General features: G+C 24.4%; 213 protein-coding genes, 18 tRNA genes, 2 other RNA genes, 6 pseudogenes, 4 riboswitches and 1 other annotated feature (1 of these 244 cut by a window edge). Of the genes and pseudogenes, 229 read left to right on the forward strand and 10 right to left on the reverse strand.

The genetic code is table 4. The features are described 5' to 3' along the window. The 64 genes and pseudogenes from dnaA to STAIW_RS00290 all read left to right on the forward strand — a co-directional run bounded on the left by dnaA (window position 1) and on the right by STAIW_RS00290 (window position 58,989). On the forward strand, window positions 1-1,332 hold the full coding sequence (gene dnaA, locus STAIW_RS00005; RefSeq protein ID WP_020833837.1) for a chromosomal replication initiator protein DnaA: 1,332 nt from the start codon (window positions 1-3) through the stop codon (window positions 1,330-1,332). A 118-nt stretch (window positions 1,333-1,450) separates the two neighbouring features. Beyond that, complete coding sequence (gene dnaN, locus STAIW_RS00010) at window positions 1,451-2,575, forward strand: DNA polymerase III subunit beta (RefSeq protein ID WP_020833838.1); 1,125 nt, start codon at window positions 1,451-1,453, stop codon at window positions 2,573-2,575. A gap of 63 nt (window positions 2,576-2,638) precedes the next feature. Continuing rightward, the gene (gene gyrB / locus STAIW_RS00015; RefSeq protein WP_020833839.1) at window positions 2,639-4,546 is read left to right on the forward strand and encodes a DNA topoisomerase (ATP-hydrolyzing) subunit B; all 1,908 of its coding nucleotides are present in this window, start codon (window positions 2,639-2,641) and stop codon (window positions 4,544-4,546) included. A gap of 24 nt (window positions 4,547-4,570) precedes the next feature. Further along, the gene (gene gyrA / locus STAIW_RS00020) at window positions 4,571-7,006 is read left to right on the forward strand and encodes a DNA gyrase subunit A (protein WP_020833840.1); all 2,436 of its coding nucleotides are present in this window, start codon (window positions 4,571-4,573) and stop codon (window positions 7,004-7,006) included. Between the two features lies 1 nt (window position 7,007). After that, on the forward strand, window positions 7,008-8,267 hold the full coding sequence (gene serS, locus STAIW_RS00025) for a serine--tRNA ligase (RefSeq protein WP_020833841.1): 1,260 nt from the start codon (window positions 7,008-7,010) through the stop codon (window positions 8,265-8,267). A 62-nt stretch (window positions 8,268-8,329) separates the two neighbouring features. Then, an RNA gene (gene ffs, locus STAIW_RS05740) (signal recognition particle sRNA small type) lies at window positions 8,330-8,425 on the forward strand. Window positions 8,426-8,434: 9 nt separating this feature from the next. After that, window positions 8,435-8,860, forward strand: coding sequence for a nucleoside deaminase (locus STAIW_RS00030; RefSeq protein WP_169522253.1), 426 nt, complete (start codon window positions 8,435-8,437; stop codon window positions 8,858-8,860). A gap of 33 nt (window positions 8,861-8,893) precedes the next feature. Then, a complete protein-coding gene (dnaX, locus tag STAIW_RS00035) occupies window positions 8,894-10,705 on the forward strand; it encodes a DNA polymerase III subunit gamma/tau (protein ID WP_020833843.1) in 1,812 nt (603 codons plus the stop codon). 2 nt (window positions 10,706-10,707) lie between these two features. Next, entirely contained in the window at window positions 10,708-11,274 is a 567-nt protein-coding gene (locus STAIW_RS00040) for a toprim domain-containing protein (RefSeq protein ID WP_020833844.1), read from the forward strand. 11 nt (window positions 11,275-11,285) lie between these two features. Next, window positions 11,286-11,915 carry a dTMP kinase gene (gene tmk, locus STAIW_RS00045; protein ID WP_020833845.1) on the forward strand — a complete coding sequence of 210 codons (630 nt, stop codon included), beginning with the start codon at window positions 11,286-11,288 and terminating at the stop codon, window positions 11,913-11,915. Beyond that, window positions 11,916-12,662, forward strand: a complete 747-nt coding sequence (locus STAIW_RS00050) for a hypothetical protein (RefSeq protein WP_020833846.1) — start codon at window positions 11,916-11,918, stop codon at window positions 12,660-12,662. Further along, a complete protein-coding gene (locus tag STAIW_RS00055) occupies window positions 12,662-13,390 on the forward strand; it encodes a tRNA1(Val) (adenine(37)-N6)-methyltransferase (protein WP_020833847.1) in 729 nt (242 codons plus the stop codon). Before STAIW_RS00050 ends, STAIW_RS00055 begins: the two co-directional genes overlap by 1 nt. After that, complete coding sequence (gene tilS / locus STAIW_RS00060) at window positions 13,391-14,521, forward strand: tRNA lysidine(34) synthetase TilS (protein ID WP_020833848.1); 1,131 nt, start codon at window positions 13,391-13,393, stop codon at window positions 14,519-14,521. A 41-nt stretch (window positions 14,522-14,562) separates the two neighbouring features. Beyond that, the gene (gene ftsH, locus STAIW_RS00065) at window positions 14,563-16,464 is read left to right on the forward strand and encodes an ATP-dependent zinc metalloprotease FtsH (RefSeq protein ID WP_020833849.1); all 1,902 of its coding nucleotides are present in this window, start codon (window positions 14,563-14,565) and stop codon (window positions 16,462-16,464) included. 86 nt (window positions 16,465-16,550) lie between these two features. Then, the gene (locus STAIW_RS00070) at window positions 16,551-17,420 is read left to right on the forward strand and encodes an Hsp33 family molecular chaperone HslO (RefSeq protein ID WP_020833850.1); all 870 of its coding nucleotides are present in this window, start codon (window positions 16,551-16,553) and stop codon (window positions 17,418-17,420) included. A 40-nt stretch (window positions 17,421-17,460) separates the two neighbouring features. After that, the gene (locus STAIW_RS00075; protein WP_020833851.1) at window positions 17,461-18,417 is read left to right on the forward strand and encodes an ABC transporter ATP-binding protein; all 957 of its coding nucleotides are present in this window, start codon (window positions 17,461-17,463) and stop codon (window positions 18,415-18,417) included. An 89-nt stretch (window positions 18,418-18,506) separates the two neighbouring features. Then, on the forward strand, window positions 18,507-18,611 hold the full coding sequence (locus STAIW_RS06035; RefSeq protein WP_020833852.1) for a DUF1904 family protein: 105 nt from the start codon (window positions 18,507-18,509) through the stop codon (window positions 18,609-18,611). Window positions 18,612-18,808: 197 nt separating this feature from the next. Next, the gene (gene dusB / locus STAIW_RS00080; protein WP_020833853.1) at window positions 18,809-19,780 is read left to right on the forward strand and encodes a tRNA dihydrouridine synthase DusB; all 972 of its coding nucleotides are present in this window, start codon (window positions 18,809-18,811) and stop codon (window positions 19,778-19,780) included. 11 nt (window positions 19,781-19,791) lie between these two features. After that, complete coding sequence (lysS, locus tag STAIW_RS00085) at window positions 19,792-21,303, forward strand: lysine--tRNA ligase (RefSeq protein WP_020833854.1); 1,512 nt, start codon at window positions 19,792-19,794, stop codon at window positions 21,301-21,303. Next, entirely contained in the window at window positions 21,303-22,307 is a 1,005-nt protein-coding gene (locus STAIW_RS00090) for a class-II aminoacyl-tRNA synthetase family protein (RefSeq protein WP_020833855.1), read from the forward strand. The genes lysS and STAIW_RS00090 overlap by 1 nt, the downstream gene beginning before the upstream one ends. Window positions 22,308-22,330: 23 nt before the next feature. After that, window positions 22,331-22,960, forward strand: a complete 630-nt coding sequence (locus tag STAIW_RS00095) for an IspD/TarI family cytidylyltransferase (protein WP_020833856.1) — start codon at window positions 22,331-22,333, stop codon at window positions 22,958-22,960. Window positions 22,961-23,064: 104 nt separating this feature from the next. After that, window positions 23,065-23,553, forward strand: a complete 489-nt coding sequence (gene rpsF, locus STAIW_RS00100; RefSeq protein ID WP_236608523.1) for a 30S ribosomal protein S6 — start codon at window positions 23,065-23,067, stop codon at window positions 23,551-23,553. 16 nt (window positions 23,554-23,569) lie between these two features. Continuing rightward, complete coding sequence (locus STAIW_RS00105) at window positions 23,570-24,022, forward strand: single-stranded DNA-binding protein (protein ID WP_020833858.1); 453 nt, start codon at window positions 23,570-23,572, stop codon at window positions 24,020-24,022. Window positions 24,023-24,036: 14 nt separating this feature from the next. After that, entirely contained in the window at window positions 24,037-24,258 is a 222-nt protein-coding gene (rpsR, locus tag STAIW_RS00110; protein WP_020833859.1) for a 30S ribosomal protein S18, read from the forward strand. A gap of 60 nt (window positions 24,259-24,318) precedes the next feature. After that, a complete protein-coding gene (rplI, locus tag STAIW_RS00115; protein WP_020833860.1) occupies window positions 24,319-24,765 on the forward strand; it encodes a 50S ribosomal protein L9 in 447 nt (148 codons plus the stop codon). Between the two features lie 29 nt (window positions 24,766-24,794). Beyond that, window positions 24,795-26,123, forward strand: a complete 1,329-nt coding sequence (gene dnaB, locus STAIW_RS00120; protein ID WP_041618910.1) for a replicative DNA helicase — start codon at window positions 24,795-24,797, stop codon at window positions 26,121-26,123. Between the two features lie 49 nt (window positions 26,124-26,172). Beyond that, on the forward strand, window positions 26,173-27,531 hold the full coding sequence (locus STAIW_RS00125) for a hypothetical protein (RefSeq protein WP_020833862.1): 1,359 nt from the start codon (window positions 26,173-26,175) through the stop codon (window positions 27,529-27,531). A 70-nt stretch (window positions 27,532-27,601) separates the two neighbouring features. Beyond that, on the forward strand, window positions 27,602-29,059 hold the full coding sequence (locus STAIW_RS00130; RefSeq protein WP_020833863.1) for a hypothetical protein: 1,458 nt from the start codon (window positions 27,602-27,604) through the stop codon (window positions 29,057-29,059). Further along, the gene (locus tag STAIW_RS00135; RefSeq protein WP_020833864.1) at window positions 29,040-29,735 is read left to right on the forward strand and encodes a uracil-DNA glycosylase; all 696 of its coding nucleotides are present in this window, start codon (window positions 29,040-29,042) and stop codon (window positions 29,733-29,735) included. The genes STAIW_RS00130 and STAIW_RS00135 overlap by 20 nt, the downstream gene beginning before the upstream one ends. A 12-nt stretch (window positions 29,736-29,747) precedes the next feature. Next, window positions 29,748-30,644 carry an ECF transporter S component gene (locus tag STAIW_RS00140; protein WP_020833865.1) on the forward strand — a complete coding sequence of 299 codons (897 nt, stop codon included), beginning with the start codon at window positions 29,748-29,750 and terminating at the stop codon, window positions 30,642-30,644. A 25-nt stretch (window positions 30,645-30,669) separates the two neighbouring features. Continuing rightward, window positions 30,670-32,001 carry a cysteine--tRNA ligase gene (gene cysS / locus STAIW_RS00145; protein WP_020833866.1) on the forward strand — a complete coding sequence of 444 codons (1,332 nt, stop codon included), beginning with the start codon at window positions 30,670-30,672 and terminating at the stop codon, window positions 31,999-32,001. After that, a complete protein-coding gene (gene rlmB / locus STAIW_RS00150; RefSeq protein ID WP_020833867.1) occupies window positions 32,002-32,721 on the forward strand; it encodes a 23S rRNA (guanosine(2251)-2'-O)-methyltransferase RlmB in 720 nt (239 codons plus the stop codon). A gap of 19 nt (window positions 32,722-32,740) precedes the next feature. Next, on the forward strand, window positions 32,741-32,959 hold the full coding sequence (locus tag STAIW_RS00155; RefSeq protein ID WP_020833868.1) for a hypothetical protein: 219 nt from the start codon (window positions 32,741-32,743) through the stop codon (window positions 32,957-32,959). 438 nt (window positions 32,960-33,397) lie between these two features. Further along, window positions 33,398-33,556 carry a 50S ribosomal protein L33 gene (gene rpmG, locus STAIW_RS05855; protein ID WP_084676551.1) on the forward strand — a complete coding sequence of 53 codons (159 nt, stop codon included), beginning with the start codon at window positions 33,398-33,400 and terminating at the stop codon, window positions 33,554-33,556. A 2-nt stretch (window positions 33,557-33,558) separates the two neighbouring features. Then, window positions 33,559-34,008, forward strand: a complete 450-nt coding sequence (gene secE / locus STAIW_RS05515; RefSeq protein WP_020833869.1) for a preprotein translocase subunit SecE — start codon at window positions 33,559-33,561, stop codon at window positions 34,006-34,008. Between the two features lie 12 nt (window positions 34,009-34,020). After that, window positions 34,021-34,644, forward strand: a complete 624-nt coding sequence (nusG, locus tag STAIW_RS00165) for a transcription termination/antitermination protein NusG (RefSeq protein ID WP_020833870.1) — start codon at window positions 34,021-34,023, stop codon at window positions 34,642-34,644. Window positions 34,645-34,697: 53 nt separating this feature from the next. Further along, the gene (locus STAIW_RS00170; protein WP_020833871.1) at window positions 34,698-35,210 is read left to right on the forward strand and encodes a peptidylprolyl isomerase; all 513 of its coding nucleotides are present in this window, start codon (window positions 34,698-34,700) and stop codon (window positions 35,208-35,210) included. Between the two features lie 100 nt (window positions 35,211-35,310). Then, window positions 35,311-35,745: a 50S ribosomal protein L11 gene (rplK, locus tag STAIW_RS00175; RefSeq protein ID WP_020833872.1), complete on the forward strand. Its 435-nt coding sequence runs from the start codon at window positions 35,311-35,313 to the stop codon at window positions 35,743-35,745. Between the two features lie 2 nt (window positions 35,746-35,747). Then, window positions 35,748-36,434 carry a 50S ribosomal protein L1 gene (rplA, locus tag STAIW_RS00180; protein WP_020833873.1) on the forward strand — a complete coding sequence of 229 codons (687 nt, stop codon included), beginning with the start codon at window positions 35,748-35,750 and terminating at the stop codon, window positions 36,432-36,434. Window positions 36,435-36,515: 81 nt separating this feature from the next. Continuing rightward, window positions 36,516-36,677: a hypothetical protein gene (locus STAIW_RS06105; protein WP_020833874.1), complete on the forward strand. Its 162-nt coding sequence runs from the start codon at window positions 36,516-36,518 to the stop codon at window positions 36,675-36,677. A 12-nt stretch (window positions 36,678-36,689) separates the two neighbouring features. Beyond that, window positions 36,690-37,541 (forward strand): zinc-binding dehydrogenase, encoded by an 852-nt coding sequence (locus STAIW_RS00185; RefSeq protein ID WP_020833875.1) that lies wholly within the window; start codon window positions 36,690-36,692, stop codon window positions 37,539-37,541. A 41-nt stretch (window positions 37,542-37,582) separates the two neighbouring features. Then, window positions 37,583-38,083, forward strand: a complete 501-nt coding sequence (locus tag STAIW_RS00190; RefSeq protein ID WP_020833876.1) for a MerR family transcriptional regulator — start codon at window positions 37,583-37,585, stop codon at window positions 38,081-38,083. Next, window positions 38,008-38,802, forward strand: coding sequence for a Cof-type HAD-IIB family hydrolase (locus STAIW_RS00195; protein ID WP_041618745.1), 795 nt, complete (start codon window positions 38,008-38,010; stop codon window positions 38,800-38,802). The genes STAIW_RS00190 and STAIW_RS00195 overlap by 76 nt, the downstream gene beginning before the upstream one ends. 97 nt (window positions 38,803-38,899) lie before the next feature. Then, window positions 38,900-39,079, forward strand: a complete 180-nt coding sequence (locus tag STAIW_RS06780) for an HAD family hydrolase (RefSeq protein ID WP_408640665.1) — start codon at window positions 38,900-38,902, stop codon at window positions 39,077-39,079. After that, window positions 39,070-39,420 (forward strand): hypothetical protein, encoded by a 351-nt coding sequence (locus STAIW_RS00200; protein WP_020833878.1) that lies wholly within the window; start codon window positions 39,070-39,072, stop codon window positions 39,418-39,420. The genes STAIW_RS06780 and STAIW_RS00200 overlap by 10 nt, the downstream gene beginning before the upstream one ends. Window positions 39,421-39,461: 41 nt before the next feature. Then, window positions 39,462-39,590, forward strand: a complete 129-nt coding sequence (locus STAIW_RS06405) for an HAD hydrolase family protein (RefSeq protein ID WP_236608527.1) — start codon at window positions 39,462-39,464, stop codon at window positions 39,588-39,590. Window positions 39,591-39,691: 101 nt separating this feature from the next. Further along, window positions 39,692-40,616: pseudogene (locus STAIW_RS06770) on the forward strand (aldo/keto reductase). Window positions 40,617-40,805: 189 nt separating this feature from the next. After that, window positions 40,806-40,961, forward strand: a sequence feature (ribosomal protein L10 leader region). Between the two features lie 29 nt (window positions 40,962-40,990). Further along, window positions 40,991-41,491, forward strand: a complete 501-nt coding sequence (rplJ, locus tag STAIW_RS00210; protein ID WP_020833879.1) for a 50S ribosomal protein L10 — start codon at window positions 40,991-40,993, stop codon at window positions 41,489-41,491. Between the two features lie 59 nt (window positions 41,492-41,550). Next, on the forward strand, window positions 41,551-41,919 hold the full coding sequence (gene rplL / locus STAIW_RS00215) for a 50S ribosomal protein L7/L12 (protein WP_020833880.1): 369 nt from the start codon (window positions 41,551-41,553) through the stop codon (window positions 41,917-41,919). Between the two features lie 53 nt (window positions 41,920-41,972). Continuing rightward, window positions 41,973-42,564, forward strand: a pseudogene (locus STAIW_RS00220) (CatB-related O-acetyltransferase). 60 nt (window positions 42,565-42,624) lie between these two features. Next, window positions 42,625-43,233, forward strand: a complete 609-nt coding sequence (locus STAIW_RS00225) for a LemA family protein (protein ID WP_020833882.1) — start codon at window positions 42,625-42,627, stop codon at window positions 43,231-43,233. A gap of 139 nt (window positions 43,234-43,372) precedes the next feature. Then, on the forward strand, window positions 43,373-47,194 hold the full coding sequence (gene rpoB / locus STAIW_RS00230) for a DNA-directed RNA polymerase subunit beta (protein WP_020833883.1): 3,822 nt from the start codon (window positions 43,373-43,375) through the stop codon (window positions 47,192-47,194). Between the two features lie 16 nt (window positions 47,195-47,210). Further along, the gene (gene rpoC / locus STAIW_RS00235; protein WP_020833884.1) at window positions 47,211-50,975 is read left to right on the forward strand and encodes a DNA-directed RNA polymerase subunit beta'; all 3,765 of its coding nucleotides are present in this window, start codon (window positions 47,211-47,213) and stop codon (window positions 50,973-50,975) included. 66 nt (window positions 50,976-51,041) lie between these two features. Further along, entirely contained in the window at window positions 51,042-51,467 is a 426-nt protein-coding gene (gene rpiB, locus STAIW_RS00240; RefSeq protein ID WP_020833885.1) for a ribose 5-phosphate isomerase B, read from the forward strand. A 15-nt stretch (window positions 51,468-51,482) separates the two neighbouring features. Then, the gene (upp, locus tag STAIW_RS00245; RefSeq protein WP_020833886.1) at window positions 51,483-52,106 is read left to right on the forward strand and encodes a uracil phosphoribosyltransferase; all 624 of its coding nucleotides are present in this window, start codon (window positions 51,483-51,485) and stop codon (window positions 52,104-52,106) included. Window positions 52,107-52,218: 112 nt separating this feature from the next. Then, window positions 52,219-52,569, forward strand: coding sequence for an MG406 family protein (locus STAIW_RS06785; RefSeq protein ID WP_041618747.1), 351 nt, complete (start codon window positions 52,219-52,221; stop codon window positions 52,567-52,569). A 40-nt stretch (window positions 52,570-52,609) separates the two neighbouring features. Further along, window positions 52,610-53,413 carry a F0F1 ATP synthase subunit A gene (locus STAIW_RS00255; RefSeq protein WP_020833887.1) on the forward strand — a complete coding sequence of 268 codons (804 nt, stop codon included), beginning with the start codon at window positions 52,610-52,612 and terminating at the stop codon, window positions 53,411-53,413. Window positions 53,414-53,428: 15 nt separating this feature from the next. Continuing rightward, the gene (locus STAIW_RS00260; RefSeq protein ID WP_020833888.1) at window positions 53,429-53,761 is read left to right on the forward strand and encodes an ATP synthase subunit c family protein; all 333 of its coding nucleotides are present in this window, start codon (window positions 53,429-53,431) and stop codon (window positions 53,759-53,761) included. A gap of 10 nt (window positions 53,762-53,771) precedes the next feature. Continuing rightward, complete coding sequence (atpF, locus tag STAIW_RS00265; RefSeq protein WP_020833889.1) at window positions 53,772-54,305, forward strand: F0F1 ATP synthase subunit B; 534 nt, start codon at window positions 53,772-53,774, stop codon at window positions 54,303-54,305. 3 nt (window positions 54,306-54,308) lie between these two features. After that, on the forward strand, window positions 54,309-54,854 hold the full coding sequence (locus STAIW_RS00270; RefSeq protein ID WP_020833890.1) for a F0F1 ATP synthase subunit delta: 546 nt from the start codon (window positions 54,309-54,311) through the stop codon (window positions 54,852-54,854). A 10-nt stretch (window positions 54,855-54,864) separates the two neighbouring features. After that, complete coding sequence (gene atpA / locus STAIW_RS00275) at window positions 54,865-56,436, forward strand: F0F1 ATP synthase subunit alpha (protein ID WP_020833891.1); 1,572 nt, start codon at window positions 54,865-54,867, stop codon at window positions 56,434-56,436. A 1-nt stretch (window position 56,437) separates the two neighbouring features. After that, window positions 56,438-57,289 carry an ATP synthase F1 subunit gamma gene (gene atpG, locus STAIW_RS00280; RefSeq protein ID WP_020833892.1) on the forward strand — a complete coding sequence of 284 codons (852 nt, stop codon included), beginning with the start codon at window positions 56,438-56,440 and terminating at the stop codon, window positions 57,287-57,289. Window positions 57,290-57,304: 15 nt separating this feature from the next. Further along, a complete protein-coding gene (atpD, locus tag STAIW_RS00285) occupies window positions 57,305-58,705 on the forward strand; it encodes a F0F1 ATP synthase subunit beta (protein WP_020833893.1) in 1,401 nt (466 codons plus the stop codon). Further along, complete coding sequence (locus tag STAIW_RS00290) at window positions 58,705-58,989, forward strand: F0F1 ATP synthase subunit epsilon (RefSeq protein WP_020833894.1); 285 nt, start codon at window positions 58,705-58,707, stop codon at window positions 58,987-58,989. The genes atpD and STAIW_RS00290 overlap by 1 nt, the downstream gene beginning before the upstream one ends. A 10-nt stretch (window positions 58,990-58,999) precedes the next feature. Here the strand turns inward: STAIW_RS00290 and STAIW_RS00295 are convergent, their stop codons facing one another. Both STAIW_RS00295 and STAIW_RS00300 read right to left on the reverse strand, forming a co-directional pair. After that, the gene (locus STAIW_RS00295) at window positions 59,000-59,923 is read right to left on the reverse strand and encodes a 5'-3' exonuclease (protein WP_020833895.1); all 924 of its coding nucleotides are present in this window, start codon (window positions 59,921-59,923) and stop codon (window positions 59,000-59,002) included. Window positions 59,924-59,939: 16 nt separating this feature from the next. After that, entirely contained in the window at window positions 59,940-60,539 is a 600-nt protein-coding gene (locus STAIW_RS00300) for an IMPACT family protein (RefSeq protein WP_020833896.1), read from the reverse strand. Between the two features lie 140 nt (window positions 60,540-60,679). On the opposite strand from STAIW_RS00300, the gene secA reads away from it, so the two are divergent. From secA to STAIW_RS00380, 16 genes and pseudogenes are all read left to right on the forward strand, one after another. Continuing rightward, the gene (gene secA / locus STAIW_RS00305) at window positions 60,680-63,580 is read left to right on the forward strand and encodes a preprotein translocase subunit SecA (RefSeq protein ID WP_020833897.1); all 2,901 of its coding nucleotides are present in this window, start codon (window positions 60,680-60,682) and stop codon (window positions 63,578-63,580) included. A gap of 133 nt (window positions 63,581-63,713) precedes the next feature. After that, window positions 63,714-65,699 carry an excinuclease ABC subunit UvrB gene (gene uvrB / locus STAIW_RS00310; protein ID WP_020833898.1) on the forward strand — a complete coding sequence of 662 codons (1,986 nt, stop codon included), beginning with the start codon at window positions 63,714-63,716 and terminating at the stop codon, window positions 65,697-65,699. 9 nt (window positions 65,700-65,708) lie between these two features. Continuing rightward, a complete protein-coding gene (gene uvrA, locus STAIW_RS00315; RefSeq protein WP_020833899.1) occupies window positions 65,709-68,549 on the forward strand; it encodes an excinuclease ABC subunit UvrA in 2,841 nt (946 codons plus the stop codon). After that, entirely contained in the window at window positions 68,542-69,642 is a 1,101-nt protein-coding gene (locus STAIW_RS00320) for a bifunctional folylpolyglutamate synthase/dihydrofolate synthase (protein WP_020833900.1), read from the forward strand. The genes uvrA and STAIW_RS00320 overlap by 8 nt, the downstream gene beginning before the upstream one ends. Further along, a complete protein-coding gene (locus STAIW_RS00325) occupies window positions 69,643-70,305 on the forward strand; it encodes a folate family ECF transporter S component (protein ID WP_020833901.1) in 663 nt (220 codons plus the stop codon). Between the two features lie 62 nt (window positions 70,306-70,367). After that, the gene (locus STAIW_RS00330) at window positions 70,368-70,784 is read left to right on the forward strand and encodes a MurR/RpiR family transcriptional regulator (protein WP_020833902.1); all 417 of its coding nucleotides are present in this window, start codon (window positions 70,368-70,370) and stop codon (window positions 70,782-70,784) included. A gap of 490 nt (window positions 70,785-71,274) precedes the next feature. After that, window positions 71,275-71,400, forward strand: a complete 126-nt coding sequence (locus STAIW_RS05870) for a PTS transporter subunit EIIB (protein WP_084676555.1) — start codon at window positions 71,275-71,277, stop codon at window positions 71,398-71,400. A 161-nt stretch (window positions 71,401-71,561) separates the two neighbouring features. After that, window positions 71,562-71,900 (forward strand): hypothetical protein, encoded by a 339-nt coding sequence (locus STAIW_RS00340; RefSeq protein WP_020833903.1) that lies wholly within the window; start codon window positions 71,562-71,564, stop codon window positions 71,898-71,900. Beyond that, entirely contained in the window at window positions 71,858-73,090 is a 1,233-nt protein-coding gene (locus STAIW_RS00345; protein WP_020833904.1) for a beta-glucoside PTS system IIABC component, read from the forward strand. The genes STAIW_RS00340 and STAIW_RS00345 overlap by 43 nt, the downstream gene beginning before the upstream one ends. After that, a pseudogene (locus STAIW_RS06790) lies at window positions 73,062-74,492 on the forward strand (glycoside hydrolase family 1 protein). Before STAIW_RS00345 ends, STAIW_RS06790 begins: the two are co-directional and overlap by 29 nt. Before the next feature lie 165 nt (window positions 74,493-74,657). Beyond that, window positions 74,658-75,587, forward strand: coding sequence for an HPr(Ser) kinase/phosphatase (hprK, locus tag STAIW_RS00355; protein ID WP_020833905.1), 930 nt, complete (start codon window positions 74,658-74,660; stop codon window positions 75,585-75,587). Continuing rightward, window positions 75,580-77,001 carry a prolipoprotein diacylglyceryl transferase family protein gene (locus STAIW_RS00360; RefSeq protein ID WP_020833906.1) on the forward strand — a complete coding sequence of 474 codons (1,422 nt, stop codon included), beginning with the start codon at window positions 75,580-75,582 and terminating at the stop codon, window positions 76,999-77,001. Before hprK ends, STAIW_RS00360 begins: the two co-directional genes overlap by 8 nt. Continuing rightward, entirely contained in the window at window positions 76,985-77,920 is a 936-nt protein-coding gene (gene trxB / locus STAIW_RS00365) for a thioredoxin-disulfide reductase (RefSeq protein ID WP_020833907.1), read from the forward strand. The genes STAIW_RS00360 and trxB overlap by 17 nt, the downstream gene beginning before the upstream one ends. Window positions 77,921-77,980: 60 nt before the next feature. Beyond that, window positions 77,981-79,291, forward strand: a complete 1,311-nt coding sequence (locus STAIW_RS00370; protein WP_020833908.1) for a prolipoprotein diacylglyceryl transferase family protein — start codon at window positions 77,981-77,983, stop codon at window positions 79,289-79,291. A 9-nt stretch (window positions 79,292-79,300) separates the two neighbouring features. Continuing rightward, entirely contained in the window at window positions 79,301-80,248 is a 948-nt protein-coding gene (gene whiA, locus STAIW_RS00375) for a DNA-binding protein WhiA (protein WP_020833909.1), read from the forward strand. A gap of 4 nt (window positions 80,249-80,252) precedes the next feature. Then, entirely contained in the window at window positions 80,253-80,477 is a 225-nt protein-coding gene (locus STAIW_RS00380) for a helix-turn-helix domain-containing protein (protein ID WP_020833910.1), read from the forward strand. 28 nt (window positions 80,478-80,505) lie between these two features. Here STAIW_RS00380 and STAIW_RS00385 read toward each other — a convergent pair whose 3' ends face one another. Then, window positions 80,506-80,901, reverse strand: a complete 396-nt coding sequence (locus STAIW_RS00385; protein ID WP_063623140.1) for a rhodanese-like domain-containing protein — start codon at window positions 80,899-80,901, stop codon at window positions 80,506-80,508. A 123-nt stretch (window positions 80,902-81,024) separates the two neighbouring features. Here STAIW_RS00385 and secG point away from each other — a divergent pair, with 123 nt between their 5' ends. The 7 genes from secG (at window position 81,025) to trmB (ending at window position 88,677) form a co-directional block, all read left to right on the forward strand. Further along, window positions 81,025-81,315: a preprotein translocase subunit SecG gene (secG, locus tag STAIW_RS00390; RefSeq protein ID WP_020833912.1), complete on the forward strand. Its 291-nt coding sequence runs from the start codon at window positions 81,025-81,027 to the stop codon at window positions 81,313-81,315. A 31-nt stretch (window positions 81,316-81,346) separates the two neighbouring features. Further along, the gene (gene rnr, locus STAIW_RS00395; protein ID WP_020833913.1) at window positions 81,347-83,443 is read left to right on the forward strand and encodes a ribonuclease R; all 2,097 of its coding nucleotides are present in this window, start codon (window positions 81,347-81,349) and stop codon (window positions 83,441-83,443) included. Window positions 83,444-83,457: 14 nt separating this feature from the next. Beyond that, window positions 83,458-83,901, forward strand: a complete 444-nt coding sequence (gene smpB / locus STAIW_RS00400; RefSeq protein WP_020833914.1) for an SsrA-binding protein SmpB — start codon at window positions 83,458-83,460, stop codon at window positions 83,899-83,901. Window positions 83,902-84,153: 252 nt separating this feature from the next. Beyond that, window positions 84,154-84,565, forward strand: a transfer-messenger RNA (tmRNA) gene (gene ssrA, locus STAIW_RS05745). Between the two features lie 43 nt (window positions 84,566-84,608). After that, window positions 84,609-86,555, forward strand: a complete 1,947-nt coding sequence (locus STAIW_RS00405) for an EAL domain-containing protein (protein ID WP_020833915.1) — start codon at window positions 84,609-84,611, stop codon at window positions 86,553-86,555. 15 nt (window positions 86,556-86,570) lie between these two features. Continuing rightward, on the forward strand, window positions 86,571-88,010 hold the full coding sequence (mgtE, locus tag STAIW_RS00410) for a magnesium transporter (RefSeq protein WP_020833916.1): 1,440 nt from the start codon (window positions 86,571-86,573) through the stop codon (window positions 88,008-88,010). 16 nt (window positions 88,011-88,026) lie between these two features. Then, the gene (gene trmB, locus STAIW_RS00415) at window positions 88,027-88,677 is read left to right on the forward strand and encodes a tRNA (guanosine(46)-N7)-methyltransferase TrmB (RefSeq protein ID WP_020833917.1); all 651 of its coding nucleotides are present in this window, start codon (window positions 88,027-88,029) and stop codon (window positions 88,675-88,677) included. Here the strand turns inward: trmB and STAIW_RS00420 are convergent. Then, window positions 88,674-89,222: a hypothetical protein gene (locus STAIW_RS00420; protein ID WP_020833918.1), complete on the reverse strand. Its 549-nt coding sequence runs from the start codon at window positions 89,220-89,222 to the stop codon at window positions 88,674-88,676. The two genes, trmB and STAIW_RS00420, sit on opposite strands and share 4 nt — an antisense overlap. Window positions 89,223-89,358: 136 nt before the next feature. Then, window positions 89,359-89,454: riboswitch (purine riboswitch) on the forward strand. Window positions 89,455-89,592: 138 nt separating this feature from the next. On the opposite strand from STAIW_RS00420, the gene STAIW_RS00425 reads away from it, so the two are divergent. The 61 genes and pseudogenes from STAIW_RS00425 (at window position 89,593) to gatB (ending at window position 150,335) form a co-directional block, all read left to right on the forward strand. Further along, window positions 89,593-90,918: a BMP family ABC transporter substrate-binding protein gene (locus tag STAIW_RS00425; RefSeq protein WP_020833919.1), complete on the forward strand. Its 1,326-nt coding sequence runs from the start codon at window positions 89,593-89,595 to the stop codon at window positions 90,916-90,918. 101 nt (window positions 90,919-91,019) lie between these two features. Further along, window positions 91,020-92,549, forward strand: a complete 1,530-nt coding sequence (locus STAIW_RS00430; protein ID WP_020833920.1) for an ABC transporter ATP-binding protein — start codon at window positions 91,020-91,022, stop codon at window positions 92,547-92,549. Then, complete coding sequence (locus STAIW_RS00435) at window positions 92,549-94,381, forward strand: ABC transporter permease (protein WP_020833921.1); 1,833 nt, start codon at window positions 92,549-92,551, stop codon at window positions 94,379-94,381. The genes STAIW_RS00430 and STAIW_RS00435 overlap by 1 nt, the downstream gene beginning before the upstream one ends. Then, the gene (locus tag STAIW_RS00440) at window positions 94,368-95,291 is read left to right on the forward strand and encodes an ABC transporter permease (protein ID WP_020833922.1); all 924 of its coding nucleotides are present in this window, start codon (window positions 94,368-94,370) and stop codon (window positions 95,289-95,291) included. The genes STAIW_RS00435 and STAIW_RS00440 overlap by 14 nt, the downstream gene beginning before the upstream one ends. A gap of 1,001 nt (window positions 95,292-96,292) precedes the next feature. Next, window positions 96,293-97,102 carry a purine-nucleoside phosphorylase gene (locus STAIW_RS00445; protein ID WP_020833923.1) on the forward strand — a complete coding sequence of 270 codons (810 nt, stop codon included), beginning with the start codon at window positions 96,293-96,295 and terminating at the stop codon, window positions 97,100-97,102. 38 nt (window positions 97,103-97,140) lie between these two features. Continuing rightward, the gene (gene deoD, locus STAIW_RS00450; protein ID WP_020833924.1) at window positions 97,141-97,845 is read left to right on the forward strand and encodes a purine-nucleoside phosphorylase; all 705 of its coding nucleotides are present in this window, start codon (window positions 97,141-97,143) and stop codon (window positions 97,843-97,845) included. Window positions 97,846-97,983: 138 nt separating this feature from the next. Further along, window positions 97,984-98,946 carry a tRNA (adenosine(37)-N6)-threonylcarbamoyltransferase complex transferase subunit TsaD gene (tsaD, locus tag STAIW_RS00455; protein ID WP_020833925.1) on the forward strand — a complete coding sequence of 321 codons (963 nt, stop codon included), beginning with the start codon at window positions 97,984-97,986 and terminating at the stop codon, window positions 98,944-98,946. Between the two features lie 17 nt (window positions 98,947-98,963). Next, window positions 98,964-99,743, forward strand: a complete 780-nt coding sequence (locus STAIW_RS00460) for a MurR/RpiR family transcriptional regulator (RefSeq protein WP_020833926.1) — start codon at window positions 98,964-98,966, stop codon at window positions 99,741-99,743. 3 nt (window positions 99,744-99,746) lie between these two features. Further along, entirely contained in the window at window positions 99,747-100,688 is a 942-nt protein-coding gene (locus STAIW_RS00465) for a type I phosphomannose isomerase catalytic subunit (RefSeq protein ID WP_020833927.1), read from the forward strand. After that, window positions 100,672-101,769 carry an alpha/beta hydrolase gene (locus tag STAIW_RS00470; RefSeq protein WP_020833928.1) on the forward strand — a complete coding sequence of 366 codons (1,098 nt, stop codon included), beginning with the start codon at window positions 100,672-100,674 and terminating at the stop codon, window positions 101,767-101,769. Before STAIW_RS00465 ends, STAIW_RS00470 begins: the two co-directional genes overlap by 17 nt. Before the next feature lie 247 nt (window positions 101,770-102,016). Further along, window positions 102,017-103,324: a fructose PTS transporter subunit IIB gene (locus STAIW_RS06325; protein ID WP_236608528.1), complete on the forward strand. Its 1,308-nt coding sequence runs from the start codon at window positions 102,017-102,019 to the stop codon at window positions 103,322-103,324. Between the two features lie 378 nt (window positions 103,325-103,702). Further along, window positions 103,703-104,356, forward strand: coding sequence for a hypothetical protein (locus tag STAIW_RS06330; protein ID WP_201764815.1), 654 nt, complete (start codon window positions 103,703-103,705; stop codon window positions 104,354-104,356). A 77-nt stretch (window positions 104,357-104,433) separates the two neighbouring features. Continuing rightward, window positions 104,434-105,801: an asparagine--tRNA ligase gene (gene asnS / locus STAIW_RS00480; RefSeq protein WP_020833929.1), complete on the forward strand. Its 1,368-nt coding sequence runs from the start codon at window positions 104,434-104,436 to the stop codon at window positions 105,799-105,801. Between the two features lie 125 nt (window positions 105,802-105,926). Next, complete coding sequence (locus STAIW_RS00485) at window positions 105,927-106,892, forward strand: glycosyltransferase family 2 protein (protein ID WP_020833930.1); 966 nt, start codon at window positions 105,927-105,929, stop codon at window positions 106,890-106,892. Window positions 106,893-106,907: 15 nt separating this feature from the next. Continuing rightward, window positions 106,908-107,618 (forward strand): RDD family protein, encoded by a 711-nt coding sequence (locus STAIW_RS00490; RefSeq protein ID WP_020833931.1) that lies wholly within the window; start codon window positions 106,908-106,910, stop codon window positions 107,616-107,618. Beyond that, window positions 107,611-108,786, forward strand: coding sequence for a serine hydrolase domain-containing protein (locus tag STAIW_RS00495; RefSeq protein WP_020833932.1), 1,176 nt, complete (start codon window positions 107,611-107,613; stop codon window positions 108,784-108,786). Before STAIW_RS00490 ends, STAIW_RS00495 begins: the two co-directional genes overlap by 8 nt. A 36-nt stretch (window positions 108,787-108,822) precedes the next feature. After that, window positions 108,823-110,991 carry an ATP-dependent helicase gene (locus STAIW_RS00500; RefSeq protein WP_020833933.1) on the forward strand — a complete coding sequence of 723 codons (2,169 nt, stop codon included), beginning with the start codon at window positions 108,823-108,825 and terminating at the stop codon, window positions 110,989-110,991. A 92-nt stretch (window positions 110,992-111,083) separates the two neighbouring features. Next, window positions 111,084-111,347 carry an HPr family phosphocarrier protein gene (locus STAIW_RS00505; RefSeq protein WP_020833934.1) on the forward strand — a complete coding sequence of 88 codons (264 nt, stop codon included), beginning with the start codon at window positions 111,084-111,086 and terminating at the stop codon, window positions 111,345-111,347. Window positions 111,348-111,477: 130 nt separating this feature from the next. Continuing rightward, window positions 111,478-113,964 (forward strand): annotated as a pseudogene (locus STAIW_RS06795) (vitamin B12-dependent ribonucleotide reductase). A 93-nt stretch (window positions 113,965-114,057) separates the two neighbouring features. Continuing rightward, window positions 114,058-114,179: riboswitch (cobalamin riboswitch) on the forward strand. Between the two features lie 342 nt (window positions 114,180-114,521). After that, window positions 114,522-115,076, forward strand: coding sequence for a hypothetical protein (locus STAIW_RS00515; protein ID WP_020833935.1), 555 nt, complete (start codon window positions 114,522-114,524; stop codon window positions 115,074-115,076). Next, complete coding sequence (locus STAIW_RS00520) at window positions 115,061-115,333, forward strand: hypothetical protein (RefSeq protein WP_020833936.1); 273 nt, start codon at window positions 115,061-115,063, stop codon at window positions 115,331-115,333. The genes STAIW_RS00515 and STAIW_RS00520 overlap by 16 nt, the downstream gene beginning before the upstream one ends. Window positions 115,334-115,345: 12 nt before the next feature. Beyond that, window positions 115,346-115,771 (forward strand): hypothetical protein, encoded by a 426-nt coding sequence (locus STAIW_RS00525; protein WP_020833937.1) that lies wholly within the window; start codon window positions 115,346-115,348, stop codon window positions 115,769-115,771. Continuing rightward, complete coding sequence (locus STAIW_RS00530) at window positions 115,746-115,958, forward strand: hypothetical protein (RefSeq protein ID WP_148285959.1); 213 nt, start codon at window positions 115,746-115,748, stop codon at window positions 115,956-115,958. Before STAIW_RS00525 ends, STAIW_RS00530 begins: the two co-directional genes overlap by 26 nt. A 310-nt stretch (window positions 115,959-116,268) precedes the next feature. After that, the gene (locus STAIW_RS00535) at window positions 116,269-116,604 is read left to right on the forward strand and encodes an ATP-binding cassette domain-containing protein (RefSeq protein ID WP_020833939.1); all 336 of its coding nucleotides are present in this window, start codon (window positions 116,269-116,271) and stop codon (window positions 116,602-116,604) included. After that, on the forward strand, window positions 116,586-116,801 hold the full coding sequence (locus STAIW_RS00540) for a hypothetical protein (RefSeq protein ID WP_020833940.1): 216 nt from the start codon (window positions 116,586-116,588) through the stop codon (window positions 116,799-116,801). The genes STAIW_RS00535 and STAIW_RS00540 overlap by 19 nt, the downstream gene beginning before the upstream one ends. Before the next feature lie 238 nt (window positions 116,802-117,039). Beyond that, the gene (locus STAIW_RS00545; RefSeq protein WP_020833941.1) at window positions 117,040-117,615 is read left to right on the forward strand and encodes a hypothetical protein; all 576 of its coding nucleotides are present in this window, start codon (window positions 117,040-117,042) and stop codon (window positions 117,613-117,615) included. 144 nt (window positions 117,616-117,759) lie between these two features. Beyond that, window positions 117,760-118,407, forward strand: coding sequence for a hypothetical protein (locus STAIW_RS00550; RefSeq protein WP_020833942.1), 648 nt, complete (start codon window positions 117,760-117,762; stop codon window positions 118,405-118,407). Window positions 118,408-118,466: 59 nt separating this feature from the next. Next, the gene (locus tag STAIW_RS06800) at window positions 118,467-118,763 is read left to right on the forward strand and encodes a cob(I)yrinic acid a,c-diamide adenosyltransferase (protein ID WP_020833943.1); all 297 of its coding nucleotides are present in this window, start codon (window positions 118,467-118,469) and stop codon (window positions 118,761-118,763) included. Beyond that, window positions 118,696-118,986 carry a cob(I)yrinic acid a,c-diamide adenosyltransferase gene (locus STAIW_RS06635; protein ID WP_053228486.1) on the forward strand — a complete coding sequence of 97 codons (291 nt, stop codon included), beginning with the start codon at window positions 118,696-118,698 and terminating at the stop codon, window positions 118,984-118,986. Before STAIW_RS06800 ends, STAIW_RS06635 begins: the two co-directional genes overlap by 68 nt. A gap of 146 nt (window positions 118,987-119,132) precedes the next feature. Then, window positions 119,133-119,254: riboswitch (cobalamin riboswitch) on the forward strand. A 231-nt stretch (window positions 119,255-119,485) separates the two neighbouring features. After that, complete coding sequence (gene nrdF, locus STAIW_RS00560; protein WP_020833944.1) at window positions 119,486-120,511, forward strand: class 1b ribonucleoside-diphosphate reductase subunit beta; 1,026 nt, start codon at window positions 119,486-119,488, stop codon at window positions 120,509-120,511. Between the two features lie 2 nt (window positions 120,512-120,513). Next, window positions 120,514-120,978: a class Ib ribonucleoside-diphosphate reductase assembly flavoprotein NrdI gene (nrdI, locus tag STAIW_RS00565; protein ID WP_020833945.1), complete on the forward strand. Its 465-nt coding sequence runs from the start codon at window positions 120,514-120,516 to the stop codon at window positions 120,976-120,978. 1 nt (window position 120,979) lies between these two features. Continuing rightward, window positions 120,980-123,139, forward strand: coding sequence for a class 1b ribonucleoside-diphosphate reductase subunit alpha (nrdE, locus tag STAIW_RS00570; protein ID WP_020833946.1), 2,160 nt, complete (start codon window positions 120,980-120,982; stop codon window positions 123,137-123,139). Window positions 123,140-123,247: 108 nt separating this feature from the next. Further along, a complete protein-coding gene (locus STAIW_RS00575) occupies window positions 123,248-123,994 on the forward strand; it encodes an ABC transporter ATP-binding protein (protein WP_020833947.1) in 747 nt (248 codons plus the stop codon). After that, on the forward strand, window positions 123,994-126,042 hold the full coding sequence (locus STAIW_RS00580; RefSeq protein WP_020833948.1) for an ABC transporter permease: 2,049 nt from the start codon (window positions 123,994-123,996) through the stop codon (window positions 126,040-126,042). The genes STAIW_RS00575 and STAIW_RS00580 overlap by 1 nt, the downstream gene beginning before the upstream one ends. Window positions 126,043-126,054: 12 nt before the next feature. Further along, window positions 126,055-126,810 carry an ABC transporter ATP-binding protein gene (locus tag STAIW_RS00585; protein WP_020833949.1) on the forward strand — a complete coding sequence of 252 codons (756 nt, stop codon included), beginning with the start codon at window positions 126,055-126,057 and terminating at the stop codon, window positions 126,808-126,810. Between the two features lie 4 nt (window positions 126,811-126,814). Beyond that, window positions 126,815-128,761, forward strand: coding sequence for an ABC transporter permease (locus STAIW_RS00590; protein WP_020833950.1), 1,947 nt, complete (start codon window positions 126,815-126,817; stop codon window positions 128,759-128,761). Window positions 128,762-128,904: 143 nt separating this feature from the next. Continuing rightward, entirely contained in the window at window positions 128,905-130,620 is a 1,716-nt protein-coding gene (gene ptsP, locus STAIW_RS00595; RefSeq protein WP_020833951.1) for a phosphoenolpyruvate--protein phosphotransferase, read from the forward strand. An 82-nt stretch (window positions 130,621-130,702) separates the two neighbouring features. Then, the gene (locus tag STAIW_RS00600; protein ID WP_020833952.1) at window positions 130,703-131,179 is read left to right on the forward strand and encodes a PTS sugar transporter subunit IIA; all 477 of its coding nucleotides are present in this window, start codon (window positions 130,703-130,705) and stop codon (window positions 131,177-131,179) included. A 162-nt stretch (window positions 131,180-131,341) separates the two neighbouring features. Next, window positions 131,342-132,319, forward strand: a complete 978-nt coding sequence (locus STAIW_RS05550; protein ID WP_020833953.1) for a CPBP family intramembrane glutamic endopeptidase — start codon at window positions 131,342-131,344, stop codon at window positions 132,317-132,319. Further along, complete coding sequence (locus STAIW_RS00610; protein WP_020833954.1) at window positions 132,319-133,212, forward strand: pseudouridine synthase; 894 nt, start codon at window positions 132,319-132,321, stop codon at window positions 133,210-133,212. Before STAIW_RS05550 ends, STAIW_RS00610 begins: the two co-directional genes overlap by 1 nt. A gap of 33 nt (window positions 133,213-133,245) precedes the next feature. Next, window positions 133,246-135,162: a hypothetical protein gene (locus tag STAIW_RS00615; protein WP_020833955.1), complete on the forward strand. Its 1,917-nt coding sequence runs from the start codon at window positions 133,246-133,248 to the stop codon at window positions 135,160-135,162. Between the two features lie 834 nt (window positions 135,163-135,996). Next, window positions 135,997-136,392, forward strand: a complete 396-nt coding sequence (locus STAIW_RS00630) for a hypothetical protein (protein WP_020833958.1) — start codon at window positions 135,997-135,999, stop codon at window positions 136,390-136,392. 337 nt (window positions 136,393-136,729) lie between these two features. Continuing rightward, window positions 136,730-136,900 (forward strand): hypothetical protein, encoded by a 171-nt coding sequence (locus tag STAIW_RS06110; RefSeq protein ID WP_020833959.1) that lies wholly within the window; start codon window positions 136,730-136,732, stop codon window positions 136,898-136,900. A gap of 12 nt (window positions 136,901-136,912) precedes the next feature. Continuing rightward, window positions 136,913-137,563 (forward strand): annotated as a pseudogene (locus tag STAIW_RS06740) (AAA domain-containing protein); the annotation flags it as partial. Then, complete coding sequence (locus STAIW_RS00645) at window positions 137,563-137,952, forward strand: hypothetical protein (protein ID WP_020833961.1); 390 nt, start codon at window positions 137,563-137,565, stop codon at window positions 137,950-137,952. The pseudogene STAIW_RS06740 and the gene STAIW_RS00645, both read left to right, overlap by 1 nt. A 143-nt stretch (window positions 137,953-138,095) precedes the next feature. Next, a complete protein-coding gene (locus tag STAIW_RS00650) occupies window positions 138,096-138,683 on the forward strand; it encodes an AAA domain-containing protein (protein ID WP_334198885.1) in 588 nt (195 codons plus the stop codon). Then, on the forward strand, window positions 138,680-138,889 hold the full coding sequence (locus STAIW_RS06805; protein ID WP_408640666.1) for an AAA domain-containing protein: 210 nt from the start codon (window positions 138,680-138,682) through the stop codon (window positions 138,887-138,889). The genes STAIW_RS00650 and STAIW_RS06805 overlap by 4 nt, the downstream gene beginning before the upstream one ends. After that, on the forward strand, window positions 138,877-139,167 hold the full coding sequence (locus STAIW_RS00655) for a hypothetical protein (RefSeq protein WP_020833963.1): 291 nt from the start codon (window positions 138,877-138,879) through the stop codon (window positions 139,165-139,167). The genes STAIW_RS06805 and STAIW_RS00655 overlap by 13 nt, the downstream gene beginning before the upstream one ends. Window positions 139,168-139,235: 68 nt before the next feature. Continuing rightward, entirely contained in the window at window positions 139,236-139,583 is a 348-nt protein-coding gene (locus STAIW_RS00660) for a hypothetical protein (protein ID WP_020833964.1), read from the forward strand. Next, window positions 139,564-140,241, forward strand: a complete 678-nt coding sequence (locus tag STAIW_RS00665) for a hypothetical protein (protein ID WP_020833965.1) — start codon at window positions 139,564-139,566, stop codon at window positions 140,239-140,241. Before STAIW_RS00660 ends, STAIW_RS00665 begins: the two co-directional genes overlap by 20 nt. A 38-nt stretch (window positions 140,242-140,279) precedes the next feature. Further along, entirely contained in the window at window positions 140,280-140,648 is a 369-nt protein-coding gene (locus STAIW_RS00670) for a hypothetical protein (RefSeq protein WP_020833966.1), read from the forward strand. Between the two features lie 11 nt (window positions 140,649-140,659). Further along, window positions 140,660-140,821, forward strand: coding sequence for a hypothetical protein (locus STAIW_RS06115; protein WP_020833967.1), 162 nt, complete (start codon window positions 140,660-140,662; stop codon window positions 140,819-140,821). 280 nt (window positions 140,822-141,101) lie between these two features. Then, complete coding sequence (locus tag STAIW_RS00675; RefSeq protein ID WP_020833969.1) at window positions 141,102-141,419, forward strand: hypothetical protein; 318 nt, start codon at window positions 141,102-141,104, stop codon at window positions 141,417-141,419. A gap of 26 nt (window positions 141,420-141,445) precedes the next feature. Continuing rightward, window positions 141,446-141,655, forward strand: a complete 210-nt coding sequence (locus tag STAIW_RS00680; protein WP_020833970.1) for a hypothetical protein — start codon at window positions 141,446-141,448, stop codon at window positions 141,653-141,655. Then, window positions 141,655-143,007 (forward strand): AAA family ATPase, encoded by a 1,353-nt coding sequence (locus STAIW_RS06640; protein WP_148285960.1) that lies wholly within the window; start codon window positions 141,655-141,657, stop codon window positions 143,005-143,007. Before STAIW_RS00680 ends, STAIW_RS06640 begins: the two co-directional genes overlap by 1 nt. Further along, window positions 142,937-143,293, forward strand: coding sequence for an AAA family ATPase (locus STAIW_RS06645; protein ID WP_269077210.1), 357 nt, complete (start codon window positions 142,937-142,939; stop codon window positions 143,291-143,293). Before STAIW_RS06640 ends, STAIW_RS06645 begins: the two co-directional genes overlap by 71 nt. Window positions 143,294-143,525: 232 nt before the next feature. Beyond that, the gene (locus STAIW_RS00690; protein ID WP_020833971.1) at window positions 143,526-145,145 is read left to right on the forward strand and encodes a hypothetical protein; all 1,620 of its coding nucleotides are present in this window, start codon (window positions 143,526-143,528) and stop codon (window positions 145,143-145,145) included. A gap of 9 nt (window positions 145,146-145,154) precedes the next feature. Next, entirely contained in the window at window positions 145,155-147,149 is a 1,995-nt protein-coding gene (gene ligA / locus STAIW_RS00695) for an NAD-dependent DNA ligase LigA (protein WP_020833972.1), read from the forward strand. A gap of 1 nt (window position 147,150) precedes the next feature. Next, window positions 147,151-147,441: an Asp-tRNA(Asn)/Glu-tRNA(Gln) amidotransferase subunit GatC gene (gene gatC / locus STAIW_RS00700; RefSeq protein ID WP_020833973.1), complete on the forward strand. Its 291-nt coding sequence runs from the start codon at window positions 147,151-147,153 to the stop codon at window positions 147,439-147,441. A 1-nt stretch (window position 147,442) separates the two neighbouring features. Next, the gene (locus STAIW_RS00705; RefSeq protein ID WP_020833974.1) at window positions 147,443-148,906 is read left to right on the forward strand and encodes an amidase family protein; all 1,464 of its coding nucleotides are present in this window, start codon (window positions 147,443-147,445) and stop codon (window positions 148,904-148,906) included. Continuing rightward, complete coding sequence (gene gatB / locus STAIW_RS00710) at window positions 148,899-150,335, forward strand: Asp-tRNA(Asn)/Glu-tRNA(Gln) amidotransferase subunit GatB (RefSeq protein ID WP_020833975.1); 1,437 nt, start codon at window positions 148,899-148,901, stop codon at window positions 150,333-150,335. The genes STAIW_RS00705 and gatB overlap by 8 nt, the downstream gene beginning before the upstream one ends. A 13-nt stretch (window positions 150,336-150,348) precedes the next feature. On the opposite strand, the gene STAIW_RS00715 is transcribed toward gatB, so the two are convergent. Beyond that, window positions 150,349-151,044 (reverse strand): potassium channel family protein, encoded by a 696-nt coding sequence (locus tag STAIW_RS00715; protein WP_020833976.1) that lies wholly within the window; start codon window positions 151,042-151,044, stop codon window positions 150,349-150,351. Window positions 151,045-151,137: 93 nt separating this feature from the next. On the opposite strand from STAIW_RS00715, the gene STAIW_RS00720 reads away from it, so the two are divergent. From STAIW_RS00720 to STAIW_RS00870, 35 genes and pseudogenes are all read left to right on the forward strand, one after another. Beyond that, window positions 151,138-152,802: a TrkH family potassium uptake protein gene (locus STAIW_RS00720; RefSeq protein WP_020833977.1), complete on the forward strand. Its 1,665-nt coding sequence runs from the start codon at window positions 151,138-151,140 to the stop codon at window positions 152,800-152,802. Between the two features lie 153 nt (window positions 152,803-152,955). Beyond that, the gene (locus STAIW_RS06120; protein WP_053228488.1) at window positions 152,956-153,183 is read left to right on the forward strand and encodes a hypothetical protein; all 228 of its coding nucleotides are present in this window, start codon (window positions 152,956-152,958) and stop codon (window positions 153,181-153,183) included. Between the two features lie 17 nt (window positions 153,184-153,200). Further along, window positions 153,201-154,376 (forward strand): HAD-IC family P-type ATPase, encoded by a 1,176-nt coding sequence (locus tag STAIW_RS05560; RefSeq protein ID WP_053228489.1) that lies wholly within the window; start codon window positions 153,201-153,203, stop codon window positions 154,374-154,376. Beyond that, a pseudogene (locus STAIW_RS06440) lies at window positions 154,307-155,212 on the forward strand (HAD-IC family P-type ATPase). Before STAIW_RS05560 ends, STAIW_RS06440 begins: the two are co-directional and overlap by 70 nt. Next, on the forward strand, window positions 155,212-155,697 hold the full coding sequence (locus STAIW_RS00730) for a hypothetical protein (protein WP_041618766.1): 486 nt from the start codon (window positions 155,212-155,214) through the stop codon (window positions 155,695-155,697). Before STAIW_RS06440 ends, STAIW_RS00730 begins: the two are co-directional and overlap by 1 nt. A 159-nt stretch (window positions 155,698-155,856) precedes the next feature. Further along, window positions 155,857-157,692, forward strand: a complete 1,836-nt coding sequence (locus tag STAIW_RS00735; RefSeq protein ID WP_020833978.1) for an ABC transporter ATP-binding protein — start codon at window positions 155,857-155,859, stop codon at window positions 157,690-157,692. 176 nt (window positions 157,693-157,868) lie between these two features. Further along, window positions 157,869-157,944, forward strand: a tRNA-Asn gene (locus tag STAIW_RS00740). A gap of 7 nt (window positions 157,945-157,951) precedes the next feature. After that, a tRNA-Glu gene (locus tag STAIW_RS00745) sits at window positions 157,952-158,027 on the forward strand. Window positions 158,028-158,044: 17 nt separating this feature from the next. Next, window positions 158,045-158,120: transfer RNA gene (locus tag STAIW_RS00750), tRNA-Val, on the forward strand. Window positions 158,121-158,128: 8 nt separating this feature from the next. Further along, window positions 158,129-158,204, forward strand: a tRNA-Thr gene (locus STAIW_RS00755). A gap of 69 nt (window positions 158,205-158,273) precedes the next feature. Next, entirely contained in the window at window positions 158,274-158,654 is a 381-nt protein-coding gene (locus STAIW_RS00760; RefSeq protein WP_020833979.1) for a hypothetical protein, read from the forward strand. Between the two features lie 52 nt (window positions 158,655-158,706). Then, window positions 158,707-158,782: transfer RNA gene (locus STAIW_RS00765), tRNA-Lys, on the forward strand. A gap of 4 nt (window positions 158,783-158,786) precedes the next feature. Continuing rightward, window positions 158,787-158,871 (forward strand) — tRNA-Leu (locus STAIW_RS00770). A 250-nt stretch (window positions 158,872-159,121) separates the two neighbouring features. After that, window positions 159,122-160,516, forward strand: a complete 1,395-nt coding sequence (locus tag STAIW_RS00775) for a uracil-xanthine permease family protein (RefSeq protein WP_020833980.1) — start codon at window positions 159,122-159,124, stop codon at window positions 160,514-160,516. Between the two features lie 14 nt (window positions 160,517-160,530). After that, window positions 160,531-160,625, forward strand: a riboswitch (purine riboswitch). A 91-nt stretch (window positions 160,626-160,716) separates the two neighbouring features. Beyond that, window positions 160,717-161,679, forward strand: coding sequence for an NCS2 family permease (locus STAIW_RS05895; RefSeq protein ID WP_053228492.1), 963 nt, complete (start codon window positions 160,717-160,719; stop codon window positions 161,677-161,679). After that, window positions 161,639-162,175: a solute carrier family 23 protein gene (locus tag STAIW_RS05900; protein WP_053228493.1), complete on the forward strand. Its 537-nt coding sequence runs from the start codon at window positions 161,639-161,641 to the stop codon at window positions 162,173-162,175. Before STAIW_RS05895 ends, STAIW_RS05900 begins: the two co-directional genes overlap by 41 nt. 105 nt (window positions 162,176-162,280) lie before the next feature. Next, window positions 162,281-163,129, forward strand: coding sequence for a Cof-type HAD-IIB family hydrolase (locus STAIW_RS00785; RefSeq protein ID WP_020833981.1), 849 nt, complete (start codon window positions 162,281-162,283; stop codon window positions 163,127-163,129). Then, on the forward strand, window positions 163,129-163,434 hold the full coding sequence (gene trxA / locus STAIW_RS00790; protein WP_020833982.1) for a thioredoxin: 306 nt from the start codon (window positions 163,129-163,131) through the stop codon (window positions 163,432-163,434). Before STAIW_RS00785 ends, trxA begins: the two co-directional genes overlap by 1 nt. Window position 163,435: 1 nt before the next feature. Beyond that, on the forward strand, window positions 163,436-164,263 hold the full coding sequence (locus STAIW_RS00795; RefSeq protein WP_020833983.1) for a Cof-type HAD-IIB family hydrolase: 828 nt from the start codon (window positions 163,436-163,438) through the stop codon (window positions 164,261-164,263). 288 nt (window positions 164,264-164,551) lie between these two features. Next, window positions 164,552-164,797, forward strand: coding sequence for a hypothetical protein (locus STAIW_RS06810; RefSeq protein WP_169522276.1), 246 nt, complete (start codon window positions 164,552-164,554; stop codon window positions 164,795-164,797). A 276-nt stretch (window positions 164,798-165,073) separates the two neighbouring features. Next, the gene (gene potA, locus STAIW_RS00800; protein WP_020833985.1) at window positions 165,074-166,132 is read left to right on the forward strand and encodes a spermidine/putrescine ABC transporter ATP-binding protein; all 1,059 of its coding nucleotides are present in this window, start codon (window positions 165,074-165,076) and stop codon (window positions 166,130-166,132) included. Next, window positions 166,125-167,132, forward strand: a complete 1,008-nt coding sequence (potB, locus tag STAIW_RS00805; RefSeq protein WP_020833986.1) for a spermidine/putrescine ABC transporter permease — start codon at window positions 166,125-166,127, stop codon at window positions 167,130-167,132. The genes potA and potB overlap by 8 nt, the downstream gene beginning before the upstream one ends. Further along, complete coding sequence (gene potCD, locus STAIW_RS05580) at window positions 167,099-170,224, forward strand: spermidine/putrescine ABC transporter permease/substrate-binding protein (RefSeq protein ID WP_020833987.1); 3,126 nt, start codon at window positions 167,099-167,101, stop codon at window positions 170,222-170,224. The genes potB and potCD overlap by 34 nt, the downstream gene beginning before the upstream one ends. Window positions 170,225-170,300: 76 nt before the next feature. Next, window positions 170,301-170,375: transfer RNA gene (locus tag STAIW_RS00815), tRNA-Cys, on the forward strand. A gap of 182 nt (window positions 170,376-170,557) precedes the next feature. Then, a tRNA-Arg gene (locus STAIW_RS00820) sits at window positions 170,558-170,634 on the forward strand. Window positions 170,635-170,686: 52 nt separating this feature from the next. Next, a tRNA-Pro gene (locus tag STAIW_RS00825) sits at window positions 170,687-170,763 on the forward strand. A gap of 22 nt (window positions 170,764-170,785) precedes the next feature. After that, window positions 170,786-170,861, forward strand: a tRNA-Ala gene (locus tag STAIW_RS00830). 5 nt (window positions 170,862-170,866) lie between these two features. Then, a tRNA-Met gene (locus STAIW_RS00835) sits at window positions 170,867-170,943 on the forward strand. An 18-nt stretch (window positions 170,944-170,961) separates the two neighbouring features. Further along, window positions 170,962-171,038 (forward strand) — tRNA-Ile (locus STAIW_RS00840). 47 nt (window positions 171,039-171,085) lie between these two features. Next, window positions 171,086-171,178: transfer RNA gene (locus STAIW_RS00845), tRNA-Ser, on the forward strand. Between the two features lie 9 nt (window positions 171,179-171,187). Continuing rightward, window positions 171,188-171,263: transfer RNA gene (locus tag STAIW_RS00850), tRNA-Met, on the forward strand. Window positions 171,264-171,267: 4 nt separating this feature from the next. Beyond that, window positions 171,268-171,344, forward strand: a tRNA-Asp gene (locus tag STAIW_RS00855). Window positions 171,345-171,351: 7 nt separating this feature from the next. After that, window positions 171,352-171,427 (forward strand) — tRNA-Phe (locus STAIW_RS00860). A 149-nt stretch (window positions 171,428-171,576) separates the two neighbouring features. Beyond that, a tRNA-Ile gene (locus STAIW_RS00865) sits at window positions 171,577-171,653 on the forward strand. 65 nt (window positions 171,654-171,718) lie between these two features. Continuing rightward, window positions 171,719-173,476: an MATE family efflux transporter gene (locus STAIW_RS00870; protein WP_020833988.1), complete on the forward strand. Its 1,758-nt coding sequence runs from the start codon at window positions 171,719-171,721 to the stop codon at window positions 173,474-173,476. A gap of 14 nt (window positions 173,477-173,490) precedes the next feature. Here the strand turns inward: STAIW_RS00870 and STAIW_RS00875 are convergent, their stop codons facing one another. Then, the gene (locus STAIW_RS00875; RefSeq protein WP_020833989.1) at window positions 173,491-174,732 is read right to left on the reverse strand and encodes a serine hydroxymethyltransferase; all 1,242 of its coding nucleotides are present in this window, start codon (window positions 174,730-174,732) and stop codon (window positions 173,491-173,493) included. A 207-nt stretch (window positions 174,733-174,939) separates the two neighbouring features. Here STAIW_RS00875 and mgtA point away from each other — a divergent pair, with 207 nt between their 5' ends. From mgtA to STAIW_RS00930, 11 genes are all read left to right on the forward strand, one after another. Next, window positions 174,940-177,630 (forward strand): magnesium-translocating P-type ATPase, encoded by a 2,691-nt coding sequence (mgtA, locus tag STAIW_RS00880; protein WP_020833990.1) that lies wholly within the window; start codon window positions 174,940-174,942, stop codon window positions 177,628-177,630. Between the two features lie 115 nt (window positions 177,631-177,745). Then, the gene (gene leuS, locus STAIW_RS00885) at window positions 177,746-180,163 is read left to right on the forward strand and encodes a leucine--tRNA ligase (protein WP_020833991.1); all 2,418 of its coding nucleotides are present in this window, start codon (window positions 177,746-177,748) and stop codon (window positions 180,161-180,163) included. A 125-nt stretch (window positions 180,164-180,288) separates the two neighbouring features. Continuing rightward, entirely contained in the window at window positions 180,289-184,131 is a 3,843-nt protein-coding gene (locus tag STAIW_RS00890) for a DEAD/DEAH box helicase (RefSeq protein WP_020833992.1), read from the forward strand. Window positions 184,132-184,141: 10 nt separating this feature from the next. Next, the gene (locus STAIW_RS00895; RefSeq protein ID WP_020833993.1) at window positions 184,142-186,415 is read left to right on the forward strand and encodes a transcriptional regulator; all 2,274 of its coding nucleotides are present in this window, start codon (window positions 184,142-184,144) and stop codon (window positions 186,413-186,415) included. Window position 186,416: 1 nt separating this feature from the next. Beyond that, window positions 186,417-187,505: a transcriptional regulator gene (locus STAIW_RS00900; protein ID WP_020833994.1), complete on the forward strand. Its 1,089-nt coding sequence runs from the start codon at window positions 186,417-186,419 to the stop codon at window positions 187,503-187,505. 8 nt (window positions 187,506-187,513) lie between these two features. After that, on the forward strand, window positions 187,514-189,316 hold the full coding sequence (locus tag STAIW_RS00905; RefSeq protein WP_020833995.1) for an AAA family ATPase: 1,803 nt from the start codon (window positions 187,514-187,516) through the stop codon (window positions 189,314-189,316). 7 nt (window positions 189,317-189,323) lie between these two features. Further along, the gene (locus tag STAIW_RS00910; protein ID WP_236608525.1) at window positions 189,324-189,905 is read left to right on the forward strand and encodes a 4Fe-4S single cluster domain-containing protein; all 582 of its coding nucleotides are present in this window, start codon (window positions 189,324-189,326) and stop codon (window positions 189,903-189,905) included. Between the two features lie 204 nt (window positions 189,906-190,109). Next, window positions 190,110-190,757, forward strand: a complete 648-nt coding sequence (locus STAIW_RS00915) for a nitroreductase family protein (protein WP_020833997.1) — start codon at window positions 190,110-190,112, stop codon at window positions 190,755-190,757. Window positions 190,758-190,911: 154 nt separating this feature from the next. Next, window positions 190,912-192,018 (forward strand): hypothetical protein, encoded by a 1,107-nt coding sequence (locus tag STAIW_RS00920; protein WP_020833998.1) that lies wholly within the window; start codon window positions 190,912-190,914, stop codon window positions 192,016-192,018. A 32-nt stretch (window positions 192,019-192,050) separates the two neighbouring features. After that, a complete protein-coding gene (locus STAIW_RS00925; protein WP_020833999.1) occupies window positions 192,051-192,398 on the forward strand; it encodes a hypothetical protein in 348 nt (115 codons plus the stop codon). A gap of 402 nt (window positions 192,399-192,800) precedes the next feature. Further along, window positions 192,801-193,439: an SUMF1/EgtB/PvdO family nonheme iron enzyme gene (locus STAIW_RS00930; RefSeq protein ID WP_020834000.1), complete on the forward strand. Its 639-nt coding sequence runs from the start codon at window positions 192,801-192,803 to the stop codon at window positions 193,437-193,439. Window positions 193,440-193,692: 253 nt separating this feature from the next. Here the strand turns inward: STAIW_RS00930 and STAIW_RS00935 are convergent, their stop codons facing one another. Continuing rightward, window positions 193,693-194,544 carry a bifunctional 5,10-methylenetetrahydrofolate dehydrogenase/5,10-methenyltetrahydrofolate cyclohydrolase gene (locus tag STAIW_RS00935; RefSeq protein ID WP_020834001.1) on the reverse strand — a complete coding sequence of 284 codons (852 nt, stop codon included), beginning with the start codon at window positions 194,542-194,544 and terminating at the stop codon, window positions 193,693-193,695. Between the two features lie 40 nt (window positions 194,545-194,584). Here STAIW_RS00935 and STAIW_RS00940 point away from each other — a divergent pair, with 40 nt between their 5' ends. After that, window positions 194,585-196,150: a formate--tetrahydrofolate ligase gene (locus STAIW_RS00940; protein ID WP_020834002.1), complete on the forward strand. Its 1,566-nt coding sequence runs from the start codon at window positions 194,585-194,587 to the stop codon at window positions 196,148-196,150. A gap of 29 nt (window positions 196,151-196,179) precedes the next feature. Here STAIW_RS00940 and STAIW_RS00945 read toward each other — a convergent pair whose 3' ends face one another. Further along, the gene (locus tag STAIW_RS00945; RefSeq protein WP_020834003.1) at window positions 196,180-197,538 is read right to left on the reverse strand and encodes an FAD-dependent oxidoreductase; all 1,359 of its coding nucleotides are present in this window, start codon (window positions 197,536-197,538) and stop codon (window positions 196,180-196,182) included. A gap of 124 nt (window positions 197,539-197,662) precedes the next feature. Here STAIW_RS00945 and STAIW_RS05585 point away from each other — a divergent pair, with 124 nt between their 5' ends. Genes STAIW_RS05585 through gpmI form a run of 5 tightly spaced genes read left to right on the forward strand, consistent with a single transcriptional unit; the run spans window position 197,663 to window position 202,405 of the window. After that, the gene (locus STAIW_RS05585; RefSeq protein WP_020834004.1) at window positions 197,663-198,388 is read left to right on the forward strand and encodes a hypothetical protein; all 726 of its coding nucleotides are present in this window, start codon (window positions 197,663-197,665) and stop codon (window positions 198,386-198,388) included. 24 nt (window positions 198,389-198,412) lie between these two features. After that, window positions 198,413-199,177: a glucosamine-6-phosphate deaminase gene (gene nagB, locus STAIW_RS00955; protein WP_020834005.1), complete on the forward strand. Its 765-nt coding sequence runs from the start codon at window positions 198,413-198,415 to the stop codon at window positions 199,175-199,177. A 51-nt stretch (window positions 199,178-199,228) separates the two neighbouring features. Further along, a complete protein-coding gene (gene tpiA, locus STAIW_RS00960; RefSeq protein ID WP_020834006.1) occupies window positions 199,229-199,972 on the forward strand; it encodes a triose-phosphate isomerase in 744 nt (247 codons plus the stop codon). A gap of 14 nt (window positions 199,973-199,986) precedes the next feature. Then, entirely contained in the window at window positions 199,987-200,817 is an 831-nt protein-coding gene (locus STAIW_RS00965; RefSeq protein WP_020834007.1) for a Cof-type HAD-IIB family hydrolase, read from the forward strand. A 1-nt stretch (window position 200,818) separates the two neighbouring features. Next, on the forward strand, window positions 200,819-202,405 hold the full coding sequence (gene gpmI / locus STAIW_RS00970; RefSeq protein ID WP_020834008.1) for a 2,3-bisphosphoglycerate-independent phosphoglycerate mutase: 1,587 nt from the start codon (window positions 200,819-200,821) through the stop codon (window positions 202,403-202,405). Between the two features lie 14 nt (window positions 202,406-202,419). Here the strand turns inward: gpmI and STAIW_RS00975 are convergent, their stop codons facing one another. Together STAIW_RS00975 and STAIW_RS00980 are read right to left on the reverse strand one after the other, a co-directional pair. Next, a complete protein-coding gene (locus STAIW_RS00975) occupies window positions 202,420-203,046 on the reverse strand; it encodes a hypothetical protein (RefSeq protein WP_020834009.1) in 627 nt (208 codons plus the stop codon). A 561-nt stretch (window positions 203,047-203,607) separates the two neighbouring features. After that, window positions 203,608-204,585, reverse strand: a complete 978-nt coding sequence (locus STAIW_RS00980) for an NAD(P)/FAD-dependent oxidoreductase (protein ID WP_020834010.1) — start codon at window positions 204,583-204,585, stop codon at window positions 203,608-203,610. Between the two features lie 42 nt (window positions 204,586-204,627). Here STAIW_RS00980 and tsaE point away from each other — a divergent pair, with 42 nt between their 5' ends. From tsaE to thrS, 29 genes are all read left to right on the forward strand, one after another. Then, window positions 204,628-205,068: a tRNA (adenosine(37)-N6)-threonylcarbamoyltransferase complex ATPase subunit type 1 TsaE gene (tsaE, locus tag STAIW_RS00985; RefSeq protein ID WP_020834011.1), complete on the forward strand. Its 441-nt coding sequence runs from the start codon at window positions 204,628-204,630 to the stop codon at window positions 205,066-205,068. Then, window positions 205,068-205,634 carry a tRNA (adenosine(37)-N6)-threonylcarbamoyltransferase complex dimerization subunit type 1 TsaB gene (tsaB, locus tag STAIW_RS00990; RefSeq protein ID WP_020834012.1) on the forward strand — a complete coding sequence of 189 codons (567 nt, stop codon included), beginning with the start codon at window positions 205,068-205,070 and terminating at the stop codon, window positions 205,632-205,634. Before tsaE ends, tsaB begins: the two co-directional genes overlap by 1 nt. Window positions 205,635-205,674: 40 nt before the next feature. Further along, window positions 205,675-205,765 (forward strand) — tRNA-Ser (locus STAIW_RS00995). A gap of 96 nt (window positions 205,766-205,861) precedes the next feature. Beyond that, complete coding sequence (locus tag STAIW_RS01000) at window positions 205,862-206,449, forward strand: hypothetical protein (RefSeq protein WP_020834013.1); 588 nt, start codon at window positions 205,862-205,864, stop codon at window positions 206,447-206,449. A gap of 1 nt (window position 206,450) precedes the next feature. Then, window positions 206,451-207,875 (forward strand): proline--tRNA ligase, encoded by a 1,425-nt coding sequence (gene proS / locus STAIW_RS01005; RefSeq protein ID WP_020834014.1) that lies wholly within the window; start codon window positions 206,451-206,453, stop codon window positions 207,873-207,875. A 110-nt stretch (window positions 207,876-207,985) separates the two neighbouring features. Further along, window positions 207,986-208,909 carry an alpha/beta fold hydrolase gene (locus tag STAIW_RS01010; RefSeq protein ID WP_020834015.1) on the forward strand — a complete coding sequence of 308 codons (924 nt, stop codon included), beginning with the start codon at window positions 207,986-207,988 and terminating at the stop codon, window positions 208,907-208,909. A 127-nt stretch (window positions 208,910-209,036) separates the two neighbouring features. Then, complete coding sequence (locus tag STAIW_RS01015) at window positions 209,037-209,564, forward strand: DUF402 domain-containing protein (protein ID WP_020834016.1); 528 nt, start codon at window positions 209,037-209,039, stop codon at window positions 209,562-209,564. A 79-nt stretch (window positions 209,565-209,643) separates the two neighbouring features. Next, on the forward strand, window positions 209,644-211,446 hold the full coding sequence (gene lepA, locus STAIW_RS01020) for a translation elongation factor 4 (RefSeq protein ID WP_020834017.1): 1,803 nt from the start codon (window positions 209,644-209,646) through the stop codon (window positions 211,444-211,446). 32 nt (window positions 211,447-211,478) lie between these two features. Next, window positions 211,479-211,883 (forward strand): GNAT family N-acetyltransferase, encoded by a 405-nt coding sequence (locus STAIW_RS01025; RefSeq protein WP_020834018.1) that lies wholly within the window; start codon window positions 211,479-211,481, stop codon window positions 211,881-211,883. 180 nt (window positions 211,884-212,063) lie between these two features. After that, window positions 212,064-212,921: a hypothetical protein gene (locus STAIW_RS01030; protein WP_041618770.1), complete on the forward strand. Its 858-nt coding sequence runs from the start codon at window positions 212,064-212,066 to the stop codon at window positions 212,919-212,921. A gap of 79 nt (window positions 212,922-213,000) precedes the next feature. After that, window positions 213,001-213,873, forward strand: a complete 873-nt coding sequence (locus tag STAIW_RS01035) for a hypothetical protein (RefSeq protein ID WP_020834020.1) — start codon at window positions 213,001-213,003, stop codon at window positions 213,871-213,873. Continuing rightward, window positions 213,833-214,513, forward strand: a complete 681-nt coding sequence (locus tag STAIW_RS01040) for a M48 family metallopeptidase (RefSeq protein ID WP_020834021.1) — start codon at window positions 213,833-213,835, stop codon at window positions 214,511-214,513. Before STAIW_RS01035 ends, STAIW_RS01040 begins: the two co-directional genes overlap by 41 nt. A gap of 30 nt (window positions 214,514-214,543) precedes the next feature. Further along, complete coding sequence (locus STAIW_RS01045; protein ID WP_020834022.1) at window positions 214,544-215,509, forward strand: DnaJ domain-containing protein; 966 nt, start codon at window positions 214,544-214,546, stop codon at window positions 215,507-215,509. A 16-nt stretch (window positions 215,510-215,525) separates the two neighbouring features. Next, window positions 215,526-215,819, forward strand: coding sequence for a hypothetical protein (locus tag STAIW_RS01050; RefSeq protein WP_020834023.1), 294 nt, complete (start codon window positions 215,526-215,528; stop codon window positions 215,817-215,819). Window positions 215,820-215,893: 74 nt separating this feature from the next. Then, complete coding sequence (locus STAIW_RS01055) at window positions 215,894-216,217, forward strand: hypothetical protein (RefSeq protein WP_020834024.1); 324 nt, start codon at window positions 215,894-215,896, stop codon at window positions 216,215-216,217. 4 nt (window positions 216,218-216,221) lie between these two features. Beyond that, window positions 216,222-217,034 carry a hypothetical protein gene (locus STAIW_RS01060; protein ID WP_020834025.1) on the forward strand — a complete coding sequence of 271 codons (813 nt, stop codon included), beginning with the start codon at window positions 216,222-216,224 and terminating at the stop codon, window positions 217,032-217,034. Between the two features lie 186 nt (window positions 217,035-217,220). Further along, a complete protein-coding gene (gene typA, locus STAIW_RS01065; RefSeq protein WP_020834026.1) occupies window positions 217,221-219,044 on the forward strand; it encodes a translational GTPase TypA in 1,824 nt (607 codons plus the stop codon). A 94-nt stretch (window positions 219,045-219,138) separates the two neighbouring features. Next, on the forward strand, window positions 219,139-220,491 hold the full coding sequence (gene eno, locus STAIW_RS01070) for a phosphopyruvate hydratase (protein ID WP_020834027.1): 1,353 nt from the start codon (window positions 219,139-219,141) through the stop codon (window positions 220,489-220,491). 57 nt (window positions 220,492-220,548) lie between these two features. Then, window positions 220,549-221,469, forward strand: coding sequence for a phosphatase PAP2 family protein (locus STAIW_RS01075; RefSeq protein ID WP_020834028.1), 921 nt, complete (start codon window positions 220,549-220,551; stop codon window positions 221,467-221,469). Further along, window positions 221,462-221,884 carry a Holliday junction resolvase RuvX gene (gene ruvX / locus STAIW_RS01080; protein ID WP_020834029.1) on the forward strand — a complete coding sequence of 141 codons (423 nt, stop codon included), beginning with the start codon at window positions 221,462-221,464 and terminating at the stop codon, window positions 221,882-221,884. The genes STAIW_RS01075 and ruvX overlap by 8 nt, the downstream gene beginning before the upstream one ends. A gap of 34 nt (window positions 221,885-221,918) precedes the next feature. Continuing rightward, window positions 221,919-222,485, forward strand: a complete 567-nt coding sequence (gene hpt / locus STAIW_RS01085) for a hypoxanthine phosphoribosyltransferase (protein WP_020834030.1) — start codon at window positions 221,919-221,921, stop codon at window positions 222,483-222,485. A gap of 114 nt (window positions 222,486-222,599) precedes the next feature. After that, entirely contained in the window at window positions 222,600-223,361 is a 762-nt protein-coding gene (locus STAIW_RS06130) for a hypothetical protein (protein WP_041618774.1), read from the forward strand. Further along, complete coding sequence (locus STAIW_RS06135) at window positions 223,286-224,128, forward strand: hypothetical protein (protein ID WP_169522255.1); 843 nt, start codon at window positions 223,286-223,288, stop codon at window positions 224,126-224,128. The genes STAIW_RS06130 and STAIW_RS06135 overlap by 76 nt, the downstream gene beginning before the upstream one ends. Before the next feature lie 37 nt (window positions 224,129-224,165). Next, entirely contained in the window at window positions 224,166-224,846 is a 681-nt protein-coding gene (locus STAIW_RS06140; RefSeq protein ID WP_041618778.1) for a glycoside hydrolase family protein, read from the forward strand. Continuing rightward, window positions 224,825-225,604 carry a GH32 C-terminal domain-containing protein gene (locus STAIW_RS06650; protein ID WP_041618780.1) on the forward strand — a complete coding sequence of 260 codons (780 nt, stop codon included), beginning with the start codon at window positions 224,825-224,827 and terminating at the stop codon, window positions 225,602-225,604. The genes STAIW_RS06140 and STAIW_RS06650 overlap by 22 nt, the downstream gene beginning before the upstream one ends. Window positions 225,605-225,738: 134 nt before the next feature. Next, on the forward strand, window positions 225,739-226,710 hold the full coding sequence (gene pfkA, locus STAIW_RS01110; RefSeq protein ID WP_020834031.1) for a 6-phosphofructokinase: 972 nt from the start codon (window positions 225,739-225,741) through the stop codon (window positions 226,708-226,710). A gap of 16 nt (window positions 226,711-226,726) precedes the next feature. Continuing rightward, on the forward strand, window positions 226,727-228,184 hold the full coding sequence (gene pyk / locus STAIW_RS01115; RefSeq protein ID WP_020834032.1) for a pyruvate kinase: 1,458 nt from the start codon (window positions 226,727-226,729) through the stop codon (window positions 228,182-228,184). Between the two features lie 87 nt (window positions 228,185-228,271). Further along, on the forward strand, window positions 228,272-229,708 hold the full coding sequence (gene pyk / locus STAIW_RS01120) for a pyruvate kinase (RefSeq protein ID WP_020834033.1): 1,437 nt from the start codon (window positions 228,272-228,274) through the stop codon (window positions 229,706-229,708). Window positions 229,709-229,937: 229 nt separating this feature from the next. Continuing rightward, window positions 229,938-230,686 carry the 5' end (the start) of a threonine--tRNA ligase gene (gene thrS, locus STAIW_RS01125; protein WP_020834034.1) on the forward strand. The gene runs 1,201 nt beyond the window's last position, so the window shows 749 of its 1,950 coding nt (coding positions 1-749); it begins with the start codon at window positions 229,938-229,940; its stop codon lies beyond the right edge, outside the window.

The raw sequence follows: 230,686 nt of genomic DNA on the forward strand, positions 1-230,686 counted from the left end.
ATGACAAATACAATACTTTGAAAAAAAATAAAGGAATGACTAATATCATCTGATTTAATTGAACCAAATGTTTATGAAGAATACATTAAAAATGCATTTCTTGAGGATTTATCAAATAATCAAAAAGCAATAATTGTAAATACTGAATTATCAAAATGATATCTTGAAAGTATTCACTCAGATATTAAAGAAAAAATGAGTAATTTTGTAGAGAAGGACATAGATATTTTATTTTTAACTTCTGATGAATTTAAAAAAGAAAAAAAAATAAAAGATATTATTACTAAAAAAAATAAAACTAATATTTCCCAAGATTATTTATTTGATAATTTTATTTCTGGGTCAAGTAATATTAATGCTCTTAATGCTTCAATTGGAATTGCAGAAAATTTAGGTACAAAATGAAATCCATTATTTATTTATGGTGATTCTGGTCTCGGAAAAACTCATCTTTTAAAAGCAATTTCAAATAAAGTGAACAACTCTAATTTGGCATTAAATGTTAAATATTATACTTCCTTAGATTTTAGAAAAGAAATTTTAGAATCATTAATGGATGGTTTTAAAGAAATAGAATCAACAAAAGAAAAAATGAATTCAATTGATGTTTTATTAATTGATGACATACAGTTTCTTGCAAATAGTGGAAAAACTAATGAAATATTTTTTAACTTATTTAATTCATTTATTGAAAATAATAAACAAATAGTACTTACTTCAGACAAATTCCCAGAACATTTAAATGGTTTTGATAAAAGACTAATTTCTCGTTTTTCACAAGGATTAAGCGTAAAAATTGAAAGTCCAGATCTTCAAACAGCAATAAATATAATTGAATACAAAATTAAAATTGCAAATATTTTTTTATCCCCTGAGTCAATTAAATATATCGCTTCATATTTTGGAACAGATGTAAGAAAATTAGAAGGAATAATTAATAAAATTGAATTTTATATTATTCAAGATAAACAAGAATCTACAAATAGAATTGAATTAGATAAAATTTTGAAAATTTTAGAAGATTATTCTTTTGCTCCAAGCGGAGAAGTTACAATTCAAAAAATTAAAAGTGTTGTTGCTTTAAATTATGGAATAAATATTAAAGCAATCGATAGCAATTTAAGACTTCAAAATGTTGTTAAAGCTCGACATGTTGCTATGTATTTAACAGGAGAAATACTAAAGAAAAATTATTCTGAAATTGGTATTGCTTTTGGAGGAAAAGATCATACAACTGTTATAAATGCCTATAATAAAATAAATAAGTTTTTAAAAGAAGATAAATTATTTAAAAATACTCTTAAAAAAATAAAAAAAGAAATTATTTCTTAATTTAGTTTGTTTATACTAATTTTATGAAAATATTTATAAATATACATATTTAATTGTTTTCCACATTTTAAGAGCATAATAATAATATAAATAAATATAAATAAATAGAGGTGAATTAATGATTTTTAGTATAAATAGAAATATTTTTTTAGAAGAAATTAATAAATGTAATAGAATTATAGATTATAAATCTCTTACTCCTAGTATTACAGGAATTTTATTAGAAATAGAAGTTGATAAAATTTCATTAATTTCAACAAATAGTTCAATTTCAATAAAAAGTACAATTTTTTCTGGAACTAATGATTTAATTATTAAAGAAACTGGTTCAATTTTAATAAAAGGAAAATATTTTTTAGAAATTTTAAGAAGAATGGAAGATGAAATAATTAATATTTCTTCTGTTGAAAATAATATTGTTTCTTTATCCGGAGAAAAATCGGAATTTTCTTTAAACACCCTTGATTTTAATGATTTTCCTTTAATTGGTTTTAGAGAAAAAGGAACCGTTATTAAAATAAATAATATTGAATTAAAGAAAAGTTTAAATCAAACTATTATTGCTGTAAATGAATGAAATCAAAAAATTGTATTAGCTGGATTAAATTTTGCAATAAATAATGGCATGTTTTATATAACAGGAACTGATGGTTTTAGAGTTTCTAGAAAAAGAATTTTAATTGAAGAACAAATACCAGAAAAATTTGAAACAAATATTCCTTATAAAAGTATTTTAGAAATAATTAAACTATTGCCTGAAAAAGGAGAATGTAAGATAGTTATTATTGACAGTTTTGCTACTTTTATAATTAATGATACTTTATTTCAAACAACAATTTTGGAAGGACAATTTCCAAATGTAAATGCAGTATTTCCAACAGATTTTAATACAACAATATATGTTAATAATAAAAAGTTTTTTAAATTAATTTCAAGAGCGGATATTAGAAGTGAAGATAATTCTTCTACAGTTGTTAATTTTATTTTAGATAATGATAGAATATTTATAAAATCTAATATTAATCAAATTGGAAGTTTTGAAGAAGAATTTAGAGAATTTGAATTAAAAGGAATTGATGAACAAAATATTTGTTTTAATTCTAAATATTTAATTGATTCTTTAAAAACTTTTGAAACTAAAAATATTGAATTAAATTTTATTGATTCTAAAAAACCAATTGTTATTTCTTCGGATGAAGATTTAAATTTAAATCAAATAATTTTGCCAATGTTTTCAAATTAGCTTCTAAAAAAAGAACTTTAAAAAATGGTATAATTATCTTTGATAAGAAAAAGGTATTTTACTATGGAAAATAATAATAAATATGGAGCAGATCAAATTCAAGTTTTAGAAGGACTTGAAGCAGTAAGAAAAAGACCAGGTATGTATATTGGAAATACAAATAAAACTGGTTTACATCATTTAATATGAGAAATTTTGGATAATTCTGTTGATGAATCATTGGCAGGTTTTTGTAATGAAATAACAATTATTATTACTGAAAAAAAAGAAATAATAGTAAAAGATAATGGTAGAGGAATACCAATTGATATACATCCAAAAACAAATAAGAGTACTTTAGAAACTATTTTTACTGTTTTACACGCTGGTGGAAAATTTGACGAATCAGCATATAAAGTTTCAGGTGGTTTGCATGGAGTTGGTGCTTCTGTTGTTAATGCCCTTTCTTTATATGTAAAAACAATTGTAATGAGAAATAATAAAATATATGAACAAATTTTTTCAAAAGGAGGAACAGAAGCTTCAAAATTAAGTGAAATTGGAGTTTCAGATATAAATGGAACAATAGTTAAATTTAAACCAGATCCTGAAATTTTTAAAGAAACAATAGATTTTGATTTTAAAATAATTCAAAATAAAATTAAACAATTAGCTTTTTTAAATAAGGGGCTTAAATTAAATTTGTATGATGAAATTAAAGATAAAACACTAAGTTATTGTTTTGAGGATGGTATTAAAGATTACATAAAAGAAATAAATAGTGGAAAAGAAAAAATAAATGAGGAAATTTTTTATATTTCAAATAATTTAAATGAAATTGATGTAGAAATTTCAATTCAATATAATGAATCTTATGATGAAAATGTTTTTTCCTTTTGTAATAATATTTTTACTTCTGAAGGTGGAACACATGAAGAAGGTTTTAAAAATGCATTAATAAAATCTATTAATTCATATGCAAATGAATTAAAAAACTTTAAGGGTAATAAATTTTCATGGGATGATATTAAAGAGGGAATTGTTTCTGTAATTTCAATTAAACATAGAGATCCAATTTATGAAGGGCAAACAAAATCAAAATTATCAAATATTGATGCAAAAGAAGTTGTAACTAATATATTGAATGATGCATTTAAGGAGTTTTTATTAAAAAATCCAACGGACGCAAAAAAAATCATTGAAAAAATTTTAGTTTCACAAAAGGCAAGAAAAGCTGCTCAAAGAGCAAGAGAAGATACAAGAAGAAAATCAGCAATTGATAATTTTTCTTTGCCTGGAAAATTAGCAGATTGTGAATCAAAAAATATTGATGAATGTGAATTATATTTAGTCGAAGGAGATTCAGCTGGGGGTAGTGCTAAAACTGGAAGAAATCGTAAGTTTCAAGCTATTCTTTCTTTACGAGGTAAAGTTTTAAATGTTGAAAAAGTTAAACAATCAAAAGCTTTTGAAAATACAGAAATTCAATCAATAATAGCAGCAATTGGAGCAGGTGTAAAAAAGGATTTGAATTTAAAAAAAATAAGATATGGCAAAATTATTATTATGACTGATGCTGATGTCGATGGAGCACATATAAGAGTTTTACTTTTAACTTTTTTTTATAGATATATGAAAGATTTAATTATAAATGGTAATGTATATATTGCTCAACCACCTTTATATAAAATTGAAGCAGGAAAAAATAATATTGACTATGCATATACTGATAATGAATTGGAAAAATTAAAAATTGAAAAATATTCAAATCTTAAATATATTATTCAAAGATATAAAGGTTTAGGAGAAATGGACCCAATTCAACTTTGAGAAACTACAATGGATCCTCAAAGAAGGACAATGATTCAAATTAAAGTTGAAGATGTTTTTTTAGCAAATGAAGTCTTTTCAAGTTTAATGGGTGAAAATGTTGAATTAAGAAAAAGATTTATTGTTGATAATGCACAATTTGTAGAAAATATAGATATTTAAAATTAATATTTGGAGGTGCTCAAAATGAGTGAAGTTTTTAACAAAGGAAGAATTCTTGAAATCGATATTAAAAATGAAGTTGAAAAAGATTTTTTAGAATATTCAATGAGTGTAATTGTAAGTCGTGCACTTCCAGATTTAAGAGATGGTTTAAAACCTGTACATAGAAGAATAATTTATGCAATGAATGATCTTAAAATAACAGCAGATACACCACATAAAAAATCTGCAAGAATTGTTGGTGAAGTAATTGGTAAATATCACCCACATGGAGATAGTTCTGTTTATGAAGCAATGGTAAGAATGTCACAAGATTTTTCATACAGATATCCATTAGTTGAAGGGCATGGAAATTTTGGCTCAATTGATGGCGATGGAGCAGCAGCAATGCGTTATACAGAAGCAAGACTTTCTAAAATTTCGTCTATGTTATTAAAAGATATTGATATGAACACTGTTCCTTATATTGATAATTATGATGCATCAGAACAAGAACCAAAATATTTAACAGGTTATTTTCCAAATCTTTTAGTAAATGGTGCTACAGGAATTGCTGTTGGTATGGCAACAAGCATTCCCCCTCACAATTTAATAGAAGTAATAAATGCAACTATTGAATATATTAAAAATAATAATATTACAATTGAGGAAATTTTAAAATTTATAAAAGGTCCAGATTTTCCTACAGGGGCATTAATGACTAATGGAAAAAATATGATTGAAGGTTATAAAACAGGAAAAGGCAATTTAACAATTAGAGCAAAAATTGATATTGAAGAAACAAATAAAAATCAAAAAATAATAATAAGTGAAATTCCATATCAAACTAATAAATTAAAAATTGTTGAAAAAATTGCAGAATTATACAAAAATAAAATAATTACAGGAATTTCAGATATTAGAGATGAATCAAATTATGAGGGAATAAGAATTGTTTTGGAATTCTCTAAAAATTCAAATCCACAATTAATTATTAAAAGATTATATAAATTCACAAATTTACAGTCAAACTTTACCATTAATATGCTATCTTTACATAATGGTATTCCGGTTGTTTTAAATATTAAAGAAATTATAAAGTTTTATGTAAAATTTCAAATAGAAATTATCTTAAAAAGAAGTATTTTTGAGAAGGAAAAACTTGAAGCAAAATTACATATTTTAAATGCAATTAGAACAGCAGTAGACCATATTGATGAAATAATTAAAATTATAAAAAATTCTAATACAACAGAAATTGCTTATAAAAAATTGTTTGATAATTTTAATTTTGATGAAAAACAATCAAAAGCTATTTTAGATATGAGATTGCAAAGACTTGTTGGTTTGGAAAGAGAAAAAATAGAAAACGATATTAATAATATTGAATTAAGAATTAAAGAATTAATAAAAATTTTAGAATCAAAAGAAGAACAAAATATTTTATTAATAGATCAACTTGAATATATTAAAAATAAATTTGGGGATGAGAGAAGAACAAAAATAATTGAAGAAGATGATATTCAAATTGATGATGAAGAGTTAATTCAAGATACTCAAATGATTTTAACTTTATCAGAAGAAGGTTATATTAGAAGATTACAACCAGAAGAGTTTAAAACACAAAAACGTGGTGGTAAAGGAATAATAATCAATTCTAATTTAGATGACAATATTTTAATTGCAAAAATGGGTAAAACAAAAGATGATGTTTTATTTTTTTCAAATGAAGGAAAAGTATATAAACTAAAAGGTTATAATATAACTCAATTTTTAAGAACTTCAAGAGGTGTTCCAATTATAAATTTTATCGGAATAAATTTTTCTGAAAAAGTTTCTTCAGTTTTAACTTTTAGAAATAAAAAAAATAATTATAAATACTTGGTTTTTGTAACAAAAAAAGGAATTGTTAAAAAAGTTAATTTAGAAGAATTTAATAAAATAAATAATTTTGGAAAAATAGCTATTCATTTAGACAAAGAAGATAGTTTAATTTCAGTAATTCCAACATCCGGTTTGGATAAAATATTAATTGCTACAAAAAATGGAAAGGTTTCAAAAATAAATGAATCAGATTTTAGACCAATGTCTAGATCCTCAAGGGGAGTTAAGGGAATAACTTTAGATAAAACAGATGAAGTAATTTCTTCATGTACAGATTTTAAAAATGATTGTGTAGTTACAATATCAGAAAAAGGAATTATTAAAAAAACACTTATAAGTGAGTATAATAATTTTAATAGAGGAGCTAAGGGAGTAGTTGGAATGAAATTAAATGATAAAACAGGAAAATTAAAATCAGTACTAGCAATTAGAGAAACAGATGAAGTTTTAATGATTTCTTCAAAAGGAAAAATAATAAAAATTCATTCACAAGAAATAAAAATGCAATCTAGAAATACATCAGGAGTTATTGGTTTTAACTTAGAAGATGATGAGAAAATTACAGCAGTTACATTAGAATGAAATAAAGGAGATTAAAATGTTAGATATCAGTAAAATTGAAACCAATTTTGAAGAAATTTGTTTAAGACTAAAAACTCGCCAAAAGGATTATACAAAGGAACTTCAAAATATTGTTAATTTAAATTTTGAGAGAAAAAATATAATTTCAAAAGTGGAAAATTTAAAATCTCAAAAAAATATAATTTCAAAGGAAGTTGGCTTATTAACTAGAGAAAATAATAATAGTGAAAAATTGAAAAAAGAAGTTTTAAAAATAAACAAGGAAGTTGAAATTTTAGATGAGAATTTAAAAAAAATTATAGAGCAACTTAATTTAAAATTAAGTTTTATTCCAAATATTCCAAATAAAGAAATGCCAATTGGTGTAAATGAAAATGATAATTTGGAAATAAAAAAATGAAATTCAGATAAATTAAAAAAAGATAGTGAAGCTCATTGAGATATTGCAATCAAATTAAAACTTGTAGATTTTGAATTGGGTGCAAAATTATCAGGTTCGAGATATGTTGTTTATACTGGATTGGGTGCAAAATTAATTAGATCTATTACAGATATATTATTATCTAGGCATATAAAAAAAGGTTACAAAGAAATGTGACTACCATTAATTGTAAATAAAGAAAATATGTATGGTTCTGGACAATTGCCAAAATTTGAAGAGGATGCATATAAAATAGATAACCAATATTTAATTCCAACTTCAGAAGTTTCATTAGTAAACACAGTTAGAGATAAAATTTATGAAAGCAATAATTTACCTATATATTTAACAGCATTTTCACAATGTTTTAGAAAAGAAGCAGGAAGCGCGGGAAGAGATACAAAGGGTTTAATTAGATTACATCAATTTAATAAAGTGGAATTAGTAAAAATTACAGATAAAAATTCTTCTTATGATGAACTTGAAAAAATGTTGGAAGATGCTGAACAATGTTTACAAATTTTTAATCTTCCATATAGAGTTGTTGAATTATGTACAGGAGATGTAGGTTTTTCATCAGAAAAAACTTATGATCTTGAGGTTTGATTTCCAAATCAAAATAAATACCGTGAAATTTCTTCTTGTTCAAATTGTGGTGATTTTCAAGCAAGAAGAATTAAAACAAGATATAAAAATGAGAATGGAAAATTAGAATTTGTTCATACTTTAAATGGATCAGGTTTAGCAATCGACAGACTATTTGCAGCTATTTTGGAAAATTATTATGATGGTGAGAAATTGATTTTACCAGAAGTATTAAAAGAATATTTTGAAAATAAAGAATATATAAGATAATGTTTCACGTGAAACATTAATAAAAATAAAATCAATAGTTTTTTATTAAAATTGTGTTAGTATATAATTGTCATTGTAAGGGTGACGTTCGAATTTGGTCAGGACCGGAAGGTAGCAGCCATAAGAATCTAGTGCCTTGTACAATGACTTTTTATTTGGGTGAGTATATGAATATTTTTTTTAAACAAATTATAAAAGAACTTGAAAAATGTAAAAAAAGTCAAGATGTTCCAGTTTCTGCAGTAATAGTAGATAAAAATAATATTTTAGTTTCAAAGGGTTATAATACAAGGCAAAAAAAATATAATTTTTGTAATCATGCTGAAATAAATGCAATAAATAGTTTATTTAAAAAAAATAAGAATAAAAATTTAAGTGACTATAAACTTATTGTCACGTTAAAACCATGCTTGATGTGCATAACAGTTATTGAGCAAGCAAATATAAAGAAAGTTTACTATTATTTAGAGAATATTAAATGTGATTATAGTAAATATATAACAAGTATTATTTTTTTAAAAATTAATGATGAAGAACAAAAAAAAATAATTGAAAAAAAACTTAAATCTTTTTTTCTTAATTTAAGAAAATAAAATTTATTTTGTAAAAAAAGGAGGAAATAAAAAATGAAAAATAAAAAATCTCTTTATAGGGAATATAGACCAAAAAATTTTGATCAAGTTGCTGGTCATGAAGGGATTAAGGAAATTCTAATTTCTCAAATAGAAAGTGGTAACTTTCCACATGCATTATTATTTTCAGGTCAAAGAGGTACAGGAAAAACATCCATTGCAAAAATATTATCAAAAATTATGAATTGTGAGAATCTTAAAAAATATAATCCTTGTGAAAATTGTATTAGTTGTAAGGAATTTAATAACAATTCACATGCGGATATTTTTGAAATTGATGCAGCATCAAATAATGGTATTGAAGAAATAAGAAATATAAAAGCAAACATATCTATGTTGCCTACATTTGCAAAATACAAAGTTTTTATAATTGATGAAATACACATGTTATCAAATTCAGCTTTTAACGCACTATTAAAAACGTTAGAAGAACCTCCAAAATATGTTATTTTTATTTTAGCTACAACTGAATTTTCAAAAATTCCAGAGACTATTATTTCAAGATGCCAATTATTTAATTTTAAAAAAATATCTCAAAAATCATTAGAAGAAAAAATAAATGAAATTTCAAATAAAGAAGGAAAAGAAATTACCGAAGATGCATTAAATGAAATTTATTATATGTCTGATGGATCATTAAGAGATGCGTTAAATTTTTTAGAACAGTCTTTAATTGTTTCAAATGAAAAAGTTACTGTAGATGATTTAAAAAAAATTTTTTATATATCGACTAAAAATGAAAAACTTTCAATTATCAAAAATGTATTAGATGGTAATTCAGAAGAAATAATTAATTATTTTGAAAAATCAAATGAACAGGGAATCGATTTTCAAATGATGTCTTTAAGCTTACTAGATATTTTAAAAGAAATAATAGAAGTTAAATTAACATCAAATCAAAAATTTTTAAATAATTTAAATATGGAAGAATTTAATAAATTTAAAAAATATGATGTAAGTATTTTTTTTGATTTATCAGATAATATTGCTGAATCATATACAAAGTCAAAAAACTCAAATATAAGTTTTCAATACATTTTGATAAATATATTGAAAACTTTAAATAATAAAACACTTATAAGTTTACAAGAAAATAAAAAAATTAACTTTTCAAATAGCGATAATTTTTTAATTAAAGAACATAAAAATGAGGAAAAAATAGATCAAAATAAAATTTTAGAAGTATTAGAAAATAATTTAATTAAAGATTCATTAAGTTTAAGTAATAAAAATGAGGAAAATAGTTTTTTAAAAATTCAAATTAAGTTACTTCTTGAAGAAACTAAGGGTAATAACTGAAATATTGATTTTTCAAATGAACAAATAATAAATATTTTAGCAAATGCAAATAAAGAAATTAGAACAAAGTTAGAAAATACAATTACTAATTTATTTTTAAATGAAGATATTCTAATGAATAAAGATAAGTGTAAAGCACTAATTATGTTTTATAATTCAAAAATTACAGCAGCTAGTGAAAATGGAATTATTTTTGTTTGTGAAGAAAGAACAATATCAAATTGAATAAATATTCGTTTACAAAATAAAATAATTAGAGAAGAAATTTGAAATTTTTTAGGGAGTAAATTTGCTATTATTTCAATAACAAAGAAAAGATGACAAGAAATCAAATTTGAATTTTTAAATAGAAAAAATAACAACCAACTTAATAAAGAAAAAATAGTTGATATTGAAAGTTTTTATGACTCATTTTTTATAAATAAAGAACAAAATGATGAGGATAATGATTATTTAAAAAGAGCAATGGAAATTTTTGGAATTAATAATATTAAGGTTGTGAATTAAACATGGAGAAATTAATTGAATATTTAAAAAATATTAATGGTATATCTTCAAAATCAGCAGAAAAAATAATTTTTGACTTAATAATAAATAAAAATAAATTATTAAATTTAGAGGAATTTTTAAAGAAAATAAAATTAGATTATGATGAATGTGGGGAATGTTTTTTTTATAGAGAAAATAGAACTTGCCTTTTTTGTGATAATGATCAAAGAGATAAAAAAATTATTTGTGTCGTTTCAACAAAAATAGATGCGAAAAAAATTTTGAATAGTAACTATAAAGGTATTATTCATGTTTTAAATGGAGAAATTAATTTAAACAAAAATATAGATCCAGAAAAATTAACATTAAATAAATTATTTGCTAGAATTAATATGGATACAGAATTGTTATTAGCATTAAATTTAACTTTTGAAGGTGAAGTAACAGCTAATTTTATTTATAATAAAGTAAAAAGTAATTGTTCAAAAATTTCAAGAATAGCGAGAGGTATACCTCTTGGAGGTGTACTTGATTATATTGATCAAGAAACTTTAAATGATGCAATTTTAAATAGAAAGAAATTTTAAGAGGAAAAAAAATGATTTTTATTTCATTAGAAGGAATTGATGGTTCTGGAAAAACAACCATCTCAAAAATGATAAAGAATAATTTAATCCAAAAAGGTCATAAAGTTTTATTAACAAGAGAACCTGGTGGGGAACCATTAGCAGAAGAACTAAGAAGAATTGTTTTGGATAAAAATACAAGTATAACTCCCTGAGCAGAAACATTATTATATGTGGCTGCAAGAAAACAACATTTAGAATCAATAATAATTCCTGCTTTAAAAGAAGGAACAATTGTTATTTGTGACAGATTCATGGATTCAACGTCAGCATATCAGGGATATGGAAGAAATATTGGAATGGCTGATGTTACAGAACTTCAAAATATTGTTTTAGGTGCAACTAAACCAGATTTAACTATTTTTTTTGATATTACACCTAAAGAAGCCCAAATTAGACTGTTAAATAGGAAAAGAAATATTGATAGATTAGAACAAGAAGATCAAAAATTTCATGAAGCAGTTTATGAAGGATATCAAATGTTAATATCAGAAAATTCAGATAGAATAAAAGTTGTTGATTCTAGAAAACCAATTAACGAAGTTTTACAACAAGTAGATTTTTTAATAGATAATGTTTTAAGCGAAAGAATGAAAAAATAAATGGAAAAAGAAAAACTATTTGAATTACTAAATAATTTAATTTCTGCAAATAAAATGTATCATTCAATAATAGTTGTAAATACTAATCAAAATTTATTAGAGGAGATTTCAATTGAAATATCAAGACAAATATTTTGTGAAAATAAAGCATTATCAAATGATAATTGTAAATGATGCATTAAAAGTTATAATAAAAATAATTTAAACATTTTTTTTATTGGGGATGGAACTAATCAAATTTCAAAAGTAGAAATTAAAGATTTAATAATTAAATTTTCTTCTTCAGCATTAGAAAATAATATTAATAAAATTTATATAATAAAAAATGCGGAACAACTAAATGAATTTGCAGCAAATTCACTTTTAAAATTTTTGGAGGAACCACCTAAAAACACTTATGCTATTTTATTGAGCAATGATAAAAATCAAATTTTATCTACTATAAAATCCCGTTGTAAAATATTTAGTATTTTTTCTCAAAAAAATAATCTTGATCAGTTAAATGATTTTTTTGACTTATTTTTGGAAAAAAATAAAGAAAATCTTTTGCTTTATTTAATAGAATTAAAACAAAAAGAAAAATTTGAAATAGTTCAAATACTTGAAAATACTTTTAATAAAAGTATAAATTTGTTAAATTCAAATATTCATGAAATTTTATTAGACGCTTTAACTGAAATAAAAACTTCAAACCATATAAATCTAATTTTGGAGAATCTATTTATTAAGATTCATGAGGTAATATAATGAAAATTATTAATAACATTTTAAATTTTAAAGAATTAAAAATAATACAAGATACTGAAATGTTTAATTATTGCATTGATTCAATTTTATTAACTAAATTTTGAAAACCATCAAAAAAATATAAAAACATTTTAGATTTTGGAACAAATAATGCTATTATTCCATTAATTTTATCAAGATACACAAATGCTAAAATATCAGGTGTTGAAATACAAAGGCAAGCTTATGAAATTGCAAAGGAAAATATTAAAATAAATAATTTAAGTGACAAAATTTTTATATATTGTAATGATATAAAAAAATTTATTTTAAATAAAAATAATGAATATGACTTAATTTTCTGTAATCCACCATTTTTTAAAATTAATTTAAATTCTTCAAATAATTTAAATACAAGAAGTAAATTTTTAATTAGTGCAAGACATGAAAAAGATATTACATTAAGTGAAATAATTGAATCTGCAAAAATAGCTTTAAAAAACGGCGGTAAGTTTTTGTTAATTCACTTAAGCGAAAGAGTTGAAGAAATTATAATTCTATTAAATAAAAATAATTTTGCAATAAAAAAAATAAGATTTATTTATTCAAAAAAAGGACAAGCTGCAAAAAAGGTATTAATTGAGTCAATAAATGATGGAAATAAGGGAACAAAAATTTTAGATCCACTTTATGTACATAATGAAGATGGAACTTATACTGAAGAAGTATTAAAAATGTTTGGTGATTAAATGAAATTAGAAAAAAAAGAAAAATATATTGTAGCGTTATCTGGTGGACCTGATAGTATTTTTTTATTAAATTATTTATTACAAAAAAAAATAACTAATTTAATAGCATGTCATGTTAATTATAATTTTCGAAAAGATTCACTTAATGACCAAATTATTTGTGAAAACATTTGTAAATTAAATAATATCAAATTAGAAACTCTTAATATAATTAGCAATTATAAAAATTTAACTTTTAATTTTGAATCTTGGGCTAGAGAAAAACGATATAATTTTTTTCAGGAAATATCATATAAGTATAATATTAATAAAGTATTGGTAGCACATAATTTAAATGATCATGTAGAAACATTTTTAATGCAAAAGCAAAAAAAAAGCTTAGTAAATTATTATGGAATAGAAGAAAAAATTTTTTTTGATAATTTATTAATTATTAGACCAATTCTAAAAATAAAGAAAAAGAGTATTTTGAAATACCTTAGTGATAAAAAAATTAAGTATGCTATTGACAGTACAAATACAGATTTAAATTTTTTAAGAAATAAAATTAGATCAAATTTAAAAAATAATCAATTAAAAAAATTTATTTTAATAATAAAGAAAGAAAATAAAAAACTTAAAAAAATAAAAAAAAGTATTCAAAAAAAAATAAATAAAGGTTTTCTGCAATTAAATGATTTTGTTGAAAATGAAGAATATAATTTAAGATTACTATTTAATTTTTTTGAATTTAAAAAAGTAGGCTCTTTTTTTTATAAAACAAAAAAAGCTATTATTAAAGAAATTTTAAAACAAATAATGTCTAAAAAAAGTTTTATAAAAATACAATTAGATTTTTTTGTAATAATTAAAGATTATAATTTTATTTACATTTTTGAAAAAAATAAATTAAATATTTTTGAGAAAACATTAGTTAGTACAGAAAAAAAAATGAAATTTAATATAAATTTAAATAGAAATTTTGATATTATTATTACTAATGATTGAGAAAAATGACAATCAAAAGTTTTTTATGGTTCAAAAAAATTATCAGACTATTATAAAAAAAATAAAATTAGTTATATTCAAAGATATAAAAATATTTTAATTTTTAGTAAAACTAACAAAATAGTTTTAAATAAACTAAATTAATAATGATAAAATCATAGGGAATATTAGAAAACGGTGGTAAAATGAAAAATAAAAAATCTATATGATTATGGGTTTTATTTATTATTATGTTGATAATAATAGGAATTGTTGTATGACAGTTTTTAACTGGTACATCAGATAAATTAACTTATGAACAATTTGAGGCCTTAATAAATAATGGTTCAATAGATAAAACTCAAACAAAGGAACAAATTTATAATGGTGTTCATGTTATTTCTGGAACATATCAAAAGGATGGTTCAGTGCATAAATTTGTTCTTTCATTAACAAATGAAGTATATTCAATGCACTTAAGTAATAATGTATGATTTGCTGATTTTGTTAGTGGAATACTTACTGAATATGAAACAACATCTCCACTTTTATCATTAGCACTTAATTTTTTACCAATGATTGTATTAATTGGTTTTTATATTTGAATATTTAGTTCAATGTCAAAAGGTGGCATGGGTGGTGGAATGTTCGGTGGAAAATCAACAAGACCACGTGAAATTAAATCGGATGTTAAATTTTCTGATGTTGCTGGTATTGACGAAGAAAAAACAGAACTAGTAGAATTGGTTGACTATTTAAAAAACCCAAATAAGTATGGAATGATGGGAGCTAGAGTTCCAAAAGGAGTACTAATGGAGGGACCACCAGGTACAGGGAAAACTTTACTTGCAAAAGCAGTAGCAGGAGAAGCGGGCGTTGCATTTTTTACTATGGCAGGTTCTGAATTTGAAGAAATGTTTGTAGGATTAGGAGCAAGTAGGGTTAGAGATCTTTTTAGTGATGCAAAGAAATCAGCTCCATGTATAATTTTTATTGATGAAATTGATGCAGTCGGAAGAAAAAGAAATAATTCTATGGGGTCCTCTACTAATGAGCAAACTTTAAATCAATTATTAGTTGAAATGGATGGTTTTGGTTCAAATTCAGGTGTAATAGTTATGGCCGCTACAAATAGAGTAGATGTTTTGGATCCAGCACTTTTAAGACCAGGTCGTTTTGATAGAACAATTCAAATTTCATTACCGGATATTAGAGAAAGAGAAGCAATATTAAAATTACATTCAAGAAATAAAGCTATTTCTCCAGAAATTGATTGGAAACGTATTGCTGAAAGAACGCCTGGGTTTTCAGGGGCACAACTGGAAAATGTTTTAAATGAAGCTGCAATACTTGTTGTAAGAAATAAAAGAAAAATGATTACTATAAATGATATTGATGAAGCTATTGATAGAGTTGTAGGGGGACCTGCAAAAAAATCAAGAGCTATGACGGTTCAAGATAAACAAGTTGTTTCTTATCATGAGGCTGGTCATGCTTTGATTGGTTTAAAATTAGATTCAGCATCAAAAGTTCAGAAAGTTACAATTATTCCTAGAGGAAATGCTGGTGGTTATACTATTATGACTCCAAAAGATGAATCAAATTTTTCTTCAAAAGAAGATTTATATGCATCAATAGCGGGTTACCTTGGTGGAAGAGCAGCAGAAGAAATTATTTTTGGAAAAAATAAAATAACTACTGGGGCACATGATGATTTAGATAAAGCAACAAATATTGCAAGAAGAATGGTAACTCAATTTGGTATGTCTACTTTAGGATTAACAAAATTTTTAACTATGCAAGAAGAATCTTATGGGCAAACAAAAGGTGTTTATTCAGATGAAATTGCATTCAAAATTGATATGGAAATTCATAAAATTTTAGATGATTGCTATAAAATTTCAATTGAAACTATTTCAAAGAATAGAGAATTACTTGAATTAATTGCTGAATCATTAAGAATTTTAGAAACAATAACAGCTGAACAAATTGATTACATAAATAAAAATAATAAACTTCCAGATGAAGTAATAAAAGAAAAAAATAGAAAACAAGAAGAAGAAAAGAAAAAAGAAGCAGGGGAAATTTTAGAATTTGAACCAGACTAATTAATATAATATGAAAAACACAATAAAAAGTGTTTTTTTCTTTTATATTAGTTAGTATAATTAAATCATTTATTAGGAGTAAAAAAATGGACATGGAAATAAGAGCAACTAGCAATAAAAATAATGTTAAAATTTCAATTGTTGATATCACAGAAGAATTAGATAAAATAGTAAAACTTCAAAAAACTAATCCTTTAGCTTCTTTTGCTTTAGGAAGAACCATTATAAATACTGCATTAATAAGCTTATCAGTTAAAGATGGAAGCAAAGTTACAACAAATATTAATGGAATGGGTTTAGGTGGTTCAATAATTGCTGAATTTCAAAATAATTCAATAAAAGGTTATATTGAAAAACCAAATTTCGAAATAAATAAAATACTTAATGATAAGGAAAGTGAAAGCGCATTATCGCAAGTTGTAGGAACTCAAGGCTTTTTACAAATTTCAAGAGATAATGGTAAAAAACAACCCTATACTTCAAGAGTAGAATTAATTTCAGGAGAAATTAATTTAGATTTTATGTACTATTTACAACAAAGCGATCAAATAAATTCATTAATTTCATCAAATATTGATTTTGAAGAAGATGGTTCGATAAAAAAGGCATGTGGGGTTATTATTCAGTTATTACCAGGATTTACAGAAGAAAATATAGATTTTATTGAAGAAAAAATAGGGTCTGTTGAACATTTAATTAAAACACTTATGGAATCAACAAATTATGAGGCATTAATTAAAGAGATTTGTGAAGATGCTCAAGTTGTTGGCATAAATCAATTATTTTTTAAATGTACTTGTAGTGAGGAAAAAGTTTTGAATACTTTAAAACTTTTAGAAAAAGAGGAAATAAATAAGGCAATAAATGATGGTGAAGAAATAGAAGTAGTTTGTGATTTTTGTAAAAACATTTTTATTATTATCCCTGAACAACTAAAAAAATTGATAATATGTTAAAATAGTCTTGGTGTATAAAGTTCTATATTAAGGAGAAAATATGGAAATAAATAATTCTGGTTTTGAAAATGAAAAGAATATGAAAATAAAAAAAATAAATAAAGAGGAAATTAAAAATTCTGAAAGAGTTTTTGAAGAAGTTGATATAACTGAAATTGTAGAAGAAGGCGTTAAGGGTTTAAAACAAAAAATTCGTTTGCAAAAACAATTAACCTCAAAATATTCGAAAAAAATATTAGAAGGAACAATTGTTTCAACTACAAAAAATAAACCTAATATTGAAAAAAATGTCATTGAATTATATAATGTCAAAAAATGATATATAACAGGTGATATGTTAACTCCGGTTTTAAGAGGGGTTGATTTAAAGCTTGAAAAAGGTAAATTTATTGTTATTTTAGGGCCATCTGGTTCTGGAAAAACGACTTTGCTAAATACAATTTCAGGTTTAGATAAAACATCTGAAGGAGATGTCTTTGTATTAGGAAATAATTTGTCCTTATTAAAGGATTCACATTTAACTAAATTTCGTAGAGAAAATGTAGGTTTTATTTTTCAACAGTACAATCTTTTATCAAATTTGACTGCAAAAGAAAATGCAGAAGTTGGTGAAAACTTAAGTAGGTCAAAGGAAAATAAAATGTCAATTGACGAAATTTTTAAAACTATTGGAATGGAAGAACAAATGAATAAATACCCCCATCAGATGTCTGGTGGTCAACAACAAAGGGTTTCTATTGCTAGAGCATTAGCAAAAAATCCTGAAATTCTTTTTGGTGATGAACCAACAGGAGCATTGGATGAAGAAATGGGTAGAAAAGTTTTGGAAATACTTGTGGATGTTAAAAATAAATATAATACAACTATAATAATAGTTACTCATAACCCAAATATTAGTGAAATTGGGGATACTGTAATTCATGTAAGAAATGGATTAATTGATGAAATTAAACAAAACTTAAATCCAAAAAGACCATCAGATATTGATTGGTCATAATTTAAACTGCATCTATTTATTTAGATGTAGTTTTTTTATATTTTAAGAAAAAAGTATATAATTATTAGTGTTAAAGGTAGGTAAAAATTATGCCAATATTTATATTTAGAGGTGTAGAGAAATCAAAAGTAGAGGAATATTTTTCAAAAATAGAAGAACTTTCTGAAATTATTGATGTTGATATAAAAAAATAGTTTTTTGAAATGATCAATCAATATTAATAGGAAATGGTTTTGAAAAGAATGCTATTTTTATTAATATTGACTGAATTGCGATACCATCAAAACAAGAAGAAGTTGTAAAACATATACAAAACTTTTTTAGTGCTTATTCAAAGGAAATTTACAGAAATAAATAATATTCTTTATTTAAATGGAAAGAGTGTAGGATAATGAAAATTAAAGATATAAAAATAAAGGGAAAAGTTTTTTTAGGTCCAATGGCAGGAACTACAAATGCAGCATTTAGAATAATTTGTAAAGAAAAAGGTGCATCTTTAGTTTATGCTGAAATGGTTAGTACAGAAGGATTAGTTCATAATAATAAAAAGACTAAAACTATGATTGAAGTTTCTAATTTAGAACATCCAATAAGTTTACAAATTTTTGGTTTTGATACAAATTCTTTTGTTGAAGGTGCAAAAATTGTAGAAGAGTTTTCGAAATGTGACATAATTGATATAAATATGGGTTGCCCTGCTCCAAAGGTGGCTCTTAGAAGTCAAGCTGGAGCAAACTTATTAAAATTTCCTGAAAGAGTTGGTGAAGTAATAAGAGCCGTTGTTGATAATACATCTAAACCGGTTACAGTTAAAATGAGAATTGGTTGGGATGATGAAAATAGAAATGTTGTAGAGCTAGCAAAAATTGCAGAAAAAAATGGAGCAAGTGCAATTGCAGTACATGGAAGAACAAGAAATCAATTTTATACAGGTAAGGCAGATTGAACTTGAATTAAAAAAGTTAAAGAAGCAGTTAATATTCCAGTTATTGGAAATGGAGATGTTTTTGATGGTCCTACAGCAAAAAAAATGTTAGAAGAAACAGGTTGTGATGGAATTATGATAGCAAGGGCAGCACAAGGAAATCCATGAATTTTTAGAGAAATTCAATACTTTTTGGAGACTGGAAAAAATTTAGAAAAACCGTCTTTTAATGAATGAAAAGAAACAGTTTTAAGACATGCGAATTTATTAATTGAAATGCGTGGAGAAGAATTTGCAATAAAGGAAATGAGAAAACAACTTCTTTGATATATTGCAAATTTAGGAAATAATCAAAATACTAAAGATATGAAACAAAAAGCAGTTCAAATAAATTCTTTAAAAAATATTGAGGAAATATTTGAATTATATGAAAACTAGTGGAGGTTAAGATGAAAGATATTTTTGAAAGAAATTTCTCAGAGCAGGAATTAGTCAGAAGAAAAAAATTAGAAAAATTAATTGAAAAAAATAGAAACCCATTTATTGAAAATAGTTTTGAAAAAAATTATACAATTTCTGAACTTTTTGAAAAATTTAATAATTTTTCAAAAGAAGAATTAAATTTAAAAGATAATGAAAATATTTTAATAGCAGGAAGAATTAGATTATTTAGAGAAGCTGGAAAAAAAGCTATTTTTGCAAATATTCAAGATCAAAATTCAATAATTCAAATTTATATTAGACAAGATGAAATTGGAGAAGAAGAATTTGAATACTTTAGAGATTTAGATTTAGGAGATATAATAGGAATTACAGGAACTATGATGAAAACAGATCATGGCGAATTAACAGTAAGAATAAAAAAATATATTTTATTAACAAAAGCATTAAAACCACTTCCAGATAAACACGCAGGAATTGTAGATGTAGAAGAAAAATATAGAAGAAGATATGTAGATCTTATTATGAATCCAGAGACAAAAAAAATTTTTATAGGAAGAAATAAAATTATAAGAACAATTCAAACATATTTGGATAACAAAGGTTATATGGAAGTTGAGACTCCTATATTACAATCTCTTAGAGGAGGAGCAGCAGCAAAACCATTTATAACACATTATAATGCTCTAGATAATGATTTTTATTTAAGAATTGCAACAGAATTACATCTAAAAAGATGTATTGTTGGTGGTTTTGAAGGAGTATATGAAATTGGAAGACTTTTTAGAAATGAAGGAATAAGTACTAGACATAATCCAGAATTTACTTCAATTGAAATTTATGTTGCCTATAAAAATATGATTTTCTTAATGGATTTATGTGAAGAACTATTTAGGAAATGTTCTTTGGAAGTTAGAAATACAACAAAAATTAATTATGGTGGTTTTGAATTAGATTTATCAAAACCTTTTAAAAGATGACACATGGTGGATGCAATAAAAGAAGTTTGTAATGTTGATTTTTGAAAAAAAATGACATATCAAGAAGCTTTAAAAATTGCAAAGAAACATAACATAAACGTTGAAAAACATCATTTCTCTGTAGGCCATATAATAAATTTATTTTTTGAAGAATTTGTAGAACAAAAAATTATTGAACCAACTTTTATTTGAGGACATCCAAGAGAAATTTCTCCTCTTTCAAAATTAAATTCAGAGGATTCAAGATTCACTGATAGATTTGAATTGTTTATAATTAAACGTGAATATGCGAATGCTTTTGCTGAATTAAATAACCCTATAGAACAATTTGATAGATTTGTAGATCAAATTAAAGAAGCAGAAGCTGGTAATGATGAAGCTACAGATATGGATATTGATTTTATTGAAGCATTAGAATACGGAATGCCTCCAACTGGAGGAATAGGAATAGGAATAGATAGATTAGTTATGTTACTAACTAATTCAGAATCAATTAAAGATGTTTTGCTGTTTCCACAAATGAAACCAAGAGGCAAATAATGAAATTTGGAATTACTTTAGGATATGTTTCAAAATTGAATATTGGAGAAACTATTGAAGGAATTGAGATTATAAATGAATTGCTTAATTCTAACTTAAAAAAACAATTTAGCTTAATTTCTGTAAAAAGTGGATTAGTTACAAATAAACAAACTTGATTAAATGATGATTTTCAACAAACAAAAAGACCAATAGACTTTGATATTATAAGTCAAAGTGCTTATGGAGAAATAATTCAAGCAAATAATAAATGAAGAAGGTATTTTTTGATGTTATTGGAAAATATTAATCCTAAAAAAGGTATAATAACAAATTTTACAACTGTTAATAGAGATGTAAAGGTTGATAATGTAAATTCAATAGTTTTTGAAGAAGTTGGTTTAGAAATACTTGCTAATGATATTAATATTGAAATCTTAAATGATTATTTAATTAGTATATATAAACTTTTTTGTAAAATTGATAATCATATTTCAAGTAAATTTTCTTCGTTAAGTAACTTTCATTTCTCTAAAAAATTAACTTTTATTACATATAAAAAATTAAAAGAATTATATCCTTTACTAACTTTTAATGAAAGATTAAATAAATTTGCAAAAGATAATGGAAGTTTTGTAATACAGGATTATGCAGAAAAGGTTTTAGGTCAAAAAAATATGACTCAGTTTTCGGAGGATGTTTTTAATTTAAAAACTTATTCAAAATTATATATTTATAATGGTGAATGTGAAAAAGCAATATCATTAGTTTATGCAGGCTATCAAGTGGACAGAAAAATTTTAAAAGAACAAAATAAAATTTTAAAAGAAAATTCAAAAAATATGAATGAGTATAATCATTTAATTAAATCAAATGAATTGCCATTAACTTTATCAATAGGAATTTTAACAAATAGGTTTATAATGACTTTATTAGAAAAACAACATATAGGAGAAGTTCACTCATCAATATGAAGCAATGATTTTATTTCTTATTGTAGAGTAAATGGAATTAAAATTTTCTAATATGGATTATAAAGGAAAATAAAATGATTAGTTTAATTATAGTTGCAAATGGATCAAGTGTAAGATTTGGAGAAAATAAGATGCTTGTTAAATTAAAAGACGAGTTTTTAATTTTAAAAACAATAAAAAACTTTTTAGATTTTAATGAGATAGATCAAATTATTTTAGTTTCAAATGATCAAATATTTAATGTTGTAAATTTAAAAGAAGTGGAAAAGGTTTATGGTGGTTTAACAAGATCTGAATCAGTTCAAAAAGGATTAGAAAAAGTAAGAAATGATTTTGTAATAATTCATGATGGAGCTAGACCATTTACTTCAAAAAAGTTAATAAAAAAACTAATTCAAAATTTAAAACCAAATATTGCTGTAATTCCCATTTTAAAGATTACAAATTGTTTAAAAAAAATTTCAAATAATAAAATAAAAACAGTTGATAGAGAACAATATTTTATTTCACAAACACCACAAGGTTTTTATACAAAACTTATAATTGATTGTTACAAAAATTTTAATAGAGATTGATTTGATGATAGTCAAGCAATTGAAGAAAATAATGGAAAATTAATTTTAATTGAAGGTGATAAAAAGAACATTAAAATAACTTTTAAAGAAGATATAGAAACTAATTTATTTTTTGCAAAAAAGATGTAGAATTAGTTTTTTTATTTTTATGTTTTGCTATATAATTAATAGGTGAGTTAATTTTTTATTAACTCCTTGCCTTTTTTAGGCCAATAGACCATAAGGAGAATTAAATGATGATAAGAAAATACGAAGTAATGTATATTATTGATAAAGATGCAACTGATTTAAAAGGAGTTCAAAAAAAATTAAACGATATACTTACTGCTAATAATGGAAAAATTTTGGAATCTGAAGAGTGAGGATTAAAGGAATTTGCATACGAAATTAAAAAAAAGAAAAGTGGATATTATTTTGTATTGATAGTTGAAACAGATTCAGCGAATATTAATGAGTTTGAACGTGTTTCAAGAATTGATAAAAATATTGTTAGAAATTTGGTTATTAATACAGAAAATGAAAAAAAATACATTCAATCAACAAAATTATCTAAAACAGATATGTCTAAATTTAAAGAAGAAAAAAGACCATCAAGAGGATTTGAAAAAAGAATGTCACCTAAAAGAGAAAATAATACAGGTGATAGTGAAACTAAAACACCAGCAACAAATTCAGAAGAAAAAAGTTTAAAAAAAATTACTACTTCAAAAGTAGAAGAGTAATTTTAAGGAGGCCACTATGAATTCAGTTATTTTAATTGGAAGGATTACACAAGATCCTGAGTTAAGAAATTCTTCAAATGGAAAATCATTTGTAGCATTTACATTGGCTGTGAATGAATTTTCAGAAGGTAATCAATTTACTCAATTTATACCTTGCTTTGCATGAGAAAAAACTGCTGAAAATTTAGCAAAATTTGTTAAAAAGGGTGCTCAAATTTCAGTAGAGGGTTCAATTAACGTAAGAAGAGAAAATAATAATGGACAATTTACTCAAATTATTACAGTTAGAGCAAATAGAATTCAATTTTTAGGAAGTTCAAGTTCATCAGGAGTACCAAAATCGGATAACTTTAGCGGTCAAAACACAACTTCATTAAACCAACAACCTACAAATAATTTTGATTTTGACTTAATGGATGAACCAAAGTCAATTGTTGGAGATGATGATTCAATACTATGAGAAGATTAAAATAGGAGAAGAAAATGAAAAAATTTGTTAGAAGAAAAAAAGTTAATTTTTTTGCAAAAAATAATATTGATTATATTGATTATAAAGATGTCGAATTATTGAAGAAATTTATTTCTTCAAATGGACAAATTTTACCAAAAAGAATTACTGGTACATCACCAAAACATCAAAGAATGTTGGCGATTGCTATTAAAAGATCAAGAAGTATGGGATTGCTTCCTTTTGTAGTACAATAATTTTTAAACACCAAAGAGGTGTTTTTTTATTTGTTTGTTATAATTAATAAGGTGATTAGTATGAAAGTAATATTATTAAATGACGTAAAAAATTATGGAAAAAAAGATGAAATTGTTGATGTTGCAGATGGGTATGCACAAAACTATTTAATTCCAAAAAAATTAGCTATTATTGCAACAAAAGACGATTTAAGCCATTTAAATGTTAGAAAAAATAAGGAAGAAGAAGAAAAAAGAAAACAATTTGAAGAAGTAAAAAAAGTTAAAGAAAAAATTGATTTAATTCAATTAAATTTTAAGATTAAAGTAAAAGATAATAAAACTTTTGGTTCCATTTCTTTAATTCAAATTGAAGATAGACTAAAAAAAGAATTTGATTTAGATATTGATAAAAGAAAGTTTGAGAAACATGAAGCATTAAATAAAATAGGTTTATTTTATTTAAAAATAAAGTTAAATTTTAATTTAATTGCAATACTGAAAGTTTTAATAGAAGGAATTGAGTAAAAATGGTGAGTAATATAGAATTCAATAATATGGAAAGTGTTTTAATTGATTCTGAAAAAGCTGTTTTAGCAATAGCGATGCATTCGCCAAAAGCAAGTTTTGATATATTAACTCAATTGAATGCTGAGGATTTTTGTTTAGAAAAACATGCATTACTATTTGAAGCAATTAATGCAGTTTCTCAAAATAGCCAAAGCATTTCTATTACAAAAATAGCTGACTATTTAGAAGAAAAAAAAATACTAGAAAAGATTGGAGGCATAGCATATTTATCCGATATTTCTGGTTATTTTTATACTGATGAAGGATTTGAAGATTATGTTCAAATTGTCTTTAAAAATTCCATTGGTAGACAATTGGATAGAGCAATAATTCATATAAAACAATTGAGAGAAAGTCATTCACCAATTGATGAGGTTTTTTTAGTAGCTCAACAAAAAATATTGAATATAAAAACGGATATTAAAAAAGATGATGCAACTGAAATTAAACAAACTGTCATAGAAGTTATTAAAAAAATTCAATTTTTGGAAAAAAATGGTGGTTTAATAAATGGTATTCCTTCTGGGATTTCTGATTTAGATCAAATTACAAATGGATGACAAAAAGGAGATTTTATAATACTTGCTGCCCGACCTTCAATGGGTAAAACAGCATTTGCTCTAAATTTAGCAGTAAATGCGGCTGAAAGACAAAAAGGCGTTGCGTTTTTTTCATTAGAAATGCCAAGAGAACAACTAGTTCAACGTATTTTGAGTTCAATTTCAGGAATTGATTCATCTTCATTAAGAAATGCACAAGGACTTACTCAAGAAAAATGATCAAGAATAACTGCTGGGGGAGAACAAATTAAAAATATGAACATAATTATAGATGATTCACCTGGTATTAATGTTTTGCAATTGCAATCAAAATTAAGAAAAATGAAAAGAGATTTTAATGTAGAAATTTGTTTTATTGATTATTTACAATTAATTTCTTCAATATCAAATAAATTAGATAGTAGACAAAATGAAGTGGCAGCAATTTCTAGACAATTAAAAAAAATTGCACGTGAATTAAATATGCCAATAATTTGTTTATCACAGCTTTCACGTAGTGTTGAAAAAAGAGAAGAAAAAACGCCTTTAATGTCGGATTTAAGAGACAGTGGAGCTATTGAACAAGATGCTGATATAATTATGTTTTTATATAGAGATGCTTATTATAAATCAAAAGAATATAATATGGAATCAGATAATCCTACTGATGAAACAGATATAATAATATCAAAACATAGAAATGGTGCAACAGGAGTAGTAAAAGTTAACTTTTTGAGAAGTTATGGTAAATTTATTGAGCAATCAAAAAACTCTTAATAAGTTTGTAAAATAATGTAGAATTATAATTAGAATTTGAGGTCTTAAAATGAAGAAATTATTATCTATTTTTGCAATTTCAACAATTATTAGTCCAGGAATTGTTGCTGTTGCTTCATGTAGCGTTCCAACTTCAAGTGTTTCTACCTTAGTTGATGGAAAAGAAAAATTTAAAATAAAAAGTGGAGATGATATTAAGGAAATTAGTTCAATTGATTTATTTTCAAATGAAAAAAGTAAAATGCTTTCTATTTTTACTATGCAAATTTTAGAAGCCTTGACATTTAGTGAAACAAAATATCAAAGTTCAGAAAAATTAAATGCTAAAAAAAAATCATTAGGAATTAATGGCTTGAACTTATCTCTTGAAAAATTAATTAATGAATCTTTTACCGAAGAAAATAATCTTCCAAAATTTACTGATAATACAAATGGTTCTTTTAAAGAAGCATATTTTTCAACAAATGATACAAAATTTTTATCTGTAAATTATAATATGAATATTAATTTAAGCGAAGATGCTTTGGATGAAAATGGAAAATGAGAATCAGAATTAGCAAGTACATATACGGGTGATTATTCAAAAGTAATGAAAGCAGATGCAAATTTTAATTCAGATGGAAAATTAGAAAATATAGAAAAATCAGATAAAGATGAAAATAAAAGATTAGATTATTTTTTAAACTTAACTTGATCCCAAGCTTATGAAGATTTATTTAAAAGTTCAAATTTGGAAAGTTTTAAAGATAAAGGTGTTTATACATTAGAAGAATCTCAAGCAAATGAACTATATGAAGTATTAAAAAATTTAACTGATCCAGTTGCTCAAGAATTGATTTCTATTGATAAGGATGTTTTTAAAACTATTCATTCTCAATTGAGAACTGTTAAGACAAAATTAAAAAATGGAATTCTAATGTTATCAAAATTTGATGAATCATTAGTTAATAATGATAAAGAAACTAAAATAATTCCATATGAAAAAGATAGTGAGGGTAATCAAACTAATAAAACTGAGTTTTTTAATTTACAAGAAGGTTGAGAATTTTTTGAAAATAGTTCAAAAAATTTACAAAGCAATGAAACTCTTATTTATGCAAAAGCGGATGTAGAAAATATACCAGAAATTAATTTTGAATTTGACTCTCAAAATTCAAAAGGTGATAAATTTAATATTAAAATTTCGGGATTAAATAATTTAATAGTTGGTTTTTCATTAATGGGAGCAAAAATTGGACAAACAACAAATGAAGACAAATCAAAAAAAGATGAAATGATTTATTGATATGAACCTGTAGTTTATCAATTTAATAAGACAACTATGTTTAAAGCAGGAATTGAAAATATGTTTGAAACATTAGATACAAAAAAAGTAAATATAATAGTAGAAAAAAATAATTTAACTTAGTGTCAATTAGGTATTTTAGAATTGGCAAAAATATGAGATAATATATAACAAGTTGAGGGAGAGTATTTCTATGAATTATTACATTAAGCTTGAAAATAATTACTATGAAATTGTAGATGGTAATACAAATAAAATAATTGCATCTTTTGTTGCTGAAGTTGATGCTCATAATTTTATTCAATCTCTTTTCAGTACTTTAAATAATCCACTTCAAAGACAACAACAATTTATTAATCCATATTTTCAATTTCCTATGGTGGCGCCTTTTGCGCCAGGACAAACATTACAACATAATAAACATTTTCCATTTATGGATAGAAATTTAGAAAATGGAGGGTTTATTGATTCAAATATACGAAATTGAAATGACAATTTAAATCAAAACTTAAAATATAAAAATCAAGAAGTTTTAAATAGTAATCAAAAATTTAGGAATGATGAAAACTATAATCATACTCAAAGATATTATGAAAGTAATCCACACTATAATGATTCAATTTTAAATAGGAATTATGAAAATTTAAACAATAAAGAGAATAATTTTAAGCATGATACTTATAATTCAAAAAATATAGATATAGCAACTGAAAATAGGAGAAAATTACAAAATCAATCCGAATATAATGTATCAGATGATATAAACAAAACAATTGAAGAAAAAAATGAAAACCAAAAAATAGATAAATATCAACAAGCAATTAACCCAAATTTAGAAAAAACCGCTTCAAATAATATAAAAAAAATAATTAACAATAAAATGGAAGAGCCAATAAATATTAATAGTAATTTTGAAGATAACTTAAAAGATATAAAAAATGATTTTTTAGAAAACAATTCTAATTTTGCTAAGGAAAAAAATTTTAAAAGTAAAAATAAGAAAAATGAAATATTTAATTTTTATAATAATAAAATTGAAGAAGAAAAGGATTCAATTGGTTTTTGAGATGGTGAAACAGACATCAACGAAAGCAAAAAATCTAAACTTCTTTTTGATGATGAATCTTTGGCAATTGATACAACTTTATTTGGTGATGATAAAATCGGGGCAATAATTCAACAGTCTAAAATTATTGTTAATAATACTGATGATGATAGTTTAGGTGAAACATCAGCTTATAATAAAATTAAAAATAAGAAATTGGATTTCAAAAATAAAAAAGATTTTTCACTTGATCTAAATAATATTACTTTACCAGAAGAAAATTTTATTTTTAATAGTGATGATATTCCTTTTACTACAGAAACTAAAATAACATCAAATGTGGGTAGTGGTATTAGAGAAGATTTTTCAGAAATACAAAGTTCAAATACATTAAAAAAAGAAGTTTTTAAAATTAAAAAAAATTCTGATTTAATTGATTTAGGACCAGTTGAAGAAGAAGATGAATTATATTCAACACCTAGAAAAGATGCTGAAAAAGATGATTTTGAGAATTTTAGTCTATCAAAAAAAGAAAAAAAGGAATTGAAAAAAATAAAGAAAAAAGAAGAAATATCTAAAAAAAGATATGAAAAGTTATTGAAATAAAACTGAAATATTTGAAAAAATTGATATTGAATGGATTCAAATATTTAAAAAAAATGGTATAAAAAATGATATTTTTTCAATTTTTTCTAAAATTAAAAATATTAATAATATTTTTCCTGAACCTCAGGAAATTTTTAGTGTTTTTAAACTAATAAAACCATCAGAGATTAAAGTTATTATATTAGGTCAAGATCCATATCATGGAGAAAATCAAGCAAATGGAATAGCATTTAGTGTTTCAAATAGAGTAAAAACTCCACCAAGCTTAAGAAATATTTTTAAAGAGTTAAAAAATGATTTAGGTATAAGCCATTTCGAAAATAATGATTTATCTATGTGAGTAAAGCAGGGAGTTTTTTTATTAAATACCTCATTAACTGTTGAAAAAGGATTGCCAAATTCACATAAGAATTTAGGTTGAAATAACGTTATCATTAAAATTCTTAAAGCTGTAAATGAATTTAATAATAATATTATTTATTGTTTATGGGGGAATTATGCAAAAAACCTATATAATAATCTTATAAATGGTGATAATAAGATTGAAAATTGCATATTTTCTTCTCATCCTTCACCATTTAGTTATAAAAATGGATTTGAAAATAGCAAACCATTTTCAAAAATTAATGACTTGCTAGTTAAGAAAAATCAAAAAGCAATTAATTGACAATTATAAGGAGTAAAAACTATGGAAAAAATAAGCAAATGGCTATTAGAAGGTAATAATTTAGCTTATGCCATGTCAGCTTTTATAGCGTTTTTTATATTTTTATATTTTATTTATAACGCTGGTTCATATTTAATTTTAAAAGAGAGATATCATGGAATTAGATTTACAACTAAAAATATAGCTTATATTACTATGTTTACTGCTATTAATGTTAGTGTTACTGTTGTTATTTCTCTTACTATTCCGATTACTGTTTTTCCTCCAATACGAATAGCATTTGAGGGTGTTATGGTAAAAATTACAGGATTTATTTTTGGTCCAATTATTGGTGTGCTTGTTGCTTTAATAACAGAAGTACTTGTAATGATTTTTGTACCATCTTTTATTCACCCAGCATTTATAATTGTAATTATTTGTTATGGTTTTATTGCAGGAATTGGTTCTAGTTTTTTAAGATTAGGAAAAGGATACAATTGAGTAACAATGAGTTTAATCAATGTATTTTTAATAATTTTTGCAGTATTTATGACATTTATTATTGATTCATACCAGGATTCTGTAAATATTATTGGTGATTGAAAAATATCAAGTGAAGCATATAAATGATTTTTCTTAGGCTCAATATTAATTTGTATTTTTGCTATTTGATTTTTTTATTTAGTTTTACTACTAAAGGGGCATCGTAAAACCTTACATGTATTATTGCCAATAATTTTATTTGCAACTGCTGCAGAATATTTAGTAACAGCATCTATTTCAGCATGAGGAGACGCGGGTTTTTTAGGAATTGAAGGAGGTTATGTAGCTATGTTTATTGGTAGACTAGCACAAGCACCTTTTAAAATTATCTATAACTCTGCTGTTTTATATTTTACTTATAGAGTTGTAGCACCTTTAATTAAAAGAGATAGATAAATTTTTATAACGGGGAGGAAATTCAATGAAATTATATGATTCATTGACAACAGAACTTAAAATGATAGATGTACCTAAGGTTTGCATTTACACTTGTGGACCGACTGTCTATGACTATATTCATATTGGTAATGCAAGACCATTAATTTTGACAGATTTAATTATCAAATACTTAGAACATAGAGAAATTAAATATAAATATCTGTTAAATATTACAGATATTGATGACAAAATTATAAAAAAGTCAATGGAAATGAATATTTCAGAAGAAAATCTTTCTCAAAAATATACAAAAGCTTTTTTAGAAGATTTAGAAGCTTTAAATATAACAAAACCAACGGATATTATCCCAATTTCTTCAAAAATAAATGAAATTTTAAAATTTATTAATGAGTTGATTGAAAAAGATTACGCATATGAAATAAAAGGGAATGTTTATTTTAATATTGCACGTTGGGAAAAAAAATATGGAAATCTTTCTAAACAGAATATCAATCAATTAGAGATTGGGAATAGAGTAGAAGAGGACTTAAATAAAAAAAACCCACAAGATTTTGTTTTATGAAAGAAAACATCAGAAGGGAAAAAGTGACTTTCAAAATGAAGCCTGGGTAGACCAGGATGACATACTGAATGTGCACTTTTAATTGATAACTACTTTAAAGCCCCTATAGATATTCATGTAGGAGGAATTGACTTAAAATTTCCACATCATGAAAATGAACGAATTCAATATTTAGCAAAAAATTTGAGAGAATTAAGCACAGTTTGATTACATAATGGGCATGTTTCTCTGGAAAATACGAAAATGTCAAAATCACTTAATAATACAATCTTAGTCAGAGATTTTATCAATGATTATGGAATTAATGTTTTGAGATATATATTTTTAAATTCAAATTATAAACAGCCATTAAATATAACTAAAGAATTAATTTTACAATCATCTGAATGAGTTGAAAAAGTTGATAATTTATTAAGAACAATTAATTGATTAACAAAAATCGGAGAAGTTATATTAACTAATAAAACTCCAATTGATGATAATTTTAATTCGCATAAATATATTACTCGTTTTAGAGCTTTTATTAAAGATGATTTAAATACACCTTTAATAATATCCTTAATAAACGAAATGACTAAAAACATAAATAAACAGTTAAAAAATAAAATGGTGGATTTGACTTATATAAAATTATTGACACTTTTAAAAATTTTAGGTTTTTCTTTTGAAATACCTAATTTATCAAAAAATGATGTAGAAATGATAAGAAAATGAAATGAATTAAAATTGGCAAAGAATTTTACTAAAGCTGATAAAATAAGAGAAATATTAAAAAAAGGAAAAATCATATAGATGAGAAATTATATTTATGGTAAAAAAATAGTTGAAAATGTTATAAAAAATTTTAGCAATCAAATTGTTAAAATTTATATTTTAAAAGGACATTCTTTTGAACAAGAAATATATTCAATTATTAAAAAAAATAATATAAAGTGATCTTCTGTTGAAAAAGGAAATTTTTTGAAAATAATAAAGGAAAAAATTAAACATCAAGGATATATTGCAGAGGTTAAAGAGTACCAGTATTGCGAACTTTCAAATATATACAATAATTCAAAGGAAAGACAAGTTATTTTAATTATAGATCAATTACAAGATCCACAAAATTTTGGGGCTATAATTAGAACTGCAAGTCTTTTTAATGTTGATGGTATTATTATTCAAGAAAATAATCAAGTAAAAGTAACACCAGCAGTAGTAAAGGCGTCTGTGGGAACAATTTACAACATACCAATTGTTAAAGTATCAAATTTAAAAGATGCTATAAATTCACTAAAAAATCAAGGATTTTGAATTTATAGTTCTTTTTTGGGGAAAGATAGCAAATCAATCAATGAAATAAATTTTGATAAAAAAACTGCTATCGTTATTGGAAATGAAGCAACAGGAATTTCAAAAAAAATTCTCAGTGTTTCAGATTTTAATTTTAAAATTGAAACAAGCAATGTTATAGATTCATTAAATGTATCTGTAGCAACAGGAATAATACTTTTTAAAATATCTGCTATCTAATTATTATAGAGAAAAAAGTATGAACTTTTCAGTTGAAAATATCATTTATGTAATATCAAAAAAATTATTTAAAGAGCAAGCAGAAAAAGTAGAAATTCAAATGCTTTCAAGAATAATCGTAAGTATAATTAATAAAGAATTTGTAAAAATGGACTTTTTAAGGATTGATAAAGAGGATTTAATAACAAATGTTTATTTAGCTTTATGTGAAGTAAAAAAAGATTTAATCCACAATTAAAAGTGCCATTAATTGCATATTCTTGTTTTATAGTTAAGCATAGAATATTAGATTATGTAAGGTATCTAAAACGTAAGAAAAATTAATTACATTACAACTTGTAAATAGTTACAGGGGAAATCTAATAAATCAACAAAGAACAGCTTTAGAAAGAGATAGTGACGAATATTCAATTGAGTTATATAATGATAACTTAGAATATAATAATTCACTTAAAATTATTGAATTATTTTTTGAAACTAAACCTACTAAGAGGGAAAAATCCATTATAAAATTATTAACACAAAACCTTAATAAAATTCAAATAATGAAATTATTAAATATTTCAAGATATGAAATAACAAAATGTCAAAAAAAATTAAAAAACTATTTTAATAGTTTATTATAGTGATTATCTAATATATAATAATTTGTAGGCTAATAGAAGAGAGTGTTCCTATGTCACAAATTAAAAAAAAAATAATCTTGGTTTGCACGGAATGCCTTTCAAGGAATTATTCAATTCAGAAAAGTAAAATTTCGCAACGAGAAAGATTAGAAATTAAAAAATATTGTAAAACATGTAATGAACATGTGTTACACAAGGAGACGAGATAATTATGAAAAGCAATGATAAAAATGAAATCTTAAAAGATGATAGCTTAAACAATCTTTCTGACAAGGATAAAAGAGCAAAACAAAGAAAATTAAAATTGGAAACTAAAATAGAAAAAAAGGCTTCCAAAGTGGCTATTAAACTTGAGAGAAAAAAAGAAATTAAAGAACTTTTCAATAAATTTGAAGGTCATGATGGAACACAAGAAGGAAAAGTAAAAGCAGCTAAAGATAAAAAAATAAAGAAACATAAAAATAAAGTTGACTATAAACTAACTTTTAAAGAAGCACCAGTTAAGTTTTTAAAAGAGATAAATAAAATTAAATGGTCTTCAAGGCAGAATTTAGGTACAAAATTTTTATGAGTTATTATATTTATTTTTATATTTGGAGCTTTCTTTTTCTTAGTTGATTGAGGATTACAAAGTTTATTTGTAGTAATTAAGATTATTTAGTAAGGAGTTTTTATGGAACAAGAATTTATTTTAGAAGAAGAACTAGCCTCTTATAGGGGACAATGATTTGTTTTAAATTGTAATAGTGGTCATGAAGATAGAGTAAGAGCAGATTTATTGCAAAAAATTGAAACATCAGGGTTGGAAGATAGAATATTTGATATTAGAATTTCAAAGGGGCCTATAGTTGGAAGTAATAATAAAGTCACTGAAAAAAATAAGTTTCCTGGTTATCTTTTTATAAATATGAATATGACAGATGAAACTTGATTTATTATTCGTAATACACCAGGTGTAACTGGTTTTATCGGGTCTTCTGGTAAAGGTGCAAAACCTTTGCCTTTAACAAGTGAAGAAGTTTCAAGAATGCTAGAACAAAATAATCAATCTTCAAAAAACAAGAAAAATTCAAAAGGAAATGCTAATCAACCAAAAAAAGAAAAAATTTTGTATGAAGCAAATTTTAATTCCAAAGATGTTGTTCTTGTTAAAGAGGGGCCGTTTGTCGGTACTGAAGGACAAGTTATAGAAATGGACTTGGAAAAAGGAATTGCGATTGTAAATATTGAATTATTTGGAAGGATTACACCAACAGAATTTGAATTTTCAAATTTAGAAATTGCATATAAAGGATAATAAAAGACTTTGATTAAAAGTCTTTTATTTTTAAGTTTTAGGAGAAAAATAATATGAAAAAAATAAAAGTAAAGATAGTATTAGAAGGTAATAGAGAAATAAATGTAGATTTATTTCCACAGCTTGCTCCGATTTCGGTTGAAAATTTTGTCAATTTAATAAAAATAAATTTTTTTGATGGCCTAATTTTTCATAGAGTAATTAAAAATTTTATGATTCAAGGAGGCGGAATGGATTTAAATTTAGTGGAAAAAGGAAATCTATCCCCAATCAAAGGAGAATTTTTAATAAATGGATGAAATAAAAATACTTCAAAGTTAAGTCATGAACCAGGTGTTTTATCTATGGCAAGAACAAATATATTTGATAGTGCTACTAGTCAATTTTTTATAGTTACAGGAGATGCAAAATTTTTGGACGGTCAATATGCAGCTTTTGGAAAAGTTAATGACCAAGAAAGTATGAAAGTAATTTTGGAAATTGAAAATGTTGAAACAGAAACAAAAAATTTTTTTGATGATGTTCCAAAGAAACCAATAATAATTAAAACTATTAATTTAATTTAGTTTATGTTATTATTATTAATGGCAGATTTTAATTGTGGAAGTATATCATACAAATGTATGTATTACGTTAGGACCACAGCGAAAACAGGAGGTGTTGTTCGTGGCAAAAAGAATCACACGTATAGCAAAATTAGAATTTATGGCAATGCAAGCTAAACCAGGAGCTGAATTAGCTTCACTTGGAATTAATATGCCTCAATTCACACAACAATTTAATGAAGCCACAAAAGAAAGAGCTGGTGAAATTGTTCCAGTAGTTATTACAGCATATGATGATAAATCATTTGATTTTGTTTTGAAAACTACTCCAGCAGCTTTTATGTTGAAAAAAGCAGTAGGTATTCAAAAAGGATCATCAAAATCAGGTTCTGAGGTTATTGCAACAATTACAGCAGATGAAATTAAGAAAATTGCAGAATATAAAATGGAAGACTTAAACGCAAATACAATAGATGCAGCAATGAGAATTATTGAAGGTTCAGCAAGAAACATGGGTATTAAAGTTACTGGTATGCCAGAAAAAGAAGGTAAATAATTATGGCAAAATTAAGTAAAAAAACAAAAGAAGTAAATAAAAAAGTTGATAAAGCAAAATTATACCCAGTTACTGAAGCTATTAAATTAGCAAAAGAAACTTCAATAACAAAATTTGATGCAACTGTGGAAATTGCATTTAACTTAAATGTTGATCCAAGACATGCAGATCAACAAATTAGGGGTGCTTTGGTAATGCCTGGTGGTACAGGAAAAACTCAAAGAGTTTTAGTTTTAACAAAAACAAAAATTAAAGAGGCCCAAGAAGCAGGAGCAGATTTTGTTGGTGCAGAAGATTTAATTCAAAAAATTGCAAAAGAAAATTGATTTGAATATGATGTAATTGTAGCAACTCCAGAAATGATGGCAGAATTGGGGAAAATTGGTAAGGTATTAGGACCAAAAGGGTTAATGCCAAATCCAAAAACAGGTACAGTTACAGTTGATGTAACCAAAGCATTAGATGAAATTAAAAAAGGTAAAGTTGAATATAGAACTGATAAAGAAGGTAATATTCATTCAATTTTAGGTAAAGTTTCTTTTAAAGAAGAAAATTTAATGAAAAATTTTTCTGCAATTCTTGATGTTATTAAAAAAGCTAAACCAGCTGCAGTTAAAGGAACATATATTAAAAACATTTCAGTTTCTACTACTATGGGACCTGGAATTAAAGTATTAATTGAAAATTAATCTCTATTAGGAGATTTTTTTTTCAAAAAACACTTGCATTAACCTAAGGTTAATCTTTTAAAATAATTTTGGAGGTAAAAAATGAGAGCAATAATAGTAAGTAAAAATAAAGAAAAAATTGTTGAACTAATTGAAAAAGAAAATATAACTAAAATAAATAATGATGAAGTTATTGTTAAAACATTGTATTGTAGTTTATGTCATAGTGATTTAACAACTGCTTCTGGAATCTTAGGAGATTAAACAGGAAAAACTGTGGGGCATGAATCAGTGGGAGAAATTATTAAGTTAGGGAATGAGGTAACAAATTTAAAAATTGGTGATATTGTGGCATTTCCTGCTGGACTACATAATGCATGTGGAAAATGTTATTTTTGTATAAATGAAGAGGAAGTATTTTGTGAAAATGCCACTTTTACAAGTTCAAGAGGTTATGGAACTATGCAAGATGAATGTATTGAGAAAGCCAGTTTTTGTGTAAAGGTTCCAGATGGAGTTAATTTAGCTCAGGCTTGCGTTATAACATGTGCAGGCTTAACAGTATATAAGGGTTTGAAAATAGCACAACCGAAACAAGGAGATTTTGTAGCAATTTATTGTATTGGTGGTTTGGGAAATATTGCAATTGAGTATGCAAAAAATATTTTTAAGACAAAAGTAATTGCAATAGGAAGCAATAAAAAAAGTTTAGAAATTGCCAAAGAAAAAGGAGCTGATTATATAATAAATTGGAAAGAAGAAAATGTTGATTATGCAATAAAAAAAATAACAAATAATGGAGTAGCGGTTGCTTTGGTAACAAGTTCAACAAGTGATCAATTTGAAATGGCTTATAGAAATTTAAAATCTGTTGGAAAATTAATTGCAATTGGATTACCAAAGGCTAAACTTGAAATTGATATAATTGATTTAGTTTTAACAGCAAAACAAATTATTGGAACCTTAGTTGGTACAAGAAAAGATCTTGAAGAATCACTAGATTATTTTTCAAAAGGATTAATTAATCCTGATTTAGTTGTTGAACCTTTAATTAAAGCACCTGAATACTTTAAATTGATGGAAGAAAATAAACTACATACAAGAATAGTTTTTGATTTTAATAAATAATTTATATTAAAATTAAATTAAGAATAAATGGAGTGAATTTTATGAGAAAAATTTATTTAAATGAAATTGCAAAGCATTTCAATATTCCAGAACATGTAATAAGGTTTTATCATAAAAAAGGATTAATTCCATATATGAAAATGGATCTAAATAATTATAGATATATTTTAGAAAAAGATATTGATTGATTTAATACAATTAGATGTTTAAAAAATACGGGAATGTCATTGAAAGAAATTGAAAAATATATTAAACTGGCAGAAATTGGTGATACAACTGTTTTAGAACGTCAAAATATGATAATTGTACAAAAAGAAATTGTTAATCAAAAAATAAAAGAATTAGAAAAACAAAAAAATTGATTGGATTATAAAATTGATTTCTATAATAAAAAAAATAATTTCCTAGAATACTTTATTAAAAATAAGTTGTTTATAATTAAGAAATATAGATGGAGAAAAGAAAAATGAAATGATGATTTTCAGATTATGACGGAACAATCAATTTGCAACATAATGATTATATTGATCCAAGGGATTTAAATTTCATAAATGAATGAATTAAAGAAGGTAATTATTTTGCAATTGCAACAGGAAGAATGGAAAATGAAATAGCACCTGTTTTAGAACGTCAAAATATAAAATGAAATTATATGGTTTGTAATAACGGAGCAGTTGTATATGAAAAAGGGGTAGGAGCAATTTTAAATGCATCAATCCCCATGAACTTAAGAACCGAAATTATAGAATTGTTTGAAGCAATTAGAAACAAATATATTTTAGGATATTGTATAAAAGATCAAAGAAGAGATTATTCAAAAGTAAGTACAAAAGAAATAGATAACAATGAATTTTTATCAAAATATGCACCAAAAGAAAATAATTTTGAAATTGGTAAAAACGAAATTTTGAACTCACCTGATTTAAATTTATTATATTTTTATATTAATGAAGATCAGGTAGAAGAAGTCAAAGAATTATTGAAAAATAAATTAATTGGTTGCAAAGCTGTAAGAACACATAAAAATGTAATCGAAATTATGAAAGAAGAAGTTTCAAAGGCACAAGCCATTAGAGAAATTCAAAAATTAAAAAATTTTTCATTAAATGATCTTTTAACTAGTGGAGATGGAGAAAATGATATTGAAATGTTAAGCATGACAAAAAATTCTTTTGCAATGAATGGTCATCAACCAGGAGTAGAAAAACATGCTACATTTTTAATTAATAATGTCTTTGAAATTAAAAATAAGATAAATTAGTATTGGAGACAAAAAAATAAAATGATGATTTTCAGATTATGACGGAACAATAAGTGTTCATTAAAATGAATTTTTAGAATCAAAAGATTTAGAATTTATTCATGATTGAAAAAAGGAGAATAAATTTATTATAGCAACAGGAAGATCAAAAAAAGAAGCTATAGAAATATTAAAAAGAAATAATTTAGATTTTGATTATTTAATTACAAATAATGGAGCTATTTTATATGATAAAAACCAAAATATATTAATTGAAAAACAATTAATATGGAAGTAAGAAAAATTTTGCTTGAAAAAATTGATTTATTAGAAGGAATTTGTGGAATAAAAATTGCAACAGCAAATGATAGATTAACATTATCAGGTATTGAAGAAAAACATAAAATTGAAAATTCCTTTATGTTTGATTTTTGGTATGATGTTAAGAATCAGTATAAAGAACTTAGAAATCTTATAGTAGAAGAAAAAACATTAAATAATATAGCATTTTATTCTTATGAAGAAAATATGGAATATATTAGAAGTTTATTCCAAAATATACCGGGAATAAAAATATTAAGAACAGCACATATAGTTTTAAAAATAATGAATGAAGAAGTTTCAAAAAAATTGGTGTAGATTATATTCAAAAAGAAAATTTAATAAGAAATGAAGATATTTTAACTAGTGGAGATGGAGAAAATGATGTTGAAATGCTAAAAGCATATAAAAATTCATTTGCAATGAAAAGTGAAAAGAAACTTGCAAAAAATCAGCAAAATATCTTATTGACAGAGTTAGAGATATAAAAAAATATTTATAATAATTTAATTAAATAGGAGGTTTAATAATTAATGAAAAAAGAATATTAGGAAAAGATTTGGAAGTTTCAGAAATTGGTTTAGGGTGTATGGGTTTATCTCAATCATTTCCAACAGAAGAAGAAGCAATTAATTTTTTACAAGAAGCATATAAAAGAGGAGTAACATTTTTCGATACTGCAGAAATTTATGGTCCTTTTGATAATGAAGAAATAGTTGGAAAAGCATTAAAACCATTTAGGGATAAAGTTATAATTGCCACAAAATTTGGTTTTGAATATGATGAAGTTTCTAAAAAAAGTATTGGTATTTGTAGTGATCCAAAATATATTAAAGAAAGAATAGAGGGGTCTCTAAAAAGATTACAAACTGATTATATCAATTTGTATTATCAGCATAGAGTTGATTCACAAACTCCAATTGAAGATGTTGCTAATTTAATGAAAGAATTGATTAAAAGCGGAAAAATTAGATATTGAGGTTTAAGTGAAGCTTCACCTGCAACAATTAGAAAAGCTCATAGTATTTGTCCAGTAACTGCACTTCAAAGTGAATATTCAATGTTTTTAGAGAAGTTGAAAAAGAAATATTACCACTTTTAGAAGAATTAAATATAGGTTTTGTTCCTTTTAGTCCATTGGGAAGAGGATTATTAACAGGCTCAATTAGTTTAAATCAAGAATTTGCTCCAGATGATTTTAGAAGTACAATTTCAAGATTTCAAAATAAGGATTATCTTGCAGCAAATTTAAAATTAGCCGATTATGTTATTGAGCTTGCAAAGAAAAAAACTCTACTCCTGCTGTCATTGCATTAGCATGATTATTGGCCCCAAAGAAATTTATTGTGCCAATTCCAGGAACAAAGAAAATTTCTAGATTGGAAGAAAATTTATCAGCAGGTGAAATTATTTTTTCACAAGAAGAATTAAATGAAATTAAAAAAGAATTAGAGAAAATTGAACTATTGGGAGAAAGATATAATGAAACTACAATGAAGTGAATTGATAAATAATATTTAGAATATAAAATCTATTATAAAAAATCATTAAAAAGTTATTGATAGATCATTTGAAATTATGAGTTATTGAATTTGATATAAAAATAATTAAGCTTATTTATTTCATATCTTATTTAAAATAATTTAATTGAATCAGAAAACGAATTGTTAAATAATATTTTTATATAACAATAATATGTTATTATATATATGCTATTCGTACCGAAGAAAGTAACTGGGAGTGCTCCCTTAATTTGTTACCGAGGAATGAAATTACATATATAAATTACAATTACCAGTTGTAATGTTTATTGTATTTTAATTGACCTCGGATTAAATCTGAGGTTTTATTTTGATAAAAAAAATAGTAAAAAAGGAGGTCGTATATAGTGACAAACGCAAGACCCGCTCATGCTAAAAAAAGTGAAATAGTTAAGGAAATATCTGAAAAAATCAAAAACTCTAAGGGTATGGTAATTGCAGAATATAAAAAATTAACTGTTGCACAAATGACAAGTTTAAGAAACAAAGCTCGTGAACAAGGTATTTTTATTAAAATTTATAAAGATTCGTTAGTTAGAAGAGCAGTTGAGGAATTAAAAATTCAAGGATTAGATGCTTTTTTAATTCAACAAAATATTTATATATTTTCAGAAGAAGAAGCATTATTACCTGCAAAATTAGTTGCAGACTTTGCTAAAAAAAATCCAGACTTAAAATTAAAAGCTGGTATTTATGAAGGAAATGTTATGGATACAGCAGCAATTACAGAAATTGCTCTACTTCCATCAAAAGAGGATTTATACTCAATGTTTGCTTCATCACTTATATATCCTTTACGTCAATTTATGTTGACTGTAAAAGAAATAGCAAAAACAAGATCAGAATAAAAAACAATTAAGTGTACAAATAGCAAATAATTCTTAAAAGAAAAAAAGGAGAAAAAATCATGGCAATAACAAAAGATGATATTATTAAAGCTTTAGAAGAAATGAAATTAACTGAATTAAATGATTTAGTTAAATCAATTGAAGAATATTTTGGAGTTGTAGCAGCAGCAGCAGTTGCAGCACCTGCTGATGGAGGAGGAGCTTCAGCAGCTCCAACAGAAGTGAGTGTTATGTTAACTAATCCTGGAGGAAATAAAGTTTCAGTAATTAAATTAGTTAAAGAAATGACAGGTTTAGGATTAATGGATGCTAAAAAATTAGTTGATGGTACTTTACCAGTTGCTATTAAAGAAAATGTAAAAGTTGAAGAAGCAGAAGAAATGAAAAAACAATTAGTGGAAGCAGGAGCTTCAGTAGATTTGAAATAAATAAAAATTATAAATGACCTTATTGGTCATTTTTTTTTGAAAGGAGTAATTAAATTCCAAAATTAAATAAGGTAAAATTTTTAAAGAATTATATTACAAATAAAAATATTGAAATTGGAATATACATATTTTTATTCTTTTAAAAATGAACAAGGAATAATTAAATTTCAAAATAAAAATGGTTTATATCATTTTCCTCAAATTAATAATGATAAATTAATAATAGGTAAGTTTTGTGCAATTGCAGATGAAGTAAAATTTATTATGAATGGTGCTAATCATAGAATTAATAGTTTTTCTACTTATTCTTTTGAAATATTCAATAAATTTTCTATAAATGAAAAAATATTAACACAGTCTGTTTCCAAAGGTGACACAATTATTGGAAACGACGTTTGATTTGGTTACGGTTCAACTATAATGCCAGGAGTTAAGATAGGTAATGGTGCTATTATTGCAACCAAAAGTGTAGTTGTTAATGATGTTGAACCTTATACAATAGTTGGGGGTAATTCAACAAAATTAATAAGAAAAAGATTTGATCAAGAAACAATTAATAAATTAGAAAAATTAAAATGGTGAGATAAAGAAATTGGTGAAATAAATTCATTAGTAAACGATTTAGTAAACAATTTAATAAAATAATGTTTGATACTTTTATTTAAAAAAAATGATAAATTTATAATAGAGAGAAATTAAAGTAATATGATAGCACCTAACAAAAAAAATAATATAAATGATAATGCAGACACAAGAGTAAAAGTAAATTTTTTTAGTAAACTTATTTGGTATTTATTTTTTATCCTTATTATTCCAATTATAATACATATTGTTAATCTTAACTCTATTAAAAGAATTGAAGTAAAAGTTAACGAAGCAGAATCAGGTATTGATGTTCAATTGAAAAGAAGAAGGGATACTCTTTTAAAATTAATGGAATCTGTAGAAGGAATTATTAATTTTGAAAAAGAAACATTAACTCAAATAACAAATATGAGAATGGGTGGTGGAGTTCCAGAAATGATTAAAAATAACAAAATAATGGATAAAGCGTCTAGAGATTTTATGATACAAGTTGAAAACTATCCAAATCTTAAATCTTCAGAAGTTATTCAAACAATGATGGATTCAATTAATGATATTGAAGAAAATATTGCAGCTTCAAGAAGAATTTATAATTCAAATGTAAGTATTTTTAATCAGAAAATTGTAGCTTGACCAGCAAATGTAGCAGCTTCTTTAATGAAGGCAAAAATTAAATACTTTTTTGAAATAACTGAGGAAGACAGGCAAGATGTTGAAATTAAATTTTAAATAAAAAAGTAAATTTATTTAGTGAATTTACTTTTTTATTTAAAAAATAATATTATATTTTTTAATTTTTCTATTGATTTAACTACTAAAATAATATAAAATTTGTTTGCATATCTTTTATTTGAACGGGGGAAGCTAAATGAGTTACAAAATAAAAAAAATCAATGCATTAGTTGAAAGACGTGATTATGCTAAAGTTTCGGGTGATTTAGAATTACCAAATTTAATTGAATTACAAACAGATACTTTTAAATGATTTAAAGAAAAAGGAATTAATGAGGTATTTGATGAAGTATTTCCGGTTGCGTCAACTGATGGAGATATAATGCTTACTTTAAGCGATTGAGAATTTAGAGAACCTAGATTATCAATAGTTAAGGCAAAAGAAGAGTCAAAAATATATGAAGCTCCAATTTATGCTAATTTGTCATTAACAATACATATGGAAGATGTAGAAATATTTAAGGAAGAAATTTCAGGTTCTATGGAAACTTTCTTAAAAGGTTGACTTCAAGAGAAGGTTGAATCTACTGCTGTTGAATTTAAAAATGGTAAAGATCAACTTTATTTTTTTGAGTTTAAAAGTAAAACAGGTGAAAAAGATTCAATTCAAATTGAAATTAAAGATGAAAAAGAAGAACTATATTTAGCAAATATAGATATTTATAAAACAGGGGAGGTATTCTTTGGTGAATTCCCATTAATGACTGATAGAGGAACATTTATCATAAATGGTAGTGAAAAAGTTGTTGTTTCACAGCTTGTTCGTTCTCCAGGTAGTTATTTTAAAGAAGAAATGAATCGTAAAAATGGAGAAATGATATACTTTGCAGATATTATCCCTTCAAGAGGAACATGATTAGAATTTGAATTAGATTCAAAAAAAAGTCTTGATAACAAAATTTCTAATGTATTCTATGTAAAAATTGATAAATCAAGAAAAACAACAGCAACAAGTCTTTTAACTGCGTTTAAAATGCAAAAAGATGAAATTTTAGATTTATTTGATAATAATGAAGTATTAACTTCAAGTTATGAAATTGATACTTTAAGTGGAGATTTAGATATTGATTTTGAAAATCAAGTTCAAGAAATTTATAAAAAAATTCGTCAAGGTGAAACAGCAACACCAGATGGTGCAAGTAAATATTTGTACGGACTTTTATTTGATAAAAGAAAGTATGATTTAACAAAAGCTGGAAGATTTAAATTGCAACAAAAATTATCAGTTAAAAATAGATTAATTGGAAGAGTTTTAGCAGAAGACATAGTTGATGTAAACGGCAAAATAGCTTTTGAAAAAGGAACAGAGATTACAAAAGATATTCACGAAGAAGTTGAAAGAGTCCTTGATAATGGAGCAATGATTAAAAAAATTAATTTTAATGATGTAATTGTTTCAGGAAAAGAATTACAAGTAGTAAAAGTTTATAAGGATAATGATCTAAGAGATGAAACAGCAACAATAATAGGAATTACAAAAAATTCAAAAGATGAATTTATTAATATTCCAGATATTATTGCTTCAATTTCTTATGCAATTAATTTAATGGATGGAATTGGTGAAATTGATGATATTGATCATTTAGGAAATAGACGTGTCAGAACTGTTGGTGAATTATTACAAAATCAATTTAGAATTGGTATGATGCGTATTGAAAAAAATGTTAGAGAGAAACTAGCAACATCAAATCCATTTAAAATGAAACCGTCAAGTATTATTAATAACAAACCATTAACTGCAATTATTGGAGAGTTTTTTAATTTGTCACAATTGTCACAATTTATGGACCAAACAAATCCACTTGCAGAACTAACAAATAAACGTAGATTAACAGCTCTTGGACCTGGTGGTTTAAGTAGAGATAGAGCAGCACTTGAAGTTCGTGACGTTCACCCTTCTCATTATGGTAGAATTTGCCCAATTGAAACTCCTGAGGGCCCAAATATAGGATTAATAAATAACTTATCAACATATGCAAAAATTAATGAATACGGTTTTATTGAAACTCCATATAGAAAAGTTAGAAATAAACAAGTTATTTTGGGAAAATATGAATATTTAACTGCTGATAAAGAAAAAGAATATGTAGTTGCAGAAGCAAATATTAAAATGTCAGAGGATGGGACAATTTTAGATGATCAAGTTATTGCGCGTTATAGAGGTGATGATATAATGGTAAATCCTGCAGATGTTGACTATGTTGACGTTTCTCCAAAACAAATTGTTTCAATTGCTACATCATGTATTCCCTTTTTGGAAAATGATGATGCTAACCGTGCCTTGATGGGTGCTAATATGCAACGTCAAGCTGTACCGTTAATTAATCCAGAATCTCCAATTGTTGGAACAGGTGTTGAATTTGAAGCTGCACGTGATTCAGGAGATGCTGTTGTTGCAACACAAGATGGTATTGTTAAATATGTTGATTCAAAGAAAATAACAATTGAACAAAAAGATGGAATAAAAATTTATGACTTAAATGATTTTAGCCGTTCAAATAATGGAACTGCAATTACTCATTTACCAATTGTTAAAATTGGAGATAAAGTAAAAGCAAGAGATATTTTAGCTGATGGTCCATCAATGGAAAATGGGGAATTAGCATTAGGGCAAAATGTAGTTGTTGCTTTTACAACTTGAAATGGTTATAACTATGAGGATGCTGTTATAGTTTCTGAACGTATTGTAATTGATGATAGATTTACCTCAATTCATATTGATGAATATACTATTGAAAGAAGACAAACAAAACAAGGTCCTGAAGAAGTTACAAGAGATATTCCAAATATTTCAGAAGCAAGTAAAAAGCATTTAGATGAAGACGGAATCGTTGCGATCGGTGCTGAAGTTAAAGTTGGAGATATTTTAGTAGGAAAAGTTACTCCTAAATCTCAAACACAATTATCACCAGAAGATAAATTATTACACGCAATTTTTGGTGAAAAATCAAGAAATGTAAAAGACAATTCATTAAGAGTACCAAATGGTGGTGAAGGAATTATCAAATCAATTAAACGTTTTAGTAGAGCTGATGGGCATGATTTGCCAGCAGATATTTTAGAAATAATTAAAGTATATGTTGTCCAAAAACGTAAAATTCAAGAGGGAGATAAAATGGCAGGAAGACACGGTAATAAAGGTGTTATTTCCAAAATTTTACCAATTGAAGATATGCCACACATGGAAGATGGAACACCTGTAGATATTATGTTGAATCCACAGGGTGTGCCTTCACGTATGAATATTGGACAAGTTTTGGAAATTCACTTAGGAATGGCTGCAAAAAAACTTGGATTAAAAATTAATACTCCTGTTTTTGAAGGAGTTAAGGAAAAAGAACTTTTGGAAATTATGGAAGAAGCTGGTATGGATAATTATGGAAAAGTAATTTTAATTGACGGAAAAACTGGTGAACCTTTTGATAAGCCAATTTCTGTTGGTGTAATGTATATGCTAAAACTTTCACACATGGTTGATGATAAATTACATACAAGAAATATTGGGCCCTATTCATTAATTACTCAGCAACCACTTGGAGGTAAAGCACAAAATGGTGGTCAAAGATTTGGTGAAATGGAAGTTTGGGCACTTGAAGCATATGGTGCTGCCTATACATTAAGAGAAATTTTAACAATTAAATCTGATGACATTAAAGGCCGTATTAAAACTTATGAATCAATTGTTAGGTCAAAACCAATTCCTAAACCAGGAATTCCTGAGTCATTTAATGTTCTTACAAAAGAAATTATGGGGTTAGGATTTGATATGCATATGATTGATGAAGAAGGAAATAAAGTTCAAATAAATGCTTATGATGATAATGATATTGATGTAGATATAGAAAATTCATTAGATGATACTGCCATTTCTTTTAATGTTTCTGATCTAGAAGACTTTTCTGAAACTGGTGAAGATGATGAAATAATATTTGATGATGAAATAGAAGAAATGGAATAAGGAGAGAAATTTTAAAATGAGAAATCAAAATAAAAGAATGATTAAAATTGAATTAGCTTCTCCTGATGTGATTAGAAGTTGATCTCGTGGTGAGGTAACAAAACCAGAAACAATAAACTATAAAACTTTGAAAACAGAAAAAGAAGGTTTATTTGATGAAAGAATTTTTGGACCAACAAGAAATTATGAGTGTAGTTGTGGTAAATACAAAAAAGTAAAAAATAAGGGAAAAATATGTGAACGTTGTGGTGTTGAAATAACAGAATCTATTGTTAGACGTGAGCGTATGGGTCATATTGAACTTGAAGAACCAGTAACACATATATGAATGTTAAAAGTGGCACCTTCAAGAATTGCTTCAATTTTAGATTTGAAAACAAAAGAAGTTGAAGAAGTGGTTTATTTTGTAAGTTACATTGTATTAGATCCAGGTAATTCAAAATACTTAAAAAAAGGACAAGTTTTGGATTTGGGTAATGCAAAAGCAACTATTAAAACTAGAGAAAGACTGACAAAAACTTTAGAAGATATTAAAAATAATTTAGATGCAGATACTTTTGCTTGAAAAAGAGTAGATAATTTATTAAATCAACTTAAATCAACTCAAATTCCTTTTTCAATGGATGAGGCTGCAACATTTATTTCAAGGCATATTAATGCAAAATTTGGAATTGGTGCAAGTGCTATTGAAGAATTATTAAAGGGAATTGATCTTGATAAGGAAATTGGAAAAATAAAAGAAGATTTAAAAGAGAAAAAAGGTTCAACTGAACAAAATAAAATGATGAAAAGACTAGAAGTACTTGATTCATTAAAAAAATCAAATTCAAGACCTGAATGAATGGTATTACATGTAATACCAGTAATTCCACCAGATATTAGACCAATTATTCAATTGGATGGTGGACGTTTTACAACTTCAGAAATTAATGATTTATATAGAAGAATTATAATAAGAAATGAACGTTTAAAAAAAGTTAAATTGATGGGTGCTCCAAGTATTATCGTTAATAATGAAAAACGTATGTTACAAGAAGCTGTTGATGCTTTACTAGATAATGAACGTAAACCAAGACCAGTAACTGGTAAGGATAAACGTGCTTTAAAATCTTTAACTTCAATTTTAAAAGGAAAACAAGGAAGGTTCCGTCAAAACCTTTTAGGAAAACGTGTTGATTATTCAGGACGTTCTGTTATTGCAATTGGTCCAGATTTAAAAATGTATCAAGCAGGTATTCCAAGAGATATGGCAATAACTTTATTCAAACCATTTGTAATAAGGAGACTTCAAGAAAAAAATTTAGCAGAAAATGTTAAAGTTGCTGAGAAAATGATATTGACAAATGATTCAAAAGTTTGAGATGTATTAGAAGAGGTCATAAAAGATAGACCAGTTTTATTAAACCGTGCTCCTACTTTACACCGTTTAGGTATTCAAGCTTTTGAACCTAAATTAGTTAAGGGTAAAGCTATAAGACTTCATCCCTTAGTAACTACTGCATTTAATGCCGATTTTGATGGAGATCAAATGGCTATACATTTACCAATAAGCGATGAAGCAGTTGCAGAAGCAAGAGCATTAATGCTTGGTTCAAAAGCAATTTTAGGTCCTAAAGATGGTAAACCTATTGTTACTCCAACTCAGGATATGATTTTAGGAAATTATTATATTACAACTGAGGAAAAATCTTCATCAAGTAATGTAATCAATGGGCAGGCTACTATATTTTCAAGTACAGAGGAAGTAAAAATTGCTTATGAAACTGATTCAGTTTCACTAAATGCAATTGTTGCAATACCTGTTTGCGAATTAAAAAATAAAATGTTTGAAAAGGCAGATGAGGATAAATTTTTAATTACAACAGTTGGTAAAATTTTATTTAATCAAATGTTTGTTGAAGAATTCCCCTGAATTATTAATTCAAATATTAATAATGCAGAAAAAGAAGTAAAGAATTTTTTAGTAGATGCAAATACTGATATTAGAAAATATATTGAGGAAGAATATAAAATTCAACAACCAATTAAGAAAAAGGAATTATCTTTAATTATTGAAAGATACTTTAAAATATTCGGAGCTCAAAAAACTGCCCAAATGCTTGATAATATGAAAGATTTAGGATTTAAATTTTCTTCAAAATCAGGAACAACAATAAGCGCAGCTGATGTTGTTGCCTATACTGAGAAATTTGAAGAATTTAAAGTTGCAGATGAAAGAGTTGCAAAAATTACAGAATTCTACAATATGGGAATGTTAACAAAAACAGAAAAAAAACGTAGAGTAATTAATGTATGATCATCTGTAAAAGATAAAATTCAAGGTAGACTTGAAGAAGTTTTAAGAAAAGATTTAAAAAATCCAGTTTTTGTTATGGCAGATAGTGGTGCTCGTGGTAATGTTTCTAACTTTACTCAACTTGTTGGTATGAGGGGTCTTATGAATGACCCTAAAGGGGATATTAAAGAAATTCCAATTAAATCATCATTCCGTGAAGGTTTAACAGTTTCTGAATATTTCATTTCTACTCATGGTGCAAGAAAAGGTATGGCTGACGTTGCTTTAAAAACAGCTGACTCAGGTTATCTTACAAGAAGACTTGTTGATATTTCTCAAGAAATTATAGTAACTGAAGATGATTGTAAAGCTACAAAAGGTTTTGAAGTGCACTCAATTATCGAAACAAAACATGATAATATAATTGTTCCATTGAAAGATAGATTAGTTGGACGTTTTACTTTTGAAGATGTACTTGATAAATCAAATAATTTAATTGTAGAAGCAAATACATTAATTTCTTCAAAAATTGCAGATCAAATTATTACTGCTCATATTGATGAAATTACAATTAGAACAGTTTTAACTTGCGATACAAATAGAGGAGTTTGTAGAAAATGTTATGGTGTTAACTTAGCAACAGGTCAGGTTGTAACATTAGGTGAACCAGTTGGAGTTATTGCAGCTCAATCAATTGGTGAACCAGGAACACAACTTACAATGCGTACTTTCCATACAGGAGGAGTTGCTGGTGGGGCTGATATAACTCAAGGACTTCCACGTATTAAGGAACTTCTGGACGTTACAACACCAAAAGGGTCAATTGCTATAATTTCCCAAATTGATGGTGTTGTAAAAGAAACAAAAGAAGAAGAAGGAATTATTACAATTTTAGTAGTTTCTGATCAAGATGAAAGAAGATATAAATCACAATATGGAGCTATATTACGTGTACATGAAGGTGAACATGTAACTAGAGGTCAAAAATTAACTGAAGGTGCTATAAATATTAAAGAACTATTGGAAGTTGCAAGACTTGAAGATGTTCAAAATTATATTTTAAAGGAAGTACAAAAAGTTTATCGTTTACAAGGAATTGAAATATCAGATAAATATATTGAAATAATTGTTAAACAAATGTTAAATAAAGTAAAAATAATTGATTCAGGAGAAACTGACTTATTACCAGGTGAAATTATTTCTTCAAGAACATTTAGAGCTGAGGTTAAAAAAGCAATTTTAGCTGGAAAAAAACCTCCACTTGCAAAACATGTTATCTTTGGTATTAAAAAAGCTCCTCTGGAATCTGATTCATGATTATCAAGTGCTTCTTTCCAAGATACTGCAAGAGTTCTTGTAAAAGCAGTTATTAAAGGAAAAGTAGATAAGCTAGAAGGTTTAAAAGAAAACATTATGCTTGGAAACTTAATTCCCGCAGGAACAGGATTGACTGGAAGTGCTGAAATAATTAAATTAGGTAAAGAAACTTACGATTCAGAATATTAAAAAAAATCAGAGCAATCTGATTTTTTATTTTTAAATTAGTGTATAGTTTTATTTAAGGGGGTTTATATGAAAATTGTTATTGGAAATGATCATACAGCTATTGAAATGAAAGAAAAAATAGTTGAGCATTTAAAACTAAAAGGTTTTGAAATTATTAATGTGGGGACTAATAATTTTGCTTCAGTAGATTACCCTGATTTTGGGAAAGAAGTTGCTAAAAAAGTTACTAAATTAAATTGTTTTGGAATAGTAATTTGTGGAAGTGGTATTGGAATATCAATTGCAGCAAATAAAGTTAAAGGTGCTAGAGCAGCTTTATGTTATGAAGATCAAACAACACAATTGGCAAGACAACATAATAATGCAAATATTCTGGCTCTTGGTGCAAGAATAATTGCTATTGAAAAAGCAATTCACTTAGTAGATATTTTTTTAGAAACTGAATTTGAAGGTGGAAGACATTCAAATAGAGTACAAAAATTAAATTTTTAATAGGGAGATATATTTATGTCATTTACGGTTATAAAACATCCATTAATTTTAGATAAATTAACAAGAATGAGAAAAATAGAAACAGCATCGAAGGATTTTAGGGAAAACTTAAATGAAATTAGTCAATTAATGGTATATGAAATTTTTAGAGATGTACCATTACAAGAAATCGATATTAAAACTCCAGTTATTGAAGCAAAAGGTTATACAATTGATATGCCTGTTGTTTTGATTCCCATAATTAGAGCTGGATTAGGAATGACTGAGGGAATACAAAGGTTAGTTCCAACATCAAGAATTGCGCATGTTGGTCTTTATAGAAATGAAGAAACATTAGAGCCAGTGCAGTATTTTGCAAAAAAAACTAGTGATATTGAAAAAAGTTACGTTATTGTTGTTGATCCAATGTTGGCAACAGGTGGTAGTGCTTCAAAAGCAATTTCAATTGCAAAAAATTGAGGAGCCAAACAAATAAAATTTGTTTGTTTAGTTGCTGTACAAAAAGGAGTGGACAAAATATTGAATGACCATCCTGATGTTGAAATTTATTCAGCTAGTCTAGATCCAATTTTAAATGAACAAGGTTATATAGTTCCTGGCTTAGGTGATGCTGGTGACAGAATATTTGGTACCAAATAGTAAGCATTTTGTTTACTATTTTTATTTTAATAACTACAAAAAAAGTTATAGATTTTATTAGCCAATGGTAGTATTATTAATTTGATGGAACTTATATTGAGGACAATAAATTTTGTTAGTTTTTAAAAATAAAAATTATTATATTTATTTATTATTATTTTTGTTAGTTTTATTAATATTGTCAGTTTTAAATAGCTTAAAGTATATAAATTTCTCTTGAACTTTAGGATATTTATTAGGATTTTTTTTTACAACTCTTAGCATTTTTTGTATAAGTTTTGCTTCTAAAGAATTAACTAGAAATCAAAATCCTTTTAACTATTTGTTTTTTTCAATTTTAAGACTTGGCATATATTTTGTTCCATTCCTTATAAGTTTTTATTTACCTAATTTCTTTTCAATTTTCGGAATTTTGATAGGATTTTTGAATTTATTTTTTTTACCATTTTTAGTTAAAAAGTAATGTAAATAATTTTTTATATGGTTTAAAAAGGAGGGGCTTTATGAATCTGCTAGCTGATAGTGGACAAACTGGAATGTTTGATAGTCTATATTCTGTCACCCCCCAGTTATTGTCAATTTTAGTTACATTTATAATTATTTGTACATTTTGTATAGTTTACAATGTAAAAATAAGAAATTTTAAAGAAGATAAACAACTAACAGGTTTTTTGGTTTTAACAGAAATTTTTATTTCAAAAGTTGAAAATATGGTAATTACAATAATGGGTAAGAAACACAGAAAGTTAACTCCCTATGTAATGTATTTATTTATGTATATTGCAATTTCATCAATTATTTCACTTTTGGGAATTGAATCCTTAAGTACGTCATATACTGTAACTTTTTCAATGGGATTTGTTACATTTTTAGGGGTTTATTATTATGGATTGAGATATCAAAAGCTTGCCTTTTTTAGAAGATATCTAAATCCAATAGAATTAATAGCACAATTTGTGCCATTAATTTCAATTTCATTTAGGCTATTTGGAAATATTCTTGGTGGAAGTATTATTTTAGGATTATTATATGCAGCCTTAATTAATTTTCAAGGAAATATTTTTGATGGAAATAGAACGACTACTGCATGAGAAGATCAATACCATTACTGGTGAGCTGGACTAAATATTTTTACAGTTATTTCTATGCCTGTATTACATTTATATTTTGATTTATTTGATGGAACTATACAATCCATTGTGTTCTCAATGTTGACATTATCATATTGATCTGGTGCAAAAAATGGTGAATCAGAAGATGGTGAAGAAAAACAACAAAGATGAACAAAAAAAGATAAAAAAAGTTAAAAAGGAGAAAAAAATATGTTTACTGAAATGCTAACAAATGCTTATTTAACTATAGGAGGAAATTTTATATCATTACTTCCATTCTATAGTATAATTTCACAATTACTTGTAGATGAAGATTTAAAAAAAGGTCTTGGATTTTTAGGTGCAGGTTTAACAGGAGTAGGTATGATTGGGGCTAGTGTGGGCCAAGGATTAGTTGGTTATGGTGCGTGTATTGCAATAGGAAGAAATCCTGAAACTGCACCTAAAATTACTTCTACTTTAATTATTACTGCAGGATTTTGTGAATCTGGTGCTATTTACGCACTAGTTATTGCTATTTTATTAATATTTGTAGCTTCATAGTTTTATACAAATGTTATTATTTTTAGCCGAAGGAACTGCAGGAATTCCAAACGTTGTAGAAAATTTATTCCCGAATTTACCAAATTTTATAGCACATATTTTATCAACAGTAGTAATAATTTTATTATTATCAAAATTAGTGTATAAACCTTTTAGAGAAACAATAAAGGAAAGACGTAGAAAAATTAATGAATTGCTTGATGAAGCTTCTTCAAAACAAGCAATTGCAAATAAAAATAATAAAGAGGCAGTTACATTTTTAGATTCTGCAAAAGAAGAATCAAAAGAAATAATTAGTGTTGCAAAAATAGAGGCAGATAAATTAAAAATCGGAATTATTGATGATGCAAGAAAAGAAGCAACAAATATCCAATTGCATGCTAAGCAAACAATTGAATTTGAAAGAAAGCAGGCTCAAGATGAAATAAGGAAAGAAGTAATTGATTTAGCTTTTTCTGCTGCAGAAAAATTAATTGAAACAAATATTTCAAAAGATAAAAATCAAAAAATGATTGAAGATTTTTTGAATAGTTTGGATAAATAATAAATGATTAAACAAAGTTTGATTATCAATTGAGCTGAAGCTATTTTTGAAATTGCAAAAGAAAAAAATAAAGTTAAAGAATATTGTGAAATACTTTCTGAATTACTAGAAATATTTAAAGAAAATGCTGAAGCAATAGAATTTATTGCTAACAGAAATATTCTTCTTGAAACAAGATTGAAATTTATTGATTTAATTTTTGCAAATAAAATTGAAGCAGAATTATTAAATACATTAAAATTATTAGTTGAAAGAAATTATTTTGGATCAATAATATATATTTTGAGTGAAGCAATTAAAAAAATATACGAACAGTTAGAAATTCAAAATGGCGTAATTTATTCAACTCAAAAATTAGATGATAAATTGATTAAAAAAATAGAAAAAAAAATTGAATTAAAAATTAATCAAAAAATAAAATTAGAAAATAAAATTGACAATAATTTATTGGCAGGAATTAGAATTGAAGTTTTGAATAAAAAATATGATTTTTCTTTAAAAGGAAAAATAGAAGATATGAAATCTATAATTCTTACAAATAGAAATTAGGGGTGATAGTGTGCCACTTAAAATAAATGAAATATCTGAAGTAATAAAAAAACAAATAAAACAATATGGTAAAGATGTTATTGAATCTGAAGAGGGAACAGTTGCAAGTATTGGGGATGGAGTAACTTTATTATTTGGTTTAGATAAAGTTATGATGGGTGAATTATTAGTTTTTCCAAATAATATTTTTGGAATGGCTTTAAATTTAGAAGACGGTGCTGTTGGTGCTGTTATTATTGGAGATGATTCACAAATTGTTCAAGGTGATAAAGTTATGAGAACAGGAAAGGTAGTTGAAACACCAGTAGGTGATGAACTATTAGGAAGAGTTTTAAATGGTATAGGAAATCCAATTGATGGGAATGGCCCATTAAACAATAAGAAATTTACTGCTGTTGAGAAAATTGCTTCAGGAGTTATGTCAAGAAAATCAGTTAACCAGCCTTTAGAAACAGGAATTTTATCAATTGATTCAATTATACCAATCGGAAAAGGTCAAAGAGAATTAATCATAGGAGATAGACAAACAGGTAAAACTGCAATTGCAATTGATGCAATAATTAATCAAATTGGCAAAAATGTTAAATGTATTTATGTTGCTATTGGACAAAAAGAATCAACAGTTGCCCAGGTTGTAGAAAAATTAAAACAAGCGGGTTCAATGGAATATACAACTGTAATTTCTGCTTCTGCTTCTGAGTCAGCACCAATGCAATATATTGCACCATATACAGGTGTATCAATTGCAGAAGAATGAATGATAAAGGGAGATGATGTCTTAATTATTTATGATGATCTTTCAAAACATGCTATCGCTTATAGAACACTGGCTCTTTTATTAAGAAGACCACCAGGGCGTGAAGCATATCCAGGGGATGTTTTTTATTTACATTCAAGATTACTTGAAAGAGCAGCAAGGGTAAATGAAAAATTTGGGGGAGGAAGTATTACTGCTCTTCCAATTATTGAAACCCAAGCAGGAGATATATCAGCATATATTCCCACAAATGTTATTTCAATTACAGATGGACAAATTTTTTTATCTGAACAGTTATTTAATTCAGGAATAAGACCTGCAGTTGATACTGGACTTTCAGTTTCAAGAGTTGGTTCATCTGCACAGATTAAGGCAGTTAAACAAATGGGTGGGACTTTAAAATTAGAATTAGCTCAATATTATGAACTGCAATCATTTGCAAAATTTGGGAGTGATTTAGATGAAACAACTAAAGCGACTTTAGATCATGGTTCAAAAATTGTTGAATTACTAAAACAAAGACAGTATAAACCAATTTCTCAAATTGATCAAGCTATTATATTACTTGCAATTAAAGATAGACTTATTAAATGATTACCATTAGATGAAATGATTTTATTTAAAGAATCAATAATTAAACATTTTAATTCTGATAATAAAGCAATGGCTTTAAGAAAATTATTGGAAACAGAAAAAGAATTTAGTAGTGAACTTGAAAAAGATATTAAAATTGAATTAGTAAAAATTTTAAAAGATATTACTTCTAAAATCAAGGGTTGAAATGTTGAAGAATTTGGTAAGCAAAAAGAGTTTTTAGAATTATAGTATGTCAAATTTAAGTGAATTAAAAATAGAAATAAGTTCTATTAAAGATATTGGGAAAATAACTGGTGCAATGGAATTAGTAGCAACAGCAAAACTTAAAAAAATATCAAAAAGAATGGAAAATATTCAAACATATTTAAATGAAGTATATGATGTTTTTAATTATATTATTTCTCATTCCGAAGATTCAATCTATCTGAAAAAAGAAAATAAACCAATACATAATACTTTATGAATTGTAATAACATCAAATCTAGGTTTATGTGGAGGGTATAATTCAAGCATTTTTAAACTAATAAAACCATTAATAAATAAAAAAAGTGATTCAGTTTATGCAATTGGTAATAAGAGTATAAAATTTTGTAATAATAATGATTTAACTATAAAAGGTTCATTAACAGATGTTGATGTAGATTTTTCAAATGAACAATCAAGACAATTAGCTGTAAATATTTTAGACTATTATATTAAGAATGAATTTGATTCAATTAAAATCGTTTACACAAAATTTATAAATAATGTCACATTTGAACCAAAAATTCTTGAAATGTTTCCTATTACTAAAAAATTAGGGGAAGAATCAAGTTTTGAAGATGTTACTTTGGAACCTGATCCAGAAACTTTACTAACTACAAGTGTTTCTATGTATTTAAATACAATTTTATTTGGAACAATAATAGAATCATTAGTTTCAGAACATGCAAGTAGAAGAATGGCAATGGAAGCTGCAACAAAAAATGGAAGAGATCTTTCAGATTCACTAACCAAATTATTTAATAGAAAAAGACAAGAAAATATTACACAGGAAATTAGTGAAATTGTTGGTGGAGCAAATGCTCAAAATGATAATTAGTAGGGAGAAAAAATAATGCAATTAAAAATTACAGAAGGTAAAGTAGTTCAAGTTTTAGGACCAGTTGTTGATATAAAATTCAATCCAAATGAAATGCCAACATTATATAACATAATTGAATTAGATAATCGTGGAGTTAAATTGGTTTTAGAAGTTGTTCAACATATTGGAGATGATTTAGTAAGAACAATTGCAATGGGTCCAACAGAAGGATTAGTTAGAGGACTTATTGCAAAAAATACAGGAAAACCAATTTCTGTACCAGTTGGTGAAAAAGTATTGGGAAGAATGTTTAATGTTCTAGGTGAACCAATCGACGATAAACCACCAGTAACAGACTCAAAATTTATGCCAATCCATAGATTAGCACCACCTTTTGATGAGTTAGCAACGTCTGCTGAGATATTAGAGACTGGAATTAAAGTTATTGATTTAATGATGCCTTTTTCAAAAGGTGGGAAAATTGGTTTATTTGGTGGAGCTGGTGTAGGAAAAACAGTTTTGGTTCAAGAATTAATTAATAATGTGGCAAAAGCACATGGTGGAATTTCAGTTTTTGCAGGTGTTGGTGAAAGAACCAGAGAAGGAAATGACTTATACTATGAAATGATTGATGCAGGAGTTATTGATAAAACTTCACTTGTATTTGGTCAAATGAATGAACCTCCTGGAGCAAGAATGAGAGTTGCTCTTACAGGTTTAACAATTGCAGAATATTTTAGAGATGAAAAAAATCAAGATGTATTATTATTTATTGATAACATTTTTAGATTTACTCAAGCAGGTTCAGAAGTTTCTGCATTACTTGGAAGAATGCCATCTGCTGTTGGTTATCAACCAACACTTTCAACAGAAATGGGAGCATTACAAGAAAGAATTACTTCAACTCAAAAGGGTTCAATAACATCTGTTCAAGCAGTCTATGTTCCAGCAGATGATTTAACAGATCCTGCTCCGGCAACAACTTTTACTCACTTAGATGCAAGAGTTGTTTTGGATAGAACAATTGCTTCGTTGGGAATTTATCCAGCAATTGATCCTTTGAATTCAAGTTCAAGAATGTTAGATCCAGAAATTGTTGGAGAAGAACATTATCAAATAGCATTAAAAGTTCAAGAAGCTCTTCAAAAGTATAAAGAATTACAATCAATAATTGCAATTTTAGGTATGGAAGAACTTTCAGAAGAAGATAAAATTATTGTTAATAGAGCAAGAAAAATAAGAAATTTTATGTCTCAACCTTTTACAGTTGGTGAAAAATTTACAGGTAGAAGTGGTAAGTATGTTACTATATCCGATACAATTAAATCATTTAAAGCAATATTAAATGGTGAGCTTGATGATGTTCCTGAGGTTTTATTTATGTATGCTGGTTCTATTGACGAAGTTATTTTGAAATATAAAGAATCAAAATAGTGGAAAGAATTAAATTAAAAATAATAACACCTGAAGGAATTTATATTGATGATTTAGATGTTGATTATGTAAGTGTTCGAACAACAGCAGGACAAATTGCAATTTATGCAAATCATACACCAATTGTATCTACATTAATTATTGGTGATATGAAATATGAAAGAGAAAAAGATAAAAAATATATTCATTTGCATAGAGGAATAATACAAGTTTCAAAAAAACAAGTTAAAATTTTGACTCAAAGACTTTATGAAGTTGATGAAAGAGGAAAAAAAATAAAATAAAAAAATAGAATTAATTTTGTAATTCTATTTTTTTATTTTCTCGAAACTGTAATTGATCTTTTGCTTTTTCTTCAATCATTTTAGTAAATGCTCACATTTTTTCTCTTTTCAAAAAACCCATAAAACGAATATAATTAATTTTTAATGGTCTAAAATTAATTTTTCCAATATCTACATTTTTTAAAATTTTTGCTATCTTTTTATTCATAAGAACTTGCTCTTTACATTGTTCAAGTTTTTTTTGATGATCATATGGGAAATCATTTAAATTCTTAAAAATATTTTCTACGCAACCATATTTTGTTATCAATTTAACAGCTGTATTATAGTGCATTCCCTTGACACCCTTAATATTATCTGAATGATCTCCTAATAATGACTTCATATCAGGAATTTGACATGGTTTACAACCAAATTTTTCAAATACATCTTTTTCTGTTATTATTTCTTTTTTAGTTTTTTTTGATTGCTGTGAAATAATACAAACATCTTTGCTTACTAATTGATAAGTATCTTTATCATTTGAAATTATATCAACTTTATATCCAAGTTTAACAGCAATTCTTGAAATTGTGCCCATTATATCATCACCTTCATATTTACATTTTTCATATCAAGGTATATTTGCTGAGGTAAGAAAATCTCTTACTAATTGCATTTGAGGTATCAAATCACAAGGTGTTTCTTTTCTTGTTGCTTTATATTCTGGATAAATTTCTTTCCTTCAACATTCTTTACCTACGTCAAAAGTTACAATTATGGTATAGTACTCATTTGATTGAATCATTTGATATATATTTGCTACAAAAACATAGACAGCATTTATTAAAACACCTTCTCTATTAATTGCTATTTTTTTTCTTTTAAGACTTCCATAGTATCCCTTATGTAATAAATGATAGCCGTCAATTATAACAACTTTACGTTTTTCCATTTTAAATTTTACCTTTCTAAAAATAATTTTTTTCTGTTTCTAAAACTTTAATTTTACTTATTATTGGATCTAATTGTTTTATATTATTGATTTTTCCACTAAAAAAAACAGTTTCATTATTGAATTCATATAATATATCTTTAGCATCTATTTTTTTAAAATACATTTTTATAGTTTTAATATTTGAAATATTAAAACTAATCTTTATGTATAGCAAAATTTTTAATTCTTTAATATTATTATTTTTTATTATTTCAATAGCTGAATTATTATATGCTTTTTGTAATCTACCTGTTCCCAATTTGATTCCACCAAAATATCTAATTACAAAAATAATTATATTTGTCAAATTATTTATTTCTATTAATTTCAATAATGGTTCACCAGCTGTTCCTTTTGGTTCACCGTCGTTATTATAACCATAATTTAATTTATCTCTACCATATCTAAAAGCATAACAATTATGACTTGCTTTTGGGTCTTTATACTGATTAATAAAAAAAATTAGCTCTTTTTTATTATTAATTTTTGCAATGTAGGTAATAAACTTTGATTTTTTTATAGTTTTTTCGTCTTTTAAAACAAAATCATTTTCTAAAACATTTAAATAAACCATCGTTATCTACCACATATAATTTTACCTATTTAATATTAAAAAAACCATATAAATTAATATTTTATATGTATTTATATTTATACATATTAATTGTATAATAATTTTAGTTTGTTTATTTAAATAAAAAAGGAGTTAATTAAATGGCAAGAGATAAATCAATAATTAAAAAACATGGTAAAATAGCAGATCAAATTATTTCTCTTGAATCTGAATATGAAAAATTAAACGATGAACAATTAAAAACAAAAACAAGTGAATTTAAAGAAAGAATAGCGAATGGAGAATCGCTTGATAGTATTTTAGTTGAAGCATTTGCAACTGTTAGAGAAGCTGCAAATAGAATTTTAGGAATGAAAACATATCGTGTTCAATTAATTGGTGCAATTATTTTACATCAAGGAGATATAGCAGAAATGAAAACAGGGGAAGGTAAAACCTTAACAGGTTTATTTCCAGCTTATTTAAATGCATTATCTGGATTGGGAGTTCACGTTGTTACAGTAAATGAATATCTTTCAAAAAGAGATAGTGAAATTAATGGACAAGTTTATAATCTTTTAGGATTAACTGTTGGATTAAATGGAAGAGATCTTACAAAAGATGCTAAAAGAAGAGCATATGCACAAGATATTACATATACTACAAATTCAGAATTGGGTTTTGATTATTTAAGAGATAACATGGTTTATAAATTCGAACAAAAAGTTCAAAGAAAATTAAATTATGCCATTATTGATGAGGCTGATTCAATCTTAATTGACGAAGCAAGAACACCACTAATTATTTCTGGTGGAAGTCAAAATAGAATTAATATGTATAAAGCTGCAGATTCATTTGCAAAAACATTAAATCAAATGGATCATGTTGAGATTGATTTGGAATCAAAACAAGTTTATTTATCTGATAAAGGAATTCATAAAGCGCAAAGTTATTTTAGTATTGATAATCTTTTTGATTTTAGAAATACGGGAGTTTTTCACTTAATTATGAATGCTTTGAAAGCTAATTTTACTTTTAAAAAAGAAGTTGAGTATACAGTTCAAGATAATGAAATTATTTTAATAGATCAATTTACAGGAAGAACAATGCCAGGTCGTGCTTATAGTGATGGTTTACAACAAGCACTTCAAGCTAAAGAAGGTGTTTCAATTGAAGAAGAAACAGCAACTCTTGCAACTATAACTTATCAAAATTTTTATAGACTTTATAATAAACTTTCTGGTATGACAGGAACTGCAAAAACAGAAGAAGAAGAATTCATTAAAATTTATAATACAAGAGTTATTTGTTGTCCAACAAATAAACCAATTATTAGAGTAGATGAAGCTGATTTAACTTTTGGAACTATAAATGCAAAATTAAAGAAATTAATTGTAGATTTAAAAGAATTAAATGAAATTGGAAGACCTGTTTTAATTGGAACAACCTCAGTTGAATCTTCTGAACAAGTGGCAAGGTATTTGGAAAATGCAAATCTTAAATTTGAAATGATAAATGCAAAAAATCACCATAGAGAAGCTGAAATAGTTGAAAAAGCAGGAAATTTAGGAGCAATTACTTTAGCAACAAATATGGCAGGGCGTGGTACTGATATTAAATTAACAGATGAAACAAGAAAACTTGGTGGTTTATTTGTTATGGGAATAGAAAGAAATGAAGCTAGAAGAATTGATAATCAACTTAGAGGTAGAAGTGGTAGACAAGGAGATCCAGGTAATTCAAGATTCTATATTTCAATGGAAGATGAATTAATGGTTAGGTTTACTGCTCCAAAAGTTAGAGAGATGTTCTTAAAATTAGGTGATGATCATATTAAATCTAAAATGTTTACAAGAGCAATTACAAATGCTCAAAAAAAACTGGAAGGTTTAAATTTTGATCAACGTAAAAATGTTTTAGATTATGATAATATTTTAAGTCAACAACGTGAGGCAATGTATTCACAACGTGATGGTATTCTGCAACAAGAAGATTTAAAAGTTGTTTTATCAAGATTCCATTATACAATTGCTTTTGAAATGGTTGAAAGAAATTCTGAATTAGTTAGAGGAGAAGGAACAATTAACCTTAAATCATTAATTGATTCTGTTGATGGTCAATTAATTCCAAAAAATTCATTATCAGAGGATGATTTGGCTGGTTTGGAAAAAGGACAAATTGCAAAATTAATATCAGAAAAAATGATGATTTTTTATTTAGCAAAAATTTCAGATGTACCTGAAAATGTAATAAGTGAACTAGAAAGAAGAACGATTCTTCAAGCATTTGATAAACATTGAACTAAACATATAAACTTAGCTCAGAAATTAAGAAGTGGTATTTACTTACAACAGTATGCACAAAATAATCCTTTACATGAATATGTCGAGGAATCTGCAAAATTATTTGCAAAAATGAAAGTTGCAATTGCTGAAGAAAGTGTTGAAAAATTAAATAATTCATTTATTAAAGAAGTAAGTCAAGAATATTTAAATCAAAGTATGGATATTGGGAAAAGGGTTATTAATATAACAGATAAAGATATTGATGTTATTTTAGAGGAGTGAAATATTGAAAAAAATAAATTTTCGAGACCATTTGTAGAAAAAAAATTAAAAGAATTTCAAGAAACATTTAAAGATGATCAATCAAAATTGGAAAGATTAGGTTATCAATTTACTGTTCTTGATGGATTGATGAAAAAATTGGATGAAATGTTTATGGCAAAAAATAAACAAACCCTAAAGGTTTCACAAGAAGGTATTGATAAAATTATTGCAAAGTTTGGATTAACTCAAAAATTATTTACTGCAGAAGAAGTTAAATTAAAATTTGAAGAATTATCTAAATCAGCAGATCAAAGTGAAATAAATAATTTATTAATAGAAACTCAAATTTTATTAGCAATAGCAAATCAATTAAAAGAACAGAAAAGTGAATTTGTTATAACTGATAAAGAGGGTAAAGTTGAGAAAAAATTTAAGACAAATGATGATGGTTCAATATCAGAAGATGATATAAAGGATACTGAACAAGTTCAAACTAAAATTAAAATTGGTTAAACAAAACTTTATGAGGTTTTGTTTTTTATTAATATATTTTTTTTAAAATTTTTAAATTTAAATAGGTAAAATATTGCTAGATGTATAAAATAGTCAATTTAGCTATTTTTTTTGCATAAAAGGTGGTAATGAAATGAAAAAAGAGTTTAAGAAATTTAATTTAGTAACTGAATTTACTCCAGGTGGTGATCAACCAAAAGCTATAAAAGATTTAATTGAGGGTATTAAAGCAAATAAAAAACATCAAGTTTTAATGGGAGCTACTGGTACAGGTAAAACATTTACAATGGCAAATATTATAAAAGATTTAAATAAGCCCACTTTAGTTTTAGCACATAATAAAACATTAGCAATGCAATTGTACATAGAATTAAAGGAATTGTTCCCAAATAATAGAGTGGAATATTTTGTTTCTAATTTTGATTTTTATCAACCAGAAGCTTATATTCCTTCAAGAGATTTATATATTGATAAAGATGCAAAAAGAAATAATGATTTGGAAATGATGAGATTAAGTGCAATGAATGCATTAATGATTAGACAGGATACAATTGTTGTTGCTAGTGTTGCTGCAATTTATGCAACTCAAGACCCAAAAGAATATGGAAATGTTTTTTTTGAATTAAATGTTGGGCAAATTCTTTCAAAAAAACAATTATTAACTTTTTTAATTCAAACTGGTTATACAAGAAATGAAACAAACTTAGACATGGGATGTTTTAGTGCAAAAGGTGATGTGATAAAAATTGCACCAAGTTGAACAGATAAATTTAATTTAAGAATTTCAATGTTTGGAGATGAAATTGAATCATTAGATTTAATTGATGTTCTAAATAATACAGTTGAAGAAAGATTACATATGTTTACAATTTTTCCAGCTGCAGCTTACGTTACAAATTTTGATAAAATGAAACTAGTTGTTGAAAATATAGAAAAAGAGTTAATATTAAGAGTTAAAGAATTAGAAAAAGAAGGAAAACTTATTGAAGCAGATAGACTTACAAAAAGAACTAAATATGATATGGAAACATTAACAGAATTTGGAATTTGTAGTGGAATTGAAAATTACTCAGCACATTTAGATTTTAGACCAAAAGGAGTTCCTCCATTTTCATTAATTGATTATTTTGGAGATGATTTTTTAACAATAATCGATGAATCACATATGATGATCCCTCAAATTAGAGGAATGTTTAACACAGATAGAAGTAGAAAAGAAACATTAGTTGCGCACGGATTTAGATTACCAAGCGCTTTAGATAACAGACCACTTAATTTTGAAGAATTTGCAGGTAAATTAAAAAACGTCATTTATACTTCAGCAACTCCTGGAGATTATGAGTTAAATTTAGTAGAAAATAAAGTTGTAGAGCAAATAATTAGACCAACTGGCTTAATTGATCCGATTATTGAAATAAGAGGAACAATGAATCAAATGAACGAAATAGTTCAAAATGTAAATCAAATTGTTGAAAAAAAACAAAAAGTATTTATTACAACTTTAACTATTAGAGCTTCAGAAGATATTACAACTTATTTACAATCAAGAAGTATAAAAGTAGCATATTTACACTCAGAATTAAAAACTTTAGAAAGAAATCAAATATTAATAGATTTAAGAAAAGGGGTTTATGATGTAATTGTAGGAGTAAATTTACTAAGAGAAGGATTAGACATTCCAGAAGTAAGTTTGGTTTGCATTTTGGATGCAGATAAACAAGGTTTTTTAAGAAATACAAGAAGTTTAATTCAAACTGTTGGACGAGCAGCAAGAAATGCTGAAGGAAGAGTTATTTTTTATGCTGATTCAGTTTCACCTGCTATGAAAGAAGCGATTGAAGAAACAGATAGAAGAAGAAATATTCAAATAGAATATAATTTAAAAAATAATATTATTCCAAAAACTATTACTAAAAAAATAAGTGATTTTGGAATGGACATAAATATTAGAAATAAAATTGATGAATTATCAAAATTAAATAAAAAAGATAAAATAAAAAATAAGGAAAAATTAATTGAAGATTTAAGAAAACAAATGTTGTTTGCAGCAAAAGAACAAAATTATGAAAAAGCAGCAGAATTAAGGGATCTAATATTAGAAATTCAATCAGAGGAGTAAATATATATTATGAATAAAAAAATTATTGTAAAAGGTGCAAGAGAACATAACCTTAAAAATGTAAATATTGAAATACCAAAGGAAAAATTAATTGTTTTTACTGGTTTATCCGGAAGTGGGAAATCTTCTTTAGCCTTTAACACAATTTACGCTGAAGGTGAAAGAAGATATATTGAATCTCTATCATCTTTTTCTCGTCAATTTCTTAAATCAGTTGAAAAACCAGATGTTGATGAAATTGAGGGATTAAGTCCTGCTATTTCAATTGACCAAAAAACAACAAGTCATAATCCACGTTCAACTGTTGGAACAACAACAGAAATTCATGATCATTTAAGGTTATTATTTGCAAGTATTGGAACACCTGTTTGTATTAATGGGCATGGTCAAATTAAAGCTTCTTCATTAAAAGAAATAATAGAAACATTAAAAAAAGAAACCCGGGATAATGAGCAGATTTTTATTTTAGCATCTTTAGTTAGGGATAAAAAAGGAACACATAAGGAGATATTTCAAAAACTTAAAAAAGAAAATTTTTTGAGAGTACAGGTAAATGGAGAAATAAAAAATTTGGAAGAAGAAATTATTTTAGAACAAAATAAAAGACATAATATTGATATCGTTGTAGATAGATTAATTTTTAAAAACGAGGATGAAGATTTACAATCAAGAATTTATTCTGCAATTGAAATTGGCTTAACTTATTCAAATGGATTAATAAAAATTTTATATCCAAATAAGAATAATACAACAAAGTTATTTTCTACAAAATATTCTTGTAGTGAATGCGGATTTGCAATTCCAAATTTAGAAGCAAATTTATTTTCCTTTAATAAAAAAAATGGAGCTTGTGAAACTTGCTCAGGGCTCGGTGTTAATTTAGAAGCAGATCCTGCATTAATAATTCCTGATTTATCTTTATCAATTAATTCAGGAGGAATTTTGTATTATAAAAATTTAGTAGATAGTCAAAATATTGAATGACAAAGATTTAAACTTCTTTGTGATTATTATTTAGTAGATTTAAATCAAGCAATTTCTTCATTAGACGAAAAACAAATGACCGCTCTATTATGAGGAAGTCATGAACCAATTGAAACAAAAATTGTAACATCAAGTGGAAATGTTTTAAGATCATTCGACTTTATTGAAGGTGTTGCAAGTTTAATTGAAAGAAGATATATTGAAACAAAATCTGAAGACAATAGAAAATATTATGGAAAATATATGATGTCAAAAGTTTGTAAAACTTGTGATGGAAAAAGATTAAATGAAATTGCATTAAGTGTAAAAATAAATGATATATCAATTGCAGATTTTGTGGAAATGACAATTGAAGATGAATTTAATTTTTTATTAAATTTAAAATTAACTGAACAACAAGAAAAAATTGCAAGCTTAGTTTTAAATCAATTACTTTCAAGAATTAGTTTTTTAAATGAAGTAGGACTAAATTATTTAACTTTATCAAGATCTGCAACAACTTTGTCTGGGGGAGAATCACAAAGAATAAGATTGGCAAAACAACTTGGATCAAAACTTTCAGGTGTACTTTATGTTTTAGATGAACCATCAATTGGTTTACATCAAAGAGATAATGATAAATTAATTACCACCTTAAAAAAATTAAGAGATTTAGGAAATACTTTAATTGTTGTTGAACATGATGAGGATACTATGAAGGAAGCTGATTGAATTGTTGATATTGGACCAGGAGCAGGAATTCATGGAGGAGAAATTGTTGCACAAGGAACATATGAAGAAATCTGCAAAAATCTAAATTCATTGACAGGTAAATATCTTTCAAAACAGCTATCAATTCCAATTCCTAAAAAAAGAAGAGGAGGCAATGGTTTAAAAATTGAAATCCAACAAGCAAATGAAAATAATTTAAAAAATATTGATGTTACACTTCCTCTAGGAAAATTTATAACAATAACTGGTGTTAGTGGAAGTGGTAAATCAACCTTAGTTGAAGAAATTATTTATAAAGGTTTGAGAAAAGAATTAAATAAAGAATTAATTAAACCCGGAAAATATAAAAGAATTAAGGGTTGAGAAAATGTTGACAAAATAATTTATGTTTCACAAGATCCAATTGGTAAAACACCAAGATCAAACCCAGCAACATATACTTCTGTTTTTGATGATATTAGAGACTTATATGCAGAAATTCCTGAATCAAAAATTAGAGGATATAAAAAAGGAAGATTTAGTTTTAATGTTCCTGGGGGTAGATGTGACGGTTGTCAAGGAGATGGGGTTGTTAGAGTTGACATGCAATTTTTAGGTTTTGTTGAAGTTATTTGTGAAATTTGTGATGGAAAAAGATATAATGAAGAAACACTACAAGTAAAATACAAAGGTAAACATATTTGAGATATTTTAAGTATGACTGTTCAAGAAGCAAATTTATTTTTTGAAAATATTCCAAAAATTAAAGAAAAACTTGAAACTATATTGGCGGTTGGATTAGGTTATATAAAATTGGGACAAAACGCAACAACTTTATCTGGAGGAGAAGCACAAAGAGTAAAACTTTCTACTTTTCTATTGAAAAAATCAACTGGTAAAACATTATTTTTATTAGATGAACCAACAACAGGTTTACATATTGATGATGTTAGAAGACTAATTGATGTCTTAAATATTTTAGTAGACCAAGGCAACACTGTTTTGACAATAGAACATAATTTGGATTTTATAAAAGTTTCAGATTATATTATTGATTTAGGTCCTGAAGGAGGAAGTGGTGGGGGAACTATTTTAGCAACAGGAACTCCAGAACAAATTATTAAAGTAGAATCAAGTTATACTGCAAAATATTTAAAGGAATATTTAAATGATTAGTGTAAAAGATGAAATTTTTGAACAAAAAATTTTATTTAAAAAAAATTATAATTTAAATAAACTGCTTGATTCTTTAAAAAATCCACAAGATAATTTTAAAGTCATTAATGTTGTTGGAACAAACGGAAAAGGTTCAACATCAAATTTTATATTTTCGGGATTGAAAACTAAATATGAAAAGGTAGGATTATTTACATCTCCTGCATTTTTATATCACAATGAAAGAATTAAATTTAATAATGATTATATAAGTGATGAAGATTTAAAAAGAATATTAAATGATAATAAAGAAATAATTAAAAAATTTGAACTTACTTTTTTTGAAATTTGAACTTACATTGCAATTTTATTTTTTAATGAAAAAAAAATTGATATAGCTGTTATTGAAGCTGGTATTGGAGGTTTAAAAGATTCTACAAATTTATTTAATAATCAAATAGCAGTATGTGTAACTTCAATTGATTTTGATCATACTGAAATTTTAGGAAATAAAATTGAAGAAATTCTTTTTCAAAAAATTTCAATTGCTAAAAAGGGTGTACCTATTTTTTTAAGCAGAGACAATTACAAATATAAAAAAATAATTAATCAAATAAATTTAAATCAAAAAATTTATTGCAAAAAAATAAATGACCCAGTTTATTTTCAAAAATTAAATAAGGGATTGGCAAAGGAAGTTCTAAAATATTTGGAAATTGATTTTTCACTTAAATGAAAGAGTTCTTTGGGAAGATTTACTATTTTAAAAGAAAAGCCGTTTTTAATTTTAGATGGATGTCATAATATGGATGGTGCAAAAAAATTAATTAAAAATATTAAAAATATTAAAAATATTAAAATAATTTTTGGTTCTAGTTTAAATAAAGAGCAATTAAAAATTATAAAAATACTTAAAAAGGCAAGTAAGAAAATATATTTGACTGAATTTGAACATCCAAAATCTTGAGAAATTGATGAAAAATTATATAAAAATGAAAATATAATAAAAGATTGAAGAAAATTTTATTTAAATAATAAAAATGAAAATATAATAGTATGTGGAAGTTTATATTTTATACCAATTTTTTATGAATGATTTAAGGAGATAGATTAAATGAATTGATATTTAATTACAAATATTGTGGGGGGAATTAGTACATTACTAATATTATTAATTTCACTTTCCATTGAAAATTTTTCTTTTAAAAAAATTAGCATAAGACATTTAACAATAATAGCATTATTTGCAAGTTGTAGTGCAATTATGACAGGTCTTTCATATAAAATACCCCCAATTTTTGGCAATATTTCTATTGCGTTAGGAGATTGATTAATTTTTTTACTTGGTGTCTTATTTGGGCCTTTATGTGGAGTAATTTCAGGAATTTGTACAGATACTTTAATGTCTGTATTATTACCTAGTAGTTATGGCTATCATGCAGGATATATGTTTGGAAAATGTTTACTTGGTTTTTTTGGAGCCTTAGTATATTTAACAAAATCAGAAAATAAAATCTTATTAAAAATCATTATTTTATATTCTTTAAGCTATATTTTTCAAAGTTTAGTTTTGAATCAAATATGAATGATGAGTTGAAAAGGAAATGCAGCGTGAGTTGATTTAGTTGTTAAACTAATAAAATTACCAATAACATTACCTATTTATATTTCTATTACTTATATTATTTTTAAATCAATTAAACCATTATTAAATAGATGAACTTATGAAAATGTTTGATGCTATAGACATGTAAATAAGAATATTCAAATAAGCTAATTTGAAAAAACACAATTTTTATATTTTTATATAATTTCTTTAACAGAAAGAAGGTTATTTAAATGATAAGCTATTATGAAATAATTGAGAATATTTCAAAAGGAGATAAGAATTCTAATAATGCTTTAATTGCAAAAAATATTGTGGAAAATTTTTTAAAAGGTGTTGTATTACCACAAAATGAATTAGCTATAAAATGCTACTTATCAAAGTCGTCTATTACAAAATTTTGTAAAAAAATAAATTTAGATGGATATAGAAAATTAACTTATCATTTGAAAAATGAAATTGAAAAATTTTTGGAACATAATAATAATATTCCAAAAGTAGAGGGAATTAGTTATTGTGAACTATATTTTTATGGAATTAAAGAGATAATTGATAATAATATTGATTTCATGCAAGAGATCATAAATAAAATAAACGAATATAGAAAAATTACAATTGTTTTCTCTTATTCATTATTTTCATATGAGTAATTTTTTAAGAAGATTATTTTTATTTGTATTGCAATAGATAATGAAACATTAAATAGAATATATGACATGGTTGAAAATAAAAAAACTTAAGTGTTATTACAACAGAATTGCAAAAAGGTAAATTTAAAAATTGTGAACAAAAAATGATAATACCTTCAGAAACAGTATTTTTTAATTGATCATTTAGACAAATTTTTTTAGAATTGTTTTTTTGAATGTGTTTCAAAATATAAAGTAAACCAGTTTCTAATTTGTAAATTAAAAACTAAACTAATAAAAATTATTTAATTTTCTTAGCTTTAATTAGAAAATTATTATAAGTATTTTATTAGTTTTTTATTTTTTAAACTAATTTTATACAAATAGTTAAGAAAAAATACGTATTTAAATTATTGCTATTTTTCTTAAATTAGAAAGGAAAGTATGAAGAAAAATTTTACTAATTATAATCTTGAAATAAAAGAGTATAAAAATAAATATCGCCAAGCAGTTGAAAAAATTTTTATTTTTAGGAAATCAAAATTATAAGAATCCTTATAATTGTATGACAAGATTTCGTGCAAATATTATTGATAAATCATTAGTTAATATTGATGAACTTAAAAAATTAATTTAGTTAAGGGAGTTAATTGAAATGGCCCTGAAATTCAAATAATTATTGGAGGAGAAGTACCAAAAGTATTAGATGAATTCAAAAAATATGAAGCAGAAGATAAAAGCAAAACTTCAGAGAATGTAGTAAAAACTATTATTAAACCCCCTTTGGCAAGTCGTTTCATGGCTGCAATTGTGGGTGTTATACAACCTGCTATTGCATTAATAATTGTTGGAGGAATGCTTGTTGCTTTATATTCTTTATTATCATTAGATGGAGGCCCACTGAAAAGTAGCATTATTGATCCTAATGGTGCGACTGACTTAAATGGTAATTCAATTATGATAGCAATAAGTATGCAAACATTATATTTATTTAATATATGGGATTCATTATTTTTTATATTGGCAAATACGATTATGCCATCAATAGGGATATTTTTTATTTATAATGTTTCAAGATATTTTAATTCAAATTCTTGATTCTCAATTACAGTTGGTTTATTTTATGATTTGCATTAGCTCCAATAGCAAGTCTGATTGAGTTTGTTTTATTTAAACTATTAACTTTAATTGGAAATATTCCTTATGGTTTTGGTACAGCATTATTTGCTTTTCTATGGCAACCACTAGTAATAATTGGTTGGCATACACCATTAGGCGTTGCAATAGATACTTCAATTAGCAGTGGAACACCCCAATTATTAGGTACAGTTAATGTTACTCCATATTGAGGGCAATTAGGTGCAGTGGTTGCTTTAGCAATTATTACGAAAAATATGTCATTAAGAAAAATGGCTTTTGCTACTGTTCCGGCAGGAATTTTTGGTATAACTGAACCAATTATCTATGGAGTAAATTTACCAAGAGTAAAACCTTTTATATATGGATGTGTTGCAGCCTCCGTTAGGCGATTTTTAATTGAAAATTTAGATTTAGATATGGATATTATGGGAACATTTGGAATTTTAAGTATACTTCGTTTTAATGATAGTGCTTGGAGTATAAATCCAGAATTTAATCATGCTATTAATTATAGTCAAGGAGCAGAAATTGGATTAGTATTTTTAACATGAAGTATAACTTTTACAGTAGGTTTTCTAATTACATTCTTCTTTTATAAAGAAAGAAAAAATGAGTTAAGTTATTTTAAAAAAGCAATAAACAAAATTATTAAATTTACAAATAGTGAAAATAAAAAAGATGTACTTAAAAACTTTCAAAAACAGTTAGAAAGTATAAAAAATTCAGAAATAAACTATAAAAAAACTGAAAAATATTATTCACAAATAAGTAAAATTGAGGTGAAATTAGCAATAATTGAAGAAAAAAAATCTAAAATAAGAAATAATATTTTTAAAAAATTAAATCAATTAAAATTAAAACTTCAATTTAAAGAAAATGAAAAACTATATAATAAATTTCAAATTTTAAACAATAAATATTCAACTTTTGGATATGATACTGAAAAAAATAAACTTCAAAATGAATTGACATCAGTAATTTCAGATTATAAGCAAAATTTAAATGATTTTAATAATTTTAAAGAAGAAATTATATTAGAAACTAAACAAATATTAAAAAAATTTAAATTAAATAAAAATCAAAGTGAGCAAGTTCAAAATATAATGTGAAATGCAATTAATAGTGTTGAAATTTGTTTTGAAATCTTTGATTCCAAAAATGTGAATTTTAAAAAAAGAGAGCAATAATATGAAGAAAATTCCAAAAAATTTTTTATGAGGAGCATCAACAAGTGCTTACCAAGTAGAAGGAGCAAGTGATATTGATGGAAAAGGAATATCTATTCAAGACTTAACAACTTCAATAAAGGGAAAAATTAATTTTAAAAATGCTTCTAATCGCTATTATTATTACAAGGAAGATATAAAACTAATGGCAGAAATGGGATTTAAATCATATAGATTCTCAATTTCTTGAACTAGAATTTTTCCAAAAGGAGTTGGAGAAATTAATCAAAAAAGGAATAGATTTTTATAATAATTTAATTAATGAATTAATTAAATATAATATTGAACCAATAATTACTGTATATCATTTTGATCCCCCTTTGGAATTAGAAAAACAAGGTGGTTGAAATAATAGAGATTTAATGGTAGATGCATTTGTTTCGTGTTCAAAAAAAATATTTGAATTATTTGGAGATAGAGTAAAATATTGACAAACAATTAATGAGCAAAATATGATAATACAAGTTGAACATGTTTTAGGAATGGTTGATTCAAAAGAAAAAGATATTTTTAAAAAACTTTATCAAATAAATCATAATATGTTAATTGCACAAGCAATGATAATGAAAATTTATCATGATATGAATTTGGGTGGTAAAATTGGATCAGCACCGAATATAAGTCTAGTATATTCGGAAACTTGTAAGCCAGAAGATTACGATGCAGCATATAAGGAAAATGCTTGAAGAAATTGATTATATTTGGATGCAGCAGTTTATGGAAAATATAACAAAATTGCTTGAGATTGGATGGTAAAAAATGGTTATGACCCTGAAATTCGTGAGGGTGATCTAGAAATAATGAAATTAGGGAAAACTGACTTTATTGCCTTTAATTACTATAATACTTTTACTGTAAAAGCTTCTACAAAAATAGATGCAATAAAATTTAGTGCTTCTGATCAACAAACTTCATATGATATACCAGAAATGTTTGATATATCTAGAAATAAATATTTAAAAAAACACAATTTGGTTGAGAAATATACCCACAAGGTTTTTTAAATACTTTTAGAATTATATGAGATCGCTATAAATTGCCATTAATGGTAACAGAAAATGGTCTTGGAGCATATGACACTTTAGAAAAAGACGGAACTATGCATAATCAATACAGAATTGAGTATTTAAGAGAACATATTAAATATATAAGAGAAGCTATAAATGAAGGAATTGATGTTATAGGATATCATCCTTGAAGTGCTATTGATTTAGTTTCAACCCATGAAGGAGTTAAAAAAAGATATGGTTTTATACATGTTAATATAGACGATGAAGGTAATGGAGATTTTAAACGCACTAAAAAGGATTCATTTTTTTGATATAAAAAAGTTATTTCATCAAATAATGAAGATTTAAAATAATTAACTGATGGTATTTTTTGTTAAATTGTAAGAATATTGTTAATCTTAATTATAACTCTTAATATAAATTTATAATTATATTAATTTTAGTAATAAAAAACCTAGAAATTTAAAACTAGGTTTTTTTAATTATTATGGTTATAATAAAAATGTGAGGTTCAAATTATGAGTAAGTTATATGCAAGTAAATTAATTGAGCAATTTAATTTAGAAATTTTATCTGGTAAAGGTAAAATAAAAAACTTAATTGAAGTTTATGGAATAAATAGAGCAGGTTTAGAATTGACTGGTTTTTTTGAAGATGGTGAAAAATCACACAGAATAATTGTAATGTCAACAAAAGAAAATAGTTATGTTTTAAATTTTAGTGCAGAAGAAAGAAGGGAAAAATATAAGAAACTTTTTTCACAAAATATTCCCTTAATAATAATTACTCAAAAATTTGAAGATAAAATTGTAATAGATGTTGCAAAGGAACTTAATATTCTTTTAGTAAAAACTAAAAATAATTCAACAAGTGATTTTACTCAAAACATTTTAGAGTTTATGGATGATTATTTTGCACCAGTCATTGAAATTCATGCTTCTTTTATAAGTATTTTTGGAAAAGGTGTTTTATTAATTGGTGAGTCTGGTATTGGTAAATCTGAAATAACATTAGATTTATTAAAAGCAAATCACCTTTTTGTTGGTGATGACAGAATAGTTGTTACAAAAAAATTTAATGAAATTTTTGGTAAAAGCCATGAAATATTAAAAAATCTTGTTGAAGTAAGAGGAATAGGAATTATTGATGTTTCAAAAACAAATGGTTATCAAGTAATTTTGGATAAAAGCAAAATTGATATAGTTATTGAGTTATTGAAGTTTAAAAAAGATGGCATTGATTATTCAGAAAGATTGGGAGCAGATTTTGAAAAGTATGAACTTTTGGGAGTTCAAGTTCCATATTTAAAAATTCCAGTTACATCAGGAAGAAATATTCCAAATATTATTGAAGCTGCAGTTGCAAAATTAAAAATAAAGGAAAGTGGACTATATCAAGATGAAGCAACACTTTTAACTGAAAGAGCACTGAAATTTAATAATGATTAATTTTTTAAGTGATATTTGGGTAAATGGCAATCCAATTCCTGACTATTATGATTATGGTAGTGGTAAATATGCAGATCCACTTTCCTTTTTATATTCTATTTTTGTATTAATTGGAGTTTTCTCAGTTATTATTACTTCAGCTATTAGATTACATATGAGAGGAATTCCTTTAAAGGAATTTTTAAATGGTATTTATATTGCATTGCCTTTAGGTGTTATTGGAGCAAGTATTTTTGGAAAGTTAGGCTCATCAGGAGAAGATTGAAAAATTTATAGATTAATATTTTTTTGAGAACCAGGAATGAGTTTTTTTGGTTCGATGCTTGTAGGTGGAAGTGCTGCATTTTTATGATTTTGATATAAAAAAAGAATAACAAGAATTTCTATTTATACCTATTCAGATTGTATTGTTCCAAATATACTATTAGGACAATCAATTGGAAGGTGAGGTAATTTATTTAATCATGAAATAATGGGTAGAGCAATTGAGGACTCAAAAATGTCTTCAATTACTTGATTACCTGATTGAATTTGACATAGATTATTTTATTTTTATAATCCAAGCAATGGTCAAGAACCATTAAAAGTTCTTCAATTTCATGAACCATTATTTCTATATGAATCTCTTTTAACATTATTTTTATGATTTTTATTAATTTTTGTTTTTTCAAATTTAGATAAATGATTTAGTAAAAAACCTTGAAAAATTGATCCATATGCATTTCCTTGTAAACAAAATAAAATATGTAAATTTTTAGATGAATCAAAAATTATAAATTATCAAACTCAAATTCCTATAAAATATAATAAAAATTCATTAGAACAATTAAGTTTATCAAAAAAATGAGTTTGAAGGAAAGCATATTTATTATATGAACCAAACATCATTGATGTGGAAAATCAACAAAATTATATTTACGATCAAAAAATTAAAAGAGTTAAAGCAAATGAAAAATTTAATCAAATTAAATTAAAAAAACATCAAGAATTTGAAAAAATAAAGTTGAAATTTAAAAAAAATAAAATAGGTAAAGAAAAATATAAAGAAGATATTAAAATATTAAATGACAAATATAAAAATGATTTATCAAAATTTAGAAAAAATAAAAGTATATTGATTTCTTTTTTGAAAAGAGATTCAAAAAAATTATATAATCTAAATAATCCAAATAATTATTTTGTAATTCATTGTGGATTTTTAACTGGAATATATATATGTGCATATACAATTATAAGATTTATTTTAGATAAATTTAGAAATCCATATGAAATTTCAGTAAAAATGAATCCATTATTAAATTATTTATCATTAACAGGTATTTTAATTATTGGAATAATTATAATGGTTTGTGCTCAATTTATAGCACCTAAAAAGTGAAGAGAGGTAGGATGATTATATGAAAAATCTTATTAATAATCTTGATTATGATTTAATAATAGCTGGGGCAGGACCTGCGGGATTAAGTGCAGCAATTTATGCAGGAAGAGCAGGACTAAATGTTTTGGTTCTAGAAAAAGAAGCACCAGGAGGTAAAGTTATCAAAACAGGAGAAATTGAAAATTATCCTGGTTTTACAAATATACAAGGCCCTGATTTAGCAATGCATTTTTTTGAACAAGCAACTTCAATGGGAGCTAAATATGAATTTTCAGGACTTAAAAGTTTTGAAAAAAAAGAAATTTTTTATGTTTTACTTGAAAATAAAAAAACAATTACTTCAAAAGCATTAATTATTGCTACGGGAACGAAAGAAAATTTACTTGGAGTGCCAGGAGAAATAGAATTATATGGTAAAGGAGTATCATATTGTGCTGTTTGTGATGGAAGTTTTTATAAGGAAAAACCTGTTGTTGTAGTCGGTGGAGGTTATTCTGCAATAGAAGAATCAATTTTTTTAACAAGATTTGTTTCTAAAGTATATTTAATACATAGAAGAAAAGACTTTAGAGTAGATAATAAAACTTTAAATAAAGCAAAATCAATTGAAAAAATCGAATTTATTTTAGATAGTATTGTAGAATCAATTGAAGGAACAAATAAAGTTGAATCTGTTAAAATTAAAAATCTTTTAAATAATGAAATTAAGAAACTAGAAGTAAATGCAATTTTTCCATTTATTGGTCAATATCCAATAACTAATTTTATTAGTCAAAATGAAATTCTTGATGAAAATAAAAATATTATTGGAGATGAGAACATGAGAACAAAAATAGAGGGTTTATTTGTTGCAGGAGATGTAAGAGTTACTCCATTTAGACAGATAGCAACAGCTGTTGCTGATGGAGCCTTAGCGGGTCAAAATGCTGTTAACTATATTGAAAACCTTGAATAAATAGTTTTTTTGTATTTTTACTATGTTAAAATAAATTAGTTGTAAGGTGTGATAAAAAATATGTTTTTAAATTGAAATAGTAAAGATTGATCAGCTGTGAGTGATATGTGAACGGTAAGAGATGATTATGGTTTTTTTCATGTTTATGCATTTACAATGACTATTGGAGTTATATCAGCAATAAGTATATCTGCTATTAAACTTTATATAAAAGGAGTTCCATTAAAAGAATTATGAATTGGGGCCTCAATTATTGTTCCATTTTCTTTATTAGGAGCAAGTTTTTTTGGAAAATTAAATGCAGATGGACCAGGTCAAAATGCTCAGGGCACTTCTTTTTGAGGATTATTTGCATTTTGAAAAGCAGGAATGGCAATTCATGGGGGAGTATATTGTGGTGCTCTTGTTGGTATAGTTATATTTTATTTTTTAGGAAGAAAAACGAGAGTTTCTTTATGAACTTATGGAGATGCTATTATACCAAATATTTTAATAGGACAGGGAATTGGACGTTGAGGTAATTTTTTTAATCATGAACTTTATGGTCAACCAATTGCAAAGTGATTTGTAGAATCTTCAAATGAAATTAAGCAAACAAATGCACTATCTTGATTACCACAGTTTATTAGAGAAAATATGGTTTGAGAATATAGAGGTTCTGGTGGTTCGCTAAATGGTCTCGAATTAATTAGCGGAGAAAAATATTTAATGGCACCAATTTTCCTTTATGAATCTTTTTTTCTAATTTTATCTTGAGCAATTATTACATTTTTAATTTCTTTTATTGGTAGATGATTTGGAAAAAAACCTTGAAAAATTAATCCTGAAAAGTATTCATTTAATTTAAAAGTATCATATATTTGAAAGCAAGCAGTTTTTGCAAATCATGATGAAAAAAATGTTAATGAATATAATGAAAATATTAATCAAATCAAAGATAGTAATTGAATTAAAAGAAAATGAAAACAAGGGGAATTACTTGTAACAACTAATAATCCATATAAATATTTAACAGTAAAAGCTGGTGTTGAAATGGGTGTTTACTTTTTCTCTTGAAATATTGTTAGATTAATTTTGGAAATTGACAGAGCAGAAGATCATTTATTTTTAATGTATCAAAGGGGACTTTCATTAGCGTTAATTTCATTAACAGCAATTTTAGGAATTATTTTAATTATAATTGCACAATGAGTTAGTCCATATCTTTTTAGACAACCTGGTTATGTTTACGAACAGGAATATTTTTATACAAAAGCTGTAATTGAAAAAATTGTTAAAGATAAATCTGTTTCAAATGAAAAAAAATTAAAACAAAAATTAAAAGAGAAAAAAATAAAAGAAAAACTTGAAAAAAAAATGGACAAGAAATAGGTGAATAAGATGTCTTTTTCCTTAGAAGTTAAAGAAGAAATTTTAAATCATACCTTTACTGATAAACAAAAAAACATGCTTATTTCAGGTTTTATTAAATATAATGGTGACTTAATTTTTGGAAATGATGGGGCAGCATTAAGATTAACAAGTAATAGTAATAATATAATTAGAAATATTTATTCTATTTTGAAGTATGTTTATAAAAAAAATATTAATATTTCTATTATTCAAACTCAAAATTTATCAAAAAAAAAGATATATCAATTACTTTTGATAGAAGACATAATGGCTTTTCTAAAAAATTACTTAATTTATGATGATGAAAAATTAGAAAAAATTGTTGAAATCCCATTGTTTCAAAAGAATTTAAAAGAAAAACAAAGTTTAATAAGAGCTTATGTATCAGGAATTTTTATTGCGATAGGAAGTGTAAATTCTCCAGATACCACAAACTATCATTTAGAATTACAATTTAAAGATGAATTTTCAGCAATTTATTTTTGTGAAATTACTAATTTATTTAACTTTAACTTTAAAATATTTAGGAAAAAAAACACCTATATGTGTTATATTAAAAAATCAATAGAAATTTCTGATTTTTTAAAATTTATTGATGCTTCACGAGCTGTTTTAAAATTTGAAACTACAAGAATTAATAGAGACTTTAATAATAATATAAATAGAATGATGAATATCGATATTTATAATCAACAAAAAACATTATTTGCTGGTGCAAAACAAATTGAACAAATTAATATAATAATTCAAAAGGGCTTATTTAACGAATTATCAGAAAAAGCGCAGTTACTAGCGACAATTCGTTTAGAAAATCCAGATAGTTCTTTTTCAGAATTAGAAATAATATTAAATGATAGAAATGTAAAAATTACTAAATCAGGAATAAGTAATTTATTTAAAATAATTTCTAGATTAGCAGAAAGTATTGGTGTATAACATTATGAAACGAGAAAAATTAATTACTATATTTAGTAGTAATATGAAAAATATAAGACAAAGACAAGAGTTAACTCAAGAAGAATTAAGTTTTAGATGTGGATTACATAGAAATTATATTTCAGATACTGAAAGAGGAAAAAGAAATGTAACTTTAAAGGCAATTGAAAAAATTTCATCTGGATTAAATGTTAAAGTTATTGAATTATTTAAAGAAATTGAAAAATAAAAAGAACAGAATTTAAATTCTGTTCTTTTTAGTAAATTACAACTTTAGTATACTTATCAAAGCTAATATCATTTCTAATATTTTTATATTTCTCATTTAGAATAAAAACTTTAAATCCCCTTGTATTTAGTTTTTTATAAATTGACAAATGACTTCTTGGATCTTCATTGATTATAAGAATATTGTGATTTTTATCAATTAATTTAAAAAATTTAAAATTAAAAGCTGTAATTGGTATATTGATTGTTCCTTCAAGGTGATGTTCATTAAACGAAATTTGATTTCTAATATCAATTATTTGCCATTTTTTACTTTTAAGTAAAGTTGTTAGTTTTTTAATATTTTTTGTTTTATATTTTTTTCTAAAAGAATTTGTTTTAAAAATTTTTTCAATAAACTTAAATATAATATCTAATCATTGCATAATATCCCCTAATGAAATTATATACTCTATTAGTAAAGAAATGCTAATTTTATAATTTGTTATATGAATCATTAAAATTACTCTATAATTATAGTATTATATATATTGAATGGAGGCAAAAGTATGTTATTTTTAGCAACAGCTTCAGAAAGAGAACTAGCTAATCAAATAATATTTGGATTTGAAATAGTTGCCTTAATTGCAGCGTTTTTAATGATTGTTGTTGGATTAATTCAAAATAAAAGTTCACAAACTGGTTTAAGTGCATTAAATGGTGGTAATGATGAATTGTTTTCAAACTCTAAAGAAAGAGGAACAGATAAAACAATGTCTATATGGATGTTTAGTTTAGGCATATGTTTATTTATAATTACAATAGTCATAGGAATAATTTCAAACACTGTTTTAAAATAATGGTGTTTTTTTATTAGAAAGAATAATGTGTATGAAAGATTTAATAATAAAAAAATTAAACATTCAAAATAAAATTCATTTTAATGAACTTTTTAAGTTTTTTTCAAAAGATTATGAAAAACTTACAAATTGCTTAAAAGAAATGCAAGAAGAAAATATAATCGCTTGAACTAAAGAAAATGTTATATATTTTATTGGAGAAAAATATAAAATAGGAAGTATTAAAATTAATGATAAAGGATTTGGATTTGTAAAAGACTTCAATAAAGAAGATGAAGATTTTTTTGTTCCACCAAATTCTTTAAATAACTCAATTTCAACTGATGAAGTTGTATTTACAATTCATAAGGAAAATGATGATAGACTTAAAGCTAAAATTGAAGATATAGTTTTGAGAAATAAGACATTTTTGATTGGGGAAATTCAAAAAAGTGAATGTGGAAGATTTCTAGATTTTATTCCGAATGAGTTATGATTTAAAAATTATAGAATTGTAATGATAAATGCAAAAGATTTTAAATTAGAAAAAGACTTAATTTTAAAAGTTAAAATACTTGATGTTAGAGATAAAAAGTTGTTTGTAAAAATTCAAAAAATAATTGGTAATTCAAATAAAGCGACAGATAGAATTTTATCAATAGCTTATGAATATGATATTAAATCTGAATTTAGCAAAAATGTTATTAATAATGCAAATGAAGTGGCAAAGCCAATTAATTATAATGAACCGTTAATAAAACGAAGATTAAATAATTTAATTAAAGATAAAAATTTAGTAACTATTGATGGAGAAGATTCTAAGGATTTGGATGATGCAATTTATGTTGAAAAAACAGAAAAAGGATATAAATTGTTAGTTGCTATAGCTGATGTTAGTTATTATGTTACACCTTTTTCAGATTTAGATAATTCTGCTTTATTTAGAGGAAATTCAGTATATCTTGCAAATAAAGTTATACCAATGCTTCCAGAAAAATTATCAAATGAAGTTTGTAGTCTTAACCCAAATGAAGAAAAATTATGTATGGTAGCTGAAGTGGAATTTGATTTTAATGGTGCAATTATAAATAAAAGGGTTTATGAATCAATTATGATATCAAAAGCAAGATTAACTTATAAGGAAGTAAATGAACTTTATAAAAATAATAATTCATTAATTGATAAAGAAATTATTGATATGCTTTGAATTGCAAAAGAATTACATGAAATTATTGATAAAGAAAGATCTGAAAGAGGCTCAATCGAATTTGATATAGCGGAACCAAAAATAATTTTGGATAAAGATTCAAATGTAATTGATATCATTAAAAGAGAACGAGGAATTAGTGAAAAATTAATTGAAAATTTTATGGTAAGTGCTAATGAGTGTGTAGCATCATTAATTTTTGATAAAGAATTACCTTTTATTTATAGAAATCACGATGATCCAAAAGAAAAGAATCTTTTGGAATGACATTCAATTTTAAAAGCACTAGGTATTAATGTTAAGTTAACTGAGTTGGACAAAATTAATCCAAAAACTATAAAAAAAGCTCTTAATCAAATTGAAAATCAAATTAGTGATGAAACTGAAAGAGAAGTTATAAATATAATATTGTTAAAATTTATGGAAAAGGCAGCGTATGAGCTTGATAATATTGGTCATTTTGGATTAGCAAGTGATTGTTATACTCACTTTACTTCTCCAATTAGAAGATATAGTGATTTGATTGTTCATAGATATTTAAAACAATATTTGATTGATAAAGATTTAAGAGAATTTAAATTGGAACAAAACAAAAAATTTATTTTAAAAGCATGTAGTATAATAAATGATACTGAAAGAAATGCTGTCTCAGCCGAAAGAGAAGTCAATAAAGTTTGTATGGCAGAGTATATGAAATCAAAACTTAATCAGGAATATGAAGGAATTATTGCAGCAGTTTTAAAATTTGGAGTATTTGTTCAACTATCCAATTGTGTTGAGGGTTTAATTCATATTTCTGAATTACCAGATTTTACTTTTGATGAGAAAACAAATATCTTAGTGAATAAACAAAATAAAATTTTTAGACTTGGACAAAAAGTAAAAATAAAAGTTAAAAATGCTGATGTAAAAAAAAGAATAATTGATTTTACTTTAAAATAGTGGTGGTGATTTAAATGGGAGAACATATTCTTTTAAAAAATAAAAAAGCCTATTTTAATTATGAAATTTTGGAAACATGAGAAGCAGGAATTGTTTTAACTGGGCCCGAAATTAAATCAATTAGAAAAAAAGAAGTTTCTATTGATAAATCGTTTATTTTAATTAGAAAAAAACAAGTAGAAATATTAAATATGAATATTAAAAATTATGAATTTTCTCATAATATATTTTTAAATCCAACTAGAAATAGGATTTTATTACTTAATAAAAAAGAAATTGAAAAAATTTTAAAGAGAGTAAAGTTAGAGAATTTGACAATTGTTCCTCTAAAATTATATTTAAAAAATAATTTTGCAAAATTAGAGATTGGACTTGGAAAAGGTAAAAAATTAATTGATAAAAGAGAAACAATTAAGAAAAGAGATATTGAAAGAAAACTAAAAAAAGTATATAAATAATTTAGTTTTTAAATAATAAAAATATTTTTTTTTGATAAAATTAAATTGAGTTAATATTAATATTAACTCACTAGGGGTAAAAAATTAAAAAAAGTAGCATTAACTTTAAGTTCAATTTGAATACTTGCGAAATTTCATATTTTCAGCAATAAAAGTATTTCAATAATAAAAGAAATAAAAAATGGGGAAACTTTTTCTCAATTTTTGTTATATAAATTCATTTTTTCTTTAATTGTTTTATAATAAAATTATGGGGATGTCCCGGTTTCGACAGGATATATTGGACTCATGACTGCAGTGGTTTGGTAGACCTTAATACTTCTAGGTTTGATAAAATGCAAACGATAAAAAAAATGAATTTGAAATGCCAGCATTTATGATCAATAATGCATCAGCTGGAGTTGCATTAGCAGCTTAATAAACTTTTAAGTTTATAGCACTCAACGCTACATGGTGTTTTTGTACTTCATCAAGATAGTGTATTACCTAGTACAATAGAATAAGTGACTTTAATGATAAACTTGTTTGAATTTAAATCATTAACACTATAAAATTAAATTTTGTTAACTCTGTTGTTTTATAGTGTAATTTAGAGTTAAATAAACTGTAGGCGTTATGGGTTGGAGTATTTTGGACGCGGGTTCGATTCCCGCCATCTCCACCATTTTTTTATTTTTAATTGTTTTATAAGAAAAGGAAGTGAACGTGTGAATTTTTTAATTAGTTTGATTGCGTGTTTTTCTTATACAACAATTATGGCTTTTTTTTATACAATATTTTGAGGCTTAACAAGACATTTATTTATAAAATTAACAATATATTATGAATTATTTTTGGGATTTGTTTTGGGATTTTTCTCATGTTTTTCTATTTTAATAATTAGTTTAATTAATGAAGAACAAAAAAATCTAGAACTAACTGTATTGCTTCCAACTTTTCTATATTGGATTTCAATATTTTTTATTTCAATATTTTCATCAATTGGAATATTAACTTGCAATATTTTAAACTTGACACTATTTTCTTCATTATTTCCTCAATATTTTGGTTCAATAAACAATAATTGAACTATGACATTAATAATTATTTCTTATTTAATGCCTTTATTCTTAAATTTAATTAAACATAGATTTAAAAATTTATCAATTTGAGGAAATTGATCAATTACAACTTTAACTCTCTTACTTGTTGGATTAATTTGAAATTTTTCAATTATAAAAACTCAATCTGGAATTCTTAATTCAGTTAATTTACTTTTTTGATTAGGAAGTGGTTATTTAACATATGCATATATTGCAATAATTAATCAAATTTATATTCATGCATTAAAACTACAAAATATAGTAACATATGAAAATACATATTATTTAAATTTTTCCTCAGCTCATAAACAAGTTTTAAATAATATTAGTATTAATAAGGTTAGACATGGTGTTTATTTAACTTATTTTATTTCAAATTTTGAAACTTTTGAATCAAAAGTAAATGGTAATACAAAAGATTTTATTGTTAATTCAATTTCAACAGAAACATATGAATTAATAAAAACAAATTTTTCAAATGTAACTTTTTTTAAACCTAATTATAAAACATTTGCTGCTTTTATACCTATAGAAATTAAAACTGATTTTAAAGAAAAAAATAATTCACATATTCATAAAGTAGAAGAAATAATGAAAAAAGTAAATACAAAATTCAAAATTAAAGGTTATAAAATATCTGTAAAGCTTAAATCAATTTGTTCATATTATGGATTACATTCAAATAATTTGGAAACATTGCTTGACTATAATAGATATGTTGAACAAAATTTAGTTTTGAATAAAGATCAAAATAATGTCATTGTTAATCCTATAGAAATCTTGAATGAGCAAAATAAAAATAAAAAAATTATTTCTTTAAATGAGGTTGCAAATTTAAATCAATTTGTAACCTTATTTGAACCTATTTTTAATTTAAGTATTAATGATTTTGATAGTTATTTTTTAAATGGCTTGATTGATGGTGTAGAAATTAATTCGGATTTATTTGAAGAAAAATTTAAATTAATTAATGATATGGGATTAACTTCTTTATTTTTAAGATTTATATCTCTACAAGCATTAAAAAAATTAAGTAAACAAAACAAAAATATTTTAGGAAAACAAATATTTTTAAATTATGACAGTGATTTTTTGTCTTCTACAGAATTTAATGTAGATGAATTTATTTTAAAATTAAAGACTTTGAAATTGGATTTATCTAAATTAACTTTTAATTTTAATTTAAATAAAGAAGTTAATGATAAAGTTAATTTGGAAAAAAATATTATAAAATTAAAGAAATATAAAATAAAAATATCTGCATTTAATTTTGGTTCAGTTGACTCAGACTTTACTTTTTTAAATATTTATAAACCTGAATTTATTTTCTTGGAAGCAGATATATGTAAAAAAATAAACTCTATAAAAGAAAATGAATTAATTATTAAAGATTGTATTAATATTTCAAACAAAATTGAAGCAAAATTAATTGCTATTAATGTTGATAATTATATTAGTTATAAAAAATTAAAAGAATTAGGAATAAGTTTATTTACAGGAGAATTGATTGGTAGTTCAATTGAACCAAAGGAAATTATTTCAGAAGAATTAAAATTTTTATTAAGTAAGTAGAAAGGAATAAAAAAGATGTTAGACCCAAAAGAAGCAGAAGAATTATTTATAAAAATTGAGAAACTAATAAATGAAAATAATATAAAAGAATTAAGAAAGTTATCAGAAGACCATTATCCACAAGATATTGCAGATGCTCTTGAGCAACTTGAGGATAAACAAATAATATTAGCATTAAGAGTTTTTACAACAGATATTAGTTCTGAAATTTTTCCTTTTTTAGATAATGAAATTCAAGAAGAAATAATTACAAAATGAAATTCCAAACAAATTAAGGAACTATTTGATGAATTATATACAGATGATATAGTTGATATTTTGGAGGAAATGCCTTCTAATATTGTTAAAAAAATTTTGCGTGCATCAACTCCAGAATCACGCTTACAAATAAATGAAATACTAAAATATAATGATGAAACTGCTGGGAGTATAATGAACGTTGATTATACTAAATTAAGAACTGAATGAACGGTTACTAAAGCAATTGAAAAAATAAGAGATAAAAACAGTATTAATGAAAATCAAACAACTTTTTATGTTGTAGATAATTTAAATAATTTAAAAGGAATAATAGAACTAAAAGATTTAATTTTTTCAAAAGGTACAGAAAAAATAAAAAATGTCATGGATGAAAGAGTACTATATTCGTATACAACAGATGATCAAGAAGTTGTTGTAGAATTATTTAAAAAATATGATATTACAACTTTACCAATAATTAATAATCAACAAAAACTTGTTGGTATAGTAACAGTTGATGATATTATTGATGTTATTGAAGAAGAAGCAACAGAAGATATTCATAAAATGGCTGGAATTAATCCAATTGAAAATGAATATTTTAAAACCAGTATTTGAAAAATGGTTAAATCAAGAAGTATTTGATTATTATTTTTAATGGTATCTGCAACTTTATCACAGATGGTTATTTCAACTTTTATGAAAATTTATGGCACAGTCGATAGTATACATAATTCAAATGGTAATTGAGATATAACATATATTGTGACAATGTTATTAACACCTCTTTTAACAGTAATATCAGGGACTGCTGGTAATGCAGGAAGTCAATCATCAACAATGGTTGTTAGAGCTTTGTCCTTAAAACAAGTAGATACAAGTGATTTTGCAAAAGTTTTATGAAAAGAATTTAGAGTTGCTTCAATTACAGGAATTATATTGGTGAGTATTAATTTTATTAGGATTATTATAATTTATTCTATTGAATATAGAGGAAATTTAAATCATATTGAATTATGATACTCAATTGCAACATTATCAATTGCTATGTATATTGCATTAATATGTTCAAAATTAATTGGGGGAAGCTTACCAATAGTTGCTAAAAAAATAAAGATTGATCCAGCAGTTATGGCTGCCCCATTATTAACAACATTAGTTGATGCATTATCAACTGCTGTATTCTTTTCAGTAGGGTTAATATTTTTTATGTAGAATATAGGAGTTAAAAATGAGACTAAGAAATAAAAATTGAACAAAAGAATATATTAAAAATTATAATCAGTATGTACTTGACAGTTCATTAATTAATAATCTAGAGAATTTATTTAAAAATAATTATCCTACTTTTTTAGAAATTGGTTGTGGAAAAGGAAAATTTTTAATTAGTCAAGCAATTGATAATCAGAAGAAAAACTTTATTGCAATGGAAAAAGAAGCTACTGTTATTGGAGTTGCATTAAAAAAAGCAATTACAACTAAGGAATTGGAATTAAATAATTTACTTTTTTTAAACTCATATGCAGAAAAATTGCAAGATATTCTTGAACCGAATTGTCTTGATGGAATTTATTTAAATTTTTCAGATCCTTGACCAAAATTAAGGCATGAAAAAAAGAGATTAACACATTTAAAATTTTTAGAAATATATTGAAAATTATTAAAAAAGGATGGTTTTATTGAAATAAAAACTGATAATGATAATTTATATAATTTTAGTTTGCAACAAATAGAGTTATCAAATTTTAAATTATTAGAAAAGACAAATGATTTATATAAAAATCAAAGATTATTAAAGGATAATGTTGCTACAGAATATGAAGAAAAATTTCATAAGATGGGAAAAAATATAAATAAAATAATAATTAAAAAAGAGGATTAATCTTTTAATTTAAGATTTTCCTCTTTTTTATTATATTGCTCTAAATATTCTTTTTTAAAATCATTGTTATTTTGAATTAAATATTTTGTTATTTCAATGAAAAGATATATATAAATAAAATTGATCATAAATAAAATTAAATAAATTCATCATGAATCTTTGGCATTTATAACTCAACTTACTTTATTTATTAGTGAGCCACTTGTCATTTCAATAAAAAAACATCCAATTGTAAAAACCAAAAGAAAAATATAACAGTAGTTACTTTTTATAACATTTACCTCTTGTTCTTTTGTTTCTAAATCTGTTTTTATTTCCAAATTGTAAAATAGACTAACCATGGTTTTTCCAATATTTAAACAAACACAAACTAAGTAAACTAATATAAAATTTAATAAGATTTGAGAAGCTCAAGAAACTTTTGTTTTTGTTTCCATTGGTGAACTTAAAATTATTATTAATGTAATAACAATTATTGAAAATGTTAAAGAACCAAATCATAAAATTGACTTCTTTAAAGTTGGTTTAACTGTTTTAAAATTCATAATTAATCACCTAATTATAATTATAATGATTTTTTATAAATAATAATTTTAAATATTTATTTACCTTTATTCAAAATAAAAAATAAAATTTTATTTGTAAGTATAGTTTTTTACATTTTTTTTGATTAAAATAAAAATGTAAATTAAATAAACGGCTTATATATTTCAACATAAAGGGTTGAAGTTTCTACAATACACCAATGTATTAGCTATGAGCATAATATATGTGTAAAAAGGAGGAAAGCAAATCTCTAATTATTTATAAGATGATTAGTATGCTTTCTTTTTATTTACATACAATATGATTGGGTTGATTTAATTAATTTACACGGTTTCAATGTTTAAATTATGCTTAAAAGGAGAAAATAATATGAAAAAATTACTATCAAGTTTAATGGCAGCTGCAATTGTAACTTCAAGTGCAGCAACAGTTGTTGCGTGTGGAGGAGGTTCTGGAGAAAAAATTTGACTTATAACAGATACTGGAAAAGTAGCTGATAAATCATTTAATCAATCAGGATTTGAAGGTGGAAACTACTTTAATGAAAATATGCTGGGAATTAAGAGAGAAATTAATAAAACTGAACCTCAAGAGTTAACAGAATTAGAAGCGGCATATGAAAATGCAAAAGCTGATGGAGCACAAGTTTTAATTTTACCAGGATTTCATCACGCTCTTGAAGGTCAAAATAAAGCAGCAGATATTATGGGAGAAAGTGGAAGCACAATTATTTTGGATAGTACTCATGCTGGAAAAACAAATCAAATTGGAGTTATGTTTAGAGGAGATGTGTCAGGATTTTATGCCGCTTTTTCTTCATTAGTTCAATTAGCAGAAAATAAAGCAAACGTTATTAAAATGGCAACATATGGTGGTACACACAATGCTGGAGCAGTAGATAATTTTATGGTAGGCTATTTAGCAGCAATTGAAGTTTTTAATAAAATAAACTCAGAGGATGCTTATTCAGAAATAAAAACAAGTCTAGGATTAGATGAAAATTTAGTTACTGCAGAAAGAATACAGAAAGAGGCACCTACTGCGGATGATGATTCAAAATGATTTACTAATTCTTTTGACCCAGGTAAAGGAAAGACTATTTCAGAAAATTTAGTTACTAGTGGTGCAGATATTATAATGCCAGTTGCAGGTCCACAAACAAAAGATACATTAGATGTAATTTCTCAAAAAAATGCGTCGACAATGGTTATTGGGGTAGATACAAATCAAGCTCAACAATATAGTGATGCAACCTATGCAGGAAAATTTTTAACATCTGCTGAAAAAAGTTTAAAAGATGCTACAATAATTTCTTTAGGGCACACAAAATCATTTATAAGTGAAGAAGGAGTGCAAGATAAAACTCTAGAATATGCTACAAATAATAATGCTACATTTACAATTGAAAATTCAGAAGGTAATTTTGAAAGTTATGATTTAACTAAAAATAAAGCAGAAACTTGAGAAGGTAAAACATTATGAATGGGTGGGAAAGCTTCAACAGGAGAAGGCAATTTAGTTACATCAGAAAATTATTCAAAAGTAACCTCACAAATTTCTTCAGAAGTTTTAGAAAAAGTTTCAATTGAATTATTTAAAGAAATAGCAAAAGACAGCAGCGCAAAAAATATTTTATCAGATGAAACAATTATTAATTATGCTAATACAATTTTAAAGGCAATTGAGAATAAATAAAATAATATAGTATTATATTATTTATAAGTGAAAAATAATATAATAAATTTATAAGCTGATATTGATAAATAAGATATCAGCTTTTTATAAGGAGAAATAAAGTGGTAAATAATATTATTGAAATGAAAAATATTACTATGATATTTAATAAAAAAATTATTGCTAACGAAAATATTGATCTCGAAATTAAAGAAGGAGAAATTCATGCGTTGATTGGTGAAAATGGTGCAGGAAAGTCAACTTTGATGTCAATTCTTTTCGGTATTTATAATCCAACAAAAGGAACAATAAAAATAAGAAATAAAGAAGAAGTTATTTCAAATCCAATTAAGGCAAATAGATTAGGAATTGGAATGGTGCATCAACATTTTAAAATGGTGGATATTTTTCCTTTATGAAGAAATATTTCTTTGGGTTCAGAAAAAAGATTAGGTAAAATGTTTATTGATTCAAAAACAATAAAAGAAGATATTTCAAATATTATGAAAAAATATAATTTAAATGTTGATTTAAATATTAATGCTGAACATGCAACTGTTGGTATGAAACAAAGAGCTGAAATACTAAAAATTTTATATCAAGAAAATGATATTTTAGTTTTTGATGAGCCAACTGCTGTTCTTACACTACAAGAAATTGATGGTTTTTTAGAAGTCTTATTAGAATTACAAAAAAATGGAAAAACTATTATATTGATAAGTCATAAAATGAATGAAATAAAAAAAGTTGCAAATAGAGCAACAGTTTTACGTAGAGGTAAAGCAATAGGAACTTATGATTTAAAGAATACTTCAATTGATATTTTGTCTGAAGCAATGGTTGGAAGAAAACTAGTGGAAATAAAGAATAATTTTACTAATAAGAATAAAACAAAATTATTAGAATTAAGAAATATTTCTGTTCATAAAAAAGGTTATAAAAAAATTCAAGCTTTAAAAAATATTTCCTTTGAAGTAAAAAGAGGTGAAATTGTTGCTATAGCTGGTGTTGAAGGAAATGGTCAATTAGAATTGGCAGAGGCAATTTCAGGAATGACACGTCCATTTCAAGGTGAAATTTTTATTAATGAAGAGGATATAACAAAAAAAGGAATATCTCAAAGATTTATAAAGTACAAAATGTCACATATTCCTGAAGATAGACATAAACACGGATTGGCATTAGATTGAAATTTAATAAATAATTCAGTTTTTGAAGATATTTCAACTCCAAACTTTTCAAGAAAGGGTATTTTAAGAAAAGGTAAAATGCAAAAACATGCTCAAGAAATTATTGAGAAATTTGATGTAAGAAATGCAGATTTTGGTTTTTCTATTGCTCGTCAATTATCAGGGGGAAATCAACAAAAATTAATTATAGGAAGAGAAATGTCAAGAGAGTCAGATTTTTATTTAATTTTTCAACCAACTAGGGGATTAGACATTGGTTCAATTGAATTTATACACTCAGAAATATTAAAGTTAAAAAATGAAAATAAAGGTATTTTACTAATATCTTATGAGTTATCAGAAATTATTTCACTTGCAGATAGGATATTAGTTGTTAACTCTGGTGAAATAATCGGAGAAATTGAAGGTGTCAATGCTGATAGAACAGTTATTGGAAAAATGATGATGGGGGTGAAAAATTAATGAATTTTAAACTTAAAACTTGAGTTAAAAAAATGAAATTTAATGCACAATTAAATTCATCAGAAACTAAAAAAACAGCAAGTTATTTTAAGGCAAGTATAATTTCAATTTTAATTGGAATAATATTAACAATGATATTGATTTCTTTTTTAGGAGCTAACCCTTTTGAATTTTTTATAAAAACATTTAATGTTGTATTTACAAGAAATATTAATCTTCAAAATGCTTTATCATGATTTGTAACTTATTCATTGTTTGGATTAGGTCTTGCTATTGGTTTTAAAATTGGTTTATTTAATATGTCAGGATCTGGTCAAGCCATAATTTCAATGGGAATAACAGGAATTATGTTAATTAAGTTATTTGGAAAACAACCAGATATTAATAGTGCTAATGGTTCAATAATTTTTCTTATTTTAATAACAATGATTTTTGTATCTGTACTATTATCATCAATAACAGGAATACTAAAAGTATTTTTTAATATTCACGAAGTGGCAACTTCAATATTGCTTAATTGAACTGTATGATATATTTTTAAGTGAGCATTTATGAGAAATGGTTGAAATTCTTCAACTCCATTAATTCCTTCAGAATGAATTGAATTAGCAGGTTTGAAATGACTATTTCCAATAATATTAATGACAATTGTATTTGTTAGTGTTTGGCTTATTTTAACTTATACAACAATAGGGTATAAATTTAAATTAGTGGGAACACAAAAAGATGCTGCAAAATATATAGGAATAAATTATAAAAAATATATAATTTCTGCAACAGCAATTCAAGGACTTTGTATTGGATTGGGTTCATTTGTATACTGATGCGCAATTAAGAGGTCATATTCTTTAAATTCTGATGTTATTCCAACTATTGGTTTTGATGCAATTGCAATTGCATTACTTGCATTTAATAATATTTTAGGAATTTTACCTATTTCACTTTTATGAGGAACATTAAATGTAGGAATGACCGCAGCGATTCCATCTTTTTCAGAACTAGGAAGAGAGATATCACCATTGGTATTTGGTTTTGTTGTTTATTCATCAACTTTTGTTTCATTATTTATTAGATTTAAACCAATAGAAATTATTAAATTTAATATTTATTATTACTATTTTGATTTAAAAACTAGAAAAATAGTTCAAGAAAAAAATATAGAAATTAAAAAAATCAAAGAAGAAATTAAAAAAATTAAAAATAATAATTTTAATACAGATTATCAAAATTTAATTTCTTTATATAATGAAGTTTTGCAATATAAAAATAATTTGCAAAAAATGCCAAAAGAAATATCTGGAAAATTTTTATTGGAAAAAAATGAATCAATTTTGTTATGAAAAAGAAAAATGGAACAATTAAAAGAAGAAATAAAAGATTTAAAATTAGAAGGTTATGATTCTTTTAAACATAGGAGTTACAAAAATATTAAAACAAGTTTTTCATTAAAAAGTAAAAGATTAGGATGAAATTTATTAAATCCTGCTATAAAGGAATTAAGCGAATTAGAGGATTTAAAAATTAAATATGAGGCTGAAAAAAGAAAATTAACCAAACATAAAAAAAAGTCAATTCGATTAATTTCAATAAAAAATGAAAAAGAAAATATTAAAAAAGTAGAAGAAAAATTAAATTTAAAATGAAAAGAAATAATTTTTGATTTAAATAAAAATAAGCAAAATTTAAATATTCAAAAAAAACAAAATTTAAAGTCAGCTAAAGAAGAATTGAAATTATTCTTACAAAATAAAAAAGTATTATCAAAAAAAGAATTCCAACTTTTAAAGTTTGAAACATTAATGAAATTAGGTGAAAAATATGGATGTCGCTAGTTTATTTCAATATACAGCTGAGTTTTTTATAATTTTATCTTTAGCAGCACTTGCAGGTATGATTTCTGAAAGAGCTGGAGTTGTTAATGTTGCAATTGAAGGTTTTATGACATTAGGAGCATTTCTTATTTCTACTTTTGGAAGTTTAACATATAGTCAAAATAATAATTGAATTCAAATAATTTGATTTATTGTAATTTTGGCAATTGGGGCAGTAATTTCATTAATGCATTCTTTTGTTTCAATAAAATTAAAGTGTGATCAGATTATTTCTGGAACAGCAATAAATTTATTTATGCAAGGTTTTGCACTTTTTATGGTAACTTCTGGTGTAATTGGAGGAGATAAAAATTTTATTGATGGTAAATGAAAATATATAACATTTGGCAATCAATCAATTTTTACCTTCTATTTATTAATTACAATTTTAATAACTGCAATTTTAGGATGCTACTTTTCATTTACAAGAACAGGAAATAGACATATAGCTGCAGGGGAAAATCCAAACGCACTTGATGCTGTAGGTATTTCTGTTATTAAATATAGATATTTTGCAGTTGCGGCCTCGGGCGCAGTTGCATCATTGGCAGGAGCATTATTTGTTATATTAATAAGAATTTCTTCATTTTATGGTTCAGTTGATGGTTTTGGTTTTATTGGTTTGGCATTAATGATTATTGGGCAGTGAAGAGTTAAGTTTATTACATTATTTTCCTTATTCTTTGCATTTATTTTTGCTTTTGTAAGAATTTCTCCAATAAGTTTAGGCCTTCCAGCCTTTTTCTCTCAAAATGGAATTTTACTTCAGGCATTTCCATTTATACTTTCACTTGTAACAATGGTGGCCATTTCTAAATTTAGTAGACCACCAGCTGCAAATGGAAAACATTTTGATAAATCTAAAAGGTAACTTAATAAATAGACATTTGTTTAAAAAATTTGATTGATTAAATCAAATTTTTTAAATTCAATTAATGTAAAAATAATTTATATAGCATATTCTTTTTCACATTTCTTATAAGATAATTTTTCTTAAAGTAATATACTAATTGTAAAAATAACTTTGTTGTTTCTTTCACAAGATGTTAATCACAGAATTAATGAAAAATTTCTCATTAAATCAAAAACTAAATTTTATTATTTTCCCTTAAAAACTAAACTTTAAATTATAGAAATAATAAATATGAAATTTTTATTAACTCAATGTCAAATAGTATTTTAATTTTGCCATTAATTAATATTGTAATTTAAGAAGTTATTACTATTGAAAATAAAAATTTAAAAGAGGAAATAAATTATAAAAATCCACTTCCATATTATACAAATGTTATTGAGTATTTAAAATTAGTGTAAGTTTAAGAGATACAATTACAATAGCAACACCAGTAGATACAATCTAACTGTTTGAGAACAAGTAATAGTTGTAACTGTACATGAAACAATAAAAGGAATACACAAAGTATAAGGAAGAAAAAAAGTTTTAAGTTACAGAATAAATGTACAAATTCCATGAATCATAATGCTTAGATTTGATTTTGAAACTGCCATTTACACGAAGTCCAAAATATAGAAATTAAGAACTTAAATTACTTTTGGGAGTAATTATTCATAATTACAAAGGTTTAGTGAGAGTTCCTGAGAAAAATAATCTATATATTCAGATAAATAGAAAAATGAGTTATGAATATTTGCACAATTAAAATTGGTACAAATGAAAATAAATTAGAATTAAAAGTAAATTAGTATGACACAATATGTTTAAAAATAATTAAATGAAAAAAAAATTTTACATATCTTAAAAAGAAGATAAATTTTTTTATCATACTTTAATTGTTTAATTTTTTACTAATTTTTAAAAAATAAAATTTATATTTAATTCTTATAGTTTAATTATTACAGAAAGAGGTTTTTATGAAAGAAATTAGAGAAGTTGAAAAATTTTTAAAATCAGAATTTAATGAAAAAATAGGTATAGCAATTATACTAGGGAGTGGACTCTCAAATTTAACTATGGATTTAGAAATTATTAAGGAAATTGATTTTGAAAAAATTCCACATTTTACAAAAAGTAATATAATAGGACATGATTCAAAAATAATTCTTGCAAAGTATAAGGAAAAAATAATTCTTGCATTAAAAGGAAGATTTCATTTTTATGAGGGTTATGATATATCAAAAGTTGTTTTACCTGTTAGAGTATTTGCATTACTTGGTATAAAAAATTTAATTGTTACAAATGCATGTGGGGGAATAAGTGATTATTTAAATCCTGGAGATATCATGTTAATTGAAGATCAAATAAGCATGTTTTGTCCATCACCATTGAGAGGTGAAAATATTAATGAATTGGGAACAAGGTTTCCTGATATGACTGAAGCTTATAATAAAGATTTACTTGAAAAAACTTTAGATATTGCAAGTAAAAATAATATTCTTTTAAAAAAAGGGATTTATGCTTTTTTTCAAGGACCAATGTATGAAACACCAGCAGAAATTAGAGCTTATAAAAATTTAGGAGCTGATGCTATTGGAATGAGTACAGTTCCTGAGGTAATCGCTGCAAATCATGCAAATATAAAAGTTTTAGGAATTAGTTTAATAACAAATAAAGCAGCAGGACTTGGTGGAAAACTAAGTCATAATGAAGTATTGGAAATCGCACAAGCTTCAGAAAACAAATTAAAAGAACTTGTAAAGTTAATTATTGAAAAAGTATTTTAAATGATAATATATTTTTAGTTAAAAAAGGAGTAATTAAAATGACACCACACATTAGTGCTCAGAAAAATCAAATAGCAAAAATTGTTTTAATGCCAGGTGATCCATTAAGAGCAAAAAAAATTGCAGAGACATATTTAGAAAACCCAAAATTAGTTAGTCAAGTTAGAAATATGTTATTCTATACTGGAAATTATAAAGGAATTGAAATAACAGTTGCTGGTAGTGGGATGGGATGTCCAAGCATAGGAATTTATTCATATGAATTATTTAAATTTTATGATGTAGATTATATTATTAGAATTGGTTCAGCAGGAAGTTATTCAGAAAATATTAATGTATATGATATATATAATGTAAAAGAAGCTTTTGGAGAAAGTGATTTTGCAAAAATTTGTGCAGGAGTGGATTCAAGAATATTATCATCTGGAAAAGATTTATTTGAAAAAATTGAAGAAATTGCTCAGAAAAATGAAATTAAAACTTTTACAGGTATAGCTCATTCTTCAGATGTTTTTTATAGATTAGAAAATTCTGTTGAATTTGCAAAAAAAAATAATTTGGATGTTGTGGAAATGGAATCATATGCACTTTTTGCGACTGCAATTGCAACAAATAAACAAGCTGCTTGTTTATTAACTATTTCTGATAGTTTTATTACAAAAGAAGTTACAACTGCTGAAGAAAGACAAAATAATTTTATGAAAATGGTAGAATTAGCTTTAGCGACTGCAATTGAATTATAATTTAAAATTATTTTTAATAAAAAAATCAAATATTTTTCTAATTTGGAAAAATATTTGATTTTTTTAAATTATTATGAAAAAAATCTTTTATCTATAAATATATATTATAATTTAAGTGTCTAATTATAGGAGGAAAGTATGAAAATTTTGGCAATTGAATCTAGTTGTGATGAATTTAGTGTTTCAATAATGATTAATGGAAAAATATTTTCAAATATTATTTCTAGTCAAATAGATGATCATGCAAAATATGGTGGAGTAATACCTGAACTTGCTTCTAGACTACATGTAAAAAATTTTCACTGAGTATTGAGTAAAGCTTTAAAAGAAAGTGACGTAAAACTTGAAGAAATTGATCAAATAGCATATACTTCAAATCCTGGTCTTATAGGAAGTTTAATTATTGGGAAATTAGTTGCACAAACTATTGCAAGTTACTTAAATAAACCAATTATGGATTTAAATCATATTCAAGGACATATCTATGCAGCAAATATTGATGAAAAATTTGATTATCCTGTTCTTGCTTTAGTTGTAAGCGGGGGGCACACACAAATTCAATATATAAAAGAGCCATTGAATTTTGAAATAATTGGAACAACCCAGGATGATGCTGTTGGAGAATGTTATGATAAGGTAGCTAGAGTTTTAGGGTTGGAATACCCGGGCGGACCAAAAATTGATGAATTAGCTCAAATTGGAAATAGTTCAAAATATACACTTCCAATCCCAAAGCAAGATGGTAGTTTAGATTTTTCATTTTCGGGATTGAAAACAGCAAGTCTAAATTTAATAAATAAATTAAAACTAAATAATCAGGAAATAAATATAAATGATTTTTGTGCAAGTTTTCAAAAAACAGCAATTGCGTCATTAATAAATAAATTAGAAAAGGCAATTATTAAATATAATCCAAAAACTTTAACTGTTGTTGGAGGAGTTAGTGCAAATAAAAGTTTAAGAATAGATTTTTTTTCCATTGGAAAGAAGTATAATATTAATAAACTTATTTTACCAAATTTATCATATTGTACAGATAATGCAGCAATGATAGCTGAATTATGTAATCAATATTTAATGAAAAAGATAAATATTAAATAAAAATTGGAGGTATAGATATGAGATCTTTTTTGAGCAAATTAACTACTATTGATGAAAAGGATTTAACAATCAAAGAAAAAAAAATAGTTGAGTATATTAAAAATAATTTAAAAGAAATTGTAGATACAAATATGAAGATTGAAAGAATGGCACAAGAAGCTGGAACAGGTTATAGTGCTATTTATGGTTTATTAAAAAAATTAAATATTAAAGGATTTAGAGATTTTGCAATTTCTTTAGCAAATGATGCAGAAAATCAAGAAATTAATGTTGCAAAAAATGATGAAAATGTTGTTGCAGGTTATATTAATATAATTAAACAAAATTATGCGCTTATTGAAAAGAGATCTATTTTTGATACATTAAATGTAATTAAAAATGCAAACAGAATATTTTTTTGTTATTGAGAAAATCTTTTAGCAGGTCCTACTCAAGAATTATCAAATTTTTTCTATAAAAATAGTTATAATACATTTTTATTAGATAGTGATCAAGAAACTTTAAGACAAAGAATCAAATCTTCAAAAGAAAATGATGTTTTTATTTTCTTTACAAGATATGGAAATTCTACAAGATTAGATAATTTTATAGAAATAATTGGAAAATTAAATAGAAAAATAATTTATATTTCTGGTAAAATTGCAAATCCTGATGTCACAAAATATTTATCTTCAATTCATACACTAATTGTTGATAATCCAGATCAAACAATATATAAAGGTTATATTTCACATTCAGTTCCTTTTAATTATTTTAATGATTTATTAATTTATCATTATTTAAATTCAAATATATAGATAATGGCCTTAGATAATAAAATAATTAAACTATCTCCTTTTTTTTCTAAAAAAATTTGAGGAGGAAATAAATTAAAAGAACTTGGTTTTAATATACCATCAGATGACATAGGAGAAGCATGAGTTATTTCAGCACATGAAAATGGAATGTCCTTTTTGAAATCAAATAAAAATATTTCTTTTAAAAATTTTTTTGAGGAAAATAGAAGCTTGTTTGGAAATATAAAAGGTGATTTTCCTTTACTTTCTAAGATAATAACAGCTAATGATTTTTTATCAGTTCAAGTTCATCCAAATGATGATTATGCTATTAAAAAACATAATTCTTTTGGTAAACCAGAAAGTTGATATATTATTGATTGCCCAGAAAATGCTAAGTTAATTTATGGACATAATGCAAATAATTTAAATGAATTTGAAACTTTAATTAAAGATAAAAATTGAAATTCTTTATTAAAAGAAATATCTGTAAAAAAGGGAGACTTTTTATATGTTGAACCAGGAAAAATTCATGCAATAACTCCTGGTGTAATTATTTATGAGTTGCAAAGATCAAGTGATATAACTTATAGATTATATGATTATGATAGGGTTGATAATGAAGGAAATGCTCGTGAATTACATATTAAAGAAATAATTGACAATATTTCAATTCCTGATTCAAAAGATATTATAATTAAAGCTAATAAAAATTTAAAATTTAATTGTGATTTCTTTTCAATTGAAAAAATTAAAGTTTCTCAATTTTTGGAATGAAAAAAACCAGAAAATTTGACATGGTACCAATTTACAGTTTTATCAGGAAATGGTATAATTAATAAAATTGATTTTAAAACAGGCGATTCAGTTTTTTGTGTTGATAAATTAGAATCTTTAAAAATTGAGGGTAATTTGGAAATATTAATCTCATGAATTGAGAGTTGTTGTTATGAAGAGAAAAAATAAAAAAACATTTTTTGCAAAAATAAACAAAGGATTAATACATTTTTATAATAGTTTGGAATTTCCTTTTTCTCCATCAAGAAAGATAATAAGAAAACAAAAAGCTAATTTAAAAAATAATTCAAATAATTACTGAGTAAAGGATCTTTTAAGAACTAATCAAATAATGAAAAAATTTTATAAGAGATCTGAATTGATAGTGAATAATTTTGAACAAATATATGCATTTACTTTTAAATCTAGAGATGGCTTAAATTTAAGTGGATTTACTTATGAAGTAAATCCAAATTCTAATAAGTGAGTAATAGCTTGTCATTGATTTTCGGGACATAAAAATTGAGCTTTACATCACAGTATTATTTTTACAAAAATGGGATATAATGTAATGGTTTTTGACTTTAGAGGTCATGGCTATTCTGATAATTTTTCAACAACTTTGGGAATGAAAGAAGAAAATGATTTAATGGGTGCGGTTGACTGATTAAAAGAAAATAGAAAAATAGATTCATTAGCACTTATGGGAACAAGCATGGGAGGCTTTGTTGTAAATTTTGCTTCTTTAAGATATGCAAAAGAATTTGAAAAATTAAACTTAAAATTTATTATTTCAGACTCTACATATGTTAGTGTATATAGTTTAATTTTGCATACTAAAAACATTTACTTAAAATTTTTGTCAAAAAAAAGGATAAAACAAATAGCAAATAAAGTTATTGATAAAAATAATAAATATGAAGACGCTTTTGATTTTTATGATGTCAATATTTTGAAAACTATTGATAAAATGAAAAATCCTGTATTTTTTCCAACACTTTTTTTTCATTCAATTGATGATAAAGTAACTGCTGTATCAGATACTTATGAATTAATAATTAAAAGAAAATTTCAAGAAGATGATCATTTAATATTTAATTATTGTATGCATACTCAATGTATGAGAATACATTTTAAAATCATGAATTATAAAATTGCTGAATTTATTTTAAAATTTAATAAAGATAAAACATTATTTGATAAAGTAGTTAGTGATTGAGAGCTTTTAGTTTTTGATAAAAAAGATATAAATTCAATAAAGTTAAAATAAAAAAATATTAAATTTAATATTTTTTTATTTTAAAAACATTTTATTATTATAAAATAAATTGCTTTTTTTTAAAAATTTTAGATAATATTTCCGAAAAGGAAATAAAATTTTGAAAAATCTATTCAAAGAAGAAACTGTCTTTTTAGATATTGATTTAAAAACAAAAGATGAAGTTTTAGCATTTATTTAAAGAAAAGCTTTTGAATTAGATATTGTTTTAAATGAAGAAGATTTATTTAAAGGTTTTTTAAAAAGAGAAGAAGAAATTTCAACAGCTTTTGAAGATGAATTTGCTATTCCAAATGCAAAATTGAATTCAATTAAAGAACCTTCAATTATTTGTATAAGAACTAAAAAAGCAATTGAATGAAATTCATTGGATGGTCTTCCCACCAGTGTGATTATAGCTTTAATTATTCCAAATAATGCGGTAGCTCAACATTTAGAAATTTTGAGTAAAACTGCTGTCAAGTTAATGAATGATGAATTAAGAAATAAATTAAAAATTGCAAAAACACCAAAAAAATTTGTTGATTTATTAAGTTATAAAAAAGAAGAAATTAATTTAAAAATTAACTTAAACGAAAACAAATTAAAAATTATCGCTGTAACCTCATGTGTAGTAGGGGTAGCCCACACTTATATGGCAGAAGACAAATTATTAAGAGAACTTTCAAAAAAAGGTCATAATATTAGAGTTGAAACTCAGGGTTCAAAAGGAGTTGGAACAGAACTTACTCAACAAGAAATTAAAGAAGCTGATATAGTAATAATTATTGCAGCTGATACAAAAGTTGATTTAAGTCGTTTTAGTGGAAAAAGATTATATTCAACTAATGTTGCAAGAACCATTAAGGAACCTTTAAAATTACTTGAAGATGCTTTAAAAAAAGGCACAATTCAAGAAAAAATTGATTTTACAAATTCTAGAGGAACTTCAAAAACAAAACAAGGAACATTGCAACATATTTTAGCTGGAATTTTATATATGATTTCAATAATAATATTGGGAGGTATTTGTTTAGCATTTTCTTTGGGAATAGCAAAAGCAATTTGAGGACCTGAGGCTGGAACAAAGGGTCCAAATATAGGGACAACTGAAAACCCTATTTATCAGTATCCATGGAATCCTTTGGCAATTTTAGAAATGATTGGTGGTGCATCATTTACATTGATGATTCCAATTCTTTCTGGTTTTATTGGTAATTCCATTGCAGGAAGAGCAGCATTAACTCCAGCAATGCTTGGTGGCTTTATTGGAAATAGTGCATCAAATTTTATGCCAATGCCAGGAATGGAAAATGTACAAACTCCAATGGGATTTATTGGTGCAATTTTAACAGGATTACTTGTAGGATATTATGTTAGATGAGTAAATACTTGAAATATTCCAAAAACACTTCAAGCAGCAATGCCAATATTTTTTATACCATTAACAGCAGGAATAGGAATTTGTATACTATTTATGTATGTTATTGGAGGACCATTGGTTATGTTATGGGAAAATTTTCAAATTTTATTGAAAATTCATACACTAATCCAAATTTTGAAGTAGGAATAGCATTGATTTTAGGAATTTTAATTTGTGCAATGGCATCATTTGACATGGGTGGACCAATTAATAAAATAGCATTTGTAACTTGTTCTGCATTAATAACCCAAAAAATTTATTATCCAATGGGAACAATGGCAGCAGCAATTCCAGTTGCTCCTTTAGGAATGGGAATTAGTGCATTAGTTTTTAAAAGATTTTTTAGTCAAGAAGAAAGAGGAATGGGAACTGCTGCAATTATTATGGGTACAATTGGAATCTCAGAAGGAGCTATACCATTTGCAATTCGAGATCCAAAAAAAGCAATTATATGTAATGTGCTTGGTGGAATGGTTGCAGGAGCAATTGCAGGAGCATTTAAAATAGAAGATTTTGCAGCACATGGGGGACCCTATTGTTGCATTTTTAGGAGCCGTTCCTTATGGTTCTCAAATTGCAATTTATTTCATTTCGGTGGGTGTAGGAGTTGCTTTAACAGTATTTTCATATGGTTTACTTTTAATAGCAAGTCAAGGAAAAATAGGCTTTGTAAAAGAAGCACACCTAAAAAATATAGAAAAAATTAATAATAATTGAGCTGAAAAAATTACAGAATTAAAAAATGAAATTTCATTAAAAAAAGATAAGTTAAAATTATCAAAAATTGATAATGAAAAACAAAAGATTTATGAGGAAATTCAAAAATTAAAAAATGAAATTAATGACTATAAAAAAAATAGAAGGCAAGAAATTAATAAAGCAAAGTTAGTATTAAATTCTTTAAAAAATGAGGAATCTAAGTTTGTAAAAACTCAAAAACAAAATTTGATGGAGTTTAAAAAAAATGAACTAAAATTAAAAAATGAGTTAATTCAAAATTTAGTGAAACAAAAAACTGAAAAAATATCAAATTTAGATAAATATCAGAAAAAAGAATATTTATCTAAATTTAAAAATAATATTGAAAAAATTAAGGAAAAATATAATAGTAATATAATTAATAAAAATATTTCCTTAAGAAAAGAGTTTGTAAATAGTTATAATAATAAATTTTAAATATTTAAAAAATAGGTTTTACTTATTTTTTTTATTTTAGAATATATAATATATTTATATAAAAGGAGAAAATTAAAATGAAAGATATAAAAGAAATCTTTGAGTCGTATTTAAAATTAGTTGAAAATCAAATTACTTTTATTGGAAGGGTTAGAAGTCATAGGCAAAGTAAAGTGGTTTCTTTTTTAGTTTTAAATGATGGAACAACAATTAATGATATTCAAGTTGTTTATAAAAACGATATAGAAAATTATGATTTAGTATCACAAGGTAGAGTAAGTTCAATTTTTGAAGTTACTGGAAATTTAATTTTAACTTCTGGTAAGCCTCAACCTTTTGAAATTCAAGCAACAAAAATTAATTTATTAGATCAGTCTATTGAAGAATACCCTTTGCAGAAAAAAGAACATTCACAAGAATTTTTACGTGAAATTGCTCATTTACGTGCAAGAACAAAAACTTTTCAAGCAATCTTTAAAATAAGATCTTCTGCAGCTTTTGCAATTCATAAATTTTTTCAAGAAAAAAATTTTGTTTATGTCAACTCTCCAATAATTACTGAAAATGATGCTGAAGGTGCAGGTGAAGCTTTTGTTGTAACAACAAGAACTGATGGAAAATATAGTCAAGATTTTTTTGGGAAAAAAGCAGCTTTAACTGTATCAGGTCAATTGAATGCTGAAGCATATGCGCAAGCTTTTAAAAATGTTTATACTTTTGGACCTACATTTAGAGCAGAAAATTCTTATACTTCAAAACACGCTGCAGAATTTTGAATGATTGAACCAGAAATGGCCTTTGTTGATTTATCTATTAACTTAGAAGTTATTGAAGAATTAATAAAATATATTGTAAATTATTTATTTGATAATAATATTGATGAGCTAAAATTCTGTAATGATAATTTGGAAGCAGGCTTGATTGAAAAATTAAATATTCTAAGAAACTCAAACTTTGCAGTAAATTCTTATGAACAAGTAATAGAAATCTTGAAGGATGCAGTTAAAAATGGTTATGTATTTGAAGAAAATAATATTGAATTTGGCTTAGATTTAGGAACAGAACATGAGAGATATATTTGTGAAGTTGTAAATAAAAAGCCTACTTTTGTTACTAATTATCCAAAGGAAATAAAAGCATTTTATATGAAGCAAAATAGTGATAATAGAACAGTTGCAGCAGCAGATTTATTAGTTCCAGGAATTGGTGAATTAGTTGGTGGAAGTCAAAGAGAAGATAACTATGAAAAGTTAATAAAAAGATCAGAGGAAATGGGCATGAATCCAAAAGATTTATGATGATATAATGATTTAAGAAAATATGGTTATTATAAGTCTTCTGGATTTGGTTTAGGTTTTGAAAGATTAATCATGTATGTAACAGGAGCAAGTAATATAAGAGATGTAATTCCTTTTCCAAGAACTCCAAAAAATTTATTTTTTTAATAAAAAAATAAATGGAAAATTTACTATTTTTTTTATTTCAAATTAGATAATATTATTTCTTTTTAAAATATTAAATTTATGCTATTTTTTTTGGTGTAAAATTATACTAGTCAGGAGGGAATAGTATGCTAATTTCATTTGTATTGGTTTATCAAGAGTTTGGGAATAAAGTTAAAGAGACAATAGATAGCATAAAAAAACAGACAGATAATGATTATGAAATTATTTTAGTTTGTGACAGAACTATTGAAGATAATTCAAAAGATGAATGATTAAAAGAATTATTTTGAAATAATTCAAACATAAAATTAGTTTTTAATAATTCAATTCAAGGGGCCTCAGTTTCTTGAAATACAGGCATTGATTTAGCTGAGGGAGAATATATTAAATTTATTGCTCAAGGTAATATACTAAATCCTGACTTCGTTGAAACTATTAAAAAGGAATTAAATAATTTTAAAGAAAGAGAAATTGATTTAGTTGAATATACAGTTAACTTAACAGGAAGTGTTCATATTGATACTTTAACATATTTAGAAAAAGGAAAAATTTATAATTTATCTTCTGAATTTGATCCATTTGCTTATGTAAATGTTGTACTATACAATAAATTATTTAAGGCTAAAATTTTAAATGAGTTTGGTTTTAAATTTAGAAGATTTGTTAGATTTGATTTATTATTTGTATACAAAGTTTTAGGGCAAACAAATTCATACTTATTTTTAGATACAAAGCCACTCGGTACTGTTAATATTGGACCAGTTTCATATTCAGTTTTTGATGTTGTAAATCAATGAAATCATATATTAAACTATTATAGAAGAATTGGAAAATTTAAACAGTTAAAAGATTATTTAAATTATTCTTATTATAAGGTTTTGATTCATTTGTGATTATGAGAAATTAGAACATATGATAATAAAATATTAATTAAAAAGGCAACAGCTTTTGCAAATAGAAAATTTGAAGATAAAAGAGATGATTTTTTAAAAAATAATATTATTTTTAAAAAGACAAATGATGAAAGATTTAAAGAAATAGTTAATAACTTTGGTACCTATATAAAAGAAAATCTAAAGAGAGCAAAATAAATTAAGGTGACTTAAATGGTACAAAAAAATTTAAAATTAAAAAAACAAAAAAATTCTTCATATAATTTGGTTAAACCTCATTTGGGAAGAATTTTTTTTGCTAGATTATTTGATCTTATCTTATGCTCCATTCCAAATTTTATTTTATTATTTTTTTATAAAATATCTGATTGACAAAGTGCTTTAATAAATATTTCGGTAAGTCAAATTTTTATATTTTTATATTTTGTTATTATTCCATTTTTATTAAAGGGAAATACAATAGGCAAAAAATTGTTTCATTTAAAATTAGTAAACATCCAAAATCAAAAAATAAAAATTTCAAATATATTTCTAAGAGAGTTGTATTTTTTATATATTCCATTATTATTTCAATTAGTATGTCAAATAATTTCAATAATAATTTTTGCAAATTTTTCTCCAGGTAATAATAATCAAAACGAAAATGGATGAACAATTGCAAATATAATTCAGAATATAGGATATACATTTTGTGGAATTTGATTTTTGTATATTCCTTTAACAATTTATTTGCAAAAAGATAAACTTTCTTCAATAGATTTAAAATTAAAATTAAGAGTGTTTTTCTTAGAGAAAATACTTGTCAAAAATCAAAAAGTTGATATAGAAGGAAAAAAAGTAAATCATATTCATTTAGAAAATGATTTACCTGGAAATGTTAATATTAAAGAAATAGAAAAACTTATTGGTGAGAATAATGAATAATTTTTATAATACAAATCAAAAAATAAATGAACTAATTGAAAAAAAATATTTTACAGGAGCAGTTTTAAAAGTAGCAAAACATGGGGAAATTATTTTTGAAAATGAATATGGAATAAATGATGTTGATAAAAATACAAAAATGAAAGATAATTTAATTTTTAGAGCATACTCTATGACTAAACCAGTAACAGTTGTTGCAGCATTAATCTTGGTAGATAGAAAAATAATTAATATTAATGATAAAGTTTCAAAATATTTACCTGAATTTGAAAATGTTTTAGTTTTAAAAGAGCAAAACTCAAAAGAAACAGAAAATACGAAAAAAGATTTAAGGATATGAAATTTATTAACAATGACATCTGGTATAACATATGCAGGTAATAAAAATGATACACAATTACAAACTTCATTTTTATTAAAAGAATTTCACAAAAAAAATAATGGAAAATATATGAATTATGAAACTTTTATAAAACTACTTTCAAAAATTCCATTATCATTTAATCCTGGTGAAAATTGAAGATATGGTTTATCTATTGATGTACTTGCAGCAATCATTGAAAAAGTTTCTAATAAAAACTTTAGAGATTTTGTTAAAGAAGAAATTTTTGATAAATTGGAAATGAATGACAGTGATTTTTATTTAAAGGATAAAAATAGAGAAGCTTGTGTCTACAATTGGACATTAAATGAAAATGATCAAGTTGAATTAACAAAAGTAGAAAATTTTAATTTTTTTATTCAAGATTATGAAAAGGTCCCTCCCATGCCAATGGGTGGAGCAGGATTGTTTACAACTGCAAAAGATTATTTAAATTTTTTAAACTTTTTAATTGATGGTAAAGATAAAAAACAAAATCAATTATTGAGTATGAATTTAATTAGAGATATGTCTAGTAATCAACTTGGTGATTTAAAGAAAAATTTTATTTGAACTTTAAATGAGGATTATAGTTATGGATATGGTGTAAGGGTTAGAATTAAAAATAATTTATATCCAAAAACAGAGCTTGGTGAATTTGGATGAGATGGTCTTTTAGGTTCAACAGGTTTAGTTGATCCAAAAAATGGAATAACAATGTGTTTAATGTTAAGTTCAAAACCAGGTCATAATAAGTTAATTGAAAGTGAATTTTTTGAAGCGTTATATAATGACTTAAACATTTAAGGATAAACAAATTTTAAAAAGATTGGAGTACTTTTTATGAATGATTTATTAAAACAATTAAATGATGAGCAATTAGATTCAGTAATAACAACAGATGTTCCTTTAATAATTATAGCAGGAGCTGGAAGTGGAAAAACAAGAGTTATTACATATAAAATTGCATATTTAATTGAAAAATTAAATATTTTACCATATAAAATTTTAGCTGTTACTTTCACAAATAAAGCAGCTCAAGAAATGAAACAAAGAATCGGAAATATTTTACCTAACTTAGAAAGTAAACCTTTAATTTCAACTTTTCATTCTCTTTGTGTAAGAATTTTAAGAGAAGATGGAGAATATATTGGTTTAGAAAAAAATTTTACTATTATTGATTCAAGTGATCAGTTTAAAATTGTAAGACAAATAATGAAAGACTTAGGAATTGATATCGAAAAAGAAAAAGTAGAGAGAAAAATTATTTTAAAAATAAGTAAATGAAAAAATTCATTTACACCATGAGAAAATGCATTTGCTGAAACATTCAAACTTGAAGAAAAAAAATGAGCAAAAGTTTATAGAGATTATGAAGCCTTTTTATTAAAGAAAAAATTTTTAGATTTTGATGACTTAATTTTAAAGGTACATAAATTATTTTTAAAAAATTTAAATGTACAAAGAAAATGAAGAAATAAATTTGATTATGTGTTAGTTGACGAATTTCAAGATACAAATTATGCTCAATTTGATTTAATAAAAGGCTTGGTAGGTAGTAAAAATAATTTAACTGTAGTTGGTGATTCAGATCAAACAATTTATTCTTGAAGAGGAGCAAAAGTTAATATAATTTTAAATTTTAATAAAGAATTTAGAAATGCAAGAACAATTGTATTGAATGAAAATTATAGATCAACAAAATCAATTTTGGATTTGGCAAATAATTTTATTGAAAATAACAAAAATAGAGAAAAGAAAGATATTTTTACTAAAAAAGATGCAGGAGAAATGGTTTATTTAAAAGAAGCTGCTTCAAGAAATTTTGAAGCAAAATATGTAGCATTAAAAATTAAAGAATTAATAAAACAAAAAAATTATAATTATTCTGATTTTTTTGTCCTATTTAGAATGAATGCTTGATTACCAGAATTTGAAAAAGAATTTCAAAATTATAAAATTCCTTTTCAATTAATTGGTGGGTTTCAATTTAGAGAAAGAAAAATTATTAAGGATATAACAGCATTATTAAAAGTAGTAGCTTTGAAAAATGATATTGCGTTAGAAAGAGTTCTAGCTTTTACACCAAAAGTTGGAGCTGTTACAATTGATAAATTATTTAAAGCTGCTAGTGAAAATAATGTAAGTCTTTTTGATTTTTTACTATATGACCAAGAAAAAGTATTACAAATCTCAAAAAACTTAAAGGATTTAATTTTTTGTCTTTTAAAAGGAAGACAGCTATTTGAAAAAAATAGCAAAATAGTTGATATTGCACAAACATTAGTAGCAATAAGCGGATATAATGACAGATTAGATTTAAAAATAAAAGAAGATGAAGAAGCATTGCAGAATTTAAAAGCATATTATGATAAAATGGAAAAATTTGATTTTGAATATGAGACTGAAAAAAATTCAGAAAATAGATTGATTTTATTTTTACAAAATGAAGCACTTACAAATGTACAAGATGATTTAAAATCAATTAATAAAGTTGCTTTATTGACAATTCATGCAGCTAAAGGTTTAGAAAATAAAATTGTTTTTATTGTAGGTTTGAACAAAGACGTATTTCCATCAAAAATGAGCTTTAATTCAATTGATCAGTTAGAAGAAGAAAGAAGAGCTTTTTATGTTGCTATAACTAGAGCACAAGAACTATTATATATTTCTTATGTAACTGGTGGGTATTCATATATTTCAAATGGAGAACTTGGCGCCTCAAGATTTATTTCGGAATTGGATCCAAATTTATACGAAATAGAGAAAAATATATATTTTCATTCATTAACAGAAAAATCAAGTAGTTTTAAAGGAAATGGTAGTTTATTAATTAAAAAACAAGAAAAATATGAAGCAGGAGTTGTTAAAGGCGATAAGATTAATCATATGATGTTTGGGGAAGGAATAGTTGTTAAAGTTGTAGACAAATTTATTTCAGTTGCCTTTTCAAATCCAACTTATGGTGTTAAATCTTTACCAATTAAAACAAATGCATGAGAAAAAATGTAAAATTTTTTCAAAAAATTTATTTAAATTGGAAAAAATCTATTGTATATAAAAAAGATTTATATAAAATAATAATGTCAAGGAGGAATAAGAATATGACTTCATTTACAGCAAAAGTAATTGATCCTGTAGGTTTACATGCAAGACCAGCTTCAGTTTTGACAAAAGAAGCTTCAAAGTTTGCTTCAGAAATAAAAATTAAATCTGGAGAAAAAGAAGGAAATTTAAAATCAATTATGAACGTTATGGCTTTAGCAGTTAAATCTGGTGCTGAAATTACAATTGAAGCATCAGGAGATGATGAAAAAGAAGCGATTGCAGCAATTGAACAAGCAATGAAAGATAATTCAATTATATAGTTGCTAAAATAAAAAAACCCATTTTGGGTTTTTTATTTTTAATAATTTTTTTCACTTTTAATGTATTGACTTTTATTTTAAAATGAATTAAATTAAAAAAACAACTATGTTGTTTAAAGGAGAGAAAAAAATGGGCTATAAAAAGGAACAAATTAATAATTTGAATAATAATATTAAAAAATATTTTAATCATTTATATGAAATAGAAGATACAGATAAAATGTTTTTTGATGGTGTCTCAAGAATGGTAATGCTAGATAGATATTCACAAAAAGATAAAAATTTAATTTCACTGCAAATTGGAGATTTAATAATAACTACTGTAAAAGCTGATTCTGTTTTTCCCAGTAGGGCAATTGGATATGTTAAAGAAATAAGAGAAAATAATAATTATCTTATTGAAATTGAAGAAAACTACATTAATTCAATTGACCATGAATTATTAAAGCAGACTAATTCAGAAAATTTAATTATAAAACAAAAATATGAATTAGAAAAACCATTAGAATTATTTTTTGAACAAATTGCAAAAAGAGTTGGTCATAATTTGGCAAAAGTAGAAAAAGAAGAGTTAAGAGAAGAAATAGGGCATAAATTTGCAAAAGAGTTAGAGAATTAAATATAATTCCAGCAGGTAGAGTTTTATATTGAGCAGGTAGTGGAAGTGAAGTTACTTATTTTAATTGCTATGTTATGCCTTTTATTAAAGATGATAGAATGGGAATTTCAAGTCATAGATCTCAAGTAACAGAAATTATGTCAAGAGGAGGAGGAGTTGGAACAAATGGTTCTACTTTGAGACCAAAAGGAGCTCCTGCAAAATCAGTTGGGGGAAGATCTAGTGAAGCAGTTTCTTGATTGAATGATCTATCGCTTTTAACTCACTTAATTGAACAAGGAGGTTCAAGAAGAGAGGCTCAGATGATTATGCTTGCCGATTGACATCCTGATATTATTGAATTTGTTGTTTCAAAAATGCAAAACTCAAGTATATTACTTTGATTAAGAAATAATTCACCAAGTGAATTAATTCGTCAAGAAGCAAATAATAAATTACGATTTGAATACTTAAATGATTTTGAATTAAAAATGTATGAATCAATTGTAAAAAATAAAGATAATGTTGATAAAGAAGTTTTAGATGAAACTCAAGAAAAATTAAAAATTGGTGGAAGGTGAGTTGTTTCAAATCCAGAATTTATTACAGGTGCAAATATTTCGGTTACAATTTCACATAAATTTATGAAGGCAGTTGAAGAAAACCTTGATTGAGAATTAAAATACCCAGATTTAGAAATTCTTACAAAAGAGCAAAAATATTTTTATGACAATAAATGATCTGAAATTGGAGATATTTTTGAATGAGAAAAACTTGGATATCCTTTAAAAAATATAAGAAAATTAGGGCAAAAGATTTGGGAGATTTAATTAATTTTTGTGCAACTTATTTAGCAGAACCTGGAATTTTCTTTTTAGACGCGGCAAACGATATGAAAAATGCAAAAAGTTATGGGCAAAAAATTGTTGCTACAAATCCATGTGGAGAACAACCACTTGCACCATATTCGGTATGTAATTTATCTGCAATAAATTTGTCAAATTTTGTTAATAAGGATACAAAAGAAATTCTTTATGACAAATTAAAAAATACAGTGGAGGTCTGTGTAAGAATGCAAGATAATGTAATTGATTCAACTCCTTATTTTTTAGAAGAAAATAAAAAACCAGCTCTTGGAGAAAGAAGAGTTGGTTTAGGTGTTATGGGATTACATGATTTATTAATTTGAGCTGGTATAAAGTATGGTTCAAAAGAAGGAAATAAAATAGTCAATAAAGTATTTGAAACAATAACAGTAACAGCTTATAAAACTTCAATAGAATTAGCAAAAAAAAAGGATCTTTTCCTTTTTTAGAAGATAGAAGTAAATTTATTCAATCAGGTTTTATGAAAAAAATGTCAAAAGAAATTCAAGATTGTATTATTAAATTTGGATTAAGAAACTCACACTTAATAACAGTAGCTCCAACAGGTTCAACAGGAACTATGGTTGGTTGTTCAACAGGGTTGGAACCATATTTTGCTTTTAGTTATTTTAGAAGTGGAAGACTTGGAAAATTTATGGAAGTAAAAGCAAAAATTGTTGAAGATTGATTGTTACTAAATCCTACTTTTAAAGATAAACCTCTTTCAGAATATTTTGTAAGTGCAATGCAATTATCTCTTGAAGATCATGCAGATGTTCAATGTATAATTCAAAGGTGAGTTGATTCTTCAATTTCAAAAACTGTTAATGCTCCAAAAGGATATAAAGTTGAACAAGTAGAAAAAATATACATGAGACTATATAAGGGCGGTGCCAAAGGATGGACTGTTTATGTTGATGGAAGTAGAGATTCTCAAGTTCTTTCTCTTGAATCGACAGATACAGAAGAAGTTATAGAAGAAAAATTATTACCAATTAATGAGCAAGATATTCCAAAAAAAATTACAAAGGAGCAAAAAATAGGAAATGATGTTGGTTATTTGTGCCCTATGTGTACAATTGGAACTTTAATTGAATCAGCAGGTTGTATAACTTATGCTAATTGTGGAGCACAATTGAAATGTGGTTTATAAGAATTAGAATTTAATCCAATTCTTTTTAATTTTAAAAATCTTTTTTATAATTTTTATAGATATAATGAAATTGAAATTTAAACACACACTATAAGGGAATTTGGTTAAAAGCCAAAACTGTAACAGCAGCTGTAATGGGAATTAAATATTATATAATCATTGGAATTAATTTTCTGAGAAGGATATATTTAAGATGAACCAAAGTTAGGATACCTTATTTTTATGTAATATTTTATTATTCTTTTACTGGCTATGAAAGAAAATATTTATTTAAAATAAATGTTAATTAGACACGATTGTAAAAAATCGTGTTTTTATTTCACTATTATTTATTAATTGGAGAAAACGATATGAAAAAAATATTATCATTATTAAATAGTTTTAGTTTGGCAATTTCAACTTTTGTATTTTTATGCACAAATATAATTTCTTGTTCAATTCCTAAAGTGGCAGATTAGGATTTTATTGATTATAGTTATATTAAAGATACTCAAAAAAATTTAGAAAAAATCTTTTTTAAATGAAATAATATTAAAAATAATTATATAAAATCTTATATGGTAAATAATTCTATAATAAAAGTTGATCAGCAAAAATTTGAAAATAATGAAATATTTATTCAAGATATTAATAAAAAAGTTATTGATATTTTTTCTTCTAATTTAAGAATGTGAAAACTGATTGAAAATAATTTAACTTTAAATCCAGAAGATTTAAAGTTAGACTTACAAAAAATAGATTCAGTTGCAACTACATCAAATCAATATATGTTTAAATATTTTTCATTAAAATTAAGTTTTAAGGATGATGAAATAAATTTTTTTAATATAGTAGGAAAAATTTATAATTATAATTTTGTTCCTATTGAAATATTAAATAAAGATACTTTTATAGAATTAAATAAAAATATTGAAAAAGCACAAAATAAATTTATTTCACAAGAAGCATTTATAACAATTGCATTTAATGGAAATGAAAAACAAAATATAATTTGTACTAAGGAAAATATTGGCTCACAAATTGGTGAAGAAGGTTGTGACTGAGATGGAGAGCAATGAGTTTCTATCAACGAGTTAAAAAAAGATAATTTGGTTTTTTGTCAGTTAGACTAAGAAGCATTGGATTGCTTCCTATAAATAGAAAATTAAAAATTGAAGATATCGAAATTGATGTTTATTCTGGAATAAATAGTTGAAACACAGAAAGTAAACCTTATATAGATGAAAATGATTTAAATAAAATAATCTTTAAAAAACAAAATAATTTTGGTCCACATTCTATTTTATTTAAAACTAATATAAGATACTCAAAAGATAGTAATGAAAAAATTGAAATATGAGGATCATATTTAAAAAAAATTAATTATTAGAGGAATTTGTTTATGAAAAAATATAAAATTGCAGTAAATATTTTAACTATTTTTTTAGTTTTCTTTATTATTTTATCTTCAATCTTTATTTATAAATTTTTTACTTTTAAAAATGATGTTGTAAATAGTGAAAATAATAGTTTTTTAAAAGTAAAAGTATTTAATCAGGATGAAATAATTTTGGAAGAAAGAAAAGAAAATGTTATTGGTTTAAGTTTATTAAATGTTTTAAAAAATGATTCAAGATTTGTTTTTAGTGCTCAAAATTTTTTAAAAAAAATTTTGGAAATTGAAAATGCAAATAATTTTTTTTGAATGATCTATTCTGCGACTCATAATTCATGTAAAGATGAAATTAATTTTTCATCTAATGTTGGAGCAGCGGATTTATATTTAGCAAGGGAAAATGATTTTGTTTTTAAATTCGAAAAATTTTAGTTCTAATTTTAGAGCTACTTTCAATATAACTGTTTTAGCTTTATATTTGGTATTAGTTTTTATTTCTCAAATAGTTTTATTTTTTGTTCCAAATGTTGAACTAGTAACTTTATTAATTGCATATTCAGTTGTTATTTTTAAATTTGGATTTTCATTATCAATTAGTCTAATTTTTTGTTTTTTATAAGGATTATATTATGGTTTTGGAGATTGAATAATAACTTACTTTATTATTTGACCCTTACTTGTTAATGTTATTTTTATTTTTAAAAAAGCAAAAATATTAAATTGTTTTACATTTATTTTTATTTGTACTTTATTTGGCTTTTCTTTTGGAGCAATTGATTCCTTATATAATAAATTTATTTTTTATACATATTGAATTAAGGGTCTTATTTTTGATTTGATTCATGGTTGTTCAAATTTCTTAATTGCATTTTTTTGTTATAAACCCTTGATAAATATTTGAAATTTAACTTTAAAGAAATATTTTTAAAATGAAAATTATTTTGGAACTAAAAAATATTTCAAAGAAAATTAATGGAAAAAAAATTTTGGATAATAGTTCATTCAAAGTAAATCAAGGAGCAATAGTTGGGTTTTTAGGTAATAATGGTTCTGGAAAAACGATGTTGATGAAATTAATTTTTGGCGAAATAAAAAAAGATTTTGGCGAAATATTATATTTTGGTAATAGTATTTTCTTAAATAATTTTTTGCAAGAAATTAGTTTTTTTCCTGATTTAAATAATATTAATTTAAATTTTACAGTCAAAGAATATTTATTTTACATTGAAAAATTATTAAATAAAAAATGTGTAACAATTTTTTAACAACTCACTTGATTGAAGAATTAGAAGATTTAATAAATTACTTAATAGTAATTGATAATGGAAGAATAATTTATGAGAATCACTTTGATTTTAAGAAGCAAAAAATTAAAAATATATATAATAAATTAATTAATTTTAATAAAATTGATATGAATAAAATTGAATCTGCATTAAAAGAAATAAAAAATGAAAATTAACAAAAAAATATTAGTTGTAATAATGAAAATGAATTTTAAAAAGATTTCATTAATATTCCTTTTTTAATTTTATCTATTATTTTTTTTATTTTTAATACTATTTTTTTAATGGAATAATTTTGGGATTGTTAACTTTAAGAAATTTGCTTTTCGTAAAATATTCAATAGATATATTACTAATTACATTAATCAATTTATTTGTATGTTTATTTTTTTTAAAAAATAATATAATGATGGAATGCATAATATTGAAAAAAGATTTGGCGTAAAAATAAAAAATATTTTTTTAATTAGATTTTTAATTTCAAAAATATTAATCTGACAAATTATTATAATAACTTTTTTAGTTCAATTAATGGGATTTTCTTTAATGGATAATTTACCAAAAGATATATACTTAACAAAATTAATTTTGCCATTTGCTTTTTATTTTTTATATGATGTTTTTATTTTTTCAATAATTTTATTTTTAATTTTTATAATACATCAGATAATTGTAATTTTTATTCCTTTACTAATGAGTTTTTTAATAATTTTAAATCCATTAATTTTTAATTATAAATATTTTAATAATTATGAGGGAAAAGTAGAATATGAATTACTAAAAAATCAAACTATATTAACTGCAAAAATTTTTTTAGGGAAAAATTTTAATAATTTTATTAAAAAAAATTATGAATATTCATTTTTAAATAAAGAATATTTAGGCTTTAATATTTCATGAAATAATGGAATTCAACATTATTGAGATTTATATGAAAGAGCATTTTATTTTGGTGATATATTTTTTGAAGACTTTAAAAAAGAATTTTAAAAAAATTCTCCAACTATTTTTAAATTTTTTACAGATATAAATAATTCCTTATTCGAAAATGAATGAATTCAGAATTGCAATAAAGAATAAATTCCTTTTAACTATGGAAAAGAAGAAAAAAAAGATAAAAGATATTTAAAAAATATGTGTAGTATTTCAGATTTTTCAATTTATTTAAAAAATAAAAATATAAATCATGGCTTATATAATAATTTACTAATTCATATATCTAACTCATCAATTTTATTTCAATTTCTTAATGAAATGAATAGTGTTATTTCATTTGCACCTGGAACTAAAGGAGGTTTGATTTTTAAGTATGGTCATACTGATAATAAAGAAGTTACTTTAAATTCTTTAACATTAAATTATAAAACATCAATTCAGTTAGTTTTTAATTGGTACTTTTTAAATTTATTAAGATCTTCCTTAAATTTTGATACTCAACAACTAATTGCAATTAAAAAACAATCTGAAATTATGGACAAATTTAAAATTCAAAACAATTTAAATTTGTTTAATCATTTTTCCTTGCTACGAATGGGGGAAAACCATTTAAATAAAACCTTAGACGATATTTGATCAATTATTAGCAATGTTGATATTGGTGTAATAAATAATTATTTCAATATTAATTTAACAAATGAGCAGGAAAAAATTGATACTTCATTAGTAAAAAATGACTTTAGATTTAGTATTGAAAATTCAGATTTAAATGAAGATTATATTTCAAATATAAAATCAATAGTAATTTATGAAATTATGTTTTTACTTACTTTTTTATATTTTTAGGGTTTAATTATTTCGGTTATCTTTTTTATAGAAAAAATGAAATTAAAGGAGAAATTTAAATGAAAAAAAGATATTTACATATTTACTGTGGTGAGGGAAAGGGCAAAACATCCATATTAAATGGAACAGCTATAAGAGCTATTGGAGCAGGCTTAAAAGTTAAATATATTAGATTTTTAAAAAATAGGGAAACAAGTGAAAATAAGGTATTAGAAAAAATAGGTATAAAAATTGAGAATTATTATCATTTTTCTAAAAAATTTGTTTGAGAAATGAATCTAGAAGAAGTTGAATTATTTAAAAAAAGAGACATTAAAAGGGTATGAAAAATTCACAAATTTACTTCAAGATGATAATGTTGATTTAGTCTTAGCAGATGAAATTTTAGGGGCTATTGGAAATGGTTTTATTAATAAAGAAGAAATAATTCAAGTTTTATTAAATAGAAAGCAACATATAGAAGTTGCATTATCTGGAAGGTATTCTTTTAAAGAATTAAATGATATTGCAGACCTTATTTCCGAAATTACGCCCAGAAAACATTATTTTGAAAAGGGTGTAATTTCAAGAAGGGTTTAGAATTTTAATATTTAAAAAATTTCTATTTTTTTTTAAAAAAATAATAATTCTTTTTTTAATTTTTTATACCTTTTTGCGATATTTTGATATATAAACATAATAGAAATAAAAAACACAATTTAATATTTAAACAATTTAAAAGTTTTAGGGAATTTGGTTAAAAGCCAAAACTGTACCAGCAACTGTATTGGGAATTAAGTATTGTATAACCATCAGAATTAATTTTTTGAAAAGAATACATTTAAGATGAACCAAAGTCAGAATACCTAGCTTTAAATTTATATATTCTTTTACTGGCTATAAAAGAGATTATTTGAAAAATAATATTTTAGCCACGATTTTATATCGTGTTTTTATTTCACTAAATAAGTCTAAAAATAACTTGTTTTGTGTAATAATATTTAGGACCTATCTTTAATGACCCTAAATTTAATTATTTCTATACAAATTTTAAATAATAAAAAGTTAATAGTTAGACTGAAAGATTGAGGGGGTAATTATGTCTAAACAACAAAAAAATCAGTATTATAATGAATCTTATTCTCCATTAGAATATGCAATGAATAATTTTACTGGAAAAATGAGATCTGTTAATTGAAATGTAATGAATGATGAAAAAGATTTAGAAGTATGAAATAGAGTAACTCAAAATTTTTGATTACCAGAAAAAATACCAGTTTCAAATGATTTAGTATCTTGAAAAACATTAACGCCTGAATGACAAGAATTAATAACAAGAACTTTTACAGGTTTAACTTTATTAGACACAATTCAAGCAACAGTTGGAGATACAGCACAAGTGCCAAATTCATTAACAGACCATGAACAAGTAATATATACTAATTTTGCTTTTATGGTTGCAGTTCACGCAAGAAGTTATGGGACAATTTTTTCTACTTTGTGTTCAAGTCAACAAATTGAAGAAGCTCATGAGTGAGTTATCAATACAAAAAGCTTACAGGAAAGGGCTAAAGTTTTAATACCATTTTATACTGGAAATGATTCTTTAAAATCAAAAGTAGCAGCAGCATTAATGCCAGGTTTTTTACTTTATGGAGGTTTTTATTTACCATTTTATTTATCTGCACGTGGTAAGCTGCCAAATACTTCAGATATTATAAGACTAATTTTAAGGGACAAAGTTATTCATAATTACTATAGTGGTTATAAATACCAAAGAAAAATAGAGAAATTGGAACCAAAAAAACAAGAGGAAATGAAAAAATTTGTTTTTGATTTACTATTTGAGTTAATTGATTTAGAAAAAGATTATTTGAATGAGTTATATGCAGGTTTTGGATTAGCAGAAGAAGCTATTAAATTTAGCTTGTATAATGCAGGAAAATTCTTGCAAAATTTAGGTTATGATTCACCATTTACAGATGAAGAAACAAGAATAGAGCCTGAAATATTTACACAATTATCTGCAAGAGCAGATGAAAATCATGATTTCTTTTCAGGAAATGGTTCTTCTTATGTTATGGGTGTAACCGAAGAAACACAAGATGAGGATTGGGAGTTTTAATTATGCATAGTGATGTAATAAGAGTTTCAAGAGAAAAAATATTGAAACCAATGGGTGAAATAATAGTAGTTTACTTTTCTTCGCCATCAAATAATACTCATAGATTTATTCAAAAACTGGAATTTGAAAATTATAGAATTCCATGAGAAATTGATGAGGAATTAATTGTAAATAAGGAATTTGTAATTGTAACGCCAACTTACGGAGGCGGAGGATCAGACTTAACAGGTGCTGTTCCAAAACAAGTTATCAAATTTTTAAATAATTATCAAAACAGAAATTTATGTAGAGGAGTAATAGCTTCTGGAAATACTAATTTTGGCGATACTTTTGCGATTGCTGGACCAATTATTTCTAAAAAATTAAATGTGCCTTTACTTTATCAATTTGAATTATTGGGAACTGAAAATGATGTTCAAACAATAAAGGAAATCTTAGAAAACTTTTGAGAAGAAGGGGTAAAATAAAATGAATGAAAAAAATTTTTCTACTTTGTCAGGTTCAGAAGAATCAGACGAATATATAAAATTAAATGCAAGATCTAAACTATTTGTTAAAGATCAGGACAACTTTAAATTAGATATTGAAGCAGCACAACTTTATATGAAAGAACACATTGTTCCAAATACAAAAAAATTTAAAGATGTTAAGGAAAGAATTAATTATTTAGTTGAAAATCAATATTATGATGAGAAAATAGTTAATCAATATAATATAAATGAAATTGAAGAAATTACCAAAATTGCTTATGACTATAATTTCAAATTTCCAAGTTTTATGGGAGCATTAAAGTTTTTTAATGCATATGCATTAAAAAGTTTTGATGGCAAACAATACTTGGAAAATTATGAGGATAGAGTTATTATGAATGCTTTATTTTTAGCAGGAGGAAATTTTTTAAAAGCTAAAAAAATTATGAAGCAAATAATTACTGGAAGATTTCAACCAGCAACACCAACTTTTTTAAATGCGGGAAAAAAACAAAGAGGAGAATATGTTTCATGTTATTTACTTAGAGTAGAAGACAATATGGAATCAATTGGTAGAGCAGTTACAACTTCACTTCAATTATCAAAACGAGGTGGTGGAGTTGCTTTATGTTTAACAAATATTCGTGAATTTGGAGCACCTATAAAAAATATTGAAAATCAAGCTACTGGAATTGTTCCAATAATGAAAATTTTAGAAGACTCATTTTCATATGCAAATCAGTTAGGGCAAAGACAAGGAGCTGGTGCTGTTTATTTACATGCACATCATCCGCAAATTCTTGATTTTTTAGATACAAAACGTGAAAACGCTGATGAAAAAATAAGAATAAAATCATTGTCACTTGGAATTGTTATTCCAGATATTACTTTTGAATTAGCAAAAAATAATGAACAAATGGCTTTATTTAGTCCATATGATGTTGAAAAAGAGTATAAAAAAGCTTTTTCAGATATATCAGTAACTGAGGAATATCAAAATCTTTTAAATAATCCTAAAATTAAAAAAACTTTTATTGATGCAAGAAAATTATTTCAAGCAATAGCAGAATTACATTTTGAGAGTGGATATCCATATTTATTATTTGATGATACAGTAAATAATAGAAATGCACATCCTGGAAGAATTGTTATGAGTAATTTATGTAGTGAAATTGTTCAAGTTTCAACACAAAGTGAATTTTCATCAGATTTAAGTTTTAAAAAAATTGGTGAGGATATTTGTTGTAATTTAGGAAGTATTAATATTGCAAAAGCAATGGAAAGTGGAACAGAATTTGAAGAATTGATTTATAATTCAATTCTTGCATTAGATCATGTTTCAAGAAATAGTGATTTGTCAAGTGCCCCATCTATTGAACAAGGAAATAAAAAAAATCATGCAGTTGGTTTAGGTGCTATGAATTTACATGGATTTTTAGCAACAAATTTCATTTATTATAATTCAAGTGATGCTATAGACTTTACAAATATGTTTTTTTATACAATGGCATATTATTGCTTTAAAGCTTCAAATAAATTAGCAAAAGAATTTAGTCCTTTTGAAGGATTTAGCAAAACTAAATTTGCTGATGGAAAATATTTTGAAAAATATACAAAATGTGAAGAAAATAAATGAACACCAGAATCAAAGACAGTTTCTGAGTTATTTAAAAAATTTAATGTCGAGATACCATCACAAAAAGATTGAATTGAATTAGTTGAAGAAATTAAAAAAACTGGAATTGCTAATTCACACTTAATGGCAGTTGCTCCAACAGGGTCAATTAGTTATTTATCTTCATGTACACCAAGTTTGCAACCAGTTGTTGCTCCAGTTGAAGTAAGAAAGGAAGGAATGCTTGGTCGTGTTTATGTGCCAGCTTATAATATAAATTTTGATAATATGGGATATTATTCACTTGGAGCATATGAAGTTGGACCAGATCCAATAATTGATATTGCTGCAGCTGCACAACAACATGTAGATCAGGCTATTTCATTAACTTTATTTATGACAGACCAAGTCACAACTCGTGATTTAAATAAAGCTTATATAAGAGCTTTTAAAAAAGGTTGTGCTTCAATTTATTATGTAAGGGTGAGACAAGAAGTTCTTGAAGATAGTGAAAATTATGAATGTGATGCATGTGTAATTTAATAAAAAATAAATGCTTTTGCATTTATTTTTTATTTATAAAAATTTTTTTATCTTAATAAAACTTTATAAAGATTTTATTAAGATAAAATATTATTATGGAGGAAAAAAATGATTGAAATAAAAAATATTTCCAGAAAACTTGGAAATTTTAGTTTAAGTAATGTTACTTTTACAATAAATGATGGTGCAGTAGTAGCATTTGTTGGTGACAATGGTGCTGGAAAAACAACAACAATTAAGGCATTATTTGGTGAATTAAAATTAGATAGCGGAGAAATTTTAATTAATGGTCAAAATCTTTTTTTAAATAATAATTTAAAGAGAATTGCTTTTTTTCCAGATTCTAATAATATTCCACTTAATATAAAAGTTCACGATTATTTAGTTTATATATGTGCTGCAAATGGATTTTCAAAAGAAGAAACAGAATTAAATGTTGATAATGCTTATAGATTATTAGAATTAAGACCCTATAAGGATAAAAAAATAAAAGAACTTTCTTCTGGATGAAAGAAAAAAGCAATTATGGCAAGTGTTTTAGTAAGAGCTCCAGAATATATTATTTTTGATGAACCAACAGCAAATGTTGATGTAGAATCAAAACTTTATTTTATGGATATCATTAAATTATTATCAAAGGCGGGTATAACAATTTTAATAACAAGTCATATTATTGAAGAGTTGCAAGAAATTGCAAATTATTTAGTTTTAATTAAAAAGGGTGAAATTGTACACGCACAAAATTTTGATAATAAAAAAAATCATATAATGGATATTTATAAACAACATATGAAAAATCCAATTAAAGATTTACAAATTTTAAGATGGTTATATGGAAATGGAGAAAATAATTAATGGAAGTATCTCTTAATTTAAAAGATAAATCAAAAGATAAATCAAAAGGTAATAAAAAAGAATTAAGAAATTATTTTGTTCTTTATGGAATAAATTTAAATTTAACTTTTAAAAATGTTGGTGTTGTATTAAGTGGGTTGCTCTTTTTATTAATGGCAATTATATTTTTTTCATTGGAAACTTTTTCGGCAGTTAAACAAAATAATTTAAAAAATTATTCACTATATAAAAATCTTAGTTATATTTTTTTAAGTGGAACCATTATTTTTCAAGTTTTATTAACTTCTTTATATTTATTTAAAAGACAATTTAAAAATGGTATAACCGCTATTGAATTAAGAGCTGGTTATAAAGCTTGAAAATCTTTTACAATTAGAATATTAATTGAATTAACTGTATTATGAGTTTATGTAACAATTGCATTAGTTATTGTGGTGTTTTTAAATTTAATTTCTGGTGCAAATATGGAAATTTTTGCCAGTTTACTTTATGCGCAAATTTTTTATTTATATTTTCTGTCTTTAATTTCTATTTTAATAATTTCTGCTTTAATGATATTTTTTTCTACAGCAATATCAACTAGTTTAGGAATGGTTTTTATATGTTTAGTTTCACTTAGTCCGGTTTTTGGGTCTTTAAAATATATTATTTCATCTTCTGGTCAAACAAATTATTTAGCAAATATAAAATTAAAAGCAGGGTATGATTTTTATAATAATTTTAAATATGACCAAAATTTATTTGATGATAATGCAGAAAAAAGTGAAACTGATTTATATGAAAAATCAAAGACGTTATCAAATATAAGTGAAAATATTGAAAAAATAATTAATCCATTGGTAGATACAGGAGAATTTAATTTTTCAAATTTCTTTTCTTATTTTGACAACAAATCTTATTTATCAAAAGTACCATTACATTTAGATTCTTATGATATTGGAAATGAAACACTTAATTTAGTTAGAATTCAAAATATATTAACAAAAAATTTAACAGCTGGACAAATATTATACAATTACAATTTATATAATCATTCTTCAAACGATCCAATTTATATTTTTGAAGGTAATCCAATTTGAGATTTTTTATATAAAATAAATAATGAAATTTTTGAAAATATGAATAATTATAGCAGTTATAATGAAACTAAATTACCCGATATTTTTTCATATACTAATTATTCAAATCAAAATAAATTAAGAGAATTTTTAAATATTAAAGAAATTATTGAGCAATTAAGTGCAAAAATTCCTGAGTATAAGGATTTATTAAAGTACATTGAAAACTTTTATAAAGAATATTCATTAATATTAGCTTCATCTACAAGAAATAATAATTTTTATAATTCAGCATGATCTTTAAATTCATTATTAGACATTTTTTCATTGCAATTAGATAGTAATAATTCTAGATATTTTAATTGAAAAGATAGTTTTTTTAGAAATAATTATTATATTGATGACTATATGTGTGAAAAAATTATTGTGAATGAAAATGGTGAAAAGATAGTTGAAAATATTTGTAATGAAGAAGTTATTGATAAAAACGATAAAATTTCTAAAATGTATAGAAAATTTCCAGAACTAGCAATTATTAATGTACTTGCAATTAATCTTTGAAAAGAAGCTATGGTATTTGATATTCCAAATTTCAATATAGTAAATAACGTAAATGATATAAATGAAGGTTTATATAATTACTTTAATGAGGGTGAAACATCAAATACATTAACAACTGATATTTTCAGACATTTTAGTGTTATGTCTTCGGGTGTATTTACATCTCCTTTAATTAATGATAGTTATAATTCACAAAGTTCATTAATTTTTCAAGGACAAACCATTAAAATTAAAAATATTTTCAATTTTGAAAATCAAGCACCAATTAATAAAAAAGAATTTCAAGCACTAGAACCAGTATATAAGGATAAAAAATTTGAATATAAAAATGCATTTATTATTCCACTTGCATATTTTATATATTTATTATTAGTAAGTCCTTTAAGTTATTTATCATATTTTACTTTTAATAGAAAGTCTAAATTGTAGGAGGTTTACAAAATGATTGAATTAAAAAAAATTACACGTGATCTTGGAGGTTTTGTTTTAAATCAAGTTAGTTTTAAAATTAAAAAGGGATCAGTTGTAGCATTTGTGGGTGATAATGGTGCTGGTAAAACAACAACAATTAAGGCATTATTTGGAGAATTAAGATTGGAACAAGGTAAAATTTTAATTGAGGGTGAAAGTTTATTTGAAAATGAAAATCTAAAGAGAATTGCTTTTTTTCCAGATTCAAACAATGTTCCTTTAAATATGAAATTAAAAGATTATGTTTCATATTTATGTGCAGTTAATGGTATGTCAAAACAAGAAGCAAAAGCTAAATCAGAAGCTGTTTTTAAAATGCTGGGTTTAGAAAAATATATTAATAAAAAGATGAAAAGTTTAAGTGCTGGTTGAAAAAAAAGAGCAATTATGGCAAGTGTTTTGGTAAGATCACCAGAATATATAGTTTTTGATGAACCAACAGCAAATGTTGATGTTGAGGCAAAGTTATCTTTTATGAATATTTTGCATGAATTATCAAGAATTGGTGTAACAATTTTAATTACAAGTCATATTCTTGAAGAGTTGCAAGAAGTTGCAAATTATTTAGTTTTAATTAGAGATGGCGAAATAGTATATGAAGATGATTTTGATAATAAAAAACAAAAAATTGCAGATGTTTATTCTAAGGTAATGGCTGAAAAAATTAATAATATAAAAATTTTGAAAGAATTATATAAAAATTCTGCTTTAGAAAAGGAGGAGTAGGAAAATGAATAATATAGAAATAAATCAAAATGAATCAAAAATTAACTTAAATGCAGAAATAAAATTACAGAAAAAAAATGGTATAAGAATTTTGTATTTAATTAATTTAAAAAGAATAATTTCAAATAAGGGAATTATTGCGACTTCTTTAGTTTTTTTAATCATTGCCTTAATATTTAATATTATTTGTTCAAGTTTTTTAAAAAGAAATGATACTGTAGAAATTGGTATTATTGTATTATCAATTGGTTTCTTTTTTGAATTATTTACATTTGTAATTTTTTTAACAATAGCATCTGTGGATTTAATTAAAAAACAAATGTTAGATGGAATTCAACATATTGAAACACGTTCAGGAATTCCAATGTGAAAATCTTTTTTATTAAGATATCTAGTTTTTTTAACAATCACAGAAGGTATTGCATTTTTAAATTTATTTATTAGTGTAATTGTCAATTCAGCATTTATTTGAAAATTTAATTTAATTTCAACTATAACTTGAAGTAAATTATTTTTCTATATTTTATTTATTTTAATTTGAACACCAATTGTGTTTCTAGTAACTACCATTTGTTCAATTTCAGGTAGCGTTATTTTAAATATATTTTTGGGCATTATTATAATTATGTCTTCATTTTTCTCTTCAATGGTTAGTTCACTATTTTCACCAGACGAAATGCAAAATAGTATTTATGTTATGAAAAAAAACCTGAAGCTTGATATAACAAATAGTTTTTATAATTCTTTAAAAAATGACCAAAATATTAATGAAATATTTAATGATGTTGGCGTAAATGAGAAGTCTTTAATTTTTAATAAATTAAATGATAAATTTATAGCATTAAATTTAACAAATTTTAATTTATCAGAATTAAGTTATTTATCAGTAAAAAGTAACCTTAACGATACAAATTTTCAAAGTAAAAAAACACTTATAAAATATAGTTTATATGGTGGAATGCCAAATATTTCTCTAAATCCATATATTGAATATTTAGAAGAAAACACAAATCTTGCGGCAAGGATGGAAAATGAAACTTTTCTTCTTGAAGGAATACCAATATTTAATATTTTAAATGACATATACAATACTGTTAATGCAAATATGAAATCAGATAACAATAAACCTCCAGTTAATAAACCGGGTTATATTGGTGGAGTAATAATTCAAAAAAATCAATATGAAAGTAAAGCTACTCTTCATGATTTAAAACCAATCATAGAATGATTAACTGAACAAGAAACTACTTCAAAGTATTCTTTATTACTTGATTGAGTTCTAAAAGCATATAATACTTATGCAGATTCTCTAAGTTTGGAAGGAACAAAATATTCTTCCTCTGATGAAGAATCTATATTTCCAATATTTTTCGCAGAAAATTTTGATTGAAAGAAAACTTTTCCAGAAGAAATAAATATTGAAAATGATTATAATAATCAACTTTCAAAAGTTTATAAAAGATATCCTGAGCTTTTAATTTTAAATTGATTTACAACGCAATCTTGATTGAATACTATGACTTCAATGGCTTCATTAAAAAAAATTTCTTGATCACAGGAAAATAATTATGCAAATGAAGAAGAAACATATAGAAATTATCAAATTCTTGCTAATAATTCAATTTTAAAAAATAATATAAATATTTTTCAATATTTTGGAACACTTTACTTAAATTTATTTGGATCAGGCTTTAAAAGAGATTATTTGCTTTCAAATTCTCCAATAATGTATAGCGGATTAACATCGGGTTATAAAAATTATTTAGATTTAGCAAAAGTAGATTTGAGAAAAAATCAAAATAATAATCCGTTAACTCCAATTTTCAATGAAATAAGTTTAAAAAGAAAATTTGGATCTTCTCCTTGATTGGCATACTTGTCTTATTTTATATTTTCAATTATATTAATTTGATTGGCATATTTAGCTTATAAAAGAAAATCTAGAATTTAATATATTTTCTCCATATTTTAAATATGGAGTTTTTATTTCAAAAATTATGAAAAATTATTTCAATAAAATTTGTTAGTTATCTCACAATTAATAATAGGAATTATTTTGTGTATAATATAATTGATTGTAGGAGGAATATACTAATGTCTAAAAAATTATCAGGAATAGGTGCAAGCAATGGAATATCAATTGCAAAAGTTTATATTTTAAATGAACAACCAATTGTTATTTCAAACTCAAACGTATCAGATGTTCAAAAAGAACTTGAAATAATTGAAAATTCAATTATAAAAGCAAAAAAAGATTTAGAGGGATTACAAAAAATTGCGTTGGAAAAATTAGGGGAAGAAAAAGCTGCAATTTTTGAAGCTCATGCCTCTATTTTAGAAGACCCAGCAATGGCAGAAGAATTTACAGCTTTGGTTAAAGATAAAAAATATAATGCTGCAAAAGCTATTAAAGAAGTTGCAGATAAATATATAGTTATGTTTCAATCAATGGATGATGCTTATTTTCAAGAAAGAGCAGCAGACGTAAAAGATGTAACAGAAAGATTAATTAGATATATTTTAAATTTACCTGTGGCAGATCTTGCAACAATTAATGAAGAAGTAATTATTGTTGCAGAAGACTTAACACCATCTCAAACTGCACAATTAAACCCAAAATTCGTTAAAGGGTTTGCATGTAATATTGGGGGAAGAACTAGTCATGCTGCAATTATGGCAAGAAGTTTGGAAATTCCAGCAGTTTTAGGATTAAAAACAATACTAAATTCTGTAAAAGAAAATGATATTTTAGCAATTGATGGAGAATCAGGAGAAGTTGAAGTAAATCCAAAAAATAAGGAAGACTGAGATAAACTTGCTCAAAATTTTGCAAAAGAAAAAGAAGAACTAAAAACATTTAAAGATAAGCCAACTTTAACAAAAGATGGATTTGATGGTTTTCTTTTGGAAGGAAATATTGGTAGTCCAAAAGATATAGAATCTGTTTTGGAAAATGGTGGAGAAGGAATTGGTTTATTTAGAAGTGAATTTCTATATATGGATAATGATCACTTTCCAACTGAAGAAGAACAGTTTATTGCATATAAACAAGTTGTTGAAGGAATGCAAGGTAAACTTGTAATAATAAGAACTTTAGATATTGGTGGAGATAAAAAACTATCATATTTTAAATTTCCAGAAGAAATGAATCCTTTTTTAGGATATAGAGCCATAAGATTTACTATGGATAGAAAAGATATTTTTAAAGATCAAATAAGAGCTTTATTAAGAGCAAGTGCTTTTGGACCGGTTGGAATTATGTTTCCAATGATTGCAACAGTTGATGAATTTTTAGCTGCAAAAAAATTTACACTAGACTGTAAAGCAGATTTAGAAAAAGATGGTCATAAAATAGGAAAAGATTTAGAAATTGGGATGATGGTTGAAATTCCAGCAGCAGCAGTTAATGCAGAAAATTTTGCAAAACATGCTGACTTCTTTTCTGTAGGTACAAATGATTTAATTCAATATACAATGGCTGCAGATAGAATGAGTGAAAATGTTACTTATTTATACCAACCTTACAATCCTTCAATTTTAAAATTACTAAAAATGACAATTGATGGAGCACATAAGCATGGGAAATGAGCAGGAATGTGTGGAGAAATGGCAGGTGAACCTCAGGCAATTCCATTATTAATGGGATTAGGTTTAGATGCATATTCAATGTCTGCAACAAGCATATTGAAGGCAAGAAGCATAATGTCAAAATTAACTATGTCTGAAACACAAGAACTTGCAAAAAATGCACTTGATTGTGAAACCGCAGAGCAAGTTTTAGAACTTGTGAGCAATTTATTAAATAAATAAAATTATTTTTCTTTACATAAATAAAATTATCTATTATTAAAAACTATTGTAAAATATATTTGGAAAGAAGGTATTATTTTTTATGGGATTGTTTACAAAAAATAAGAGTTTAGAAGTTTATGCACCAGTTGATGGTGAAATTATTGAACTTTCAAAAGTTCAAGATGAAGTATTTGCAGAAAAAATGTTGGGAGATGGATTTGCACTTGTTCCTGAAAATGGAATCTTTCATGCTCCAATTGATGGTAAGTTAGTTACTGTTTTTCCAACAGGACATGCATATGGAATATTGAATAAAAATGGAGTAGAAATATTATTACATATTGGTCTAGATACTGTTTCATTAAATGGTGAAGGTTTTGATATAAAAGTTAAACAGGATCAATCTATTTCACAAGGTGATTTATTAGTAAATGTGGATATTGATAATGTTTCTAAAAAAGTCCCTTCAATGCAAACACCACTAATTTTTACATCAGATTCAATGGAAGGAAAAAGTTTTGAACTTGTAAAAACAGGAAAAGTTAAACAGGGTGAATTAATAGCATTAGTAAAATAGTTTGAAAAACATCAAGAAATATATTAATAATTCATTTATTATAATCTACTTGATGTTTTTATTTTCCAATATTAAGTTTTAATTGATATTGATTATTTTATATGGGACAATCTAGTTATTAAAAATAGTTTTTAATAGAGCTAATTTATGGGAGTTAATTTAATGAAAAATAAAAATGTTAAAATAAATGATTTTAGAAATAAGTATTTCAGTTTAAGTGTAGAAACAGAGTTTAAGTTTAATTCATTAAACTATAAAGCGGACGGATTAATTTTTCTTACAACAGTACTAATTATTCCTTTAGCAATTTCAATTATAGCTACTTTATTTTTTAATTTAAAACAAACAAATTCTTGATTTAATTACGTAAATATTATTTCAATTGCAGTAGGTTTAATTTTTCTTGTTGTAAGAAATCCAACAGGGTTATTTAAAAATGGTTATACTTGATATTATTTTTTAGCATTGGGACCAAATATTATAGGTATTTTTGTTAGCCTATTTGCTTCTTTTATAAAAGTAGAAGACTCAAATACTTTTTTATCTTTTTTATCAATTTTTATACAATTAATAACAGAGATAATTATTTTATTATTAGTTTTTTTGTATGATAGAAGAATTTTAAAAAGAATTAAAGAGTCATTTAAATTTAAAAAAATTTCAATTTTAATAATTTCAGTTGTAGGTCTAGTCTTACTAATTTTAATTTCTACTTTATTTTTCTCAACTTTCATTGAAGGTTTTCTTTTAAAGGCAAATGAAAGTAACAATCAGGGAAATTTGGTTGGTATTTTAAATAATTCCAATGTATCTACAATCATAAAAGTATTTTATTCAATATTGTTATTTTTTCTTGTGATTTTAGTTGCTCCTCTTTGTGAAGAAATAGCAATGAGAGATTCTGTATTTTTGAATTGTTCAAACCAATGATTAGGTTTTTTTACTAGTTCATTATTATTTGGTTTTATACATTATGGTTCTACAGGGGATTATGAGCATTTTCTTAGTTATACAAGTTCTGGTTTTATTTTATCTGCAATATTTTTTTTTACAAAAGGGAATTTAACATATACATGAATGGTTCATCTTGGAAATAATATTGTATCTTTTATTTTATTGTTTGTTGGGGTATTTTCATAATGACAATTTTAAAAGTAAATCAAAATGATGTTAATCAAACTATATTTAATTTTGTTAAAAAAAATTTTAAATCAACAAAGTTATCAATAATTTATAAATTATTTAGAAAAGGAAAAATTAAAATAAATGATTCAAAAGTTAAAGATATGAAGTTAAAAATTCAAATTAATGATATTATTAAAATTTTTGATTCAACAGAATCAGTTAAAAGAGATTTATTTGAAAAAGTTAATTTTGATGACTTAGATATTATTTATGAAGATCAAAATATTCTTATAGTGGATAAAAATTCAAATATAGAAATTCATTCGCATGTAAATATTTCAGTAGATCAAAAAGTAAAAAGTTACCTAAGAGAAAAAAGTGAATATGTACCAGAAAAAGAAAATAGTTTTGTTGTAAGTCATGTTCATAGACTTGATAAATTAACAAAAGGATTAGTTATCTATGCAAAAAATAAAATGACATTAGATTCATTATTATTTGAAATAAATAATAAAAATAAAATTGAAAAATTTTATTTAGTTAAGCTTCCAAATTTAAATTTACCAGAAGGAAAAATATCAGGATATATTAAATATGACAGTGAATTGCAAAAATCAATTTTTAAGGAAAAAGAATTTAAAAATTCCAAAATTGTTTTTCAAGAAAATACAATTATTGACGAAAAAAATTGTATTTATGAAATAAAGCTTTTAACAGGAAGAAAACATCAAATTAGAGCAGTTTGCTCGTATTTTAAATCTCCTATTGAAAAGGATTTTAGATATGGGTCAATTAAAACTAAGGAAAAAGTAATTGAACTAATTGCATATAAATTAGTATTTAATAATTTTGATAATCATCTTAGTTATTTGAACAAATGTGAATTCAAATCAAAATATTGCTTTTAATGATAAAATATAAATATTTAAAGGAGGAATAGTGTGTTATCGACAAGACAAGGTATATTAAGTGTAATAATCGGAACAACTATTTCCCTTTTTAACGCTATTATTCAATTTTTAACTATTTATTGAGTTTTAAATGCTTATGGAACAGAGTTTAATGGGTATATTAGATTAGTTAGTTCATTTTCTACAATAATATCAGTAGCAGAAGGTTCCTTAGGAGTAGCTGCTACAATTCTTTTAGTGAAACCATTAGTACAAAATGATTGAATTAGTGCAAATGAAATTTATTCAACAGCTAAAAAATATTTTAAAAAATCTGCTCTTATAAGTTTATTTATGGTTTTAATAATATCTCTTGGTTATCCATTATACGTTGGCATTTCGGCAAATTCCACTGGTACAATTTTAAATCCAAAAAATTGAAATGATATTGGTTTAAATCTTTCAAATCAGGGAGAAAAAATTGGTTTTGCAAGTTATTATATTTTAGTTTTAATTTCTTTAATTTTTGGAACAAAAAATTTTGTTTCTGCTTATTGATTTTCAGTTTATGAAACAATTATTATTGCAGATAATAAAAATTCAGTAAGAAGAATTGTAATTTTATTTGCAGATATTTTTATTAGTGGAATTACTTTTTATTTATTATCAATAAAAGGAATAAATCCAATAATCCCTTTTTTGCCAACAATATTATATTCACCAATAAAGGGTTTTATGATTTATTTTTATGTAAAGAAAAAGTATTTATGATTAAAATACTATAAAGATTTTAATAGTTTTAAATTAAATACTACAAGCAACAAAATTTTTTTTTCAACAATAGGACCGACTCTTTTATTAAATACTGATATAGCAATTGCTGCAATATTACTTGGACTTAATGTTTCATCATCTCTTTCTCTATATTTAGTTGTAGCTTTGAATACAAAACTTATTATGACAAATTTCATTGTTTCATTTAGAGAATTTTTTGTGACTCTTGTTACAAAAAGAGGAAGAATCCATTGGGAGAGTTATGCTAAATATGAATTATATACTTATTTAGTGGCAGCATTTACTTTTATAAATATGTCAATTCTTGCTCCCTATTTTGTTAGTTCTTTATATGGAGAACTTGCAAGCTCTTCAATTTCAAATGATGATTTTGCTAGTATTAATGCTTTAGATTTTATGTTTTATACTTCTAAATTTTCAATTCTTTACGCAAGTATTGCATTATTAGCAATATTATGTGATGCACAAATGACTTTAATTCATGCAAAGGGTAGATATGGAGAAGTTTCAAAATTTCAAAATATTGTTGGAGTTTTATATTTATTGACGGCTATATTTATAACATTTCTTATTGTTACTCTAAAAATTGGAGGAGAGCAAAATTATTTAGTTACAGGAATTATTGTTTTGTTTTCTTTAAAACTTCTTTTTATGTTTATTAGATATATTTATTTATGAATTTATGTTTGAAAATATGCAACTTATAACTCGAACAAAAAATATATCTTTAATAATTTTTTAATTTTATTTTTACCAGTAATTTTAACTATATTATTAAATGTGCTTGTAATAAATAAAAAATTAGATATTAGAGAATCCACATCTGCCTCCGCTTCAATTGCACCATTAATTGCTTTATTTTTTGGAGCAATAATTTTATCACTAATAATTTTAGTTATTTTTGCATATATATGTGCACCAAAAATAATGAATGAAATTATGCAAAGACTACCATTAATTAATAAAATATTTTTAAAAAAATCAGTAGAAGCAAGAAAAAAAAGACTTAAAAAATACGGAATTGAAGCAGAGGATATTGTTGACAATAGCAATAAAATAACTCATTTAATGATTGATATTGATGAAGTAGAACCAATTATTGAATTAGGGACAGAATTAAAATTAGATATAAATTCTCAAAATGAAAATATTTATATTGTAAAAGGAAAATAATAAAATCATAGAGCACAGTTTTCAATACAGTTTTTTATTTTATATTATTGATAGAATATTTAAGATACGGAAAGAAGTATGAATAAAATGGATGTAAAATTTTATTTAGATTTAAATTATCCAATTAGTAAAATGGATGTTTTTTCCACACAGGGAAAACTAAAAATTAGAAAAAATAAAAATTCAAAGTTAAAGATAACTTTGAAATAAATTTTAAAAAAACTAATTTAAAGGGAAATATTGATAATTTCATTATTGAATTAAATAACGATTTACAAAATTTTTCAAAATTAGAAATTGCAAATTTAGATTTAATTACCTTAAAAAAAGAAAATATAAGAAATTTTTTTGAATGAATGAGAAATTCGAAAAAATTTAATTTTAACAAATACTGCTTTTATTTTTAAGTTCTATGAAAAATTTCAAAACGAAATAATTAGTAAATATAATTCAAATTCTATTGTACTATTTACTGATTTAATGAAAAATGAAGATAGATACTACTATTTGGTTAAAAGGATTGAATTTATTAATTTTTCAAATAATATACTAAAAAATAATGAAATAATTAGTATTAAAACCATTTTAAAAAAAGTGTTGAAAGCGTAACTTTTTCAAATGATTTAGTTGATTTTTCAAATGATTTTAATAGTATAAAGAATTCATATTTAACTTTTTTAAATGTTTTATTTACTCATATTGAGCCAATTACAGATATATTTACTGTAAAAGAGCAAGAGTTCAATTTTTCTAAACTTTCAAATTTTGTTGAATTATTTAATAAATTTCTGGAAAACAAAAAAAGATTTTAAATATTTTTTTAAAATAATTAACTTGAATGATTTATTAGAAGTAAAAGTTGATAACCCCAATATAAATTATAATAATTTATTGTTAATATCAGACAAAGAAGTATTTGGTTTTGAATCAAAATTAATAGTTTTTTCGCCAAAAGATGAATGAAATAAAAGAACTTTTGAAGTAAATTCAAGTACCTTAATTAAAATTACTGATAAAGTAAAATTAATAGAAAAAGAAAAAATAGTTCTAGCATTTGAGTTAAGAAATGATGACCTTTTAAGACAAATAGATGATTTAAAAATTCAATTAAATTCAATTGAACAAAAAATTCAATTAAATAAAATTGACTTAGAGAATACTTCAAGAAATATTGAAAAAATAAATAATGCTATTTTTAAAATTTGAAAATTTGGAAAACAAAATAATTAGTAATAACAATAAAAAAATATTAATATTATTGAAGACACTTTAATTAATTTAAAAGAAGTAGAGAATGAATATTAGGAGTTAATACAAAAAAGTACTTCACTGATAAATTTAAATAAAATAAAAAACGAAAGTTTAGATAAAAGTTCTATATTGAATCGTTCTTTAAATGAATATGAAAATATAAAAGTGGAATTAAAAAATAAATTGAAAAAAAATTTAAAGGAATATGAAAATAATAATACAAACTTAAATAAATTAAAAACTTGAATGAAAGATACTATAATAATTTTAGATAAATTAAAAGAAAAATTTATTTTTAAATGCTACAAATTTTGATATGGGCTTAAAAACAAAATACAATAGATTTAGCAGAGCATTATATAATTTTAAAAAAGGTAATTATAGAAACCCTTATTTGGCTTTAGCATTGACTAAACCTGAAATAGTAACTATTGGTGATAATTTTAATGATTTTGAATTATTAAAAATAAATGATCAACAAAAATAAGCTGTATATAATGCATTAAATACAAATGCAATTTCTTATCTTCAAGGTCCACCAGGTACTGGAAAAACTCAAACTATAACAAAATTAGCAGAATTAGTATCTACTGATCTTGGTGAAAATATTTTAATAACATCTCAAACAAATGAAGCTATTCATAATGCTTTTGATAGAATAAGGGAATTTAATGATCAAAATCCTAATATTTTTTATTACAAACCTTTAAAAAAGGAAACAAAAAAAGAAATATTTCAAAAAAATGAATATGAAATTGAAAATATGTACAAAATGTTTATTTATACAATTTGTAATATTTATTTAAAAAAATCAAAAAATAATATTTATAAAGATTTTAAAAATATTTCAAAAAAAGATTTTTTACTTTGTCTATATATAGCTTGAATGAATAATATGAATGCTGATATAGAATTAACTATGGCAAATTATGTTATTGAATATTTTTTAAATACAAATGTTGAAACAATAATTAATGACTCAAATGAAAATAATGAAGAAATAATAAAATTTATTATTAAAACAGAAAGGAGAAAGTATTATAATAAAAATTTAAAAAACCATTTAGATACTTTTTTGAAAACAAATGAAAAAATTTTAAATTTATTTGGAAAAAACTTTATTGATATAATAGGGACTATAATAAATTAATGGATTTATATAGTGAAATTTATATAAAAAGAAAAAATGAAAAAGTGTTATTTAAAAATTTATTGCATGATATATATGAAAAATTTAAAAAAGATTACTCAAGAAATATTTTTGATGAAGATATTAAATTATTTTCAAAAAAATTATTTGAAAATAATTTAATAAATATTTTAGGTTTAACAACAACTGCAAAACAGAAAATAAATTTTAATGAATTCAAAAAAGAATTATTTATTGATTATCCAATTAATTATCAAATCATGGATGAAGTTTCAAAATCATCAACTATTGATGTAATAAATACTGTATTACTTAGTCATAAAATAATGTTGGCTGGTGATTATAAACAATTAACTCTGATTTATGAATTAAATAGAAAAAAATATTAAGGCATTTTATTAGAATTTAATGAATGACTTGAAATTAATGTTGATCAAAGTAAAAAAAATTTCAAAATAACAGAAATAGAAAATTTATTTACTTATCTTTTTTTTGCAGAGCATGCAAAAAATTAAAAAATTTTGATATAGAATTAACTTCGTACAATTTTTTAAAAGTACAACATAGATTTACAGAAGATATTATGAAAATTGTAAATGAAGTTTATGATAAAAATGAAAAATTAAAAGTACCAAACAATTATAATGAAAAAAAATTTCGAAAGTATAATTTAAATTACAATAATGATGTTATCTTTTTAGATACTTCTTTTATAAGCAAAAATTTTTATGACTTTTGAAATAAAAATAAAGTAAAAAGTAATTTACTTTTTAAACCAAATGATAAATCATTTGATCAATTAAAATCTTTATTTAATTTTACTCCTTTTGGTTCAAAAAGGTTTAATGAATTAAATGCATTTCATATAGTAAAAATTATTGAAAAATTAATTGAATCTAATGATTTTGCAATAGATAAATTAGATTTGGAAGTTATATGTATGACAACTTCTCAAAAAGCAATTATAAAACAATTTCTTAAAATATTTAAAATTAGTGAAAAAATAATAAACAAAATAAAAATAGATACAGTAGATAATTTTCAGGGAAGAGAAAAAAGAATAATTATTGTAGATTTAATAAAAGCTAAAAATTCTTTAAAGGAAAAAGGAGAATTATAAACTCTAAAAGAAAACTAAATTTTTATAAAAAAATTGAAAGATTAAATGTTGCAGTTTCGAGAGCACAAGAAAAGTTAATTATTGTTGGAGCAGTAGAAAATTATTTACGACATGAAATCATTATTAATAATACAAAAAAAATTCTAAATATTTGGTTTAAAATAATAAATAATAATATGGGGGTAATAAGAACATGAGAGATATAAATATTAGTATTGATTATCCAATTCCATATACATTAAATAAATTAAAATATGAAGTTTCAAGTTATATACCATTAAAACTAATTCAATCAATTTTTTTATCAATAATTATTTGTGAAAGTGAATTTAGAGATGATTTAAAAATATTTGATAAAGTTTCTGAAGTTATTGAAAAAATATTAAAAATTAAAAGTAAAAACCTTCTTTTAATTAGGGAGGAACTTCAAGAACTCTTGGATACTTCTACTGTTATTAATAAATCAAATGAAAAAATATTTTAAATTGCATTTTTTCAAATTTAACAATAAATAGTAAACTTGCTGAAAATATAAAAAATAAAAAATTTTACATGTTTCAAAAGAAAAAGCATGAAAAATCAATTATTTTTTTTAAACCCTTTTTTCCTAGTTTTGAAATAAAAGATAAATTATTACTATTAAATTCAAATGAATTAAAAACTAAATATATAAAAAAAATAAATTTAATAAATTCAAATGAATTAACAGCAATTATTGATGGTGAAAAATTTTTATATTTAAGTGAAGAAAGTGGAGTAGTAAATTCTTTACTTGAAGAAACAAAAATTGTATGATCAAATATAAAATTAAATTTTCAAGTTTTAGATAATAAAATAATTGCAAAAGATAAAATAACAGAAATAATAATTAATCATGTAAATGAAAAAAAAATTGCTTAAAAATTGTTTTGATTTAGTTGTAAATAAAATAGATGTAAATGATATTGTTTTTCATGAAACTGATTTTAATTCTGAGTTAAAAGAACTAACTTTTGATGAAATAAAGTATGAACTTATAAATAATAAATTTTTAAATGACTTAAATTATCAAATTGTAAAATACAAATTAAGTTTTAAAAATAAAATAGAAGATTATTTTTATTATAATGGTGGTTTATTAAAACTTGATTTAGAAAAATTTATATTTTCAAATTTAGAAAAAATTGATTTTGAACTATTTAATTTAATAAAAAATAATAATCTTTTGAAAATTTTAAAAAAACATATTATTCAAAATATGCATATAAAAAAATTTGAAGATATAATTATTAAAAATTTTGGAAAATTTAATTTATCTTATGAAGAATTTCTAAAATTGGCAAGTAAATTATCTTATGAAGATATTGAATATTATTGTTTTACTAATAAAATTATTTTTTCAAATAAAGAAAATGTTTATAAATTAATGAAAATACTTTCTTATACAGAAGAAAAAATTTACACATTAATAAAATGAACTTATGAAAATGATGAAGTTTATTTTCGACACTGAATTTTAGAAATAAACTTTTATAAGCAAAAACAAGCTTTAAATATGTTTAAAAATAAATATAATTAACTAAATATTAAGAAAAATATTTTAATTGAATTTAATAAATGAATAATTACCACCCTATACAAGATAAAACATTAGAAAATGAAATTAAGAAAATAAATTCTATGAAATATTTAAAATCTAATTTTTCTATTGAAGAATTTATAAAACTAATAGATATAAGTTTTATAAATCTAAAAAATTTTATTTTTTCTAAATTAAATGATAAAAATTTAGATTTGGAAAAGGCAATAAAAAAATTGAATATTTCAGTAAGGGGGAAAAAGGATATATTACAAATTTGAAAACAGTTATTAAATTTTAAAAATATAAATAAAGAAAATGTATTACAAGAAAACATTCAAAAAATTATTCAAGAAGAAAAATTAATTTTTGAAAATATAGATAAACTAAAGAAAATAATTAAATAGAGGTGAAATATATGAGTCATACAGCAATTGTAATTGTAGGAATATGTACAAAAGTGGAAAGAATAATTTTGGAGGATTTAAACAATAATTTAGAAGAGATATTGAAAAATAAAAAAATTACAGAAAATTTAAGTATGAAAATTAATGAATTAAAATTTCAAATTCTATATTAAGTTTAGAAAAAATGGATAGTAATTTTGAAATGTTAAGTACGGAAAATGAAAATTTTACCAAAAATATAAATTTAAAAATAGACCAAATTACAAAGAAAATAGTTAATTTAAATGAATTATTAGATTACCATAAAGTTTTTTTAATTTAATAAAAAATGAAAGTGTAGATATTTATCAATTATTAATTTCCAATGGAATTTCTGCTAAAATTGCATATTCAAATTTACAAAATAGAAATTTCTTAATAAATTCTGAATTATTAAGAGAAGAAATATTAAAAGTGAATCAAAATTATTCAAATTTAAATTTAATAGAAAAATGTAAAAGCGAAATTTTGGAAAAACTTGCTAATGAAAAAATTTCAAATGAGTATAAATTAGCAATTGCAAATTTAGTCAATACATTCACAACAATGCAGGAAATTTCAGATTATGAAATTTATTTAAAATCACTTAAACAAAATGAAGTACGTACAAAATTTTTAGTAGAAAATCAAATTGTTGCTTTAAAAGAAATGAAATTTGAACTTAAAAGTGTAAAGAATTTAATTATGGAGGAAAAAGGAAATCAATTAAAGCTAATTTTTAAAAAAGGTTAAGCTTTAAAAATAATAAAAATCAAAAATTGGATATTATTTTAGATCTTGGAGGGACTTTTGAATATGAAATGGGAAATTATCAAGGTCATTTGTGTTTTGAAGATTCAGATAAATTAAAAACTTTATTGATGAAAAAAGGAATACACTATAGTTCTTTAAAGATAACAAGAACAACCTCGGAGGCAAGACCTTTATTAAAAACTGCCAAAATATTGGAAAGGAAGAATAATAAATAATGAAAAAATTATTAGAACAATTAAAAATAAAATTTCAACAAAAAAATATTCTTATAGTTACAGGAAATGTTTATGATACATACATTTCAGACAAAAATGTTGAGTCGCTCATTAAAAATTTAGATGCATATATTTCAAAATATTCAATTGAGGCTGGGTATACAAGTGTATTAAAATACTCACCATCAAAAAAAATTATTCCTTTGATTGGTCATTACTCACAAGAAAATCAAGAGAATTCAGATTATGAAATTAATAATGACTATTCAATTATTGATTTTATTGAACAAGTTTATAAGGAAATATCGGATAAAGAAAATGTTAGAAGAGTTTATATTATGGATTTTTCTAATATATATTTTAATTCAAACAATAATATTGAAATTTTAGTAAAAATTGCAGAATTATTATCTGCTCTTTTAGAAGAAAAAATTTCATCTCCTTATGAAGTTTCAATGCTAAAAAAACAAAGTAAATTAATTTTAATTGCAAGAGATGGTGTCCATATTTTTGGTGATATAACAGAAAAAAATATTGAATATGCTTCAATTAATATTAAAAAACCTAATATTGAAGAAAGACAATGAATTTTTTCAAAATTATCAAACATTATAAATATTACTGATAGTGAAGAAATTTCAAAACCAGGTTTTAAACAAGATGAAGCAGTTGCTTTAACAGACGAATTTTTATGTAAAGAAATTCTTCAATTAGGAAGAATAATGCAAGATAATAGTGGAACAACTTTTAAAGAATTATATAATATTGTTCAATTCAATAAAAAGGAATCTGAATGACAAAGAATAAATTCTGAAAGTTTAAAAACATTAGAAAGTGATTTATCAAAAAGAGTTATAGGACAAGAATTTGCAATTCAAGCTGTAAGAAAAACATTAATTTCTTCTTATTTAGGATTAAATGGTGTAATGCATAGTGAAAATCTAACAAAGCCTAAAGGAATATTATTTTTTGCCGGACCTACAGGAACAGAGAAAACAGAATTATCAAAAGCAATTGCAAAATTTATTTTTAAAGATGAAACAAAATTAATTAGGTTTGATATGTCTGAATATTCTGCAGAACATTCAGAACCAAGATTGATTGGTGCTCCACCAGGTTATATTGGTTATGATAATGGTGGAGAATTGACAAATTCTGTTAAGGAAAAATTTTTTTCAATTTTATTATTTGATAAAGTTGAAAAGGCGAATGCAAAAATTTTAGATAAATTTTTTACAAATACTTGAAGATGGAAGGTTAACCTCATCCAAAGGAGAATTAATTGATTTTTCCGAGACATTCATAATTTTTACATCCAATATTGGTTATTCTATGGTTTCTTCTTCAAATAATCAAGAAATAACTAGAAAAAACTTTATAAGAGCAGTAGAAGATCATTTTACAAATAATTTAAAAAGACCAGAATTATTAAATAGAATAGGTATAAAAAATATAGTCCCATTTAATTTTATTAATGATAAAAAAATAATAAAAAAAATAACTTTAAATAAATTAGATAGATTATTTGATTATATTTATAAAAAACATAATATAAAAGTTATACTTTCCAATGAAGAATTGATTATGGAACTTATTTCAGCGTATTATGATTCAAAAATGGAAGAAGGGGTATTGTAAATAGTATTGATGATATTATTGTAACTTCAATATCTAATTTTATTTTTGAAAATATTGATTTAATAAATAAAAATAGAGTTGAAGACAAAATTACAAATATTACATCTATTATTACAGGCCAATCTATTACTTGAAAATTAATGTAAACAGATAGAAAAAATCATTATTTTAATGATTTTTTTATTTAGGAAATGCATTTAAATCCAATGATATAATAAAAAAGGTGATAAAAATGACAAGTATTTCAATAATTGTACCCATTGCAGTATGTGCATTATATTTATTTACATTCTATACATCTGGATCAATTTTAATTGAACTTTTTAAATTTAAAATTAAAAATTCTTTTGTAGCAATTGCTACAGGTTTTTTTACTTTTTTTACTTTTATCTCAATTTGTACATTTCCTTTACAATTAATTCCAGGATTACCATATGTTTTTTATATATATTATATTTTTGCAATTTCTATAATTTATTTAGTTTTTTCTTTTATTTTTATGAGATTTTGATTAAATACAAATTTTTTTAAATTGGATGCATTATTTTATTTTTTTGTTTTATTAATATTTTTGGTAATAAATTATTTTTCTTATAAGTATATTAGTAATGAAAACTTTAATCGTCATAAAAATGCTTTATCAATTCTTTTTTGATTAAAAGATAATCCAGTTTCATTTTTTGATAATTCGACATTATTCAACTTTTTAGGTTTCAAACCTTTTCAAGGATGATATTCATTTCAATTATCTCTTTTAATAATGGTGGGTGCAGAAACTTATCAATATCAAAATATGTTGGTGCCTTTTATGTTAATTATTGATGCATTTTTAGCAGCTTCAATTTTTTTAACTATCATGGAATCTTTATCAAATATAAAATTTGTAAAAAATAAAGCGTTTTTATTTTTTACAAGTTTAGTATTCTTTTCTGCTACAAGAATTATTTTATGATATTACAATTATTCAATTTGAGAAGGTCAAGTTATATTTATATATTTAATATTCTATTCTATGATTTGGATATTAAGATATACAACTTTAAATTATAGAGAAAGATATAGCACTTTATTTATTGGGCTTGTAATTGGGGGTTATATTTCATTTCTTTGAGAAGGGTCATATCAAGTTTTATTTCTAATTTATACTTTTCTATTTACAATTCAGCGAAGATATAATAATAATTTCACAAAGGATATTTTGAAAATTGGATTATTTCCATTAATTGATTTTCTATTTTATAATATTATTTTACAGTTATATTTTCAAGTAATCTTGTTTGGAGCATTACTTCTTTTTATGTTTTTTGTTTCTTATTTAATGAGTAAAAAATATAGTGCAATAACAAAGTTTGAATTATTTTTAGAGCAGAGAAGTATTTTTGCTATTTTAATTGTTCCAATTATTTTAATTATAATTTCAATTGCAATTGCCTTAGGTTTAAATCAGAATTTTATTTCAGAAGAATATAATACTCTAAATTTTTTATATATTTGGTACTCTTTTATAAAAAATGAAATAGCAAGGCAATGAATTTCTTTTATTCTTTCTATGATAATTTTAGCACTAGCTTTTGCCTGGGTAATTTTTAGAAAAAATTTAAGGTCAAATATACTTACAAGTGCAGTGGATTTAACATTAATTAGTTATTTAACTTTTTATAATCCAATTGTAATGAATTTTATTAGATATATATATTCAAATATGATAGTTTCAAACGAACTTGCTATAATTAGTCTTGTTATTTGCTTAACAAATTCACTACCTTTTTATATTTTTAATAAAATTGATAATAAAAAAGTTAACCCATTGGAAATAAAAATTATAAAAAAATATTCAAGATTGAAAATTTAGGAGAAAAATATGGAAAAAGTTAAAATTGAAATTGAGAAACTAAAAATTAAATTAAATGAATGGGGTAATGCATATTACGTTTTAGATAAGCCTTTAGTTGAGGATTCAGAATATGATAGACTTCTTAATAAATTGAAAATTCTTGAAGATCAATTTCCTGAATTAATTACTGAAGATTCTCCAACTCAAAGAGTTGGAGGAAAAGTCTTAGATAAATTTGAAAAATATAAGCATAAAACAGCTATGTTAAGCCTTTCAAATGCTTTTAACAAAGAGGATTTATTAAATTTTAATGATCAAATACATAAAGAAATTGAAAATTTAAATTATACTTTTTTTGTTGAACCAAAAATTGATGGTTTATCCATTTCTATAATATATAAGAATGGAATTTTATTCAAAGCAGTTACCAGAGGCGATGGAGTTTTTGGAGAAGATGTTACTTCGAATGTTAAAACCATTAAAAGTATTCCTTTAATTATTCCAGATAAGTCAGATTACTTTGAAATTAGAGGAGAAGTGTTTCTTTCAAAAACTGAATTCGAAAAAATTAATTATCAAAGACAAGAAAATGATGAAAATCTTTTTGCAAACCCAAGAAACGCAGCTGCTGGAACTTTAAGGCAATTAGATTCCTCAATAGCCGCTTCAAGAAAATTAGATGCATTTTTATATTACTTTATGAATAGAGAACTATATGATACACATGAAAAATCTCTTGAATATTTAAAGTCTTTAAATTTTAAAATAAATAATTTGAGTAAAATTTGTAAAAATATCGAAGATGTTTATAAACATATTCAATATATTCAATCTGTTCGTGAAAATTTAGATTATGAAATTGATGGAGCAGTAATAAAAGTTAATGAATTTGATTTTTATGAAAAAGTTGGTTATACATCAAAATATCCAAAATGAGCGATTGCATTTAAATTTCCTGCTGAAATTAAAATTACAAAATTATTAGATATTTTTCCAACAGTAGGAAGAACAGGAAAAATAACATATAATGCTTCTTTAGAGCCGGTTCAATTGGCAGGTACAACTGTTCAAGCAGCCACTTTACATAATGCAGATTTCATAATACAAAGAGATATTAGAGTTAATGGAGATGTAAAAGTAAAAAAAGCAGGAGATATTATTCCCGAAATAATTGAAGCAGTTAAAAATGACCGATTTAAATTATTAAGAAAATGAAAAGAATCAGTATATTGTCCAGAATGTAATTCAATTTTAGAAAGGTTTGAGCAAGAAGTAGATCAATATTGTATAAATTCGTTATGTTCAAGAAAAATAGTTAGAGGAATTGAGCACTTTGTTTCGAGAGAGGCAATGAATATTGAAGGTTTAAGTATTAAAATAATTGAAAAATTATTTGAAAATAATTTTATATCAAATATAGCAGATATTTATTCTCTAAAATTACATAAAAATCAATTAATTAATTTAGAAAAAATGGGAGAAAAATCTGTTTCTAATTTATTAAATGCAATTGAAATTTCAAAACAAAATTCGTTAGAAAAATTATTTTTTGGCTTAGGAATTAGACATGTAGGAAAAAAAACTGCAAAAATAATTTCACTAAATTTTAAAAATATTGATAATATATTTAAATTAAGTTTTGAAGAACTTGAAAACATTTATGATATTGGACCAATAGTCGCTAAGTCAATTTGTGATTGAATTAAAATAGAAGAAAATAAATTCTTAATTAATAAACTAAAGAGCCACAATATTAATACAACTTATTTAGGTCAAGAAGGAACCAAAAATAATGATAAAATTACAAATAAGAGTTTTGTAATAACAGGTAAGTTATCAAAACCAAGAAATTATTTTAAAGATTTATTGGAAGAATATGGAGCAAAAATAATTGATACAGTAAGTAAAAAAACAGATTTTCTCTTAGCTGGAGAAGAAGCCGGAAGTAAACTAGATAAAGCACAAAAATTAGGAATAAAAATAATTACAGAAATCGAATTTAACGGAATGATTGGAGAATAGTATGAAAATAAATATTGAATTAATTAAAGCTCTTGAACAAGATGCAATGCTAGATTTATCAGATGAAGAATTAAATAAGATTTTAAAATTTGAAAATGATATTTTAGAAAAATTTGAAAAAGTTTTTTCAATTAATACTGATAATGTAAAAGAACTTTATTATCCTTTTGAAATTTATAATACTTATTTAAGAGAAGATGACAATACAAGCGTTATTTCAAAAGAGGCAATCTTATCAAATGCAATTGATAGTGATGAGGATTTTATTGTTATAGCAAAGGTGGTTAAATAGAATGAATTTTAAAAATATTACAATTAGAGAGCTGCATGATAAATTAGTTAATAAAGAAATATCACCAAAAGAACTTATAAAATCTACAATTGAAAATGCAAAAAAACATTTGGGTAGTAATTTTTTAATTACATTATGTGAAAAAGAAGCAATTGAAAATGTAGAGAAATTTTCAAGTAAAATTGATGAAAAAAATTTTTTATGATCAATTCCTTATGTTTCAAAAGATAATATTGCAACAAAAGGAATATTGACTACATCAGGTTCTAAAATACTATCAAATTATTATCCACCATTTGATGCAACAATTACTGAAATTTTAAATGAAAAAAATTCTGTAATGATTGGAAAAACTGCTCTTGATGAATTAGGAATGGGGGGAACAGGTTTATTTAGCTTTAATGGAGAAGTTAGAAATCCTTATGACAATGAGAGATTAATTGGGGGAAGTTCAAGTGGAAGTACTTATGCTGTTTGTGAAGGAATTGTGCCTTTTTCAATTGGAACAGATACAGGAGACTCAATAAGAAAACCTGCAAGCTTCGCAGGAATTGTTGGGTTTAAACCTACATATGGTTCAATTTCAAGATATGGTGTAGCACCATATGCTCCAAGTCTAGATCATGTCGGATTTTTTACAAATAATATTGAGGATATGGCTGTAATTTGTGATAGTACTTTTAAATATGATTTAAAGGATTTTACTTCAATTGATAATAGTATAAAATTTTTAGATAATTTGAATAATAAGAAAAAAGTAAAATTTGGTTTTATTAAACATGTTGAAAAATTTATGGAAGGTAAAGTAAAAAGAAGTTATGAAAAATTTTTCAATTATTTAAAAAAAGATGGACATAAAGTAATTAAAGTAGATTTTGATAAAAAATTATTAGATGCAATACCTGCAATTTATATGATGATTTCTTTTGCAGAAGGAGTTTCAACGAATGCAAATTTAGATGGGATTAAATTTGGACTTAGACAACCTGGAGAAGATTACAAACAAATAATAACTAATTCAAGAACTAAGGGATTTGGAGATACAGTAAAAAGAAGATTTATCATTGGAAGTTACCAATTAAAATCTGAAAATCAAGAACTTTTACTTGCTAAATCAAAAAAAGTAAGAAGATTGATTGTTAATGAATTAAATAAAATTTATGAACAAATAGATATTTTGATATTTCCTCCTTCTTTAAAACCTGCTCCTTTAGTTAAAAATGTTTTGGGGACTGATGTTGAGGAAAGAGAAGATAATGATGCTGCATTTCTAGATGACTTATTGATACTTTCAAACTTAAATGGTATGCCATCAATTACCTTACCTTTTATTAAAGAAAATGAATTACCAATTGGTATAAATTTAAATGCAAAACCAAAAGAGGATTTATTTCTTTTACAAATATCAAAATATGTTGAAGATCTAATTAATAAATTAAATAAAGGTGGTGAATTTGATGAATAATTTTGAAGTAATTATTGGAATTGAAAATCATGTTGAATTAAAAACAAAGTCAAAAATGTTTGGAATGGGACCAGTTTCATTTGGAAAAGAACCAAATACTCAAGTATCAGAAGTAGACATGGGATATCCTGGTGCTATGCCTTCAGTAAATAAAGAAGGTGTGAGGCTTGCATTATTAGCATGTAATGCTTTAAAAATGAAAATTGACTCATTACTTAGATTTGACAGAAAAAATTATTTTTATCCTGATCTTGTTAAGGGCTTTCAAATTACACAACAATACCACCCAATAGGAAGAGATGGGTATATCAAAATAAACACAGAAAGTGGAAGTTATAAAAATATTGAAATTGAAAGATTACATATTGAAGAAGATACTGCAAAACAAACCCATAAAGGGAATTTTACTTATATTGATTATAATAGAAGTGGAGTTGGACTAATAGAAATAGTTACAAAACCAGTTTTACGAAATGCAAATGAAGCAATGGAATATGTAACTAATCTTAAAGAAATATTATTATTTTTAGGAGTAAGTGATGTCAAAATGAATGAAGGTTCATTGAGATGTGATATAAATATTTCATTAAGACCTTATGGGTTTAATGGCTATGGCTCAAAAGTAGAAATAAAAAATTTAAATTCAATAAATAATATTAAAAAATCAATTGAATTTGAAATAAAAAGACAATCTGCAATACTTCTTTCTGGTAATAAAGTGGATCAAGAAACAAGAAGATTTGATGAAAATTTGCAAGAAACAATTTTAATGAGAAAAAAAACTGATGCAATTGATTATAAATATTTTAGAGAGCCAAATTTATTTCCAATTCAGCTTGATAAAAAATGAATAAATGAAGTAATTGAAAATGCACCTGAATTAGCAAGTGAAAAAAGAGAAAAATATATTAATATTTACGGTTTAAATCTAGATGATGCAAATTATATTTTATCAGATTTATTATTAACAAAATTTTTTGAAGATACAGTATCACTAATTAATGAACCACAAAAAATTGCAAATTATTTAATAACAGATGTAAAGACTTTACTCAATAAAACTAATATTGAAATTTCTGAATCAACGCTAACACCAGAAAAAATTAAGGATATTATAATTTTTTTAGAAAAGGGAATAATATCTTCAAAACATGTTAAAACAATTTTACCAATTGTTTTTGAAACAAATAAATCTATTCAATCAATAATTGATGAAAATAATTTAAAATTAATTTCTGATGTTAAAGAAATTACAAAAATTTTAGAACCAATTATTAAAAATAATATTAATTTAATTAATGAAAATATTGAAACTAGACCAGAAAGAGTTGAAAAAACTGTAATGGGTTTATTGATGAAGGAAACAGGGGGAAATGTAAATCCAACTGTAGGAACAGAAGTATTATTTAAATTAATTAAAAAAAGCTAACATGTTAGCTTTTTTAATATTCAATTTCTTGTTCTCCTCTTACTTTTAATATTAAGTCATTTACAATATTATTTTTAGCAAATACTACTAAAATATCGCCTTTTTTTAAAATGGTATATTCATCGGGCAATATTATTTTTCCATTTCTTTTTACTTGAATTATAATAAAATCTTTATTTGAATTTAAACCAGCATCAAAAATTGATTTATCAAATATTTCTTCTTCTTCAACTTGAATGCTTGTAAAAACATATTCTCCATCTGCTGTTTGGACTTCACTTTCAATATCAAAAAGTGCCTTTGTTGCAACCATTTTTCCTGTGGTAACATCAGGAATAATTACTTGATCTTCTTCTAAACCAAGAGCTAGTAATATTCTTTTGTGTCTTTCATCTCTTGCTTTAACAATTATATTTTCTACGCCTAAGTCTATTAAATTTAAAACAGTTAGTATACTCGATTCCATATTTCCACCAAAACATACAATAACACCATCAAATTGTGTAATTCCATTTTTTTCTAATGCATTTTTATTTGTAGCATCTAGAATTATTCCTTCCACAGATTCAAATTCATTAATATGTAAATTTATTTTTTCTTCATCATAATCAAAAATTTTGATTAGTTGTTTTTTTTCATCTAAAGTTTGTGCAACAGATAACCCAAAATAATTTGCTCCAAATATTGCAAAACTTTTTTTTCTAGCCATATAGTTCCTCAACTTTCTAACTTTTAAATTATACAACTCTTTTATTGTTTGTTGTATAATTTAATATAGATTTAAATAAGAGGTTTGTAATTCATGGATAATAGTTCAAAAAAACCTAATAAATTAATTAAAGAAAAACAAACGAAAAAAAAGGAAAGAAAATCTCTTGATAAGGAGAATAACTTTTTTTCAAAACTTAAAAATTGATGGCCATTTTCAAGAATTAGTGGAAGAATAATTTCTATTTACTTAATTTCTATTTTAATTGGTGGTTTTTTGCTTTCAATTCCTGGAGTTGTTTTAACTGAACAAAATTATTGACAATTTATTACAGGTATGTTTACTGCTTCAAGCGCAATATCAGATACAGGTATAACAATATTGCAAACTAATACAAATTATTCTTTTATTGGTGAACTTTTAATTATAATAATGTGTCAAATTGGTGGAATAGGTATTTTAACGGTTAAAATTGTTTTAATGGTAATGCTAGGCAGAAAAATATCCTTGGATGACCAAAGTGTTGCTCAAACAGAAAGAGGAAATAGTGCACTTTCAAATACAGTGGAAATGATACGTGATGCGTTTATCTTTTTACTTTGATTGGAAATAATAGGAGTTTTTTTTCTATTTTTTGGTTTTTATTTTACGCCAATGGATTTAGGGACAGTTTATAATGAAAAATTTCAACCTTTAGAAAATTTAATTAATGAAAATAGTGTAACAAATCCATATCATGATTTTTCAAAATCTCTTTGAGCTGCAATTTTTCACTCTATTAGTGCTACAAATAATGCAGGGTTTGATATTGTAAGTGGAAATTCACTTTTACCATACAATCAAGGAAATTCACATGCTTATTTATTACAAGTTACTTTTTTATTTCAATGAGTAATTGGTGGTTTAGGTTATCCAACTTATCATGACATAAAAAGGAAAATTAAAGCAAAAAGAGAAGGTAAAACAGTTAGATTTTCATTGTTTACAAAATTAAATTTTATAATGTATTCTATATTATTTATTTTGGGACCATTGCTAGTATTTATGACAGAGCACTTTACAGTAGAAGAAAGCAAAATTTTACTAGATGGAAAATATATTAAAGATACAGAGGGTAATATAAACTGAGTGACAACAGGAGAATGAAAGAAAACTCACATATGAATAATGGATTTACTTTTTAATGTTTCTTCAACTAGAAATGCAGGTTTTGCAACTGTTGATGTTAATGAATTTACAGCAGGAAGTAAATTTGTAATGTCAGTTTGAATGTTTATAGGTGCAGCACCTTCATCAACTGCGGGGGGAATTAGAACAACAACATTTGCAATTTGTATTCTTGCAATTTATTCAATTATGAGAAATAAAAAATCAGTAGAAGCATTTAAGAAGAAAATTCCTGATGATACAGTAAAAAGAGCTTTTGCAGTGGTGTTCCTTTCATTTTTTATTGTTGTTACAAGTATTTTTGTAGTTTATTTAGATAGTAATAAAATGTTATATGCAACAGATACGACAAAACATACAGAATCAACAATTATTAAATTAATTATGTATGTTTGCAGTGCTTTTGGAACTGTAGGTTTTCAACCATTTTCAAATGAACAAATAATTCAATTAGGAGTTATAAGTAAATTAATGCTTGTTATTACAATGTTTGTTGGTCAACTTGGTATTTCAAATACGCTTCTTGCCTTTGTGAAACCAAGAAATAAACAAAATTTTGGATATTTAGAAGAGGAAGTAGTTATTGGATAATTTTTATTAAAAAAATTAACTTAATTTTTTATTTATAATTAGTTAATAAAAAGGGGCGCTTATATGTAAACATTTACATTTTCTAAAAATTGACAAAAAAAATTAAAAGAATATACTAGTATTATTGAAGAGTTAATCTTCCGAGGTGAAATAATGAATCTTAATGAACAAGCACAGGAATTAAGTGATTCCCAAGTTGAAAGTGACATAAAAGAATGATATAAATTATCTAATAAAGAAATATGTGGTATTTTAGAAACAAATCAACATACAGGGCTTTCATTAAAAGAAGTTGAAAAAGACTTGAAAAATATGGAAGAAATACATTACCTAAAGCAAAAAAACCAAACTGATTTACTATTTTTATTAAAACTTTTTTAGACACTTTAAGTGCAATAATGTTATTTGCAGGATTATTACAAATTATAGTTTTTTCAATAGCAAAGGAAATAACTGCACCAGATATTGCAGGAGTAGTTATTATATGTTTGATTGTTTTAACTAATTCAATTATTGCAACAATTCAAGAAGTAAAATCTATAAATCAGATTTCTTCATTAAATGAAAATAAACAATACGCAATTGTTTTAAGAAATTCTGAAAAAATGGAAATTGATATTGAGAAATTAGTTCCAGGTGATATAGTTTTTTTTAATTCTGGTGGATTTGTTCCAGCAGATATTAGAATTATTCAAAATCAAGTTTTTAAAATTGATGAGTCAGCACTAACAGGTGAAAATGAGCCAGTAAAAAAAGTTTCAGACCCTCTTTTTGAAAAAAGTTTAATGCTTGGGGATCAAAAAAACATTGCTTTTATGTCAACTTTAGTAATTGGAGGAAAATTGATTGGTGTTGTTTTTGGCACAGGAAATAATTCAGAAATTGGAAAAATTGCTTCAAAAATTACAAAAAATAACACAATTAAAACTCCTTTAAAAAAAGTAATAAAATTAACAGCAGTTATTGGATTAACTTCAATATTTCTTGGTTTAATTCTATTTTTAACTTCATGATTTTCAATGGATAAATTAGCAGAAAATCTACAAGGTTGAAATAAATTACTATTAATTGCAGTTTCAGCTGCAATTAGTGTAATTCCGGAGTCTTTAACTATTATTGTTAAAATTTGTTTAATGGTAGCCACTAAAAAAATGGCAGCAAAAAAGGTTATAATTAAAAATCCAAAATCAATTGAAACATTAGGTAATGTTAATGTTATTTGTACTGATAAAACTGGAACTCTAACAGAAAATAAGATGTTAGTAGATAAAATTTTTTTAAATTTTAGTGAATTAGAACTTAAGGATTTTAATCCAAAAATATCTGAAACATTAATAAATTGTATTTCTTTGTGTAGTGATGCTGTTGTTGAAAATGAGAAAATAGGTAGTGCCATAGAAATTGCCACGCTAGATTTTATAAAGAAGTTTGATATTAATTATATTTCATTAAGAAAAAATATAAAAGACTTGATGAAATACCTTTTGATTCAAAAAGAAAAATGATGACTACTGTTAATGAAGTTAATGGTGAAAAAATTGTTTATACAAAAGGTGCAGTGGATTATCTTTTAAAAAAATGTAAATACAAATTAATAGATAATAAAGTAAGTGAATTAACAATTGATGATAAGAAAAAAATTGAAGAGCACTTATATTATTTTGCGAAAAAAGGTCTAAGAGTTTTAGGATTTGCTCAGAAAAAATGTGAAGATAGAAAGTCTAATTATGAATCCAATTTAACTTTTTTAGGTTGCGTAGCAATTATTGATCCACCTCGTCAACATGTAAAAGAATCAATAGAAGTTGCAAAAGAAGGTGGGATTAGAGTTATTATGATTACGGGAGATCATAAGATAACTGCTTTTGAGATTGCAACAAGACTTGGAATTGCTGATGAAAAATTTGATAGTGTAATTAGTGGTTCTGAAATTGAAGAATTAAGTAGAGAACAATTAAAAAATCGATTAAGAACAACAAATGTTTTGGCAAGAGTTAATCCATAACATAAAGCATTAATAGTTGATTTATTACAAGAAGATCATAATATTGTTGCAATGACTGGAGATGGGGTTAATGATTCACCAAGTTTAGTTAAAGCAGATGTTGGAATTTCAATGGGTATTACAGAAACAGAAGTCGCAAAAGAAGTTAGTGATGTTATATTAGCTGATGATAATTTTAAAAGTATTATTTCAGGAGTTAATTCAGGAAGAAATGTTTATGAGAAAATAAAATATTTCATTTCATTTTTAGTTGCAGCTAATTTAAGCCAAGTTTTAACTTTATTAATGATTCTTGCTTTTTATCAGGATCTTGCTTTAAATTCTGTGAATATTTTATTTCATATTTTCGTTGTAGAAACCATTGTTGCAATTCCAATTGGAATGCAAAGAGAAAAAAAGGAGTAATGCAAAATTTACCGCCTCTAAATAAAAAAGAAAGTTTACTTAAAGGAATAATTGTGCAAATAATAATTACAAAAATATTTAATACATTATTTGCAGTATTTAACTATCAAATTTCACTTTGATATTTACCAGATAATATAGATTTAGCAAAAGAATTTGGAAAAACAGGAACATATATTGCAATTATGTTAGCACCTATTTTTTATGCAATTTTATATAATAATTTCTTTTTACCAATAAAATCAAATAAAAAAATGAAGGGATTAGATAAATTTAAACCAAATAAGTGATTACTAATATTAATGTTTGTTGCTCTAGTATTAACTGTAATTACTTTAGTTTCAGTAGACTCAATAAATTTATTTTTTGATTTTAAGACAAAAAATATACCTGCTGGATTAGTTAGTATTTTTATTATTAATGCAATTTTACCTACTTTATTTATATTTGCTTTTTATAAACTTAATAATATTATTTTTAAATAATTGAAGTATAATTTAACTATGAAAAGAACGAGGGGGTTTTAAAAGATTATAGGCATTAATTTGATATTAATAAAAAAATGTACTGATTCTTTTAGACGTCAATTTAAAAAATAATACAATAAAATTCTTATTTCATCTTTTTAGAAAAGGGGTTTTATTATGAAAGAAGATAAATTTAAAAGTGAAGGTGCCTTTTTAAAGACACTTTTTTACTATTATAAACAAGAATGAAAATTAACATTATTTATGTTATTAATTTGTATGATTATTGTATTATCTGCAATAATGCTGCCATTATTAACACTACAAATGACAATGGCAATTAGTTACTCTTTGGGAGATGCAAGTGCTATTGATTCATCCGGGCTAATTAAATACTGAGGACTAAGTTGAATTCAGTTAATTTATATTGCTGTGGGTATTGTTTTATTTTATTGTATAATTTCATTTTTATTTGATTATATTGCATATATAATGGGTAGAAAAATTGAAATAAGTTTACGTAATAGATGTTTAGAAAATTTGGTAAGACAAGATATTTCATATTATTCTAATAAAAAAATAGGAGAAATATTAACTAAAATTGTTTCTGATACACAAATTGTAGGAGATCAAGCAGTTCAAATACCGCTGCAATTGGGTATTTCTTTCTTTGAAATGATTGGTTCTACTTTACTAATGATTTTACTAGCATGAAAACTTGCATTTGTAACATTAGGAACATTTGCTTTTATAATGTTGACAATGTTATTTTGTTTTGTAGTTACAAGAAAAAAAGTTTCAAAAGTTCGTGAAAGTATAACTGAAATAAATGGAAATGTTACAGATAGAGTTGCAACAGTTAGACTTATAAAATCAACAGGTAGTGAAAATTATGAGACTGATAGATTTAAAGAAGTTCATAAAGATTATTATAAAAAGTCAAAAAAAGTTGGAGTAAGTCACTCTCTAATGTTAACAACAATGTGAGGTGGTATCTTTGCATTACAATTTTTAACAATAATTGGAGCAATGTTAATTTATGGAAATGTAGCAAACCCAGAAAATGGATTGATTTTTTTTAAAACAACTTTTACTTCATATACTCTTGCACAAGGAATGATGATAGGGCCATTATTTCAAGTTATGAATGCTTTATTTGGGTTGGCTCAAGCATCTGTTGCTTCTCAAAGAGTCCAAAATACAATTAAAAGCAAGTCAATAATGAATCCACATTTCTGAGATGGAGAAATTGTAAGTTCAATCAAAGGTAATATAGAATTTAGAGAAGTGGAGTTTGCTTACCCAGAAAAACCAGAAAAAATTATTTTACCAAAATTTAATTTTATTTTTGAAGAATCAAAAAGTTATGCGTTTGTTGGAGAAACAGGAAGTGGTAAGTCAACAATTGCAAAATTATTACTTAGATTTTATGACCCAACTAAAGGGAAAGTAATTATAAATAAAAATTTAAATTTAAAAGATGCAAAATTATCAAGTTATTTAAATCATGTTGGGTATGTAGAACAAGACCCCCAAATATTATTTGGTGATGTTTTTGAAAATGTTAAATACGGAAAATTTGATGCTACAAATGAAGAAGTAATAGAAGCATGTCAAAAAGCAGAACTTCATGAATTAGTCATGACTTGACCTGAACAATATAATACAATTCTTGGAGAAAGAGGTTTTATGTTAAGTGGAGGTCAAAAACAGAGATTAATTATTGCAAGAATGTTTTTAAAAAATCCACAAATTTTAATTTTAGATGAAGCTACTAGTGCTTTAGATAATATTGTTGAAAAAGAAATTCAAAAAAAATTAGATTTACTGATGAAGGGAAGAACAACAATTACTATTGCACATAGATTAAGCACTATTAAGAATGTTGATGAAATAATAGTTTTAGGAGCAAATGGAAAAGGAATTGTTCAAAGGGGAAAATTTAATGAATTAAAAAATGAACCTGGACATTTTCAAAAACTTTATAATGCAGGGTTATTAGAATCAAACTAAAGATTAAGCTTTTTGAGTTAAATATTCAAAAAGCTTTTTTTTAGTTTTATAACTTTTATATATTTGTTATAGAATAATTAATGTCGTTAAATAAAAAAATAAAGAAAATATTAAAAAAATATTGATTTTAAATAAATAAATATGCTATTATGAATAAGTAGATTTTCTCTATCTATGGCTTTTTAGCTCAGTTGGTAGAGCAACCGGCTGTTAACCGGTTGGTCGCAGGTTCGAGTCCTGCAAAAGCCGCCATTTTTATGGCCTGTTGGTGAAGTGGTTAACACACACGGTTTTCATCCGTGCACACACGGGTTCGAACCCCGTACAGGCTACCAATATTTTTTATTTTTTTGGAGTGTTAGCTCAGTTGGGAGAGCTCCTGCCTTACAAGCAGGCGGTCGGCGGTTCGAACCCGTCACACTCCACCATTTTCTTCGCTGATGTGGCTCAATTGGCAGAGCAACTGACTTGTAATCAGTAGGTTGTAGGTTCAAGTCCTATCATCAGCACCAGTTATGAATTTTAACCAACCTCAAAGGTTGTTTTTTTATGTAATAAAATTGTTATAAGGAGAAAAAAATATGAAAAAAAGTTTAGCTATTATTTCATATATTCTACTATCAATATTATTATTAAATAATTTGTTAACTTTTATTTTTATACAAGAAATTTCATTAAAAACAAATAATGAGAGTTTGGAATTAATTTCATCAGGACTAATTATTGTATATATTTTTGAAACTATTACTTTTATTTGATTAGTTATTCTATTATTATTTTTAATAATTAACAGAATTAAAACTTCATTTATTAGTTCAATTATGATGATTATAATCGGTGTAATATTTTTATTTTCATTTATTTTAGTCACTTGAATATTTGGAACAATAAATATTATTTGTGGAATTGGTATAATTACTACTGCTTCAATTCATTTAAAAAATCACAGAAATAGTTTATAAAAAATTTATTTTTATCTTTAAAAAATGTTATTATAAATGTGTTATTTTTATTGTCTCGTTAGCTCAGCCGGTAGAGCAACTGGCTTTTAACCAGTGGGTCATAAGTTCGAATCTTATACGAGACACCATTTCCCGGGATTGGCGGAATTGGCAGACGCACCAGACTTAGGATCTGGCGTGGTAACACGTGGGGGTTCAAGTCCCTTATCCCGGACCAATCTGAAATAGGATCATCCATTAAGATGATTTTTTTTATTTTTTTATAAAAAATGCAAAATTATATGTATAATAATTTTTAAGAAAAGTGAGGAAATTATGCAAAAAAGCATTTCTATAAAATCATTAAATAAAATAAGTGTAATGTTTTTAGAACCTCTTTTTTTCAATTTATATTTTTATAAAATTATAATTATTTAAGCAATCATTTTTATGATTGATTTTTTTTTGTAATTTAGAAGGAGAAAATTATGGAAAATGAAAATAATATAAAATTAATTTTACAACCCCATGAAAGACCAAAAAATTATGGGCAGTGAATGATTTTATCACTTCAACATGTTTTTGCAATGTTTGGAGCAACAGTTTTAGTACCTATGATAATAAATCAAACTGCAAATGAAGAAGTTATAAATATTTCAATGGTACTTTTTTGTTCTGGGATAGGAACTTTAATCTATATTGCATTAACTTCTGCAAAAGTGCCAATTTATTTAGGAAGTAGTTTTGCATATATGAGTGTAATGGGGATTGGTTATAGTCAATGACATAATTCAATTTTTATAGCTGTTTTTATTATTGGAGTAGTTTATATATTTATGGGATTTCTAATTCACTGAACTGGAATAAAATGAATTAAAAAAACATTTTCTCCAGTTGTAATTGGTCCAATTGTAATTACTATAGGCTTAAGTTCTGTTAAAAGTGCATTACAGAATGTTGGATTTATTTGAAATCAAGAATCATTATCTCAAAATTTATACTACCCACAATGGCTTGCAATTTTAATTGGTATGGGAACTTTTTTAATAGCAGCAATATTTATGTTAAAAGCAAAATCATTTTTAAAAGTCATACCAATTCTTGCAGCTTTAGCTTTTGGGTATTTTATTTGTATAATATTGCACTTTTCATTAAAAGCAGTTGGGTACAATATAATGGATACATCTCTTATAACTGATACTAGTTCATGACAATGATATCCAAGTTTTAAAGCTATTTGAAATGTTGAACCCTCAACAATTGGGCCAGCAATTATTGCAATTGTACCAATTTCATTAGTAACAATGACAGAACATTTAGGTGATCATATAAATATAGGAACTTTAACAAATAAAGATTTTATTAAAGAACCAGGGATAAGCAGAACATTAATTGCAGATGGTGTTGCAATGAGTTTTGCAGGTTTAATTGGAGGACCTGCAAATGCAACATATTCTGAAAATACAAGTGTTGTTGGAATTACAAAAGTGGCAAGTGTTTGAGTAACTGGGCTTGCAGCAATATTTGCAATAATAATGAGTTTCATTGCACCAATAAATCAATTAATAGTAATGATTCCAAAACCTGTAATGGGAGGTATAAGTCTAATGCTATTTGGAATGATAAGTTCTAATGGTATTAAAATTATGCTTGATAATAAAGTTGATTTTAAAAATGCAAGAAATATAATTATAGTTTCTGTTGTACTTGCGGTTGGGGTAGGAATGGCAATTACAGGAAGTGATATTCAAATAGGAAATAGTTTTAAAATAACAGGAATGTTTTTAGCCACAATGTTAGGAATTTTATTAAATTTACTATTACCTGAACATAATAATTTAGGTATTTTTCAAAAATTAAAAATAAAGAAAGAAAATAAATAAAACCAAGTTAAAATATAAATGTAATTACTAGCGTTTATATAAACCAGCATATTGGGTTGGTGTTTCTACGATAGACCTATCTATCACTATAAGTTAGTATTTAAACTTTTAATTAAGCCTATTAATTACGTATTTAAAACGCAAATAGTAGACTTAATTAATTTTATGTTTTCTTATTTTGCAAAAAAATAGGAATTAAAATGAAAGAAAAAAAAGAATTAAAAGCAGAAAAGAGCTTATATAATAAACAAGCTTCAAATTCAAAAATTGGAAAGTTTTTTGGTTTTGGAAATTTTAATACTACTTTTAAAAAAGAAATTATTGGTGGTGTAAGTACTTTTTTATCTATGATTTATATTTTATCTGTGGAACCTGCAATTTTGGGTCAAGCACAAAGCATAGAAAATTCTCAAGAATTAATGAATAGCGGTAGAGTTTTTGTTGCAACAGCAGTTGCTTCGTTCTTAGCGACTTTTATTATGGGAATAAGTGCAAACGTTCCTATAGGTTTGGCGCCAAGTATGGGTTTAAATGCAATGTTTTCATTTAATATTGCAAATCAAGGTGATATTGGTTATGAAGGTGCTCTTATTGCAACAACAATATCATCAATAATTTTTTGTATAATGTCTGTCACAAAATTAAGAGCTATCTTAATTAAAAGTTTACCTCATTCAATTCACTTAGCAATTGGTGTTGGTATAGGTTTTTTTATTGCATATGTTGGATTGGTAAATATGGGTTGAGTTGAAAAATCAGTCTCAAATCTTCCTGTTGCAAATTTATCAAATTTTAAATTAATTTATCCGGCAATAATTATTGGAACTGTTGCATTATTTGGAGCAATTTTACTTTTCTATAAAAAATTTTTTGCACCAGTTATTGTAATGTTATTGGCTGGTTTTCTAATTGCCATTATTCTTGCAAATACTATAGATAATGAAGCAATTCAACATTCTTTTGGAACAGCTAAATGAGTAAAAGGACAATGGGATTATTCTGAATTTAAAGGTTTTATTACAAATATTGAAAACACTTATAAACAATTTGCAAATATAGAAATTTGAAATAAGTCAACAATGTATATTTCTATTTTTATTTTTATAATTTTGAACTTTTTTGATGCAACTGGAACATTTAACAAGTATAAATATAGAAATTAATAGAGCATCTGGAACTAATAATGAGATTCCACACAAAGCTTTAGTAATTGATGCTGGTGCAACAGTTGTTGGTTCTGTATTGGGTGTTTCACATATGGCTTGTTATACAGAAAGTTGTGTTGGAATTATGCAAGGAGCAAGAACGGGATTTTCAAGTATAATTACTTCTCTTGGTTTTTTACTAAGTTTGGCACTTTTTCCAATTTTTAAAATGATGCCAGATTGTTTAAGCGGTGCTGCAACTGTATTTATAGGAACTGTTATGATGAAATCAATTACAGAAATAGAGTGAAATAAAATAGAAATTGGTTTAGGCTCATCCTTTGCAATTTTATTTATGATTGTCACATACTCAATTGCTAATGGTATTGCAATTGGAATAATTGCATATTCAATTGGAAGCATTGCAGTTAAAAAAACAAAAGAAGTTCACTTATTAGTATGGGTATTAAATGTGATATTTATACTATATTTTATTGCGTATGCATTTATGTAAAAAATTTTTTAATAAAAGTGCTTAAGCAAGCACTTTTATTTTATTTATAAAGTTTACATTTAATTTATTTAATTTATAATCATTAAAAGTAAAGAGAGGTAAGTAATGAAATTAAAAAAAAATGTTTTAATTTTTTGTGACCTTGATGGAACAGCTTTAGCAAGCGATCATACATTTAGTCAAATAACAAAAGAAGTAGTTAAGAAAGTTTATGGTAAAAATTATTATTTTATTCCAGTAACAGCGAGGTCAACAAAAGATGCAATTGATTTTCAATCAATACATCTTGAATTAGATAAACTTGGTGGTATTGCATCTGGGAATAATGGAAGTCACATTTATGATTTTAAAAATAAAACTTGAATTGAAAGAGCATATGTTTCAGAAGAAAACATTAAAAAAATTTTTAATTTAACTTATGGTCAAATTGGAAAATATAAAGTTCATTTTTTTTCTGATCAAACTTGTTTTGTTTATGGTGAAGGTGAAAATTCAAAATATTGAAGTGAAATTATGCAGATGGATTACAAAATAATTGAAAAATTAAGTGATATAAATGAAAAGATTAATCATTTAGTGGTGATTTTAGAAAAAAACCCCTCTGAACAAATTCAAAATAACTTTTTAGAGAAATTTAAAATTATATCTAATGAACTTGATATAATTAAATATACAGATAGAGTTTATGAACTTGCGGTTAAAGGAATAAATAAAGGTTCTGTAATTAGAAAAGTTCAACAATATCTGAATTTAGATAACTCAAATACATCTGTATTTTGTTTTGGAGATAGTTTTAATGATATTGAAATGTTTAAAGAAGCAGAATTTCCAGTTGCAATGGAAAATGCTATTGATGAGTTAAAACAAATTGCAAAATTTATAACACTTTCAAATGATAATGATGGTGTTGCAAAATTTATTGAAAAAAATATTTTAAAAGAGGAGAAAGAATAATGGCAGTAAAATTTATAGAATCAACAGATGATTTTAATAATGAAATTAAAAAGGAAGCAACAGTAGTAGATTTTTATGCTGATTGATGTGGACCATGTAAAATGTTAGCACCAATTTACGAACAATTATCAAATGAAGTTACAAATGTAAATTTTGTAAAAGTTAACACAGATGAACAACAAGAAATTGCAAAGAAATATAATATTATGTCAATTCCAACTTTAATATTCTTTAAAGATGGTGAAGTTGTTCGTCAAAATAGTGGATTCATGCCAAAAGAAGTTCTAAAAGAATTTATAAAATAAAATGAATTCAATTAAATTAATTGTTTTAGATATAGATGGAACTTTAGTTGGAAAAAATAAACAGGTACCAAAAATTAATATTAATGCTATAAATGAAGCAAGAAATAACGGTATTAAAATATGTATTGCTACAGGAAGAAATTTATCTAGAGCAGAAAAAATTGCTAAATCAATTGAATTAGATAAAAATCAAGAATATTTAATTTGCTTGAATGGTGGAGCAATATATAAGTATGATGAAAATAAAAATCCAATTTTAATTGAAGAGCATCTATTTAATCAAGAAGATTTTGAATTTATTTATGAAAATGCAAAAAAAAATAATGTCAACTGTTTTAGTTATGCGCAAAATCCAGAATTTGCTTTTGTTTTAAAAAAAGATTTATTTACTTTTGTTTTAAAAAAAGTTTCAGGAAGAAAATTAATGAAATTTGAAAAAAATATAAATGAAAAATCTTATAAGATAATTGCATTTGGAAATGAAAAGAAAATATCTTTACTTAAGAAAGCTCTAAGTATAAAAAAATATGAAATGTTTTCTTGAAGCTATATATCACATTCTTCAAATATTGAAATAAATCCAGAAGGTGTTGATAAACTTTATTCATTACAAAAAATTGCAAATTTTTATAATATTGACAAAAAGGAAATTATTTATTTTGGTGATGGAGATAATGATAAGAAAGCATTAGAATGAGTTGGTTATGGCGTAGCAATGGCAAATGCAGATAAACATATTAAAGAAATTTCAAATGATACAACTAATCTTGTAAATAAAAAAGCAGGTGTGGGACAATATATTAAAGAAAAAATACTAAAACACTTTTAATAAGTGTTTTTTTGTTTTTTTAATTGAAAAAATATATAATAATGTGAATGGAGCTAAATTATGAAAAAAATTTTGGAACAAATAAAAGAGAAAAAAAATAATTACAGTAAAAGATCAGATAAATTTTGACAAAATTATTGATGTTATAAGTCAACTTTTTACTGATTCATATGGAATAAGTAAATTAATAAAAGGTTATAGATTAAATGAAAAACAACAGTTATGATTTTTAAATTTAGATGAAGATTTTAATCTTGAAGTAAAGCTGAATCAGGTTATTACAATTGAATATCAAAAGATAAAGACCTTATTTATCAGTTTAATTCACAAAAAGATTCTCAAAAAAGAGCAAAAGATGTAAAAAAACTAAAAGATTTTCCACAAGATTTTATTACATTTATTCAATTTTATGACAGATCTAGAAAAAGTAATTATAAATTTTATGGAATTTTTACTTTTAAAAATTCAAAAGATGATTTGAATCAAATTATGATTTATGAAAAAATAAGCGATGAATTTAGTTTCAATTTTTAATAGTTTATTTTCAAAAAATAATTGCTAAAAAATTGTATATGATAAAAAAAAGTTTATAATATAATTTATCTAAAAATTAAAATAGGGGGGAATTATTATGAGTATTAAAAATATTATTAATATAAATCAATATTTAATTACAGAATGATTTAACGTAGTAATTACCCGTGTTCAATGTTTTGAAAAAGTTTTAGAGACTGAAATGCTCCTCACTTTTGCGTAATAATTTAAAATTACGCGTTTAAAATTTAATATTTTTAAGAGGAGACACATATTATGAAAGACAAAAATAATATTTTAGAGATTAGAAATCTTACTAAAAGTTATGATGGGAAAGTCGTTTTAAAGGGTGTTAGTTTTAATGTTAGAGAAGGTGAGTTTATTACTTTATTAGGTCCTTCTGGGTGTGGAAAATCTACAACATTAAATTTAATTGGTGGTAGAAAAAAGCAAGATAGTGGACAATTGTTATTTGAAGGAAAAGATTTAACTCCAATTCCAAGTAATAAAAGACAAATTAACACAATTTTTCAAAATTATGCACTTTTTCCTCATTATGATGTTTATGACAATATTGCATATGGACTTAGAATTAAAAAAATGAAAGAGGATTTAGTTGCAAAGGAAGTAATGAATTATATTAAAAAATTTTCTTTAGAAGGAATGGAAAATAAAAGAGTTCATGAATTAAGTGGTGGACAAAAACAAAGAGTTGCAATAGCAAGGGCTCTTATTTTAAAACCAAGAATTTTACTTTTAGATGAACCAATGTCTGCTTTAGATGTTCAGTTAAGAAAAAGAATGCAAGATGAACTTAAAGAACTTCAAGAGGAAATAGGCATTACGTTTATTCTGGTAACACATGATCAAGAAGAGGCTTTAACATTAAGTGATAGAATTGTTGTTATGAATGATGGAAATATCCAACAAATTGGAACACCAGAAGAAATTTATAATGAACCTGAAAATAGATGAGTTTCAAATTTTATTGGAGTTTCAAATGTAATTGATAATGGTGAATTCATAAAGGATTTAAAAGTAAAATTTGACGGTAAAGAATTTGAATGTACAGATAAAGGTTTTGGAGAGAATGAAACAAATATTGATATCATTTTAAGACCTGAGGACATTAAAATTCAAGAACCACAAAAAGGTTATTTTGATGGATATATTGAAAATATAATTTTTAAGGGAGTTCATTATGAAATTACTATTAAGTGTGAAAATAGAAAATATACAGCACATACAACAGAATTTCATGATTTTGACAAAAAAGTTTCAATTAAATGAGAACCAAATGATTTACATATAATGTGAAAAGAAATTGATGAATAATAATTTAGATAATCAAAAAGATTTAACTGAAGCCCAAAATGCTGAAGTTGAAAAAGAATTATTTGATATAGAAAATATTGAATCAGAAGGTTCTGAAATTGAAGTTGAAATACCAAAAATAAAATTTAAAGATAAAATAGAAGAATTTAAAGTTGTTAAAGCTTTAAAAGGGAAAGTTTGGCCAATTTTATTACCATTTATGGTAGTAATGGGCTTTTTAGTTGTGCTTCCATTATTAGGAATAATTATTTTTTCTATTGTGGAACCAACTTCAAATAGTATTAAATTTGAGTTTGATTTTACAAACTTTGTAAAATTAATTACATCAGGTTCAATAATTTTAGTTTTAGGATTATCAATTTTATATGCTTTTGTTGCAAGTGTTGTAACTGTTATAATGGCATATCCTATTGCATTAATAATGGCAAATTTAAAAAGTAAATTTCTTGCAAAAAATATTTGAGTTTTAGTTACATTACCAATATGAATTAGTATGATACTTAAAATACTTGGTCTACAAAGCTTATTTTTATTAATTTCACCTTCAGCTTTGGGAACTCCAATTGCAATTATAATAGGAATGGTTTATATGTTTATTCCTTTTGCAATCTCACCAATTTATAATGCATTAGAAAATCAAGATCCAAGTTATTATAATGCTGCTTTAGATTTAAAAGCAAGTAAAACTAAAGCTTTTTGACATACTACTTTTAGACAATCACTTCCAGGAGTTTTTGCAGGATTTACATTGGTTTTAATTCAAGCAGCAACTTCACTATTAATTGTTAGATATATGGGTGATGGAAAAATAAATCTAATAACTACAATAATAGAAAATTATTTCTTTAAAGGAACAGATTTTAGTTTTGGTGCAACAGTTGCTGTTGTTTTAGCAATACTATTATTCATACTTATGGGAGTAATGAAATTGATATCAAATAAATTTGAAGTTAGGGGGTCAAAAAAATGAAAAAATTCATCAAATCAAGTTATTTCTTAATAATGATGCTTTTCATTTATGTTCCAATTGCTGTTATGATTGTATTTTCATTTAATAACGGTAATAGTTTAAATAATTGAGAGGGATTTAGTTTTAAGTGATATGAATATTTGATAAATTATTCACCTTTTATTAAATCAATTACTGTTTCATTGTTTGTTGCAATGGTTTCAACTATTATTTCATTAATTATTGGAATAATGGCAGTAGTTGGATTATCAAAAATTAAAAGAAAAACAGCAGATAATTGAGTTAGAGTTGCAAATATACCATTAGTTAATGCTGATGTTATTACAGCGGTAGCTTTAATGATTTTATTTGTATTGGCAGGAGCAAAATTTGGAATTTTAACTCTAATTGCTGCTCACGTTTCTTTTAATGTTCCTTATGTAATAATTACAGTTTTACCTTTTATGAATCGAATTGACAAAAATATATTAGAAGCTTCAAAAGATTTAGGTGGAAGCTCAAGACAAACTTTTTATAAGGTAATTTTTCCAATTTTAATGCCTTGTATAATAACAGCTGCTGCAATATGTTTTGCAATGAGTTTTGATGATTTTATAATTTCATATTTTACAGGTGGAGATCAAACTAATGTTTCAACATTTATTTATACTGCAAAAAGAATGCAACCATATATAAATGCTTTTGGTACAATACTTGTTGCTGTTATAATTTTTGTAATTTTAGTTTGAAATATAATACAAATTTCATTGCAAAGAAGAAAAGATATAAAATTTCAAATTAAAAATGGAGATTATAAATTAAAAAGAAGAAGTAATTTAGAAAAAGATATTGAATATTTTCAAAATTGTATTTTAAATAACTCGTCTATAAAATTAAGTAAAAATCCAAATAATTGAATTAAATACAGATTTCTACAAATTCAATTAAAATTTTTAAATAGTAAAAATCATGACAAAAAAATAAGTAAATTAGAATGAAAAAAAGAGTTACTTTCAAAAGAAATTAAATCTGAAAAAAGAATATTTTTAATTTCAGAAAAATTAAAGATAAAGAAATCACAAATTGAAAATAAAATTAAAACAATTAAAAATGAAAAAAAATTAATAAAATTTGAGCAAATTATTAATAAACTTGATAAAAAAATAAATAATTATGAAAAAGAAATTCAATGAATTAATGAAAGAAATGAGCTAGATAAAGAAAAAGCTAGACAAATTGAAAATCAAATTTTGGATTTAAATCAAGAACTTGCAAATTTAATTAATCCAACTCAAAAAGAGCTATCATGATATAAAAAGAAAATTAATAGTTTAACTATAAAAATGAATTATTTACTTGAAGGAAGAAATAATTGAAAATTAAGAACAACAATCGAAAAACTTGCAATAATGCGTCAAAAAAATGAAGAGCAAGCTAGAGAAAAATATCTTTTATTTAAGGAAGCAGAAAAAAAAGTATATATCAATACTTCATTAGTAAAAAAATTAAATAATAAAATTAAAAAAATGCAAGAATTAAATGAAATATCAGAGTTAGAAAAGAGTAATCTTGTGAAATTTGAAAAAAGAAGAAAGGAAAAAATTGATTGATTTAAGGAGTTTTATCAAAATAAAATTTTTCTTAAAAAAAATAAGCTAGATAAAATTTATCAGGAAATAAAATCTAAAAAAGATAAATTTTTTCCAAATGTTTTAGAAGAAGATTACATTCCAAGAAAAAATAATTGAATAAAAAGAAATTGAAAACAAATGATAATGGGTTCTTCACTATTAATTTCTTTTTCATTACTTACAACAGCATATGCTTTGAATAATGTTTATGATCTAGTAATTGGTAATTGAGGAAGTTATATTGATCCGACTTTATTAACACAATTTGAAAATGAAAATGGAGTAAAAATTAATTATCAGCAATACGATTCAAATGAGTCACTATATAATAAAACTTATACATTTAACTATGACATGATGGTGCCTAGTGATTATATGGTTCAAAAAATGGCTGGTGAAGGTATGCTTCAAGAAATTGATTGATCAAAAGTTGAAAATATTAATTCTCCATTAGATTCTAATTCAGGTGGAAAAGATTTAACATATAATGAAGGTCTAAATAATGTTCAAAAAGAATCAGTAATTATTGATTCAGAAAATGGAGAGCAAAAAGACATAAGAAATTATTCAATTCCATGATTCTGAGGAGATGTAAGAATTGTTTTTAACTTGGGATATTTAAATTCGAATGGTGAATTTGTTAGAAATCAAAAATTAGTTGATTTTTTAGAAGAAAGTAATGTATTAAAAGAAGATTTTAATCCCACTGAAAATGAATGATACCAAATTGATCCTGACAAATTATCTTGAAATATTTTATGAGAAGCAGCAAATAAAGGGTTAAATTTAGCTTTAAATGAAGATCCAAAAAATGTATTTATGTATGGTTTTGAAAAATTATATGGAAATGTAGGTACAAAAAATGATTTAACTGTTAATGATGTAAAATTAACAAAAAAAGAACAAATTGATAATGTTGCAGAAGAAATCAATAAATTAATTTCAAAAAATAATGTTGGTTTATATGGTGATCAATTGTTAGATAAAGTTCATAATAAAGAATTTGACATAGCAGTTATGTATAATGGTGATTTACTTTGAGCAACAGATGATGAATATAGTTCAGAAGATGAAGAAGAAATTAGTAATGAAATTACAGATTTAGATGATGAAAATTCATCTAAAGAAGAAAGTGATTTTAAATTTACAATAATTTCTGAAATTCCTAATAAATCAATTCAAAATGTTAAAGTAAATGATGTAGAGGTTAAAAATGAATCTACAAATTTATGAAGTGATAATTTAGTTATTAATAAAGCGAATAGAAACATAGATTTAACATATAAATTTATAAATTTTATATTTAGTTATGATTCTCAAATTGCACAAGTTGAAGAAACAAGAACAACTTCAGGATTTGAAGAAATAATTCAAGAAATTAAAAATAATTCAGGGGTTCAATGAGAGAAATGATACTTACCTCATCAAGAAGGACAAGCTTTTGGATTTGATGAAAAATTTGATAATTATTTAGTTGATAAATTTAATGAAATAATTTCAACTAAACACTAAAACACTTTTTAAAAAAAGTGTTTTTTCTTTTTTTATTAAAAAAATAGTTTATTTTTAGTATAATATTTTTTGTAATGGTACCATAGCCAAGAGGCTAAGGCATGGGACTGCAACTCCCTGAGCGTCGGTTCGACTCCGACTGGTACCTCCATTTTGAATAATAATGAACTTTTATAGTTCATTTTTTTTATTAAAAAATAAAATTAAATAAAATATGTAAAAATTTTACATATTGTTAAATTATTTGCTATAATAAATATTGTCAATTTTAAAAGAAATTGAGAAAAAAGAAAAAAATGTAATATAATATTTTTGGTTGTTTTTCAGTTATATGCGCCCTTAGATCAATTGGATAGATCGTTTGACTACGGATCAAAAGGTTAGGGGTTCGAGTCCCTTAGGGCGTGCCATTTAAGAAAAATAGTCGTGAATATTATAAGAAATTAATATTCATATTTTATTCGGGAAGTGGCTCAGCTTGGTAGAGCATTCGGTTTGGGACCGAAGGGTCGCAGGTTCGAATCCTGTCTTCCCGACCATTTTAATATTTATTTTATATATGGGCCCGTAGCTCAGCTGGGAGAGCACCTGCCTTGCACGCAGGGGGTCGACGGTTCGATCCCGTTCGGGTCCACCATATATGGCGGGGTAGCTCAGCTGGTTAGAGCGCTCGGCTCATACCCGGGAGGTCAAGAGTTCAAGTCTCTTCCCCGCTACCATATATTTATTTTAATATTGGACCTTTAGCTCAGTTGGTTAGAGCATCCGGCTCATAACCGGATGGTCATTGGTTCGAGTCCAATAAGGTCCACCATTCATGACTCTAGATATATCGCAAATTCATGAGGGCAAAAAAAATACGGAAGATTACCCAAGTCTGGCTGAAGGGGTCGGTCTTGAAAACCGAGAGTCGGGGAAACCCGAGCGGGGGTTCGAATCCCTCATCTTCCGCCATTTTATTATCGCGGGGTGGAGCAGTTGGTAGCTCGTCGGGCTCATAACCCGAAGGTCGTAGGTTCAAGTCCTGCCCCCGCAACCATTTTGGCCCCATAGCGAAGTTGGTTATCGCGCCTCCCTGTCACGGAGGAGATCACGGGTTCGAGTCCCGTTGGGGTCGCCATTATTATGGTTTCGTAGCTCAGTTGGTAGAGCAGTTGACTGAAGCTCAACGTGTCGGCAGTTCAATTCTGTCCGAAACCACCATTAATTTGAAATTTATTCATAAACACTTTTAATAAGTGTTTTTTTATTGCAGAACATAAATTAGCTTTTGTAATAAAAAAATCTTTAAAAAAAAGAATAATAATTTATTGTATTTTCATAATTAATAATCTATAATAAATATTGTTTTACGGAGTATAGCTCAGCTGGTTAGAGCGCACCCCTGATAAGGGTGAGGTCGGTGGTTCAAGTCCACTTATTCCGACCATTTTGAATTAAATAACACTTTTGAGTTTTTCTTAAAAGTGTTTTTTTATATAAGAGGTATTAAACATGGCAAAAGAGTACAAATTATTAAAAGAAGAATTAAATACAAATAATATTAACAAAAAAAATAAAGTTAAAAAACGATTTTTTGCATCAGGTCAATGATATAAAGTAACACTAACAATAATTTTATGATCAGTATTACAAGAAATAATTATGGCCTCAACAGACTTAATTGATAATATTTTTGTAAATCATCTTTTTAATTTTCAAATTAATGGTTTAGATCAATTAATTTTATCAATAAAAAGTTCAGGTTGAGAACAATTAATAACAAAAGACATTTTACAAAATGCAAGACTTGAGAATTTATTTTCGTATGCAGGTAAAGGAATGAACTATACTGCGGGACAAATTGGAGTGAATGGTGTTGCTGCAAGTAATCAATTATTTATAATTATGTTTTGCATGGTTTCTGGTTTTTGTTATGGTTCAGGTATATTCTCAGCACAATTTTTTGGAGCGAGTGATTATCAAAAATTAAAACAGGTAACTGCTTTAAAATTGTATTTGTGTCTATTTATATCAATTGTATTTATGTTATTTGCAATTCCTGGAATTACTTGAAATTTAATTGCTTTTACTACAAAACCATCTTTTGCTCAATTACCAGAATTAAATTTAAATACAACTAAGGATAGTATTTTAGAATGATTTAATTATTTTCAATATCAAGCTGCTAAATTAGCAACACAAGAAGGGGAAAAATTTTATAGAATTGTTTCTTCATCTTATTTTTTACTTGCAATAAATCAAGTTTCAATTACATCTCTTAGAGAAACTAGGAGACCTTTTTATTCTTTTTTTATGGCAGCAATTGCTCTATGTTCAAATTTAGTTTGTAATACTTTTTTAACATCGCCAACTTTTTTGGGTAATTTTCAAGGATTGGGAATTACTGGTGCAGCTGTTGGGACTGTTGTTTCAAGAATATTACAAACACTATTTATTCTTTCTTTACTATTTATTAAGAAATTTGAATTTATACCTCATTTTAAAAATTTCATAGTAAGTAAATTTGTTTTAAGACTTGCATTAATAAAAACAATACCAATTTTAATCAATGAGACTTTATACGCTTTTGGCCAAGTTTTACAAGTAAAATTAAAAGCAATGTATTCAGTTGAGGCTTTAACAGCAAATGCAATGTTTGAAACTGTTTTAATGGCTTTTTTTTCACCAATGTATCATGGTTTAAATGCAGGAATTTCAACTTTAGTTGGAAATGAATTAGGGGCAAATAAATTTGAAAATGCAAAATATAATTCAACTCATTTAATGAGATTAAGCTTTATAATAGGAATTTGTTTTTTTGCTATTTTTTCAGGATTATCTTTTGTTATTCCTAATACTATTTTTCCTAATACTTTACCCGAGGCAAATAGAATAGGGGTATGAATGATTTTTATTTATTCTGTAATTTACCCAATAATTATTATAAATAATTGTAGTTATTCTATTTTAAGAGCAGGTGGTGAAGTCTATAGTGCTTTTGCAATGGATTCAGTGTTTAATTGATTAGTTCAAATCCCATTATTGGCAATTTTAATTATTTTAAATAATAATGGAACAATTCATATTGATATTGTAATGATTCATTTAATTGTATGTTTGTGTGAAGTTGTAAAAGTTATACCAGCTTTAATATTTTATTTTAGAAAAAAATGAGTAAAAAATTTAATTAAAAATTCAGATATTTTAATTAATAATGAAGAAATTAAAATTTCAGAAAAACAAGAAATTAAAAAGGAGCAATCTGCATAGTAGATTGCTCCTTTTTAATATTTAATATAATCATAAATAGGAAATTTTTTACAAAGCTCAATTACTTCATTTCTTAATTTACTTAAATTATCTTCAGCATGATTATTTAAAGCACTTTGAATAATATCAGCGACTTTTATAAATTCGTCCTCTTTAAAACCTCGTGTTGTCATTGCAGGGCTACCTAACCTTATTCCCGATGCATTTACTGGTTTTTCCTTATCAAAAGGTATCATATTTTTATTTACAATAATACCCACAGTTTCTAAAATTGTTTCTGCTTGTTTTCCTGTTAATCCAATGGAATCTTTTACTTCAACAATAACGGTATGATTTTCAGTTCCATTTGCAATTAGTCTAAAACCTTTGTTTTTCAAACTATTTGCAAGTGCTTTTGCATTTAAAATAACTTGCTTTGCATAATCTTTAAAATCTTGAGTTAGTGCTTCACTTAAAGCTTGTACTTTACCCCCAATTTGATTTTCAAGAGGCCCTCCTTGTACTCCTGGAAAAACAACAGCATCAATTTTTTTTGCATATTCTTTTTTTGAAAGAATCATTCCACCTCGAGACCCTCGTAATGTTTTATGAGTTGTTGTTGTAACAATATCTGCATATAAAACAGGATTTGGATGAACACCACCAGCTACAAGTCCTGCAATATGAGCCATATCAACCATAAAAAAGGCCCCAATTTTATCAGCAATTTCTCTAAATTTTTTAAAATTAATTATTTTTGTATAACTACTTGCTCCTGCCAATATTAATTTAGGTTTATGTTCAAAAGCTAATCTTTCAATTTCTTCAAAATCAATTTCTTCTGTTTTTGGGTTTACTTTATAAAATATAAAATTATAAAGCTGCCCAGAAAAATTTATGTGATAGCCATGAGTTAAATGCCCCCCAGCATCAAGACTCATTGATAAAACTTTATCACCAGGTTCTAATAATGCTTTATATGCAGCCTCATTTGCTTGACTACCAGAATGTGGTTGAATGTTTGCATGTTCTGCATTAAAAAGTTTTTTTGCAAGTTCAATTCCATAACTTTCAATTTCATCAATAAATTCACAACCTCCATAATATCTTTTTGATGGATAACCCTCTGCATATTTATTTGTTAAAATAGAACCGTTCAATTCTAAAACTGCTTTTGAAACATAATTTTCGGATGCAATTAATTCAATGTGTGTTTGTTGTCTATTTAATTCTTTTTTTAATGAATTTAAAATTTTATTGTCAATATTTTTAATCATATAACCACTCCTTTAAAAAATTTTAAACTATTTTTTTAAAAATACATAGTATAATAAATATGTTTAGAAAGAGGTGGTAATATGAGTATTCCTTCCGTCAACAATTCACAAAAACTTTTAATGATCAAAAGTAGTGCTAATTTGCCACTTATTTTTGGTTTTTAAAATACTTGAAAAATTAGCGCTCAATTCAATAGGAGGAAAATTATGAGAGCTAATCAAAATAAAAATAATAAAAATAATAAAAATACAAGATTGATAGAATATATAGATCTTAATCAACAACAAATTTTAAAAAAACTAGAAATTTCTCAGTTTGGTTTAACACCTGATGAGGTCATAACACAAAGAGAAAGATTTGGAGATAATAATTTAAAAGCCCATAAAATGAATGTTTTATCGGCTTTTATTAAGTCTTTTTTTAGTCCGTTTAATTTAATTTTAATAATAATAGATACATTTAGTTTTTATACATACGCAACAGAAGGTAAAAACCCTTTTGATCTTTTTGGTGCTTTATTAGTGCTAATTATGATTTTATTAAGTGGAACAATTTATTTTGTTCAAGAAATAAGATCATTTTTGGTTATTAAAAAAATGAAATATGAAAATAAACAGATGTGTAAAGTAATTAGAGATGTAAATTTTAAAATTAATGATATTGATAATGCTAATTCAATAAAATTAATTAAAGAGTATATTTCTCTTGAAAACTCAGAATTAGTACAAGGTGATTTAATTTATTTATCAAATGGTGATTTAATTCCTGCAGACATTAAAGTAGTTTGATCCAATAATTTATACTTAAATCAATCATCTTTAACTGGTGAGTCATTTCCAGTACAAAAAAAGATAACAAATGCAAAAGAAAATTATTTGGAATTTGAAAACATTTGTTATATGGGAACTGAAGTTGTTTCTGGGTCAGCGCTTGGGATTGTCTTATCAACTGGGCAAAATACATATTTTTCAGAAATGAATGATAAAGTAACTGAAAAACGTCCAGTAAATTCTTTTGAAAAAGGTATTAAAAGAATAACATTACTATTAATTTCTTTTATGTTGGCAACTACACCAATTGTTTTTTTAGTGTTTGGTTTAAGAACTGATGATTTTGATCATAGATGATTAAGTGCAGCTTTATTTTCAATTTCAATTGCAGTTGGTCTTACACCTGAAATGCTTCCAATTATTGTGACGGCAAATTTATCAAGAGGTTATTCAAAAATTAAAAAAGAAAAAGTTCTTGTAAAAAATTTAAATGCAGTTCAAAATATGGGTGCAATAGATATTTTATGTACTGATAAAACTGGAACAATAACTAGTGGTGAAATTAATTTGGATAAAGTTTTTGATATAAAAAATCAAAAAAACCCTTATATTGAGGAAATACTATATTTAAATAGTTATTTTCAAACTGGTTTTCAAAATCCAATTGATCAAGCAGTTTTATTATCAAAAAATATCAAACATATTGATGTAGAAGAATATAAAAAAGAATGAGAAGTTCCCTTTGATTTTAAAAGAAAAATATTATCTGTCATTTTATCAAAAAATGAACAAAAACAAATTTTTACAAAGGGAGCTATTGAAGAAATACTAAAAATTTGTAATAGAATTTATATTAACGGAGAAATTAAAGAATTAACAAATGAATATAAAGAAAAGATCATTAATAAGTCAAGTGAATTTAACAATGAAGGTTTTAGAGTTATAGGAATAGCACATAATAGTTTAGAAGATGAAGATATAGAAGAAGATTTAATTTTTTATGGTTTTGCAACATTTTTTGATCAACCTAAAAAAACCTCAAAAGCAATTATTAAACAGTTATTGGATAGAGGAATAACAACAAAAATTTTAACAGGAGATGATGAAGTTATTACAAGAGCTATTTGTAAAAAAGTAGATTTTAAAATTGAAAAACTTTATACAGGAAAAGAAATTGAAGCAATGGATGAGCAACAATTGGCAAAAGCTGTAATTAGAGCAAATGTATTTGTAAAATTAAGTCCAATGCATAAATCATTAATTATTAAAACATTAAAATCACAACAACATGTTGTTGGATTTATGGGGGATGGAATAAATGATGCTCCAGTTTTAAGAGAATCAGATGTGGCAATTTCTTTTAAAGAAGCTTCAAATATTGCTCAAGAAGCAGCAGATTTAATTTTATTAGAAGAATCATTGCTTCCGATAAGTGCAGCTGTTTATGAAGGAAGAGTTAGTTTAGCAAATATATTAAAATATATAAAAGTTACAGTGGCATCAAATTTTGGAAATGTTCTAAGTGTTTTAATTGCTTTATTTTTAACTCTTGCAGAGCCAATGCAACCATTACATTTATTGGCACAAAATTTACTATATGACATAGTTATGTTTGCCTTTATTTTTGATAAAGTTGATAAAAACTTTACTGATAAACCAAGACCATTAAAAACTAAAAATATTATATGGTTTACTATTATAAATGGACCTGTAAGTTCAATATTTGATATTGTAACATTTTTAGTTTTATTATATGCATTTAGACAACAAATTGGACTGGAACCTGGAATTAGTGCAAATATTGAAATACCAAAAGAAGCAATTGCTAAATTTAATGCAAGTTGATTTGTTGTTGGATTGATGACTCAAACTGCTGTTATGCAAATGTATAGAACTGAAAAAATTCCATTTTTACAATCAAATGGATCTTGACAAGTTAATTTATCAACTGTATTTGTTTGTTTAATGGCGATTATAATTCCATTTACACCAATAAATAAAGTTTTAGCTATGCAAACTCCACCATGAGCTTTTTTAGGTGTTGCTATAAGTTTTGTTCTTGCATATGTTTGTTTAGCACAAGTTGTCAAAATGGGATATATTAAAATGTTTAAAGAATGATTATAGATAGAGAAATGAAAAATAGTTATCGGAAATACTATTAATTTAAATAAATTAATAGTATTTTTTGTTTAGATAGTTTTTAATAATGTAAAATATTATTTATAAAGAGGTATTAAATATGCAATTTTCACATAAATCAATTGAAAAAAAATGACAAAAATTTTGAGAAGAAAACCAAACATTTAAGACAACAAATTCTAATGAAAAGAAAGCATATGTTCTAGATATGTTTCCATATCCAAGTGGTGCTGGTTTACATGTTGGACATCCAAAAGGTTATACAGCAACAGATATTTTTGCGAGAATGAAGCGAATGCAAGGTTATGATGTTCTTCACCCAATTGGGTGAGATGCATTTGGTTTACCAGCAGAACAATATGCTTTAAAAACAGGTAATGATCCAAGAGAATTTACAGATAAAAATATTATAATTTTTAGAAATCAATTAAAAAAACTTGGATTTAGTTATGATTATAATAAAGAAGTTAATACAAGTCATCCAAATTATTACAAAATTACTCAATGAATTTTTCAACAACTGTACAAAAAAGGGCTTGCAGAAGTGAAAGAAGTAAATGTAAATTGATGTGAAGAATTAGGTACTGTTCTTGCAAATGAAGAAGTCATTTTGTCAAATGGGAAAATGGTATCAGATATTGGTGGATTTGATGTTATAAAAAAACCAATGAAACAATGAGTTTTAAAAATTACACAATATGCTGATAGATTATTAGATGGTTTAGAAAATTTGAACTGACCAAATTCTGTAAAGGAATTACAAAAAAATTGAATAGGAAAATCTGAAGGAGTTTTAATTAAATTTAAAATAAAAGAAAGTAATGAGGAAATTGAAGTCTTTACAACTAGACCTGATACAATTTTTGGTGTTTCATATATAGTTCTTGCTCCAGAAAATGAAAAAGTTTTAAAAATTTGTTCTAATAATTTTCAAAATGAAATTGAAAATTATATTCAAAATACAAAAACAAAAACTGATGTTGAAAGACAAGATGATTCAAAAGAAAAAACAGGTTTATATCTTGGATGTCATGCGATTAACCCAATTACAAATGAAGAAGTTCCAATTTGAATTTCTGATTATGTCTTAAATGATTATGCAACAGGAGCAGTAATGGCAGTTCCAGCTCATGACGAAAGAGATTGAAAATTTGCCACTAAATATAATTTGTCAATAAAATTTGTTTTAGAAACAAAAGATAAATCAAAAGCTTTTGTTGGAGAATCAGAACATATAAATTCTGATTTCTTAAATGGTTTAGATAGAAAAAATGCTATTAAATTAGTTATTGATAAATTAGAAAAGGAAAATAATGGTAAAAAGCAAATTAATTATAAATTAAGAGATTGACTTTTTTCAAGACAAAGATTTTATGGAGAGCCATTTCCAGTTATTTTTTTAGATAATGGAGATATTGCACTAATTGATGAAAAAGATTTGCCTTTAATGCTTCCAAAAACAGATTATATTAAACCATCAGGAACTGGTGAATCACCATTAGCAAATATAAAAGAATGAGTCAATATTAAATATAATGGTTTAAATGCAAAAAGAGAAACAAATACAATGCCTCAATGAGCAGGATCTTGTTGATATTATTTAGCTTATATTTTAACAACAAGCCCAAATAATTTAATAGATATTACTTCAGAAGAAGCTATGCAATTATTTAAAAAATGATTGCCAGTTGATTTATATATTGGTGGACAAGAACACGCTGTATTGCATTTACTTTATGCTAGATTTTGACATCAAGTATTATTTGATCTTAATGTAGTTCCAACACCTGAACCTTTTCAAAAGTTAATTAATCAAGGAATGATCTTAACTGATAAAGGTGAAAAAATGAGTAAATCAAAGGGTAATGTTATTAATCCCGATGAAATAATTGAGTCACATGGTGCAGATACTTTAAGATTATATGAAGTTTTTATGGGACCACTTGAGGCATCACTACCTTGAAGTTTTAAAGGGTTAGATGGTTCAAGAAAGTGATTGGATAGAGTTTATAGACTAATTGAAGATATTAAGCTTACTGATGAAAATAATGGAAATTTAGATTTTATTTACAATGATGTTGTTAAAAAAACAACTCAGATGATTGAAGATTGTAAATTTAATACAGCTGTTTCCCAATTAATGGTTTTTATAAATGCAGTATATAAGGAAAATTCTGCAATTTATAAACCATATATATTTAATTTTGTAAAGATGTTATCTCTTTATGCACCACATTTGGCAGAAGAATTATGAAGTATGCTAGGAAATAAAACAAGTGTTTGCTTGGAAAGTTGACCAGTTTTTGATGAAACAAAATTGTTACTTTCAAATGTTGTAATTGCAGTTCAAATTAATGGTAAATTAAAATCAACTTTTGAAGTTGAAAAAGGAACTAGTATAGAAGAATTGATAAAATTGGCAAAAAATATTTTAAATGTAAAAGAAACAATACACGGTAAAACAATTATCAAGGAAATTGCTGTTTTAGATAAAATTGTAAATATTGTTATAAAGTAAATAAAATAATTTTTAAAATATTGACATAGCTTTATTCTTTAATTATTGAGTAGAGATATGTCTTTTTAGTTATTAATTGTAAAATGTTATAATTAAAGAGCTTAATAGAAAATGAGGTAAGTTTAATGGCAAATATTATAGAAAATAATAATGGAAAAGAAATTGTTTTAGACTTCTCATTTTTACAAAATGTACAATTTAAAGAGAATATTTCAGGTTTAGATCAGATTATTGAAAAATTAGAAATTAAAGGAATTATATCCTATAATGATTTTCATAATTTTTTAAGAAACTCATTAGTAAAAAAAGCTTTTTTATGTTTAATTGATAATAAAACTAGGCAATTAAGTAAAAAGGATAAAACTAAGGAAACTTATGATGGAATAATTAGAGTTGAACTTGATTCAAGGAATCAGAGTTTATTATTAAATGGAACTTATTTAGGTTTTTTTGTCAATATTGATTCAAAAAATGCAACACTAATTATTAGTTCAATTTTTTTGACAAGGTTAAAACCTATTGCCCAAGAATTTGAAACTGTTCTTAATGAATGTCAAATTTTACTAATTAGAAATCAAGGACAAATAAAAGAAGAAGAAATTCTCAGAAGAAATATTTTAAATTCTTCAACAATTCAAAAAATTGGAAGGCTAATTTCCACATTTGAAGAAGAAAAAAATAACTGAAATAAGTACTTAGAATTTTCTGAGGATTTACTAAAAATTAAAAGAAAAAGATCTTTGCCTTATTTTAATTCTATTTTAAGTACTGTACTTAGAATAGATATAAATAATTCTAATTCAGAGTTACATAATTTTGAATTACATAATTTGAAATCTTACACCTATAAATATTTAAAGTTAGATTCAGAAAATATTTTAAAAAAATTGAATATTCAATATGATAAAAAAATAGTTGTTTGTTTGGAAATACTAGTTGATGATATAGAAAAATTAAATAAGTTAAAAAAAATGCAGGATTTATCAATTGTTCCTTTTAAATTTAATAGAAATATTTCTACAACACATGAACTTTTAAAAGACATAAAAGAAATTTTTAATTTTGATTTTGAAAAAAATCATGAAGTAAGTCAAATTGTAAATTTATCAACAATGATTGGTGTAAATGAGACGAATTTAAATTTTTGAAATTATTGAGAAAATAAAAATATAATAATAGGTTCCAAAAAAGAATTAGAAGAATTGTTAGAAACAAATTTAGAAGAATTAAAAAAATGAAAAATTTTTAAAATAAATTTTGAAATTGATGAAAATTTTAATGAAAATCTTTTTAGTGTAAAGAATAATTTGGACTTTTTAACATCTGGATATTTGGCATATACAGGTATTGGAGAAGAAGTTTTAATTGAAAGAGGAAGACAAGTACTTAAAAGAATTTCAGAAGGAAATACAAAAAACCCATATCTTATAAATTATCTTTTTAATACAAAATTAATTGAATTATCTGAAAATTCTAATGAGTTATATTTAAAGGATTTTAATTTTAATTTAAATAAAGAACAAAAAGATGCTGTTCAGAAAGCTATAAATTCAAAAGATATTTTTTTATTACAGGGACCACCAGGAACAGGAAAAACTCAAGTTATTTGTGAAATAATATTTCAATTATCAAAGTTAAATAGAAAAATATTAATTTCAAGTCAAAATCATGAGGCAATAAAAAATGTTATTGATAGATTGCCAATTGGTCCAAATCTTAATAAAATTAGATTAACAAATAATATAGATTTCAATTCTTCTTTAGTGAATAATTTTTCACCTGATAGAGTTTTATATAATTATTATAAATCTATAGGTAAGAAAATTTTTGATGATGTTAATAATGATGAGAATTTAATAACAGAATTTCAAGAAATTAAAAATAAATTGGAAGAATTAATTATTTCAAATAAAAGTTATCATAAAAATAATACTCAAATTAGAAATATTCAAAAAGATATTGATGAAATAAATAGGCAAATTAATTTAATTAATGAAAAAGAGATTAATAAAATTAAAAGAAAAAATTTTATAAAAGAAAATTTATTAAATATTAATAACTTAGTAGATTCTCTTAATGAAAAAGAATTTATAAGTGTATTAAATTTTTCAGAAATCATTCAGGAATTTTTTGATAGTTCAATTAAATTTGAATTATATAATTATATTTTTAGATACTTAAAATTTAATCCAGAAGATTTTTCAAATAAAATCTCTTTACTTAAAGAAGTAGTAAATGAAATTTTTATTAAAAATGAAATTTTTATGGAAATTAAAAATATTGAAAAAAAAGTTCTTAATTATAAAAGACAAGCTGAATTTGATTTAGCAAATGAAGAAGAAAGTAGAAAAAAAGGTTTATTACAAATATTAAACAGAGATGTAAAAATAAATGAATTAAATCAAATATTTAAAAATTTTATTAGCGAATTAACAAATCAAAAAAATAAATTGGAAGTTGAATTAATATCTTTAAGTGAGAAAAATATATATGAAGACAGTCTTTCAAATTTAGAAATTGATAAAAATAAATTACTTGTTGTTAAAAATAATTTAATGGAAAATATTGGGGATGGAACTAGAAAATTAAGAGAATTAATTAAATTAATAAATTTTAAGTTTAATTTAGATTTGGGAATTACGGATGTAGATTTAGAAGAAAATTTAAAAAAAGAGTTAATAATAATTGAGAAAAAATTACTAGAAAGTAAGAAAAGAAAAACCGATTTTTCAGATATTTATAAAAATATTACAGATTATTTAAGTGAAAATTATAAAATTTCTAATAGCACATTAGAAGAATTACCTACAAGGGAATTTTCAATTCAAATGTTTAAAGAAAGTCAAAGATATATTCAAACTGTATTAGATAAATTAATTAATGTTTACTCTATGACATTAACCTCTTCAAATATTTTTAGATTTAGTAAAGATAAAATTTCAGCTAAACTTGGTCTTGAAGAATTGAATTTAAAAACAATGGATGTAGATGTTGTAATTATTGATGAGGCTTCAAAAGCAACCTTATTAGAAATACTAATGCCACTTGTTTATGGAAAATCTCTTATTTTAGTTGGAGACTATCGCCAACTTCCTCCAATTTTAAAATTACAAAATGCAGACATTGAGGAAGTTAATGAGCTTTTTAAAAAAGATTATAACTATAATGATTTTTATGAGTTATTAGATTTTTCAGTTTTTAAAAAATTAATTTCAGCAAATAATAAAAATGTAACTTCCATTTTAAAAACTCAATATAGAAGTCATGAACAAATTATGGAAATTGTTAATAAGTTTTATGACAATCAATTAAGGATGGAAACACAAGTAAGCGAACAAAAGAAACATGATTTGATTATTTCTAATTCTTTAAAAAAAGAGATAATCAATTCAAGAAGCTCGGTTTATTGAATTGATTCTTCATATAAAAAAAATAATGAAATTAATTTTGAACAAGGAGAAGAATATTCAACTAGTTTATTTAATGATCTAGAAATAGAATTAACAAATAAAATTTTAAAAAAAATAAATGAAGTAGTCGGAGAGAAAAATTCTATGGTTAAACCAAGTTTAGCTATTATAAGTTTTTATGGATTACATGTTAGTAAACTAAAAAAATTTATAAAATTAAGTAATTTTAAAAATTTAAATATTGTTATAAATACAGTAGATGATTTTCAAGGAAAAGAAGCAGATTATGTAATAGTTAATTTAGTTAGAAACCCTAAGAAATTATCTTCAAAAACAGGAAGAGAATTTTTAAAAAAATATGAAAGAATAAATGTTGCACTTTCTAGAGCAAGAGAGTTACTTATAATTATTGGTTCTGAGAGAAGTGTTGAAGATATTACAGTTAAAATACCCACTGTAGGAAATCCAAACTTATCTAATAGTTATGAAGTTTATTCTGAAATTATAGCAAAATTGAAATTTAATAATAGTTTTTTAATACCAATAGAAATTGATTAGGAGTAAAAAAATGATTTTTGATAAATTAGAAATAATATATGATAAACAATATATTCCATTAAAAATAAAATATTCTGAAACCAGAAAACCAACATTTATGGAATTTTTATTATTATTAATTTTAATTGATTATCCAGATAAAACTCAAATTTTAAAAGAAGCACTTAAATCATTTTTTGATGTAGAAAATATAAGTTTATTTGAAAAAGCATTAAGAGATTTAATTAATTACAAAATTTTAGATATAAACAAAAATAAAACAGGTCTTGGGATTTTAAATATGGATAGTCCAATTGAGTATTTTGAAGTGAATGATAAAATAAAATTTAATTTTGTAAAGTCTAATTACTCTATCTCCAATGAAAATAAATCACAGGACATAAAATATTACTATGATCCAATTTTAAATGTGGAAGAAATTTTAAAAGAAAGAACCTGAGATAAAAGAATTAAAAATGTAAAAATTTCTCATAAATTATTGGTGAATTCAAATTTTGAAAAAAATATATCACAAAGTAAAATTAACTTAATGATTAAAAAATTTATAAATATAAATAAAGATATTTTTGGAGAAGAATGTTTACTAAAGGAAATAACAATTGACGAATATAATTCACTGGAAAAATTAAATTTTTTTAATGAATATATTAAATATGATTCAGTTGCAATAGAAATAATGATAGAAATTTTTGAAAATGAATCCTTTAAAATTAAATCTGAAAATAAGGAATTTGAAAATTATTTAAGAAATAATTCAAATATTGCAAAAGAAATTTTAATTGATATTTGTAATCAATACGAAAAAAAACTTAAAAATAAATTTAGACCTGAACAAAAAATTATGAAATTAGAAAAATACAATTCAGAATTGGATTTAATTTCGAATATAAATATTAAAACAAATTGAAATTTATTATTAATTAATGATCAATTTATTGAATCAGATACAGAATTTTTAAAAAATAAGGAATTAATAAGAAATATTGATATAATAATTTTTTATAATTCAAAAAGAAACAACAGAAGTTTACAAAATTTAGAAGGAAAAATAGTAGTATATTTTGATTATATTGAAAATGAAATATTATTAGATAATTCATTTATTTATTTAGATTCACAAAATCATATGAGTGGTTTTTTAATAGGAATAAAAAATCTAACTACTATTAATAAAAAAATTCCTGTAGTTTATTCTTATAAGAATCCAAAAATCAATTTAAATTTAATTGAAATTTTTGAAACTAGTATTAATTCTTTACTTGAAACTTATAAAATAAGTCTAAAAAAATTAGATTATAAAAAGGCAGCAGAAATATTTACTGTTTTAGAAAGAATTGGTTTAGAAAAAGAAGTTGAAGAGATATCATTTTCTTATATTTTAGATGATTTAGAATATGGTGAAAAATATAATTCAATAAAAGAATTTTTAATAGAAGAAGATTATAAGAATTATTTAATAATTTTAGAAAGAATAGTTACAAAATGTATTATTGAAATTTCAATGAAAAAAAATGATGATGAAATTTTTGATATAATTTCAAAATTTAATTTCTTAAATACAAAAAATATAATAAAAATATTTAACGAAATTAATATTTCAGAATCTTTTGAAAATATACTTATATTAAATAAATATTTAAAGTCTTTAAAAATTGATGGCTGGCGTATCAATATAAGAAATTCATTGATAAAATTAACAGAGTATTTCAAAAATAATAATAGAGCAGAATTATTTAATTTGGATGATTTTAATTCAGAAACTTGAATTTTACATGCTTCAACTTTAAATAAAATTGGAAATTTAACAAAAGAGCTTTATAATGAAAATTATAATTATGTGGAAAATAATTTTGAAGAATTTTTATCTTCATTAATTGATTTAATTAAATCTAATGTTGAAATTGAACAATACGATAAATATTTATTAAATATTTCAGAAGCTTTGATTGATTTTTACAAAAATTTTTATAAATATAAAACAAAAACATTATCTATTGAATCTCAAGAAGTTGTAAATTATAAAATAACATTAATGGCTATGAATTATTTGAGTAAACTTGAAGAAAAAACTAACAGCTTAATTAGTAGTAAATATTATAATATGCCAATCGAGATAAAATTAGAATGAATCAAACATATTGAAAATAAAAGAGATGAAGTAAATGAAATTATGAATAATAATGATATAGCTTATAAAAAAGCATTAAATATTATTTTTGGAAAAAAACAAAATTATAATAGTTCTGATATTGAATACTATAAAAATTTTTTTGGAGGTAAATAAAATGAGTATGTCTGCAGAGGAAATTCTAATAAATTGTGAGAAACAATTTTCTTTTTTAAAAAAAGATATTGAAGTTTTAATTTCTTATATTAACGAATTACTAGCTCAGTGTAAAAAGATAGATAATTCAAATTTTTTTCAACAACAAATAAATTATTTTTTGGAAAAATTAAAAATTGAAAATAAAGAATTAATTGAAAATGCTTTTGAAAAAGAAATTTCAAGTGATGTTCATGTGGAAATTGAAAAGTATCATGAAATACAAAGATTTGCAGAGAAAAAGCGAAATAATATTACTGACTTAAAAACAAAAATATTTCTTTTAAAAAGTGATATTATAAAAAAAGAACAAATGCAAATAAAAAAATCATTAGAAAAAAATTATTTTTCAAATATTTTAGATTTAAAAAAACAATTAATAATGAATTATAAAGATGATCAAGATAAATTATTTATTAAAAAATTATTTGAAGATAAAGAACATCTTTTTATAAATAAAAAGAAGGATAAAATATTGAGTTATATTTTTATTGAGTTAGAAAAATACAAAACTTCAAATAAAATAATATTCGAAGAAATAATTTCAAATTCGATAGAATTATATAAAGATGATCAAGATGTATTTGCAATAGTAAAAAATGAAATGAAATTATTATCAGAAAATAAAGATAATGAGAATATAAATGAAATTATAAGTAAGTATTTGTATAATTCATCCAAATTGGCAGAACAAGAAGTTATTAGAAAAGATAATGTTTTAAAAATTGTAAATGCAATAAGAAAAGTTGGTTATATTGTTAACCCGAATAATATAAGAAAAATTAAACAAAAAAATCTTATAATTATACATGGAGAAAAAATTACAGGCGAAACTGCAGATTTTGCTGTTAGACATGATGGTAGCTTTATCTATAACTGAGAGGGTTTTGAAGGACGCCAACATGATGAAGATGCTAAAGCTTTTATAAAAAAACTTAAAGATTTTAATATTCATGCAAGCAATGAATTTAATAAGCAATATAGAGAACCAAAATATATTGCTAAAAGAAAAAAAGTAATAACTGAAAATAATACAAAGAAGGATAAGTAGGTAAAGTAATGAGTACAAAAAAAAAATTAAATCAATTAAAAAATCTTATTGGAATTAAAAAGGCAATAATTGTTGAAGGAAATATTGATGATATTTATGAATACAAAGGAAGATATATTAATATTCATGAAATTATTTTTAATATTTTTGATGAAAAAAAGTATTCTGATAAATTTATATTTGATCAAAACTCTGGATTAAGAGGTTCAAAATTTTCAAATTTACTTTTAAATGATAATCAAATTTCTAATCAACAGTCTTTAAATGATTTTGAAGAGTTATTTTCTGATAATACTCAGTCATCTTCAGAGGACTCTATAAAATTTAAAAAACCAATTGATTTTTTTTCAATTTTAAATAAAAATTTAAATAGAATAGATAATAAAAAAATAGTTTTTTTAGCAGATTATACTAATTTTGTTTTTGCTGATAATTCATTAGAATTAGAAGATAGAATTGTATTAACGGAATTTTCAAAATCATTAAAAGAATCTGAATTTTCAATTTCAAAAATTGATGAGTTATCTAATTGTATTATTTTTTTAACTAAAAAAATAAATCAATTACCACCAAATTTATATTTAGATAATCCAGAAATTTTAATACTTACTATTCCAAAACCAAATAGAGAGGAAAGAAGAGAATTTCTTTCAACTCTAAAATCATTAATATCTGTAACAGATATTTCATTGGAATTTGAAAATATAGTGGATGCTACAGAAGGTTGAACTTTAAAGGAATTATCTCATTTTGTAAAGTTTTCTTGTAATTTTGCACAACCAATAACATTTAATAAATTATTTAATATTTACAATTATGGAGAAAAAATTTCTCCATGAGAAGAATTAAGTTATGAAAAAATGTTAAGTATTAAAGATGTTTTGTCTTCAAAAGTAATTGGTCAAGAAGATGCAATTTCAAAAGTAATAAAAATTATTTATAAGGCATATACAGGACTAAGTGGAGTTACTTATTCTTCAAAACGTAGTAAACCAAAAGGAACATTATTTTTTGTGGGTCCAACAGGTACAGGAAAAACAGAGTTAGCAAAAGCAATAACAACATTTTTATTTAATGATGAAACAAATTTAATTAGATTTGATATGTCAGAATATGGACAAGAAAATTCTGATCAAAAATTAATTGGGGCTCCTCCGGGCTATGTTGGTTTTGAAGGTGGAGGTCAATTAACAAATGCAGTAAAAGAAAAACCTTTTTCTGTAATTCTTTTTGATGAAATTGAAAAAGCAAATCCTAAAATATTTGATAAATTCTTGCAAATTTTGGAAGATGGAAGATTAACAGATAATACAGGACAAACAGTAAGTTTTAGTGAAACTTTTATAATCTTTACTTCAAATATTGGTGCAGCAGAAGTAAGTCCAAATCAAGAAAGTACTTTAATATATAATGAATTTATAAGAAAAGTGCAAAACCATTTTACTAATGAATTAAATCGACCAGAACTACTTGGAAGATTTGGAAATAATATAATTCCATTTAATTTTATTAAAGATTTATCTTTAAAAGCAAAAATTATTAAGCAAAAGGTTAAACCATTGCAAATTGCTATTTATGAAAAATACAAAGCTAAATTATATATTGACCTAAATGATCAAAATATAATAGAGATCATTTTACAAAATGCAGATGAAAGAAGAGGAGGAAGAGATGTTTTAAATTCTTTAGAAACAAATCTTGTTGATCCATTATCTGAATTTATATTTAAAAATTTACAAAATATTAAACCAGGAGTTAAAATTCAAGTTTTTGTACAACAAGGAAAAATTAACTTTAATATAAATGGCTAATTTAAATATGGGTAAATTTTTAATGAATAGTGAAATTGAAGGACCTGGAATAAGATTTGTGATTTGATTTCAAGGATGTAATATTGGGTGTAAGGGATGTAGTAATCAAGAATTATTAGCATTAGATAAAAAAATGTTTATGCCAACAACATACATTTTTGAAAAAATTTTGGAAGCCAAATCTAAGTTTAATATTGAAGGAGTTACTCTTTTGGGTGGTGAACCATTTTTACAACCTGATGGACTCAGTGAATTGGTTATTTGATGTCAAAAAAATGGCTTAACAGTTATTTGTTTTACAGGCTATATTTATGAAAAATTACTTGAAGAATATAGCGAAATTTTAACTAAAATAGATATTTTAATCGATGGACCTTTTATTATGAAACTATTAGATAGAAAAAGACGACTTGTTGGAAGCAAAAATCAAAGAGTCATTAAAATAACAGATAAATATAAAGACTGTGATTATTTTGAGCAACCACATTCAGAGGCAGAAATTCAAATTTATAATAATAGACTTTCTCTAAATGGAGATGGAGTGATTTTTGATAATGAAGAAGGGGAATTTAATTTTAAATTGAAATAAATTTTCATAAATTTTGATTTAAAATTAAAGAGTAATAATTCAATTATTACTTTAATAAAAAATAAGAAGATTAAGTTGAAATACTTGTAAGTAATTTTATTACTTACCTTAACCTATTATTATGAATATTTCAATTAATAGGCAATTTGTAACTTATGTTACCTTTTTATAAATCTCTTCTTAAAATAAGAAAGGAAATTTAAAATGACAAAAAGTTTAGAACTATTAAAAAAAAGACGTTCAGCAAAAAGGTTTGTAAATGATTTTAAAATTGATGATTCAAAATTAAATGAATTATTAGAATCAATAAGAATGGCCCCTTCTTCATTTGGAATGGAACCGTTTAGAGTGATTTATATTGAAAACAAAGAAATAAGAGATGAGTTATTTCAAGCTTGATGAAATCAAGTTGGAATAACTCAGGCTACTGGTTTATTAATTTGAGTGGGATTTAAGGAAGAATACATAACAAAAACATTAATTCCAGAACAAAATCAAAGAAATATTCCAGAACAATTTGCAAATATTAGAACTCAAATGGTGGGAGGCTTAACATCAGCACTTGCTGTTCATGGTATGAATTATGAAGAATGAAGTGCAAGACAAACATATATATCAGTGGGAACAGTATTAAACACAGCAGAAGAATTAGGAATTGATTTATGTCCTTCTGAAGGATTTGATCCTAATGAGGTAGCCAAAGTCTTAGAAAAACATAATTTAATAGATATAAAATCTGAAAAAGTTATGGTAGGTTCATTTGTTGGAAAAGTGGATACTAGTCAAGATTTCCATCATTTCTTTGAAAAAACAAGAAAACCGATGGAGCTTGCAGCAAAAGTAGTTAAATAATTTTATTTAAAAAAGTAAGTCAATTTTGACTTACTTTTTTATTTTTTTTGACTATAATTTTCATTGGAGGAAGACAATAAAATTTTTAATTAGAAGTCGTATTATTTTTTATTCCAAAATAACTTTTTAATTTACTTTAAGAAGGGAGAAAAAAATGAATTCAACAAATAGCAGTAGATATCAATTAATATTTGATATTACTATTTCTGCAATATTTATTTCTTTAGCAATAAGTTTAAAAATTATCTTTTTCTTTATACCAAGATTTGATTTATCAATTTATATTTTATGTATTTCTGCACTTTTTTTAAAAAATAAAATTGCACTTTTAGTTACAATTGGGGTTAGCTTATTATCTTTTTTTGTAGAAAAAAGTATTATTGAATGGGCAAGTTATATGTTAGTTTCAATGCTAATTTGTACGATTTTTATTTTAATAAGAAAATTTATATTTAAAAATAAAATTATTTTATATGCACTTTTACCAGTTTTAGTTTTATTATACTCAACAGTTTCACTTTTTACTTGAATTGGTCTTTATGGAAAAATTGAAAAATACGCATTGTATTTAAGTAATTTATCTTCTGCATATATTATTTGTTTTTTATATACATTTGCTACACCACTAATATTTTTACCAACTCTTAAATTATTTGAAAATTTATTTTTTAAATACTCATCTTGCTTTAATAAGATTTTTATTAATTATTTTGATTCAAAAGATGATAATTTAATTTCTATTTCAAATCAAAAAATTAATTATAAAGTTCAGCTAGTTATAATGATATTTTCAATGATGCTACTAAGCGCTTACTTTAGCTATTTGCCTTACAAATTAGCGGTATGATTTAATATTTATTATGTAATTTCTATTCTAATAGTTCCTATTTTAATGTTGTTTGTTACACCCTTATGGATGAAAATGGCAAAAAGAAAGGGGAATAAAAATGTTTTACAAGTTAATTCAATTGGAATACTAATTGCAATAATTTTTACTTTTAGTTCATTTTCAACAACAAATATTCTTTTTTCAAATATTTCTATTTTTGTAGGAATAATTTTATTTGGTAGTTTTATAGCAGGTTTTTTGCCAATTAATATAGAAGCTATAAAAAGTTATGAAAAAAGAAATAATTTAAAAAATAAAACAAGCAAATATAATGCATTATTTGAGTTTTGACTTATTCCCTTGCCTTTTTTATTAGAATTATTTACAAAATCAACATATGTTATGTCTTTATTTATGTTTATTCAATTTTAATTCCTATTCTTATTATTTGTAATAAGAATATTATGTCAGAAAAAAATGTACTAATTTTTGATAAAAAAGCTATTAATACACTAAAACAAAATAAAGATTTTTTCATTCAAGTATTTATTCAAAATTATTTTATTGGATTTATAAAATTTTTAGAAATATCTTTAAGCATTTTCTTTTTTATAAATTTATATCAAAATGAAATAACATTTAATTTTGATATAAAACAAAATTATGTCTACTTATTTATTATTTTTAGTTTTGTTTTAAAGTATTTAAGTCAAGAAATTTTTAAATTATTTAACTACAATAATCCAAAAATAAATAGAGTGGGTATTTTTTTTAGTATTTTTTGGAATATCTACTTTATTAATAATTTATAGATATATTAATTTTGCAAATGCAAATTTAATATATAGAATTACCTTATTAGTTTTAATGATATTTTTTGGAATAGGATACTCAATAATAGAAAAAACTAAAATATTAAAATATAAAAGTATGGTTAGCAAAAATAAATTTTCACTAGCAATGATTATTGATCATGTAATGGGAATGCACTATTTTCATTATTAATTACATCAATATTTTTTGTATTAATCATATTTATTAAATTAAGTTTAATAAATTTATTAATTTTAATTAGTTTTATTTTATTATTTGCAATTTTATTATTAATAACTGAATTAGCATTTAATTTAAAACGTATAAAGTCTATTTTAAATAAAATATAATAATTTCTTTTTATATGTTTAAATAAAAATATAATAAAAAAAAGGTTCTATATGATAAAAATAAATGAGAAAGAATTTTTAATCGGTAATAATGATTTCGATGGAAAATCTACTGATTTTGAATCTCCACCAAAAATGGTGAAAGTTGAAAGTTTTTGAATTGATGAAACTTCAGTAACAAATCAGATGTTTAAAGAATTTGTGGATGAAACAAATTATTTAACTGAAGCAGAAAAAGTAGGGTATTCATATGTATTTCACTTACAATTAACTGAGGAAACAAAAAAGAACAATGAAAAATTAGCAGGTTTAGATTGATGATATGAAGTAAATGGTGCATTTTGGAAATGTCCTTATGGACCTAATTCAAATATTGATAATATTTTAGATCACCCTGTTGTACATGTTTCAAAAAATGAGGCGGTAGAATATTGTAAATGAGCTAAAAAGAGATTGCCAACAGAAGCGGAATGAGAACTTGCAGCAAGAGGTGGAAAATATAATACTAAATTTCCTTGGGGAAATGAAAAAAAAGTAGAAAATAAATGAATGTTAAATATTTTTCAAGGTAACTTTCCATATGAAAATACATTAGAAGATGGTTATTTAGGAACTTCACCTTGTACTGCTTTTCCTCCAAATTCTTATGGAATTTATCAAATGCTTGGTAATGTTTGAGAATGGTGTTAAAATCCTAAAGGTATAGATTTTGAAGATTTTAATAACAAAACTGCGATTCACTTTTGAGAGAGTTGCCAAAATTATTCAAATAAATTAGTAGCAATTAGAGGAGGTTCTTTTTTGTGTTGTGATGATCTCTGTGAAAGATATAAAGTTTATTCTAGAAATGGTAACTATGCAAATTCATTTTTATCAAATTTAAGTTTTAGATGTGTAAGTGATCAGGAAGAATAAATAAAAACCCAAAATTTTGGGTTTTTATTTATTGATTTGAATTTTTATTTTTATAAAGTTGAAAAACATTTTGTAACAAACATGCAATTGTCATTGGACCAACTCCACCTGGAACAGGGGTAATGTATTTTACAATAGGATAAACTTTTTTAAAATCTACATCACCACAATATTTTCCTTCAAAAAAATTAGCTCCTACATCAATAACTGTCATTTTTTTATTTACAAATTTTTTATTTACAAATTTTGGAGAGCCAGCAGCACTTATTAAAATATCTGCTGCTTTACAAATTTTTGAAAGATTTTTTGTTTTTGAATTACATACTGTAACTGTTGCAGATTTATTAATAAGCATATTTGCAAGAGGTTTTCCAACAATGTTACTTCTGCCAATTATTACTACATTAGCTCCAACTATATTTATTTGTTTATGTTCAATTAATTTAATTATTCCAAATGGTGTTGCTGGAAAAATATTGGAATTATTTAATATTACATTACCTAAAGTAATTGGTGAAAATCCATCAGCATCTTTTTCTGGTGAAATTAATTTTGTTATTTTATTTTCATTTATATTTAAGGGTAAAGGTAATTGAAGAATAATACCATCAACTGTTTCATCATTATTTAATTTGTTAATTATTTCAATTAATTCATTTTCTTTAATATTTTCTTCTAATTTAATTAGTGTATTTAACATTCCAACATCATTGCAAGCCTTAATTTTATTCTTTATATATTTATTACTTGCACTATTATTTCCAATTTGAATTATTGCAATTTTTGGTAATCTTTTTTTCCCTAATTGCTCTATACTATTTTTGAGAGCAGAATTTAATTTTTGAGATAAAAATTTACCATCAAGTATTTTATCACTCATATTAGGTTCCTTTCTAAAATATTTCTCAAAGGTGATTATAATGGAAAAAATAAAAAAAATATTAAATAAACTAAAAATAAATGATGATGATTTGAAATTTTATGGAAATAATATTACAAAGATAGATTATGAAAACTATTTTTGTAACAAAAAAAAGGGTAAATTAATTTTAATGACATCTATTAATCCTACACAAGCAGGAGAAGGTAAAACTACAACAGCAATTGGATTAGCAGATGGTCTAAATTATTTAAAAAAATCTGTAATTTTAGCTTTAAGAGAACCATCAATTGGGCCAGTTTTTGGACGTAAAGGTACAGCAACAGGTGGTGGAGAAAGTGAAATTGAACCTATGTCTGAGATAAATCTTCATTTTACAGGAGATATTCATGCAATTTCAACTGCAAATAATTTAGTATCTGCAACAATTGATTCAGAAATATATTGAAATTCAAAACTAAACTTTGATTCAAATAGAATAGTTTGAAAAAGATGTTTGGATTTAAATGATAGAGCTTTAAGAAATATGGAAATTCAAATTTCCAAAAATGTTTCTAGAAAAGAAGAATTTACAATAACAGCTGCAAGTAATATGATGACAATTTTGAGTCTTTCAAAAAGTGAAGAAGATTTAAGAGATAGAATTAATGATTCATTAATTGCATATGATAAAAATGGTGAACCAATTTTTCTAAAAAGTCTAGAAATTACAGGATCACTTATGGTTTTATTAAAAGATGCAATAAAACCGAATTTTGTACTTACAAAAAATGATACTCCAGCTTTAGTTCACTGTGGACCATTTGCAAATATAGCAACAGGTACAAATTCAATAATTTCTACAAATTTAGCTTTAAATTTAGCAGATTATTGTATTGTTGAATCAGGATTTGGAAGTGATTTAGGATTTGAAAAATATATGAATATCATAAATAATGAAAATGACTTAATTCCTGATTGTGTTGTTATGGTTATAACTTTAAGGGCTTTAAATTTACATAAGGATTTTGAAAATAATTTTACTCACTTAGAACAACACTTAAAACATGTTAGATTATATAATTTAAATTTAGTTGTAGCTATTAATTTTATTAATGGAGATAGTGAAAAACAGTTAATTGCTCTTCAAGATTGATTGACTAAAAATAATTATGAATGAGAATTAAATGAAGCGTATAATAAGGGACCTATTGGAGCTGTGAATTTAGCAAATCGTGTTATTGAAAATTCAAATAGACAATTTAAATTTAAAACTCTAATTAATTCTCAAGATTCAATTAAAGAAAAAATTAAGAAAATAGTTAATAATTTTTATTATCTTAATGAAATAAATTACACAGAAAATGCAGAAAATTCAATCAGTCAAATTAATCTTTCAAAATATAAAGAATACCCAATATGTATGGTTAAATCATCAAATTCAATTGATGGAAATGATTTTAATCAAAAAAATTATAAATTAATTATAGATAAAGTTATTGTGAATAGTGGAGCAAGATTTATACTTGTTTTTACAAATAATGTTATGAGTATGCCAGGCTTAAATAAAAATCCAAATTCAAAAATTATTGATCTCGTAAATAAAAAAGTTTGCGGTTTAAAATAAAAATGTAACCTTATAAAGTTACATTTTTATTATTTTTTAAAGTAGTTTAGACCTAAAACCTCTAAACTTGCCAATGTAATAAAATTATATGGCTTATTAAAGTGAGGCAAGAAGAAAATATCAACTAAAGGTAGTTCATCAATAGTCAATCCTTTTTGAATTGCTAATGCAAACATATACATTACCTCAGTATGATTATTAATTGATGCAACTTGTGCTCCAATAATTCTTCTTGATTTTTTATCTCAAATAATTTTTATTGAAACTTCTTTAAATGATGACATAAATTCAGGTCTATCCGAATCTTTAAAAATAACCTCTTCAGCATCAATTCCAAATCTTTTACATGATTCCATTGAAATTCCAACCGAAGCCATTTTTCAACCAAAAACTTCAATACCATTTGCTCCTGTAAAACCTGGACTAGATAGCTCATTACCTTTTACAATATTTACAGCAGCCATAATTCCAGTTCTAACAGCTGTTGTAGCTAATGCTATTTGAGTATCTTGTTTTAAAGAACAATTATAAACTTGTGCACAATCACCAACTGAATATATATCCTTATTTGAAGATTGCATAAATTCGTTTGTTTTTATTGCACCTCTTTCATCTAGTTCAATAATTCCTTTTAATAAGTCTGTTTGTGGTTTAACCCCAACAGAAAACACAACGTAATCAACTTCAATTTCACCTTTGTCTGTAATTACTTTTTTAACTTTTCCATTTTCACCCTCAAATTTAACCACTTTTTGACCAAGTGCTAAATGAACACCTTTTTCTTGCATAGTTTTTTCAACTAATCCAGTAAATTCGTGATCATAATAAACAGGCATAATTCTATCTGCTATGTCAACTAAGGTTACTTCTTTTTTTGCTTCAACAAAAGCATCAACAAGTTCTACACCGATATATCCTGCTCCAACTACAGCAACTTTTTTAATTTCAGGGTTATCATTTGCAGCTTTTATTTTTTGTGCATGATGATAATTTTTACAAATTTGAACACCGTCTAAATTAATTCCTTCAATTGGTGGAAAAATTGGTCAAGTACCTGTTGCTATTACTAATTTATCGTAATTGTCTTCAAATTCTTCTCCTGTTTTTAAGTTTTGAACTGTTATAGTTTTGTTTTTTTCATTAATACCAATTCATTTATGTTCCATTTTAACATTAATATTTTCTCCTGCTAATATTTCAGGTGATGCGTAGAATAATCCTTTTGGGTCTTTTACTTCTCCTCTAACTCATAAAGCTATTCCACACCCTAAAAATGAAATATTATCATTTGCATCATAAGTAGTTATTTCCATTTTTGGATCTAATCTTCTTAAAGTTCTTACTGTTGTTGTTCCAGCATGATTTGTTCCAATAACTATTGTTTTCATTTTAAATACTCCTTTTTTTATAATTACACTATAATAATATATGAAATATAAAATCATTACCTATTTTTTTGATTTTTTCTATTATTAAATAATTTTTTAAAAATTTTACTAAAGAGGTGAGAGAGTGTTTTTAAGAATTACAGGAGATATAAATTACTATTTAAAAAGAGTACAATGAATTAAGTATTTTGATGAATTTAATATTTCAAAAAAAACATCTTTTTATATCAGAAAAATTGAAAAAAAAGTTAATGATAAAAATACATTTACTTATTTTAAATATTGAATTTTATGAAAATGAGTAAATATGAATTTTGAATTAAATGAATCTTTTATTTTTCATTTTAAAAGAAACATAAAAAAAATGAATTTAACATTATCTGCAAAAGAAGAAAGATTTCTTATTGAAGTTGAAGAATTAATTTTTAACTCTTGAAGACCTTTAAAACAAATTCCTGTTAAATTTAATTTGGATAAAAAAGAAAAGATAAATTTACTTCAAACAAATGTAAATGTTCATATTTTCAAAAAAGACTTAATTGAAAAAAAAGTAGTGCAATTAGGAAAATTTGATTTTTACTTTTCGAATAAAAATTTATTTTTTACAAATTCTTTTCAAAAAATTCAAAGAATAATTAATTATGAAGAAATTAAAAGTGTAACAGCTGAAATATATGGAATTATTATTGAAACAGAAGATAATAAATACTTAATTAGGGGTAAAAATAAATTATTAACCTATGTTTTATTACAAAGAATGGTACCAAAATTGAATTTAAATATTAATAATATTTCAAAAATATATAATTATTTTGATTTTTGAAATATTTTACTATTAAAAATAAATTAAAATATTACATGGAGGTATAGATAAATGAAAGTAATTAAAGTTATAAATAATAATAAAGCTGGAGAAGTAGCAGGAGATATTATTTTAAATATTGTTAAAAATAAGGCTAATGCAATTCTTGGATTGGCAACAGGTAGTACACCAATTTCTACATATAAATATTTAATTGAAAAAACTAAAAATCAAAAAGTTGATTGATCAAATATTAAATCATTTAATCTTGATGAATATAAAGGTCTATCTTCAGAACATAAACAATCTTATAGATATTTCATGAATAATACTTTTTTTGATCATATAAATATTGATAAGAAAAATACATTTGTTCCTGATGGTTTGATTGAGACAAATGAACAAGCTGCTAAATATGATAAAGATATAAAAATGGCTGGTGGAATAGATATTCAATTGTTAGGATTAGGAATTAATGGTCATATTGTTTTTAATGAACCAGGAACTTTGTTTGATTCTATTACTTCAATTGTAGATTTAACTCAATCTACAATTGAAGTAAACTCAAGATTTTTTAAAGATAAAAAAGATGTACCCAATCAAGCAATTTCAATGGGTCTTAATTCAATTATGAAAGCAAAAGAAATTGTTTTAATTGCCACAGGTAAGAGTAAAGCAGAAGCAGTTAAACACTTAATTGAAGGACCAATTTCAAAGGATTGACCATGTACGATTCTATTAGAGCACCCAAATATAACAGTAATTATTGATGGAAGAAGCATCAGAATTACTTTCTTAAAATCCTTTAGAGGATTTTTTTCATTGAAATTTAATTAGGACTACTAATAGTGTAGAATCAATTATGTAATTATGTTAGGAGAAATAAAAATGAGAAAACAAATTATTGTAGGAAACTGAAAAATGTTTAAAAATAATTCTGAAGCAGTTCAATTTGTGAAAAGCATTGAAGAAAAAATTGTAAAAAATGAAAATTTAATTGCAGGAATTGCAGTTCCATCAGTTATGTTGAGCGATGTGAAAAAAATTGCCAAAAATATTATTATAGCAGCTCAAAATTGCTATTTTGAAAAAGAAGGAGCTTTTACAGGTGAAATTTCAATCCCAATGTTACAAGATTTATCAATCAATTATGTAGTTATTGGTCATTCAGAAAGAAGAAACATTTTTGGAGAAACCGATGAAATGATTAATAAAAAATTAAAAGCATTATTATCTGCAAATATGACACCAATTTTATGTTGCGGAGAAAGTTTAAAAACTTATGAAAAAGGAAAAACTGTGGATTGAGTTAAATCTCAAATTTCAAATGCATTTGAAGGTGTTTCTGCAGAAGAAGCAAAAAAAGTTGTAATAGCTTATGAACCAATTTGAGCAATTGGTACTGGTAAAGTAGCTACACCAGAAATTGCACAAAATGTATGTAAGGAAATTAGAGAAATTATTAAAAATCTTTATAATCAAGAAATTTCAGATCAAATACTAATCCAATATGGAGGAAGTGTTAAACCAGAAAACATTAAAGATATTCTTGAACAAGAAGATATTGATGGTGTACTAGTCGGTGGTGCTTCATTAGTCGTTGATTCATATTTGGGATTAATAAACTTTTAAAAGGTATACAAAAAATGAAGGAAAGTAAATTTAAATTAGTTGCATTAGATATGGATGGAACAACTTATGAATCACTTGGAAATATTGTAGAGGAAAATATTGAACCAATTAATAATACAATAAAAAATGGAGTAAAAATTGTTTTTGTAACCGGAAGACCAGTTCATTCAAAAATTAATAGACTTGAATTATTTAATTTTGATAATGATGAAGAAACTTTATTTGCTGGTTTTAATGGAGCTTTAATTTTTGATATTACAAATAATTTGAAAATTGATGAACAACCAATTTCAAAAGATACTGCAAAAGCAGCTTTTGATCTTTTGAAATTAGAAAAATTTAAAGATTGTAATTTATGAGCATATACTACAAATCCAAAGATTTCATATATAAGTAAAGACTTATTTATTGCAAAAGATCTTCAACACGAAGTTCCTTTTTTTGGTTCAGAGCCAATAGTCTATAATGATAATCTTGAAATGTATTCTTGCTATAAATTTTTAATGTTTAATGGAACAATAGAATTTGCAAATGAATTAAGAAATTTAAGTTTGGAAGTAGCTTGAACAGAAGGTTCATTTGCAGGAGAAGTTACAAAAAAAGGTATTAATAAAAAGTATGCTCTTGAATTTTTATCAAAAAAATATTCAATAAGACAAGAGGAGATTTTGGCAATTGGAGATGGTGCAAATGATATTCCTATGTTTGAATTTGCAGGACATTCAATTGCACCAGCAAATGCTCATGCTGATGTTAAGAAAAAAGCAATTGAAGTTTCAGATTTTAAAAACACTGAGGGTGTTGTTGCTAAAGCACTAAAGAAATATATTTTAGGAGAAAATTAATATGAAAACAAAAAGACCAGTAGTTTTAACAATTTTAGATGGTTGAGGAATAGCAGAAAATTCAGAGGGAAATGCTGTTTTTCAAGCAAATATGAAATTTGTAGAAAGTTTAAAACAAAAATATCCTTGAGTTTCTGCTCATGCCAGTGGTGAATGAGTTGGTTTGCCTGAAGGACAAATGGGAAATTCAGAAGTGGGTCATATACATTTAGGAGCTGGAAGAATAAAATATGAATCACTTTCTTTAATTAATAAAGCTATTAAAGATAATGTTTTCGATTCAAATTTGGAAATTCAAAATGCAATTAAAACTTCAAAAGACAATAATAGTGCATTTCATATAATGGGATTATTTTCTGATGGGGGAGTGCATTCTCATATGCAACATATGTTTGCTACTTTTGAAGCTGCTGCAAAAGCAGGTTTAAAAGAAATTTACTTACATTTATTTACAGATGGAAGAGATACAAAACCAACAGTTGCGTTAGATTATTTAGAAAAACTTTACAATTTATTTGATGAATATAAAGTTGGTGAAGTTGGTTCAATTTCAGGAAGATTCTATTCAATGGATAGAGATAAAAGAATGGAAAGAACAGCTGAAGGTTATAACTCTTTAGTAGATAGAAAATGTAAAAATTCATTTACAAATCCATTTGATTATATAAAATCTCAATATGAATTAGGAAAAGATGATGAAGGAATTTTGCCTGCATTTAATAAAACATGCAAAAATGGATTTATTAAACCAAAAGATACTTTAGTTTTTGCCAATTTTAGACCTGATAGAGCTATTCAAATGGCAAGTACATTTACAAATAAAGATTATTCTGCTTGATCAGATGATGCTTTTAAAGGATTAACTTTTTTAGGAGATAAAATACATTTTTTAAGTATGATGGAATATTCGGCGTCTGTAAAATCAAATTTTATTGCATTCAAATCTATTGAAGTTATTAATGGTTTGGGAGAATGAATTAGTAAAAAAGGATACAAACAATTAAGAATTGCAGAAACTGAAAAAATTGCTCATGTTACTTTCTTTTTTGATGGGGGTAAAGATTATTTTAAAAATGGATTAGCATCACCTGAAGAAATTAAGTTAAATGGGGCATCAATTGATTTAATTTCATCACCAAAAGTTGCAACTTATGATTTAAAACCAGAAATGTCTGCAATAGAAATAACTGATAAACTTGTTGAAAGAATTAACTCAGAAGAGTTTGATTTAATTGTTTTAAATTATGCCAACTGTGATATGGTTGGGCATACTGGAGTTTTAAAAGCCGCAATTCAAGGAGTAAAAGTTTTAGATGACCAGCTAAAAAGAGTTTATGAGGCTTGCACTAATCATGGGGCAACAATGATAATAACAGCAGATCATGGAAATGCTGAGGTTATGATTGATAATGATGGAAGACCAAATAAAAAACATACAAGTCAACCTGTTCCAATAATAATTACAGATAAAAATTTAAAACTTAGAAAAGATGATGCAGCTATTGCTGATGTTGCTGTTACAATTTGCGAAATGATGGGTATTGAAATTCCATCTGAAATGACTCAGCCTTCTTTAATTGAAAAATAATGAAAAAAAGATTTTTAAATCTCTTTTTCATTATTTAATTTGTTTTCAAATTTTCTTGCTATTATAATTGGAATAAAAAATAATATAGTTATAAAGTAAATATGAATAAGAAAGAAAGCACAAAAAAATTGTAAAATAAAATCAAAAGTTTTATTTTCTTTTTTTGCAATAAATTTTAAAATTATAAGAACTATTCCAATAAAACTAATAGATAATGTAATTAAATAAAGAATTAAATAAAATAAATTATATAAAAATAAATTGTCTTCTATAAATTGATAATTTTTTGTTTTTGTTAAAAGTATAATTGAAATTATAAAACAAAATGAAAATAAAAACATTTTTATTATTTCATTTCAAAAATTTATTCTATTTTTGTTTCATTTATTATTTATTTTTATTTTTTCTTTATTTTTAAATTTTAAATTATTTAGTGAAATTCAAAAATATTGACATCCTGTAATCAATAATAAACATCCAATTGAACCTAAAATATACATTTCAATACCATTTGTAACTCTAAAATTGAAGAAAAAATATGGAGTAGTAAAAATTCCAATATCGTATTCTGTTACTCATTCTGGAAAATTTTCACTCTCAGGGATATAATCAAAATAATACTCTTGTCCAATAGAATTCATAATTATAATTCTCAATGAAACAAAAGTAACATAAAAAAAAAGGAAAAATTCAACAAATAAGTAAATCTTTTTTATATCATTCTTTTATATTAATAATTTTTCTACTTTTTGAAATAAAAAAATATATAACTGAAATTAAAAATGTTATTAAATGTGTGACGAATGTTACAAATCATTTTATAGCACTGTTATATTCATTTGAATAAATTGCTAGGGGATTTAAGTCTTTGTCATTAACACCAATAACACTAAATAAAGCAATTCAAAAAAGAGCCATTGTTAATGTCATATAACTTAAAAAGCCAATTCAAGCTTTTGTTGAAGGACCCAAAGATTTCATTTTCCATTTAAAAAAATAAATATAAAAAATATAAAGAACATTCAATTTGTCTGTGTTGTTTAAAATGATGCATTTGCAAATAATTTATCATATCATTGAAAAATATAATATCTTGGTGGTGGATAAATTTGTGCAACTGTAGCGTCAAGAATTAAAAAAGCAAAAAATCCAGTTAAAAGAATAATTCAAATAGTATTTTTTAATTTTTTATTATTTATAATCTATCAACCACTATTTAGTATCTTTCTTTTATTTACTTTTTTTTCTATATTTACAACTGCAATCATTGCTTCATAAAAACCAGCTAATAAATTTCTTACTTTCGTATCATAATGACAACAATCACCAGCAGCATAAATTCCTTCCACAGATGATTCCATATTAGATTTCACAATTATTTTTTTCAATTTATTTATTTCTAAATTTAAATTTTCAAATTTTTCTTTTTCAATTGTATAGCCAAATTGCACTATTACTTTATCAAAACAAATTTCTTTTTCTTCATTAGTTTCTACTTGAATTACCTTTAATTTTTCAGCATTATTTAATTTTTCACCAGTAATTTCAGAAAATTTATAAGGAGTTAAGAAATTCACTCCTTTACTTTTAGCTTGTTCTAAACTCAAAGGTTTTGCTCTAAATTCATCTCTTCTATGAATTATTGTAATTAAATTTTTATTACTACTTAATTCATTTGCTCAGTCAAGTGCAGAATCTCCACCACCAAAAATTAAAATACTTTGATTTTTAAAAGATTTAATATCTTTAACAGTATAAATAATATTGTTGTATTTTTTTTCTGTTAATTCTATTGGTTTATAAATTCCAAATCCATCTGTAAATAATATTCTTTTAAATTTTTGCTTTGTATTATTTGAAAAACAAACCTCAAATCAATTTTCAAATTCATCACAATCCGGTTTTATTATATTAATTGATGTAACTATTGTGTTCAAAAAAAAATTGATATTATTATCTTTTTTAATACATTCATACATTTTCTGTACTGCTTGATTACCCAAAATTTTATCAATTGCAGGAAAATTATGAATATATTTTTCTGGATAAGACGATGTAATTTGTCCACCATATGTTGACTTTGCTTCAACTACAGTTCCACTAAGTTTTAAGTCTGCAGCCATTTTTCAAGCATATAATCCAGTTGGACCACATCCAACTATTAAAATATCTTTTACCATATTTTATACTCCAAATCTGTAAAATCATTATATCATATATATATGAATGGAAAATATAATAGAATTACAGTTTTTAAGGTTAAAAATATAAATGAATTAGTAGAAGTTGCACAAAAATTAGCTTTATTTTTTAAAAAAAATACGTGTTTACTCTTAGACGGGGAAATGGGGGCAGGAAAAACAACATTCACTAAAATATTTTTAAAAGAATTAGGAGTTAAAGAAGTTGTAACTTCACCAACATTTGTAATTATGAATCAATATTTTTCTAATGAAATAAAAATAAATCATATTGATGCATACAGATTAAATCAAAATGAAGAATTTGAAATGTATTTAGATGAAATGATTGACAGTTTTAATGTAATAGAATGAAGTCAAAACTTAAATATTAATTTAAAAAGTTATTTTGAAATAATTACAGTTAAAATAAAAATATTTTCAGATGAATGTAGAGAATTTCTTATAGAAGAAGGTGGATAATGAATTTTTTTATTGATACAAGTAATACAAAATTAGTATTAATATTAGAACATAATAATATTATTATTGATAGTTTGATAATGGAAAATCAATTTAAAGTTAGTGATATTGTTTTTACAGAAATTGAAAAATTTTTACAAAAAAATAATTTGACATTAAAAAATTTAAAAAATTTGTATACCACAAGAGGACCAGGAAGTTATACAGGCATAAGAGTTGCAATTACAATTTTAAAAACTTTAAAACTTATAAATCCATTTTATAATATTTTTTTAATTTCATCATTAGCTTTTCAAGCAGAATTAAACGATTCAATAAGCATTTTGGATGCAAAAGGAAATAAAAGTTATATTGGTATTTATTCAAAGGGAGAAAATATAATTTTAGATCAATTAGTACCAAATGAGTTAATTGAAGAATTTAAACAACAATTCCCTAATTATCAAGTCAAAAAAGATTATGAAAATATAAATTTTGAACAATATTTTCTGAAACTTAAAAATTATTTTAAAAATATTGAAAATATTGAAAATATTGAACCACTATATATAAAACATTTCATTTAATTGCTATGTTTTTTATTTTTTTGCTATAATCTTTTTGTATGGATTGATACTCAAGTTGGTGAAGAGGGCACCCTGCTAAGGTGTTAGGTCGGGCAACCGGCGCGAGAGTTCGAGTCTCTCTCAATCCGCCATTTAGAAAATTTAGCAAGATTTTGAAATCTTGATTTTTTTATTTATTATGATATATCATATAAAATATAATTATATTACTTTCAAGGAGACTAAAAATGAAATTAAATAATAAAAAAGAAAAATCTATTTTAAGTGAGAATCAACCAAAAAAAAGTTTTTTAAAGAAAATTTTTAATTTTAAGGAGGGACAAAAAAAAGTTTTCCAAATTATTAAAAATAAAAAAAACAATCATTTATATTTTTATACTGATGTATCAAATATTTTTTTAATCTTAGAAAATGGAATTAGACTTTTGAAAGATCAAAAGTTAAAAAAAGATGAAGAGTATATTGTTTGGACATATTTGGAGAATGAAAATTCTGTAGGTTTAGAATTTGATTCATCTACAAGAGCGCACTTTTGAAAATGAGCAAGTGAAGCAAAGGTTGATATTGAAAAAATTTCAGTAATCGGAATTAATTTTGATATTTTAGCAAAAGTTACTAAAAATGATTGAGCACTTGATGAGATTAAAAATATAGTTTATATTTATGAGACAATTCCATTGGAAGCAATTGAATTTATTATGATAAAAGATAAAGCTAATTTAAATAGAATTCAAACTTATGTTGATGCAAATGACATTGAAATTGATGTCTTTTTTGGTGAAACAGGAAACATAGAAAAAAAGGAGAGAAAGTAATATGGCAAATCAAATTGAAAAAATTACACCAAGGGATGTAAATTTTAGTCAATGATATACTGATGTTGTAAAAAATGCTGGTTTAATGGAATATGGTCCTGTAAAAGGAACAATGATTTTTAAACCGCATGGTTTTGGAATTTGAGAATTAATACAAAAATTTGCAGATATTGAGTTTAAAAAAGAGGAAGTTAAAAATGTCTATTTCCCTTTATTAATTCCTGAAAAATTATTTAAAGTTGAAAAAGAACATATTGAAGGATTTGCACCAGAATTAGCAACGGTTACAAAAGTTGGAGATAAGGAATTGGGAGAAAATCTTTATATACGTCCTACAAGTGAGGTATTGATTGCTGATTTTTTATCTAGAGAAATAAAATCTTATAGAGATTTGCCTATTAAATATAATCAATGAGCAAATGTTATGAGATGGGAAAAAACAACTAGACCTTTTTTAAGAAGTAGTGAGTTTTTATGACAAGAAGGACATACTTTTCATGCATCAAGAGAAGAAGCAAAAAAAATGACTTTAGATATTCTAGAAATATATAAATATATTGCAAATGAAATTTTACTTTTACCTGTTATTTTTGGTAAAAAAACAGAAAAAGAAAAGTTTGCAGGAGCAAAGGAAACTTATACTATTGAATCACTTATGTATGATGGACAAGCACTTCAATGTGGAACAAGTCATTATTTTGAAGATAATTTTTCAAAAGTTTTTAATATAAAATTTCAAAATAAAAATCAAGAAGAAGAAAATCCATATTCAACAAGTTGAGGAATTTCTACAAGATTAATTGGTGCTATAATTATGACTCATTCTGATGATTTTGGATTAGTTTTGCCAAGCAAAATTGCACCAATTCAAATTTCTTTAATTGCAATAAATGATTTTGTTGAAGTTATACAAACTTGTGAAAAATTAAAATCTATGTTCGAGTTAAAATATAGAGTGGAATTAGATAAGACAGATAAATCATTTGGTTTTAAAATTTCTGAAGCAGAAATAAAAGGTGTTCCAATAAGAATTGAAATTGGACCAAGAGATTTAAAAAATGGTGTTGCCACAGTTTCAAGAAGAGATTTAAGAACAAAAGAACAAGTGGAAATTGAAAAAATAAATGATTATATAGAAAAACAAATTTCTGAATATGACAAAAATCTTTATAATAAAGCACTTCAACATAGAAAAAATCTTACTTTTAAAGCAAATACATTAGAAGAATATATTTCAATTATTGATAAAAATCCTGGTTATGTTCTTGTACCATTTTGTGGCGAAATAGAGTGTGAAACAGATATTAAACATAAAACTTCAACAAATTCAAGATGTATTCCGAGTGATATTGAACAGATTAATTCGATTTGTTTTAATTGTAGTAAAAAATCTTCACTAATGGTTTATTTTGCAAGAGCTTATTAAAATCAAAGTGTTTTGATTTTTTTATTTTTATAAAAATAAAATATTTTAGTTAAAGTATCATAGTTAAAAGATTTTTTTATTTATTATATAATAATTTAAGGTGAAGCATTATGAAAGAAACTACTATTGAGAGCTTTGATGGAAAAGAAATATCATTACGAATTTGAGATCAAGTAGAAGAAGTAAAAGGTATAATACAACTTGTACATGGAAGTTGTGAACATTCATTAAGATATAATAATTTTGCAAATTTTATGAATGACCAAGGTTGAATTGTTATTGGAAGTGATCATAGAGGTCATGGAAAAACAGCAAACTTGGAAAATAAAGAATTAGGTTATTTTAGCGATAATGATGGTTGAAATACTATAATTAAAGATTTAAAAGAAGTTAATAATTTTATAAAATCTAATTTTACTAATACTAAAATAGTAATGCTCGGCCATTCAATGGGAAGTTTTATGGCACGAAACTATATCATTGATTTTGGAAATACAATCGATGGATGTATTTTAAGTGGTACTTCATGATATTCAAAAACTTTATTAAAATTCTCAAAATTAATAGCATCAAAAAGACAATCCTTTTACGGTAGTAAAAATATTGATAAATTTATTTGAAAATTAAGTTATCAAAAATTTAATAATAAATTTAAAAAAGAGGGTATAACAGGTGTAGAGTGATTATCAATTGATAAAAACAATGTTGAAAATTTTGTAAATGATCCTTTATGTTGATTTATTTTTACAACTTCTGCTTTTAAAGACCTTTTCACAGGTTTATTATTTATTCAAAAAAAAGCAAATATAAAAAAAATTAGAAAAGATTTAAAAATTTTGCTTATTTCAGGAAAAGATGATCCTGTTGGTAATTTTTCAAAAAAAGTAAAAAAAACTTATAGAATTTTTAAAAATAAAAAATTAGATGTGAAAATTAAATTATATGATAAATTAAGACATGAAATTTTATTTGACTTATCAAAAGAACAAGTTTATATTGATATTTTAGAATTTTTAAAAAAACTACTAAAATAATTTTAAAATTATTTTAGTTAAACTTTATTTTATTGTGATATATAATTAATTTGTATACGACTTAGTGATTAATTTTATAATTGTACATATTTAAATTTTTAGAATAGGAATTTGAGGGGGTATTTGTATGTCTACAAAACCAGGAGATTTAGTTCTTGTTCATGCATATAAACATAATGGTAATTTATATCGATCTTGGGAAAATGTTATTGTTTTTGAAAATAATGAAGATTGTCTGATTTTAATAAATGAAGAAGTTTTAATTACAGAATTTAATGGAAGAAGATGAAAAACAAATGAACCTGCTATTTGATTTTTTTTCAAAGACAAGTGATATAACACAATATGTATGTTTAAAGAACGTGGGATAAATTATTATTGTAATTTAGCTTCACCATATATTGTTGAAGAAAATACAATAAAATATATAGATTATGATTTAGATTTTAAAGTTTTTAATGATTATAGTTACAAAATCTTAGACTTAAGAGAATTTAATAGAAATAGAATTTCTTGAAATTATTCTAGGGAAATTGTTGAAAAAATTTGAGAAAATGTGGATTTATTGAAAAAGGATATAGAATTAAAGAAAAATAGTTTTGATCATAACTATGTAAAAGAAATTTGAAGAAAATATAAAGAAAATCTAAAATAGACTTATATTTACTTTATTTTATTGAAAAAAAATGTTTAAAATAATAACTAGTACATAAATATTTAAGGGAGAAATTACTATGGACAAAACAAAGATACGAAACTTTAGTATAATTGCTCATATTGATCATGGTAAATCAACTTTAGCAGATAGAATTTTAGAATTAACTGGTGCACTTGAAAAAAGAGAAATGCAAGCGCAAATTTTAGATTCAATGGATATTGAAAGAGAACGTGGAATTACTATAAAATTAAATTCAGTTCAATTAAAATATAAGGCAAAAGATAATGAAGAATACATTTTTCATTTAATTGATACTCCAGGACATGTTGATTTTACATATGAAGTTTCAAGAAGTTTAGCTGCTTGTGAAGGAGCATTACTAGTTGTTGATGCCAGTCAAGGAATTGAAGCACAAACAATGGCAAATGTTTACTTAGCACTGGATAATAATTTGGAAATTGTACCAGTAATTAATAAAATAGATTTACCAGCTGCAGATCATCAAAGAGTAAAAGAAGAAATTGAATCAGTTATTGGCATTGATTGTACTAATGCTCCAATGATTAGTGCAAAAACTGGATTAAATGTAGAAGATGTTTTAGAAGCAATTGTTAATTTTGTTCCTTTTCCACTTGAAGCAGATGACTCAAAACCACTAAAAGCACTGATTTTTGATTCATATTATGATAAATATAGAGGTGTAATGGTTTCAATTAGAATTGTAGAAGGAACAGTTGAAGTTGGTCAATCAATTAGAATGATGCAATCAAATGCAGTTTATGAAGTAACAGAACTTGGTGTTAAAAGTCCTTTTGAAGTAAAAAAAACTAAATTAGAAGCAGGTGAAGTTGGATGATTAGCAGCATCAATTAAAACTGTTAGAGATGTTCACGTTGGAGATACAATTACATCAAAAGAAAATGAAGCATCTGAGCCACTACAAGGATATAAAAAATTAAATCCAATGGTTTATTGTGGAATTTACCCAATTGATACTGCAAAATATAAAGATTTAAAAGAAGCACTTGAAAAAATAAGTTTAAGTGATGCGAGTTTAGTTTATGAAGCTGAAAGCTCACAATCATTAGGATTTGGTTTTAGATGCGGATTTTTGGGTTTACTTCATATGGATGTAATTCAGGAAAGATTAGAAAGAGAATATGATCTTACTTTAATTGCAACTGCACCCTCAGTAATTTATAAGATAACTCAAACTGATGATCAAATAATTGAAATTGATAATCCCGCTTTATTGCCTGACCCACAAAAAATTAAATTTATTGAAGAACCATATGTCAAAGTTACAATTATGACTCCAGATCAATATTTAGGAGATTTAATGGGATTATGTCAAGATAAAAGGGGAAATTATTTAAACATTGAATATATTGATGATAGTAGACGAACTTTAACATATGAAATGCCCTTGAATGAAATTGTCTTTGATTTTTTTAACAAATTAAAATCAATTTCAAAAGGATATGCTTCATTTGATTATGATTTAATAGATTATAAACAATCAAAACTTATTAAAATGGATATACTTTTAAACGGAGATATAATTGATGCACTTTCAACAATTGTGCATAAGGATTTTGCATATCATAGGGGAAAAATTTTAACAAAAAAATTAGAAGAAATAATCCCAAGGCAAAATTTTGAAGTACCAATTCAAGCTGCAATTGGAAGCAAAATTATTGCAAGAGAAACAATTAAAGCAATGAGAAAAAATGTTCTTGCAAAATGTTATGGTGGAGATATTTCACGTAAGAAAAAACTATTAGAAAAACAAAAGGAAGGAAAGAAAAGAATGAAAGCAATTGGTTCTGTAGAAGTACCACAAGAAGCTTTTATAGCTGTTCTTAAATTAGATGATTAATATGGAATTTATATTTGATTATTCAATAAATAATGATGTTTTTTTTAGAAGCAAAAAAAATTAGAGATGTAGTTTTTGTTAAAGAACAAGAATGTCCGATTAATGAAGAATTTGATAAGTATGATAATGTAAGTTATCATATAGTTGGTTTTTTGAATAAGAAGCCAGTTTGTTGTGCTAAAATATTGAAAAAAAAAGATGAAAAATGGTATTTAGGAAGAATTGCTGTTTTAAAAGAAAATAGAGATCAAAATTTAGTGTTTGATCTTATGAAATATTTGATTGAATTTTTTATAAAAAATATTAATCAAAAAGAATTATATTTAAATGCACAAATTTATGCACTAAATTTTTACAAAAAATTAAATTTCAATGAAATTGGAGAAACTTTTTTCGAAGCTAATATAGAACATATAAAAATGGTAAGATTTTTTTAGATTTTATCATTTTTTATTAAATAAATTTTTATAACATAATATTGAAAATATTTAATATAATTTATTTCTTATTTAAATAATAAATAAATTATATGGTACCTAAGAGTTTATTTTTTAAGTTATAATAATTAAAATGGAAGGAAGGTTTTTAAGGTGAAACAAATAAAAATATGGAGATTTTTGATAATTTTTGTAACTTCAATTTTTTTAATAGTTTTTTTACCTTTCTTTTCAATTTTAGTAGTCGAAGATTTAGTGACAATTAGTATTTCTACAGTATTTATAAAAACATCAATATTTACTGTGTTATTAATGACTTTTGGTTTTTTTTATTTAATATCAGGTATTTTAACAAACTCCTTTAAAAATAAACCAATGAAAATTTTTGGCTCAATAAATGGAGTTATTATTACATTTACAATTATTTTACTAACAATGGATATGTATATGTCACCATTTTCAAATATTACTAGAATTATTTGATTTTTTCCTACTTTGGCTTTTCTAATATTAGATTTTGCAATTGAAATTATTCAAATTTCAATTAATTTTAATTTTTTGGGGCAAAACACTTCAATTAATAATTCTTTAAATCAGTCTTCTAATAATATTGTTGAATCAGTAGAATTTGCGAATGTAAATCCATTAGTTGATGTAAAAGATTCGACTGAATTAAAAAATAAAATTCTAAATATGAGATCGGGGTTAAATAAACCTTATGATCAAGCAATTGAAGAAATTGAACAAACAGGAGCACTAAATGGTTTAGATATGAGTAATCTTTTATTAAAAAGTGATGAACAGGAACTAGAATCAAAAATAGTGCCTAAAAAAGTTTTAAAAGAAGATATTAAAGATAAGAACTTAAATTATGAAGAAGCTTTTAATAGTAAAACAGAACCTTTTTTAGAAGATCCATTAGCAAATTTATCTGAAGATTATGAAAGTATTCATTCAACTGGTTTATCAAGACAGGATTCAAGACCTGAGTATAAATATATTTCTCGTAGGTCAAATAGAAAAGATAACAAACATTAATTTTTAGAATTTAAACAATTTATTAGTTTAAATTCTTTTTTTATATAGTGTTAAAATAATTTAGTTAGGGGATTTATAGATGAATATTGAAAAGAAACAAAAAATAGCAAAAAAAATTAATCCAAAAAATGATTTAATTGGGTCTGCGATTACCTTAAGCATTGTTTATATTTTTAGAATAATAATTATTGCTTTCTGAATTATTGCTCCAATAATTTTTGCTTTGATAATTGCTTTTGATGATGGAATTAGAAATTTAATTAATTACATTAATTCACTTATTTTTTATAAACCCGGAGAAATTTATGATGTTGGTATAAATAATTTAGTTATTTGAATAATAGCACCATTTTTTTGAGTGTTCAATGTTTTAATAATGTTATTTTTTGTAGTAATTCCCTTTTTTAAAAAATCTTCTTGAAGAAAAAAAGCATATCTTTCATTTAATTTTATTTTTTGATCTCTGTTATTTATAGCAATCATATATGCAATTTGGCTAACAATTCCTTTTTATAAACATGAAGCTGAAGTTGGAAGTGGTGAATCTATTGAGAATAATAATGTAATAGATTTTTATTGAAGTTCATTAAATCTAACTTTTAACCCTTTTAGTGGTTGAATGATCGCTCTACAATCTATTTATGTTGTACTTTTTATATTTGGAATTTTTTTAATATTTGAATCTGATATGTTAAGAAAACTGAAATTAGATTATTATAGATTTACTGTTAATAGGAAAAATAATTCTCTTATGAATCAGGTTTTAGAGGGAAAAATAAATTTTGGTGACTATGAAGCAAAAGATTTAAATAGTGAAATCAAAAGACTAAAAAATGAGTTAACTATAGAAGCAAGAGAACAAAGAGTGCAAAAAAGATTAAATGAATTGGAAGAGAGAGCAAATAGAAAAAATGCAAAAAAATTTAAAAATAAAAAAGAAACTAAGTTATAAAGGAAAAGAAATAGAATATTTTTTAGTACTTAAAAATCAAAAGTATATTCGTTTAAAAATTATTGATGAAAGTATTATTGTTTCTGCACCAACTATAGCAAATGATTGAGAAATTGAACAATTAATATATAAGAATATTTCAAAAATAATAAAAATTATTGAATATAGAGAAAAAAATAGATTTTTTCAAATTAGTGAAAATGGCTTTATAAAAATAAATAATCAAGAATTTTTTGCTTCATTTAAAAAGGAACCAAATTTAAATAATAAAATGGAATTTAAATTATATGATTCTACAGAAGAAACTTTAAAAAAGATGTATAAAAAACTTTCAATTATATTTTTAAATTATTTTCAGGAGCTAGTAAGTTTTTGAAAACAAAAAATGGATTTGGATTTTAAAAATTTATCAGTTAAAGAAATAAAGGGAAAATGAGGAGTTTGTTTTCCTGAAAAATCTAAAATCATATTAAACATAAAATTAATTCATTTTCAAAAAGATGCATTAGAATATGTAATTATTCATGAGTTAAGTCACCTTATTCATAAAAATCATTCAAAAGATTTTTGAAAGCATGTGGAAAAATATTTGCCAAATTACAAAAAGGTGAGTGATTTATTAAAAGTAAATGCAATATAAAGTATAATAATTTTATTGGAGGCATTAATTATGGGTTGAAAGAAGGATTTTAAAAAATTTTCAAAAAAAACTACTAATAAATCTTCTATTTTTGATTACTCTGAAAATGTTTCAAGTAATATTAATTGAGAACGTTCTATAAAAGGATTAAATTATTGAAATATTGATAATTTAATTATTAAAATTGAATTTTATAATAGAAAAATTAAGGAAATTCTATTAGTACAAAAATTTCCGAATGAATTTAAAGACTATTCTTGAAATTTTAAAAAAATCGATATAACAGAAAAATTTTATTCTTATCCAATGACAAGTTATTTTCAAAATATATATAATTTTGTAAATCAAAAAATAGGATCATATGAAGCTTCATTAGTTTTAATGAGTATTTCAAAATTTACTTATTTTACAACGTTAAAGTTTTGAAAAATTTTTAATCACACTTTTTCAAATAAAGATATAAATGAAAAACCTCTTTTAAGAGTTTTTGAAGTAATGCAAAGAACTGGTTTAGACTCAATTGAAAATATATTAGAGAAAATATTATTAATAATTGATAATAAAAAGATCGATTTATATAAACAACATTTAATTGTGGAAGAAATTATTGATTTAGGAGATGACTTTACTTATCATTGATCTAGAATGTTTGATCAAGTTATAGATTTAACGGTTGAAACGTTTTTATTTCAAAATAAATATGGAAAGACAACATCTTCAACATATTCAAATATTTTTGAAGAGGAAAAGGATTTTGAAGATTTCTTTGAAAAGACAAAAACAATGGTATTTAATGATGAGGTTAATGAAGCATTTGCATATTTTGAAATTACAAAAATGGCAAAACCAGATGAATTTAAAAAAATATATAGAAAATATGCAAAGAAATTTCATCCTGATGTAAATTCAGATCCAAATTCTTCAAATGAAATGAAAAAAATTAATGTATTTAAAACTATTATTGAACAATATTATGAGAAATATGAAATCATTTAAGAAAAGGAATTAGAAAATGCAAGAAAAAATATGAATGGATTTAATTAATTCTTCAAATTCAATTATTAATAATTTTTCTTCTGATCAGAAAGTTATTATTGAAACAGTGAAAAATTTTAGTGATAATTTAGTTTTATTTTCACAAATTTATTTATCTGATAGAGAATCATTTTTTCGTTTTCTAAAGGGAAAATATAATTATTTCTATTTGCAAGCAACTTCAATTATTTCAAGTGCTGATTCTGTGTCAGTAATAATGCAATTAAATGAAGGAGTAAAGGATTACTTAATTTATTTAGACAGTTATTAGTTACACTAGACTCACTTTCAAGTCAATATTGACTAAGAGTTAATAAAAAATTTCTAAAAAATCCAAAAAAAGATTTGATAAAAACTTTAATTTTCTTATCAAATAATTCAATTTTTGAAAAAAATAAAGAATTTTTAAGAGTTCATTTAAAAATTCTTGAAAAAAATAAAATAAAATTAGATAATTTTTTTGAAGAAAAAATGAATAAATCACTTTGAATTGAGATTAAAGAATTAAAACAAAAAATTCTTAATAAACATGATAGTAATTTTGAATACTTTAAGGAATTAATAGCGAAAACAGAAGATTTTGCAGATGATATGATAGTTAACCTATGAGCAATTTTAGCTGTAAATATAAGTTACTTGGAGTATTTAAACTCTCTAGTGAAAGGATAAAATAATGGAATTAAAAGAATATGAAAATTATAGTTTTATGCCCTATGAAATGATAAGTAAGGAAATATTTATTTTATATTCATTATTTGGAGATGAAAACAAATATTTACAATCAATTCAACAAGATTGATTTTCAAAAAAAGATATTCATGAATTTAGAAAATTTATTGAAGAATCCTTTGAAAAAAATGAAATTCAAGCAAAAACTGAAGTAAATAGAGATAGTCTTAGTTGTCTTTTAAGAATGATGGCAATGTGTGATGCTTTTACTGATTTTGAAGAAATTTATAATATTAGCTATAATCTTTTTGTTGAAAAAAATAAAGAATTATTAGAAAATTTGAAATTGTATGATTATGCTTTTAAGAAATATTTTGATTTCTTATTAGGAATATTTAAAGAAGAATTAGAAGAAACTCTTATTCCCGTGAAATATAAAATAGTTGTAGAGGATATTCAAAAAAGTATTTTAAGACTTGAAGAGTTAAATGAATTTAATTTTATAATTAAGGAAAATTATAGATTAAATGATTTGATAAGTGACTTATTAGATTTACTAGAGGAAACAAATGATGAAGTCCAAGAATTTGAAACTGATAATGAAGTTATTTTATACAATTTTTCAATATATTATTCTACAAAATTTTACTTTACTTTATTATTTAGAGAAAAAATTCTTTTACAAATAGAAAAAGAAACAAATGTTATTATCGAAAATAATAAACCATTAATTGAAGAAGAGGAAATGAGATTATCAGAAACAACATTAAGTTCAGAACAATCCAAAGAAATTTTTTATAAAATACTTAAAAATTAAGAAATTTTTTATTACATATTAAAATGAATTTCATTTTCAAAAATTATAGTATAAACTTAAATAATACGTTTGATTTTGAAATTAAAAATTTAATATTAATAAAGTTAAAGTTATCAAATGTAAATTATATTAATTTTAAAAATAATATTTATTATTATTTTTTTGTTATTAAATTAGGAGAACAACATGAATAAAAAAATTATTAACATTGCAGTTATTGCCCACGTTGATGCAGGTAAATCAACATTAGTAGATGCTTTTTTAGGGCAAGCAGGGGTTTTTAGGGCAAATGAAGAAATAAAAGAACAAATTATGGATAGTAATGATCAAGAAAGAGAACGTGGAATTACTATTTATTCAAAAAATTGTGCGATTGAATACAATGATTATAAAATAAATATTGTAGATACTCCTGGCCATGCTGATTTTTCAAGTGAGGTTGAAAGAATTATGAAAACTGTTGATACAGTAATTCTTTTAGTAGATTCATCTGAAGGTCCAATGCCACAAACAAGATTTGTTTTATCAAAAGCTTTAGAGTTAGGTTTGAGACCAATTTTATTAATTAATAAAATTGATAAAAAGGACCAGAGAGCATTAGAAGTTGTTGATGAGGTTCTTGAATTGTTTATGGAACTTGATGCTAATGAGGAACAAATTGAGTTTCCAACACTTTTTGGTATTGCAAGAGATGGAATTGTTCAATATTCAATTGAAGAAAAGAGTGAAAATTTAACACCATTATTTGAAACAATAATTAAACAAGTGGGAAACTATCCAATTGAATTGGCAAAAGAACCAATTCAATTACAAATTTCATCACTTGCATATGATTCTTTTATTGGAAGATTAGGAATTGGAAGACTATTTAAAGGAATTTTAAAAGAGGGACAACAAGTAGCAATTTCAAAAAATGATGGTTCAATTGTAAAAGGTAAAGTTTCAGGACTTTTTATATATCAAGGTTTAAAAAGAGTAGCTGTTAAAGAAGTACAAGCTGGAGAAATTGTTGTAATTTCTGGAATTTCTGATTTGACTATTGGAGATACAGTTTGTGAAATTGATAAAATTGTTGCATTACCCCCAATTGTAATTGAAGAACCAACAATGAGTATGAATTTTTTAGTTAATACTTCACCTTTTGCGGGTAGAGTAGGAAAGTTTGTAACAACAAGAAATATTAAAGAAAGATTAGATAAAGAATTGGAAGTAAACGTTGGATTGAGAGTCGAAGCTTTAACTGATTCTTCAGCTGATGGATTTAAAGTTTTGGGTAGGGGGGAATTACACTTATCTGTTCTTATTGAAACAATGAGAAGAGAAGGTTTTGAACTTGGTATATCAAGACCTGAAGTAGTTATTAAACTTGATGAAAATGGAAATAAATTAGAACCAATGGAAAAAGTAATTATTGATGTACCATCTGAATTTTCTGGTACTGTAATTAATAAATTAAATTTAAGAAAAGGAATAATGTTAGATATGGATTCGGATGGAATTAGAGATAAGGTTACTTATCAAGTTCCAACTAGAGGATTAATTGGTTTTAAATCAGAATTTACAAACGATACTCGTGGAGAAGGAGTTATGGTTAAATCAAGTATTGGCTATGAACCATATAAAGGAACTATTGAGGGAAGACAAAATGGAACATTAGTTTCAATGGCAAATGGTGTTACTTTACCTTATGCATTAAATAATTTAGAAGAAAGAGGAATATTATTTGTTGGCCCTCAAGTAGAAGTGTATGATGGAATGATAGTTGGACTTCATTCAAGAAATAATGATTTAAATGTAAATCCAACTACAGGTAAAAAACTTACAAATACAAGAGCATCAGGTAGTGATGATTCTGTTAAGTTAACTCCACCAAAAAAATTCACTTTAGAAGAAGCTTTAGAATTTATTGAATGAGATGAACTTGTTGAAGTTACACCAGAAGACATAAGATTGCGTAAAAAATGATTAAGTGAAAATGAGAGAAAACAACATAGAAATGATCCACATTAGTGGATAAATACTTTCTAAATTTAATATTTTAGATAAAAAAATAATAAGAAAAATGTAAAATAGAGTTATTATTAGAATATAAGGAGAAATTTAAATGTCAAAAATAGTTAATATATTAGCTCGTGAAGTTTTAGACTCACGTGGATTTCCAACTGTTCAAGTTGATGTAACAACTGAATTTGGTGGATTTGGAACTGCCAAAGTTCCTTCAGGTGCTTCAACCGGATCAAGAGAAGCTTTAGAATTAAGAGATGGAGATAAAAAACGTTTTAATGGTAAAGGTGTTTTAAAAGCTGTTGCAAATGTAAATGAAAAAATTGCTCCAGAAATTATTGGTTTAGAAGTAACAGATCAAGTAATGATTGACTCATTAATGTGTAAATTAGATGGTGACGATTTTAAAAAAAACTTGGGAGCAAACGCAATACTTGGTGTTTCTTTAGCAGTTGCAAAAGCAGCAGCAAGTGAATTAGAAATGCCATTATACAGATATATTGGAGGAACAAATGCAAGAAGATTACCAGTTCCAATGTTAAATGTAATAAATGGTGGAGAACATGCAGATAGTGCAATAGATTTTCAAGAATTTATGATTATGCCAGTTGGTGCGCCAACTTTTAAAGAAGCTTTAAGATGAGCTTCAGAAACTTTTCAAGCTTTAAAATCTTTATTACATGATAAAAAGGATATTACAGCTGTTGGAGATGAAGGAGGATTTGCACCAAATTTTGCTTGAGCATATCCTAAAGAAACAATTGAGGCTTTCAAAGCAAAAACACCAGTTGAAGTTGCATTAGATTTATTAGTAGAAGCTATTGCAAAAGCAGGTTATAAAACTGGAAAAGATGGAATTATGATTGCAATGGATTGTGCAAATTCAGAATTATATATTAATGGAAAATATCACTTCAAAAAAATTGAAAAATTAACTGGAAAAGAATGAGCATTAACAACTGATGAAATGATTTCATTCCTAAATAAATTAGTTGATGATTATCCAATTATTTCAATTGAAGATGGTTTAGCAGAATCAGATTGAGAAGGATTCCAAAAACAAGTTGAAACAATGGGACATAAAATACAAATTGTTGGAGATGATTTATTTGTTACAAATCCAAAAATTACTGCAGAAGGAATTGAAAAGAAAGCCGCAAACTCTGTTTTAATTAAATTAAATCAAATTGGTACATTAACAGAAACAATTGAAACTATTCAAATGGCTCAAAAAGCTAATTGAACAGCTGTTACTTCACACCGTTCAGGTGAAACTGAAGATTCAATAATTGCTGATTTAGCTGTGGCTTTAAATACTGGGCAAATTAAAACTGGTTCAATGTCAAGATCAGATAGAATTGCAAAATACAATAGATTATTAGAAATTGAAGATGAACTTGGAGATGCAGCAATTTATGATGGTTTAAAATCTTTTTATAATTTAACAAAATAATAAAAAGAATTCACTAATGTGAATTTTTTTATTATAAAATAATTGTGGTGAAAAATTATGTCAATAAAATTAGAAAAAAAAGTTAAAAGTAAAATTTTACTTTCAATAATTATTGTAATAGCTATCATAACACTTATAACTTTTGGAATATTTGATTTAAAAATTTCTAAACTTATTCCATCCTGAATGAATGAAAATTGATTTTCAATTATTTTTGATGTTTTTGGGCTTATTGTAGTTACTCTACCAGCTTACTTTTTGCTTTTTCTAACATTTTTAGTAATTTCATTTAAATATATTGCAAATAAAAAATGAAAAATATTTTGATATATGTTTTTTCAAATTTTTGCTCTTGTAACAATACTTGTTACATATTTTAGTAGTGATCTTTTACTAATTTCAAATAATCCAACAAAAATTGAAAAAATAGAATTAATTTGTTCAATAATTTATTTTATGTTAACAATTTTTGCAATAATTTATATTAATATTATAGTTTTTTATAAAAAATATTATAAAAATATATATTGATTAATTAATATGACAAAAGCATCTTATTATGCATTAGCTTTTTTAATTTTAACTTTGCTTAGTACTCAATTGCTAAAAATAATTTTTGGAAGAAATAGACCAGAATCTGTTATAGATTATCAAAATGACTTTCAATATATATTTCAAATAAATTTCTCTAAACAAAGAGGGACAAGCTTTCCATCAGGTCATACTGTTAGTTCAGCAACATTATTATGTTTTTCTTACTTTTTTTATTTAAAAAGTAAGAAGACAAAAATTTGAAAATATTGTACTTCAGAATTAATTTGGGTTTTAATAATTTCAACTGCCGTTTCAAGAATTACTATGCATAAACATTTTTCAACAGATGTTTTATTTTCTATATATTTAATAATTTTTTGATATTATTGTTCTATAAAAATTGTTGATGCAATTTTTAGAAAGGTAAAGAACAGACATGGCTAAATATGTAGGATTAGATTTAGGAAGTAAAACTATAGGTATTGCAGTAAGTGAAGGCTATTTTGCAAATTCCAAAGAAACTATAAAGTTTTTAGAAAATGATTTTAATCAGGCTGTTAATTTATTGAATTCTTTTTTAAAAAAAGAAACTTTTGAAAAAGTAATTATTGGTTATCCAAAAAATATGGATGGTACTATAGGACATCGTGTAGAAATGGTTGAAAATTTTATTGACATTGCAGTTAGAAAAAATGTATTTTCTTTAAATGATATTATTAAAGTTGATGAAAGATTAACTACAAAAATGGCAAAATCAATTATGATTTCTGCAAATTTAAGTAGACAAAAACAAAAAGAAAATAAAGATCAATTTGCAGCAAAATTAATTTTAGAAACATTTCTTAATACAATTAAGTAGTATATAATTAAAAGAAAATTTAATGGAGGAAAATATGAATCATCCTTTAGTGAAAAAAATTTTATTTTCAGAAGATCAAATTGATAAAAGAGTTAGTGAATTAACTGACGAGATTGCAGAGTACTATAAAAAAAATAATTTAAAAGAGAATACAGTTCTTTTAATAGGATTATTAAAAGGTTGTGTCCCTTTTATGGCAAATTTTTTGAAGCATTTTAAATATGAATGTCAAACAGAATATATGGTAGTTTCTTCTTACTTAGGTGGAACTAAAACATCAGGTGAACCAAAAATTAATTTAGACTTAAATATTTCTGTTAAGGATAAACATATTTTAATAGTTGAAGATATAATTGATTCTGGAATAACACTAGATTATATTAAAAAATATTTATATTTTAAAGGAGCTAAGGAAATTAAAATAGTTACTCTTTTAGATAAACCTGAGGGAAGAAAAATTGAACTTAAAGCAGATTGAAATGGTTTTAAAGTTGAAAATGAATTTTTAATTGGCTTTGGTCTTGATTATGAAGAAAGATTAAGAAATTTACCCTATGTTGCTGTTTGTGATGTAACTAAACTAAAAGATTGAAAATGGTAAAACATTTTTTTTTTTTTTTTGGAAAAATATTGGAAAAAAAGTATATTTTTTTAATAAAATTGGAAATTTTTACCAATTTTATGGTTTAATTTATTTGTAGAGAGGGTAAATACAATGAAAATTTTTAAACAAAAGAGTGAAAATAAAGAAAAACTTTTACTTTTAAAATCATGTTTAGGTGATTTAAAAAAAATTGAAAATGTCAATCATTGTTCTACAAGAATTAGAATTAAAGTATTAAATATTGACGAAATAAATTTAGAAAAAATTAAAGAAATTGATTTTATTCAAAACGCATTAGTAAATGAAAATATGGTTCATTTGTTAATAAATAAAAATATTGAAAAAATAAATATTGAGTTTTTAGGAATTTTGGGAATTGATGTATCAAAAGTAGCTAATTTATTTGATGTAAAAATAAATCAAAAGAAAAAAATTATGCAAACTATTTTTGATGGAATCAGTTTGATAATTGGACCAATAATTCCATTTTTAATAACATTGGCTTTAGTATCAACAATAACTAACGTAATCGCTATGATTGATACTGATAATGTTGTTTATAAAATGTTTAAAGTTTTACAAAAAGAATTAGTACTTGGATTTAGTATAATAATTCATTGATCTATTTTTAAAATGATGGGAGGAAGTGAATCAATTGGACTTGCTATTGGAATAGTATTATGTTCAAAAGAATTACTCTCTTCACTTAATTTTTTATCAGGAAATTCTGAGCTATTCCATTGAACTGAATTTGAGGGAGATTCACTATCCTTTAGTGATATTGCAAGTGGTTATCCTTGAAAAATTTCATATGATGGACAAATTCTTCCAATTGTAGCAATTGTTTTTTTGCAGTTTATTTTGAAAGATTAATAAATAAAATTAAAATTGGTGTTATTCATCAATTAATTGGAGTACCATTAGTAACAATTATTTCATTTTTTGTAGGAATTTTAGCTTTAGCTCCAATAGGAATGTTGATACCTTATGGATTAAATTTAGGTTTTTTATGAGCAACAAAAAATGAAATTGCCAAGTATATTTTTAATCCATTATTTGGACTTATGCTACCATGAATGGTTGTAACGGGAGTAATTCAAGTATTTGTTGTAATGAATCTTCAACAATTTACAATTTATCAGGCTACAACAATTATGCCAATGTTTACACAATTAAATATTGCTGTTGCAACAAGTGTATTGTCATTATCAATCTTAAATAGAAAAAATAAAGAATTGCAAAAAAATGCAATACCTGCATATTTAATTGCATTTATTGGTGGTTCAACTGAGCCAGCTTTATTTGGAGTTTCATTAAGATTTGTATTTCCAGTAATTGCAGCAAGTATAGGAACAGCTCTGGGAATTGTAATTACAACTGCATCGGGTGTTGTTGCAACAATGGGAAATGCGTCTTTGTTAATATTTTTATCAGTGATACCTAATGCAAATACTACTGCTTTTAATTTAACTACTTGACCGGGAACTTGTTACTTATGAATGGCAATTGCAATGGTAGTAACATTTGGAACAACTTTTTTATTAACAATGATATTTGCAAGTTTTGGCAAATATAAAAAATCAACCCAAGAAATTTTAAATAGAGATTTTACAAAAGTAGCTGAGATTATTAATAATTAAGAAAAACAAAAGATTAAAAATAAAGGAGTTTTGGAAAATGAAATTAAATAAAGAAATTTTATGATTAAAACATAATGAACACAGTGAAGAAGATATAAAAAATGCTCAAAATTTGGTTGAGCAAGATAAATATTTTAGACCAAAATATCATATTGCACCACCAAATGGATTATTAAATGACCCAAATGGATTATTATTTAAGAATAATGAATTTCATATTCATTATCAATGAAGTCCTATTCAACCTTATCATGGTTTCAAACATTGAAATTATTTAACAACAAAAGATTTTATAAATTACAAAAATCATGGAGTTTCAATTACACCAGATCATGAAGATGAAAAATGAGGAGCTTTTTCAGGAAGTGCATATAATTTTAATGGAGATGTAAAAATATACTATACTGGAAATATTGAAGCAGAAGGAAATATTGTTGAAGAACATCAAATTGTTGCAGATTTGATTGATTATAAAATTAAAAATAAAAGAACTGCTGTAAAACATGACAAAAACATTTTTACTCCACATGCAAGAGACCCAAAAATTTTAGACTACAATGGTAAACAATATATGATTTTTGGTGTTCAAACAAAAGATGATATGCAAGGTGGATTAGCAATTTATGAGTTAATAACACCAGAAAAATTCAATTATATAGATACATTAAAACCAAATTGGATGAAACTTATGGATATATGTGAGAATGTCCAAACTTAGATAAACTAGAAAATAAGTATTTGTTTATAATTTCTAGTGAAGGTTGATTTAATGAAAAAGACAAATATGAATTAAATAACTCAAGAAATGTTGTTTATACTTCTATTGAAAAATTAGATTTTGAAAATAAAACTATAAATGAAGATTATAAAATGAAAACAATGGATTTTGGTCATGACTTTTATGCACCTCAAACTTTTGTTGTAAACAATAAATTAGCACTAATTGCATGATTGGGAGCAGTGGATGTACAATATCCAACCGATAGATATTCTTGACATTCAATATTAACAATTCCTAGAGAATTAAGTTGAAATAATGAAGTACTTGTTCAAAAGCCTTTAAAAGAATTTTGTGATAATGTAATTTACAATACTCAAAAACTAAAAACAAATAAAGTTCAAGCAAAATTTTCTAAACATTTAAAATTTAATTTAGATTCAAATTCAAAAATGAAAATTGTTAATGAAGAAAAAGAAGAAATTAGTTTAACTTTTACAGAAGAAGAAATTTGTTTTGATAGAACAAATCAAGGAGAAAAAGTAGATTGAAATTATGAAACTCCAAGGTATGCAAAAAGAAAATTAAAAAATCAAATTATTGAAATATTTATAGATTCTTCATCAATAGAAATTTTTGCAGATGATTATTCAACTATATTTACATCAAGATTTTTTGTAAAAAATTGAAATGAAATTAATTTTGATAAGGAAATTGAAATTGAAGTTTCAGACATAAGAGAAATTAAAGAATTTTAAAAGTATAATAAAAGCAAGATTATCATGCTTTTATTTTTTTATAATAAGTATTTTTTAGTTTAAGTAGTAAATTTCTTTTATTTATAATGCAATAATAAAAAAGTTATATAATCATAAAGTATGGAGGCAAAAGTATGATTAAAAAAATAGGGGTTTTAACTTCAGGTGGTGATGCACCAGGAATGAATGCATCAGTTGCATCAGTTATTAAGTCTGCAATTTCAAAGGGAATCGAACCATATATAATAAGAGATGGTTATAAAGGACTTGTAAACAATTTAATTGAAAAAGTAGATATAAATTTTGCATCAGATATAATTTCAAGAGGTGGAACAGTAATTGGATCAGCAAGATTACCAGAATTTAAAGAAGAATCTATAAGAGAAAAAGCAGTTAAAAATTTAAAATTGCTAGAAATTGAAGCTTTAGTAGTTATTGGAGGAGACGGAAGTTATCAAGGTGCTGAAAAATTAACAAAAATGGGAATAAATTGTATAGGAATTCCAGGAACAATTGATAATGATATTATTTCTTCAGATTATACAGTTGGTTTTGACACAGCACTAAATACTGTAATTAGATCAATTGATTCTATTAGAGATACAATGCAATCTCATAATAGATGTAGTGTTGTTGAAATTATGGGAAATGCTTGTGGAGATTTAACTTTATATGCAGCTACAGGAACTGGTGCTGAAGTTATTTCAACGAAAGAAAGTTTTTTAACAGAAGAAGAAATCATAAAGCAAGTAAAAGACTTAGCACAAAAAAATAAAAGAAGTGTTATTGTTGCTGTTGCAGAGAAAATTTATGCAGATGTTCATAAATTAGCAGAAAAAATTGAAAAAGAGTCTGGATATGTTACAAGAGCAACAGTACTTGGACATATTCAAAGAGGGGGAAACCCAACAGGAATGGATAGATATTTAGCAGTAACTGCGGGCATTTTTGCTGTTGAGCAACTTGTTTCTGGAAAAGGTGGATTATATATTGGAATTAGTGAAAATAAACTTGTTGCAAGAGATATTAATTCAATTTTAAATATGCCAAGACCAGATAAAAGTAAAGAATATGATAGCATTAGAAATATTAATAAAGCTGTTTAGTTTGTAGGGGGAAAAAATGAATAATTTAGAAATAGAGTTTTATGAACCAAGTAAAATAAATAAAAAAATAAAGAGAACAAAAATAATTACAACAATTGGACCAAGTACTCATTCAAAAGAGGATATGAGAAAACTATATGAAGCAGGAATGAATGTTGTTAGATTAAATTTTTCTCATGGATCACAAGTTGAACATGAAGAAAAAATTAAATCATGTATGGAATTACGTGAAGAATTAGAAAAACCAATTTCAATTATGCTTGATACAAAAGGACCAGAAATAAGAATAGGGAAAATGATTGATGGTGCACAAGAAATAAAAGCAGGAACTGAAGTAAGAATTTATTCAAATGAATCTGAATATAAAACAAAAGAATGTAAACTAACTGAGATGACAGTTTCTTATGATATGAGTGTGGATTTAAAACCGGGTGATACTGTTTTGGTTGATGATGGGAAATTAACATTAAATGTAATAAACGTTGATCCTGGTATTATTTTTTGTAAAGCATTTAATTCACATGTAGTAAAAACAAATAAAAGAGTTAATTTGCCAGGAGTTGATTTTTCATTACCATTTTTAAGTCAAAAAGATATTGAGGATATAAAATTTGGAGCAAAAATTGGAGTTGATTACATTGCAGCAAGTTTTGTTAATTCAGCAGATAATGTTAATGAAATAAGAAAAATTTTAAAAGATGCAAAAAATGAAAATGTTCAAATAATATCAAAAATTGAATCAAAAATTGGTATTTTTAATATTGATTCAATTATTGAAGCAAGTGATGGAATTATGGTTGCTCGTGGGGATTTAGGTCTTGAAATTCCTTACTATGAAGTTCCTTACTGAGAAAAACAAATGATAAGAAAATGTAGAAAAGCAGGTAAAATTGTTGTTGTTGCAACACAAATGCTTGAATCAATGACTGATAATCCTCAACCAACAAGAGCAGAAGTAACTGATGTTTATTATGCAACAGAATTAGGAACTGATGCTACTATGTTAAGTGGTGAATCTGCTGTAGGAATTTACCCTTTTATTACTACTGAAACTATGGCAACAATTAATAAAAGAGCAGAATTAGGTTTTTATGGAAAAATTTACTATGATAGAGCTTTAGAAATTGCAAAGAGTTCAAGTTCAGGAAAGAGAGCAGAAATTGCAGATGAGTTGGCAAATATAACAAGAAATGGTAAATATGAATTTGCAGTAGTTCTGTCAAGAACTGGTGAATTATTGAAAACAATTTCAAAATTTAGACCAAATGTAACAATTCTTGGTGTTTGTGAAGATGAAAGTTTATGAACAAAATTTGGAGTTTGACATTCAATTTTTATGAATAAAGTTAAAAGTATTGATGAAATTATTGCAAATCCTGAACTAGCAAGTGAAATTGCAAGATCCTGAGGAGCAAAAAAAGGTGAAGAAATATTAATTGTTAGGTCTGAAGATATAAAAGTATATACAGTATAAATCCATCTTTTGGATTTTTTATTATTAAATAACTAAACTTATTTAATAATGATATAATTTTTTTGTTATTCAAGAGGAGAATATTTTATGAAAAAATTTAACTTACAAGATAAGATGAAAAGAACAAAAGTTATTACAACAATAGGACCAAGTGTTCATTCCAAAGAAGCAATACATGAACTTTTTAATAAGGGAATGACAACAATTCGTTTGAATTTTTCACATGCAGATTTTCAAGAGCATGGAGAAAGATTTGAATGAGTTAAAAATTTAAGAGAAGAAATTAATAAACCAATTTCAATTCTTTTAGACACAAAAGGACCTGAAATTAGAGTTGGAAAAATGATTAATGGTAAACAAGAAATAAAAGCAGAAACTGAGGTTATTGTTTATACAAATCCAGATGATTTTGGTTCAAAAGAATGTTCAGGAACGGAATTACAAATGTCTTATGATATGTCACAAGATGTTAAAGCAGGAGATATTGTTTTAGTTGATGATGGAAAATTAACAATGCATGTTATAAAAGTTGAGAAATTTAAAGTTATTTGTAAAGCTTTCAATACACATTTAGTTAAAAATAATAAGAGAGTTAATTTACCAGGAGTGGAATTTACATTACCTTTTTTAGCAGAAAAAGATTATAATGATATTTACTTTGGAATTGAAAATGGCATTGATTACATTGCAGCAAGTTTTGTTAATTCAGCAGATAATGTTAAAGAAATAAGAAAAATTTTAAAAGAAAAAAAGGCAGAACATATTCAAATTATTGCAAAAATTGAATCACAAGTTGGATGTGACAACATTGATTCAATAATTGATGAAGCTGATGGAATTATGGTTGCTCGTGGGGATTTGGGACTGGAAATTCCTTATTATGATGTTCCTTATTGAGAAAAACAAATGATAAGAAAATGTAGAGAAAAAGGTAAAATTGTAATTGTTGCAACACAAATGCTTGAATCAATGACAGATAATCCTCAACCAACAAGAGCAGAAGTAACAGATGTTTATTATGCAACAGAATTAGGGGCTGATGCTACTATGTTAAGTGGTGAATCTGCAAATGGAGATTTTCCTTTTATAACTGTTGAAACAATGTCAGCTATTAATAAAAGAGCAGAAGTAGAATTTTATGCAAAACTTTATTATGAAAAACAATTAGAGAATGCAAGAAAAACTACAAGTGGAAAAAGAGCAGAAATTGCAAATCAGTTGGCAAATACAACAATTGATGGTAAATATGAGTTTGCCGTTGTTGCTTCAAGAACTGGTGAATTATTGAAAACAATTTCAAAATTTAGACCAAATGTAACAATTCTTGGTGTTTGTGATAAACCAAATTTATGAACTGCTTTTGGAACTTGACATTCAATTTTTATGAATAAAGTTAGTGATCTTGAATTATTTATGAATGATGATTCTGCAATTATGGAAATTGCTAAATCTTGAGGAGCAAAAGTTGGAGAGAGAATCTTATTTGTAAGAAATGAAAATATTAAAGAAATTACTATTTCTTAATTATTAAAACTATTTTTAATAGTTTTTTTTCTTTTTTAAAAAACTATGAAATTTTTTTCAATTTTGAAAATTTATAAATAGAAAATAAAAAAAAGTATTTTTTTATTTTAAATGAAGTATAATATTTTTTGTATGAAGTCTTAATATACATATTTTTAAATAAATATATATTAATTAATAATATTTAAATATATTAGAACTATTTTCTAATAAAGGGGAAAAAAGGGAAATGAAAATTACATTACTAGATGGACAAGTAATAAAATATGATGAGCCGAAAACAATAAAACAAATTGCAGATGGTATAGCAGTTTCTTTAGGAAAAAAATGTGTAGGAGCTGTTATTAATGGAAAAGAAATTGTCCCAGTAGGTGCAATAATTGACAGAGATTGTAAATTAGAAATTATTACAGATAGACATGAATTGTATAATTCAGTAATAAATTATACAGCTAAAGTAATTACAAGTTTAGCTTTGAAAACAGTATTTCCAGATGGAAATGCAGTTCCAAAAATGGATGATTTATCTACAACAGAATTTTTTGCTTATTTTGATATAGAAAAAAAATTAAAATTAGATGATTTAAAATTAGTAGAACAAAAAGCAAATGAAATAATTGCAATGGGTCTGGATATTTTATACATTAGTGGTTCTGAGGAACAATATCGTAAACAAATGCAAAGTATGAATGTGAATCCAAAATATATTGAAGACTTATTAATTGAAAATAAAACAAGATATATTAAATTTGCAACAAGTTCTTTGGCAGGTGTTGAATTTTTACCAAGATTTGCAATATTAAGTAATACAAAAAAATTATTTAAAATTGAATTATCAGAATTAACTGGTGTATATTACAATAATGATTCAAATGAGAAAATGGTTTATAGGGTTCACGGTATTGCAGCTTCTAGTGAAGAATCTTTTGAGAAAAAGAAAGAAGTATTAGAAGATATTAAAAATAGAGATCATAAAAC

The sequence above is a fragment of the Spiroplasma taiwanense CT-1 genome (assembly GCF_000439435.1).
Taxonomy (GTDB): Bacteria; Bacillota_I; Bacilli_A; order Mycoplasmatales; family Mycoplasmataceae; genus Spiroplasma_A; species Spiroplasma_A taiwanense.